Origin of the sequence: Enterococcus hulanensis (assembly GCF_005405485.1) — a bacterium.
GTDB lineage: Bacteria > Bacillota > Bacilli > Lactobacillales > Enterococcaceae > Enterococcus_A > Enterococcus_A hulanensis.
The window spans coordinates 1-175,474 of the sequence record NZ_BJED01000010.1; the positions used below are offsets into that span (position 1 = coordinate 1).

Below are 175,474 nucleotides of genomic sequence, written 5' to 3' on the forward strand. Positions count from 1 at the left end.
TCGAACACAGAAGTTAAGCTTCTTAGCGCCGATTGTAGTGAGGGGTTGCCCCTTGTGAGATTAGGACGTCGCCACGCAATTGGACTATTCACGATGTGAATAGTCTTTTTTATATTGATTATCTATGAATTCCGGTTCTTAAGTTATCACAATGCTGTAAGGTGTTGATGATAACTTTTTTTATTATCTATTTTAGTGATTTAAAAAATAGTATATTATTTTTAGCTAAAAAGTGTTCATGTTATACTAAAATTACGAAGAATATTGGAGGAATGTGATGGGTAAGCGAGTGTTTAAGGGAGGAATTGATCTTCATCAGGATTCTGCTCTTCATTTGAGAGGTATCAATAATTATAAAAATGTGGAAAGTATTCATCCTAAAAAGGTTTATATTCCAGTTCAGCAGCATATCGGTGAGGTTGCTGAGGTAATCGTGACTGTAGGTGAAGAGGTTTTTTTAGGGCAACCTATTGCAAAAATAGGTGATGGATTGGGAGCGAATGTTCACGCAAGTATTTCTGGAAAGATTATTGCAATAGAGGAAATTGATCAAGGACAAGGTAGGGAAATGACTTGTGTGGTCATTGAAAATGATTTCCGTGAGCAGCCTCGTGAAGTACACCATGAAACGATTGATGAACTGACACCGGAAATAATTGTCGAACGAGTAGAAGCTGCTGGAGTAGTAGGGTTAGGCGGTGCGACATTTCCTAGTCATGTAAAATTAAATCCTAAAGAAAAGATTCATACGTGCATTTTTAATGGTGCAGAATGTGAACCACTATTGATGGCTGATGCAGCATTAATGGTCACTCAAGGTGAAAAGTTATTCAGGGGTTGTGAGTTGGTTCTAAAAGCAGTAGAAGCAAAAGAAGGAATTATTGCCATTGAAGATGATAAACAAGAAGCAATTGATGCCATACGGAATTTATGTCAAGATAGCCTAAATATTTCAGTGATTGAGGTTCCTTCAGTCTATCCTCAGGGAAGTACCGAGATGCTTTTTAAAACAATTACTGGGAAAGAAGCTCCTGCTACAGGATCAACAAGAGATTTGGGTTATTTGATTATTAATGTAGCGACGACAGTGGCAGTTTTTGAAGCAATTGATCCAGGAATTCCTTTGAGTCATCGAATCTGTTCAGTTGTTGGAGATGTTAAAACGCAAAAGAATGTTTATTTTCCGATTGGAACTTCTATTGAGGATATGATTGATTTTTGTAATGGTTTTGATGGAAAACCATCGAAAATTATTACAGGTGGTTTTATGATGGGAAAAACTGTGGATACTATGGCAGCCTCTTTGACGAAATCTGCAAATGGTCTAATCGTCATTAACGAGACACATGACCAGGATAGTACACCTAGTGCATGTATTATGTGTGCACGCTGTGTAGAAGTTTGTCCGATTGGCCTTTTGCCTCATCAACTTGAGAAAAATTATTTGAAGGAAAATTGGAAACGACTAGAAAAACTATATGTGGATAGTTGTATTAATTGTGGCTGCTGTACGTATATTTGTCCTGCTCGGCGTCATTTAGCTGAACATATCGTTGCTGGACAGCAAATGATTAAAGAGAGGCAGGGGTAGTGTTATGGTTGAAAAACGTTCTTTTGAGACAGTCCGAAGCGAAGATTATCCCATGATGGAAGCTTCACCTCATTTGTTGTTCCCTGAAAAAACGGATCGAATTATGCAATTGGTATTATTGGCATTGTTACCCAGTGTGTTAGTCTCGATTATTTTCTTTGGTATTCGTTCGCTGCTACTATATATTATCGCAGTAGGCACCTGTTTATTTTGTGAATTTCTATGGTTTAAGCTTCGTAAAAATACGATTCCTAAAGATTTTTCGGCAGCTGTGACGGGAGTTTTATTAGCGATGAGCTTGCCGGCAAGCGTCCCTTTGTGGTATCCCGCTTTAGGGGGAGCAATCGGAATTATTGTAGCAAAGGAATTGTTTGGTGGAATTGGTCGGAATTTGTTGAATCCAGCTTTAACAGGTCGAGCTGTTTTAAGGTTGATTTTTGTCAAAGAAATGTCGGCCAATGTACAACCGCATCCTTTCTTTTCAACTAACGGATTAGATGTCGTGTCTTCAGCGACCCCTTTAACGAAAGTAGAGGCAGGGGAATCACTAAACTCAAGTCAAATAGTAGATAGTTTGACTGGCATGATCGCTGGAAAAAATGGTGAAACAATGGCTATACTTTTATTTTTAGGTGGTTTGTTTTTACTATATAAAAAGGTAATTACATGGCACATTCCATTTTGTATGCTCGGAACAATTGCTGTAATAGCTTTATTATTAGGAAAAGGTGATCCTACGATTGTTTTTGCTCATGTTTTTGGCGGAGCTACGATGTTAGGCGCATTTTTTATGGCAACCGATTATAGCACATCGCCTACAACACCAAGAGGTGAAATTATTTATGGGATTTGCTGCGGATTATTATTAATGGCTTGGCGGGAATTTAGCTCGATGCCTGAGGGGATGACGTTCATTTTGTTAATTATGAACTGTTTCGTTCCGCTGATAGATCATCTTATTATACCAAGAGTCTATGGAGTAGAAAACTAGCAATTATTTTCTGTAAAAAGTGGACGTCCTTTCATACTAGTGATAAAGTGGTAAAGATATTGGTAGTTACCAGTTTATTTAATAGAATTTTTTTGAAAATCAAGTAACGGAAGATTTTCAATTTTTATGATAGAGAGGATTGTTTTATTTGCTTTACGTAGCTAGACACGGAGAGACCGAGTGGAATAGGAAAGGAATTATTTCGGGGAGAAGCGACATTGCTTTGTCGCAGGTGGGATATGAGCAGGCAGCTATTTTATCAGAGGAAGCAGCTAAGCTTGAATCACCCATAACCGGAATCATTCACTCGCCGTTGGTAAGGGCAAGAGAAACGGCAAGAATTGTAGCTGAAAATAATGATTTGCCAATGAGCATGGATCCCCGTTTGATTGAATTAGATTATGGTGATTACGATGGAACAAGCGATGAACAAGAAGGATATTTGAAAATTCGGACTCAATTTGCAGTACGTTATCCGAATGGTGAATCGTTGATGGATGTTTATGCTCGAATAGTACCGTTGTTGGAAGAGTTGGAGCAAGATGAAGATCAGACCTATCTATTAGTTTGTCATAATTCAGTGATACGTGCGATCAAAAATTATTTTGAGCCGTTGGAAAATAAAAAGGTCTTTGACTATCGAACACCAAATGCAAAATTGATTGCATTTGAATGGAAAAAAGCAGTTTCGAATATCAAGAGTGCTTAAAAATATCGACTCCCAGAAGTTAGATTTTTGGTCTAACTTTCGGGGGTCGATAGACTTTGTCCGGTTTTTTATATTGTTGCATGCATCGCATGAATTGTTTGAATCGTGCGTTGCCATTTTTCTTGTTCCACATCTGAAAGACTGAGAGGAAATTGTTCAGTGATACCTTGTTGTGAAACCTTCGCAGGAGAGCCCACGTAGCAGCTTTCAGAGAGGTGATAATGACTAACAGGCACTACGAGATGATTATTATTTAAAATAGCTTCAGCGATGCGTGCGGCTTGAATTGCGATACCATAAGAAGTATAACCTTTGCCTCTGAATGTGACCCAGCCGCCATCACGAGCAGCTTCATCTAAAGCGGTAAGCTGTTCTTTAGTCAAAGTATCAGTGATTGGGACACCACCGATTCGAACACTGGACCATGCCACAAATTGGCTTTCACCATGTTCACCGATTACATATCCATCAATAGCTGAAGGGTGGACATTTAGACTGCGACTAACAGCATGTTTCATTCGACCGGTATCTAATGAGGTTCCAGTTCCAAAGACACGTTCACGCGGAAAACCTGTAAGTTCCTGCAGATATTGAGTAATTACATCACAAGGATTAGTAATATTCAATATAATCCCCTTAAATCCAGATTCCGTGATTTTTGGAGCCCATTCTTCAACAATCGTTTTAGTTAAGTTCAATTCTGCAAAACGATCAGGGTTTCCTTCAAAAATTGAAATATCACCTGCAGCAAAAATAATTACATCAGTATCTTTCAACTCTGTCAAATTAGGTTCGATCAAACGAACTTGATGAGTTTGTTCCATTTGGCCGTCCATCAGATCATTCAGTTCTGCTCTAAGTATATTTTCCTTTGAGTCAAAGAGTACTAACTCATCAACTATATTTTTTGAAATCAAAGTGTAAGCTGTCGTGCTTCCAACATGGCCCACACCAATAATTGCGATTTTTCTCAATTACAACACGCCTCTCATAAAATTTCTTATTTTTAAAAGAATGCCCCTAACATGAGAAAAAGTCAATAGATTAATTAGTAAATGATTAATTTGATGCTTTATCTTTCAAAATTTGATAAACACATTGGCAATCAGCCGAAGTTCCTCTCAGTTCATAATCGGCTAAGAAAGGAACACCAAATGCTTCACTATATTGCTTTGCTGTTAAGCAATATTGGTAGTTGAAGTTTTTGTTCCCGCTGCCGACAACGCCCAAACACTTCTTGTAATTATCTTCATATTCCAGATACTCACGCATAGCCTCCGTTAAAATTTCGGTATCACCATTATCTACACCGTTGCCGCCCTCCAAATAGGTAGGGACAAAGGTGAAGAAGGGAGCAGATTCTATATCAAAAGGACTGTTTTCAGAAATTTCTTTAGCTGTAATCAAAGGATTTGTCGAATCCAGTTCATGTTGTTCTTCAGCATGAATCTCGAGACGTTTAACAAATGCTTTTGTATTTCCTGAGATTGATATATATAAAATATTCATGACTTTTTTCCTCCTAGAACAATAATAGTAGTTCGATCTATCTCGAAAATTATAACACGAAAAAGGATTGACGAACGAATGTAAACGGTTGCGAAAAATCGTAAAATGTGGTATAAATGTAGGTGTAAGGGGTAGGTCCCTAGTGTTGTTAAATCGTACAACGGAAGTGAGCGGAAGCAGTGTTCATTTCAAAGTGAATGCCGAAAAGGCAGAAAGGAAGTAGGGATTTGAAGTCTCCTTACCAAGTTATTCTAATCTAGCGGGGAAGAGAAATGTAGACAGTAGAACCATTTCTCCACTTAATGGTGAGGCTTAAACGGAATTCAAGCACAAAAGACGTTTAAGACCTAGAAAAGGGTGTAAATATTCCAGAAATCTGGAATGAAGAAAAAACACTTAGCCATTAGACCTGCTAGATTATTTTTTTTGCCTAAAAAAGCCAGCTGATCAGCTGGCTTTTTCGACGTCTATTTGTTGTAATAGCGGATATCTCCACTAATTTTATTGATTGCATAATTAGTTGGATCTGAGAAAGTATGGGTTTCCCCATCAGTTGGCATTTTTTTGTTGAACATTTCTTCGTATTCTTCAATCGACAATTGTTGTCGCCCAGCAAGCAATGCTTGATTTCCTTCAATAGTTAAATACTTTTTGTAATCGTCCATCAAGGTCATAGAGAAAAATTCGCTGACTGCACCAGAACCGTAACTGAACAAACCGATACGATCTCCGGCAGCTAAATCCCCGTTATCTAATAATGACATCAATCCAAGATATAAAGAGCCAGTATATAGATTACCAACTTGTCGACTATAAACAACAGCTTCATCATAGCGGGCTTCCAGTCGTTGCTGCTCAGCTTCTGTCATTTCTGGGAAGATTGCTCGTAACGCTTTGCGTCCCATTTTCGTATAAGGCAGATGGAAAGTCAAGGCAGCGTAGTCAGTGCTGTCAGTTTGATTGACCTTCTTATTTTGTTCCCAGATACGGGTGAAAGAGTCAATATAGACTTGATTTGACATATGGCCATCTACCAATGGATAGTCATGTCCCGCTGGGCGCCAGAAATCATAAACGTCTTCTGAATAAAAGACGCTGTCGTTATTAAAGGATAGTAGGTGAGGGTTGCTAGTTATTAATATAGCAACAGCACCACAACCTTGCGTTGGTTCACCGCCAGTGCTTAATCCATATTTTGCGATGTCAGCTGTGATAACTAAAACCTTACGATCTGGGTGTAATGTAACGTAGTCATTGGCTTGTTGCAAAGCGGCAGTACCGCCATAGCAAGCATGTTTTATTTCAAATGAACGAGCAAAGGGTTGAATATCTAATAGTCCATGAATAATTACCGACGCAGATTTTGAAAAGTCGGTACTAGATTCTGTTCCGACGATTACCATGTCAATGTCCTTTTTGTCTTCATCTGTAAGAATTTTTGCAGCAGCACTTGCTCCTAAAGTAACGATGTCTTGTGTCTCAGGAATAATTGCCATCTGATCTTGCCCAAGACCAATGTGAAATTTGTTGGGGTCAGTCTCACGTGCATGTGCCAAGTCCGTCATATCAAGATAATAATTTGGTACGTGGAAACTGATTTTGTCAATCCCTATATTCATATTGCTCCTCCTATTTCTTATTGATGAAATCTTTTCACAAAAAATGATTCCACCACGTATATCTTTCTACTGTATTACTAAAGTAATAAGCAGAGCAGACATCCTTTTCTTCCAAAGGTAAATATATCATAGAAAGGTCATAATTAGTTAAGTTTGAATCTTAAGAAATTATAAAACTATCTGTGCTATACTTACGTCTGATTTTTAATGAAAATATTGGAGGTGCACCCTTGGAAGAAATAGTTATTTTAAGCGCTGTACGAACACCAATTGGCAGATATAAAGGCAAATTAGCAACCGTTTCAGCCGTCGAGCTCGGTGCAATCGCTATCAAAGAAGCGATCAAACGTGCAGAGCTTGCGCCAGATCAAGTGGAACAGGTATTTATGGGGAATGTATTGCAGGCAGGAAATGGTCAGAATGTGGCACGTCAATCAGCAGTAAAAGCAGGCGTATCCTATGAGGTACCAGCCACAACCATTAATGAGGTTTGCGGGTCAGGAATGAAGTCGATTATTTTCGCGATGCAGCAAATATTACTAGGTGAAGCCCATGTAGTTGTTGCCGGGGGGACAGAAAATATGTCTCAAGCACCAAAAGTGACCAGCTTTGATTATGCAGCGCAAGAATGGCAAGAACCAAAATCAAGCATGATTTATGACGGTTTGACTGATGCTTTCAGCGGCAAGCATATGGGATTGACGGCAGAAAAGGTAGCTGAGGAATATCATGTTACTCGTGAAATGCAGGATCAATACGCATATGAGTCACAAATGAAGGCAGCAAAAGCCAGTAAAGATGGAAAGTTTGAATCAGAGATTGTTCCTATCCCTCTATCGGATGGCAGCACTTTAAGAGAAGATGAAGGGATTCGTTTTGATTCAACATTAGAAAAAATTAGCTCATTGAAACCTGCGTTCAAAGAAGGTGGTGTTGTCACTGCGGCTAATGCTTCAACCTTGAATGATGGTGCGTCCGCAGTTGTCTTAGCGTCAAAATCCTATGCGATTGAAAATGGCTTGGCGTACTTAGCTGTTATTAATGGTTATAGTGAAGTAGGGATTGACCCAAGTATTATGGGGATGGCTCCTGTTTCAGCTATTAATAAATTATTAAATAAAGTGAATCGAACAATTGATGAGATCGATACATTCCAAATCAACGAAGCATTTGCTGCAGCTTCTGTTGCTGTTCAAAAAGAATTGAAACTGCCGGATGAAAAAATCAATACTTACGGCGGCGCAATTGCTTTAGGCCACCCTATCGGAGCTAGTGGAACACGTATTGTAGCAACGCTGATTTCGGAATTAATTCAAGAAGACAAGCAACGTGGCGTAGCAAGTCTTTGTATCGGTGGCGGGCTGGGACTAGCCTTGATGATTACGAAAGCGGAGGATCAAGAGACCGCAAAAAAAAAGTTCTATCAAATGACCCAAGCTGAACGCTTAGCTGAGTTGGTCAAAGAAAAAAAGTTGTCAGCTAAAGAAGCCGCGCAATTGCAAGCGGAAACTGTGCTGCCAGAAAAAATTTCGAATAACCTGATTGAAAATCAAATCAGTGAAGGTTCAATTCCTCTGGGGGTGGCACAAAATTTTGTTATCAACGGAGAAAAGAAAATTATTCCAATGGTAACAGAGGAACCTTCTGTAATTGCAGCTGCTAGTAATGCAGGTAAAATTATCGCAAAATCTGGCGGTATTCATACGCGTGTGATCAATCAAAATATGCTGGGTCAAATTGTTTTGCGAAATGTCACAGACTTTACCGCAATAAAAAAAGTTATTGCTGAAAATGAACAAGAACTTTTTGCCGTAGCTGAAAAGAGCTACCCGTCGATCTATCAACGTGGTGGCGGACTTAGGTCAATTGACATACGTATTTTTGAAGAGGGCTTTCTTTCATTAGATTTAGAGGTTGATACTAAAGATGCAATGGGGGCCAATATTCTAAACACGATGCTGGAAGCTATGGCCCAGGAAGTACGGCAACTGATTCCTGATGCAGATATTTTGTTTAGTATTTTGAGCAATTACGCGACGCAGTCCTTGATCGAAGCAAGTTGCGAAATTTCTTTAGAGCAACTTGCTCCGGAGCTCGTTGAAAAAATCATTTCGGCCAGCGACTATAGTAAAATTGATCCTTATCGTGCAGCTACCCATAATAAAGGAATCATGAATGGTATTGATGCTGTTGTTTTAGCGACGGGGAATGATACGCGTGCAGTAGAGGCGGCTTGCCACGCTTATGCTGCTCGAAATGGACGCTATGAAGGTTTGACGGACTGGTACATTAAAAATGATAAGCTCGTTGGAAAACTAGTTCTACCAATGAAGGTCGGCATTGTGGGCGGTGCGACAAAGGTCTTGCCTAAAGCACAATTGAGCTTAAAACTATTAGAAGTTTCATCTGCTGCCGAGTTAGGTGAAGTTATTGTGGCCGTTGGGTTGGCCCAAAATCTCGCTGCAATACGCGCTTTGGTGACGGACGGTATCCAAAAAGGTCACATGGCGATGCAAAGCCGTTCATTAGCAATCACTGCTGGAGCGACAACCAAAGAGGTACCGCTGGTTTCCAGACAATTAAGAAAAGCTGAACGAATGAATTTGGCAACAGCAGAAGAAATTATTAAAAATCTTCGTCTGGGCTAGTAAACTAATTGTCATTTTAAAAAAAGTAGAGTCATAAAACGACTCTGCTTTTTTCTTCGAAATTTTAAAGAAACTACTGTTATTATATTTTTTTATTTGGTAGTTTTTCGAACTGTTTTCAGAATTTAATAATTAAATTTCTAAATCTTTTTTTGACCTTGAAACCTTTTTATACCAAAGGTTTTCAAGGTTTTTCTATTTTGATAATTGAAAAAGAGAAACGAAATTTTCAAAAAAATGTTTGACAGGTGATTCATAACTTGTTATATTGTGTTCGAAAATAAAATATGATTTGTTAGGTGAGGCTCCTATACAAACATAGGCTACTGCCCAAAAATGTCGAGAGACGCCAATGGGTAGAACAGGAACTGTCGAATACAAGGCTTTTCTTAAGGTAGCTAAGATGTTTGTCTTTACGTTGTATAGTGCCAAAACTCAACGATTAGATCGACTATACGACTTTGTCTATTTGGGATGAATTGATTGGTAAGGCTTTTCGCTGAGTTTTTGAGCGAAAAGTCTTTTTTTGCGTAACGGTCATTGCTATTTTCAAGATAGAAAAGGGAGGGATTTACCATGGTAAAACAGTGTTCACATTAACTAAGTGGAATAGCTCATTGTATTGTGAGGCATTAACATTAAGAAACAAGGTATTAAAGGCAAGTTCTGGAAAACGATTTTTATTGAAAGCGCCAAAAGATGAGAGAAATGATCTTCACTTGATTATTAAGCAGGAAGATCACGTAGTAGGAACTTTATTGCTTCATCCGATTTCAGAAAAATGTGTACAAATCAAGCAGGTTGCAGTGGATTCTCGTTATCAAGGAGCAGGATTAGGTAAAAATTTACTCATTTATGCGGAACAGGTCGCAAGAAGATTTGGTTTTTGCTTTGTATTTCTTACAGGGAGAAAACAGGCCTGGGGATTTTATGAAAAGCTAGGATACCAAACTATATCGAATGATTATCAGGAAGGTCAATTAATCATGCGAATCTACAAAAAAGACCTTCAGTCGCCACTGGAACAGGTGGAAAAAAGGGAGATGAAAACAAATGGATGACAGTAGTTCAATAATTACGGGTTTGTGGCAGAAAAAAGTGAATAAAAAGACGCTATTGTCTATTTGTTTTTAACCCCCGCTTTTCTCCATAAGCCCGTCTGTAGGAGGGACAACCATGAATACGCTAAAAGATATTATCTTATACCTGTTTATTGGAATAGGGTTATGGCATATTTTTTTCGGGGAAAAGGAGAAGAACATGAAACAACAAAAATTAACGACGACAAAAACGAATTATAGTTTATTTGCCAAAAAGACAACAAGGAGCATCTTTGAAACATTCAGAACATCGAGTCTTGGATTGTCGAGTGAGCAAGTTGAAGAAGCAAAAGAAAAGTTCGGAGAGAACAAAATTCCGTATAAGAAATCTACACCATTTTTTATCGAGGTTTTAAAAGCATTTATCACACCGTTTACTTTGGTGTTAATTGGTTTGGGAGTGATTTCTCTCATCACAGAAGGGATCATGCCTGAACCAGGTGAAAAAGATTTCTTCGGCAGCGGGATTATTTTAGTCATGGTATTAGTCAGCGGCACAATGACCTTGGTACAATCTGTACGTTCAAACAAGGCTGCTGAAAAGTTGAAATCACTTGTAAAAGTTACCGCAACAGTTCGCAGAGACAATCAGTATAAGGAAATTCCTATGGAAGAAATTGTCTGCGGAGATTTAGTTAAACTTTCCGCGGGAGATATGATTCCAGCAGATATCCGCTTGATTTCTGCAAAGGATTTATTTATTTCACAATCGGCACTGACCGGTGAGAGCTATCCTGTTGAGAAATGTGCTGACAAAATGAATTGGCAAAAAGAATCTGAGACCAGCTATGATAATTTAGTATTTATGGGAAGCAATGTAATCAGCGGAAGCGCTGAAGGAATAGTCATTGCCACAGGAGCGAAAACGCTATTCGGCGATGTTGCTAAATCCTTATCTGCTACACCGATTCAAACCAGCTTTGAGCTGGGAATTCGCAAGACGTCCTTTTTGTTTATTAAGTTTATGGCATTGATGGCTCCGACAGTAATTGTGATTAATGGATTTACTAAAGGAGATTGGATGGAAGCTTTCTTATTTGGTTTATCCGTTGCTGTGGGGCTGACGCCAGAAATGCTGCCGATGATCGTTACGACAAATTTAGTTAAAGGCGCTACAGGGATGGCAAAGAATGGTACGATCATCAAAAATCTAAATGCTATCCAAAATTTTGGTGCGATAGATGTTTTATGCACGGATAAAACCGGAACGCTGACGCAAGATAAAATCATTCTTGAATATCATCTGGATTGTGATGGTGAAGAAGATAATCGTGTCTTGAGACATGCGTATCTCAATAGCTATTATCAAACGGGGCTGAAAAATCTGATTGACGTAGCAATTATCGAATCAACTAATCAAGAATTAGATACAAATAAGATTCGCTACAAAAAAGTTGATGAGATTCCGTTTGACTTTCAGCGTCGCAGAATGAGTGTGGTCGTAGAAGATCAATATGGCAAAACACAAATGATTACAAAGGGCGCAATCGAAGAGATGTTGGAAATTTCTTCCTTTGTTGATTTTAAAGGGCAGGTCACTAAACTAACTGATGAAGTAAAAAAACAGGTTTTGAGAAAAGTTCATGAGTTGAATGAGGATGGGTTACGAGTGATTGGTGTTGCTCAAAAGACAAATCCAAGTGTGGTCGGTGAATTTTCAACTGCGGATGAGGCAGAAATGGTCTTGATTGGTTACTTGGCATTTTTAGATCCGCCAAAAGAAACGACCAAACAGGCATTGCAAGCATTAAAGGATAACGGCGTGGGAGTAAAAGTTTTAACTGGCGATAATGCACTAGTGACAAAATCTGTCTGTAAGCAAGTTGGACTAGGGGCAGAAACGATCATCCACGGAGAAGGCTTAGTCCATTTAAGAGATGAAGAATTAGCAGAAATTGCAGAAAGTTATAATGTATTTGTAAAATTGAACCCGCAACAGAAGCAAAAAATCACCAGTTTACTTAGAGAAAACGGACATACAGTTGGTTTTCTGGGTGACGGGATCAATGATGCGCCAGCAATGAAAGCGGCAGATGTTGGGATATCTGTTGATACGGCTGTTGACATTGCTAAAGAATCTGCTGATGTGATTTTATTGGAGAAAGATTTGATGATTCTCGAACAGGGAATTCTTTCAGGCAGAGAAACCTTCGGGAACATTATGAAATATATCAAAGCAACTGCAAGTTCAAATTTCGGAAATATGTTTTCAGTCTTGATTGCAAGTTCGTTCTTACCATTTTTACCAATGCTGCCATTGCAAATTTTATTTTTGAATCTGATTTACGATATTTCTTGTATTTCAATTCCATGGGATCGAATGGATAAGGAATATTTGGAGAAGCCCAAAAAATGGACAGCATCTAGTATTGGGAAATTTATGATTTGGCTGGGACCAACGAGTTCGGTCTTTGATATCACGACCTACTTATTGATGTACTTTGTCATTTGTCCAACAGTGCTTGGAGGAGATTTCCATTCTTTATCTCCCGAGCAGCAAGCAGCCTTTATCGCGATTTTCCATGCAGGCTGGTTTGTTGAATCGCTTTGGTCACAAACACTGGTCTTGCATGCGTTGCGCACACCTCAGATTCCATTTATCCAAAGTAGAGGCTCCTTCATCATGACAGTGATCACTACTATGGGGATTATTACTGGGACTCTTTTACCATTTACGAATTTTGGTAAAAATTTAGGCTTGGGAATTCTTCCTAATCAATATTGGTTATGGCTAGTTATTACGATTTTTGCATACCTGATTTTGGTTACATTGGTGAAAAAAGTTTATATTCAACGTTATCAAGAATTGCTCTAAGAGAAAATCAAACGCCCCTGATTTATTAGGGGCGTTTGATCTTATTTTTTAATGTCGTTCCGCAAATAGACCATATCTATTAATTGAACACCTTGATCAATAATTGGTTCGCGGTAATTATCGGTGAAAAAGTTTTTTACGCGATGGGATTCGCGAAATCCGCAATTTTTATAGAAATTCAATATGCTAGGAACGTCACCGGTGCCGACATACATTGTTTGATAACGACCTAAAAATTCATCGAATAGAAATTGGATCATCGCTTTGCCATAACCTTTTCCTTGTTCACTTGGCATAGTGGCAATATTTTTCAGTTCACATTCTGTGTCATTTAGTTCTGTTACCACGGCTTCGCATTTTAGATCATCGTCGTATAATACAAACATTCGGCCATCCTCCAGATAACGATCGATCATGTGTTCTTCCTCATCGGCTAAACTAAGCAAGTCTAAAAATTCTTTCTTATTTGAACGTATTTCTTTAATTCTCATGTAAGCTGTCCTCATTTTCTTTCATTTTTAAATGCAATATCGGAAATGCATTTCCTTGTTCATCTAACTCAGAGCGGCTAGTAACCTGAAATCCCATGTGTTGGTAAAAACCCAATGCTTTTTCATTTTGTTCATTCACGTCTACATACTTAATCTTCAGTGTATCAATGGCGTATTGAAGGAGCTTTTTACCAATCCCTTGGTTTAAAGCATTCGCATCAATAAAAAGCATCTCAATTTTTTCACCTTCGATACCAATGAAACCTAAAAGTTTTTGATCATAATAACCGTAAAGCTGCTCGATCATTAATAACCCATTTTTTACCGCTGGTTTTAATGCGTTAATGTCATTTATCGTCAAAAAATGGTGAGTGGCTTTTACGGAGGATTCCCAAATTGCCATCATTGCTTCAATTTCAGTATTATCTTTTTGATCTACTCGTCTAATTTTCAATATTAATTTTTCCTCCAAATTTCCTCTAAAGAAATGTTTTTAACCGCAACAAATAAAGAGCCAAAAATTCTGCTCTTAAAAATAAGACGATGAAACAAATCTTTATCGTCGCTTCAAACAATGTTTCATCTACAGTAGTTTTCTTGTTTGAAGTTTAGCAATCGTGCGTATATTGAAGACAAAATTCCACATTGATAACAATCCTTTTATTAGTTTAGTTAATTTTAACAAGAGGTATATTGAAAAGCAATTTGCTACTGAAGAGTTCGCAGGACAAAAAAGACAAAAACAATCAAAGTGAAAGTCTTTGTCTTTTTCTATTATTTCAAACTAAAATCTAGGTATACGGGATTATGGTCGGAATATTTAAATTGCATATCTTTTACGTGCACATCTTTTACGTTGATATTATCTGACACAAGAAACCCGTCGATCAATGTCGTATAAGTTTGTCCCTTTTTGTAGGGTTCATTTAGTGCGCGAGCCGATGGGATTTTCTCTTCTGCTAGGTTACCCGTCGGTAAATGGAAGCCTGCTGGCAGCTGTTCCTTAGGAAAAGGATGGGTCCAGGTTTCACGTTTTTTACTTGTGTCAAAGACTTCAGGACTATTTCCTAAGACATCATGATTGTAGTCTCCAGCAACCATTACATAGTTGCCTTTTTTATATTCGCTTTCCATTACAGCAAAAATCTTTTTTAACTGAGCGGCTTGGACCGAGCGATCTTTAGTAAAAGCCGATAAATGTGTATTGATAGCGATTAGTTCATGATCTCCTTTAACTGGAATTCGACTGACCGTAAAGGCGCGATCCAAATCAAAAAATTTATTGAAGTTTGTTTCAATTGGTAAAGAATAGCGCTTGCTGTTAGTTATTTCTGCTTGACTTAAGGTCACAAGACCGGATTTTGCTTGACCGATCGGATCAGTAAAAGGATAGAAGAGGTAAGAGGAATCATAGTTTTGACCGTAAAGACTATTGTAGGCCGGTAAATGTTCCTTCAGCCAAGCTACTTCATCTACATGTTGTGAGCGATCACCGTCTTGATCAACCTCCTGATAAAAAGCTAAAGTTGGATCAAGTTCTGTGGTAGTCTTGACGATTCCTTGCATATTTTCTCTGACTGTCTTTTTGTCATAGGCACGAGAGTACTTTCCACCATCCATAAAAAAGCTGTAACTTGGCGGGTAAGCACCATAACCCACATTGTGGCTCATTGCACGGTAGGTCTTATTTGTTTCAAGAGTTTGAGTATGTTGATTGTCAGGCTCCAATGTCAGATTGTCTGGCAGACGATCGTAGCTGGCGAATAAATAAATCAAGTAGCCGCCTAAGATAACCACGATTGCGATAATAATCCCTAACAAAATTTTTAGTATCTTTTTCACTGATAATCCTCCTAATGGTAATGAAACTACTTTTACTTAAATATGCATTTTTTCGATCAATCTTACTAGTTCAAGTACAACACTAGTAAAAGACATTTCAAAAGTATCATAGCAGATTTTTGGCCGTTGACAAAGTATCCTCACTTTCCGAAAAATTCTGAACATGTTACACTGAATGAGTAGTTTTAAACGTTATTAAAAGAGAGGTTTTAAAATGATTCGATTTGCAAAAAAAGAAGATGGAGCTGCCGTAGCAAAGCTTATACTGGTTATTTTAAAGGATATGGAGCTGGATTTTTTAGAGGAGTTCGGTGAGGAGAAGGCATTGGAAGCAATCGCAGCCTGCTTTGAAGATCCAACGTATCGCTTTGGTTATGCTCGTGGTCTTGTTGAAGAAATTGATGGAGAGATCGCAGGAGCTGTTTTTGGTTATCCAGCTGATAAAGAAGCGATTATTGATCTGCCGCTGCAAAAATATTTGCAGGATCAAGGTATCGCAGAGGATATTCAAATGTTTATTGATCCCGAGGCTTTTCCGAATGAATGGTACTTAGATTCGATAGCAGTAGACGAAAGATTCCGTGGACAAGGAATTGGTTCAAAGTTACTGACAGCGGTTGACCGCTTAGCGACTCATGAAGGAGAAAAAGTCATTGGGTTGAATGTGGATAAAGCAAATCCTAACGCAAAACGTTTATACTTGCGAGATGGCTTTAAGGATGTTGGTGAGATGGTTATCAGCGGGCACCTGTATGATCATATGCAACGAAGTGTTAAAGGTTTTGACAGAAGCTGATATTAAATATGAACATCATTAGTTGACCTTATATTAAAAAATTAGGGTGTTGTTTATTCTAAATTTTGAATCGAGCAGCAAAAAGAGCTATGACAAAAAAATGTCATAGCTCTTAGTTTTGGGAAAAAGTTACTTCAAAGGCTGTTTCAGACTCTTTGTGTTTACTGCGATTGTAGAGCCAATAATCCATGATTGCTGCTACGCAAATACAGACAGGAGCATCTGCTGGATCGGTGACATCTAAAACATAGTAGTCGCCGGTCAGCAAAGTGGCTTTATCCATCCTCATAATTGATTGATTGAAGTGATTGATTTTGTATTTATGATTATAAATATCTCCATAGACTGCCCAATGGAGTTGTTGAATGTAATAAAAATCTCCCGGCCAATGAAAAATTTTGTGAAGCACGCCAACTTTTGTGTGGTCACAGTAAATCTCAAACTTGCGACCGAAGATGACGCTGGCCTGTTTAATATATGCAACGATTTGACCGTCCATGGCATATAGGGATAGTACATTTCCTTTACGCCCCCAATGACCAACCATTAAATACAAAGGGACGCCTTTACTGTCTTTGACGATCGTTCGTGTTGTGGAGCTTAATTGTTTTTCTTGAATAAAAAATTCGGTCATGTTGATTCACACCTTCTAATTTTTATTATTCAGAAAGGATTCGATCGATTGCCGTTGCTACTCCGTTTTCTTCATTTGTATCTGTTACATGTTTAGCGATTTTTTTAATAGCAGGTGCTGCATTGCCCATGGCAAAACTTGTTCCTGCATAAGTCAACATGCTGACATCGTTAAAATTATCGCCAAGCGCCATGACTTGATCAGCAGTAAAACCGCGCTCTTCAGCAAATTGTTTTAAAGCGATCCCTTTTTGCGCGTTGACGTGATTGATTTCAATGTTGGTCAGCTCCGAAGCGGCAACAGCTAAGTCGCCCATCTTCTCTAGTTTGCCAGTTACTTCTTGCAACTGTTCTGGCCCATTTTTATCAAAGGCAATTATTTTTAATACGTCTTCATCTTTATCGATTAATATCTGACGCATATCTTTGACAAAAGTAATGGGAGTAAGTGATAAATGTCGAGAAGAAGCGGCAATCGCCATCTTCTTAGAAATTCCGGGCATTTTCCCTAAAATATGTTCAGAGAAAAACTCGATTCGCATCGGCTGATTTGAAGAGTACACATGATCAGCTGTAAAAATTTCATAGTAAAGTCCAGCTTCTTCAAGAGTATCCATAACTTCAAAAGTTTTTTCTTTACCAATTGGAATGGTAAAAATGGTTTCTCGCTTGGCGTTCACCACATGAGCGCCGTTTAATAAAATCATCGGTACGTGAATGTTCGCTTCATCTAAAGAGATTTTAGCGTGACTCATTCCGCGTCCAGTAGCGGTAATAAATTCAATTCCTTGTGCTTGAGCTTTCTGAATGGCTTCGATATTTGCTGTCGGGACTTGCATTTCATCGTTTAACAGTGTACCGTCCATATCAGAGGCAATGAGTTTTATCAAAATTATTCACCTAGCTTTCCTATCATACAACGATAGTGTACCATAATCCCAAAGAGGATAACCACGTCGAGTTTATTCTTTAAAAAGAATTATTTGAGCAGTTAAGAAGACGGTGAAGTTATTTTACTGCTTTTTCCATTTTAAATTATTATTGAATCAGGAGTGAATGCAAGTGAAAGAAATCATCCATAATGATTGGCAAAATGTTTTAGCGGATCAATTTCAGGCACCATACTATTTGAAATTGCGAGAATTTTTGAAACAAGAATACAGTACACAAAGAATTCATCCAGATATGTATCATATTTTTGAAGCATTGGAATTAACGCCTTATGACAAAGTAAAAGTCGTGATCTTAGGTCAAGATCCGTATCACGGTGTGGACCAAGCACATGGACTTTCTTTTTCTGTGCAGCCAGGTGTGAAAATACCGCCTTCATTACGTAATATTTATCAGGAAATGCAAAGTGACTTAGGGATTCCGCCGGTTCAGCATGGAAATCTTGTGAGCTGGGCAAAACAAGGTGTCCTATTACTCAACACGGTATTGACAGTTCGAGAAGGTCAGGCATACTCACATCGTGGTCAAGGATGGGAGCAATTAACGGATGCGATTATTGAACGTTTGAATGAACGGGAAAAACCAATCGTCTTTATTTTGTGGGGAAAACCTGCGCAAGAAAAAATTAAGATGATCGATACCAATAAACATGCGATTATAAAATCGGTTCATCCGTCACCGTTATCAGCTCACCGAGGTTTTATGGGTTCAAAACCATTCTCGAAAACGAATCAACTATTGACGGAATGGGGCGAATCGCCGATTGATTGGCAATTACCTGAAACAGTGTAGTATGACAACGGTTTCTGTTGCAGGAACAGTTTGTGAAAATGTTCTTAACTCACATTTGCTAGATTTTAATTAGTAGTACAGATGTTTTATTCTGTCCTTTTCTTTTCATGTGAAGTATTGTATGATAAATGAGAAATAAATATCTGGAGGGTTTTATAGTGGATCTATTTGATAGTTTGAAATTTAAGATTATTCGTCGCAACATCCAAGTTGCATTTCCTGAAGCAACTGACGCACGTATTTTAGGTGCTGCCTCTCGTCTGAAAGCAGAAGAATTGATTGAACCAATTTTGATTGGTAATTTAGCTGAAATCGAAAAAGCTGCGAGCGCTCGTGGAATCGCTTTAAGCAACTTCACGATCATCGATCCTGATCATTTTGATCGTTGGGATGAAATGGTAGAAGCTTTTGTTGATCGTCGTAAAGGAAAAGTCAGCAAAGAAGATGCTGAAAAAATTCTTAAAGATGAAAATTACTTTGGCACAATGTTAACTTATATGGGTATCACAGATGGCATGGTTTCTGGAGCGATCCATTCAACTGGTGACACTGTACGCCCAGCGTTGCAAATCATCAAAACAAAACCTGGCGTTAGCCGAACAAGTGGAGCTTTCTTGATGGTTCGCGGACGCGACCAAGAAAAATATCTATTCTCAGATTGCGCCATCAATGTAAATCCTAATGCACAAGAATTAGCTGAAATTGCTGTGGAATCAGCAAAAACGGCTGAACTATTTGATATCGAACCAAAAGTTGCGATGATGAGCTTCTCAACAAAGGGTTCTGCTAAGGCGCCAGAAGTTGAGAAGGTCGCTGAAGCAACTAAGATTGCTCAAGAGTTAGCACCAGACTTCTTGATTGATGGTGAATTACAATTTGATGCAGCTTATATCCCAGGTGTTGCACAATTAAAAGCACCAGATTCAAAAGTAGCCGGACAAGCAACGGTCTTTGTTTTCCCTGAATTACAATCAGGTAATATCGGCTATAAGATTGCTCAACGCTTCGGCGGATTTGAAGCAATCGGACCAATCCTGCAAGGCTTGAACAAACCAATCTCTGACCTTTCACGAGGTTCCAATGAAGAAGATGTTTACAAGCTTTCAATTATTACAGCAGCACAATCGTTGATGAATTAATCTAAGATTCATAAAAATAATAAAGCAAGAATTCGTAAATTACGCGAATTCTTGCTTTTTTTATTTGATTGGAATCGATCAAGTGGGAAATTTCCCAACTTTTGACACCTAGTTACAAGGCTGGAACCTTGTTCCCTAAGTTGTCCCATATTATTGTAAACGGTTTATTCGGACTGTATAGTTTGATTTGTAAACAGGAAGAAGAACTTATTGGAAGGAGATGTTTTTTTGTCATGATGGAGAAGATTCAACGCTTTGGAGGGGCAATGTTTACCCCGGTGCTATTATTTTCTTTTTCAGGAATAATGGTCGCGCTGTGTATCATTTTCAAAAATCCAATGCTGGTCGGAAGTATCGCGAACGATGGAACGACTTGGTATGCAATTTGGAGTATCGTTGAGAATGGTGCTTGGACTGTGTTTAATCAGATGGAGCTATTGTTCGTTATCGGACTATCCATTGGATTAGCTAAAAAAGCAAATGCCCGAGCTGCGATGGAGGCATTTGTTGTCTATACTACCTGTAATTATTTTATTTCATCTATGTTGGAATATTTCGGTAATTTCTTTGGCGTGAATTTTGCGGCTGAGCCGGGAGGAGAAAGTGGACTGAAATTGATTGGAGGAATCAAGACATTAGATACGGGGATTATTGGAGCAATTTTTATATCTGCTATTGTCGTTTTCCTGCATAACCGCTATTTTGAAAAAAAACTACCGGATTTCTTAGGCATTTTTCAAGGCTCATCCTTTGTAGTTATCTTAGGATTCTTTACCATGCTGCCCATCGCATTTCTGATTTGCTTGATCTGGCCGAAAGTACAACAAGGGATCGGATCATTGCAAGGCTTCTTAGCAAGTGCAGGCATTTTTGGAGTATGGCTCTATACTTTTCTAGAACGAATCCTGATACCTACAGGATTGCATCATTTTATTTATACACCATTTGTTTATGGACCTGCGGTTGTGGAAGAAGGTATCACCAAATATTGGATGGGGCATTTACAAGAGTTCGCCCAAACAACGACATCATTGAAACAATTGTTCCCAGAAGGCGGCTTCGCTTTGCATGGTAATTCGAAAATATTTGCTTCTCCGGGAATTGCTGCAGCTTTTTACTTTACTGCAAAACCAGAAAACAAAAAGAAAGTATTGGCTATCTTGATTCCGGCGACTTTAACAGCAGTCTTAGCAGGAATCACAGAACCACTAGAATTCACCTTTTTATTCGTATCCCCACCATTATTTGCTGTCCATGCCTTTTTAGCGGCATCAATGGCAGCGACGATGTACGGATTTGGCGTTGTCGGCGATATGGGTGGCGGCTTCATCGATCTATTAGCAAAAGTTTGGATACCATTATTCCAGAATCATAAAGGAATGATCTTTACCCAGCTTGCTATTGGATTGGCATTTATCGCGATTTATTTCTTAGTCTTCCGATTTTTGATCCTGAAGTTTAATCTAGCGACACCAGGACGGGAAGAAAATGCTCAAGACATCAAGCTTTACTCGAAAAAAGATTACAAGGAAAAACAAGGCGGCAACGCACCTGTACTTGAAGGTGCGAATCAATATACTGAACAAGCAGCGGTTTATTTGGATGGTTTTGGCGGGGCAGAAAATATTGCGAAGGTCAATAACTGTGCGACTCGTTTACGGATCACTGTCAAGGATGAAAATCTTGTACAAGCAGATGATGTTTTTCGATCAGGAGGAGCTCATGGCGTCGTGCGTAACGGCAATGCTTTTCAAGTAATTGTTGGTTTAGATGTGCCGCAGGTCAGAGAGCAGTTTGAAACACTCATGGATATAGAAAATTAATAAAGGAGCGGATAAAGAATGAAGAAATTTTCAATTGTAATTGCAGGCGGAGGAAGTACATTTACACCGGGGATCGTATTGATGCTATTAGACAACTTGGATAAGTTTCCTATTAGACAAATCAAATTCTATGATAACTTGGAAGAACGTCAAAATCATGTGGCGAGTGCCTGTGAAATTTTGTTGAAGGAACGAGCACCAGAAATCAAATTTGTTGCTACAACTGACCCAGAAACTGCGTTTACCGATGTTGATTTTGTGATGGCACATATTCGGGTGGGATTGTACGCTATGCGGGAAAAAGACGAGAAGATTCCGTTGAAATATGGCGTGGTCGGTCAAGAAACCTGCGGACCTGGCGGAATCGCCTATGGGATGCGTTCAATTGGCGGTGTGTTGGAGCTTATTGATTACATGGAGAAATATTCGCCAGATGCTTGGATGCTAAACTATTCGAATCCGGCGGCAATCGTAGCTGAAGCAACAAGAAAATTACGACCAGAATCAAAAATCATCAATATTTGTGATATGCCCGTGGGAATCGAAGAACGGATGGCCCATTCGATTGGATTAAGTTCGCGAAAAGATATGGTAGTTCGCTATTATGGCTTAAATCATTTTGGTTGGTGGACAGATATTCGCGACAAAGAAGGCAATGACTTAATGCCGCAAATCAAAGCTCATGTCAAAGCTCATGGCTACTCATTACCAGAAGAAATTGAAGAATCTCAACATACAGATGCGAGCTGGATGCATACCTTTGCTAAAGCAAAAGAAGTGTACGCGTTAGATCCAGATACGCTGCCAAATACTTATTTGAAATATTATTTCTATCCGCAAGATGAAGTCGCTCATGCTAACCCAGAATTTACTAGAGCAAACGAAGTAATGGCTGGACGGGAACAACACGTCTTCGGTGAATGTGATCGGATCGCAGAAGCTGGAACGGCTGAAGGCACATCGTTAGAAGTCGACGAACACGCCAGCTATATTGTCGATCTTGCACGGGCAATCGCGTACAATACTCATGAAAGAATGCTCTTGATTGTTCCTAATGAAGGAGCGATCGTTAACTTTGATGAAACGGCGATGGTAGAAGTGCCATGCGTCGTGGGAAGCAACGGACCAGAACCATTAACACAAGGAAAAATCCCGCGCTTCCAAAAAGGTTTGATGGAGCAGCAAGTTGCGGTTGAAAAACTAGTGGTCGAAGCATGGGAAGAAAAATCATATCAAAAATTATATCAAGCTTTATCACTTTCAAGAATCGTGCCCAATGCTCGGGTTGCCAAAGAATTGTTGGATGATTTAATTGAGGCAAACAAAGAATTTTGGCCAGAATTAAGTTAAATGTTATGAAAAAAACAACTTTTTCTCCTCCTTCACGTATAATAGTGTAGGAGGAGGGAATTTATGACATTAGAACAATTGATTCACCAACATTTAGAAGAGTTGAGTGACTTAGATAAGGATATTTTACAGTTTATTCTTGCCAATCCAGATAAGGTTCAGTCTTCAGGAATCATGGAGCTGGCAGAAATGGTGCATGCTTCTAAATCATCGGTACTGCGAACCACCAAGAAGCTAGGTTTTTCCGGTTATTCAGAGCTGAAGTATTTTTTACGACACTCAGAGGCGAATAATCAAAAAGATACTAGTGAAAAAGATATTTTTGAAAAGCAGTTCGATGATATCAAAAAGACACTAGAATATATGCAATCGATCAATCTCGAACCAATCAATGAGATGATTGACCAAAGTCAAACCGTCTACTGCTATGCGACAGGTTTTTCGCAAAAAAAAGCAATCGATGAATTCTATAAAATGATGCTAAACATGGATAAACGTGTATTGGTTTCACCAAATAAAACAGAACTGGATATGGTGATGCCGATGATTACTAAAAATGATTGTGTAATCGTTGTTTCTTTAAGTGGAGAGACCGATGATATCAAAGAAAATTTGACATCTTTTGAGGTTCGAAAAATTCCTTTACTTGCAGTAACAGCAGTTGGAGATAATTATTTTGCACGGCACAGTACGTATCATCTAAATTATTATTGTGATTTTTTCGTCGTGGGAAGAAGAAAGCAGCAGACGCAATCCTTAATTGGATTAGACTGTTTAATGGATTACTTAATTCGGTCGTATGGCATCTACACATTAAATAAAGGTGACAATCTAAATCAGTAAAATACTTTTTAAAGACAAAGAAGGAGCGAAAGAAATGATAGCGCTTAAATCGATAAAAATTAAAAGAAATATGTTGCTTGGTTATTGGATTATTGTTCCAGTGCTCTTTTACTTCTATTTATTCTTAGTAAGTTTCAACCAGCAAGCAACTATTCAACAACTGATCATTCAGATTCCGGGGCTGACATTGGCATTGCTGCTTTCTTTTCTTACGCTTTTTCAGGCTGCTTGTCTTTACTTCATCTCTTCCCGAACTACAATTTTGGAGAAAAAATTTTTAACATTTAGTTTGTTCCAGCAAATTTTGACGGGAAATATCATTGGTGCAGCTTTGTGCTATTTTATTAATAAATGGTTGTTTGCCGATAAAACACAGATTTCCCATAATACTAAATTTGTGTTTTATTGTGCAACTGGTTTTATTGGTTTGATCAGTATTGTTATTTTGCTGATTGCTATCAAAATGAAGGGAGTATAAGAATGATTTCTTTTTTTAAAAAGAAGGAACCAGCGTTGGTTAGTCCTGTTGAAGGACAGTTGATTCCATTGTCTGAAGTTTCTGATCCAGTATTCTCAGAAGGGATGATGGGACCTGGATTTGCCGTGGAACCGATGGCCGATGAACTTTATTCACCAGTTACAGGTATCATCACGAGCATTTTCCCTACTAAACACGCTATTTGTATCAAAAGGGCCGATGGTAAAGAAGTGTTGATCCATATCGGTATCGACACGGTGGAATTAAAGGGTGAAGGATTTGAGATTTTTGTTAATGAAGCTGACAAGGTGACGCCAAAGACAAAACTAGCGATTGTTGATCGGGCGTTTTTGAAATTGCAAGGAAAAGAAAGTACAATCATGGTTCTGTTTCCTGGAGATACAAGTAGCTATGATATTCAGCCCAAATCAGTTGTAGCTGGCGATGAGGTTTTATAAATAATTTTGAAATGTTCTTGAGTAGAAAAGCAGAGGGTCTGACAGATCGATTGTCAGATCTTTTTTTGTTTTTACGATAGGAAAAAGTTTGATCTATAAGATTTAGGTACTTTGTTTTCTTTTTGTTGATAAAAAGTTTGAACGAAGGCTTTGAGCATCTTTTCCTTTTCTCTCTATGTTTAAATCGTTATACTAAGTTGGTATAGAAAAGAGGGGAAATAGCGTGATAACGTTAGTAGATACAGCAGCGACAGAAAAGCTAGGAAAAATGATTGGCGCAGCAGCGACACCCAGTGATAATTTGGTGTTGACTGGCGACCTTGGAGCGGGGAAAACGACGTTAACCAAAGGAATCGCTCTCGGTTTAGGGATTGATCAGATGATCAAAAGTCCGACATATACAATTATTCGTGAATATCAGCAGGGCAGCTTGCCGCTTTATCATATGGATGTTTATCGTATCGAGTCTGGTGCGGATGATTTAGGTTTGGATGATTATTTTGAAGGGGATGGTCTTTCAGTAATCGAATGGGGAAAACAGTTAGGAGAATACATGCCGGAGGATTATTTAGAATTGATTTTATCTAAAGATGATCAGAATGAAAATTTGCGTCGAGTGAGTTTGAACGCAAATGGAAAACAGGCAGAGGATTTCAAAGCTAGAATTTTGGAAGCGTGGTCTGCCAATGAGTGAAGTTGAGGTTACCTTACGAGAAGCAGTTCCCGATGACGCTGAAAACTTATTACAGGTCAGTCGAAAAATCGCCGAAGAAACAGATTTTTTGATTATGGATGAAGCAGGACTAGGACTGAACGAAGAGCTATTAAGTCTGCAACTTGCGGATCTATATGAGAGTGAGAATAATCTTTTATTGTTAGCACTTGCGGATGAAAAAATTGTCGGTATGGCCTCAGTTAAATCGGCACCAGAATTTACTGTATCGCATATTGGTGAGGTTGGCATCAGTGTGTTAAAAGATTTCTGGGGAATCGGATTAGGAACGGCTTTATTGGATGAAGTGATTTATTGGAGCGAGAACGCGTCACCGCTGCGGCGCTTAGAATTAACTGTTCAAAAAAGAAACGAGCGGGCGATCCATTTGTATCAAAAGTTTGATTTTGTCACCGAAGCAACAATGAAACGGGGAGCACGCGATGCTCAAGGTGAGTTCTTGGAGGTCTTATTAATGAGCAAATTAATTAATTAAAAAAGCGAAGCAGAGCGCTTCGCTTACATTGGTAATACTAATTTTTTTAGCGGATCGACACCAAAATGATCCTCTTGATAGAGTAAAATTTTGGCGCAGGCTCGGCTATCTTCTAAGGCATCATGGTGATGTTCAAGTGGAAGCTCCAGTTCCTCACAAACCGTATTTAGTCGATGGTTCGGCATTTCTGGAAACAGCCGTCGACTCGTTCGAACGGTACAAAGTGAAAGATACGATGGCTGCTCTATCTGGTAATAATCGAGACAGCCAGCTAGAACTTTTGTATCAAAGCCGGCATTGTGAGCGACAATCAAACGGTTGTTTTGATAATAATGCTGAATTTCTTGCCAAACCTCAGGAAATTTTGGCGCATCTTCAACATCTTCAGGATGTATTCCATGGATCTGGATATTTTTCCAGAAAAATTCGGTTTCTGGTTTGATCAACGAATAATATTCACCGACAATTTGGCTGTTTTTTACCATTACGAGTGCCAGCGAACAAGCGCTATGAGCTTGGTAGTTGGCAGTTTCAAAGTCCATTGCGATAAAATTCAACAGGTTCACCTCTTCGCCATTGTTTTAACATATTTTTTTCAGCGGCGAAAGTCTTGCAGGAAAAGCTTCAAACTTTTTAAAGATTGATATCTAATTCTACTGGGCAATGATCGCTGCCGATAATTTCGGTATGAATTTTAGCATCTTGTAATTTTTCTTTTAGGTCATCAGAAACGACGAAGTAATCAATCCGCCATCCAGCATTATTTTTGCGAGCGTTGAAGCGATAGCTCCACCAAGAATAGATGCCTTCTTGATTTGGATAAAAATGGCGGAAAGTATCAATATAGCCACTTTCTAATAAGATACTAAATTTTTCTCGTTCTTGCGGAGTAAAACCGGCATTTTTTTGATTTGTTTTCCAATTTTTTAAATCGATGTTTTCATGCGCAACATTTAGATCGCCGCAGAAAATGACCGGTTTCTTTTCTTTTAATCCGTTTAGATAGTTCAAGAAGGCTTCTTCCCAAGTCATGCGATAGTCTAAACGTTTCAACTCATTTTGCGAATTGGGTGTATAGCAGGTAATTACGTAATATTCAGGATATTCCAACGTAATGACACGGCCTTCTTGGTCATGTTCATCTATGCCAAGACCATAAGCCACGTTTATTGGTTCGTGTTTGGTGAAGATAGCAGTACCAGAATATCCTTTTTTCTCTGCATAGTTCCAATATTCATAATAGCCCGGCAAGTCCATTTCAATCTGTCCGGCTTGTAACTTGGTTTCTTGCAAGCAGAAAAAATCAGCATCTAATTCGTTAAAAACATCCATAAAATTCTTTTTCATCACAGCACGCAGCCCGTTGACGTTCCAAGAAATTAATTTCACAGTTCATTCCTCCATCTATTCAATGATGAGTTAATTGTAACGAAAAAAAGAAAGAAAGCAAAGCTGCAGGTTGCCAGTTCTGCTGAACTTGTCTCGCAAGGGTATGTGCAGTAAATAAATCTATTAATATAAAAAGGAGTCTTACTTATGAAAATCGGAGTTATCGGTATCGGCGGAATCGCACAAAAAGCCTATTTGCCAACGTATGCGAAAATGCGTAAAGAAGCGACATTTATTTTTGCGACTCGCACGGAAGAGGTACGTCAAAAAATTGCGGAAGCGTACAATTTTGAAAACACTGTTGCAACAATCGATGAGTTATTAGCGGAAAAAATCGATGCATGCTTTATCCATGTGGCAACGAAGGTTCATTTTGAAATTGCTAAGAAATGTTTAGAAGCAGGGGTTGCCGTTTTTATCGATAAGCCTGTTAGCGAGAAATTACAGGAAGTGCAAGAGCTGCAGAAATTGGCGAAGGATAAAGAGCTTCTGTTCATGGTAGGATTTAATCGCCGATTTGCACCGATGGTCGAACAATTAAAACAGCTTCCGGAAAAGCATATTATTCATTTAGAAAAAAATGAACCGAATCATGCGATGAACACACAGTATGGTATCTACGATTTGTTTATCCATTTGGTGGATACGGCGGTTTATTTATTGGACGATGAGGTCATGAGTGTTCATTCCAAAATTCGTGAAGAGGCTGGACAGATGACCTATGCGCAAATGCAGCTTTCAACTGCGACAGCGGAATGTATCTTGTCGATGGACCTGATGAGCGGTGGAAAAATGGAACGTTATCAAGTCAGCTCATCTAAACAAACGATGATTTTAGATCAATTAACGGAACTAAAAATCAAGCGCGGCCAGACTGAAGAGAGTCAACGATTTGGCGATTGGACAACTACTTTGGAAAAACGCGGATTTGAACAATTGGTGATCCATTTTATTGCAGCATTAAAGGGCGAAGAGGTTGATTTGCGTCAAAAAAATATTTTATTAAGTCATGAGCTGTGCGAGCAAATGCTGCGTCAGCACGTCCGCCATCAGCTATAGGGGGTGGCAAGTTTTTTTGTCGCGTGCTAAAATAGCAAGGATGTTTGAAAAATTTACCCGTTGTGAACGAGAAAGGCTTATCAAAGTGAAAACAATAGACTTAACGAATGCATTACCTAATTTGAAAATCCTTTTGGATGAACCTTTAATGAATTATACTTTTACAAAAACCGGCGGACCTGTAGACGCTCTAGCATTTCCGAAAGATAACGAAGAAGTGAAGGCTTTGGTCGATTATTGTCGAGCGAACGATATTCCATGGATCGTTTTAGGAAACGCCAGCAATCTGATTGTCAAAGATGGCGGAATCCGTGGTGTCGTGATCATGCTGACCGATATGACTACGATTCGTGTGGAAGAAACTACGATTACTGCTCAAGCTGGAGCAAAATTGATCGACACGACATACGTGGCTTTGGACCATTCTTTGACCGGTTTTGAATTTGCTTGCGGCATTCCCGGAAGTATCGGCGGAGCGGTTTTCATGAATGCAGGGGCTTATGACGGACAATTGGAAGATGTCTTTGAATCCGTGGACGTGTTACTAGCTGACGGAACATTTGAAACTTGGCACAAAGAGCAAATGCATTTTTCTTATCGCCATTCAGCAATTCAAGATCAACCGGCGATCGTACTAAGCGCCAACTTCAAGCTGACACATGGTGATCATGATCAAATTGAAAAACGCATGACCGAATTAACGGAATTGCGTGAATTGAAACAGCCGCTGGAATATCCTTCTTGTGGAAGTGTTTTTAAACGTCCAGTTGGACATTTTACTGGAAAATTAATCCAAGATGCAGGACTGCAAGGCTTGATTTGGGGCGGAGCTCAAATCTCTGAAAAACATGCAGGCTTCATCGTGAACATCAACAACGCGACAGCGACGGATTATATCGAATTGATCGCTCATATCCAAAAGACGATTAAAGAAAAATTCGATGTGACCTTGGAAACGGAAGTCCGTATCCTTGGTGAAGAACCTAAACAATAAGAAAATGCTAGCTAGAAATCATTTTTGACTTCTAGCTAGCATTTTTCTATTTTTTCATTAATCGTAATAAAACGGCGGATACACCCATTGTTGCTATACCGGCCACGATTGCTTCGACTAAACCACTCCCGAAAATTATGCCTAAGATGACGCCGTAAACGGCATCCGCAGTGACTTGTAAAACATTCGCATAGCTGTCTTTAAAGAAGAAAAAGATCAGGTTCATCACTAAAATAGTGTTCGTCAATGAACCAGCTACACCGGCAATGAACAGGCTAACAGGTCGTACTTTTTCTTTCATCAAGCGGTGAAGTCCTTTATAAACGAAGTAAGGGACAACACCAATTAAAATACGAGGAATAATTGCTACGATGACAGCTCGCCAGTCACCCTGATTCGTCAATGGATTGGCGATAAAAGGTGAAAAGACAAAGGACATCGGCGTGATAATAACCGTTGCTCTGGCTAGACTGATGACGCCAAAGACTGCGCCTAGTCCGGCACCGATACGAGGCCCTAATACGATCGATGCAATAATGACTGGGATATGCATCGTTGTCGCATTAATTGGACCAATTGGGATAAAGCCAAGGGGAGTGACCGCTAGGATAATCATGATTGCTAAAAACATCGCGGTCAAAGTAAAGCTTCTTACATTTTTCTCTTTCATTAGTTACTCCTTCAGTGTCGAATTTACAATATGAACGATTTCAGAAATATCTGCTAAAGCCCCGCGCCCATAATCGCCGCAAGCCAACAAAGCCTCTCTTGGCTCAATTTCTTGATAGCCGACTTCTTTGAGAGTCGCTAAATTTCGTTGAACGATTGGATTTTGATACATATAAGTATTCATTGCTGGTGCGATAATTTTTGGTGTATCAGGCAGCAACGCTAGAGCTACCGTTGACAATAGATCGTCTGCGATGCCATTAGCTAATTTTCCGATGATATTTGCAGATGCAGGAGCAACTAAAAATAGATCCGCTGCTTTTGCTAGTGCAATATGATTGATCAAGGCCGCATCGGGTTCTTCCATTACATCAAGATGAACAAGGCGATGCGACAATGATTGGATCGTTAAGGGTGTAATAAATTCCGTGCTGCTTTTGGTCATTACGACATCCAAGTTATAGCCGAGTTTAGTTAATTGATTGGTAATGTCGGCTGCTTTATAGGCAGAGATACTTCCGCTGACACCTAATAAAATGTTTTTCATTTTACTTCCTCCAGTTTCATGACTTCTTCTTTAATCAGTTCAGCGATTTCCGTTTTTGTGTGTGCTTCTTTGATTTTGTGCTGTTTATTGATGAGGTAGCCATGATGCTTCTCATCACGAATCTCAGCTAAATCATTGGCTAAGATAAAATCAGCATGATTCTTTTCGAGACTCGCTTTGGCAACATTGAGTAATTCGATCATCGGTACGTCAACCAATAGTTTAAACCCAACTAAGATCGTTTTGGGTTGCAAATTTTTGATCAAAGAAATAATTTTTGGATTTTTCTTTAGGACAACTACTAAATGATCGGTATCAGAAGAGATCTTTTTTTCTGTCCGTTCATTGGCAATATCAACTAAAGCTTTCGGCAAATCCGCAGGTTCTTTGGCAATCGCTGATTCTAAATCTTCAAGAGTAACTGAGCTTTCAGGGGTAAAATCACTGACAGCCATGCTGTGAATTACCGCATCATAAGTATTAGCGGTCATTAAATCTTTTAAGGTTCTTTCTAAATCAGCCGTTGAATCAATCAAATGAAAGTGAATCATTTTTCCTTCTGGTTTGACAGCGTTACGGGTGGTGATCAGGTCGATCACTACATCTTCTTTGGCAAAGCTTTCTGCGATCGCCTTGCCTAGTTTTCCGCTGGAATGATTGGTAATCGCGCGCACATCATCGATTTTCTCTGAGGTACCGCCTGAAGTAATTAGGATTCTCACTAATTTTTTCCTCCTAAAGCAACAATCGTACGTCCTACATGCTTTCCTGCTAGCAGAGCATCTGCTGTTTCTTGTACTTGCTCTAATTCAATTTGCTGAACTTTGAAGTTGGCTGGCAGAGACCATTCATTTGCCATTTTATTCCAAAGCTTTTGTCGTTGTTCCATCGATGCTTCAACCGAGTCGATGCCTAATAAGTTAACACCACGTAAAATAAAAGGCAAGACCGTTGTATTCAACTTGATTCCGCCGGCATTTCCGCAAAGGGCCAAGCTGCCGCCGTAGTTAACAAAAGGAAGGACTTGAGCAAGCGTATCACCGCCAACAGTATCGACTACATAATCAAAGAGCTGTTTATTTAATGGACGATTCTTTTCAGGAAACAATTCAGCAGGTGAGAGAACAGAAGTCGCGCCTAATTCTTTCAAATAATCGCTTTGATCACTCTTGCGACTTAAAGCGACGATCTCTTTGCAGCCGATTTGTTTGAGAAAGTGCAGAGCAAAACCGCCGACACCGCCAGTTGCACCCGTAACAAGAACTCGACTGTCTTTGTTAAGTCCATGATTTTCCAAAGCATCTACAGATAAAGCGGCTGTAAAGCCGGCAGTTCCGAAAGTCATTGCTTGTTTTGGTGACAAATTTTCTGGGAGTTTAACGACCCAAGAAGCAGGGACTACTTCTAAATCACTTAAACCGCCATCTTGTTTGACGCCTAATCCGTAACCAGTCACTAAGACTTGATCATCCTCATCATAACGCGCATCTTTCGTATCGATGATTCTTCCTGCCAAGTCGATTCCAGGTGTCATTGGATAATCACGTAATACGCCCGTGTTGGCTTTAGTTGCCAAGGCATCCTTATAATTGATTCCGGAATAGCTCACTTCAATCAATACTTCATTTTCTTCAATTTCTGGTTTAGAAAAAGCCTCAATCTCTGTGTGAAGGTTTTCATCATTCATTACACGTAAACGGCGATACTCAGTCATGTTTCATCCTCCTGATTCTCTTTTAATGGTTTGTTTTTGATTGGGACAAATCCCATTTGTATAAAAAGTTTTATAGCCTTCTTAAATAGAGTAACCTGCGAGACGTTGGACTCGTAAAATCGGTTACTACTATCTTAGCGAAAATGAAGGAAAAAGCAAATTTCTTTTCTCTTTTATTTCCATAAAACTCTCCTAAGAAAATGGTTTTAAATGCTTGATTTTTAGTAGAAAGTTCGTATACTTGAATAGTGCTATTAAACAATAAGTTTACTATTAGCAAACATTGTGAAAAAGATCAAAGGACTGCGGCTTAGTCCTATTTTCTGAAGAAAATGATTACGAATAGGGAGTGAGACTATGGATATTGGTGAGAAGCTGCGCAACTTACGAATTCAAAAAAATTTAACACAAGAGGAGCTAGGGGAACGAACCGATTTATCCAAGGGATACATCTCTCAATTAGAGCGTGATCTGAGTTCTCCTTCTATGGAGACTTTTTTTGATATTTTAGAAGTTTTAGGTGTTACACCGGCTGAATTTTTTAAGCAAAAGACGAATGACCAAAAAATTGTTTATAAAGAAGAAGACACAACTTTTTACAGCGATGAAGAACACGGCTACCAGATTAAATGGCTGATTCCCGAATCGAACGAAAAGGAAATGGAGCCGATTTTATTGACGCTGGATAGAAAAGGCCAGTATAAGCAGTTTACTCCTTCGTTATCGGAGACGTTCATTTATGTATTAGAGGGCAAGGTAGCTTTGCAGTTCGGTGAAACATTATATGAAGCGGAAAAAGGTGAAAGTATTTATTACGAAGCCAGTAAACCGCATCGGTTACAAAATCAGGCGTCAGGAATCAGTAAAGTTTTGATCGTCGCCACAGAATCTTACTTATAGAAGGACGTGAAGTCATGCCAAACACAATTATCTCTTTTAAAGATGTAATCAAACGATACGACGATGATGATCCCGTATTGAAAAAAATAAATTTTGATATCGAAGAAGGGCGCTTTTATACATTATTAGGGCCTTCCGGCTGTGGGAAAACCACGATCCTAAGAATTATTGCCGGTTTTACAGATGTGAGCGAAGGGGATATTTTTTTTGAAGGAAAACGAATGAACGATATTCCCGCTAATAAACGTCAAGTCAATACAGTATTCCAAGATTATGCGCTGTTTCCTCATATGAATGTTTTTGAAAATGTTGCTTTTGGGTTGAAAATCAAAAAGCTGTCAAAAAAGGAAATTGAAAAGAAAGTCCTAGAAGCTTTGAAGCTGGTTCAACTGCCCGGCTATGAGAATCGTGAAATTACCGAAATGTCTGGTGGACAGCGTCAACGGGTAGCAATTGCGCGAGCCATCGTGAATGAACCGAAAATTCTACTATTAGATGAACCATTATCTGCATTGGACCTAAAATTACGGACAGATATGCAATATGAACTACGTGCCTTGCAAAAACGTTTGGGCATTACCTTTATCTTCGTGACTCATGACCAAGAAGAAGCGCTGGCTATGAGTGATGAGATTTTTGTTATGAACAAGGGGAAGATCGTTCAAAGCGGAACGCCTGTCGATATCTATGATGAACCGATCAATCATTTTGTTGCGGACTTTGTTGGTGAGAGCAATATTGTTGCCGGTGAAATGGTAGAAGATAATTTAGTTAAATTTGTCGGCAAAACATTCGAGTGCGTTGACGGTGGGATGCGTCCAAACGAACCCGTTGAAGTTGTTTTGCGGCCGGAGGATTTGACCTTAACGACACCTGAGAATGGAAAATTAGTGGTGACTGTCGATACGCAATTGTTCCGCGGGGTTCACTATGAGATGAACTGTATTGATGCGGACGGCAATGAATGGATGGTCCATTCGACGAGAAAGGCCAAAAAAGGCAGCAAGGTTGGCCTGCATTTTGAGCCGGAAGATATCCATGTGATGCGTTTTAATGAAAGTGAAGAAGATTTCGAAGCGCGCTTAGACAGCTACGAAGATTAGGGAGGGAAGTAGACAATGAAAAATATGCGTCGTTTTTATTCGATCCCTTATTTCTTTTGGCTGCTATTTTTTGTAATTGCACCAGTAATGTTGATCGTGTACCAGTCGTTTTTTGACATGCACGGGAATTTTACGTTAATGAATTACCATACTTATTTGACATCAAAAACGTATTTGATGATGACGGTCAATTCCGTGTTGTTTGCTTTTTTGATTACGTTGATGACACTGTTGATCAGCTATCCGACAGCGTACTTTTTATCGAAATTAAAGCATCGTCAATTGCTGCTGTTACTCGTTGTTTTGCCAACTTGGATCAATCTATTATTGAAGGCTTACGCGTTTATCGGAATCTTTAGCGCCAATGGTTCGGTCAATGATTTTTTAAGTTTTATTGGAATTGGGCAAAAGCAGCTGTTGTTCACGGATTTTAGTTTTATGTTTGTGGCGGCTTATATCGAGCTGCCGTTTATGATCATGCCGATTTTTAACGCCTTGGAGGAAATCAATCCTTCTTTGATCAGTGCGAGTCGCGATCTGGGGGCGAATAATTTTGATACTTTCCGTCGCGTGATTTTTCCGCTTTCATTGAATGGGGTCAAAAGTGGTGTGCAGGCAGTCTTCATTCCATCACTATCTCTATTCATGTTGACGCGTTTGATCGGCGGGAATCGAGTGATTACTCTAGGAACAGCGATCGAAGAGCATTTCTTAGTCACTCAAAATTGGGGCATGGGTTCTACGATCGGCGTGATTTTGATCGTTGCGATGTTTATCGTAATGATGCTGACTGGTGAAAAACGTAAAGGAGGTCGGGTGAAATGAGAAGAAGGAAATTTTCTTGGTCAACACTCTATTTGATTTTTGTGTTTGTTTTGTTATACATCCCGATTTTTTATTTGATTTTTTACTCCTTTAATCAAGGCGGGAATATGAGTTCTTTCACCGGCTTTACTTGGGAGCATTATCAAAGTCTGTTCTCAGATCGGCGTTTGATCAGTATTGTAGTGCAGACCTTTGTATTAGCTTTTTTGTCAGCACTGCTGGCGACAGTGATTGGAACTTTTGGCGCGATGGGGATCTATTATACGCGAAAACGTAATTCGCGAAATGTTCTGTTGGGTCTAAACAATATTTTGATGGTATCTCCGGATGTTATTATTGGTGCCAGCTTTTTGATCCTATTTACGATGCTTGGCGGTGTTTTGAAAAATTTCCAGCTGGGCTTTGTTAGTGTCCTTCTTTCGCATATCGCCTTTAGTATCCCAATTGTGGTATTAATGGTGCTGCCAAAATTGAAGGAAATGAATGATTCCATGATTGATGCGGCTCGTGATTTGGGTGCCAATAATTTTCAAGTTTTGTCGAATATCATATTGCCGTTTTTAACACCAGGAATTATTGCAGGATATTTTATGGCCTTTACTTATTCGCTGGATGACTTTGCGGTAACATTTTTTGTGACAGGGAATGGCTTCACGACTCTTTCTGTGGAGATATATTCGCGAGCACGACAAGGAATTAGTTTAGAGATCAATGCGCTATCCACACTTGTCTTTATTTTCTCACTACTATTAGTTGTTGGTTATTACTTTATCAGCCGCGACACGTCGAAAAAGGCTCGGAAACGTAAACGTGAGTTTGAGGAGGTGGCAGTACTCAAATGAGAAAATTACAATCACTCTTTATCGGTGTTGTTGCCATTATTCTCCTGCTGAGCTTTATGGTCGTTCGTTTGAACCATTCGTCTAATGCCAGCTCCAAAGTGTTGAATATTTACAATTGGGGGGACTATATTGACCCTGAACTGCTCAAACAATTTGAAAAGGAATATGGCTACAAGGTTAATTACGAAACCTTTGATTCCAACGAAGCGATGGAAGCGAAGATCAAACAAGGCGGAACGGCGTATGATATCGCTATTCCTAGTGAGTACATGATTCAGAAAATGAAGAAAGAGAAGTTGCTGCTTCCTCTGGACCATTCAAAGATTCAAGGTTTAGAAAATATCGATTCTCGTTTTTTAGATTTGGATTTTGATCGTGATAACAACTATTCGATTCCGTATTTTTGGGGAACGTTAGGGATTGTTTACAACGATAAGTTCGTCGCTGGTGATAAAATAAAACATTGGGACGATCTATGGCGGCCGGAATTAAAGAATAATATCATGCTGATTGATGGTGCTAGGGAGGTTATGGGACTTTCCTTAACAACTTTAGGCTATTCGATCAATAGCAAAGATATGACACAATTGAATCAAGCCATCAAGAAATTAAGCAGTCTGACTCCAAATGTTAAAGCGATCGTTGCCGATGAGATCAAAATGTATATGGCTAACGAAGAAAGTGCGGTGGCGGTAACATTTTCTGGCGAGGCCGCGGATATGATGTCGGAGAACGAGCATCTGCATTACGTGATTCCGCCAGAAGGTTCGAATCTGTGGTTTGATAATATCGTGATTCCTAAGACGTCTAAAAATCAAGCAGGAGCTTATGATTTCATCAACTTTATGTTGAAACCAGAAAATGCCAAACAAAATGCAGAATACATCGGTTACTCTACTCCAAACAAAAAGGCGTTGGCGATGCTGCCAAAAAGTATTTCTGGCGACAAGCAGTTTTATCCTGATGATGAAACGATCAGCCATTTGGAAGTGTATAAAGATCTAGGTCCGAAGTATTTGGGGATTTATAATGATCTGTATTTAGAATTTAAGATGTATCGGAAATAGGTTAAAAATATAGATAGACACTACTTATGAATGTGTTCAATCACCAATAGTATTATAGAGTGATTCAATCATGAAACACTGGTCAAATTTCCAAGTCGATTGTTCAAAGGAATGTTGACTAAGGAGAAAAAACAAATTTTTAAGGCAACGTTGTGAGAAGATCGTTTCTTGCAATGTTGCTTTTTTTTGCTGTTAAATAAAAATAATATGAATAAAGAATGGTAAAATTTTCATTTTTTGGTAAAATAGCCCAAACGTTTCAGGAATGGAGGGACGCATTTGAATATTCAAGATATGTTGAAGCTGCCTTCGATGAAGGGGGCTGAAATAATTGCGGGCAAGGAGCAAAGACATCGTTTAGTGACGACGATCTCTGTTTTAGAGGTCTCGGAACCAGAGCTATACAGCCAGATGCCGCTTAAAGGGGAGTATTCTGGTAATGAGTTGGTGCTAACGTCCTTTGCTCAAATTGCAATGGATGTGGAGAAGCAGCTGGAAATTATCGCTATTCTTCATCAGCATAGTCAGTTGGGGATCGTTCTTTATTATGTGGGCCTGATCATTCCTCAAATCTCAGAAAAAGTCATTGCTAAAATGAATGAGCTGGGAATGGTTTTGATTTTGATGCCGATGAACCGGATGGACTTAAGATATAGTGAAGTAATATCTGAGGTGTTGTCTTACATCAATGAAGAAGAAGAGGAGCTGGATCAGCAAAAAGCTATTTTGCTGGAAACAATTCGTCAGTTACCCGCGCCGCATCAAATCGAAACGGGTTTGAGTATTTTATCAGATAAATTGAAATGCAGTCTATTCATCATGAGTGATGAGAATGAGGTTTTATTATCAAAAGCTTGGCCCAGAAGTTTAGATTCGGCTTTACGTCAGGCTATTGCCCGCAGAGAAATAAACATTGCGAAAAAGAATGACCCTGTTGAGTTAAATCAAGTCATTCATTTTCAAACGGCTCTTTCTTTGGAACTGCCTACATTGAGTCATTCATATTTTTTGACTTTATTTAGAAAAAAACCATTGACCGAAAATCAGCTTGCTGGAATCCAAACAATTGTTGAAAAAACTATCAAGTATTTTGGTGAAGAACAATTATTGAATACAGGGCAGCAGTTCTTCGCTGCCTGTCAAACGGGAGACTTTTATACTGCTGCAATGTTAGCTCAAAAAGCTGGAATTGATGTGGAGGAGCCGCTGATATTGTATTGCTTACAAAGAAAAAAAGAGACGGCTGATATGTTTTCCTACCAAAAGCTAATCAGTTATAAAGAAAGAAATCGGGAATGGATCGTGGGAAATAAGAAAGCAAAAAGTGTTCATCCTGTTTTCTCATTAGATGATCCGGCAGCCGATCTTCTTTTTATCAGCAAAGAACTCTCGGGAGTGACAAGAATTGCTCAACAAATGAAGTTAATAGAAGACCATATTCAAGAAGCAAAGCAGGTTTTTCCTAAGAAAAATTGCTTTTACGCGGAAGATTTATATTTGTTGGAGGATGTGACGCGAGAGACGGATTCAATTTCTTTGGAGCGTTATCTTGATAATGAGTTGCTCGAAACTTTAGCGGTGTATTTTCTAGATTGCAACGAGAGTATAAAAGATACTTCTGATTTACTTTTTTTGCATAATAATACGATTAAGTATCGATTGAAGCGTGCTCAGGAACGGTTGGAGTTATCTTTTTCGCAGACTGCTTCTCGCTATATACTGATAAAAAATTTGATTTATTACCGAAAATATAGAGATAAACATTAATATCAAGCCCGCTTTGTCATTTTGGACAAAGGGGCTTCTTATATTTTGTCTTAATAACATAGTCATAAATTTCTCACTTCGCTATAATGATAAAATATTTATTTGTCAGAATATTCAGAAATGAGGGGGATAAATGGAAGAAGTAGTGGAAACAAATTCGGGAAATTACGAAAGAGAACGGGTGCCAGAGAAAGACCGGAAACGCTGGTTATCTATCAGCATGGTTTGGATCGCTATCGGGATCGATCTATCTGGTATGTTCATGGGTGTTGCTTTGGCTCAGGGAATGGCCTTTTGGTCAGCAATTTTAGCAGTAATGATTGGTTCAGTTGTTTTAGGTGTCTTAGCGATCGGGACAGCTTATATTGGCGCAAAGGCGGGATTGTCTACGGGAATGATCTCACGAGTTGCTTTTGGTAAAAATGGCGCTTCGTTGATGGGAGCGATCATGGGGATTTCGTCGCTTGGCTGGTTTGGCGTGCAGATTGGTTTCTTTGCTGAAAATATAGGCGCTGCGATCCGTCAATTGACGGGAACGAATATGCCATCATGGTTACTATCATTGATTGGCGGGAGTCTCATGATGTTATCTGCTTTTTGGGGCTATCAAGCAATCGAAAAGCTGTGCACTTATTCAGTTCCTTTATTGGCAGCGTTAATCATTATTGCGACCATCATGTCACTGAACAACAATGGGTCATCAGGTTTGACTAGTCCACCGCAAGGAGCGCCGATTTCATTTGGTTTGGCAGTTTCATTAGTCATTGGTGTCTATATGGTCGGAGTTGTTATGGCGCCTGATGTGGCAAGGTGGGCGCAAAGTCCTAAACAGGCGATGATCGCGGGCTTTGTCGGGTTTACGATCGGCAATAGCTTTATGATCATTATTTCATTGATTTTAGTTAAAGTGATGGATACGGCAGATCTTACCGCAGTATTTTTCGCTTTGGGGTTGGGGATTCCTTCCATTTTGGTTCTGACCTTGGCTCAGTGGACAACGAATACGAATAATCTCTATTCCGCATCTTTAGACTTTTCAATTGTTTTTAAAAGAGCCAATCCTAAAGTCATTACAGTCATTTGCGGAACGTTAGGTATTTTGATGGCGATGTTTGGAATCTATGGTATGTTTGAGAACTTTTTATCCATTATCACTGTACTGGTTTCACCGATTGCAGGGATATATATGATCGATTATTTCTTTTATAGAGAAAAGTACGATTTTTCATATGAAGAAAAATTAAAGAATTATTACCCAACCTCGCTTTTTTCATGGCTGGTGGGAAGTACGATAGCGTTTATGACTAGTCAGCCGCCTGCTGGCTTTGGTTTATTCACACTAACGAATGTTTCAGCATTGGATGGTATCTTAGCAGCGGGAATCTGCTATTTCATTATTACGAAATTAACTAAAGGACGGGAATAATTCATGAAGTGGATTACTGCAGAAGATTTAGAAAATATTGCGATTGGCGCGACATTGTTAGGAACCGGAGGCGGAGGTGATCCCTTTGTCGGTAAACTGATGGCGTTGCAAGCAATCCAGAAATATGGACCAGTCAAAGTTTTAACGGTAGATGAGCTAGATGATAAGGCATTAGTGATGCCCGTAGGATCTATCGGTGCGCCTTCTGTTTCTAATGAAAAAATCGCCTCCGAAGAAGAGGTTTATGCTCCGGCAGAAGTTCTGAAGGATTTTTTCCCTGAACGGACACAGGCGATCATGCCAATTGAAATTGGCGGAGGCAATTCATTATTACCGATTGCTTGTGCAGCTAAAATGGGGCTGCCGATCGTTGATGCTGACGCAATGGGCCGTGCATTTCCCGAGTCGCAAATGGTTACTTTCTTCTTGAAAGGTTATCAACCTGAGATCGTTGCGATGGCAGATAGTCAAGGCAATCGAATTGTCTATTATCCGAAAGATGGAGAGTGGTCTGAAAAGATCGCCCGCGCGATTACCGACGTTATGGGCGGAAATGCCAACATGGTCGACAATGTTTTTTCCGGAAAAATCGTTAAAGAATGCGGAATTCGCGGAACATTGAGCTTGGCGAAAGAAATCGGAGAAGAGCTGACAATATTAAATGATTCTGTGCCGCCAGTCCAAAGATTACTTGACCGTTTAAATGGTTTTTCACTTTTTGAAGGAAAGATCAGTCACATTGAGCAAAATGTTGAAGGTGGTTTTACTCGAGGACGAGCAGCGTTTACAGGGATTAATCGCAATAAAGGAGAAGAACTAGAGATTCTTTTCCAAAATGAATTATTACTGGCTAAAAAGGATGGTGCTGTCCTTGCATCTACGCCGGATTTGATCTGTGCGCTGGATTATGAAACCGGACGTCCAATTACAACAGAGACGTTGCGATATGGAGCGCGAATTCATGTGATTGCTCTACCTTGTGATCAAAAATGGCGGACAAAAAAAGGTCTGGAAGTTGCCGGTCCAAAATATTTTGGCTATGAAGTGGACTACCAACCAGTGGAGGAATTGATGGGAGAAAAAGTGCATGTATAGACTAGGGATTGATGTCGGTGGAACAAATACCGACTGTGCGATTTTAGATGAAGACTTGAGATGTATAGGCAAAGTCAAAAGTCCTACGATGGACGATGTCAGTGAAGGCATTGATCTCGCGATACAAAAAGTTTTAAAAGAAACCATGATTCCGACAGAAAAAATCCGTGTTGTGATGTTGGGAACGACTCATTGTACTAATGCAATCGTTCAACGAAAAGAGCTGAGCAGGATCGGGATTATTCGCCTAGCGAAGCCGGCTACGACGGCGGTGGCTCCGATGGTTGGATGGCCAGAGGATCTCGCAAGTAAAATGATGGCACAATCGGCTATCGTTTCTGGCGGTTATGAATATAACGGAAATACAATCGCTGAGATTGATGAAGAAGAAATTCGAGCAGTTTGCCAGAAAATGAAAGGGAAGGTCGAGGCGGTTGCGGTTGTAGGAGTTTTCTCTCCAGTAAATAGTGAGCAAGAGCAGCAGGTAGCAGCGATTGTTGAAGAAGAGCTTCAGGTTCCCGTTACATTATCTAGTGAGATCGGTTCAGTCGGCTTACTGGAAAGAGAGAATGCCAGTGTCTTGAACGCAGCTCTTACACAAACGATCATTCAGATGATCCAAGGTTTGAAACAGGCATTAAGCAATAACCATGTGGCCGCGGATGTGTTTATTTGTCAAAATGATGGAACTTTGATGGATTTAGAAAAAGCACTGAACTATCCTGTGCTGACAATTGGCTGCGGACCAACTAACTCGATTCGCGGGGCCGCACATTTAAGTCAGCTAGAGGATGCTTTAGTGGTTGATGTTGGCGGTACAACTACTGATATTGGAGTTCTAAAGAAGGGATTTCCACGTGAATCTTCCTTAGCAACGCTCATTGGCGGTATTCGAACGAATTTCCGGATGCCGGATGTCCTCTCGATTGGATTAGGCGGAGGTACGATCATTCATTTAGAAGATGAACTTAGGGTTGGTCCGGATAGTTTAGGCTATCGAATTTTACAGGAGAGTCTATCTTTTGGAGGTACCACCTTGTGTGCGACGGATATTGCGATCGCTAATCAAACAAACCATCCGGTTGATGGTGCTGTTTCTCAAAAAATGGAGACTTCATTAATTAATGGTGCTAAGAACAAAATCAGAGAATTGATTGAGGATGCGATCGACCAGATGAAAACAGATAGTCAAGAAATCCCAGTCATTTTGGTCGGGGGAGGAAGTATCATCCTGCCAAAAGAAATGAATGGTGTCTCTAAAGTGATCATTCCAGATAATTATGATGCTGCTAACGCGATCGGAGCAGCATTAGGAGAGGTTTCTGGTGAAGTGAATTCGGTGTATTCATTAGAGAAACAAACGCAAGAGGAGGCAGTGGCTGAAGCGGTAGAGCATGCTGAACAAGAAGCACTTAAAGCAGGAGCTTCCAAAGAATCGCTCAAAACAATTTTTGTAGAGGTCATTCCTTTGGCCTATCTACCAAAGCAGGCTGTCAATATCAAAGTCAAAGTTGCTGGTAAATTAGATTTTGTTATGATTTAGGAAAATTTCATAGTAAGAGAAATTAAGAGTTTAGAAGATGATTGAATGAAATCGATCTTCTAAGCTTTTTTGTGTTGAGAACGCTCTTGTCAGAATATCGAGTAAGAGAAATCGTTCATTTATTGACCAACAAAACAATATAGTAAATGAAAGGTTTTCTATTGAAAGTAAACTTAGGGATCAAACTAACGATATAATCAAACTCAAGATTGGTTTTATCATTTAGTTAACTTGCAACAATACAGAAGCGCTTCTCTGCAACAAGTTCAACGATTGTTGTAGCGACTTGTTGCAACGAAATGTAATATCCAATTTTTAAGCCCACATCTATAATAAGGTCATGATCATGATAACGCTATCAAAGATTAAGGCCTTGATTCCAGATAGTAAGGAAGTGTTTATCATTATGCTTACAAAGAGACAAAAAGAATTGTTAGAGTTGTTGATGCAGCAAAGTGACTTTCAGACAGCGGAGTATTTCGCGGGTCAACTGGGTGTCTCTAAGAGAACAATCCATAACGAGTTAGGGAGTATTGACGAATATCTTCAAAGTTCAGGAGAGTATCTTGAAAAGAAACGCGGAGTTGGTATCGGGTTAAAACGATTCAAAGAAGTTGAAGTGATCAAAGAGAAAAATGAAGGAAGCGACATTTACGATACGTTTAATCGTCGGATCGAAATTTTGAAAATCCTGCTTTTTAAGGAAAAAGTGGTTAGCTTTAACTATTTATCAGATATCTTCATGGTGAGTAAAACTTCTATTATCAAGGATTTTGAGTTCATCATGAAAATTTTGAATGTTGGCTCAGACATCAAATTGTGCAGCGATGTTCATGGAACTTCGCTAATAGGAACGGAAGAAGATGTTCAAAAAGCGATGCTTCAATTTAACCGCTATTTGCTGAGTAATTCTGAAGTTTATTTAGACGAAGATATTGCTGAAAAAATCAAATTATTAAATACCTATTATGGGGAGAGCTTAATTAGTGTTTGCTCAAATATTTTATATACCTATATTCGGGAAAATGTAAATGCCATTTCTGACTATTATGTTCAGAATATCTTAAGTATTTTTATTATCCTAGTTCACCGAATTGCTCAGAGGTATCACATTGAAGAACTAAAGCCGGCAGATTCCACTGAAGCGATGATTTTCTTTGAGGAAAGTGCTGTTCGAATGTTGCATAAAGCAGCTCTGCGCTTAGAGCTGTCCTATACGAATGAGGATGTCCACTATTTGTCCTTGCAATTGATCTCAAATCGCTTCGAAGCTTTACCAGATGACGAAATCGATGAAGTAATTGTTGAACGTTTGCTTTCTAGAGTGTCGGCCGCGTTGAATATTAATTTTGCCAGTGATCAGAAGCTGGAAGAACAGTTGAAAAATCATATTCCGCCAATGATCTATCGTTTGAAATCAAACAACAAAACGGAAAATCCTTTTACTTCTCAGATCAAAAACGAGTTTTCATTGACCTTCAATGTTATTTGGGTCGTGCTCAGTGAGTACGAGGAAGAGTTAGGTATCAGTTTTAATGAAGACGAGATAGCCTTTTTGACCATGTACTTTCAGGCAGCAATCGAACGGGCACGGATGAATCGTAAAATTTTGATTGTTTGTCAAATGGGGATAGCGACCTCAGAATTATTGATCAACCGGATAAAAAGTATTTTACCGTCTTTGGATACGTTTGAAGTTGCTTCGGTAGCAGAGTTAGAGCAAATCGTTTTTGATGAATATGACTTGATTATCTCTACAACAAAAATAGAGATACCTAAAAAAGAAGTCATTCAGGTATCACCATTTTTAACCAAAGAGGATATTGAGCGAGTCAAAACGTCGAACTTTTTGCCGAGTATAGATGGTAAAATCATCGACTTAGTTCGAGCACATCATTTAATAAGATTTGTCGATAAAGAGTTCATTTTTGTAAACACTGATTTTTCTTCTAAGGAAGAATTGATCGAACAGATTGGGACTGCTTTAGCGGAAAAGAATTTTGTAAACCTCCAATTTATTCTAACGGTTCAAGAACGAGAAGCGTTAGGGGGAACAGACCTGCCTTCTGGAACAGCAGTCCCGCATGGAAACTCAACCTCGGTCAATAAAACCATCATCGTAGTGGTCAAGAACAAAAAGAAATTTAAATGGAACAAATACTATGTCGATCTTGTTTTTTTGATTTGTATCGCGAAGCAGGATACTTTTCAAACGAGAAATATTTTGTCTGATATCTATAACATTATCGATAATAGCGAACAACTGAAACAATTACGTAAAGCTGCCTCAAATGAAGAGGTGCTCAGAAAACTTGGGAGTGATTAGTGTGGAGAAAGTGCAGGAAAATGGCAGAAGTGTGATTACAAATGATTTGATTTTTTTGGATAGTGATCTGGATAATCAAGACGAAGTTGTGGAGCATATCGTAGAAGTCGCCGAATTTATTGGCTATGTCGATGATTCAGAAACATTGTATCAAGCAGTCAAGAAACGTGAGCAAGAAGTTTCTACAGCGATTGGCTATGATATTGCAATTCCGCATGGGAAAAATGAAACCGTTTTGCATCCGTTTATTGCTTTTGTCAGAACAAACAAAGCATTTCAATGGGCGACAACGAATGAAGAGAAGGTTCGGCTGATCTTCTTGATCGGTGTTCCAAAAAATAGTGAGGAAACAATGCATCTTAAATTCATCTCACAATTAAGTAAAAAATTATTAGACGAAGCATTCAGAGAAAAATTATTAAACGAAACAGATAAAAATAAAATATACGAACAATTAAGTTCGATTGAAATTTAGGAGGATTTAAAGATGAAAGTAGTAGCAGTGACTGCGTGTCCAACAGGAATCGCGCATACCTATATGGCACAAGAGGCTATCGAAAAAGAATGTAAGAAACGCGGCTATGAAGTTCAAGTCGAGACACAAGGCAGTATGGGAATTGAAAATGAATTGGAACAAGAAGATATCGATCAGGCCGATGTATTAATTTTAGCAGTAGCAATCGATGTGGAAAATGGCGAACGTTTCGAAGAAAAAATCGATTTGGGTAAATCTTTGTCGGTTGATCCGGGAGACATCATCAAGTATCCAGCAAAATATATTGATGAAGCAGAGAAATTATAAAGGGAGATTATAAAAATGAAAAAACAGAACAAGTTCTTTAAAGACTTGCAGAAAGCCTTCAATACAGGTGTATCTTTCATGTTGCCGTCAGTGGTTGTTGGGGGGATTTTCTTAGCTGTGGCTCTAGCAACTGGGAAAGCCACAGATGCCGGAATGGAGATCACTAGTCCGTTTATGCAAAATCTAAATGATTTGGGTGCGGCAGGTTTTGCGATGATGATTCCATTGTTATCAGGTTACATCGCTAACTCGTTAGCTGGAAAACCTGGTTTAGTTCCAGGTATGATCCTAGGTTTTGTTGCCAATAATCCCATTGGTGAAGGGCAAATAAAGACAGGATTCCTTGGAGCAATGATCATGGGTGTGGCAGCAGGATACTTTGTTCGTTGGTGTAAAACGTGGAAGGTGCCGTCTACTATTCGAACGATTATGCCGATATTGATTGTTCCAGTTGTGACCACTTTTGTACTGGGTATGTTCTATATTTATATCATTGCCGTACCAATTGGTGCAGGGATGGACTGGCTTGTTAAGGTTCTTGGTCAAATGCAAGGCGGCAGCGCACTTATTTTAGGGTTGATCTTGGGTGCGATGACTGCGATCGATATGGGTGGTCCAATCAATAAAACAGCGACAGCTTTTACTTTGGCATTGATGGCAGAAGGTGTTTATGGCCCGAATGGAGCGCATCGAATTGCTTGTGCGATTCCGCCTTTAGCGATGGCTATTTCAACTTTTATCGATCGGAAAAAATATACTCCAGAGGATAAAGACCTAGGTATCTCAGCCTTCTTTATGTCGCTGATTGGTATTACAGAAGGTGCGATTCCGTTTGCGGCGAAAGATATCAAACGTGTTTTACCAGCAATCATCATCGGTAGTGCTGTAGGCGGTGCAATGGGTATGGCGACAGGTGTAGAAGCGTTGGTGCCTCATGGAGGATTTATCATCTTACCGGTTGTTAATGGCAAATTGTGGTACGCTCTTTCAATCATTGTTGGCGCAGTTATTTCAGCAGTTATTTTGCATTTCACTAAGCCAAGTTTAGTTGATGAAACAACGAAAGAAAAGAAGAAAGAAACCAATGAACAGATCGAAGTAGCAAAATAAACTTCAAATATTTGTGACGACAAAGGAAAGTGCAATAAGCCATTTTCCTTTGTCGTTTTTGTGTATAAATAACAGCTGTCAATATTCCGAATCTTTTATTTTGCAACATGTCTCGATTGTTTTTGCAACAAGTAAGTAGATTAATGCATTGACTTGTTGCAGATAAATGTAATATTCATACTCAATTACCCGTCATATACTTTAGATGTGGTAGAAACAAAGGATTACATTTAATTACACGAAATGGAGATGTCAATAAGATGGAAAAATTACCTATTAAGACAGTCGTGGAGAGTTTGTTGACTCTGCAAGCAACAGGCGAAAGTGCAACATTATTGGGAATCGGACCAATGTCGAAAAATTGTGTTCAAGCAACACTTGAATTGTCAAAAGATGATGATTATCCTGTGATGTTTATTGCCAGCCGTAATCAAGTGGATGCCGATGAACTTGGCGGCGGCTATGTAAATGGCTGGAATCAATTCACTTTTGCTGAAGCAGTGGAAGAAGTGGCCAATGAAATCGGTTATGACAATTTATATTACCTATGTCGAGATCACGGAGGTCCATGGCAGCGTGATAAAGAGCGAAATGATCATTTACCGACGGAAAAGGCGATGGACTTAGGGAAGAAATCTTATGTCGCGGATATTGAAGCGGGCTTTGATTTATTAATGATTGATCCTACAAAAGATCCCTTTGAAGTTGGGAAAGTTATTCCTTTAGATACCGTATTAGAACGAACAGTTGATCTAATTGAATTCTGTGAACAAGAACGGAAAGCCCGTAATTTACCAGAAATTGGTTATGAAGTAGGAACAGAAGAAACCAACGGCGGATTAACATCTACAGAAACCTATGAAACATTCATTTTACGGTTGAAGGATGAACTAGAGAAACGCGGACTGCCAATGCCTACCTTTATCGTAGGTCAAACAGGAACTTTAACACGGAAAACAGAACAAATCGGCACCTTCAATTTCAAAAATTCTTATGATTTGGCTCAAATGGCAAAAGAATATGGGGTTGGCTTAAAGGAACACAATGGCGATTATCTAGACGATGTAACTTTATTGGAGCATATTCCATCACAAATTACTGCGACCAATGTTGCACCTCAGTATGGTACAGAAGAAACACGGGCCTATTTAAATCTAGCGGCGGTAGAAGAAAAATTAATGGAGTATGGGTTAGTAAAAGATGTATCAAATACTCGTGGTGTCTTGCTGGAACATGCAATCAAGAGTGAACGTTGGAGAAAATGGATGGTAGGGGAACAAAAAATTCTGACAGTTGAAGAGATCCTGACACAAAATGATGCAGGATTACAGGCCGAAATTTTAGATATCGCGGGTCACTATACCTTTAACGATGATGAAGTAAAAGCTGAAATTGAAAAGCTGTATGCGAATTTAAAAGCACATAACATTGACGGTCAAAGATATGTGGTAGACCATATCAAACGTCCAATCCGTGATTATGCTGAATGCTACAACTTGAGCGGTGTTACGACGCGTATTAAAGATATGAATAAAGTAAAAGCATAGAGATAACGACGAGACTTTCACGATTAGATAGTGAAAGTCTCGTTTCTTTTTAAGAAAGAGGAATTGAGGAGAGAGCTATCATTCTAGATGACATTTGGTTCGATCAGTTAATTGATACTCGTCGCTGCGTCTTTTAAATTCGCGAAAATGCATCGTTAGATAACTGATTTCATCATTTGATAAATCAAAGTCGAAGTTTTCAGTGATAAAAACACGTATTTGATTGGCGGCGTAAAAGTCCTTTGAATAGTTTTTCATTACATAGAAATAAAGATCGTTGTTAGATTCTACTGAATCATGCTTTTCTTTTAAGATACGCAAGGCTAAAAACTTAATGTGGCGCATCAATCTTGGTGTTCCAGAAAGTAAAAGAGTACGTGGCAGATTTACATAAAAGGCTATTTGTGTAATTAAGTAATGAATCAATTGAAGATATCTTTCCTGTTCATGATCATTAATATTGAGTTGATAGTTTGCCGCAATAACAGATTCTGCTAACACTAGATAATCAGACTTTCTCAAGGACTGCTGCAAATGTTCTTCGATATACTGAATTGCTTCTTTAGCAAAGTCGATCTCTGACTTAAACAGATATTCCATGATTTCAATCGAAGAAATGGAGTAGGCAGTGGTCATAGGAATCATTTCAGCGGCATTAAATAGAAAATAAGACAAGTTATTGTTTAGGTAGAAATTATCTGTGATCATGTATTTTTCTTTCGCTAATTTTACCAGGAATAGGACAAGTTGGCGTTCTGCTGACGTCGATCGTTGCGCTGATAGTTGTGAATTGTTCATAATAAAAGACCTCCTTATAAAATTTTCTTACAGATTGCTTTAGGTCGCTAAGTTATTTGCTATAACCATATGTTAAACTGTCTAGTAATTAGACAGTCAAGAAAAGAAACTAAAATGAGGAGGAATCATTTTTGGATACAACCAACTACTTATCAATCAGCGAATTCGCCAAGTTATCAGGGATCAAAAGGAAAACTTTAATCTACTATGATCAGATTGGTCTTTTAAAACCAGAGTATACTGGTGAAAATGGGTATCGCTATTATGATTATCCACAACTTTACAGAGTCAACATGATTAACCTATTCAGAGAAATTAAAATGCCTTTAGCAGAGATCAAGGAACATTTACAAAACAGTACCCCAGAACAAGCGGCCTTTTTGCTTAAACGTCAAAGAGAGGTGATTCGTCAGAAACAAGAATACTATGAGGAAATGGCTGGAATGGTCGATCGTCAGTTAGCTTCATTAGAGGAATACGCTAAGGCAGATCGTTTGGAATTTTCTATCGTATCTTTTGATAGAGTGCCGCTATTTTTTAGTTCGACAGTTTATCAAGGCTCCAACTTTAGAGCATCGATTTCTTTAAGTCAAATGTATCATGAGAGTTTTGACGCAGGGTATCGCTTTATTTATCCAGCAGGAATCGTGTTCAAAAATGAGTATAATTTCTCAAATATGGACTTTTTTGAAAATCCCAAAATGCAGTATTACGTAAAAGTACCAGAAGCTGTTGAGGCGCGACCGGCTGGGGAGTACTTAATCTGCTATTTTTTTGGACCGATCGACCAGTCTGACATTTTTCCTCAAATGTTGGACTACTTAAAGAAAAAGCAGTTGCGAGTCAAGGGAGATATTTATATTGATGTTATTCTCAATGGTTTGGCAGCACAGAAATTTGATGACTTTCTATTGAAACTAGTTGTTCAAGTCATACCAATTTGATAAATAGTGTAAAAAAATAGTTGTTAAAAAGATTGTATGAGTGATATGCATTGTTTTTATTTCTTATTCGAAATAGAGATTTTATTGTTTTTTTAATCCTATAAAAATCTGTTTATTTGAATATTATTTGAAGGTTTCTTTATTTCGCTTTTATTTATAAGAGTTCCGTTTTTTAAAAGGTTATCTACACCCAAAACGTTAATTTTTCCGAAAACTTTAGAACGAGCTTTTGCTTTCTTTTTCGTATATTTTATAAAAGAGAAAAGAAATTGGATTCATGATTGGAAAAGGAGCGAATAAGCATGGAAATCAAACAACTGACCAGACGACAACTTTTTACGATGAAGAACAGAAAGAACCTTGAGACGAAAGTACGCAAGTTTTGGGAAGCAACCAAAAATGCGGATCTAGTAGTGGAATATATCGTAGCGATTATTGTAAGGAATGCACTAGTGGCAAGCGATTTTTCGCTGCCGTGTCAAGATGTTGTGCGAGACCTGCTTTTTCAAGCCGAACCAAGCGAGACACTAAGAAAATTCAGTCCATTTTTCAAGGACTATTTGGATGAGAGCGAATGGATCAGCGTCATCAAGCGGTTGTTCAAAAATGAAAATGCGTATTATAAAGCGACTAAAAAGATGCGAATACACGAAGGTAATCTAAAAAATCGAGGCAGTGCTGCGCTTGCTGATAACTATGATAGCTACACGCTGGTTTCTATTTTTGAAGATACCAATGGGAAAAAACATACTTGGAAATTAAGAGATGCCGACCCCAGCAATACCCTTGAAGAAACCAAACGAATCCTCAACATTTTAACGACCTTGACGATTTTTGAAAAGGGCGACGTGCGCCAATTTGCCAAATTTTTGGATTGTGAGTTTAAAGGAACCACGACGCTTTATAGTACGAAACAACCGAAAGAGCAGCTGGAGTCTGTCCAAAATTCGATGGCAGAACCATCAAAAATGAAGGCGGATACAAGTGTTGAGCGTGTTTTAATAGATGGTTTTGACCTCTCTGCGTTGACTAAGGGGGAGCTTATCATGTTGCTTAAAGGGATTTTTGAGGAAGCTGAGGCAGTCATGTTGGAGGAAACTTCTGAGGAGCCAGAAGAAAACTTTGAAAAATTGCCGGCAGATCTGGCGGTAGGCAATAAGACGAATATAGAATCAAGGATTGTTCCAGAGGAAAAAGGAAATCAGCAACAAAAACCGCAATCGACGTTAACAAAACCGAAAAACGATCTGATCCCATCTTTGGCAGCAGGGGCTATTCTTGAAGAAGGCACAGAAAAGCCGCCAAAAGTTGACAAACCTGTTAAACAAAATAGTAAAAAGCTTTCCAAAAAAGACCGGAAACTTTTGGAAAAATTTAATCAAGGGAAAAAGAAACATCGAAAATAAAGATTAAATTCTTTGTAAAGCAAGGTTTTATTTGTCATGGATTCAGAACTTGCAAAGAATGCCTCTTATTAGAATAATGATGTAGTTTAGTTATTGAGTTATAAATCCAATTAGTTAAATAGGAAAACCTTAGAAGCACTTCTGCGGAATTTCGCAGTTTTTTCTAAGGTTTTTTGTGCTGAAATGATTTATATAATAGTGTGTTTAAAAGAATTGAGCTATAAACCGCTGGAGTATTTTGAGATAATCAAGTAGTTAACAATTATAGTCATGGTCAGCAGTTAAGAGAGGTGAGCTTAAACATGTACAACGAAAATTGCAGGATATATCCTGCAATTTTTCTGTCACTACAAATCATTGAAAGAATCTTTTCGCTCAATAATAAGATCATTTGCTTCAAAAACTCCAATTAATAGAGAACAGACTCTTTTTTTCAATTAGCTTTCAACATTACTTTAAAAAAATTGCATGATTCATCTTGCAGAATGTTCGGCACCAAGAGCACTTTTTTCATTATATGATTCAGATAGCAAGAGAGAAAGAAGGGCACAACATGCAATTAGTAAATGGTTATAAGTTGATGGACTATGCAAAAGAAAAGGGATTTGTCTTACCAGCATTCAACACAACTAATTACGAATTAACAGCCGGTATCATTCGAGGCTATCAGGAAAAAGGAATGGGCGGGTATATTGCAATCTCGTCGAGCAACTTGAAACTTTCTAGTCCGAAGATCATTGCGGACATGGTTAAGTCAGCGATGAAAACAGCCTCTGTTCCAGTTGCGCTACATTTGGATCATGGGAAAAGCTTTGAGGATGTGAAGGCTTGTATCGAAGCCGGGTTTACTTCGATAATGGTGGATGCTTCTCATTTACCTTTTGAAGAGAATATTGAAGAGGTTAGACGAACGGTTGAGTATTGCCACTTTTATGGCATCCCAGTTGAAGCTGAGCTTGGAGCAATCGGCGGCAAAGAAGACGACCATATATCTGAAGAAGATGCCAAAACGAATCCGGCAGATGTAAAAGAGTTTGTTGAAAGAACTAATTGCGATTTATTGGCAGTTTCGATCGGAAATGTTCATGGAATGGATTTGACACCGAAACTGGATTTTCCATTATTGGAAGAGATCGCGGCTATTTCCTCAGTTCCGTTAGTGCTGCACGGCGGATCAGGAATTCCCTTCGATCAAGTTAGAAGAGCGAAACAAGAGAATCTGATTAAAGTAAATTACGGCTCAGATCTTCGTCAAGCATTTATTCGCACGTTCGGCCAAGCCTATGAAAGCAATCATAATGAATTTGATATTATGTCGCTTTCAAAGTCGGCGATTGAAAATGTTGAAGAGCGAGTAAAGGCAATCATCACAGAAGTAAATGAAAAATAATTTTTAAAACAAGGAGGGGGATATCGTGCTAAATAAAAGGCAAAAAGAAATGATTCAAGAATTTGAACGACACAGTCCCTCTTTTTTAACTGCTGACCATTTTGTTGACAAGTTTCATGTAAGTATGCGGACGATTCAATCGGATATCAAAAAAGTCCGCGAGTATTTGGCGGCTGCCGGCTATGCTGAATTGATCTCAGTTGCTTCTAAAGGCAGCCAGCTGATCATAAAAGATTACTCTGGCTTTCAAGCTAACAACCATCAAAAGGCAGTCATTAGCGAACCCAATCAATCGGACAGAGTAAGAAAATTATGTGTCCTGCTATTAAATCAAAAGCGGCCGATTAATCGGCAAAAATTGCTTGATCAACTGTTTATCGCGTCATCGACACTTAATACGGATTTAAAAGCGGCGGATAATTTGCTTAACAATTACCGTTTGAGCGTTGAGCGGAAAAGAAATTCCGGTATTTTTATCCGAGGGAATGAATATGATAAGCGGAAGTGTTTATTGAAGCTGGGGCATTTAGATATCCATCAGGAACAAAGCAATATGGGAACCGAAGAAATGTTTCGGCAAGATATTGAAATGGTCTTAGTTAATATTCTATTGAAGCATCATTTTCATATTTCAGAAACACTTTTTCAAAATCTGATCGTTCATATTGAAATGGCGGTTAAACGAATGAACAGCGGTTTTTATATCGGCTCTGAAGAATTTGAAGGAATTGGAGACTTTGATTCGGAGATGGAAGTATCGGCTGAGATATTTCACCGTCTGGCTGAACGATCTTACTTTAAGGTCTCGCAGGAAGAGATTATCAATCTGGCGATTTATATCAAAGGGAAAAGCGACTATGAGAAGGACGATTATATCTCAGAAGAGGTTAATACCTTCATTCTTCATGCCTTGAAGGAAATCAACGAGAAGTTCGATATTGATTTTCGTCAGGAGATCGATCTAAGAATCTCGTTAGCGCTACATTTAATGCCATTGCTGACTAGGATCGAATACAACATTCAAAACGAGAATCAATTATTGGATCAAATTAAGCAGTCATTTCCTTTAGGTTTTGATATTGCAGCCTATATGTGCCTGCTGCTACAAAACTCGATCGGAAAGAAAATCGAAGAAGGAGAGATCGCCTACTTGGCTATCTACTTTAACCAATACTTAGCCAAGTACAATGATATTTCCGGCAAGAAACGAATTCTGATCATTACTAGTCTGAAACGCAGTGAAAGTATTCTGCTTAGGCAGCGATTCGCTACCTGGTTTTCGAATGAAATCACGATTCTGACTTTAGTTAATACACATGAAGTTGTTTCAGTCGATATTGAAGATTACGATGTCATTTTTACAACAGAGCAGACAGAGATTACTGACCAAATGGGTGCTATCTTAATCAGTTTCTTCCCGAGTGAACAGGAATATTCCAAAATAAAGCTTGCTATTGATGGATTCAACGATAAGTTTGAGATCGTCAATTTGTTTGATGAAGACCTATTTCATTTTGGACATTTCACGAAAAAGCAGGAAGTATTGGATAAAATTTGTTCGATTTCAGTCTCAAAGGTTGGCGATAAAGTATTTCAATTACGAGAGGCTGTTGAATTAAGAGAAGAATTGGGCAGCAGCTATTTTGGAAACAAGATTGCTTTGCCTCATCCAATCAACCCAATTCTCGCTGAAACTTTTGTTTCGGTCATTTTATTGAAAAATGAACTTGATTGGGATTCAGATGGGAACAGAGTCCGATTGGTCATGCTGGTAGCAATTGAAAAGAACAATGCAAAGGTGTTTCAGTTGTGGAATTATTTAGCCAAAATTATTCAGGAAAAAGGCTTTGTTGAACGAGTCATTAAAGATCCGACATTTGATAATTTTAAGGATAATCTTTCCCAACTGTTAGACGAATATATTTAGACCATAGTGAAAATAGGAGGATTGAAGATGAAGTATATTTTTGTATCTCATGGTGATCTTGCAAAAAGTATTTTAGGGAGTGCACAGATGATCGTTGGAGAACAAACGAATGTTAAAGCGTTTGGATTGTATCCAAATGATGATATAGGAAGTTTGAAGGATCAAGTCAAAGCAGCTATCGAAGAATTTGGCGGTGGGAATGACATCATTTGTTTTACCGATTTATTTAGCGGCAGTCCGTTCAATGCAGTGGTTGCACTGATGGGAGATTACCCGATCCGGCATATTACCGGCATGAACCTGCCGATGGTATTAGAGGCCTTCATGTCTCGCATGAACGAAGACAATTCAGCTGAAACGATTTGTGAAAAATTACTGGATGAGGCTCCTACCACTGTAATCGATGTAAATCATTATTTGGCTATAAATTTGGAAGACTAAAAACACATATTAAAGGAGAGAGAAGCATGAAAAATATCGTATTTGCCAGAGTGGATGATCGCTTAATTCATGGGGAGGTAGTGACAGCTTGGACGCCGACCTACAGTATTAATCATATCGTTATCATTGACGATATCGTAGCCAGCGATCCGTTTCAAAAGAGAATATTGAAAGCGTTAGCACCGACGAAAGTCAGAGTAGATGCTTTTACGACAGAAGAAGGCATTGCCGAATTGAAGAAGCCATATAACGAAAAGGAACGGATCTTGTTGTTAACGAAAACACCAATTACGTATGCCAAGCTTGTTGAAGGTGGGATCGAATTACCGCAAGTCAATCTAGGCGGAATGGGTATCCGCGATGAGCGCGAACCTTTTATTAAGAATGTTGCTTGTGATAAAGCAGAGGTAGAGGCGATTCGTCAAATGGTGGATAAAGGTGTGCATGTGTTCTACCAGCTAGTACCGGAACAACGTTTGATTGAAATTACTAATTTATTATAAAAAAAGGAGGAATAATGTATGTCGATTTTTCAAGCATTTCTATGTGGGGTTGTATATTTTCTAGCGATAGGAAATCTGCCCTTCGTCGGGTTGTGGTCGTTGCAGCGGCCGTTGGTGTGCGGACTTATTACAGGAATTATTTTAGGTGATCCAGTGACAGGCGCAATGACTGGTGCTTCAATCAACTTGGTTTATTTAGGCTTTATCTCTGCCGGCGGCTCAATGCCTGCTGACATGGCGCTAGCGGGGATTTTAGGAACAGCGTTTGCCATCACTGGCGGACTAGATGCTAAAACTGCTTTATCCGTCGCTGTACCGATCGGATTATTAGGAACAATCGTATGGTATGGTCGAATGACTTTTGGTTCAGTTTTTGTTCACGTAGCAGATAACTATATTGAAAAGGGCGAGTATCATAAAATCTGGCGAGCCAATGTTCTCTTTCCGCAGCTCATGACGGCACTGATCACGATTATTCCCTGCGGATTAGCTGCTTACTTCGGTGCAAGTTATATTTCGGGATTTATTGAGGCATTAAGCGGAACTGCATTGACGATCTTCACGGTTATTGGCGGAATGATGCCGGCTTTAGGGGTAGCGATTACGCTGCAATATATTTTTAAAGGCGAAGCCCGTGTCTTCTTATTCTTAGGTTTCATTCTAGCAACGTATTCTGGCTTGGACCTATTGCCTTTAGGTGTGATTGCTGGATTGACGGCTTTGATCTATGTACAAGCGACAGGCAACAAATCTGATTCAGAGGAGGATGAAATCTATGAGTAAAGAGGCAGAAGGAAGTTTGATTCGTAAAAAAGATCTATTCCGTTCTTGGCTGATCTGGGAAAATCTACCGCAAACCTGCTACAACTATGAGCGAATGATGGGACAAGCGGTTGCGCATGTGTTTGTTCCAATCTCAAAACGACTATACAATGATGATCCGGAAAAGAAAAAGGAAATGATGAAACGCGAGATAGAGTTCTTTAACGTTCACATTGAGTTCGGGTCATGTATCATCGGCATGATCATCGCACTGGAAGAACAAAAGGCTAAAGGTGTGGCGATCCCGAGTGAATTTATCACAAGTTTGAAAACATCCTTGATGGGGCCTTTATCAGGGATCGGGGACACGATTTTCCAAGGTGTATTGATTCCGATTCTGTTAGCGATCTGTATTGATTTAACATTAAAAGGTACGATCTGGGGTTCAATTATTTATGCTGTTGCTATTATCGCGATTGCTTGGGGAATGAGTTATGCCAACTTTATGTTTGGGTATCGAGCCGGGGCGGATGCTGTCATGGACTTTCTGGAAAAAGGGATACTAAATAAAGTTTTACGCGGCGCTGAAATCATGGGTTGTATGGTAATGGGCGGCTTGATCTCTAGTTACGTAAAAATGCATGTAGCGTTAAAAATCGTCAGCTCCACTACGACTTTTAAGGTTCAAGAACAATTCTTAGATGCAGTGATGCCAAATATCTTGCCGTTTGCTTTTACGATGTTGATTTATTTGCTAATGAAACGCGGCTGGTCTTCATTGAAGATCATTGGCTTGATCGTAGTTGTCGGGATCGTTACAGGATTCTTTGGAATTTTAGGTTAGGGGCGGAAAAATGAAAGCAATTGTTGAAACTGGTGTTAAGCAGCTGGAAATCCAAGAACTGCCAATGCCTGAGATTAAAGCAGACGAAGTATTGATGAAGGTCCGAGCGAACGGTCTTTGTACCAACGATTTACGGGATTATTTAGGGGATATGAAATACACCTACCCGAGAATCGGCGGTCATGAATTCAGCGGCGAAGTGGTGGAAATCGGCAGTGATGTGAATCCTGAGCATTTTGACGTCGGCGATCATGTAGTGAAATATATTATTCCTGCCTGCGGAGAGTGTCATTATTGTAAAACTGGTCGGGAGAATCTTTGTACTGAAGTGGCGAGTTCGACGACTTTTCAAAATCCTGACGGTATTTCCGGCTTTCTAGGAATGTCACAATACATTGCAGTTAAAAGCCGCGATCTTTACAAATATCCCAAAGATGTACCATTTACCCATAGTGCCTTTACGGAACCTCTGGCTTGTGTGGTAAATAGTGTTGAACGAGCGCAGCTGATGTTTGGACAAGATGTGGTGATTATCGGCGGTGGTGTAATGGGATTATTTCATGTGATTTTGGCAAAGCTATCCGGTATTCGCGTAATTGTCAGCGAACCGAACGCCGAACGCCGAAAACTCGCAGAAGAATTAGGAGCGGATGTGACCTTTGATCCGACAAAAGTCGATGCAGTCTCCTTCGTCAAGGAGCAAACAGCAGGGCGCGGGGCGGAAGTCGTCTTCAATACCACAGCACTTCCGCAAATTGCCAAACAGGCGATGGACTTCACTGCGACAGGCGGTCAGACATTTATGTTTAGCTCGCTGCATCCAAACGATCCTGTACCGACCGATATGGGCGTAGTGCATTCCTATGAAAAACTAATTACGGGAACAGTCAGTCCCAAAATTCCAACCTTTTATCGTTCAGTACAATTGATCGGCAAGGGCATTGTGGATGTGACGCCGTTATTAGCGAAAACCTTTGATTATAGCGAGGCAGTGGAAGCATTTGAATATGCGCTGCGGCCGGATACCTTGAAAACCATCATTACCTTTGATTAGTAGAAAGTAGGAAGAAAAATGAGTGCATCTGTGTATGTAGGGCTTGATATCGGGACTACATCGATCAAGGTGGCTGCTGTCACGAAACAATTAAAAACAGTTTTTGAGAGGCAGTATGCATATGACTACCTGACTCCGCAAAAAGGCTGGACAGAGATTGAACCGGATACGTGGGTCGAAATCGCAGTAAATTGCTTGAGAGAATTGTTCCAAAAACTTCCTGCTGAAACGGTCAAGGGAATTGGAATCACTGGACAGATGCACACGACCGTGTTTGTTAACAAACACGGTTTTTCTGTCCGACCAGCCATTCTGTGGAATGATAATCGAACGAAAGAAAGCATTTCAGAGATTAAGCAAGTCCTCGAAAGTAATGACCGATCGGCTCATATAAGTAGAATCGTTTCAACTGGCAGCCCTTTAGCCAATTTATTGTGGGTAAGAGAAAATGAACCGCAGCTTTTTGAACAGATTGATAAGGTTCTGATTGCTAAGGATTATGTGAAATGGAAATTGACGGGAATCTATGCAACGGATTATTGTGATGCCTCAACGTCTTCTTTATTTGATTTACATACGGATCATTGGTCCAAAGAGGTTCAAGAGCTGTTTGGACTAGACAGTAAACTGTTCCCAGAGATTCGACCTGCTTCGGCAATTGTCGGCAAATTGACAGAAGAACTCTGTAAGGAGCTGAAGCTTGAAAAAGCTATTCCAGTCGTATCAGGAACAGGCGATAATGTAGCATCTGCTCTGGTGTCCGGCAGCTTTGAAACGATGCAGCCGCTGATTTCACTTGGAACCTCTGGGGTTGTGGTGATTCCTAATGGTCAGCATCAATTAAAAGCGCGAGGCAAGAATGTTATAGCAAGAATTACTGAAAAGGATAATTCGATCATCACACAAGGAACTGTTCAAGCCGGTGCTAAAATCAACAGCTGGTGGCTGGAAAGAATTCTGCAGACTGATAAATACAGTGAAGAGCAGGAAAAGATTCCAAAAGAACTGCTTGGTGAGAACGAGGTTTTCTTTTTTCCTCACATGAATGGCGAAAAAACATTATTCGCTGAACCTGATTTAAAAGGTGCTTTTATTGGTTTAGGACTGGAAACGGGAAGAATAGAAATGTATTTGGCTGTTTTAGAAGGATTGGCTTTCGGTATTCGTCAACTGTTTGAGGCCATGAAAAATGAAAAGCCGCCTGAATATTTCACGATCGTTGGCGGCGGAGCAAAAAGCAAATTATGGATCAAAATATTCGTCAATATTTTAGGGTATCCCATCAAACGTGTGCTGACTTCCCAAGAAGCGGTTCACGGGGCTGCGATCTTAGCAATTATGGGTGTTGAGAAAAACTTCATTTTTCCAAAGAATGGCGCTCAACTGATTCAACCTGATCCAGTACTTGTTGAGAAATACAATCAGCGCTATAAAAAATATTTAAAACTGACTCAGCTTTTATTAAGTTTCGGAGGTGACGAGAAATGAAAGAGTGTTTGATTTGCAGTACATCATTAAAACTAATCAAATTCAAATGTGCGGATGGACATGTGTGTAAAAAATGTTATGAGAGGGTCAGCATCAATTTCACTCAAACGATCAAAACAAAGACCAAAGAAGAACTTATGGCGATTCTTGAATCCTCGCAAGAAGTGTCAGTTGACTCATCTTTTGAGCTTTCTAGAAAAATAAATCAATTGATTTTCTTTGACGATAAGAATCAACAGATTTGTCTGCCGAATCATAGAAAGTACACGAAAGAGAATTTGAAGCCGGAAATTTATCCATTTGCGGCGATCTCGAATTGTCAGGTGGTGGAAGAACAAATCGAAAGGCTCGTTAAGAAAAAGAAACAGCAGTTAGGCTGCATCAAAGTAGTTTTGACTTTTGAAAATGATACGCGGGAGATTTGGTTGATTCCCAACTTTATCAATCGAGACAGCATGGCGTATAAAACGATGCGTTCATTAGCAGCTAATATTGTAACCGAAGTCAAACAATCAAAGGAGCTTGCTGTATGTTAGCTAGTTTAAAAGAGGTTTTAGTAAAAGCCAGAGAAAAAAATCAGGCAGTCGCGGCCTTCAACGTACCGAATTTAGAAATGGTCCGAGCCGCGATCCAAGCCGCTGAAGAGATGAATATGCCGGTGATTTTGCAGCATGCAGAAGGTCATGGTTCCTTGATCACATTAGAAGAGATCGGACCAATCATGATTCAATACGCTGAACGCAGCACTGTCCCAGTAGTAGTTCATTTGGATCATGGAAAAAGCTTCGAGGTGATTATGCAGGCGATGAAGCTAGGTTTTACATCGGTTATGATTGACGCCTCTGATTTGCCTTTTGATGAAAATGTGGCACGAACACAAGAAGTGGTAAAGGCGGCTCATAGTTTAGGTGTTAGTGTGGAAGCGGAATTGGGTCATGTTTTTACGTCATCTTTGGGCGGCGGCGAAGGACGTGCACCAGATGACGACCAAATTGGCGATACCGATATCTATACAGATCCAAAGCAAGCTAAAGAATTTGTTGATGCTACAAATGTTGATTGCTTAGCAGTAGCCTTTGGAACAGTTCACGGTATCTACTTGAAAGAGCCGAGATTAGATTTGCAGCGCGTGAAGAAAATCTATGAGGAAGTCAAAATTCCTTTAGTGATGCACGGCGGTTCGGGAGTCCATGCTGAAGATTATCAAGCAGCAATCAAAAATGGCATCACCAAAATTAATTACTATACTTATGCGAATCAAGCAGGAGCCGCTGCACTGAGAAAATACTTGAATGAAGAAACGCAGGACTATTTCTTAGAAGATTGCATTGCGGTAACGACAGAAGCGCTGAAAGAAGATTATGTACGAGCAATAGAAATTTTTAGTGGACAATAGTATAAATAGTTTAGAGGGGTGTGTAGTCATTGAAAAAGATTACGCACTCTTTTTTGTAATATATGATTTTAAGCAACAAATTGATTCAAAAGAATTTTTCTCGCTATGTTGGATTTTATTCATTATAATAAGTGAATCATGAGTTTTTGGTAATAAAACCATTAATGGACGAAGGAGCGATCAAATGAAAATTGAACCGTTTAAAGTAGAATTATGGATGAATGAGCATGAGGACAAGGCGATTTATAATACGGGTGAAACATGTGTTGACTCAATTAGTATGGATGAGCTGTTTGAGATTGCTGGACTGGATAAGACTGAAACGTTAAACGAATTAGCACAGAAGCGTCTGACTTACGGACATATTTTTGGCAATCCGCGCTTCAAAAAAGGGATCGCTTCTCTCTATCAAACGATCCAGAAAGAGGATATCACAACGACGCATGGTGCGATTGGTGCAAATCATTTAGTGCTTTACTCACTGATTGAACCTGAGGATGAAGTAGTCGCTGTGTTGCCAACTTACCAGCAACTCTACTCGATTCCAGCATCTTTTCAGGCAACAGTTAAACAGCATGTATTGACTCCAGAGAATAATTTTCTGCCGGACTTAGAAGAGGTTCGAAAGCTGATCACTGAAAAGACCAAACTGATTATTATCAACAATCCCAACAATCCATCCGGCTCATTAATGGATCGAGAAATGTTGGAAGAAATGATTGCGATCGCAAAAGAAGCAGACGCATATATCCTATCCGATGAAACGTATCGTGGACTTACTCAAGCAGAGGTGGAAAGTCCATCGATTGCTGATCTTTACGATAAAGGGATCAGCGTCAGCAGTATGTCCAAGGTCTGGTCGCTGGCTGGTCTGCGTTTAGGCTGGATCGCAACGAAAAACAAGGCAGCGTTAGAGCAGTGTCTGCTTCATCGCGATCACAATACCATTAGCTGCGGCATGATCGATGAGGAATTAGCGGCGATCGCCTTAGAAAATAAAGATAAAATCTTGGCAAGAAATCAGCAAATCATTCGGAAAAATTTGAGTATTTTAGATGAATGGGTCGCTCAGGAACCGCATATCTCTTATGTAAAACCGCAAGCGGGAACCGTAACACTGCTTTATTATGATTTCGATCGTTCAAGCAGAGAGCTGTGTCTGGATTTGATCAATAACCACGGCTTGCTGTTTACTCCTGGAGATTGCTTTGAGTTCGAATCTTGTATCCGTATTGGTTATGGCTGCAGTACGGAAGAATTGATCGCTGGCTTGAAGAAGTTTTCTGAATACCTAGCAACCATTTAAATCGCGAAACGTAACGAATCTCAACTAGATCGTTGCGTTTTTTTGAGTGAAAATATCTTGCTGGTTTAACCAATGCTTCCATTATCATTTTTTATTAATGTGCTAACGAACAATAATCTAAAAGCGAGGATAGAGTAGCTATCTTCGCTTTTTCCCATCTCTAGGAAAAAAGTAAGTTTGTGAGTGACACATTGAATTTCCTATAATGAGCATGTAAATAAATGAAAGTGGTGAAGAAAATGAAAAATATCTTGTTAATTTGTGGTTCAGGCGCTTCAAGCGGATTTATGGCGGCGGCGATCCGAAAAGCAGCGAAAAAAAGAAAGGTTGAGGTGACGGTCAAAGCAGCGAGTGAATCGCAGCTGGATGATCGTATTAATGAAATCGATTACTTGTTGATTGGCCCGCACTTATCCTACATGTTGAATGATCTGCAAGAACAAACAAAGGACAAAAATGTTAAAGCCGCAGTTATTCCGCAAGCAGTTTATGGAACGCTGAATGGCGACAAGGCATTGGACTTAATTTTAAAGATGGAGGATTAGTTGATGGATAAAATTATGAATTTCATGACGAATTCTTTTGCACCAAAAGTAAATAAAGTAGTTAAGAATCCTTGGATATCTGCGATTCAAGATTCGATCATGGTAGCTTTACCGCTGGTTTTCGTCGGTTCGTTAGTAACGGTTGTTTCGTTATTGAAAAATATCTTTAGCGGCATGCCTGATTTTTCAATGATTAGTAATTTTTCATTTGGGATGTATGCGCTAGTGGTCGCCTTTTTGATTCCTTATTATTTAATGGAGAAAAAAGGCTATGGTGGTCAGAAATTGATTTCGGGCGCGGCTTCCTTGGTATTATTTATGATGCTTTTGTTTCCAACGATGACAGCAGATGGTGAAGCGATATTTATTCTTTCTCGCTTTGGTGCTACCGGGATGTTTCTATCGATGATTACTGGTCTATTTGTTGGTTTCGTGATGAATTTTGCAGTGAAATATTCATTCTTTGATGAAGATACACCTATTCCAGATTTTGTTGTTGGTTGGTTTAACAGCTTATTGCCGATCACTTTTGTCTTGCTTGTGGGCTGGTTGATCACCTTCCAGTTTAAAATTGATTTCTTTGATGTTGTTTTACTAGTTTTCAGTCCGTTAGCAAGTATTGTTCAATCCTATCCAGGTTTTGTGCTGTCTGTCTTTATTCCGGTGTTTTTGTATACTTTCGGAATTTCTGGATGGGTAATGATGCCCGTTGTTTATCCAGTTTATATGTCAGGCTTAGCAGCCAATGCTGAAGCGGTTGCTAACGGTGGACAAGCGTTAAATATTGCGACACAGGAAACGTGTTATGCTTTTTCTTCAATGGGTGGGATCGGAACAACGCTAGCTTTGTCCGTGATGATGCTGCTGTTGAGTAAATCAGCACAATTAAAGGCGATCGGAAAAGCCGTGATCATTCCTTCTATCTTTAATATAAATGAACCGCTGGTGTTTGGCGCACCAATCGCCTTTAATCCATATCTGATGGTGCCAATGTGGATCAATAGTATTATCGTTCCAACGATTGCTTATGTCACGATGTCGTTAGGATTGGTCAATGTTCCATCCAGCACATTTCTATTATGGTATATGCCTTATCCTTTCACATCTTATTTGGCGACACAGGATTGGCGAGCAATTATCGTTTGTGCGTTGATTTTCGTGATCACTTGGCTGGTATTTTTACCATTCTTTAAAGCATACGATAATTCATTAGTAAAACAAGAAGCTCAAGATGCATTAGAAGAAGCTCAAGCGGAAGCCGTTCATTAAAAGTTTATAGAACAAGTAGTGGGAGGTCACTTTATGGAAGAGACAAAATATTTAGAGGAAAATGATCAATTAAACCAACTATCCATGAACATTTTAGTTCATGCTGGCAATGCGAGAGATCATTTGGTCCATTCGTTGGAAAGTTTAGAGGAAATGGATTTTGAAAAAGCAAAAGAGGAAGTCAAAGCAGCTCGAAAAGAAGTCGTGGTTGCTCACGGATTGCAAACAGATACGCTGCAATTAGAGGCTTCGGGCGAACAGATTCGTTATTCAACATTATTTTGCCATGCGCAGGATACGCTGATGACCGCTCAAAGCGAGATTCTAATTGGTGAGCATTTGGTTCGCTTGTTTGAAAAGTTTAGTAAAAAATAGCTGTTTGATCGACAGACTGAATTAGGAGGAATTTCATTGAAAAATTATCAAATGCCTAAGGACTTTTTATGGGGAGGAGCGATTGCGGCTAACCAAGCCGAAGGAGCTTATAAAGTTGCTGGAAAAGGGATCAGCTTGGCTGACTTGCACAAATATTATCCAGACAAAAGCAACGCTGAAATTGCGGAAGAGCAGCATAAAGGGATGTCCGTTGCAGATGTAAAAGCCAATATGGCTGATACCACTAGTTATTATCCCAAACGTCATGGAATTGACTTTTATCATACGTATGAGTCAGACCTGGAGTTACTCAGCGAAATGGGATTTAAGACTTTTCGGACATCGATTGATTGGACACGTATTTTTCCGACTGGTGATGAAGAGGAGCCGAATGAAGAGGGTTTGGCATACTATGATCGTTTGATCGACAAAATCATCGAATTAGGGATGGAGCCGATTATTACCATCTTGCATTATGAAACACCGGTTGAGATTACGCTGAAGTATGGCGGCTGGAACAATCGTAAAGTAATCGATTTATTTGTAAAATACGGAAAAGTTGTTTTAGAACGCTACCAAGCCAAAGTGAAGTATTGGATCGTAATCAATCAAGTCAATTTGATTCAATTTGAGCCTTTCAATTCAACAGCAATTCCATATGATACTGTTGATAATTATGAAGAAGCAAGTTTTCAGGCGGTTCATCATCAATTTGTGGCTAGTGCTAAATTAGCTGGTTATGCCAAAACGATCAATCCTGATATGCTGATCGGTACGATGATGGCTGATTGTACGGCGTACCCATATTCTTGTGATCCAGATGATGTGAATTTGGCTTTGCGCCGCAACAGAATGCAATATTTCTATACAGATGTTCAATTTCAAGGAGAGTATCCGCAATATGCGCTGAATTATTTTGCGGAAAATGACATTCATTTAGAAGTTACAGAAGAAGATAAACAATTATTGAAGGATCACACAATGGATTACCTAGCGCTTTCTTACTACTATTCACAGATGGTTGATGCGTCAAAAAATACAATGAGTCCTTCATCCGTTACGCCGAACCCTAACTTGAAGGCCAATCCTTGGGGCTGGGCTGTTGATCCACAAGGGTTATACAACTCATTATCACAATACTGGGATCGCTATCACAAGTCGATTATTATCGCTGAAAATGGTTTTGGCATGTATGACAAATTAGAAGATGGAAAAGTTCATGATGATTATCGCATTTCCTATCTTTCCGAGCACATCGCGCAAATGAAGCGAGCGATGTATGATGGAGCATATGTCATTGCTTATTGTGCCTGGGGACCAATTGATATTATCAGCTGTTCTTCAGCGCAAATGGAAAAACGCTACGGCTTCATCTATGTTGACCTAGACAATGAGGGAAAAGGATCTGGTCAACGAATCAAAAAAGACAGTTTTGAGTGGTATAAACAGGTGATTGCCTCAAACGGTGAAACTTTATAATCAATTGAAAAGTTGGTCTTTGTGATCAACTTTTCTTTGAATGGAGGTGCGAAGATGCTGACTAAAAAAGAAAAAGAGCTGATTGACTATTTAAGCAAGAAGAAACGCTGGGTGACCTCGGATGAGCTGGCAGAATTTAGTAAGTGCGCGACTCGTACGATTCGCAATCGCGTAGCTAAGATCAATCAAAATCAACCAGAACTCATTTCAACCAGCCATTTGGGCTATCAACTGAATGCAGAAGTAAAATTGCCTGTAGGTGGAACGGAAGATCGGAAATCTCGAATTTTTTTAGAGCTTTTGAAGCATTCCTCTGAAGGTGTGGATTTTTACGAGTTGGCAGAAAAACTTTTTATTTCCGAATCCACCTTGAAAAACGATATTCAACAATTAAAAAAAGAGATCACAAATGAAGCGATTCAAATCATTTTTGAACAAGAATACATTAAGTTAACCGGTCCAGAGCGGGCCAAGCGCCGCTATCTCATTTCACTTTTATACAATGAGAGTGATCTGCAGGAAAAATTAAAAGCTAGTATTCAGCAAATGATCGGCTACATTTCGTTGGAGAAGCTGCAGCAGACGATCCAGGATGTTTTATCTGATCGTAATATCCAGATCAATCAATACTCATTAAATAATATGGTCTTGCACTTTGCCATTAGTATCGAGCGTATTCGACAAGGTCATAGCTTAAAAAAGAGCCTTAATAGAGATTCTGCACAAAGGAATGCAGAGTTCTTGATTGCTGAAGAAATCAGTAATAAATTAGCTCAGCAATATGACATTCATTTTTCTCATGCAGAGTTGGAGCAATTGTCCTTATTATTTATCGGCATGCAAAATGAATCCTTAATGAACGAAAATAGTCAGCAGCTTTCTAATTTTGTTAATCAGAAAATCATCACCGCCCTGCAGGATGTTTTAACAGAAGTGGAGCAGACATACTTAGTCGAATTGCACGATGAAGAATTTTTCAATAAGCTGGCGATTCATTTACAAAGCTTGTATTATCGCTCCCATTACGAAACCTTTACACGCAACAGCAGCTTACTGGATCTGAAAACAGCCTATCCATTAACCTATGATTTAGCAGTGTATATCTCTTCGTTGATTCAAGACCGTTTAGACATTTGGTTCAATGATGACGAGATTTCCTTCATTGCTTTACATATTGGTTCTTTTCTTGAAACACAAAAACACTTTCGCAATCAAGTCACAATCCAACTGATTGTGAACGGCTACCATGATATCGCAGAAAATTTGAGCAAGCAGATCGAAGAACGTTTCGGGGAAACTATCAATCTCTTAGTTGCGGAAAAATGGAAAGCAGCCAATAGCAATTACGATCTATTGTTGACGACAGATCGTGAGACGGCTTCTGAATATGCTGGTTCAGTCTTTATCCATCCATTTTTAACCAACAAGGATGTCAAAAAAATCGAAAAACGAATCAATTCTTTAAAATCACAGCGGGAAAAACGCCGCATGTATCAAGCCATTGAAAAATTTATTTTGCCGGAGCTGTACTTTAATCAGATTGATCCTGCTGGCTTGGAACCTTTTGAAATCCGTAAACAAATCAATCAACGGATGATTGAGGAAGATTTTGTAGATGATCAGTTTTTCGAAAGAGTAGAAAAACGTGAGCGGATGTCTCCAACAAGTTTTCCATCTGGAATTGCTGTTCCTCACTCGGTTGAATTAGAGGCGCAAAGAAGCGGTGTTGCCATCATGACCTTACAAGAACCGCTGGTTTGGGCAGATCATACGATCAAACTAATTGCTTACATTGCGATCAATAAAAATGAAGCTAATGAATTCAATGATTTTTTTGAAACCTTCATCGAGATTGTTTCTGAACCGATCAATACAAAACAACTAAGTATGAGTGAAGATTATGACGAGTTTATTTTACGACTCAAGTCTATGGTAGAAGCCGATGAGTAAAAATTTTTTAATTCGTATAATCCCAGTGTTTCTCGGTACGATCCTGATGGGAATCGGAATCGAGATAATCGTGGTCGCTGATCAGGGCTTTGACTCAGTTAGTACATTGATTCTAGGTTTAATGAATCATTCAACGATTCCGTTTGGCCGTTGGAGCCAATTAATCAGTATAGTATTTTTACTGGTTACCTTTTTTTATAAGCGCAGCATGTTGGGAGCAGGCAGTATCATCAATACTTTATTAGTTGGTGAGACGATTAATCGAATTGCTCCAACTATCCAATCAATTGACGTGCTCCAGAATAATATCTTTGCTTCCTTATTGGGCTTTTTTATCATGGCGTTGGGAACCGCTCTTTATTTATCTGGAGAATTAGGTTCAGGACCTTTGGAAGGAATGATGTTTTGTATCTGCGACCTTTTGCACATCACTTTACAAAAAGGTCGGGTTTTATTGGATTTTATTATTGTTATCAGCGGTGTTTTACTTGGAGGTTCATTTGGTTTAGGTACAGCCTTTGCGATTTTCCTATTAGGGCCGATGATTCAAGCGGATATTTTGATTTTGGAAAATATTAAATTAAAATCTTTCTGGTCTCGCCAAAAGAAGAAACGATTAACAGAATGATACGATAGATGTAGAGAATGTACTCAAAGTACATTCTTTTTTACTGCCAAAAACAGAAATTGTTTTGACGAATAGAAAAAAAGCGAGTAAACTGAAATTGAACGAACCGTTCAATTAATGGCTGAGGTGATATTTTTGAAGAATCGTTTAGATTTAATTTATGAAGCAGCGAGTCGATTGTTTATCAATAAAGGCTTTGCACGAACGCAAGTACGCGATATTGCCAGAGAAATCGGGCTATCTACCGGGATGATCTATCAGTATTTTAGCGGGAAAAAGGACATTCTCAGCTTTATTTTGAAGGAAGCGGTCAATCCAGGATTTTTTGATCATGAAAGGCAATTCCCAGTTACTTCAGGTACCTCTGGTGTTTTTGATCATTTAGAAGAGGAGATCAAGGCGACTTTTGAGAAAAATCAGCAAGATTTTGATGCTCATCTGAAGGATCAGGCGGCGGATTATTCCTTGGAAGAGATGTTATCTGATGCTTTTGACGTGATCGCAAATTATGCAGTCTGCTGTTTGATCATCGAGCACAATGAGGCAGATCTCCCGGAGCTCGCTCATTATTATCGTGATTATCGCAAACGTTTTTTTGCTCAAGTTCAGCAATACGTTGATCTGTATATTGAAAAAAATGAATTTCGTAAAGTGGAAAACACTTTTTATACGACCAGGGCAATAGTAGAAAGCCTAGCCTGGTGGGGAATGCACGTTAGATACGACGCGTTTGAAACGGAAACAGACATCTCACCAGAAAAAGCAAAAGAAGTTTGTTTAGATTTATTACTGCATGCTTATCAAGCCTAACAGAGCACAGCTCTGTTTTTCTTAAAAGAGAAAATTGAATGAACGGTTCAATTAACAAGGAGGAAATAAAGATGAAAGTTCGCAAACAGCTGTTTTATTGTTTATTAGGGGGGATTTCAATAATCGTTGGCTTGACTGCCTGCGGCTCTGATGAGGAAATGAAGCTCGTTAATACGGAGTCAATTTCGATTGATTCAGTTGCTAATATTTCACTAGATTATGATGCAGATGATCTGCTGATTCAAAATTCTAAGAGCAAAAAGATTGTTCTGAAGGAATATATGAGCAGAGATAAACGCAAGTATTACTCACAGATATCCCAAAACAATCATGGAGTAGGAATCAAAGAAGGAAAAAGACCGATCGGATCGAGTTTTAAAAGTAAGATGGTTTTGTCTGTGCCAAAGGATTATTCAGGCGAGTTAGAAATTCATTCTACCAGCGGAAAAGTTGAAACGACTCTTTTAAATAAAGCTTTGGCTGCTGTCGCATTAGATACCACGAGTGGCAAGATTTCTAGCAATGACTTAGCAGCAAATACGATCAAACTGACTTCGACGAGCGGAGTGATTTCCAGCAGTACTTTAATTGCCAAAAATAAAATTAAAATCAAAAGCACCAGTGGACCAATCAACGTACAAGATGTTGATGCAAAAGAAATGAAGCTGCAGACAACGAGTGCGGATACCAAATTAAAGAAAATAAAGGGGCAAGTAGACTATGAAACAAAAAGTGGAGAGTTAACACTTTCTGATTTCTCCGGCAACGGTGAGTTCACAGCTAGCGGTGAAGGAAGTATGACACTAAAAATCAAGAAGTTAACCGACGATTTATCAGCATTCTCAAAAAACGGAACGGTCACACTAAACTTGCCGGATTCTAAAAAAGCTCAATTAAGTTTAAAAACCAAGGAAGGAAAAATAAAAAATCAAAGGGATGATTTAACAGAAGGAACTAAAAGCTCCGTACCCCGAATTAATGTAGAAACCAGAAACGGTAATATCAATGTGAATTAGTTTTTATAGGAGGGATGAGGCATGAAAGAAACGAGGAGATTCTATTGTAGTGCTGAGAGCATAACCAGTGGTTTATTGCATTTGTGGGGCACGTTATTGTCGATCGGCGGGACAGTTCTATTGATTTTGTTATCTGTTAGAAAAGGGGCAGCACCGATTCAATTAGTTTCCTTTTGTATTTATGGCGCCAGTTTGATTTTACTTTTTTCAGCGTCGACTATTTTTCATATTTTTTATATTTCACCAAAAGTCCATCGAATCCTGAGGAAGATCGATCATTCAATGGTCTTTTGTCTGATCGCAGGAAGCTATACGCCGATTTGCCTGCTTTGTTTGGATGGCTTAATTGGCTGGATCAGCTTGATTCTGATCTGGTCACTAGCCTTAGTCGGAATCATCGGAAAAATATTCTGGTTTAAAGACTCAAAAGGATTCAGCGCCATTATTTATGTGATCATGGGGTGGGGGATCGTATTTTTGATCAAGCCGCTAGCTCAAAATCTGCCCTTTGCAGCAATTGTTTGGTTGTTTATAGGCGGTGTTCTCTACACGGTAGGGGCCGTCGTTTACGCTGCTAAGAAATGTCAATTTCACTTTCCGGCTTTTGGGAATCATGAATTGTTTCACCTCTTTGTTTTGGCCGGTGCCGCTTGTCATTACTATATGATTTTCCAATATGTTTTGTAAGTTGTTAAAGAAAACTAATTTATCGATTTTGGAACTAAGGGCTATTCGCCCTTGGTTCTTTTTTCTTACGATTGCTAAGAAAAAAGGGGCTGTTTAAGTCAATGAAGAAAGGCAGAAAAGAGTAGACTAAGCTTATAGAAGCGGTTATGACTCAAATTAAACAAAAAACTGACTCATTTAAGCAACAAGTCAGAAGTGAATATTACATATTTAAAATCAATCAGTTTTACTTTCTTTTAGACCTTGAATAACTTCTCTTACTTTTGAAATGGTGTCTTGTGCGTTCTCCCGATTATGGAACATTAGAATCACATAAAGCGAATCGATGATACTCAATTGAGCGATTCGTGATGCTAAAGCTTCCGAACGAAATTCTATTTCTTCAGAAATAGAAATGAAGACCACATCCCCTAATTTAGCTAGAGGAGAGTTGATTTGGCTGGTCATTACGATTACCTTTGCCCCATTTTTTTTCGCGGCTTCGGCGATATGAATGGTTTCTTTTGATTTTCCCGAATGGGAGATGAACATCGCACAATCTTCCTCAGTAAGTAAAGAAGCCTCCATCAATTGAAGGTGATAATCTGTACTGTGTCCGACCGGGATAGGTGAACGCAGAAACTTATGGTAAGCATCAGTTGCTACGATCTCAGATCCGCCGACACCAAAAAAATAGAGTCGTCGAGAGTCAGAGATCATCTTCACTGCTTTTTTCAAATCTGCTTCCTTTAATAGTTTTTTTGTATCGGTCAAAGTGGATACATTCGAATCGAAAACTTTTTGCGCCATCACTAATTCAGAATCATCTTTTTGCACATTTTCATGGATAGTGATAGCAGTCAGGTCATTCTCTTGTTTCAATAAGGCCATTTTAAAATCTTTGAAGCCATTAAAGCCTAAAGTTTTAGTGAATTGAAAAAAAGTCGAGTCAGCAATACCTAATTCAGCAGAAAGATCACTGATAGAGCTGTGACTAACCTTACTGGGATTTTCTAGTATATAATCAGCAATCGCTTGTTCTTTGGGGCTGAAGTCTTTATACATCGACTTAATTTGCAAGTGAATTGGGCTAGACATCTGCATCCCTCCTTCTTTTAGTGGTTGTTATTCTTAAGATACTAGTAAACGAAAAAAAAATCAACAAAAATATTTTTTATTTTTATTGTTTACAAAAAAATATTTTTTTGTATAATAAGAGTATAAGTTTGAATGCGTTATCAGAAATCGGTTTCTATGAAATTGGTCAAAATGGATGACGGGTGATTAAAGCAAAAGAAGGAGGCGGATCAGATCGGAGAGTAGCAGATTAAGTTGTAATAGAAGTGAATTTGTCAGTCATGAAGGATCAAACAAGACTAAAAGGAGCTTTAGTGATGGGAACATACAAAATTGCGATAGTAAACTCAAGTAGTTTCGGCAAAATTTTTCACGATCAATTGGAACGACTTGAAAAAATCGGTGAGGTTCGTTCATTTACAGTCGATGGAGAGATCGGCGGACGTGAGTTAGCAGAATTGTTAACAGGCTACAATATCATTATTGCAAGTGTCACACCATTTTTTACGAAGGAATTTTTTGAGCATAAGGATGAACTTATTTTAATTACCAGACACGGTATTGGGTATAACAATATTGATATTGAAGCGGCTCGTGAGCACGATACAATCGTTTCGATCATTCCAGCTTTAGTGGAACGAGATGCGGTTGCCGAAAATAATATCACGAATCTGTTGGCACTTTTAAGAAAAACCGTCGAAGCAGATTTAAGCGTAAAAAATGATAGTTGGGAGGATCGGGCCAATTTTGTCGGTCGAACTCTATTCAATAAAACCGTCGGCGTAATCGGCGTTGGAAATACCGGCAGCTGTGTTGTAGAAACATTACGAAACGGATTTCGCTGCAATGTTTTAGCCTATGATCCTTATAAATCTGCGTTGCATGTGGAAAGCTACGGAGCTAAAAAAGTTGATTTACCGCAATTATTGAAAGAAGCAGACATTATCTGTCTTTGTGCCAGTTTAAATGAAGAAAACTATCACATGATCTCTACGGAAAAAATAGCTCAGATGAAGGATAATGTTTATCTTTCCAACAGTGCTCGTGGGGCGCTACTTGATGAAGAAGCCATTGTCAGCGCTTTAAAATCTGGCAAAATTGCCGGATTGGCGACGGACGTTTTAGAAGAAGAGCCGGGACGAAAAGACCATCCTTATCTAGCTTTCAGCAATGTCGTAATGACACCTCACACTTCGGCTTACACGATGGAATGTTTACAGGAAATGGGTGCAAAATGTCTGCGGGATGTTGAAGATGTGGTAGCTGGAAAAATTCCTGAGCGCTCCGTTCAAGCTGAAAGCAAATTAGTAAGTTAGGAAGGAGAGCAAAGATGTTAACCGATTTGAAGGTTAAAGTTGGCCCCCAGTTTTATCGATACCATATTGGTGCGATTGATTTTGTACCAGATATATTGAAAGAATTTTCGGCGAAAAATGTGCTGATTGTTCATGGTCAGATTTCATTTGAAAAGGCCAAACCTTTTCTTACCTTTTTAAATCAAGCAGATTATAACTTTCATTTTCTACAATACACTGGCGAGTGCAGCTATTATGGTGCCGAGCGAATCGCTAAAGTGGTAAATGACAATCAGATTGATTTTATTATTGGAATTGGCGGTGGAAAACTGGCAGACCTAGTCGGCTATGCTGCTCATACGTTGAATGTGAATTTCGGAGTGATTCCGACACTGGCTAGCAATTGCGCACCTTGGACTCCGCTTTCGGTAATGTACAAGGAAAGTGGTGAATCTGAAGGAAAGAGCGAACATTTCTTACGACAAGCAGCCTTCTTCATTACTGATCCCGAACTCGTGGTTGATGCACCTGTAAACTATTTTGTCGCTGGTCTAGCGGATACGATCGCCAAATGGTATGAGTCGGATGCTATTTTACAGCAGGAACATTTGATAAATGAACCGTTCTTACAGTTAGCAGGCTACACTTCCGAACTTTGCAAAGATGCGATTTTGAACAATTCAGCCAAAGCAATCCAAGATATGCAGGCAGGCAACGCAACGGAAGAATTTATTCATTTATCTGAAATTGTCTTTGCGGTTGCCGGCTTGGTCGGCGGATTAGGTGACAAATACGCGAGAAACGCGATTGCTCATGCGATGCATGATGGGATGAGCAAATATATTCCAAAGAGTCATGATTTCCTGCATGGAGAAAAGGTTGCTTATGGGATTTTCTATCAATTGGCTGTTGAAAAGAAATGGGATCAAATCGATGCGCTATTGCCATTTTATCAAGAGTTGAATTTGCCAATGTCGCTAAAACAGATGAAGCTTTTCCCAGCAGATGAAACAGTCATCGATCAAATCGTGACATTTGTCGATTCAAAGGAAAAAGTTCATCTGCTGCCGATTCCAATTACAGTCGATTTATTGAAGGAGTCAATCTTTGAGTTAGAAAAGTATATTAATCAAGAGTAAAAGTCAGTTCCAGTATTTTGCAGAAACAAAAGTAAGATACTTTAGTGAAGTGGCACATGCGATGAGAAATAAAATTATTTTTGTTTATAAAACATCAATACGAAATAGGAGGAAATTATGGATACTTTAAGTGTAATGCAGAGCCTGCTGATTGCTTTATGGGTCGCTGCGGTAATGTCGAGATGGCTAGGAGGAGGGGCAACCCTGACCTTGCGTTTTTCCCCGCTTATGACTGGTTTAGTTGTAGGGATTATTATGGGAGATGTTGCTCAGGCAATGATCGTTACTGCCGCTTTGCAAATGATCTATATGGGGGTTTTCTCACCAGGCGGATCAATGCCGGCGGAACCGTCAATTGCGGCAGCGATTGCTGTTCCAGTAGCGTTGTTAGGAAACTTGAAACCAGAAGCGGCGATTGCAGTTGCCGTGCCAGTTGGACTTTTAGGCAGCTATTTGTATCAATTCCGTTTCTTCATTAATACATTCCTAGGAAAGTATACGGACAAGGCTGTTGAGGATTTGAATGCCAAAGCAATGAAACGTTCAATTATTTTATATCCAACGATCGCTTCCTTTGTTCTATTTGTACCACTAGTATTTATTGCCCTTTACTTAGGTGCACCAATTATTGCAGATGTCATTAATGCGTTAGAAGGAACGGTCGTCATTCATATTCTTGAAGTAGTCGGTGGCGGTTTAGCTGCTATCGGTATCGCAACAACGGTATATGTAATTGGCCGGAAAGATTATATGGTCTTTTTCTTCCTTGCTTATTTCATGAGTGTAGTATTGAAATCCCTTGAAATTACCATGGTAACTTATGCGATTTTTGGAATCTTAATCGCGTTGATCTTTGTTCAATCGCAAAAAGGCAAAGGTGGAACTCCAGCAGCCGAGTCGGCAGGAACGAGCTCCAGTGCCTCCTTTGATGATGACGATGATTATGATGACGGATTTTAAAGGACTAAATTAGGAGGAAAAAACAATGACTGAAGTATCAAATAATCAAGCAGCGGCTAATAAAAGTTTAGCGCCTGAAGAAATTACCAGTAAAGATGTTACGAAAGCCTATCTCAGATGGCATTTTGCAAATGAGATTCCTCATTCATTTGAACGTTACTTGGCACCATCCTTGCTTTATGCCATGATGCCGATTTTGAAAAAATTATACAAGGACGATGACTCCTTGAGAGCTGCTTATAAACGCCAGCTACTATTTTTCAATACCCAGTTGAGCTGGGGCGGCGGTGTTATCACTGGTTTGATGTCATCTATGGAGCAGCAGCGGGCACAAGAAGAGTATGAGAACAAAGAAATCTTGATGCAAGATGACTTAATGTACAATACGAAAGCTGGTTTGATGGGAGCCTTAGCCGGAATTGGGGATGCGATCGACTCAGGGACTGTTCAATACATTTTCATTGCAATCGCTGTTCCTTGGGCGCAACAAGGTAGTGCACTGGGTGCGTTGTTCCCATTTGTTTTCTTCGCTATCTATCAAGCAGCACTAGGTGTTTTCTTTGCTAGACAATCATTTACGATGGGACGAAATGCCACTGGTTTGATGCAAAGTACGGGAGTTCAAACGGCAATCGAAGCTCTTTCCGTATTAGGTTTGTTCATGATGGGAATTTTGGCAGGGAATTACGTAAAAGTCGAATCGACACTGAAGTTTGCGATCTCGGGACGGAAGTTCGTTATTCAAGAAATTCTCGACCAGATCGTACCAGGAATTTTACCGTTGGCAGTCGTAATGGGTGTGTATTGGTTCTACACGAAAAAAGGCTTAAAAGTAACCCAAGCACTACTCTGGCTGACCTTGATTTTAATCGTTTTAGCTGGAATCGGAATCTTATAATTGGAAAAGGATGTGTATTAAATGGGCGTAATTAATTTAGCTCGAGTGGATGAACGTTTGATCCACGGACAAGTAATGATGACTTTATCACAAAAAAGCGGTGTGAACTCAATTTTCGTAGTGGACGAAGTAGTAGCCAAAGATAAATTTATGCGTGATTTGTATAAGAATGCCGGTAGTCGAACGGGTCAGAAAACAATCGTGATCACTCCGGAAAAAGCCAAATTTTACTGGGATGAATTCAACTTTAAAGAATATAACTGCATTTTGATCACAAAAACAGTCAGTGTTATTTACGATTTGGTAAAACATGGTGTACCAATGAAGGAATTAAATATCGGCGGAATCGCCCAAAAAGATCCAGACAAAGATTTACTAGTGACGAAATCTGTTTATTTGAATAAAGACGATGCGGAAAAATTAAAGGATATGAATGAAAATTATGGCGTCGAAGATATTTATTTCCAAGCAACACCATCGGCACCAAAATCTAGTTTAAAAGATGTATTAAAACAATTCGGTCTGTAAGAGTTACTAACTGAAAGAACAGGAGAGAGTATAGATGGAGCAAACAGAGGGATTCAAAGATTGGTTATTCCGTTACCAATATGTTTACCGGCTACGTCGGACAGAAAAAAGCAAAAAAAGATTCCTCGCTGCGCTGGTAACAGATATTGCTAAAATGCGAGAAGATGTGCGGGTCATTGAATACAACCAGCAAAAGAAATACGCTGCTCGAAATGTCTATGTTGGTAATATCAAACAAGCGGATCGCGTGATTTGCACCTTCTATGATACTCCTCCTGAGAGTTTCGGTTCTTATCAGCTGTTTGATCGTAAGGATCAAGCCAAAAAGACGACCAGATTCATTTTGGCGAGTACGATAGTTGCGATTCTTTTGGGGATAATTGGTACGTTGATTTATATGCGCCTTTCCCCTAACTCGTTCCAATTGAACTCCATTGGTACATTAGGGATCGTGGCGATTTATGCAGCCTATTTTGCCTTGCTTGGTAAAGTCACCAAAGGGCTGTCCAATCGAAAAACGCTGGTTCGCAATACGTCATCGATATTGGCGATGCTGAAAATGATCGCGGAAAACAAGCAAAAAAATATCGCCTATGCTTTTTTAGATGAGGGCAGCTATGGCAATAAAGGCTTGGACGAACTGCAAGATCAAGTCAAGAATCACTGCAAAATCTATTATTTGGACAGTGTTGGCGCCTCAGCACCGCTGCATCTAATTGGTGAATCGCCAAACAGCAGTAAAATCAAAAGCAACGTGGATTATCAAGCGGCTGATCAAAAGGTAAGTTACCTTTTTAGCGCAAGAAAAGATCAAGAGCATGTAGGTTTTTATTTAAATCCAGCTGATTTAAAAGAAAAACAGCTGAACATGGAAAATATTGCCACTGTGACAAGCTTGTTTCAGTGAGAGAAATGGAGGGGCATATGTTAGGAATCGTAATCGCTACACACGGAAAATTAAGTGATGGTCTAAAAGATGCCGCCGAAGTTATCGTCGGCGTAACAAATAATATCGCAACAGTCAATTTAAATTCCGGAGATGATGTCCAAGAACTAGGTAAAAAAATTGAAGCAGCTGTCAAAGAGGTTGATCAGAAAGCTGGCGTGATTATTTTAACGGATTTAGTAAGTGCGAGTCCGTACAATCAATCACTATTGATCACAAATGGTTTAGATCCAGAGCTTCAAGCAAACGTATATGTGATCGGCGGAGTAAACTTGCCGATGCTGCTAGAAACAATCAATCATCAAATTTTGAGTACACCAGTTGAACAGGCCGCACCAGCAATAATGGCCCAGGGTGCCGATAGTTTAGATATTTGGCATGCTTCAGCAATTGAAGAAGATGACGATGAAGACGACTTTTAAATAGTTAGGAGACTAAATTAATGAAATGGGGCTTTAGATGGTATGGAGAGAAAGGCGACTCCATTCCTTTAAATCATGTGAGACAGATCCCAGGAATCAACGGCGTAGTCGGTACTTTGTTGAACAAAATGCCAGGCGATGTTTGGGAAGTTTCTGAGATCCACGAACTCAAAGAGTCAATCGAAAAGGAAAAATTGGAATTACTAGGCATTGAAAGTGTTGCGATTCATGATGCGATCAAAGCCGGTACTTCTGAGCGGGATCATTACATCGATAACTATATTCAAACGATCAGAAATCTATCTGCGTGTGGTGTTAATTTAATTTGTTACAGCTTCAAACCGATTTTCGGCTGGGCGAAAACGACCCTTAATTATGAAAATGAAGATGGTAGTTTTGCACTGTTGTACGATCAAGCCGTAGTAGACAATATGGAACCCGGCGACATGTATAAATTAATCAGCAGCCAGTCGAAAGGATTCCAACTATCTGGCTGGGAAGAAGAACGCTTGAACAAATTCAATTCATTAGTTGAAATGTACGATGGCGTAACAGAAGACGACTTGTTTGATAATCTGCAGTACTTCCTTGAAAAAATCATTCCAGTTTGTGAAGAAACGGATGTTAAAATGGGGATTCATCCGGATGATCCGCCTTGGGAAATTTTTGGCTTCCCACGAATCACGAAGAACTTGTCAGATTTGCAGCGAATCATCAATATGGTTGATTCTCCATACAATGGCGTTACGTTATGTACCGGAGCATTAGGCGCGGATCCAGATAATGACATGGTAGAGATCGTTCATGCGATTGGTGATCGCATCAACTTTGTTCACTTCCGCAATGTGGAATTCTTAGACTATCGCAAGTTTAAAGAAACTGCTCATTTGTCTACGGAAGGTTCATTAGATATGTACGCAATCATGGAAGCTTTAGTAGAGGTTGGCTTCGATGGAGTGATTCGTCCAGATCATGGCCGGACGCTTTGGGGTGAAGTCGCAAGACCAGGTTACGGTTTATACGATCGAGCGATGGGAATTACCTATATGCAAGGACTGCATGAAGCCATTACTAAAAGCAAAAACTAAAAGATTGCGTAGAAGGTGAGTGAAAAGATGCCAGTAAATATGAAGCATAAAGTCTATGAACAGTTAACGCAAACAAAATTATTGCCACTATACACGGCAACGGATTTAAGCTATTTGACGAAAGTTGAAGAGATTTTGTTGGAGAACAAGGTGCCGATGATCGAAGTAACATTTCGCAGTGAATTGGCTGCAGAAGCGATCAAGCAATTATCAGTATCCGGTAAATTGATGGTGGGAGCTGGGACTGTCCGAACATTAGCAGAAGCAAAAATTGCTATTGAAAATGGTGCGCAATTTGTTGTTTCGCCAGCAGTTGTTCCTGATGTAATCGAGTATTGCTTAGAACAAGATGTTCCAGTTTTTCCTGGAACTGCGACACCAAGAGATATTCAACTAGCAGCAGATTACGGAATCAACGTCGTGAAATTTTTCCCGGCCGATATTTATGGAGGATTAAAAGCAATCAATGCATTGAGCGGTCCTTTTTATGACATAAAATTTTTACCAACTGGCGGGATCAATGAGGATAACTTTGTCGAGTATCTAGAGAATCCTCATGTATTAGGTGTCGGCGGTTCCTTTATTCTCTCTGAAAAAATAATCAAAGAGGACAATGGAGTGAAGATGAACCAGATTCTCAAGTCATTGGTTGAACAAATTCAATAATTGTAACTTAAAATAAGAAGCATTCATGCTGAGTTCTTTAACACAGGAACAAGGTATGAATGTTTTTTGCTTAATTATAATAAGAACGGCTCTTCATAATAACGCCATATTTTTTTCTAACTTTCCTTCAAAAAGCTCATACCTTTTTCAAATATTTGGCGTAAGATGAACTTAACCCTAAAAATAATTCTTTTTCCCCTGTGAAAGCAGGAACCCCCAAAGAAAGAAGGATGACACAAGTGTGTCATCCTTCTTTCTTTGGCTTAACTGTAGACCCACGCATTAGCAAGCTGAGGCATGAGCTGGTCGAGAGAGTATCTTTGCATGTAATGCTCTTTATCCGAATTATCATTCGGGTCATAGACGATCAGTTGATCGCTTTGCAGATCTTTTTTGATAACCATGATATGTCCAACATCCGTGAACTCACCAGGATTAACAGAAATGACGATTGGTTGATTTTGATTTAGGTGTTGTTGGATTTGGGCTTGGTCCTTCCCTAGGTCTTGCATAGTCAAGCCATAATTTTGTGCAAAAGCCGGAAAAATTGACCACGCAGTTCCTTGCCCAGATTCATAATAGCAATCGCCGCTCCATTCCAGAATTTCTGTTGGATAAACCGTGCGTTTTTCCTGATAAGAAAGGATCATCGCTAAAGAGGTAATAGCACAGCCGTTGGTAGCCAGATCATTTTGATTAGACCCACTCCCATAAGCCTTATTAGCCCATCTCGGGTCTGTTTGTAATGCTAATGAGAAGTCTTGTCCATGCTCTTGCAAATATTGATTGGCACTGGCAGAGAAATCCTGCTGACTGCTGACTTTATTATTAAAGTGAAAGAATCGAGTAGAGAGGATACCTAGACTGGCGATCACTAAAAAACTTCCGAGTAAAATTGGAAAAGGTCGAATTCTTCGCCTCATAAAAAGCACCTCCACCCTTATATTAAAACGAAAAAAGGGGGAGGTGTCATCGGTCAAAAGTTGTAAATTATTCGAATTCTTCTAGTTCAAGACTGAGCTCTTCCCAACTGGAAAGCTGTTCCTCTTGTTCTGCTTTTTTTGCTTCTAATTCATTAGTCAATTCCAATAATTGAACATGATCATTCAGAATATCCGGCTGACTCATTTGTGCTTCCAGTTCGTCGATTTTTTCATCTAAAGCAGAAAGCGTTTCTTCGATTGCTTCGATCTTTCGACGCAAACTGCGGATCAATTTTTGCTGCTCCTTGTCTTGATAAAATTTCTTTTTAGGAGCCTCAACAGGAACATCTTCTTTTGCCTGCAATTCGGCAATTTCTTCTTCTTCCTTTTTCTTTTCTAAATAATAGTCGTAATCTCCAAGATATAATTTGCTGCCTTCAGGAGATAATTCGATCACTTTGTTGGCGATCCGATTAATGAAGTAGCGGTCATGGGAGACAAACAGCAGTGTTCCTTGATAATCGATCAAGGCATTTTCTAAAACTTCCTTATTATCGATATCCAAGTGGTTCGTTGGTTCATCCAGAATCAAGAAATTTTCTTTATTCATAGAAAGCTTTGCTAAAGCAACACGAGCTTTTTCACCGCCGCTTAATAAAGGAATCGTCTTTTCTACATCTTCACCGCTAAACAGAAAACCGCCTAAAACATTACGGATATCTTTTTCTGGTGTGGTAGGGTGCTCGTCCCAAAGTTCAGCCAAAATCGTTTTATTCCCGTGCAAATCTGCTTGACCTTGATCATAGTAGCCGACAGTAACATTGGTTCCAAAATGGGGATTTCCCTTAATAAAAGGAAGCTGACCAATTAACGACTTCAATAAAGTAGATTTCCCGATTCCATTTGGACCAACAAGGGCGATCGCATCTTCACGGCGAATATCTAAATCAATCGGTTCAGATAATGTTTCTTCATAACCAATCGCAGCTTCTTCAACTTGCAAAACAACGTTGCCAGAAACTTTATCAATATCAAACATGAATTTTGCTGATTTTTCTTTGCCGTCTGGTCGATCTAGCCGGTCCATCTTTTCTAATGTTTTGCGTCGACTTTGCGCTCGTTTGGTTGTTGACGCTCGAACTAAATTACGAGCGACAAAATCCTCCAATTTGTCGATTTCGACTTGCTGCTTCTCATAAGCTTTCCAATCACTAGCAAGCTGTGCGGCCTTCAAATCTAAATAACGAGAGTAATTCCCAGTGTAGTGACGAATCTTGTGACGAGAAATTTCATAGATTTCATTGACGACACGATCCAAAAAGTAGCGGTCATGAGAAACAATCAACAACGCGCCTGGGTATCCTTGTAAGTAATCTTCCAGCCATGCCAATGTCTCAATATCTAAATGGTTGGTTGGTTCATCAAGAATCAAAATATCTGGTCGCACTAGCAGCATCCGTGCCAAGGCCAAGCGTGTTTTCTGTCCGCCTGACAATGTGCTGATTTCCTTATCATAAAAACTTTCATCGAATTTAAAACCGTGCAACACACTGCGGATCTCATTTTCGTAGCCATAGCCGTTTTGATCATTGAAATCATGCTGCAGCTGATCGTATTCCTTCAATAAAGAAGCGTAGCGGCTATCACTTTCAAGTGTTTCACCGAGTGCAACTTCGACTTCTCGCATCCGGCTTTCCATTTGACGGACTTTATCAAAGGCCTTTAGCATTTCATTCCAAATAGTTTCATTTGAATCCAAACCTGTATCTTGCGCTAAATAACCTAAGCTTGCTTGTTTATTTTTGATCACTTGCCCAACATCGGGTGCTTCGATGTTGGCGATAATTTTTAGTAGTGTCGATTTGCCCGCACCATTTCTTCCGACTAAACCGATTCTTGCTTTACTGGCAACTTCAAGATGAATATTTTCAAATAAAGTATCAGCACCGAAGTAACGGGCAATTTGATTTGCTTGTAGTAAAATCATTGGATATATCTTCCTTAAATTTATTTTTCCGAATGGATTCAGTCTACCATATTTTTAAAGAGCTTGCGATTGGAAGCGGTCATTTCAAGAAATCGTGATTTTTTCACAAAATTTCGAGCAAGTGCGTTGCATTTTCAGTCAGATTCTTGCTATTATAGTGCAGTAGTCAACATTTACGAATTTTTTTGATAAAGGAGAGTTATTGTGAAAGAACATTCAATTCCAAAAGCGACTGTTAAACGATTGCCGTTATACTATCGGTATTTGCGTATTTTAAATAATGCTGGAAAAACCAAAGTATCATCTACAGAATTAAGTGAGGCGATCCAAGTTGATAGTGCAACGATTCGCCGCGACTTTTCTTACTTTGGAGAATTAGGAAAACGTGGATATGGATACGACGTTGAAGATTTGATGCATTTCTTCGGAAAAATCCTAAATGACGATCAATTGACTAATGTTGCTTTAGTCGGTGTCGGTAACCTAGGTAGCGCCTTGTTGAAATTCAAGTTTCATCAAAGCAACAGTATTCGTGTAAGCTGTGCCTTTGATGTCAAAGAAGATATTGTGGGCCGCATCGTTGATGGTATTCCAGTATATCCATTAGACAATATGGTAGAACAAATCAAGTTGCAGCAGATCGAAATCGCGATCTTGACCCTACCAGCTCAACAAGCCCAACAAGTTGTTGATCAATTAGCCGATGCAGGAATCAAAGGTATCCTAAACTTTACTGCGGCTCGTTTAACTGCGCCTGAAGATGTTATTATCCAAAGCGTTGATTTAACTAACGAATTGCAAACATTGATTTACTTCTTGCATCACAATACAGATAACAAATAAAAGACTGAGCACACGCTCAGTCTTTTTATCTGAATAAATTTTGATAATCTGTCGCCTCTGAATCTTTAGGAAGTTGTTGTAAAAGATTTTCCAACGATCTAAAGTCGATAAAACGAGCTTGACGCGCAATTTCTTTTCCATTGTGATAGACCAAAACCGCAGGAACCGTTAGAACTTCAAAAGTTCCAGCTAACTCTGGTTCTTGAACAATGTCCAAGTGATGAAAGGGAATATCGTAATCCTTAGCAAGTTTTCTTGCCTTCGGTTCATCAACATGACAAATGCTGCACGATTCAGAAGAGATAAAGACCACGTTATTCGTTTTATTAGTAATAGACTCTTGAACAGTCGTTAAGTTTTTCATAGTAGTCTTCCTTTCTAAAACAATACTTACTATCTGTAAGATAATCAGATTTGGTCAAATTGTCAATTTTGTTGTTCGAGATTAATAGTTGTTTGATTTAATAAAAAGCGTTATACTCTCTAATGTACTGCGGGTGTAGTTTAGTGGTAAAACAGAAGCTTCCCAAGCTTCCGTCGCGAGTTCGATTCTCGTCACCCGCTTCATATAGACATGGCAGCTTAATTTCTGATAAGTTGCCGTGTTTTTTGGTATTAAGTACTTTTCTTTCATTGTCCTCTTGCTATTCAAATAGTGATTGATGTATGCTAAAGGTGATGTGAGGGGAAACTCTCACTTAGGGTAATATATCCTGACTAAACCAACGTTTGTGGCTGAGCGTTGGTTTTTTTCTGTTTTCTTGTAAGCGGATTATGCAAAAAAGAATATTTTAAATTAAAGCCAATTTGTCAGAGCTGCTTACTTTAATGAAGGAATTTATTTACACTAAAAATCGCAATATACTCTTTGGAATTTACTAGAGTTCCCTCCTGTCTAGGAATATACTATGAGCTAATCATTGAAGGAGGGGTGGAAAATGATTTTTGAAAGATTCTATCGCTGGGTAATACGGATTAGTTTTGCATTTACTGTAGTGCTTTACGGATTAGGAATTTTTTTCTATTCTCGCCTGCCTGCTGAAATTCCGATCCAATTTGGGGTTGATGGAGGAGTGAATAATTGGGGCAGTAAATTAACTGTTTTTCTTTTTCCAACAATTTTATTGCTGGTCACATTGATTAGCAGAAGCAAGTACGTTGATGTGAAATATCCGGGTGTGGGTGGAGAGAATCGATTACACAAGATTATTTTGTGCGGCTGTCAATTTTTAATCTGCGGTGTAGGAGCGTATCTCTTTTTTCTGTATTCACAGATGCTGGAATAGAAAATCTCATATGGGATTAAGTAGCGATTCCAAGAAGGTTTAAGACTAACAGCAAAAGTGCCGGCAGCATCGAGTTCATTGTATTAAACATCCAGTGAACTATAATGGATCCCCAAATATTTTTTGACAGTAAGTAGATTAATCCCAAATAAACACCTAGAACCATGTAAGGGATCATAGCATATACATTGCCGTTAAAAGTGGTCCAATGTATTAATCCAAATAGGATACCTTGGATGAACAGCATGATTACACGCAAAAATTTACTAGAAAATTTTCCTAATAGTAAATAGCGAAAAGTCAATTCTTCTGTAAAAGGAGCAATAAAAGGGATAACTGCAGCTAACACTGTCCAACTTGGATTAAGCGTTTGCGGAGAAGGATTTGCGGAAGCACGAAGCTGAAGAAGTTCACTAGGAATCATTTCACGCGTAACCCGCAACAGTAAAAAAGCTCCGGCAGTTAAAAAAATACTCATTAACAATCTAAGAAAAAGCTTCGATCGATAAAGACGCCATTGCTCTCTTAGAAAATCGTGAAACAAATAAATCGTAGCCATAAATCCAGTTAGAAAAAGCAGGGTTGATGCAAGCAGAGCAGTTTCGGGGCTTTTACCTAAATGAAGGAGTGGGAAAAGGCAGTTACTAATTAATAATTCTAATGGAATGATAAAAAGCCCCCACCAGTGTTTTTTATTTGAAGCCATCTTTAACCCTCCATTCTTTTTTTATTTTAAAAAAATGGATGAAATGTGTAAAGCAATATGAAATAAGAATAATTTTGTTTGTGATTGTTTTGGTATACTAGTTAAAAGGGAGGGAGAGTGTATTGGATTATCAAATGCAGAAAACGATGGGGAAATGTTTTCGCAGTAAAGGGTCAAGTATTACTGGAATCATTCGAATCTTGGGTAGTTGGTATGATTATAAAGTAGTCAATGGAACGCCCGAGCCAGAAGATATGCTGGAGGTCATCGACTTTACTAGTCGAGAGTTGTTAGTCGTCATTAATAATAATTTAAAAGAAAGTGATGTGAACTACATTGTTAATATTTAATATCATTCTATTTGTTATTGCGATTGTTGTAATTCTATTTATCCTCAGCCAATTGGTTGTAATTGTGCAGCAAGGGGAAGTCAAGGTTGTTGAAAGTTTTGGTAAATACGTTAAAACGATAGATCCAGGCTTACATTTCCTGATTCCGATTTTATATGTGGTACGTCGTCGAGTTTCTTTAAAACAAACACCGATCCAAATTGAACCTCAAAGCGTAATTACTCGAGACAATGTAATCGTTGAAATCGATGAAGCCATCAAGTATCACGTGACAGATGCTAGAGCTTTTGTGTATGATAATGAAGATTCTGTCACGTCAATGATCCAAGACTGTCAATCCAACTTGCGAGGCATCATCGGTAAGATGGAATTGAACGAGGTGCTGAACGGTACTGAAGAAATTAACGTAAATCTTTATGAGAGTGTGAAAGACATTACGGCCGGCTACGGTCTGTCTATCGACCGGATTAACATTGGGGAAATTTCGGTTTCTAATGAAATCGTCAACTCTATGAATAAATTGATCACCGCCAGCCGAGATAAAGAATCTTTGATCACGATTTCTGAAGGGAAAAAACAATCAGTGATTTTGGAATCTGAGGCAAAATCTTCTGAAATGCAGATTGATGCGGAAGCACGAGCACGACAAACAAAGATTGACGCCGATGCACGGGCTGAACGTACTAGAATCGATGCTGCGGCAGAGGCAGATCGGATTGCGAAAATCACTGAAGCCGAAACGGCTCGTATCAAGGAAATCAATAAAGCCATCGCAGAAAGTAATCTAACCGATGAAATGATCGCGTATCTAGGTATTGAAGCCTTTAAACATGTGGTCGAAAACAACGGTAATACTGTGATTATGCCAAGTAATTTGACAGAACTCGGCAACGTTCCGGCAATTAAAGAAATTTGGCAGCAAACAAAATAAACGGATCAGCGTGATGGGAAAAAGAACTTAGGAGTTGAATCACCATCGCAGAAAAAAAACAGGCCCCAAAAATTATTTCAGCAATCGTCATAGTATTGGCTGGAATATATGGTATTTATTCGCAAGTAATACCGGATAATGAGCCAAACAACGCTACAAAAGAAGTTAATATACAACAAATTTCAGAAGTTCCAGACTATGATGGCAAGCATCAAACAATCCAGTTGAATCAGAATCAGCCTAATTTTTCTACAGGTGATCTTTCATTAGATAATGGAACATGGACGCGGTTTTCCGACTTGGACAAGTTAAATCGTGTTGGCACCGCGAATGCAATGTTAGGAAAAGATTTGATGCCGCATCAGGAGCGGGAACGTTTATATGTAAAACCAACAGGCTGGCATCAAAAATTTTATAATGATGAACCGCTGTATAATCGAGCTCATTTGATCGCTTATCAATTCTCCGGTGAAAACAATAATTTAAAGAATTTAATGACAGGTACTGCTTCAATGAATGATCCGGGAATGAATGACCATGAGATTGAAATCGGAAATTATATCCGAAAAGCGAATCACCACGTGCGTTATCGCGTAACTCCTTATTTCAAAGGAGATGAATTAGTAGCTCGCGGGGTGCAAATGGAAGCACAAAGTATTGAAGACGACCAAATTTCTTTTAATCTTTTTGTATACAATGTCCAAGAGGGTATTAAGATTGATTATCAGAACGGTTATTCACAAAAAGAATAGCAAAGAAGTCATCCAAATTTTTATTGGATGGCTTTTTTGTAAAAAAGAGCACTGTTGAACAAGCGCATTGTCTAGCAATCACGTATTATAAGATATATCAATTAATAAAGGAAAGCTGGTGTAACGATGCAATGGAGCGAATTATTTCAAGCTGAGAAGGAACCGACAGAAAAACAAATCACGGAGTTCATTGCGAATCCTTTGTGGCACGAACTCTCAGATCATTTACAATCAACTTATAAGATAAAGCCTAAATGTGTTTATAGCGGATGTTCTATGGGAGACGGCTATTGGAAGGGCTGGAACATAAAATTCAAAAAAAGTGGAAAAGCGCTATGTACGATTTATCCGAAAGAAGGATACTTTGTTGCAATGGTCTCTTTTAATGCAAAGGAAATGGACGACGCAGACGCATTAATCCAGCTGTGCGATGAATATACTAAGAACCAATATCACCAGGCAAAATCGAGTAAACTTGGAAAATCAATTTCTTTTGAAGTAACCAACGAGAAAATTTTACATGATGTCAAAGAACTCGCTGCTCTCAGAGCACATTCCATCAAAAAGAATACGACACAAACCGCCTAAGAAATTTTAGGCGTTTTTTTGTAGTTGCTAATTAGTCTTCAATCCCCGAAAATGAAGGAAAGGTAATAACTCCTATCTCTAAAAGGATTCAAAAAATATAAGTAGAATGATTTAAGGAGAGTGAAAATGGAAGAATATTTAAGAGAACGTTACGCAGCTGCGGCAGCAAGTTTAAGTAAGAAATTAGTACGGAGAAATTTTCAACCGATTATTTGTCAGAATTTAGAGGAAGCTAAGGAAAAAGCCTTAGAAAAAATTGATCAAAATCAGTCTGTTGGTTTCGGCGGCTCGATTACTATAGAGCAATCTGGGATTATCGAAGAATTGTATCAACGCGGTCAAAAAATAATCGATCGAGAAAAAACGAATTCACCAGAAGAGCGGCATCAAGTCATGAAACAAGCCTTAACAGCTGACTGCTTCTTGACGAGCATTAACGGCATCACCGAAGATGGGGTATTAGTCAATATAGATAGCGTAGGAAACCGTGTAGCAGCGTTAACGTATGGACCTGATAAAGTATTTGCTTTTGTCAGTATGAGAAAAGTTTATGGAGATTTAAATACAACAGTGGAGATGGTACGAAGAAATACAGCACCATTAAATACACATCGTCTAGGTCTTGGAAAGACACCATGCATCAAGAAAGGAACTTGTGGAGACTGCTTACAGGCGGAATGTATCTGCAATACGATTGCAATCACAAGACGCTCAATGGCAAAAGACCGCATTGTGATTTTTTTGATTATTGAAGAAGTTGGCTTGTGAGAGTTCAGTGAACAGATAATAAAAAAAACCGAGGAATTCCTCGGTTTTTTTATAGCTTAGCTTAATGAGCTGCTGTTTTCCATTACTTCATCAATCAAGCCGTAAGCTTTTGCTTCTTCGGCAGTCATGAAGTTGTCGCGATCGGTATCACGTTCGATTATTTCGATTGGTTGCCCAGTACGCTCAGACAAGATGTTGTTTAAACGTTCGCGAGTTTTTAAGATATGACGCGCAGCAATTTCGATTTCAGTAGCTTGACCTTGTGCACCGCCAAGGGGTTGGTGAATCATAATCTCAGCATTTGGTAATGCAAATCGTTTGCCTTTAGCACCGGCTGTTAATAGGAAACTACCCATTGAAGCGGCCATACCAAGTACGATAGTTTGCACATCAGCTTTAACAAAGTTCATTGTATCAAAAATTGCTAAGCCGGCAGAAACGCTACCGCCTGGTGAGTTAATGTAAAGGTAAATATCTTTTTCAGAATCTTGGGCATCCAAGAAAAGTAATTGGGCGATGATGGTGTTTGCCATATCGTCGTTTACTTGGCCGCTCAACATAATGATGCGGTCTTTTAATAAACGAGAATAAATGTCGTAAGCACGTTCGCCACGAGATGATTGTTCAATGACTGTAGGAACTAAATTCATAGTGAATCCTCCTTAAAATATTGTTCGTAAATCATTTTAGCACAAACAGGGTTAGATTGCTAAAACTTAAAGAAAGTATACAACGTTGGTCAGTTTTGGTCAAATATAAGGCTTCGTTTTTTTAAACGGGTCAAACTATCCTAGAAACATGAAAATATGGTACTATTAATAACGATGATAACAAGATGTCAGATTGCCACATTTTATATTACTTCAGTGGGATGACGAGCGTGTTGAGAATCAATTTTTTTGTGTAGGAAACAATTCCATAAGTATAAAAATAGGAGGGAAAAACGTGGAAATCGCATTTATTGGACTAATCGGCGTATTGATTGGAGCAGGATTAACAGGTCTTGCAGTTTATTTTGTTTTTAAGTATATCGACTTGCGCCATCAACGTGAAAGAGAATTGGAGCATCAAGTTAAAGAAATTGAAACAATTAATCTCTTAAACAAAAAAATTAATGAGATTTTATCCAAACGAAATGTTCTAATGCAGGATTATGTGACATTTAATTCGTTTGATGACTGTTACATTACGATCGACGATTTTATTTATTTGAATTCCTTTGCGGCTCAAAATAATTTTTATTTGCCAAATTATTTGATTGAAGAATTCTTTAAAAACATTTCCCATCGTAAAGTTATTTTATCTCCCGAAGAAACAGTTAAGATCGGTGGATATACTTACAAGGGCGGACGGATTGTTATGGAGACTTTTTCTGAGCAGCTCTTAGAAATCTTGGACGAGAAAAGGCAGCAACTATCTCGTTCGACAAAGCAGCCTTTACACTATTTCAATGTACAGTAACAGTTTAGAAGAAATTTTGAAAAGCTTTTTAACTAATAAATTTATGTGATTATAAACGAGGTGGTATTAGATGACAGTTATTATTGCTCATCGCGGGAGTGCTGGGACTCATCCAGAAAATACATTGCCTGCCTTCATGGAGGCGGTACGGACAGGTGCAGATGGAATCGAGCTGGATGTCCACCTGACAGCTGATCAGCAGTTAGTTGTCATCCATGATGAGAGCGTTGATCGTACAACAGACGGCAAAGGTTTAATTCGAGAATTAACATTGGAAGAAATAAAAGAGCTAGATGCTGGCAGTTGGTTTGACGAGAAATATCAAGCAACCAAAATATCGACATTGCAAGAAGTTTTAAATTTATTGCTGCAGATGCGTTTCCGCGGCTTTTTATGTATTGAGATCAAAACCAATAAATTTCATTATCCCGGAATTGAGGAAAAAATCTCAGAAGTTATGACGAGTAAGGAATGGCCTTTCACATATTGGTATACAAGTTTCAATATTGATTCTTTGAGAATCATGCATGAATATGAACCAGACAGACAGTATGATTTAATCCAGAAAAACGATTTGGAAAAATATAAGGCTGTTTTAGATATTGATTTTATTGAAGGACTGCACCCGAGTTTTGATTGGGTAAAACAAAATCCTGAAATCGTTAAGAGTTTTAAAAAGTCAATTCGACCATGGACACCCAATCTTTATGAAACTATGATGACTTGCTATGAAAATAATTTGGCTGGTATAATTACCGATTTTCCGGAAAAAGCGATACGCACGAGAAGCAGGTTCAAGCAATGAAGGTAATTGCAATCGTGGGACCGACTGCTGTTGGCAAGACCAGTTTGAGTATTGACTTGGCAAAAAAATTCAATGGAGAGATCATCAGCGGTGATTCCATGCAAGTGTATCGCGGGTTGGATATTGGAACTGCCAAAGTCACGACGGAAGAGATGGCTGGAATTGTGCATCATTTGATCGATGTGCGGAATATTGATGAAAGTTATTCTGCTGCTGATTTTCAAAAAGCAGCTAGACAGGCGATTCAGGAGATCAGCAGTCGTGGCAAGCTGCCGATTATTGTCGGTGGTACAGGTTTGTACATCCAATCTTTATTATGGGATTATAAGCTAGGCAGTGAAGGTGATCCCGAGGATGACTCATTACGAAGGAAATATGAAGCTTTCGCTGAAACCAATGGCAATCAAGCTTTGTGGGAAAAACTACAGGCAGTTGATCCATTGGCCGCAGAGAAAATCCATTATAGTAATCGAAAAAAAATGATTCGAGCGTTAGAAGTTTTTGAATTGACCGGTCATTCAATCCTTGAACCCAAGGAACAGCCTAGAGAACTCTACGATAGTTTTTTGATCGGCTTAAATACGGATCGTGCTGTTTTATATCAACGAATCAATCAGCGTGTTGATCTAATGGTTGAACAAGGGCTTTTAACTGAAGCAGAGAAACTTGCGGAAACGCCTGAGGTTCAGGCAGCCCAAGGAATCGGCTATAAAGAGTTGTTTCCTTATTTTTCTGGCAATTCCTCTTTGGAAGCAGCGCTTGAAGAAGTCAAATTGCATTCACGGCGTTATGCGAAGCGTCAATTGACTTGGTTTCGCAATCGAATGTCCGTTCATTGGTATGATCTAGTTCAACACCCTAGTACAATTAATGAGATTGAAGAAACTATCGAAAAGTGGCTAGCAGATGTGAAACCAACGCTTCAAACAGATGAAGAAGAGGCAAGCAAATAGGGACTGTTGTGTTATAACTATTAAATCAATAAAGATTCATTATGAATAAAAGACTATATTAATAAAAATTAGGAGGAAACGGATTGTCAGAAAGAGTCATTTTAGTCGGCGTCGAGACAGACGAGAGTAAATATAATTATTTAGAATCGATGCATGAGTTGGCGGGACTGACCAAGACGGCTCATGGCGAGATTGTTTTTTCATTAACACAAAAGCGTCCTAAAGTTGATCGTCAAACGATCATCGGTAAAGGGAAAATAGAGGAACTTAGACAGCTTGTTGATGCACATGAAGCCGATCTTGTTATCTTCAATCATGCATTGTCACCGAGACAAAGCCAGACGGTCGAAACACAGGTGGGGGTTCCGGTGATTGACCGAATTCAATTAATTTTAGATATCTTCGCTCAACGTGCTCGTTCAAAAGAAGGAAAACTGCAAGTTGAACTTGCGCAATTAGATTATTTGTTGCCTCGTTTAGTAGGGCAAGGACAGAGCTTGTCGCGTCTTGGTGGAGGAATTGGAACTCGCGGACCTGGGGAAACAAAGCTTGAAACAGATCGCCGTCACATTCGCCGCCGCATCTCTGCCATCAAAAAGGAACTAAAAGAAGTGGAAGCCCATCGTGAGCGGAGTCGTCAAAAACGTCAACAATCAAGTATTTTCCAGATGGGGCTGATTGGCTACACAAATGCAGGTAAATCAACAATTCTGAATCTATTAACGAATGCTGATACGTTTTCTGAGGATCAATTGTTTGCCACCTTAGACCCTTTGACGAAACGTTGGCATTTGCCGCAAGGTATGGAAACGACAATAACGGATACGGTTGGATTTATCCAAGATTTACCGACGCAATTAGTTGATGCATTTCAATCCACCTTGGAAGAAAGCAAAGGGATGGATCTGTTGCTGCATATCGTAGATGCTAGTGCCGAAGATCGCCAGCAACAGGAAAAGACTGTTATCGATTTATTGAAAGAGCTTGAGATGGACGATATTCCAATGCTTACAATCTATAATAAGGCAGATCGGATTGATGAATTTTCTTTCACACCAACACTGTTCCCAAGTGTTTTGATTTCTGCGAAAACAACTAAGGGCAAAGAATTACTGGCTGATGCCATCAAGCAAGAAATCATGAATTTACTGGAACCTTATTTATTGACCCTAAATTCAGATGAAGGGCAAGCATTAAGCGAGATGAAACGCGAGACACTTGTCTTAAGCGAGACTTTTGATGAAGAAAAGGAACAGTATATCGTGCGAGGGTTTGCCAAGAAAAAATCTCTTTGGATTAGGAGAATGGAAGATGAATTGGACGACTGAGCTAGCACCAGAGCTGGTTGGGAAAATTGATAAAGTTGATCAAAAAATTGCTGAACGGCTGCAAGAAATTCGAGAAATTGCTTTATCGAATCAAGCAAAAGTATTAGCGGCTTTTCGCGAGAACCATGTTTCGGAAAGCCATTTTTTGCCGTCTACAGGTTATGGTAATGACGATCAAGGAAGAGATGTTTTAGAAGCTGTATACGCGCAAACTTTCGGTGCGGAAGCCGCCTTAGTTCGCCCGCAAATCGTTTCAGGAACGCACGCGATCGCTACATCTTTATTTGGGGTATTGCGACCGGGGGACGAATTGCTTTATATCACAGGTACGCCGTATGATACTTTACTAGAAGTGATTGGCGTACAAGGTAATGGAATTGGTTCCTTCAAAGAGTATAATATTGGCTATGACGAAGTAGGACTTTTAGAAGATGGAAACGTTGACTTCGATAGAGTTAAAGAAAAGATCAATGCTAAAACCAAGGTAGTTGCCATTCAACGCTCAAGGGGCTATGCTTCCAGACCATCGTTTACGATCGAAAAAATCAAAGAGATGTGCGATTTTGTAAAAACTATTGCACCAAATATGGTGATTTTTGTCGATAATTGCTATGGGGAATTTGCAGAGCTGTTGGAGCCGACACAGGTTGGTGCTGATTTGATGGCTGGTTCATTGATCAAGAATCCGGGTGGCGGTATCGCGAAAACGGGGGGTTACATTGTTGGAAGAAAAGAACTGATCGAACGATGTGCTTATCGATTAACTACACCTGGAGTCGGTGCGGAAGGCGGGGCTATGTTGGGCAGCGTTTTTGATATGCTGCAGGGTTTTTTCTTAGCTCCTCATGTAGTGAGTCAGGCGATTCAGGGTGCAATTTTTTCTGCAGCGTTATTGGCAGAATACAATTTAGAATCTACACCGAAGTGGAATCAGCCGCGAACTGATTTGATTCAGCTAATTGATTTTCGCGATCGAGAGAAAATGATCCAGTTTTGTCAGGCAATCCAAAAATATTCACCGATTGATGCTTATGTTGCGCCAATTCCCTCGTATATGGCTGGTTATGAGGATGATATTATTATGGCTGCAGGAACCTTTGTACAAGGAGCAAGCATCGAGTTGAGTGCTGATGGACCGCTGAGAGAACCATACTCATTGTATCTTCAAGGTGGTTTGACCTTTGAGCATGTCAAAGTTGCAGTGACTAATGCTGTGAATGAAGTGTACTATCAATAAAAACAATAAAAAATTCGAGGTCTAAACGGCTTCGAATTTTTTTACGCTTTTTTAATCTCTATTTCATCCTCATGGAGGAGTAAATCGTGATCATGACTTAAACGTACCAGATAGGTATGGTTCTCCTCGTTATGCTTTATAATGACGCCAACTAAACCTGCCATTGGATGCTTATTTTTTATCTGAACGAATTCACCAAGTTCAATTTTAGACAATTTTACACCTTCTTATACTTTTCCCACAGTATAACAAATTTTTTTAAAACATAAAACGTTGTTATAGCACGGTTTTTTCAGAAAAAACGAACATTCATAAAATCTATGTAAGGAAATCTGACATTAACTCTTGACGAGTGGTCTATGGGGTGGTATCCTTTTTCCAACATCAAAAAAACAAGGAGGAGATGTTATGCGGGAAAAAGAATTGCGTCGTTCGCTTGCTGTTTTTCCAATTGGTACAGTTATGAAGTTGACAGATTTGACTGCACGACAAATTCGGTACTATGAGGAACAAGAATTGATCCATCCAGAACGAAGTGAAGGTAACCGTAGGATGTACTCTCTAAATGACATTGATGTGCTGCTAGAAATCAAAGATTATCTATCTGATGGACTGAATATGGCAGGAATCAAACGTGTCTATCAAATGCGTCAAGAAGAAGTCAAAGCTGCCAAAGAGAAGCCGCCTTTGACTGACAAGGATGTGCGTCGGATTTTCTATGATGAGATGTTAACGCAAGGTGGTTTCCAACAACAAAATCCATATCAATCGCAAGGCCCTAAGCTGTAGTGGTTGTGGAATATAAAAAAATGAAGTGCGAGGAAGGGATTAGATATTATGCCGAAAAGAGATCTAAGTAAAGAGGATATTAAACGAATTGTCGAAGAAGAGAACGTCCGCTTTTTACGTCTGATGTTTACAGACATTATGGGAACAATCAAAAATGTTGAAGTACCAGTTAGCCAAATGGCAAAAGTCTTAGACAATAAAATGATGTTCGACGGTTCATCTATTGAAGGATTTGTCCGGATCGAAGAAAGTGATATGTACCTGTATCCAGATTTGACAACTTGGATGATTTTTCCATGGGAAAGTGATCATGGCAAAGTTGGGCGTTTGATCTGTGATATTTATGGACCAGATGGCACACCATTCGCAGGAGATCCTCGCGGGAATTTGAAGCGCGTGTTAAAGGGAATGGATGAATTTGGTTTCACATCATTCAACTTAGGACCTGAACCGGAATTTTTCCTATTCAAAATGGATGAAAATGGCGATCCAACATTGGACTTGAATGACAAAGGCGGATACTTTGATTTCGCTCCAACCGATTTAGGCGAAAATTGTCGTCGTGATATCGTATTGGAACTTGAAAGCTTAGGCTTTGAAGTAGAAGCTTCACACCATGAGGTTGCTCCAGGTCAACATGAAATCGACTTTAAATATGCAGACGCGATCGAAGCCTGCGATAATATCCAAACCTTCAAACTGGTTGTTAAAACAATTGCTCGCAAACATGGTCTTCACGCAACATTTATGCCAAAACCGTTATACGGCATCAACGGTTCTGGTATGCACTGCAACATGTCTTTATTTAATGACGAAGGCAATGTCTTCTACGATGAAGATGGTCCGATGAAATTAAGTAAGACTGCTTATCAATTTTTAGCAGGTCTTTTAAAACACGCGCGTGCATACACGGCAGTATGTAACCCGATTGTTAACTCTTATAAACGTCTAGTTCCCGGTTTTGAAGCTCCAGTTTATGTAGCATGGAGCGGACGCAACCGTTCACCATTGATTCGTATCCCAGAATCTCGTGGTTTGTCTACGCGTCTGGAATTACGTTCAGTCGATCCAGCGGCTAACCCATATTTGACGATGGCTGTTTTATTAGAAGCTGGTTTAGATGGAATTCGTAACGAATTGACACCGCCAGCAGCGGTTGATCGCAATATCTACGTGATGACTGAAGAAGAACGTAAAGAAGCAGAAATCTATGACTTGCCATCTACGATTCATAATGCAATCAAAGCATTGCGTGAAGATCAAACCATGGTGGATGCACTAGGCAACCATATTTATACGAACTTCAATGAAGCAAAACGTATGGAATGGGCAGCGTTCCGTCAAACAGTATCAGAGTGGGAACGCGATCAATACTTAGAACTTTACTAAACCTAACTCGCAAAACTCTTGAGGATTTCCTCAAGAGTTTTTTTGAGCATAAAGCCTAGCGTTTTTACTTCAGTAAACTAACTACTAAAAAATTGAAACTAATAGAATCTCTCCAAGTGTTGATTGACTCTGTCTAAGTTGATTAAAGAAAGAGAAATTCGGGTCCCAATATAGAAGCGGCAATTTTTAGCAAAACTTTTTTTGCTATAATAGATTCAACAATTTGTGAGGTGAGAGGGATGGAAGATAGGTATCAAACATTTGCGTATGACTATGATGAGTTCGGCAGTATTGAAGACTATTTGGGTGCTGAAAAATTATTTTTCCAACAGTTGTTTTCAGAGCAAGGTGCTAAGACCGTGTTGGACTGTGCTTGTGGAACAGGGCAGCATCTTTATATGTTTTCAGAAATGAATTTAGAGGTGGTAGGTTCGGATTATTCGAAGGCGATGCTGGAAGTGGCAGAGAAGAACTTGACCGAAAGAGGGATAACAGTACCGTTGCATCAATGTGATTTTAGGTATTTAGAAGAAGTACACAAAGAAAAATTTGATGCGATCGCCTGTTTAACAACCGCTTTGCCTCATTTGCATAACGAACAGGACTTAGTTACGGCGCTTAAGTCAATGAAAGCTAGACTCAATAGTGAAGGTATTCTTGTTCTCACGCAAGGAACGACTCATCATAATTTGGCGCTGCCAGCGATTGAGGTAGTAGTAAATCGCTTGGATTTTTCACGGGTATTTGTCAAGGAGCGAGATGAGGAGTTTCAAACGATCCACGTTTTAGATATGTATCATTCGACTGAACGAATGGAAAATAATCAGTATGATATCGTTTATAAAATCATTTTGGACGAGGACTATCGACGGCTATTAACGGAAGCCGGGTTTAAAAATATTGAGATTTATGGAGATTACGACAAAAATGCTTATGATAAAGAAAGCAAGCGACTAATCATTGTTGCTCAATAAAAGCAGGTTAATTCGTTTTCTTTAATTTTTGTACAAATCACAGATCACATCTAGAATAGAGGGATGAAAATGATAGTGAAGGGAAATTGCATTGACTTGAGGCCAGCAACTTTGGCAGATCGTCAGAGAGTCTATGATTGGTGTTTTCAATCAGAAACGACCAAATCTCATAGCGGCCCACCGGATTATCCTGAAATAGCTATTGCAACCTATCAGGAGTTTTGTGATGATTATTATGAAGAATATTATTTTACAGGAGCTTATCCAGAAAAAGGACGAGGCTTCCTGATTATGAACAACCAAAAAGCAGTTGGTTTTATCAGTTATTCAACCTATCATCTGAAACCTTCCTCAGCTGAATTGGATATTTGGATGAAGGACGAAACTAATTGTGGAAAGGGCTTTGGTAATGACGCGCTTTGTACCTTGAGTGATTATTTGCAGGAAGAGTTAAAAATCAATCTTTTATTGATAGCTCCAGCCAATAAAAATATACGAGCAATCAAATCTTACGAAAAAGCTGGCTTCCAAAGAACAGACAAAGCGATGAAAACTTTTTTGACAGAAGCATATCAATTACAATATGGCTGCGGAGATTATGGGGTAGATGGAACGGCGATATTGGTGAAACATTTAGATAACTAGAAAAAGACATCAGTTTTGATGTCTTTTTAGCTGTGTTTAGTTCAAAATCGCTAGACCAAATGAAAGATATGTGGCATAAATAATCCAAATTAAATAGGGAATAAAGCAAATTGCTGCTCCGATGGAAATACCGCGAAACTCACGAATACTAAAAATAATAGTAATTAATAGGAACAAACTAATAAACGAAGCAATCCAAAAATGCGAACCACCAAAGAAAATAATGCTCCAAATGAAGTTTAGAACCAGTTGGATTCCGAAAAAAATGTAAGAACGAGTTTTATTCTTCGCTGTTTTGCTATCGATTACTAAAAATAATGCTAATCCGATCAAAGCATAAAGGATGATCCAGATAGTTCCTACGATGTTGCCTGGAGGAGCCAGAAATGGTTTGTTTAGCTGAGCATAAACCGCTGGAATATTGCCAGCAAAAAAGCCAGATATCGACCCAATTAATTCTACACCGATAATACAGGCAAGCAGCTTTAAAAATTTATTTAACAAGATAGAGCCTCCTTTGTTTTTTATAGTGGGCTAGATTACACTTTATAACGCCATCTACTCATTCAGTATAACGAGCATTATCCATAAAATAAAAAAAGATGCTTACAAAAAAAGCCATATGTAAGCGGAAATCATGTTATAATAATTTGGAAGATTTTCTAAAGCCAAGAGATTGGCAACTTGCAAAATTTGTAAGTTTTGTCTTCTTTTAGTAGAATATAATTGTTGATAATTCCAAGGAGAGGTGTGAGAAAATGGGATACACAGATGAAACAGTCCGTTTTGATTTTGATGATAATCGTAAGAAAGAAGTCAGCGAGACATTAACGATCGTTTACAATGCTTTAGCCGAAAAAGGCTATAATCCGATCAACCAAATCGTCGGCTATTTATTATCAGGAGATCCTGCGTATATTCCTCGTTATCAAGATGCACGAAACTTGATTCGTCGTCACGAACGCGATGAAGTTATGGAAGTTTTGGTAAAATACTATCTGAAAGATCATGGTATTGATATTCGATGAGAATAATGGGACTAGATGTCGGCTCTAAAACTGTCGGGATCGCGGTAAGTGATCCATTTGGTTGGACGGCTCAAGGAGTCGAGATCATCCGAATCGACGAAGAAAAAGGGAAGTTCGGTTTTGAACGTTTAGGTGAGCTTGCCAAAGAATACCACGTCACCAAGTTTGTTGTTGGACTTCCTAAAAATATGAATAATTCGATCGGTCCACGGGCAGAAGCTTCGATGGCCTATGCCGAAAAAATCAAAGAGCTCTTTGATTTACCGGTCGATTTTCAAGATGAGCGACTAACTACAGTGCAAGCTGAACGAATGTTGGTCGAACAGGCGGACGTTTCGCGTTCGAAAAGAAAAAAAGTTATCGATAAACTTGCGGCGGTTATGATTTTGCAGAATTATCTCGATCGTACCGGCAACAAAATTTAGAAAAGAGGAATAAGAATGGCACACGAACACACACATGATCACGAGCAGGATCATGACCACGAACATGAAGTGATCACTCTAGTAGACGATGAAGGAAATGAAACGCTATACGAGATTCTTTTGACTATCGATGGTCAAGAAGAATTCAATCGTAATTACGTGTTGCTTTACCCAGCAGGCGCACCTGAAGATGAGGATGTTGAATTGCAAGCTTACGCATACGTTGAAAACGAAGACGGCAGCGAAGGTGAATTACAACAAATCGAAACAGATGCTGAATGGGACATGATCGAAGAGGTCTTTAATACTTTCATGACCGAAGAAGAATAGCAAAAAGCAAGAGGAGTCCTATATTCTAGGACTCCTTTTTTTTATAAGTAATTCATTGTTCTGATACTAAAGAAGTAAAAGCGGTCAATAAAAATAAGTATTTTTATATCAATCAATTAAAAATCCGACTCAAACAAATCATTTGTCACCTGCTAAAAGTAAGCGTAACATAAATTGTGTAAACGTTATCACTTTGAAGGTAGGGATTCAGATGGAAATGATTTATCAAGCGAGCACAGCAGAAGGTGCAATTGATTTTATTAATATGTACGATTTAGAAGAAGCAGCAAAGGAAGTTATACCGCAAGGCGGTTACGGCTACATCAGCAGCGGTGCTGGAGATATTTTTACGTATCAGGAAAATGAAAGGGCTTTTAACCATAAATTGATTATTCCTCACGTATTGCGAGATGTTGAGCTGCCAGTTACAAAGACAGATTTTGAGGGAGAAGAATTGACTGCTCCTATCATTATGGCCCCAGTTGCTGCTCACGGCTTAGCAAATGTTGCGGCAGAACGAGCTTCGGCAAAAGGCGTTGCACGTTTTGGTACAATTTATACGGCTAGTTCGTATGCCTCATGTACATTAGAGGAGATTCGCGAGGCAGGCGGAGCAGAGGCACCTCAATGGTTTCAGTTTTATATGAGTAAAGATGATGGAATCAATCGCGATATTTTGGCTATGGCAAAACGCAATGGTGCTAAAGCAATCGTATTGACCGCTGATGCGACAGTGGGCGGCAATCGAGAAACCGATCGAAGAAATGGTTTTACTTTTCCTTTAGCGATGCCGATCGTTCAGGCATATCAATCAGGTATTGGTCAAACCATGGATGCCGTCTATGGTTCATCAAAGCAAAAACTCAGTTCAAAAGATGTGGAATTTATTGCGAGTTATTCTGATTTACCAGTCTATGTAAAAGGTGTCCAATCAGAAGAAGATGTTGAACGATCACTTGGTTCAGGTGCTTCAGGTATTTGGGTCTCTAATCATGGGGGACGTCAATTAGACGGTGGGCCAGCTGCTTTCGATTCTTTGCAATATGTAGCTGAGGCCGTTGCAGGAAGAGCACCGATTGTTTTTGATAGTGGTGTTCGTCGTGGACAGCACATTTTCAAGGCACTGGCTTCTGGTGCGGATTTGGTCGCAATCGGCCGCCCCGCTATTTATGGTTTGGCTCTGGGAGGTTCAACAGGCGTTCAACAAGTCTTTGATTTCTTTAAAAATGAATTAGAGATGGTGATGCAGTTAGCTGGAACACAAACAGTCAATGATATTAAAAAGATTGCGTTAAGAGAAAACAGGTACTTATAGAGGTTGAATTCTTACTTGGTGGAGATTCAATAGTACTTTGTTTTAAGTCTCGAATAATCGCGATAGATAATTTGTAAAAGCAGGAAAGGGTGCTGGCTGAGCGGGCATTCTTTCCTGTTTTTATTTTTATTAGAAAATGCTCTAGGCGACTAAACAGGAAGTGTGAATTCTTCGATTAAAATAGTGGTTGTTATTAAATAATTGTGTTACTACACCAGCTATTCAAATTAAAACTGTATTATTAGCTGTTTTTCATAAGCAAGTTTCTATAGGTTTGTGTTTTTTATATGCTATAAATAAATCATCATTTAGAATTTACTAAAATCAAAAGGGAGATGATATTGTTGAAAAAATGGTTGGTAGGGTTAAGCTTGGTTATAGCAGGGGTGGTTCTGACTGCATGCGGCAGCGGACAATCTAGTGAAGATGATAGTTGGAAGAAAGTCGAGGAAAAGAAAGAACTAGTAGTAGCAACTTCAGGAACACTTTTTCCTTCTTCTTATTACAATGATGAAAATAAACTGATTGGTTATGATGTGGATGTCGCAAAAGCTGTAGCCAAAAAATTAGATCTAAAAATAAAGTTCAAAGAGTACAATGTTGATGGTCAAGTAACCGCTGTCAAGCGCGGCGAAGCAGATTTTGCGGCAAATGATTTTGGTTTATCAGGAGAACGGGCAAAGAAATTTTCGTTGTCTTCACCAATCAAGTATTCCTTTGATAGTATGATTGTAAGAAAAAGCGATGACTCTGGTATTCATTCTTTAAAAGATCTAAAAGATAAAAAGGCAGCCGGTGAACCGAATACCAGCTATATGAAGATCGCTGAAAAATATGGGGCAAAAGCAGTGACATACGACAATGCTACAAATGATCAATATTTGACTGATGTAGCAAACGGTCGGACAGACGTAATTTTAAATGACTATTATTTACAAAAAATGTCGGTTGCGGCTTTACCAGATATTCCTGTCAAAATTTTAGAGGATGTTTATTTCAATGCGAATTCAACCGGTTTTCTGTTCGATAAAGAAAATCAAACCTTAAAAACTAAAATAGATAACGCCTTGGCCGACCTAAAAAAGGATGGGACGCTAAAGAAAATCGCTGAACAATATTTTGGTACAGATGTTTCCGTGAAACCAAAACAAGAAGTGAGCGAAAAGGTTTCGGCAGATTAATGTATATTCCAACAATCGACCTATCTTTAATGGTGAAGTCAATTCCATTTCTTTTGAGCGGATTAGGCTATACATTAGGGATTAGTCTCACAGCCTTTCTATTTGGCAATTTGATGGGTATCTTAATGACCGTTCTTGGATTTTTCTCGTGGAGGCCAATAAGACTTTTTGTTAAGTTCTATTTATCTTTTTTACGAGGAACACCAGCACTAGTTTTATTGTTTTTACTATATTTCGGTTTGCCCTACCAATTGAATGCAGTGGTGGCAGCGGTCATTTGTTTCAGCTTGACCAGCAGTGCATTTATTGGCGAAATATACCGCGGGTCAATCGCAGGGGTTAATGCGGGACAATGGGATGCCGCGTATGCGTTGGGGAATCGTTTCTTTCCAACAATGTGGTACATTATTCTGCCACAGGCGGCACGAATCTCGATCCCAGCATTGAGCAATGTAGCGATGGACCTTGTCAAAGGAACATCGTTGGCGGCAATGATCACGGTCCCGGATATTTTCCAAAAAGCTAAAATCATTGGCGGCCGAACTTTTGATTATCTTTCCATGTACATTTTAGTTGCATTGATTTATTGGCTGCTTTGTATCGGGATCGGACACATTCAGTCTCGTTTGGAAAGATTTTTCCAAAAAAAATATGTATAAAAAAGAGAAGAACCCACACAAAATTGTGGGTTCTTCTCTTTTTTAGGCTTTCAACGCATCTAAGACCATTTGCGCGACAGCATCATAGGCATACTTCTGTTGATCGTACAGACCTTCCTTAATATTCAGTGCATGACGATGTAAAACATTAAAGACGGTAGCCATATGCAAGTTTACGGGTAATTTTTTTAAATAGCCGACGCTGATTGCTTCGTTTAGCAGATTAATTACAATCGTATTGTTTTCATAGAGACTGTCTTCAGAGATGTTCAACATTTTAATTTGTTCAATCAAAGTCAGGCCATCGGGATGCTGGATAGCATAATCAAACACGGAACGAATATAGTTCTCGATCCTTATTTTGACTGGTATATTTGAATCGTTCAATGTTTCCAAGCGACCCATTGCTTTTATCTGTTCAAGCTCACGATTGTAGGCACTTAAGAGCAAGTCATTCTTATTTTTAAAGTACAGATAGACATTAGACTGTGCAATTCCTACGATTTTGGCTACTTTTACAGTAGACACGGCCGCGGCGCCTTCATGCAAAATAATTTGAACAGTAGCATCTAAAATTTTTGTGATTTTTGTATTATCCTTCTTCTTCATAGTCTTAGTATAAAACTAATTTTTTAGTTTATCAAGATTGACAAAGATAGAGCTATCTTTTATAATTTCCTTTAAAGATAGTTCTATCTTTTAAAAACGAAAGAAGGTTTCTTATTATGAAAATCGCAATGTTAGGTTCCCTAGGAAATGTAAATAGCTTGATGATTCCCAAATTGATTGAGGAAGGTCATGATGTCACAGTTATTACCTCTAATACAGAACGTGTCCCTCAAATAAAAGAGTTAGGTGCAACGGCTGAAGTTGGTACGATGGCTGATCCAGATTTTTTGACAAAAGTATTTACTGATAAAGATGTCGTTTATTTAATGATTTCTGGAACTGGTGCCGGACTCGACTTAAATCTGGAAATGAAGAAGCAAGGAGAGATTTTTAGAGAGGCAATCACGAATGCAGGTGTGCATAAAGTTGTTCAATTAAGCAGTGTTGGAGCAGAGGCAGGTCCAGAAGCAGGCTCATTACACGCTTATCAATATCTTGAAACAGAGCTTAAAAAAATGACTGATGTCGATATTGCATTTGTCCGTCCAGTTGGTTTTTACAATAATTTATACAGTAATCTAGCTACTATTAAAAACGAACATGCCATTTACTCAAATATTCCAGAAGATACTGTACAAAAATATGTTGCTCCCAGCGATATTGCCAATGTCGCTTTACCTCTAATCGAAGAAGTACCAAAAGGAGTAACCGTTCACTATGCGGTCAGTGATACATTTTCAATGAAAGATTTTATTGGCAAACTTACTGAAGCGGCGGATATGCCAGACCTGCATTTTGTGGAGATCACTGATGAACAAATGAAACAAGGAATGATAGCTAATCAAGTTCCTGAAACCATTATCGATGCATTCTTAAAAACAAATCAATACCAAAAGAGTGCTAAAAATATTTACGCTGCCCTTAACGAAAGTAATACGACAGTCGGGACAGTCAAACTTGCTGATTTTGTTAAGCAATACACTCAGGCAATCATCAATACTCAAGACAGTCATCGCTCATCAACGATCGTCGATTAAAAACTAAAGAAGTAAGCAACTAAGCAAAGTCAAACGACTTTGCTTTTTTTCTGATCCATCATTGATAATTAAAGTGATAAACAGGATAATAAAAATCATAATGACAAAAGACGAGGATAAGAAAATGAAAAAGAAAATTATTTTGATTGAGGACGACGAAAACCTGCGCAGAGGAATTTCGTTTTATTTGGAGCAAGAGGACTACGAGGTTTTTGTAAATGGCAGGGTCAAAGGGGCTCTTAGCTTGATTCAAGAGACATCTCCAGATTTGATTATTTTAGATGTAACACTTCCTGATGGAAATGGCTTTGAGTTGTGCCAAGAAATAAGACAAGTTTCGACTGTACCGCTTTTTTTCCTGACAGCGCACGACTTAGAGTCGGATATTTTAACTGGATTGTCAATAGGCGGAGATGATTATTTAACTAAGCCATTCTCTTTAGCAATTTTGAAGGCAAAAGTAGCGTTACTCTTTAAAAAGCAAGAGGATCGGACCAAAAAAATCGTATTGCAGCCTTTTGTTTTAAATTTGGACAGCCATCGCTTATTCAAAAATGATGTGGAAATCCCCTTGAGTACGACAGAGTTTCGTTTGATCAATTACTTGATGAAAAATGCAGGCATTGTATTAGAAAAAGAATTATTGCTTGAAGCATTGTGGGACGATCAAGGAAAATTTGTTGATGAAAATGTCCTGTCGGTAAATATTCGCAGGATTCGGCTGAAAATCGAGGCAGATCCTAAAAATCCACAGTACATTGAGACCATCCGAGGGATTGGATATCTTTGGAAAAGAGGTGAGTGATTTTTGTTAATATACAGCTTAACAGTTCTATTTTTCACAGGGGTTGTCTTACTCTTTTTCTTTCAGACTAGAAAACAACATGAAGCAGAATTATCAACTATTGAAGAAGTTTTAGACTCAGTGACCAAAGGGGATTTCCCTGAAGGCGTCTCTTCTTACCAAGAAGGCCAAAAGAGTAAATTGATTTTTAAGGTATTGAGAATTGCGGAAACAAACCAACTATATCAAGAAGCGGCTGCTCGTGAAAAGAGTCGTGTTCAAGAATTGATGGTCGACGCTGCTCATCAGATGCGAACACCGATTACCAGCATGGTGATGTTTACTGAATTGATGCAAAATGAACATCTTTCTAAAAGCGAGTTGCAGGAATTTTTGACTCGCTTAACTTTTGATTCTCAACGATTAAGTTGGCTCGTAGAAGAATTTTTGTATATGTCGAAATTTGAAACCGAGTCGATGAAATTAACTACAGTGGTTCAACCGATTCGCACGACTATTGAGCAAGCTATTCTCAAAAGTGATGAAAAAATGAATACACGAAATCGTTTCGAGGTGAAGGGTGTAGACTCTGAGTTAGCTCATGATATCAGATGGACAAGTGAAGCAATTGGGAATGTCTTAGAAAATGCACTGAAATATGCATATGAAGATTCAAAAATCGAAATCATTGTTGACCGATTGATTTCATATACGAGAATTACAATCAAAAATCATGGAAAAACGATTCCAAGAGAAGAATTGCCAAATATTTTTTCTAAGTATTATCGCGGTTCGGAATATCGGAATACCATTGAAGGTTTTGGTATCGGACTTTATTTGACGAGATTGATCTGTGAAGCGCAAGGCGGGTATGTGCTGGCAGAATCACGAGCGGAGGAAACTACTATCTGTCTATTCTTACAGAACTGACAGAATTATTGTGTTTGACTGACATTTTCCTGTAAGTCTCTCCTGCTATATTGTAAATATAACGAAGGAGGTTGTTGGTATGAAAATAGTAAAAACGAATCATCTAACAAAAACTTATGGTGAAGGAGAAAATCAAGTTCATGCGGTAGATGAGGTCAATTTAACAATCGAGGATAAAGAATTTGTAACGATTGTTGGGACTTCCGGTTCAGGAAAGAGTACATTGTTGAACCTGTTAGGCGGTTTGGATCGACCAACTTCAGGCACAATCGAAGTTTCTGGAAAACAGCTCGAAAATCTAACTGAAGAAGAATTGACGATTTTCAGACGTAGAAATGTTGGATTTGTTTTCCAACAATACAATTTAGTTCCGATTTTGAGTGTTTATGAGAACATCGTTTTACCTATTCAGTTAGATGGAAATGTGGTAGACGAAACATTCGTCGAGGAAGTAATAAATACTTTAGGGTTAAAAGGAAGAGAAAACAGATTGCCCTCCATGTTATCGGGAGGTCAACAGCAACGAGTAGCGATTGCACGGGCGCTAGCAGCAAAACCAGCTATTATTTTAGCCGACGAGCCTACGGGAAACTTAGACAGTAAAAGCAGTCAGGATGTTCTAGGACTGTTAAAACAATCAGCAAAAAAATTCAATCAGACAGTCATAATGATTACTCATAATGATCAAATCGCTCAACTTGCTGATCGGGTCATTCGAATTGAAGATGGAAAACTTTACGATGTGCGAGTTACTGGCGGTGATTGGTCATGAGAGAACAACGAAAAGCAATTCGTAATTTATGGATGAACAGTTTTAAAAACAATCGCAGACGAAACATTTTTGTTGTAATAGCACTTGCCTTAACAACTTTATTGATTTCTTCAGTTATTGGACTAGGTATGAGTTTTATCGAAGCGAACAACAAGCAGACAATTCAAAGAGTTGGGACAATTGCGGATGCGAATTTAAACGATTTAACAAATAAACAAGTCAACATTTTAAAAAAAGACTCTTCGATTGAAGTCGTCGGTGAACAACAAACAATTGGTGCAGTAGATAGTCAACGGTTAAAAAATAAAAAAGTTCAAATGGCTTTACATTGGTATAGCAAGGATGAATGGACAGGGTTAAGAAAAGAAGCAATCAATGACTTTACTGGGAAGTTTCCAGTAAAAGAAAATGAACTGATGGCTCCAATCGCAGCTCTAAAAGAACTAGGAATCTCACAACCTAAGGTAGGTCAGAAAATTTTATTGCCTTGTTTCATCGATGGAAAAAGCTATCAAAAGGAATTTGTTTTATCAGGCTATTATAAAGAATTCGTGATTGCTCGAGTAGTAGACTTCAGCTATGTATTGGTTTCGGATCAATTTGCTAAAGAATACAGCAGTCTTGAGAATAATAAAATATATTCGATCAAGTACAAAGACAATAAAAATCTTTCGCAAAAAAATAAAACATTAGCGAAAAAATTAAAACTGACTGAAACGCAGGAGATCAAACCAACGCTAAGAGAAAGTTCAGAAAGTCCGATGTCAACAATTATTGGAGTTGGATTGTTTTTGGCAATCATACTAATTTCAGGTGGATTGCTGATTTACAATGTTCTTTATATTTCGATCGCTAATGATATTCGTTTTTATGGATTATTAAAAGCACTTGGAACAACCAAAAGACAATTGAAGAAAATTATTTTTAATCAATCATTACTATTATCAGCTATTGGAATTCCTTTAGGACTGGTCGTTGGTTTCAGCATTTCTCAAGTTTTTATTCCATTTGTTATGAAAGCGACTAATTTTTCAGAAGCAGTGGTAGTCTCAACAAAGCCATTGATTTACGTAGGTGCTTGTTTGTTTTCTCTGCTGGTGATGCTGCTAAGTTCCATTAAGCCTGCAAATTATGCAGCGAAGGTTTCGCCGGTTTTAGCTATCAATTTCACTGAATCAAAAGTGAAAAAGCACAATGTCCGCTCGCGCAATGGGGGGAAATTATATTTGATGGCTTGGCGAAATATTTTTCGAGATAAAAAACGCGCTCTGATCGTAATTGTTTCTATGACTCTCGGAATTACTTCCTTTGTTGCAGTAAATTCGATCGTTAAAAGTATGGATTTTGAAAAATTCGTATTAAGTGAAATGGATTATGATATCATGATCAGTCCCAGCTATTCCAGTTCGGATGATACGCTTTCTGCTACTAAAAGATTAGAAAAGCAGCAAGTTAGTCAACAATTAAATCAACTAGCGGCAAATGATGCTATCTCCGATACACGTATTTATTATTCAGAACCAATTCAAGTAGCCTATGACAAACAGAAATTTTCCGATTATATCCGTTCTTATAATCAATATTTTAAATATGGTAAGATTGATCAGAAGAAGATCCAACCGGACGATTTTAGAGGAGAAGTCATCAGTATTGATTCTACGGAATTAGAAAAATTATTAACAGCAGATAAAAAGAATTCATTTGACAAAAAAGCTTTTGAAGCAGGAGAGACCGCCTATATTCAGTCCGATCATCCAGAGGACTTCAGGGATATGTCAGCTATACAGTTTTCAACTAGTGATAAACAGGCACATCAAGTAGAAATCGACGGCTTTATTCCTAACAACTATTTGGAGGTTCAAACGGGTGGTGCACCGCCAATATTCATTTCAAAGAATTATTTAGATGAAATTGCACCTAATGCCGGTATTTGGAATGCCTACTTCAATCTTGAAAAGGATAAAGCTGAAACCGTTTCAGCTCAGTTTCAAAGTTTCATCGACGAACAGTCGGTTTATAAAATCGTAACAAAAACTGAAATGAAGAATCGGGCTATTAATGAAATCAGCACAATGAGAATGATGGGTAATACCCTAGCTTTAATTCTTGCTTTGATTGGATTGCTAAACTTTGTCAATATCATTACTACTAGTATTCTTGCGAGAAAAAAAGAATTGGCTACATTAGAGAGTATTGGCATGACAAGAAAACAGACGAATACTGTATTGATGATCGAAGGTGGGTATTACGCCTTGATTGTTATAGGATTAGTGCTGACTTTTGGATTAGGTGTTACGTACGTACTATTTTCTATCGTTCAAAAATCAGCAACTTACGCAAGCTTTAGTTTGCCGATGATGGAAATCGGGATATCCTTACTCTTAATGGTTGGGATCTGTTTACTTACACCGTATCTGGTGATGAAGTCTTCAGGGAAAGATGCTTTGGCGGAACGAATCAAGGGCTAGATAAGATTAAAAAAAGGCAATCTTTATCTTAATTAAATTCATTTTCCTTGATTTCCCAATAATTTTCGGTAAAATATAAAATTAACTCAAAAGAGTTGATAAACTGAAAATAAAACAGATTGGATGTGTGAGCTATGGGACATTTACCTCCTTCAAAATTTGCGTTGAACGATAGTGTACAATTCAGAGTCGCAGACAGCATTTTAACTGGTGTTATTGAGCTTACAGATTTTGCCCATTCTTCTAACAAAGCGTATCATTCGTACAGTATTTTTGTTGAAGAACGTGATTGTTCTTATACCCATGTCCCAGAGCAAGATGTTTTGAAAAAATTTTAATATAGAAATAAGGAAAAGTCTGATGAGCAAGTTTTTAGTGCCTGTTCATCGGGCTTTTTAAATTATTAAAATACACTGTCTACTGACTTGCTAGTATTATAAGAAATAATCTGTGATAATAAATAAAAAAGTGTAAGAGGGGTTGGCTATGAAAGACGGACTATACTGGGCAGAAAAATTACATAATAAAGAGATAAGTTTTCGAGAATTATTGGAATCATTTGAAGAAAAAGCGCGCAAGCAAAATCCCATGCTGAATGCTTTTGTTACAATGATGGATCACGAAGCTGTTGAAGAGTATCAGAAGCAAGAAAATATACAGGATCGTCCTTTTGCAGGATTACCAGTTCCGCTAAAAATGTTAGGACAAGAAAAAAAGGGCTGGTTAAGTACTTCCGGATCTAAATTACTAGTCGAGCATCGTGCAAACCGCAATAGTAATTTTACCAATCAAATGATAACGGCTGGATTGATCCCTTTCGGACAGACCAACACCCCAGAATTTGGCTTTAAAAATATTACGGATGCACAAATTTATGGACCGGCAAAAAATCCATGGAATTTAGATTACTATTCAGGTGGATCGAGCGGAGGTGCAGCTAGTGCAGTGGCATCCGGAATTGTACCAATTGCTGGGGCAAGTGATGGAGGCGGTTCGATTCGAATACCAGCGTCATTCTGCGGATTGATCGGGCTGAAACCGACTCGCGGCGCAATGCCAGTAGGACCAAGCGGGTGGCGTGGCTGGCAAGGGGCCGCGATTGATTTCGCGTTAACTGTCTCAATGCGCGACACTGAAAAGCTATTTTATAGTATGCGAAGTATCAACAGCGCAGCACCTTATCAGGCACCTGCAAAAGAATGGCAGCATACGCAAGCTTCTCAACAGAAGAAATTGAAAATAGCTGTAGTTATTGATTCACCGGTCGATTCAAAAGTTTCTCCTGATGCGGCTGGCGCTGTAGAAAAAGCACATGATTTTTTACTAAAGCAAGGCCATGAAGTAGAAGTAATTACCTATCCACTTGATGGGAGAGAACTGATACGCAGCTATTATTTGATGAACGGTGCTGAAACAGCTGCGATGTTTGCCGGTATTGAGCAAGGAATTCGACGCCCTGTTGAAAAAAATGATATGGAATTAATGTCATGGGGCATCTATCAATATGGTAAAAAGATTCCAGCTAGTCAATATGTAAATACATTGAACCAGTGGGATTATGCTGCGTATAAGATGGAAGAATTATTCACAGAATATGATCTGCTTTTGTCACCAACAGCCGCAATGACAGCACCAAAATTAAGTGATGATTTATTAAGTGATGAAATTCGTGATGCACTAGAAGCTTCATCCAACCTATCGGAGATTGAATTACAGCATTTGATCGAGCGGATGTTTGAACGGAGTCTACAAATTACGCCATATACTCAATTAGCTAATTTAACTGGTCAGCCGGCTATTAGTCTGCCAACGTATGTGACACAAAAAGGCCTGCCTTTAGGAATTCAATTCATGGCAGCACGAGGGCGGGAAGATCTATTACTGCAAATTGGAAAATTATTTGAAACAGAATATGGATTTGAATTACCTGAATATTATCGATAACAGTAAATTAGAACTAATTCATTGGACTCTCAAAATTGACTATCTATTTTGAGGGTTCTTTTGTTACACTTAAATAAGAAATTGAAAACGTTTCATTGGGAGGCTAAGACGAAAATGATTTTATTGAAGGCGCACAAAGTAATAACAGGTGATGGAAAAACAATCATTGAAGATGGCGGTGTTGTTTTTGCTAAGGATATGATTTTAGCTGTTGGAAAGGAAGAGGATTTATCTGAGGAGTTTCCACAGGCAGAAATACGCGATTATGGTAATGGAACGATTTTACCCGGGTTAATGGATGCCCATATTCATCTTGGCTATTATTGGACACAGCCAGATTTGCATCGATTTAATGATTACATGATTGCTTATTATGCACAAAAGCAAGCGGAAACGTGTCTAGCAAAAGGTGTGACAACGATCCGTGATTGTTGTGGGCCGCAGTTTTTATTAGAAACTCTTCGTTTAGCGGCTGAAAAAGGATTTGTTAAGGCGCCTCGTATTCTGCATACAGATCGTGGGATTTGTATAACTGGCGGTCATGGGCATGAAGATGGCATCGAAGAAGTTGATGGGGTAGAAAATATTCGCCATACGATTCGTCGTCAGAAAAAAGATGGTGCCGATTGGATTAAGCTGCTTACCACTAATCGTGATGACATCTGTGAATTCACACAAGAAGAACTGGATGCAGGTGTGGCGGAAGCTCATCGACTTGGATTAAAATGTGTCGTCCATTCGGGGACTCAACCAGGGATTCAGATGTGTATTGATGCTGGATTTGATACGATCGAACACGGAAATTTTTTAACAGTTGAGCAGGCAAAACAGATGGTAAAAAATCAGCAATCATGGACACCAACAATGTTTGCGTATCATTTCTTAGCAGAATACAATCAAAAAGTCCAAGAAGTGGGAATTGACCACTCAAATCAATCTACAGAGACCTACTCACATTACTTGGATTTCTTTGAAAGTTCTGTTCAAGCATACTCAGAGAATTTTAAAGCAATTTACGATGAAGGTGTAACAATCTTAGCAGGAACAGATATGGTAATGCTTGAAGCACCTAGTGTACCGATCGTAGAAGAATTAGAGCTGATGGTCCGCTACGGCTTGACGCCGGTCGAGGCAATTCAAACTGCGACGCAAAATCCTGCGAAAATCTTTGATTTATCAGAAGTTACTGGTGAGTTGGAGAATGGTTTGCAAGCGGATATTTTGGTGGTTGAAGGAGATGTGACGACCGATATCGAAGCATTAAGAAATGTCCGCCAAGTGTATTTGGCTGGAATAGAGGTTTAAAAAATACCCCTCAAAATGAGTGGTCATTTTGAGGGGGGGAACATACTAAACAAGTTTTTGTGCTTTTTCAGTGTTTGCAAAATGCAACTTGACATATTTATTTAACAGCTCCATTCCGCCTTGTCGCAACAATTTTGCTGCTAATTCATCAGAAGGTTTGCCGGCACCCGATGGTACTTTCGTTCCCAACTCAAGAGAAGCTTTATCTAGCTCTTCAAGGAAGCTTGCTCGACTGATGATTGAAGCTGCCGCGACAGAAAGATGATACTGTTCTCCTTTGGTGACAAAATAGATTTTTTGTTCGACGTGTTGATTTTCTTGTTTAACATATTTCATGTAATTTGCTTCAGAAGTGAATTGATCGATCAAAATTGCGTCAGGTTTGGTTGGTGCAATCTGTTCGAGCAATATGCGAATTGCTTGGTTGTGAAGTGCGACCTTCATTCGTACAGCATTGTATTTTGGCTGGATTTCATTGTATTTTTCTGGATTGACAACTAGTAGTTTGAAGGGAATCAGTTCTTTGATTTCTCTCGCCATTTTCCGGATTTGCTCATCTGTCAGCATTTTTGAATCTTTGACTCCCAGCTGCTTTAGAGGTTCAAGATGTTTTTTATCAGCATAAGCTGCACAAACACACAGCGGACCAAAATAACTGCCGTTCCCAACCTCATCACTGCCTAAAACGGAAAGTGCGGCAAAATTTTTAGGCAAGCTGCTGCTTTTCTTGGCAGCAGAAGCTTCTGTTTTTCCCCAACGTGCAGCTTCTTGTTCGGCGTTGTTTCCTTGAAACAATACTTTGCCTGACGTATAAGCGGTGATACTCGTGCCGTTTTTCTTGGCAGAGAATTCACTGTAAGGAACTTTTTTGTTTAACAGATAGTCAGTGTAGTGTGATTTTAGTTTTTGGATTTCAGTTTTTGATAGTTTTAAAACAGCAGAACTCATAATTTTTTCTCTTTTCTTTAAGTTAATTTGCTTTTAATCGATGAAAGTTGTACATATGAAAGGTTTTAGCATATAATAAATTAGTATTTTTGATACTGGGTTATTAAAAAATTGTATTAGAAAGGTTGATCGATATGGCGCAAAATCGCTATAAGGCAATCGTTGCCGGTCAGACTTATACTATCATTGGTCAAGAATCGAAGCAACATATGGATATGGTTACAGCTTTGGTCAATGAACAGTTAAATGAGATAATGTCGTTATCACCTGAGATCACACAAGAAAAAGCTGCGATGCTGTTGGCGATCAATGCGGTCTCAGATCAATTGAAAAAACAAGAAGCGTTAATGAAGCTGGAAAAGCAGCAATACACGCTGGATGGGCAGGCAGCCCATAATTTGGAATTAGAGAATCGAATCAAAAAAATCGAAGCAATTGAAGCCGAAGCCAAAGAAATCATGCGGAGAAACGGAAAAGAAAATGTCCCGATCCGAAATCACGTAGAAGCGCAGCAAATCGTTAACGAAAACCGGAAACGTGAGATTCAAAAAAGAGCGGCAAATAAATAAGTGAGGGATACTATGTTAACATTAGTAATTTTATTTGCATTACTGCTATCTTTTTATGTTGGCTATCGACGAGGTGCAGCTTACCAGATAGTATTTTCAATCGGATACCTACTGTCGTTTATCGCTGCCCAAATGTTTTATCAACAATTAGGTTCCCATTTAGACTTATTCGTACCATATCCATCTGTTACTAGCGAATCAAAAATGGTCTATTACTCTGTAGAACAAGCTTTCAATTTAGATAAGGCTTTTTATGCGGGCGTGGCGTTTGTGATGATTTTAATTGTTGGCTGGCTAGCAACACATTTAATCGCGATCTTTTTCAAAGACCTGTTGTTTAAAGTGATTATTCCTCAGTATGATGGGATCGTTGCTGGAGTTTTGCAACTGTTTGTGTGTTACGTATTTATTTTTTTGATGTTGAAGCTTGTCAGTTTCGTACCGATGGCATTGATTCAAAATCAATTAGAAGGCAGCTGGTATGCTCGATTTATGATTGAGCACTCACTGTTTTTAAGTTCACAGTTTGACAACTTATGGGTGACAAAAATTATTGGATAAAGAAAAGACCGGGACGCTGTTTGACAGGTTTCGGTTTATTTATGTATAGAAGGTGAAAAAATGAATGAACGCATTCTAAAAACATTAGAATTTGAACAAGTAAAAAAAATGATTCAACAATATTTAACAACCGAACAAGGTGAAGAGGAAATTCGTCAATTGGCACCTTCGAGTGATGCGGAAACGGTTCAAGCCTGGCTGGATGAAACGGAAGACGGGATGAAGGTTCAACGTTTACGTGGTGGACTGCCTATTCCTAAACTAAATAATATTAAGCCGCACATGAAACGAATTGAAATTGGTGCAAATCTCAATGGAGTGGAACTAGCAGAAGTTTCTCGGGTTTTGTCAACGACCAGCGAGCTGGTTCGTTTTATTGATGATTTAAAGGATAGTGAATTAGAATTTTTACGGATCTATTTTTGGGAAGAACAATTAACGACGTTACCAGAATTAAGTGGAAAATTACGGCGTTCTGTAGAAGAGGATGGACGAATTCGTGATGAAGCATCCACTGAATTGCGTACGATTCGTAGTCAGATTCGCCGCAGTGAGCAAACTATTCGAGAACAGCTGGACGGGTTGATTCGTGGAAAAAACGCAAAATATTTAAGCGACAGCTTGATTACCATGCGAAATGATCGATATGTGATTCCTGTGAAGCAAGAATATCGTGGTGTTTTTGGCGGTGTTGTCCATGATCAAAGTGCTTCTGGACAAACCTTGTTTATGGAGCCGAAACAGATTGTAGAGTTAAACAACCGCTTACGTCAGCAGCAAATTGCTGAGCGAACAGAAATAGAGCGTATACTAGCTGAATTATCGGCTGAATTAGTAGCTCCGCGAAAAGATATTTTACACAATGCTTACGTGTTAGGTCGTTTTGATCTGATGAATGCAAAGGCCAGATTTGCAAAGGCATTGAAAGCAGTTGTACCTGTGATTAATCAGGAGAATCACGTATTCTTCAAACAAGCTCGTCATCCACTCCTTGATCAGGAAAAGGCTGTCGCGAATGATATTATGATCGGTCAAGATTTCCAAGCTGTTGTTATCACTGGTCCGAACACTGGCGGGAAAACTATCTCTCTAAAAACACTGGGCCTTTTACAATTAATGGGGCAAGCTGGGCTGCCGTTATCTGTTGGTGAAGAGAGTGAGATGGGGATTTTTACAGAAATATTCGCTGATATTGGCGATGAACAATCTATCGAACAAAGTTTATCGACATTTTCTTCTCACATGACCAATATTGTTTCAATACTAGATAAAATTGATGAACATAGTCTAGTGCTATTCGATGAATTGGGTGCAGGAACCGACCCGCAGGAAGGTGCGGCGCTAGCAATTGCGATTTTGGATGCAGTTGGAGCTCAATCATCTTACGTCATGGCGACAACTCACTATCCGGAATTGAAAATATACGGTTACAATCGTTCTAACACGATTAATGCAAGTATGGAGTTTGATGTCGATACCTTAAGTCCGACCTATCGCTTATTGATCGGGGTTCCAGGGCGAAGCAATGCTTTTGAAATTTCTCGTCGCTTAGGCCTCGATTCGATGGTGATCGAAAATGCGAAACAAATCATTGATGAAGAAAGTCAAGATTTGAATGAGATGATCTCTGATTTAGAAAATCAACGCAAAGCCACGGAAACTGAATATTTGGAGATTCGTCACTATGTAGACGAATCTGAAAAATTATATCGTGATTTGAAAAATGCTTATTCTTATTTCTTTGATGAGCGGGAAAAAGAGATGGATAAAGCTCGTAAAGAAGCCAATAAGATTGTTAATGAAGCGGAAGAGAATGCTGAAAAAATTATTAAAGATATCCGCCAAATGCAATTAGATGGTCAAGGTAATATAAAAGAGCATCAATTGATTGATGCAAAAACGCAATTAGCTGATTTAAAGCAAGATGAACATCTGAAAAAAAATAAAATTTTGCAAAAAGCTAAGGCTAAAAAGCAGTTCAAGCCAAATGATGAAGTTATTGTGGAAACGTATGGACAACGCGGTACTTTAATTCAAAAGGTCGCAGATAACGAGTGGCAGGTACAATTAGGAATTTTGAAGATGACTGTATCTGAGGATGACATGACTTTGACTACACCTGTTGAAGAGCCGAAGCAACGAGTAATAACAGGCGTTCAACGAGGAGCGAGTGCTCGTGTGAAACCTGAATTGGACTTACGAGGTAAACGTTACGAGGAAGCACTTGCGGAAGTGGATCAATATATTGATGCGGCACTTTTGGCAAACTTTGCTCAAGTGCGTATCATTCACGGAAAAGGAACAGGGGCTTTACGAAAAGGTATTACTGACTATCTGAAAAATAATCGCAATGTTCAAAGCTTCGAATTTGCTCCAGCAAATCAAGGGGGCAGTGGAGCCACTGTAGTAACTTTTAAATAGTTTACAAGTGTAAGCAGAAGAGTAGCGAAGAAAATAGGACCGTGCTATACTACTTTTAGTAAGAAAAAAGGATACTGATTTTAAGTATCCGATTTATATAGGAGGAATTCAAATGGCACAAGTAGTTACTGATAAAACTTTTAACGAAGAAACAGATAACGGTCTTGTTTTGATTGACTTTTGGGCAACATGGTGTGGTCCTTGTCGCATGCAGGCACCGATCTTGGAACAATTATCTGAGGAATATGATGAAGACGAATTTAGAGTTGTAAAAATGGATGTGGATGAAAATCCAGAAACTCCAGCATCATTTGGAATCATGAGCATTCCGACACTTGTCTTGAAAAAAGATGGACAAGTTGTTGATAAAGTTATCGGTGTTCATACTAAGGATCAATTAAAAGAGCTTATCCAAGCTCACATGTAAGATATTGAGCTGGACCTTGAGTCCAGCTTTTTTAAATAAAGCAAATCTGCTTCTAAAGGTACATAGTTCGAAACAGTAAAAACTATTTAATAGATAGTTTTTCAGTAGATTTGCAGATAAAATCATTATTAGGAGATAGCTGTGAAGGGAAGCAACTTATGAACGAACGAATTAAGAATAAATTAGCGCTTTTACCAGATCAACCAGGTTGCTATCTGATGAAAGATAAGAACGGCACGATTATTTATGTGGGGAAGGCTAAAATTTTAAAGAATCGTGTCCGCTCATATTTCACGGGTAGTCATAACACCAAGACTGAGCGATTAGTCAGTGAGATTGTGGACTTTGAGTATATCGTGACAGAGTCCAATATCGAGGCGTTGTTGCTTGAGATTAATTTAATCAAGAAAAATGATCCAAAATACAACATCATGTTAAAGGACGATAAGACATATCCGTTTTTAAAAATTACGAATGAAAAATATCCTCGATTGATGATTACTCGTAAGGTTTTGAAGGATAAAGCTCATTACTTTGGTCCTTATCCTGATGTGAATGCTGCTAATGAAACAAAAAAATTATTGGATCGACTGTTCCCGTTAAGAAAATGTAAACCATCGCAAAAAACACCCTGTCTTTATTATCACTTAGGCCAGTGTTTGTGTCCCTATGCTTTTCATGTGGACCCACAGGTTTATAAGGATATGGTGGAGGAAATAAAAAACTTTTTGAATGGTGGTCACACAGAGATTCAAGATCAATTAAAAGAAAAAATGAATCAAGCAGCTGCGGATATGGAATTTGAAAAAGCCGCAGAGTATCGTGATCAAATCAAAGCGATCGAAACAGTGATGACGAAACAAAAAATGACTAATACTGATTTAGTCGATCGTGATATTTTCGGATACGCAACAGATAAAGGTTGGATGTGTGTTCAAGTCTTTTTTGTGCGTCAAGGAAAGCTAATTGAGCGAGATGTTTCAATGTTTCCATTTTATAATGATGCGGAAGAAGATTTTCTTACCTATATCGGACAATTTTATCAAGAGAATGAACACTTCATTCCCAAAGAGGTGCTGATTCCTGATAATATCGATAAACCAAGTGTAGAAGCGATGTTAGAGACCCGAGTTCTACAACCGCAACGCGGCGAAAAGAAGAAACTTGTAAGGTTGGCAGGGAAAAATGCGCAGGTCGCTCTAAATGAGAAATTCGACTTGATTGGACGCAGTGAAGCTCGGACCATTGGCGCTGTCGAAAAATTGGGAGATGCTATGAATATTCCCGCACCGATCCGAATCGAAGCATTCGATAACTCTAATATTATGGGGACTGATCCAGTTTCGGCAATGGTAGTTTTCATCGATGGTAAACCAGCTAAAAAAGAATATCGTAAATATAAGATCAAAACGGTTAAGGGACCCGATGACTACGCTTCGATGCGAGAAGTTATTTATCGCCGCTATTCCCGTGTTTTAAAGGAAGGCTTACCATTTCCAGATTTGATCGTGATTGATGGAGGAAAAGGACAGGTAGATGTCGCGAAGGATGTCTTGGCCAACCAATTAGGTATCGACATTCCGATTGCTGGTCTGGCAAAAGATGATAAGCATAAAACCAGCGAGTTGCTTTTTGGTCCAGAGCTGAGTGTTGTACCTTTAGAGCGCAATTCACAAGAATTCTTCTTGCTCCAGCGAATTCAAGATGAAGTTCACCGTTTTGCAATTACATTCCATCGTCAATTACGCAGTAAAAATAGTTTTGCTTCAAAATTGGATAATATCGATGGCTTGGGGCCAAAACGAAAAAAAATGCTGTTGAAGGAATTTAAGTCATTAAAAAATATCCAAGCAGCCTCGATTGAAGAATTACAAAAAGTTGGCTTGCCAAAAGCAGTAGCTGAAAACACGCATAATCAACTTCAGAAAAAATAATGTATAGCACCCTTTACATAAAATGTAAAGGGTGCTATACTTTTTTGTAGATGTAAAGCGCACTGTACATTAAGGGGTGATCACGTGCAGAATCGAATTCAAATGCTTCGCAAAGAACGCAAGATGACCCAAAGTGATCTTGCATTAGAATTGGAGGTCACACGACAAACAATTATTTCACTAGAAAATGGACGTTACAATGCTTCTTTAATTTTAGCTCATAAAATAGCACGCTATTTTGATCGGGCTATCGAAGATGTGTTCATTTTTGATGAGGAGGATGAGGAATGAAGAAGAATTTATCCAAAGCGGATCGTGAGTATCGCCGAAAATTAAAAAGAATGAACATATTCTATGTAGTTGCAATTATTTTTATGTTGGCATGCTCAGGTATACTTCTTATTGGAATAAATAGATATGTTCTGAAAATCAATGATCATGCACTTAGTTTTTTACTAGGATTATTTATTTCGTTAACCACTATTTTTGTGATTAACATCTTCAGAAATCGGCGGACGATGAATGATCCGGAGAAATTGAAGCTACACAGGATCACTCATACGGATGAACGGAATATTGAGATTGGTTCGCGAGCAATGTACTTTACTACTTATGTAATGATTTTTGTATTAGTTATTTTAGCTATGATCGGCAGTTTTGTATCGCAGCAGTTAATGTATACAGCAAGCGGCTTAATGAATGTGTTTCTAATCAGCTATCTGATTTTTTATTTTTATTTTAAAAAGAAACTATAAGGAGTGGGGAAATGTTACAAGTAAAAAATTTAAGTAAAAGTTTTGGATCGTACAAAGCACTGGATGATATGAATTTTACGATCGAAGATGGGAAAATTTTAGGGTTGATTGGCCAAAATGGTGCAGGAAAAACAACGACGTTTCGATTGATTTTAGATTTTCTATCAAAAGATTCGGGAACTGTTTTATGGAATGGTCACTCCTTGTCTGGCAAGGATTACAATACGATCGGTTATTTGCCAGAGGAACGGGGACTGTATCCAAAGGTAACAATTGAAAATCAATTATTATTCTTTGCTTCACTACGAGGCAAGAGCAAACAGGAGATCACACCGAAAATTGACGAATGGATGGAAAAATTCCAAGTCAAAGGTAAGAAAACAGACAAAGTAAAATCTCTTTCAAAAGGGAATCAACAGAAAGTTCAGTTGATCTCCACCTTGATCCATGAACCTAAGCTGGTTATTTTAGACGAACCTTTCAGCGGATTGGATCCGGTTAACGCTGAATTGCTGAAAAATGGCATTATTGAATTGAAGGAAAAGGGATCATGCGTCATATTCTCTAGTCATAATATGGACAACGTTGAAAAAATATGTGATCACTTGATAATGTTAAGAAATGGCGAAACGGTCTTGAATGGTAAAGTTCATGAGATTCGCGAATCTTTTGGCCGAAGCAAGCTGTATCTAGAATCAAAATTAACAAAAGAAGAAATAGAGGCTTTTGCTGGTGTGCATACGGTGATTCAAAAGGAAGATGGCAGTTTTGATATTACCTTAGAAAATCCAGATGCTGGACAAGCTATTTTCGCTGAAGCAACGAAAGATGGCTACATTCCAATGTTTAATCAACAACCACCAACACTAGAAGAGATCTTCAAATGGAAAGCAGGTGCTGTAAATGAGTAAAATGGGGATTATTATTAAGGACGTATACAAAAAGAACGTAAAATCAACGGCCTTTCTGATTATGATTTTGGCACCATTTTTACTCATGGGAATTTTCTATTTGTCACAGCATTTCTTTGGCGATGCAAACGATATTAATAAAATTGGCATCGTGAGTGACCAGCCGGCAGTAGCTGAACAATTGGCTAAAACAGAAAGTAAGGACTATAGCTTCAAGGTAGTTGCAAGTGATAAAAAGGCTCAAAAGCAGATGGAAGATAAGAAAATCGATGCTTATCTTGATCTGAAGATGAGCGAGGATCAAGTTTCAGGCAAGCTTTATAGTAAAGCGTCTCTAGGAACATCGACTGAAACTCAATTGCAGCAAATTTTAAGTTCAATGCAGGCGAGTATTCGTGCCAGTCAGTTGAATTTAACAACAGCACAGGTTCAAAAAGTTATGGAGCCGGCAAAATTTGAATCAACAAAAGTGACATTTGAAAATGGAAAAATGCAAAGCGATGGCGGAGACTCTGGTACTCAGTTCGTCTTAAGTTTCTTAACAACAATTCTGATGTTTGTATTTATCCTCAGTTATTCATCGATCATTGCTCAAGAGATCGCTTCCGAAAAAGGAACACGAATTATGGAAGTACTGCTTTCTAGTATGAAAGCTAAGACTCATTATTATGGGAAATTATTGGGTGTCTTATTAGTAGCATTGACACAATTATTGATTTATGGTGTAGCTTTGGTTGTCAGCTATCATCAATTTAAAGATATAGATGTGGTGAAAGACTTAATCAATAACGTATCGATCAAATCTATATTAGGCACTGGTGCAATTACGATTGTTGCCTTTATGCTAGTCGGACTCTTTTTATATGCGGTACTTTCAGCATTATGCGGATCTTTAGTAAGCAAGCCGGAGGACACGGCAAAAGCCATTCAGCCGGTAACTTATCTGTCGATGATCGGATATATGTTGGGATTGATCTTAGGAACCTCCGATCCGACTAATGTAATTATTAAGGTCACTTCCTATATTCCATTTCTGTCTTCTTACAGCATGCCATTGCGGTTAGCTTCTGGTACAGCAGCGATATCTAGTGCATTGCTATCGTTGGGAATATTAGTTTTATTTACGATTTTGCTAACCGTTTTTTCAGCTCAATTATATAAGTCGAATGTTTTGGTCTATAGTGAAGGTGGAACTTTGAGTGCTTTGAAACAATCAATCTCTATCATGCAAAATGATCGAAAAAAGAAATAGATAAATTAGTTGACCATTGATCCAAAGTCTCTCACAATAGAGTTGCAACACGAACTTCAAGGAGGAGATTTGATGGACAAAAGTAAAAAGCTAGCAAATGGTATCGAAATGCCTCGGTTAGGTTTAGGTGTTTGGCGAGTGGAAGAAAGCGACGCGACAGATTCTGTTAAATGGGCGATCGAAAATGGCTATCGTTTGATTGATACTGCTGCAGTATACAAAAATGAAAAATGTGTCGGTGAAGGAATTCGCCAATCTGGAATAAAACGTGAAGATTTATTCGTTACAACAAAACTTTGGAACGCTGATCAAGGTTATGATTCTGCTCATCAAGCTTTCAATGAGAGCCTAGAACGTTTGGGCTTAGATTATGTAGATTTATATTTAATTCATTGGCCAGTCGAAGGAAAGTTCAACGATTCTTGGCGAGCAATGGAAGAAATTTACGAGAGTGGTCGAGCGAAAGCCATCGGTGTATCAAATTTTCATCAGCATCATATTGAAGAATTAATGAAAACGGCAAAAATTAAGCCTATGGTTGATCAAATTGAATTGCATCCTACTTTGACGCAAGTTGAGTTGCGTGATTACTTGGCTGGAGAAGGTATTGCCGTTGAAGCTTGGTCGCCACTTGGACAAGGAAAGATATTGCAAAATCCAACACTTGTTGAGATTGGGAAAAAACACAACAAGACAGCAGCACAGGTAATTATTCGTTGGCATTTGCAAAGCGATATCATCGTGATTCCAAAATCAGTTCATGAAGAGCGGATAAAAGAAAACTACGACGTGTTTGATTTTGAATTAACTGATGAGGAGATAGGTCAAATCAATGCATTAAATATTGATGAACGTCTCGGGGCCGATCCAGATAATTTTGATTTTTAGCTAATGATATATTCAAATAGAACACATGGAGCAGATACTAATCGTGTCTGATTCATGTGTTTTTTGTTTTTTTACAAGCAGTCGAACAATATTTTTTTCGTTTGACAAATCAATAAAGCAATTTTTTTTAATCGAAAAAGAGTTTGTGAATTATTTTTATGATAAAATGACAAGAAAAAGGGAGGGATTTGATGGGTGATATTTTATCAAAAATTAATTCGCTAATTTGGGGTGCCCCAATGATCGTCTTAATTTTAGGAATTGGTATTATTTTAACTGTTGGTTGTCGCATGATTCAGATTCGCCGGTTACCGTTAGCACTGAAATATATGGTGAAAAACGAGGAAGGCGGACAAGGAGATGTCACGAGTTTTCAAGCGTTGTGTACAGCTTTATCAGCTACGATTGGTACAGGTAATATTGTTGGTGTCGCTACAGCCATTGTTGCAGGAGGGCCTGGGGCTTTATTTTGGTTAGAACTAGCTGGATTATTGGGAATGGCAACAAAGTACGCGGAAGGTTTATTAGCTGTAAAATATCGTACTTTTGATGATCATGGCAAGGCATTAGGCGGACCGTTTTATTATATTGAAAATGGACTTGGTCAAAAATGGAAATGGTTAGCAAAGATGTTCGCTTTTTTTGGAGCAATTGCAGGTGTGATTGGGATCGGTACGATTGCACAAATCAATGGGATCACCTCTGCAGCAGAAACATTTTTTGATCCTGAGAAAATGAACACGGTTACTCTTTTTGGTAACGAGTATTCGTGGGCAGTGATAATTACTGGGATCGTCGTAACGATTCTGGTGGCTATCGTGTTAATCGGTGGTGTACAAAGAATTGCCCGAGTGTCCGAGATTATTGTTCCGTTGATGATTGTTATTTATGTAGGGTTATGTTTATTCATGATTGCAATGAATATTTCCAAATTGCCAAGTGTTATTGTAGAAATTGTTCAAAGTGCTTTTGGGTTACGGGCTGTTTCCGGCGGTGCTATGGGAGCCATGATGATTGCGATGCAAAAGGGGATCGCTCGTGGTATATTCTCCAATGAATCTGGGTTGGGAAGTGCACCGATTGCTGCAGCAGCTGCGCAATCAAAGGAACCTGTACGTCAAGGACTGGTTTCGATGACTGGAACATTTATTGATACTTTGGTTGTTTGTAATATGACGGGAATGGCAATTATCTTAACTGGAGCGTGGAAAACAGGGTTAGAAGGGTCAGCAGTAACAATTTACGCATTTTCTGAGGCACTGCCTATTTCTCAAACAATTGCTTCTTTACTATTAATGATCTGTTTGGCATTCTTTGCCTTTACAACTATTTTAGGTTGGAATTATTATTCAGAGCGTTGCTTAAGCTATTTAACAGGAGGAAATACTAAATTTTCCGCAGTATTTCGATGGGTTTACATTTTTGCAGTATTTATTGGTCCTTATTTAACCGTATCAGCTGTTTGGACGATTGCCGATATTTTCAACGGATTGATGGCATTTCCAAATATTGTTGCATTGATTCTATTGAGTCCAGTTGTATTTAAGGAAACAAAATCTTATTTCGCTCGTTTGTCAGCAGGTGAATTAGAGGAGTTGCCATCTGTTTCTTTGACAGATACATCCCTTGATGATGATTAAGAAATAAAAAACGAGAGCCGTAGCAAATTAATGTTTTGCTACGGCTCTTTTCTATTCGTATCGTAAAGCGTTGACTGGCCACAGATACTTCAGCTAAAAATGGTGCTAAAGTAGTATTCTTATGATTTTGACGAGATGTATTGAAATTGAATGACAATTTATTCGCTTTGATAACTAAAATTTGAGGGATTTGTTATTTCATCCGAAAGAGTAAACCACTGATTTACTCAAAATTTTGAACAAAATAATCAAATAAACTTTGTTCCTTAGAATCATTTTTATGCGTTAATTCAGGATGCCATTGTACACCGAGAATTTTCGTATTTTTTTCGCGGCTTTCAACGGCTTCGATGATACCGTCATGTGCCCATGCAATCGGTACAAGACTTTCAGCTAAATCTTTGATGGCCTGATGATGATATGAGTTGACTTGTGCTCGTTCACCAAAAAGTGGAGCTAAAGTTGACTCAGACTTAACAGTGATAGAATGCAGACCAAAGTCAGGAACAGTAGGAAACATATCATGTTTTACTTCCCAATCAGGATATTGGGCTAAATCTTGATACAAAGTCCCTCCTAAAGTGACATTCAACAATTGCGTTCCTCGACAAACCGTAAAAATCGGTTTATTTTGTTTGATTGCTTCCTTAATTAAAGCCATTTCGAAAGTATCCCGATCAATGCTGGTTTGGCCTAATTTGGGATGAGGCTCCTCATTATAAAGAAAGGGTGTTACATCTTGACCTCCAGCTAATAATAATTTATCGATCGATGTGATATAATCACTGGCTAATTCCGGATCGCTGATAGGTAGTAAGATGGGCAGACCTCCAGCTTGGTGTACCCCATCGATAAAGCCTTGCGGACTATAGGTAAACTGTTGATCAAAAAAATCTTGGTTGTTTTGATAGTGTTGATTTGCTGCTATTCCGATAATATTTTTTTTCATGACCGACCACTCCTTCTATTATTTGATACCATAGTCAAAACTTAAAAAGCAAGTAATTCACTTATTAATTTTTTCTCATTCTTTCTCTGTAAAAAACTACTATAAAATAAACGTGAGTTGCAGAACCAACATATTAAAATTTTAACCATTTTACCGAAAAACAGTTACGAACATCGCTTTTTTTGATATACTATGTTCATTGAATAAATACAAAATGGTTGGGCGTAAGCTTCAAGGATCGTGTTCTTCAAGGGGTGAGAAGAGCAACCTTGAGAGTTTTGCGCTCTTTTTTTGTATCTTAAAGGAGGGTTTGTGTGTTAGAAGCTTTAGAAAAAATAAAATCTGCTGAAGAGCAAAATGAAAGAGAAAAAGAAAAGTTAATAGCGGAATTAGCGGTTTATGAAGCAAATAAAAAACGATTATTGCAAGAAAAACGTGAAGAGCTAAAAATAAACTTTTCTACTGTCTTATCAGAAAGAGAACAAGAATTAGCTGCAGGATTGGAGGCTGAGGAAAAGGAACTGACTAGTAATGCAGAAGAAGCGATTAGGATGATGGAAGAAAAATATATGATAAAAAAAGAACAAACGATTCAAAAAATTATTGAAAGGGTGATCTCAGAATATGGCAGTCAGTAAAATGAGTAAGCTGACCTTGATTGCCCAGCAAGGGTATAGTGAACAGATTCTATCTGCGGTTCAGGGATTCCAAGGGGTGGAGATTCGAAATCTTTTTGAACAATCAGTTACAAATGATTGGGTAGAAAAATATTTCAATGAAGTTGATCCTCTGCCTAGTCAAGATGCATTAGCACGAGTCGATCATCAGTTAGAACAAATAACACATGCCATACAATTCGTGGAACACCATGGTAGCAGTCGTGAAAAAGGAAATCATCTTAAACGTCAGCGAGCGACTTTACGAGAATTGGAAGAAACATTCAATGAAGAAGCAATGCTATCAGAATTGGAGAGTATCCAAGAATTAGAACAGTTTTTTTCAGAGGCCAACTCGAAACAATTGAGTCTGCAGGAACAAGAGAATCTTTTGCAAAAGTGGCAGTCATTAGATTTTTTACCAAAGGATTATTCACTACATTCAACAAAATGCTTTTTGGGAACTGCGGATGCGAGTATTTGGGAATTATTTGAACAGGAATTAAAGGATACACAGATTCATCGTGAAATCATTTATAGTGACGATCATATTGTTAATTTTGTTCTATTGTACTTGCGTGCCGAACAAGGAGAAGTTCAAGAACTAACGCGTCAATTTAGTGTAACTGCGTTTACTTACAATCGTCCATATTTACCCAAGGCTGAACTGACAGCTATTCAGCGAGAATTGCTTGAGTTAGTCGAAGAGCAAAAACGACTGGCTCAATTGATCGGACAGAAAAAAAGCGTGATTGAAAACTTGGAAACTGCAGAAGAGGTTCTATTAGCACGTAAAAATCGTTGGCTGATCCACGACCGTTTTATCAAGGATGATAAATTATTCTTGCTGCAAGGATGGATCGAAACAGAAACCTTCAAGGCATTTGAAAATTTTGTTAGTAATGCAATAGGCAGTGAAAATCTTTACCTTGAGATTGAAGAGCCTACAAACATTGAGATCAATGAAGAAATACCAACAAAATTAAAAAACAATGCAGTGGTGAAACCATTTGAGATGCTGACAGAGATGTACAGTTTGCCAAAATACCATGAAGTCGATCCGACACCATGGTTTATGCCTTTTTACTTTGTATTCTTTGGAATGATGGTGGCTGACGCAGGCTACGGGGCATTAATGTTAGTAGCGACAACGATTGGATTAAGAACGATATTGCCACGTGGAATGGAGCGTTTCATGCGTTTTTTCCAAATCTTGGCTGTACCTACCATCATTTGGGGGTTAATTTATAATTCATTCTTTGGATTTTCGCTTGGTTACACACCGATTCTTTCAACGAGTGATGATGTTATCAGTATTTTAATTCTATCGATCATCTTTGGTGTGATACAAATTTTTATTGGACTAGGCTTAGCTGCAAAAGAAAACATCAAGGCCAAGAATTATTTAGGCGCTGTGTCAGATGGTTTTGCGTGGCAAGGAATAATGGTTGGAGCGATTGTTGGTGGTTTAGGAAAAATGTTGATGAACAGTCAGCCGCTATTTTTAATCGGCGTTGGTTTAGCAGTATTGAGTGCTTTATTGATTGTCATTACACCGATGTTCCAATCGAAATCTAAGATCAAAGGGTTAGCAAAAGGCGCCTACAATTTGTATGGAATTACCAGTTATATTGGTGATTTAGTAAGTTACACACGTTTGATGGCATTAGGAATTTCTGGGGGCAGTATTGCAGCAGCATTTAATATGCTGGTTGGTTATATGCCGCCGATTGCACGATTTAGTGTTGGGATTTTGTTAATGTTAGCTCTGCATGGCTTAAATATCTTTTTATCTTTACTATCGGCCTATGTTCATGGAGCTCGGCTACAATATGTAGAATTTTTCGGAAAGTTCTACGAAGGCGGAGGACGTGCCTTTCGTCCATTAAAGTCGGAAGAAAAATATGTAAATATTGAACAAGAAAAATAATTGGAGGAATTTTAGACAATGATGGAGTATTTGATTAACAACAGTGGCGGTATTATTTTCGCAATTTTAGGAATGGCAACAGCAACAATTTTTTCTGGTATTGGATCATCTAAAGGTGTCGGTATGACTGGTGAAGCGGCTGCCGCTTTGACTACTAGTCAACCAGAAAAATTTGGTCAGGCCTTGATCTTGCAGTTATTACCAGGAACGCAAGGATTATACGGTTTCGTTATTGCTTTCTTAATTTTTACAAATTTATCAAGTGATTTGACAGTGGTTCAAGGTTTAGGCTATCTGGGGGCATCATTACCGATTGCGTTTACTGGTCTATTTTCTGGGATTGCCCAAGGTAAGGTAGCCGCCGCTGGTATTCAAATTCTAGCGAAAAAACCAGAGCATTCAACAAAGGGAATCATTTATGCTGCCATGGTTGAAACATATGCGATCTTAGGATTCGTTATCTCATTCTTGTTAGTTGGACAAGTGTAAGGAGTATTTCTGATGGAAGCAATCGAAAAAATAGTCGAACAATTGAATCAGCAAGCAGATCTGGAACAGCGTCAGCTGAAAGAAAAAGAAACAGCACGGATTGATCAAGAATTTCAAGCGGAGTTGACAGAAATAGAAGCTGAACACCAAAAACGCTTGGAGAAAAATTTAAAAAACTTAGAAAACAATTACAAGCAGGCTACGAATCGGCAACAGGTTGCTCAAAAACAGATGATTCTAAATCAAAAACAAGCTATTTTAGAGAGTGTTTTTGCTGAGGCTGTGACTCAAATGGAGAACTGGACATTAAATGAGCAGCAAAAATTTGCTCATAATGCTTTGGAAAAGATGCAATTGCAAGGCGAGTTAGTTTTTATCCCTGGTGAAAAGTCGCAAGCAGTTTTTAGTGAAGAATGGTTGAACGAGCAAAACCGCAAGCTTGCTTATCAATTAGTAATGGGTAACGAACCAATTACTGGTCAGGCTGGATTCGTTTTAGATAAAGAAGGTGTGCAGTATAACTTTCTATATCAGAGTTTAGTTAGAGAAATTCAACAGCGAGAAAGTTATCAAACGGCTCAGACGCTTTTTGAATAAACACTGCTTTAAAAGACTACGAATTAGGAGGCATTGAATGAAACAATCTACGTATCATGAATTGAATCCGCTGGTTCGTTTGAAAGAATTGGATTTGCTGGCTCCTGAGCTTATGGCGAGAATGATAAAAGCTGAAGATTTGACAGAGGTTGAAGCTCTTTTTAGAGGAACGATTTATGGTGAATTTTTGTCAGATGATTTCTATGAAAGCTTTGAAGAAGCTCTGGGAACCGCGCAAGATAATCTGTTGGCAGAATTGGTAAAGATTATTCCTGATCCGAATGTTATTTGGATCTACACAATGCGTTTTACCTTTCATAACCTTAAAGCATTAATCAAAGCTGATTTGTTAGATAAAAATTTTGATGAGCTTTATATTTACGATGGTTTTTATTCTTTAGAACAGATCAAAACGGCCATTCGGACTGGTCAAGCAAGCGGATTACCTGATATTTTGCTTGATAGTATCCGAGAGGTCAGGGAGCATTTCGAAGAATCCAACAGTTTACAAGGAATCGATATTATTTTAGATCGGAAATTTTTATATTGTCAGCGGAAAATAGCTGACACGATAAATGAACCAGAGCTGACACAAGAAGTTATCAGCTTTATCGATTTCACCAATATTTTGATGACGGCGCGTGGGATTAAACAGAAAAGAAGTCGAAACTTTATGTCGACTGCGCTGTCTAGCCAAGGAAGTATTCCAAAAGAAGAATTACTAGATTGTGTTGAAGTTGGTCTCGAAAAGCTAATTAGCTATTTGAGAACCACTACTTATAATGAAATAATCGAACCTATTATTGAGGATAATACAATTGACTTGAGTCAATTGGAAAGACTTTGTGATGATTATTTAACAAGCTTTTATGAAACTGCACAAACACAAGCATTTGGACCGCTACCAGTTTTAGCGTTATTAAATGCGAAGGCGATTGAAACAAAAAATCTTCGCTTAATCATCACAGGTAAACGAGTTGGCTTAACGGATGATCAAATTAGAGAGAGGATGCGTGAGACATATGGCACATAAAATCGCTGCAATCGGTGATAAGGATTCTGTCTTGCCTTTCAGACTCTTCGATTTTGATACTAGAACAACAAAAGATAAGCAAATTATTCGTCAACAAATTGATGAAATGGCTAAAAATGACTATGGAATTATTTACATTACCGAGGAATTTGCTCAGCTTGTTCCTGATACAATCAAACGTTATGAAGAAATGATGATCCCGGCGATTGTATTGATTCCTAATCACGAGGGAACTTTAGGAATTGGTAAGTCTTTGATTCAAGGACAAGTTGAACGAGCGGTCGGACAGAATATTTTATAAAGGAGCTAATGACTTGCAAGAAGGTAGAATAACAAAAGTTTCTGGTCCACTAGTGTTGGCAGAAAAAATGGAGCAAGCAGCTATTCAAGATATTTGTTACGTAGGTGACCTTGGGGTTATCGGCGAAATCATTGAGATGCGTGGCGATGTTGCTTCCATTCAAGTATATGAAGAGACTGCGGGTATTGGACCAGGCGAACCAGTTAGGACAACGGGGGAAGCACTTTCGGTTGAACTAGGACCGGGCATTGTTTCCCAAATGTTTGACGGAACTCAACGTCCGTTAGATACATTTAAAGAACAAACTAATAGTAATTTTCTTAGCCGTGGTGTTCAGATTCCAGCACTAGATCATACGAAAAAATGGTGGTTTGAGGCTACTGTTGAAGAAGGAGCAGTGTTATCTGCTGGTGATATAGTTGGAACGGTTAAAGAAACTAAAATTATTACGCATAAAATTATGGTACCGAATGGGATCAAGGGAACTTTGAAGAAAATCTCATCTGGAGAATTCACGATCGATGATACTGTATATGTGATCGAGACACAAAACGGTCTGCAAGAATTTTCTATGTTACAGAAATGGCCCGTGCGTCGTGGACGTCCTGTGTCAGAAAAGCTAAATCCAGAGGCACCAATGATTACTGGACAACGAGTAATTGATACCTTTTTCCCAGTGGTAAAAGGCGGCGCAGCAGCAGTCCCTGGACCATTTGGGGCGGGAAAAACAGTCGTTCAGCATCAAATTGCAAAATGGGCGGATGTGGATCTTGTTGTCTATGTTGGTTGTGGTGAACGAGGGAATGAAATGACTGATGTATTGAACGAGTTCCCAGAGTTAATCGATCCTACAACAGGCGAATCTATAATGGAGCGGACCATTTTGATTGCTAATACATCAAACATGCCCGTTGCTGCACGTGAAGCATCTATTTATACTGGAATCACTATTGCTGAGTATTTTCGTGACATGGGATACAATATTGCGATTATGGCTGATTCTACTTCACGTTGGGCGGAGGCTTTACGTGAAATGAGTGGACGTTTAGAAGAGATGCCTGGTGATGAAGGTTATCCAGCTTATTTGGGTAGTCGTTTGGCGGAATACTACGAACGATCTGGACGAGTTATTGCATTAGGAAGCGATGGACGTGAAGGTTCAATTACGGCTATCAGTGCGGTATCACCTTCAGGAGGGGATACTTCTGAGCCAGTAACACAAAATACATTACGTGTTGTAAAAGTTTTCTGGGGATTAAGTGCTACATTAGCTCAACAACGTCATTTCCCTTCAATTGATTGGTTGCAAAGTTATTCATTGTACTCTTCTGAAGTTGGAAGGTATTTAGATAATGAATTACAAACAAACTGGTCACAAATGGTAGCAGAAGGTATGCGGATGCTGCAAAAAGAATCTGAACTAAATGAAATCGTTCGTTTAGTCGGAATTGACTCACTATCAGAGAGAGATCGCTTGACGCTAGAGGTTGCGAAGTCTTTACGTGAAGACTATTTGCAGCAAAATGCTTTTGATGAGGTAGACACTTTCACATCGAGAGAAAAACAGTTCAAAATGCTCCAAAATATTTTGACCTTCAACAAGGAAGGGCAACGTGCTTTAGAGTTAGGAACCTATTTGAAGGAAATTATCGATGGAACAGTCATTTTACGAGATCGAATTGCACGGAGCAAATACATTCCTGAAAGTGAATTAGAAAAGTTAGATCAAATTAATTTGGATATCACAACAGAGATTCAAGCGATTGTTGCTGAAGGAGGAATGACCAATGATTAAGGAATATCGTACCATCAATGAAGTGGTCGGACCTTTGATGGCAATTGATAAAGTCGAAGGTATCAAATATGAGGAACTGCTTGAGATTCGATTGAATAATGGTGAGCTGCGTCGTGGGCAAGTATTGGAAATCCATGAAGATAAAGCTCTTGTTCAAATTTTTGAAGGAACCAGCGGCATCAATTTAAAGGATTCGACAGCGCGCTTTTTAGGCCATCCTTTAGAGTTGGGCGTGTCAGAAGATATGGTTGGGCGTGTTTTTGATGGACTGGGTCGACCTAAAGATGGCGGACCAGAAATCTTACCTGAAAAAAATGTCGATATCAACGGGGAAGTAATCAATCCTGTTTCTCGGGATTACCCCGATGAATTTATTCAAACGGGTATTTCGGCAATCGATCATTTGAATACACTAGTTCGAGGACAAAAGCTTCCTGTATTCTCAGGATTTGGTTTGCCCCATAAAGAATTGGCAGCACAAATTGCGCGTCAAGCGACCGTGCTGAATAAGGATGATGATTTTGCTGTAGTATTTGCGGGTATAGGTATTACCTTTGAAGAAGCAGAATTTTTCATGGAAGACTTTCGTCAGACAGGCGCGATTGATCGTTCAGTCGTCTTCATGAATTTGGCAAACGATCCAGCAATCGAACGGATTGCGACACCACGAATGGCGTTGACTGCGGCTGAATATTTAGCTTATGAAAAAGGGATGCACGTATTAGTCATCATGACAGACATGACCAATTACTGTGAAGCTTTACGTGAAATTTCAGCAGCTCGTCGGGAAGTACCAGGACGTCGTGGCTACCCAGGGTATCTTTATACTAACTTAGCTACATTATATGAACGTGCTGGCCGGATTCGCGGTCTGAAAGGTTCAGTGACTCAAATTCCAATTCTTACGATGCCGGAAGATGATAAAACCCATCCGATTCCCGATTTGACTGGTTATATTACAGAAGGACAGATCATTTTATCTCGTGAATTGGACAAAAATGGTATTCAACCGCCAATCGATGTTTTGCCTTCGCTTTCTCGTTTGAAGGATAAAGGAACAGGTGAAGGAAAGACACGAAAAGATCATGCACCAACAATGAATCAGTTGTTTGCGGCATATGCCCAAGGTAAACAAGCGAAAGAATTAGCAGTGGTACTTGGTGACTCTGCGTTATCAGATGTTGATAAAATCTATGCGAAGTTTGCGGAACGATTTGAAGAAGAATATGTTAATCAAGGTTTTTACGAAAATCGTTCGATCGACGAAACGTTGGATCTTGGTTGGGAGCTTTTAGCGATGTTGCCGCGAACTGAGTTGAAACGGATCAAGGACGACATGTTGGACGAATATTTAACAGAAGGAGTTTGATCCTATGGTGAAATTAAATGTCAATCCAACACGAATGGAACTCACACGACTGAAAAAGCAGCTGACCACTGCTAGTCGTGGTCATAAACTGTTAAAGGACAAGCAAGATGAGCTGATGAGACGATTCATTTTATTAGTCAAGAAGAATAACGTAATGCGTGCCGAAGTTGAAGAAGAACTGCAGCAAGCAATGAAGAATTTTTCGGTAGCAGATGCGTTGTTGAATGATAAATATATTGAAGAGTTGTTGGCTGTTCCTAAAGAGCGTGTGTCTCTTGATGTGATCGAAAAAGATGTCATGAGTGTCAAAGTACCGATAATGAATTTTCAACACGAGTCGGAATTGTCAGATGGTCCACTAGAATATGGTTTTTTAAACTCTAATGATGATTTGGATCAAAGTATTCAAAAATTCACTGAAGTTTTACCAAAGCTATTGGAACTGACTGAAATCGAAAAGACTTGCCAGCTCATGGCAAAAGAAATTGAAAAGACACGACGTCGGGTCAATGCGTTAGAATATATGACGATCCCTCAATTGGAAGAAACAATTTACTTTATCAAAATGAAGTTAGAAGAAAATGAACGTGCGGGTGTTACCCGCATGATCAAAGTTAAAAATATGGGTACTACTTGAGAAAGTAGTACCTTTTTTTGAAGGTAGGAATTTATGAATAAAGAAAAACGCTGGCCGTTTAAAATCTATCCGATTCAATTTATTGCTTTAGGTTTTGGTGGAGTAATTTTGCTAGGAAGTTTGTTATTGACTTTGCCGGTGTTTACAAGATCTGGTGAAGAAACACCTTTTATTGATGCTTTGTTCACCGCAACATCGGCGACCTGCGTAACTGGCTTAACGACGCTAACTACTAGCGAACACTGGAATATGGGCGGGCAACTGATCATTTTGGTTCTGATTGAAGTTGGTGGTTTAGGCTTCATGATGATGCCGTTTATTTTTTTTGCAGTTATGAAGAAAAAAGTTGGCTTGGTGACACGGATCATTTTAAGCGAGTCCTTAAATTTGGATGATCTATCCGGTGTAATCAAACTGATGTACTATATTTTACGCTTTGCGATCGGTTTTCAACTGGTAGGCGCCATTTTATTAGCAGTTGATTTTATTCCATCTTATGGACTAGCAAAAGGAGTCTGGTATTCCATTTTTCATTCTATTTCGGCATTTTGTAATGCAGGATTTGATTTATTTGGAGATAGTTTAGTTGGATTCCAAGACAATGCGTATGTATTACTCGTGATTTCAGGGTTGATTGTTGCTGGCGGATTAGGATTTATTGTTTGGCAGGATCTGATGGCCTTTCGTAAAACTAGGAGATTAAGCCTTCATAGTAAGCTGGCTTTGACTGTTTCGATTGGTCTGCTGATTTTCGGAACAGTAGTCTTTTATATTTCAGAATCTGGTGGGCGTTTTATCGTCAGCGATACATCTCCAATCAATCGTTTTGCGAATATGCTTTTCATGTCTGTGACACCTCGAACCGCGGGTTACTTTTCAGTTGATTATGGAAATGTCAGCCAGGCGGGCATACTCTTTACGATTGTCCTCATGTTCATTGGAGGAACATCGGGATCAACAGCCGGGGGACTCAAAACAACAACGTTTGGGGTTTTATTGATTCAAACGATCTCTATGTTGAAAGGAAGAGTTCATGCAGAAGCCTTTCGACGGACCATTCGCCCATCTGTAGTTTCGCGAGCACTTACACTTTTCTTTATTACGTTGACTTTATGTATTGCGGTGACTATGGTGATGTCAGTGACAGAAGTATTGCCGCGTTTTCGGGGAATCGAGTACCTTCTATTTGAAACTTTTTCTGCCTTTGGTACAGTCGGACTTACGATGGGTTTGACTCCGAGTTTGAGTCTAATGGGAAAACTCTTGATTATTGCTTTGATGTATATTGGAAGAGTTGGAATTCTGACAGTCGGTTTCTCATTGACTATGCGTTTGATGAAAGCAAAAGGCGGGCATTATAAGCTTCCAGAAGAAAGTGTTATCATTGGATAAAAAAAGTCGTTCACTGGAATTTTCCAATGAACGACTTTTTTATGCTCTAGCGAATAACTTCGATTTTATAACCATCTGGATCAGTAATAAAGTAATAAGAAGGATCTGTTCCTGGTAAGCCTTTCATATCAGTAACGTTGAACCCTTTATTTTTTTGTTCACCGTGAAGTTTTTCAATGTCTTCTGAACGAATCGCGATATGGCCGTAGCCATCTCCTAAATCATAAGCCGCATGATCATAATTGTAAGTTAATTCCAATTCATACTCATCACCTGGTAAAGTTAAATAAACCAAAGTGAATTGTGCATCTGGAAAATCGCGGCGGCGGGATTCTTCAAAACCGAAAGCCTCTTGATAAAATTTTACTGATGCTTCTAAATCTTTTACCCGTACACAAGTGTGTGCCATTTTCATAATTAGGTATCCTCCTAGTAAGTAATAATTTCATGATAACATAAAAAATCAAATTGCCAGCAATTATGCTCAGCGGTTGTTTATGAGTTTTTTTTAATGTAAACTAACTAGTAAATACATTTTGCAGGAGGACACCAATGATCCCAGTATTTGGCGTAAAAGAAGCCGAAAAAAAATATCAAGCCCGTTATGCAGCTTACGCAATTTTAATGGATGATGAAGAAAAAATTGCACTTGTACAAGCTCCTAATGGCGCATACTTTTTACCTGGAGGAGAAATTGAGGGGAACGAGACGAAAGAAGAGGCTATCGAGCGAGAGATGCTTGAAGAGCTAGGCGTTGAAGTCATTTTATCCGACTATTTAGGACAGGCGGATGAATACTTCTATTCACGTCATCGAGGGACCTTTTTTTATAATCCGGGCTATTTTTATACTACGAAAAGCTGGGAAAAAGTCTCTGAACCGCTGGAAGAAGGAAACAACAGCAGTTGGGAGTTGCCGCAAAAGGCGATCGAACTATTGAAACGCGGCAGTCATAAATGGGCCGTAGAAGAATGGTTAAGGAAAAAAAGTCTTTGAGGCATCGCATTTATTGACCTAAACATATAGAAAAAAGAAGTAGAACAGGAGATGAGCATAAATCCTGTTCTACTTCTTTTTAATAAACATCAAAGGGGATAACTTAGCTTTTTTCTTCTACTAATGCGCCATTTCGAATATGCTTGGCAAATGCTTGATAATAGTCATCAAACAAATCGGAATTCCTACTGTCCTGTTGTGTCATTTCTTTTGGATAATAGAAACGAATATCACCTTGACCTTGGCCAGTCAGTGCTGAAACTAGTTGACTGGCTTTTGATAGTTCGATCAATGTCCCATCCTTTTGCATCAATTCAATTTGAGTTCGATGACTGCCTTTTTCAGGATGATAAAGGTCGTAAGGCAAATCATAGCTTGAGTTGATTGCTGTATAATAGTGGGGATTGAACCCAGCTTTTTCAACTAATGCTTTCAATTCGATCAGCAACGGATTTTCACTTGAATCGACTGTAATTGATTTCAAAGGTTTGCGATTTAAGAAGCGATAAGCTAAATCACTTAAAATCAAATCTTGTTCTTCGATCCATTGGGCAAAGTAGGTATTTAGCACACCGTCATCGAGCTTTAGATAATCCTCTAATGAAAAATCCTGTCTCAAAAAGGGAATTAAAAATTGGGAATGGAATGTGAAAATCTCTGCATCTTCTTGATATAGTTCATGGGCACGATCTAATAAGTGCTCTAACAATACTTCCATTGCTCGAGAAACCGGATGGAAATAAACTTGGACATACATTTGATAACGACTGACGATATAGTCTTCTACCGCATGCATTCCATTCATGGAAAAAGCGATCCCACCCTCATACGGACGAATTACACGCAAAATTCTTGTTAAATCAAAGGTGCCGTATTCCGTTCCAGTATAGTAGGCATCTCTTAATAAATAGTCCATTCGATCTGCGTCGATTTGACTGGAGATCATTTGAACAACTTGCGGATTCGCGTAGGTTTTCGTGATTACGCTGGCAACCTTTTCTGGAAAGCCTTCCTCAACGTTATTCAATATTTGAAAGACTTCTGTTTCTGGCGAAGTGATAATTGCTACAGTCAACGCCTCATGATCAGTGTGGAAAATATGTTCAAATGTATGAGAATACGGACCATGACCAACATCATGGAGTAATGCAGCACACAACGCGACTAAGCGATGAGAATCATCCCAACCATCTTTTCCATATTTTTCTTGCGAGTAGTTTCGTTGAAAAATATCACAGATCCGGCGAGTAATATCATAAACACCTAGAGAATGAGAAAAACGGCTATGCTCAGCGCCGTGAAAAGTATAAGAAGTTGTACCTAATTGTTTGATTCGCCGCAATCGTTGAACTTCCTTTGAATTGATCAAATCTAAAATCACCTGATGCTGGACATGGATATAGTTGTGGACGGGATCGCGAAAAACTTTTTCCAGTGGGAGCATTTGATATTTATATGTCATTGAGTACCTCCTGAATAATCAAGTTGCGTTGCTGCATATTTTCAATGCGTCGTTGATATTCTTCTAATTGATAAAAAGTTGATAGAAAATCTGTCTGGTCATTATGAGGTATCGCATGTAGCAGTTCCTTTTTCACAGAATCAATGGATACATCAAATGAGGTTACATCATTTAAGGTTGTCATACTAGCCGGATTGACTGGTGGATAATTGATACCAAATTGTTCCTTTAGCCCATTTTGATAGTAAGCTCGCACGAGTTCACCTCGGAAATTCTGATCACCATTGACACTGAGATACATCATGATTGCTACACCATCTTTAACACGTCGCTGGGCGATACCGGCGATTTTCTTTCCATTAATCGAAACGTCATACTTGCCTGGGCAATAAGAATCAGCAACCTCGCCAACGTTTAAACCAAAGTTTCCAAAGCTTGTTTTCCTCAGCCAATCTACCATTGCTTCATACCCGTCATCAATCGATAAGGTAGAAATCGTGTCTTTTGGAAGAATCAAAGAAACATTTAGAACCCCAGAATCACTGATTACGCCTAATCCGCCAGCATTGCGTAAAAGAAGGTGATAGTTCTCTTTTTGAACAGTTTTTAATGCATCGGCAAAATAAGTGACGCGACTATCCTTCATTCCTAAAATCAATGTCTTAGGCAGCTGCCAGAAATGAATAACTGGCTGGTTCTGCTCTCCGCTGAATTCCGTCAACACATCCGTTAACGCGAAGGGGTTGAATAAATCACTTTCTGGGAGCATACCTTGATCGAAAAGCAACGCTTCTTTCATCTAATCTTCCTCTCGTTCCTCATGCTTTCTTCCTATTATAAACAAAAAAGGGGAAAGCAAGTAATTAAGGCGCTCAAAAAAGCAGAAGTAGTTGACAAAAAAGGCAAAACCGACAAAAATAAATAATGGAAGGAGTGGAAGCTCTGTGAATATAAAAGAAGGCATTCCCGCAAAAATAAACGTTCAAACGAAGGTCACTCAAAATAATGAGACTGAAGACTTCGTATTCGATCTCCCAGGACAAGTCGTCAAGATGGGGGACACCCTGTACATTCGTTACAAAGAGATTCAACCTGATGGTCAAGAAGTTCCAGTTACAGTGAAGGTGACACCGGACTCGCAAGTACAATTGATTCGTTCCGGCGAAGCGCGGATGCGCATGCGTTTTGCGTATCGTGAAAAAATGGAAACCAGTTATAAGACCCCATTTGGAATTTTTATGATTTCGACTTATGCAAAAAATTTGCATGTGAGTCTAAAAGATCGTCCGTTTTCTGGTAACATTACGATCGACTACGAGCTTTATATGAAAGAAGAAAAAGTCGGCGACTATCATTTAGTACTAGAATTTACTACTTAAACATAAGAAAGGTTTGCTTTTTATCCTTTGATTTTGTATGATAAGGAGTAGACTTTGAAAGGACGTGTCATACTTGGAACTTAGTGTTTTTGATGGTTTGAACAAAGATGAATTATCAATGATTGAAGTGGCACACGCAATTCTGGAAGAACGCGCAGATGTAATGGATTTTTCTGATCTAGTCAATCAAATCCAAAACTATCTTGGCAAATCAGACAGTGAGATTCGTGATGCATTAGCACAATTTTATACCGATTTGAATATTGATGGAAGTTTTATTTCTCTAGGCGATAATCGCTGGGGATTACGTTCATGGTACGCGATCGATTCAATCGATGAAGAAGTAAACCATGGCTTAGAAGATGATGAAGAAGACAAACCACGTCGTAAAAAACGTAAAAAGGTCAATGCTTTCATTAATGATGATGAAGACGCAATTGACTATAATGATGACGATCCCGAAGATGCGGATCTGTTAGTTGACGATGATGAAGATGAAATCGACGACGACGATGATGATGACGATGACGAAATCGCAGCATACAATTCTGATTTGCAAGAAATCGGAGCAGATGCTAGTGAGGACGATGAAGAAGTTGTCCCAGGCGGAATCGAAGATGACCTAAGTGTGATCGATGATGACGACGAAGAGTTTGACGATGATGACGAAGAGGAAGAATAGATCAATGTGATCTATTCTTTTCTTTTTGTCCTTTTTCTGTTTATATTTCACAAGCGCTTCCTTTGATTCTTTTCTAAGAAACACGATAGTATGAATTTAGAAAGAAAAACAGGAAGGTGAACAGGATGGAAAAAGTACCAGAAATCAAAATCAAATTAACCGATGTAACAGAACGCTTAGACGAAGGCTATCTGCTGCTGTCGGAATTACGTAAAGAAGCTGACGCGCCAGTTGTTAAAGCACGCTTATTAAACAAGGAAGTAATTGCTGTTTACGGTAAAGAGGCAGCAAAAAAATTCTATGATCCCCGAAACTTTAAACGTGAAGGTGCAATGCCAAAGGTTGTCTTAAAGACCTTGTTTGGAGAAGAGGGTGTTCAAACTCTGGATGGCAAGGCGCATGAGCACAGAAAAACTACTTTTATGAATTTAATGACACCAAAACGAATGGATGAATACCATCGGATATTGGATAAAAATTTAGCACAAAAACTAGATCAGCAACACGGCGAGTTTGAATTGTTTGATCTTTCCAAGGACGTATTGTTCCGTTCAATTTGTGATTGGGCCGGTATTGATTTGTCCGAAATGGGCAAGGAAGAAATCGATCAGCTGGCTGAATATCAAATTTCGATGATTAGTTCAGCTGTAACTAATCCAGCGACTCATATTAAAGGAATTGAAAATCGCAAAAAATCAGAAAATTGGGCACAATCATTGATTGAACATGCGCGAACAAATCCAGTCGCTGGAAAAGAGGACATCGCGCTCTACGCTTTTGCCAACGCAACTGATGATAATGGTGAGCTATTGCCGATTGACGTGGCCGCTGTTGAACTATTGAATGTGATTCGACCAACTGTTGCTTTGACTGTCTGGATCGCTCTAATGGGCCATGCGCTGTTCAGCAGACCAGATATCTATCAACGGCTTCATGCGGAGTTTGATAAATTGCAGGATTCATTTATTCAAGAAATGCGCCGCTATTACCCATTTTTCCCGATGCTTCCAGCTTTTGCGAAGCAGGATGTGGAAATTGACGGCTATTTGATACCTAAAGATAGCTGGGTAGTACTAGATCTTTACGGAACAAATCATGATAAGCGGACGATAGAAACACCAGAAGTATTCCGAATTTCACGTTACCATGGCAAGGAAAAACATATTTCTTATGATGAGGAATATGAAATGATCGCACAAGGCGGCGGAAAATTTGAAGCGATGCATCGCTGTGCGGGAGAGTGGATCACCTTACACACCTTGCGAGTATTTTCTGATCAACTGGTCAATAAGTATCAATTTTCAGTACCGAAGCAAGACTGGGAGATTCCGATGAATCAATTCCCAACATATCCAAAAAGCAAAGCACTATTGATCAAGGAATAATTAAAGAACCTCTCTAAGTAGGAGAATACCTATTTAGAGAGGTTCTTCATTTTAGTCTTCGAAGAGTAGGGCTGAAACAAAATTGATAAGTACCAGCTAAAAAAGTATAATAGCTTTTATGGAGATATTCTAATTGAATCGAAAAAAAGACACTCCTCAATAAAGAGAAGCGTCGAAAGTATGCGCCCTGAGGGAATCGAACCCGTTTCAACAATCGGAAAAATAACAGAAATTTTCAATAATTTTCAAAACGCTTTAACAGCAGTACATCCGCTACTATTCCAATTCAACTAATTCAACTTGAATTGAATAGGTTTGAAACGAATGGTGGGGATTGAATAAAAAAATATGCGAGTCAAAGTTGATTGATGTAAAAGTAGTCTGGCTATTATAATACCTTTTTATGTTTGATAAATAATGATGTAGGATATCCAAAAGCAAGCTGATTTACCTTCTAAGGGACTTTAGAACCAATCATAAACAAGAAGTTCTAAGTAGGTATATTATGTGCTTAAATTAACAAACAGAGCTGTTTAAATACAAATATGAGTTCCATAGATAAAAGACGTTCTTATAGAATGTCTTTTTTTTGATTTCAAAGTATAAACACAAATTTTGATTGAAAAGAGGAGTAAATTTGAAATTAACGAAAATCAAAGTAAGAAATGAATGGGTCGGTAAAGTATTTATTCTAGGAACACAGTTCAAAGAAGCACCAAAAGAAGTGAATGGTGTTCTTGGAAGCTATGTAAAATTTTACGGTGATTCCGAAAAACATGGCGCATTACCGATCGTAGTTAACAAAAGTGCTGCAACGTTACCAGAAGGTGAGGTTGAAGTTGAGTTCGAGGAAGCTTATTTGGTTCCTGATAAAGTTCAAATTACAAGTCGAGAAACGAATGATGATGGTCGAATGACTAATTCAGTGAATGGTTATTTAGATTTCTCGCTTTATTTATCTGGTATGACAGTGAAGGAGGGAGTGTAGATAGGGTTTCAAAATTCAAGGACAATAACAACATTACAGAAGTTTTAGACATTGAAAGCTTAGGAGCGATTCGCTTTAGTTCACTGGAAGACAAAGTGTTAGGCTTTGACGAAGAGACACGGCAAAGTACAGGCGAGATCACGAAAAAAAGAGCAGAGCTGGTTTTTGGAGACAAAAGGAAGATTTCAAGTCGAGTAACATTTCCACCAACAGCTGAGATTGAATGATTCAAATGGCATGATGCAGTCGAGTTAGTAAATCCAGAATTTCATCTAACTTACATCGCAGCTCAGGATGGGAACCGAGAGTATTATGAGTTGGATACCTATGCTGAGGGTTTGAAGAAAGTAGCTGGTCAAAAAGAAACGGTCCATTCAACTCACTCTCTTGAAGGTGAGAAGAACAAAAAACAGTAACGAACATCTAAGTATGACAAAAACTAGCCGCTGCTGATAATAAAAGGGAGAGTGAAGACTTGAGAGGATTATTTTCATATAAAGGAAAGAAAATCCGAATGTACTATCAGTATTTGAATGCTTGGTACACATTTTTCTTTTCGATCCCTGATAATTTGAAAAAAGGAATATTCACTGTTTATGGTTGCTCTGTTTTAGATGCTAAACAATAAGGGCGTACTAATTCAAAATAGTACTTAGGTCAAGGGCAACTTGTTTAGCTGCTTGATTTAATCCAACTTCTCTATTAAGAACCTTTTCTACAACGATTACTCGTTCTTCAGCACTGATCTTTCTTCATCTTTTTCCCATAATAGATACCCCTAACTAAGACTTAATAATTTCTTTGTCCTAGTTAGGGGGAGCGTATCAATAGGTGCAACCCTATTAGAGAGTTTTTTCCTTTGAGATTTTCAACTAACAGTTGAGAAGTTGGACTTGTTTGCTTATTTGAATAGAAGCTGTTTAGTTTAATTATCTATCAGGTTCTCATACAATTAACTAGCTTTTTTTCCATCAATTAAATTATTAAATGCTGCAGTTAGTTCTTTTAAATCATTATTGGTTAAATTAGGACTGATATAAATAATTGGAATGCCGCGGTCAGTCTGATTTTTAGTTTTTGTTGAGGTTATGATTAAATCTGGAATAATGGTTTTATCGCTACCTAAAGTACTAAAAATGGATAGGCGATAGAAAGGACCGAAGAGAGATAGTAAATATGATTTCAATAATTTTTCTATTGTAATAGGAAGATCCGTTTCTAACTGTAAAATAATTTTTGGATTAAAGTCTACGGGATCTCCTAAAAGAGTGTACATCTCAACCATTCGTAATAAAAGATAATCATGGGAAGAGGTGAAAAAGTCATCTTTTTTCTGTAACCCTTTTAATCGTTTTTCCATCTCTTTTTTTAGAAAAGGGAAATTGTCATCCAAATATTCCTGATAATCATATCCAGAGATTGGTACAGTATAGTTTGGAAATAGGATACTCTTTAGTAATGAACTCATAAGCAAACTAATCGCTAATTCTTGGTTTTCTGTTGTGGTCTGATTGAATTCTGGAAAACTCGAAATAATTAATTTCAACTTCTCATTTATTTGAGAATTAGTATTTTGATGAAAATAAAGCATTCGTGAATATACATCTTTTACTGTATAGAACCGTACGCTTGTGAGTAATAAAAGGAGAAAATAAATAAACTCATCTCTTGAAAAATTGTGAATTTTATTGAGCTTTTGCATAAATTTGTCCCCATCAAATGGAGAAGAAGAACCGAACAAAAAGCGAACTAATTCTTCAGAAAAATCAGGAAGCATTTTCATTGAAATCCTACAGCCGATAGAATCTCGTATTACATTGATTGCCAAAATGTAACTCCACTGGTGAGTAATAATATCATTGATGTTTCCATATCTTGAAAATGTTTGGTTAATAAATGTGGAAATTTGTTCTTCCGATAAATCATTGAACGGCCATACGGTCCCCCTATAGATATACCAAAAAAAAATATATGTAAAAAAACGAATGGCAGGTTCTGATCCAGTTATGTGAATGATCCCTTTATTAATATGAAAAGATAAATCGATATGTTTTGTATGTTTATTAAATTTCTTAAGCATTCTCCGAATGGTCATAGGGTCAGCATAATGTTCATTGGCGAATTCATTTAATGAAATTTTGTTTTTTAATAGTAGTTGTTGTAATAAGTCAAATGAAAGAGATTTATGAACAATCGAAATGAGCATGGCTTGATAATCCTCTTTATCGCCATTAAAAAAATAACCTCTACCATTTTCGTGTTGAATCAAATCATGAGCAGTTATATTTTTAGCATTTTCTTTTAAAAGATCGCAGTACTTGATAATGGTATTTCTACTTTTTCTACAGCATTGCTGCAGTTCCACAGTAGTCAACCAAGATCTATTCATAAATAATGTTCGTAGAAGAGAAAGTTCTAATTGGGTCTCTGAACTAAGTAATTGATTAATAAACAAAAAAAAACACCTTCCTTTTTTAAATAAAAGGATAAGGTATTTCTAAATTTAATTCAATTAGCTCTACACAAAATGTGGTAGTTTTTTGCCCAAAACATGTTATATAAATAACGGAAAAAAATGATAAAGTTAAGTAACGAAAAATAAATTGATGAATCTATTTTTCTTTTTTTTAGTACAAACAAGAAATATTTGGAAAACGATCAAAAAAAACGAAGGCTATTTAAGAATAACTCTGAAATTTCTAATTACATTGTAATCAATGTAATTCATATAGTCAATATTTTTTTGGGGGAGCTCAAAAAATATTATTATGCGATATCAAATGGTTTTTTACGTTTATTAATTCAGGAAATAAGTTAATAAAATGTTTATTACGAAAACCGTCTAAATAGCCGTCAAGAAACAGGAGGAAAAACGTTGGTTCGCCGTGGAGAAAATATTTATAAAAGAAAAGATGGACGTTGGGAAGGCCGTTATAAAAAAGGACGAAGGGAAGATGGGAAAATTGTCTATGGATACATATATGGGAAAAATTATCAGAGTGTAAAGGACTCGCTCCCTCTCTATAAATCCAAGTATAACAACACTAAAGAAGTAAAAGGCGAATTATCTATTAATTTGGAAGAATGGTTGTATCATTGGCTATCACAAAATAAAAATATGATAAAAGAGTCTACCTATTCAGGATATAAATATAAAATCGACAAATATATATTACCAGTGATTGGTCATATTGAAATAAATAAACTAACTATTGAAGATCTAGAAAATATGATAATGACGTGGCAAGATTCGGGTTTGTCTTCGAGTTCTATACGTGTGGTATTTACAATTTTGCGTAGTAGCTTTTTGTTTGCTGTTAAAAAGAAATACTTAAACGAAAATATTTGTGATCATATAGACCTACCTTCGGAAAAAAGAAATAAGATTCGCTCATTAACGTTGGTCGAACAAAAAATGTTAGAAAATGAAGCAAGAAAAAGTATGGATGGTTTGGGGTTTGCAGTAATTCTTTCTCTTCGTACAGGGTTGCGAATAGGAGAATTAGCTGCTTTAAAATGGGAGGATATAGACATGGAGGGAAACTATATCTATGTGTCTCATACAGTTCAAAGGATCCCAAAGCACAATGGAAAATCAAAAACAAAAATTATTTACTCAACGACTAAAACACAAACATCAATAAGAAAGATCCCAATGAGCGATGATGTAAAAAATTGGTTATTAAAGAGAAGTAACACAAGCACACCTTACATTTTTTCTAACAATGATACACCTTGCGAGCCGAGATTGATTACATATCATTTTCATAAAATTAGAGAAAGAGCCGGCTTGAACAATGTCCATTTCCATCAGTTGAGACATACTTTTGCGACAAGATGTTTAGAATCTAGAGCAGATATTGCTTCAGTAAGCTCTCTTCTGGGTCATTCATCAATAAAAATGACCCTTGACATTTACGCGGATACTATGATGGAAAATCGAGTTAAAGCTATTAAAAACATGGAAATGATGATTAAAACATCACTGTAATGAATAGTTCAGGGGTACAGCTATTTTTCTTTGTTTTAAAACCATTCAATCCCTAACTGTTAAATATTGAAAGTTCAAAAAAAGAGCTCATGAAAAAATGAAGCCAAAAGTGTAACTCCACTTTTGGCTTCATTTTTTTATGAGTTTTTTTCTAATAGCCAAACTCAAATATGTCTATTAGCCGTCATAAACCGTCATTAGATTGAGAATAAGTTGAATTATCAGTGCTATTGAAACATTTCTTGTTTGTACTAAAAACAAGAAATATTTGAGAATATATCCACTTTGGTAAAGATATATTCATCGTTAATCAATCTCATTTTACCACTAAAACGATAGGATTTAAACTTATTCAAATAATTCGATTTAGGCTAGTTGAGGAACAAGAAAATTTTCTAAATGTACTTTGTGGGAGGAGTGAAAACTATATTTAAGGCTGTTAAGGAAAAACGTAATCTAATTTTAGATTACATTTATAAAATTGATTTTGGGCTTATTTACTAATTAAGAGGAGACGGGGGAAATATATAAATGAAAATGAAAAAGGTATTAATTACTAAGATCGCATTAACAACAACACTATTTACAAGCCTTTCTGTTATGACTCCAGTAGGGAACATTCTAGTTGCACATGCTGAGGGACAAAATATTAGTTCAAATGCTGTATCTGATAATACATCAGATCGCTCAATTACTATATGGAAATATGAAATCAATAATACATCTGAGCTTGGTGATAGAGGAGATGGCATTAATCCTGATCCAAGCAAAGCTCCTGATTTAAATGGTAAGAAATTGATGGAGGGTGTTCATTTTGAGTTAATCAAGGTGAAGCCCTTAAATACAACAGCTTTAAAAGATCCTTTGAAACAAAAAGAAGGAACTGATTGGGAGGAAGATACTAGCTTTACTAAGATGACTGGTAAAACTGATGCCAATGGCAAGTTAACGTTTGATGTGGGAACTGGAAAAGCAGCAGATGGTATTTATTTGATTCGTGAAGTTGTGAATCCTGACACAGGAAAATACGATTACATGGATAAAGAGACCGGGGCATTGAAAGAAATTAGTTCTCCTATGGCGCCATTCTTTGCTCACTTACCACAAACTCAACGAGATGATACTGGTAAATTAATTTATGATGTTCATGTCTATCCCAAGAATATTGTAACGGATACAGAATTAGATAAAACTGTTGAAGGCGGTAAGGGGTACTCAATTCAAGCAGGTAATTCTTTCCAATGGGAAGCAACAACGAAGTTACCAAGTGGTTTATATAGCAAGGTTACACAGGATATGACAATCATCAATAGGTTTGACAGAGATGGAAATGCATTGCCAGATTTAGATGTAGCTGCTGGGACAGAAATTTATGCGGATTATTTTGAAGTGGTCGATGAGATTGATCAGAGATTGGCTCTAGAAGATATTGAAGTAAGAGTTTTAGGGGAAGACGGTGTTACCTGGACAACTTTAACAAATGGCGAGGAATATGAAGTGTCACTAAATGGAACCCCAATAACTTCTCCCAATAAAGTTTCTGCTGATGCTAATTCAGTTAAAAAAGTGCTTGTGAGTTTAACAAATACTGGGATGAAAAAAGTGGAGGAAGACAAGGATCAAAAGATCCAAGTTATTTATAAAGTGAAGGCTCTAAAAGATTTCAATGGAACAATTTCAAATAAATATGATGTAAATTACTTGATTCCAGGACAAAAGCCTTTTACAGGTACGAGTGATGAACCTGAATATTTCGATGGTGGCTTTAAAATCAGTAAATCTTCGGAGGATAAAACGAATAAATTAGCAGGGGCTGAATTCTATATTTCTGAATCCGAAGCTGATGCTAAGGTCAAAAAATTTCTTGCTTCAGATGGTAAATCCTATACTTTAAATGACGATGGCACAGCAACCCCAGCATTACCGACGGGCGTGACATTCTTGACAACTACATCTGATAAAGATGGTGTAGCCAAGTTTGATGGGTTAAAACTTGATTGGTTTACAGATAGTAATGGGGATGGCAAACAGGATCCTGCAATTCCATCAGAAGCAACTTGGGAAAAGGATAAAATCAAGAAATCTTACTGGATTGTCGAAACAAAATCTCCAACAGGATATGAATTATTGAAGAATCCAGTTGAAGTTGTTGTAACACTAGATTCACATACGAATGTGGTTGTTGATGTAGAAAATAAAGAAAAAACAGATCTTCCATTTACTGGTGGAGATGGCATGACTCTTATGATTGTTATTGCTTTGGGAGCAATTGCAGTTGGTACCACAGCAGTTGTGATTGATAAAAAAAGACGTGCAGTATAGAAGCTAAGAAAGGATGGGAACAATGAAGAAAGTAAATAAGTCGCAAAAAATGCTTATAATTCTTCCCATCATTATCCTTTTAGGAGTGCTCATTTTTGTGGTCACTCCTAAAGGTCCAATATTAAAAGCATTAAGCGATCACGAGTTAGTTGAAGTTTCGAACATGGATGACGACAAGACAGAAAAAGACCAAATAATAGAGACAGAGAAAGAGATTGTTAAGATTCAAATCGTAGCAAAAGAAACGGGCCTTTATAAAATCAAAAAAAAGCCTGGTTTTTCGGTCACTTTAATAGATGAAAAGAATGAGCAACTAACAGTTCCTATATTAGAGGAGAAGAACTATACGAATTTTTATGAAATTTATAGTAACCCTGAAGCAATTCAAAAAGATTCTAGTGGGATGGAATTGGAAAGTTCAAAAATAACTGAGAAAGCACCTGAATTTGCCCAAATCACTTCTTCAGGTAAGTTGACCTCGTATTATTTAAATTTAAACAAAGGGGTTAGCAAATGCTTACGTATTGAACGAAATAATTCTGAATCCATAAAAGTAGAACTGCAGAGTACTGAAGATGAAAAGAAAAGTCAGGTACTTGTGGACTTTAAAGACAATAAAGAGACAAATGATCTATATCAAAGTGAAGAAATCACTACTGAGATAGTTTCAGAAGAAAATAGAAATTCAACAAAAGAAGAAAAAAATAATTCAGCAGCAGAATCCGACGACGGGAATTCAACATCAAAAAAAAGTGAGCCAAAGCAATCAGTCAATAATACTGTTACAACAGAAACAAAGGATGAGGAAGAAAAGGTAAATCAGAAAGATACGGAAGAAAAGAGTGAGTCCCTCAATCAAAATAAAAAGCAAGAAGAAACAAAAGCTACAGGAAAAGATGTAATAGAATCACCTAACGACTACGAAAGAATATTATTTGTCGAAACAAAAGAAACCGAAAAAAATGATAAAGAACTTGAAAGGAGAAATTATACAGAGAAAGATTCCCTTAAAAAGCCAGTTTTTATAAAAGAAACTGCAACTCAAACAAAAAGCAAAATTAAATCCGAAGAAGATCCCGCAATCATTGTTCGAGATGCGAAATTATCTGTTAAAACGGGAACATCAGAATTTGACAATGATAATAATCCTGGAAATGATGCTAGTGAGGAAAATGATATTGTTAGGACTTTTGATCAAATCAGTTATTTGACTTCATTTTCGATTCAGAATACAAAAAAGAACATAGAATATACTGATATTCGATATCGAGTAATTGCTGAGATGCCAAATGCAGTTGAAGTAACAGATACGATACCAAGAAATAATGGTGAAATTGCAAACGGTATGTATATAGATAACTCTGAAGGAGATGGCTCGCAAGTTTCTGAAGGTGTTATGGAATCTGTTATATCAGACACAGGACAAGTTTTTGTACCGATAATCTTAAATGTATACGGATCTAGCCAAGGGAAGAAAATTCAGCCAACAATTAAGTTAGAGATAGTGAATGCCAAGAATGTAGAGACAGGCGAAATAGAGAGTTTCAATAAAGTTTATGATATTAATACTCTCTTAGAGAAAGATAAACAAGTACCAATAACGATAGTTTCAGCAAAACCATCTATTGGTGTTCAATTAGTGAGGGGGCAAACCCAAGATAGCTCTGTTTTTGGAGTAACAAATTCTAATATCAATGCTTATGATGTAGGTATTGTTACAGTTTTACAAGAATTGGTTGGCAGAGAAAAAGGAGATTATAAAGGATCAACTTTTCCAAATGGAAAGATCACTTATCAAATAAAACAAAAGGCAACCTATAGAGTAGGAGCTGGTACTGACCAAGTTATGCCACAAACTTATTATGATCCCTTGACCGTCAGAGCTGTTTCTACAGCAGTGAACAATAGAAATGAAGCGGAATGGAGCAAAAATGGTACGGTTGATTTGACTAAGTTCAATGAAGCTCTCGACTCGCCGAACGGGGAAACTAAAAAAATATATACATCTGAACCAACAGAAAAATTTTCTGAAATTGGTGTTTATGATTCTGGAAAATTCACAACTACTGATGGAAATTACCTTTCAAATGTTTCAAATGAGAATTATGCAGGGACTTTAAATCCTTATACTTACACTATGAGAGGGAATAGAACTCAAGCTGCAACTGATAAAGCTTTTTCAAGTGGAGAGTTAATTTATTATTGGGATAGAACCAAATCTGAAAATCTTGCAAAAGGAAACAACTGGTCAAGATATGACATGACACTCTATATAGATTCAGTTACCTATGACGGTATCAGTACTTCAAATGACTCTAGTCTGATATACCCCAACATAGTTACTAATGGGACCGTTTATAAAGCATCTCCAGCTTTTGCAGTAGCTAATTCAGGAACTCATTATGATGCAGTTAATGAAAATTACTTTGGTTCATTAGCACCTGGCGCGTTGAATTTGGCTAATAACTATGGGACAAATCAAGTTGAAACGGGACAAGATATATTGTTTATGAATTATCTTAGAACGACAAATCAGTCTGTAAAATCTGCAAATATGATATTTATGTGGGATCCTCTGGACTTTAAATTTGATTCATCGAGAAAAATTGGATACGCCGGAAATGCCAAAGGACCAGGTTGGGGTTGGACACCAGAATTACAAACAATGACAGTTAAGTATGGAGTAGCAAAAGCAGCTAATGATACACCTGCAAAAGCACGAAAAGTAGGAGACATTTCATATAACAAAGCTTTCTATAATTGGTTTGATAAATATGAAGATGCAATTAAAACTGGTGATATTAGTGCAGTAACTGCGGGTTTTACTTATGAAGGGTTTCCAAAGTCAGGGACGATAGAGCTTTCTCCGACTATCCCGGTAACTGTTGAAGCAGCTGGGGGAACAGGAAAGTCATTAGTTTTATTGAGTGCACAAGAGTGGCTAGGCGACAAAGGTAATGTTATTTATCAGGCCCCTGATAGAACGGTTACTGATGCTACTACCAAACAGAGGATGGGTGTGCCTGATTCAAAAGGGGTCGGAACATATTACGAAAGTAGCTTTTATAATACGGGAGAAGCCAAAAGTGTCCCTAATATTTACTTTAATTTTATAGGTGACTCAGCCGTAGCTATGCCTTTTGGTATTACCACTAAAACCAATGTTAAAAAAAATATGTATCAGTCTAATGAAGATATAGACATTAAAGTTACAGGAGTGATGTCGGGCAGTGACACTGTTACTTATGATGGATCGTTAACAACAACTCTACCAAAAGGAATTTCATATAAGTCGAGTTCTTCATATGATGCCAACGGAGAGCTATTAAAAGAACCAGATATTTCTGAAAATGATGATGGAACAATATGTCTTCGATGGACATTTAACGATTTAGATACAGAGCAAAGAAAAAAAGGAATTGAAGTGAATTTTAAAGCTCAATCAGATTTTTCTAGACTTTCATTTAAAGAAAATGGCTACACAGATAGTCTTGTAGTTAAAACAATAGGTGAAATGTGGGTAAGTGGAAATCCTTCCTTAAATGATAAGAGAGATGAAAGTATTCGTTCTTCTCAAGATGAGTTCATCGTTTTACTTATACAGCAAATCATCTTAAGTAAAAAGGGAAACAAACCCGCTATTGAACTTGGTGAAACTGATCCTTTAGGTGTTGATAACACAATCACTTATAAAGTTAAGATGATCAATAATAGCGCTGCATCAATCCCAGAAGCCAGAGTATTGGATGTCTTACCGTATGACGGAGATTCTCGTGGAACGAAGTATTCTGGTAACTATACAATTGAAGAATTAACAGTTAATGATACCTCCGCAACTATTAGCTATACGAATTCATCTACTAGTGAAAGCGCTGATCCTAACCAAATTACAGGTTGGTCAAATTATGTCTCGGGAACAACTCCAGTATCTTCGATAAAGAATGCTAAAGCAGTTTTAGTATCTGTTCCTTCTTTAGAAGTAAACAAGGAAATAGAGCTAACAATCAAAATTAAGCCCACAAATCAGAAAGCAGGAGACGTACTTGTAAATGACGCAAGTATGAACTCCAAACTAAATCTGCCAGTTGAATCGCAAGCGGTCTGGACACGAGTTTATGGTCGTGAATTAACTGGTGTCGTTTGGTATGACGATAATTTAGATGGGTTAATCGGGAATAAAGCAGCAGGTGGGCTAGAAGAATTTGCTAAGGATATTCCAGTAAAACTCTACCGAACGAGCTTGGCTGACGAAAATTACAAAGATAAATTGATTGAAGCTAGCTTAACAGGAGAGAAGTTTGTTGATTCATCTGGAAACTCGTTGATTAAAACTGATAAAGATGGAAAATATACCTTTGCTGCGATACCAGAAGGAACCTATGTTGCGGAGTTTGTTATCGGCGACCGGGTAGAGAAGAAAGAATTTCATGTCACAAAACAGCAGGTTGGAGATGATCCAACGAAGAACTCGAAAGCGGACCCTAATACCTATAAAACACCAGGATACAAAGCACCATTGTTAGAAGATTTGAATGGTATTGATAATGTCAATACGCCTACGTACAAAATTGAAAATGTGAATCTCGGATTAATCCGTCCAGCCACTATCCGTCTCTTTAAATTCGAGACAGGCAGCGCAGTCGATGCGAATGGGGATGGTAAGTTAAGTGACGAAGAAAAAGCAACCGGGAAACCATTAAAGGGTGCGACATTTGAAATCTATAAAAAAGGGGAAACGACACCAATTGCGACTGCTGATACAGATACAAACGGCTATTTGATGTTTGAATATTTGTATAAAGGAAGCTATCAACTTAAGGAAACGAAGGCTCCAGAAGGATATGAACTAATTAAGGAACCAATTGATGTAGAGGTTGTAGAAGGGAATCAGAATGTTGCTTTATTTGCCTCAGATGATAAGTCAACAGAATTACCTTTCACTGGTGCAAATAAATGGGTGTTTGGACTTCTAATCGGTGCAACAATAACGATGGTCGCTGGATTTGGTGGTATTACTTATTACTATCGTCAACCAAAAAAGAAAGGAGAGTAACCCATGAAACAGAAATTGTATAAAGGGCTCTCCCTACTTTTTCTTCTTGTAATCAGCTTTTCATTGCCCCTTCAGGTATTTGCTGAAGACCAAGGCTATAGCGTAACAATTGTAAAGTACAAGTTGACCGATGCTGATTTGGCAGGAAATCCATTACCCGTGGATGGAACAAAAGCTGAAAAAGCAGTGAACAAAGAGGGAAAATCACTCGAACTGCTTCCAGGAATCAGCTATGAGATTACCCGGGTGTCCCCTGTCAATGGGACAGCTCAGTTTGAGCCTATACAAGGAGCAGACGCCTTCACCAAGACGATTACAACAGATAGTAATGGTCAGGCCAAACTCTCTGGAATGGTTCAAGGAACATACCGTGTGATAGAAAAAGCAAATAATCAAATCAAAGAACCAATGGACTCAGTTATCTTGGAGCTTCCTCTGCCCCAGCGTAATGGTCAGGCGTTAAATGATGTTTATCTTTATCCGAAATCGAGTGTAGCTGGAGCAACTGTAATTGACCCTAAGGAAATAACGACGGAAAAAGGCACCAGTCCGGAACGTATTCCACAAACGAGTGGAACGATCGGCTCCTACTACTCATTTTATGTGATCATTCTTTTTTTAGCCTTAATGGGAGTCATAGGTATTCGAATGCTGCGATCCAAGAAACATTATTACTAAATGTATCTAGAGGAAGCGTTGGAAATCCACGCTTCTTCTTTTAAAAAGAAGGGGAGAGTTTTGTTGAAAAATAGAAAAAAAAAATCCCATTCTTTATTAATGAAATTTGCGATACTTATGATTTTTTCTGGAATAGCTATTCTTTTGTATCCAATCGTTGGTAATTATTTAGCGAATCGTGAACGAAGCCAAGCATCTACTGCTTATGACAATGCACTCGAGAAAATGAGCAAAAAAGAGCGGGAAGAACAGTATAAGTTAGCGAAAGAATACAACAAGTATATTTTCGGAGAGCAACAAGGAAAAGAAGTTGAGCCAATTCTTTATGAATCAGTATTAAAAAACAAATCAAAAGTAATGGGAACCATTGATATTCCGGCAATTGATATTGAAAAAATGCCTTTCTTTCACGGAACCTCTTTTAAAACATTGGATAAAGGCTTGGGGCACTTAAAAGAGTCATCGGTACCGATAGGCGGTAAAGATTCTAGAGCTGTTATAACTGGGCACAGTGGAGTTAAGAACCAAGTTCTCTTTACTGATATCCGAAATCTTACTGAAGGAGATCTCTTTTTCATCAACATTCTGGGAAAGCGATTAGCATATCAAATTGACTCTTTTGAGGAAATTTTACCGAGTGAAGCCGAAAAAGTAAAAATTGTTCCTGAGAAAGACCAAGTGACATTGCTAACGTGTACACCACCTGGAATTAATACATATCGATTACTAGTTACAGGTCATAGAATTCCTTATAAAGACGCTATGAAAAAGAAAATCAAAAAGCGTAACTTATGGAGTTATCAAACGATTGTATTAGGAACAATAGGAATCAATTTGTTGCTATTTTTAATTTTAGTCGCGATCTATCGTCATCAAGTGAAACGATTTAGATCAGATAATCCTAAAGTAGTCGAAAAAGCCAGGAAGCGGTTGAGATTACTTTTCAGAGTAACAAAGGGGTACTTTGTTTTATTATTTGTCATTATGTCAGCGGTTCTTTCAGTCGCAATCTATGGATATGCTCATATGCAGCAGGAGACCACGGTCTCATCCGTGGATATAGGTAGAGACGAATCATTGAGTGACTACAATTTAAACAAAATAAGCAAGGCCAATTATGAAGAAAAACAAATTGCTAGCGTTAGTGTAGCAGATTATGCGCACGCAAAGGCTGTAACAAAAGATACAATCAATAATTGGGGAATTGGAAAATTAGTAATTCCAGAGGCACAAATTAATCTTCCCATTCTAGCCGGACTTGCAAATGAGAACCTCTTAACAGGAGTAGCAACATACAAATTGGACCAACAGTTAGGTAAAAACAACTATGTTTTGCTAGCTCATAATATTTATGATCAAGACTTACTTTTGCACAGAATAGAAAAACTGAAAAATGGAGATAAGATTTATGCAACAGATTACAGAGATATATACATCTATGAAGTAAATCTTAACAAAGTTGTTAGAGACATCGAAGTGTCTTATATAGAGAAATCAAACGAGCAAGAAGCAAAAATAACCTTGGTTCGTTGTGAAGGAAACATAGGAACTATCTACCGTCGGGTAGTTCAAGGAAAGTTAACGGGTGTTCAACCATTGGATGATTCATCAGAAAACCAAATGAAACAGATGGATCTAAAAAAGAGCGAAAAAAAATCAAATGGTGTAGTAGTAAAAAAGGAACCTGTAACAGAATTTGACAGTTTCTCGATGGCTGTTGCTGCAAGGTTCGTAGCAGATCCATTGCAAACAATTATTCCAATGTTCCTATTTTTCTTATTACCTATTTTATTTTTCAGTCTAATGCGTTAAGGAGAACAATGATGAAAAAGAAATTGTTGAGTATATGCGTTCTTGGTATTAGTGCATATACCATCCATAATCTATTTGGAGAAAATTTAAAAGCAGACGAACTTTCAATAGTTGAAGAAACCAGTAATGTGATCGAACATAGTGCTACTGTTGAAGCTTCAAGTAAGAGTATTCAAAGTGTCAATGGACAAGAATCCTCTGAAAAAGTGGCTATTGAAGAAGCGGTAATTTCTGCAGACCAAAAGGAAGAAGTCCTTCAATCGACAGCCCCATCATCAAAAAAGAATGAAACTTCAGATATCCTGAAAACATCTAGCAATGAAATCAATTCTAGTAGTGAGCTTTCTTCGACGTCAATGACTAGTACTTTCACGTCAGAGACTACAAGCACTTCATCTACTGAAAGTGGTTTAAGTGAGACGACATCAAGCAGCACAATAATGACAAGTGAAACGAGTTCTTCACAAAGTAGTAGACCTGAAGAGTCATCAACATCAACTTCTAATTCAATACAGGATTCAAAAGGTTCTTCGGAAATAGTGGAAGGTACTACAACCTCGGTAAAAAAAGAGCAGAAATCCGAATTAACAGTTGTTAGTTCTAGTCAAGCAGTCGTTCGATCTCCAGAACCAAGCCCCTTTTCTGTGAATATACAATCGATGTTACCTACTTATAGTCACCCTAGTGAATCATCAGTACTTTCTTCTAAAGGAGCTAAAGTCGAGCTGGATGAAGCACTTCAAGTCAGCAAAGTGGCGGAGTCAGATTTGAAAGGATTCGAATTACCGCTTTTGAGGACATTTGAAAACAAAAATAAAGCGATCCTCATTTTTGAGGGAATTAAATTAGTTGGAAAAGAGAAAGAGGCCGATTCACAGGTTGATTCTGTAGAAAGGCTGTTAAATGAACTTACTTCAAAATTATTCGGACAGGATTTTGAACATGTGAAAAAAACAAACAGTAAATCAAGAGAACCCGGTGACTTGCTATACAAGGAGAATGCTCTTGTCGGCATGTACTTAGGTGATGATTACTACTTAAGTTATCAGCAGAAAGAACAGGATGAGGATGACGGAGAGGTAGTTATTGAAAAATTCACTTCGGAGGAGCCAGAAACGTTATTTCAATATAGCGAAATGATAAATCTGACAGCAACTGATTATGGAAAGGAAGTAGAAAAAAATTATCCGGCTTCTATGGATTTTCAACCAAATGATCAAACGACTGCGTTTATTGAGAAAATTTCTGATAACGCACAAGATTTAGGGTTGAAATATGACGTATTTGCATCAGTTATGATCGCTCAAGCCATAGTAGAAAGCGGATCGGGAACAAGCCAGCTATCTATTGCTCCTTACCACAATCTTTTTGGTATAAAAGGAACGTTTAAAGGCTCTTTTGTAAACTTTTCGACGCAGGAAGATGATGGTAGTGGCGAAATGCATTCTATTAATGCGGCATTTAGAAGTTATCCCAGTTATGGAGAATCATTAGGGGATTACGTTACATTGATCCGTTCAGGAATACAAGGAAATGAGAATTACTACTCAACTGCATGGCGATCAAATGCGAGAAACTATTTAAGAGCAGCTGACGCACTAACAGGAAAATATGCGACAGATACTTCATATAATAGAAAAATCAGTTCATTAATTGCTGCATATCATTTAACACAATATGATGTTCCTAAAAGTGTGGAGGGGACTCAAACTGGCGCTGTATTACAAGGAAAAGAGAATATACCAGAAGAGTATCGTTCAGCAATGAAATTCCCAGATTATGATGGAAAAAACTATAATTCTTCCGGTTCTTATCCTGTGGGGCAATGTACTTGGTATGCCTATAATCGTGTTGCCCAATTAGGAAAAAAAGTAGATGACTTTATGGGCAATGGCGGTGAATGGGGGAGTAAAGGTCGGGCTTTAGGATATAAAGTTACACAAACACCAACTGCGGGATATTTGATTTCCTTCTCTCCAGGAACAGCCGGTTCTGATCCACGTTATGGGCATGTTGCTTTCGTTGAAGCCGTCACTGCAAACGGCATCTTAATATCTGAAGGTAATGTGGTTGGCGGAATGATTATTTCTTATCGAGTGATAGATAATGAGCTAGCTAAATCAACGCTTGTTTCTTATATTGAACCAAAGTGATGTGGAAAGGAACTCTTAGGAATTGAAGAATAAGACTATAAATATCGGATTTGTAACATGTCTAATTCTTATGAGTCTTATTATCGTGTTTATCCGCACGACTTTTATTGTACATCCAATCTCTGGAAAATCGATGGAAGATACATTGAATAGTGGAGATTGGGTACTGATAAATAAAAGAAAGGAATTAAGTAGATATGGGATTGTTGCTTTTTCGGATCATCTAAATAAGGACCTATTAGTCAAACGAATAATTGGTCAACCAGGTGATTCCTATATCATTCAAAATAATGTAATGATTCTTGATTTAGGAAATAGCAATAGTTTTCAAACGACCATACAGATTGAATTGGAGAAGGACGTCGCAAATGAATTAAGAAATAGAACAACGATTCCTGAGAATGCCTATTTTGTTATGGGGGATAATGTTGATATTTCTAATGATAGCCGGTCCTTTGGTTTTGTATCTAATAAACAGATCGAAGGTAGAATGGGAAAAGTCCTATGGTCTAAAAAATAGACAGATTACTTAGAGAGGTGGAAATTGGTTGTTTGTTCTTATTGGAATATGCCTTGTACTTTTAGTCATAATGTTTGTTTTCATTTTCAATCAAATGGTGAAGCAACAGAAGTTAAATCAAATTAAAAATGATAAGAATTCTCCATCAGATTTACTTGAAAAACTAAGCTTCTTTGAAAAAATCGAAGATCAAAAGCAAAGGAAATACAATCAGTATAATTTTCTAACCATGATAATCAGTTTATTCATAGTTTTGTCGATCATAATACTCCTTTCAAGTAAAATCGCATACACAAAAAATCAGGTTCAACAATTACAGGAAGAGATTCACACATTAAAAGTAGAGCAAAAGCAACTTATTTCAAAAATGCCGGTTAAGCAGTATCCGGAAGAAGGCCTTGAATTAAACAAATTGGAATGGAAAAAAATTTTCGACCATGAGGGATCAAGTAAAACACAAATGAAACTTGAGACAGAAGTAGCTGCTAAGATGGGTCCATATTTTGGTATTTCAAGAGTATTGACTAGTGTAGAAAAGTCACCTAAATCATTGTCAATCTCTTTGATAGGAAATACTCAAGAGGAAGAAAACAAGAAATTGATTGTAAGAAATATTGAGTCCTTTGTGCAAGAAGTAGAAACGATTCCTCAATTAATGAAAATTCATATAAAAGTGATGAATACAGAAGGCAAGAAAAATAAAACTCTAATTAATAAAACATACTCACGGCAAAAGTCAGACGATGCTTTTACTATTCAAAAGAAGTAGAAATAGTAGAAGCAAAATATTGGAAAGGAATATCGTAATTTATGCCAAATGTCCGCTCACGTCAAGCAAAAAAAGCAGAGAATCCTTATAAACGTTCAGTAACTAAGAGTCTTGTTCTAACTATATTGACCCTTTTCTTGTTAGTTGTCATGTTTATCTCGGGACAGTTTGTGAGAAAAACATACAGTCTTCATCCTATCTCTGGAACTTCGATGGCGCCAGCACTGACAGAAAAAAACGTGGTACTAGTAAAGAAGAAAGCTACAATCATGCGTTATGATGTGATCGCCTTTTCGGTTGATGGCGAAAAAGAAAAATTTGTTAAGCGAGTGATTGGAATTCCAGGAGATAAACTCTTCATTCGAAATGATCGAATTATTTTGAGTATTGATGACTTTGAGACAACTTATACTTTTCAATTGTCACCTTCAATTTCAGAAGAATTTAAGGACTTAACAACTGTTCCTAATGATATGTACTTTACTATTGGTGATCATGTCGATGTTTCTAAGGATAGCCGAGCATTTGGTTTTGTTTCTAAGAAATCAATTGAAGGGACAGTCCAGTTTGACTTTCAATCATTAAAATAAAAGACGCTAGAAATAAAGTGAAAAGAGGAGAAAAGTGGTGATTGTAAATTGGATCAGCATAGGAGTGCTTATTGCAGTATTCATAATAACTTGTCGACGGATAGCTATCAAATGGCAACTAGAAAGACTGAGACTACCTCGAAATTTACCGTTATCTTTTCAAAGAAAGCTTGATTATGTGAAACAAATTGAACAAAACAAACACGTATCAGCGCTATTATTTTTGACTCTATTTTTAGGAGTAGGATTATCTCTTAGCACGTTTAGTTTATTTCAATTGAACAAGCAATTGTATGCCTTGGAAGAAAAGAACAATGCACTTGGAGATAGACTATACAAAGTAGAGAAAGAACAAAAACAGATGAACACTAAGTTACCTATTAAGGCATATCCGCAAAAGGGAATTGGGTTAAAAGACTATTCTTGGGAACAAATATTTGCTGATGAAAATCGAGAGAAACAATATGAAATTGAGAATGACATTTCAGAAAAAGTTGCTCCTTACTTTGGCCTGTCAACGACTCTGATTGTTTTAGATATTCCAACTCAAACACTTAATATTGCTTTGGCTGGGAACTCTGGAAGTGAGGAAAATAAAAAACAAATAAAAGATAATATTAAAACCTTTGCTAAAGAAGCAAAAGATATTGAGAAGTTAACTCAGATTACTTTTCAAATGAATTTGTTGAACGATAATAAAAAAAATATGTATAGTTGTACATTCTCACGTGAAAATGCGAATGAGGATTTTGTGTTGATTCAAGAGGATGACTGATGAAAGAGGGAGAACAATGACCGCACAACAAAAGAAAAATGGCTGGTTTTTTAATAAGAACATTATTGATGAAATTAATTCTGTCCCAGAGAATGTAATGGTGAACACACCTGTGGCGCCAACTGTTGATACAAACAATGATGAGGTTGCAGAATTGAAGCGACAATTATTAGGAAAAGAAGAAGCTTTTGAACAGTATAAGAATGACGTAAAAGAAGAGAAACGACGTCTCATTAGAGAAAATGAAAATTATAAACAGACGATTCTAAAAAATGGAGAAGAAAAAACGCAAAATCGGCACCAAATTCAAAATTTAGAGGCTGAAATCCGTCAAAATCGTAAAGAAATTCAAAGTTTACAGGAAAATCAAAAGTCCGGTGATTTGAAAGAAAAATTGGATAAAGCTGAAAATAAGATTATGGAACTAAATGCATCATTGGAGCATTATCAAACTGTCGAAAATGAATTGAGTAGGTATAAGGAAAAGTATCATGAAATTGAAATACAACAGAAGTTTGTAGACTCACAGTATCAAAATGCCGTTCAGCAAGTAGAGAAACAACTTCTAGAAGCCCAACAAACAATTCAGGAAAAGGAAGAAAAGATTCATCAAATTGAGAGAGGGATCAATGAAAGAGAACAATCTATTCAAGAAAAAGAAGCGTTGATTCAACGATTACTTGAGGAACAGCGAGATTCTTCTATTGAGGGTGAAGTAGTATCTGACCTTCAGCGTCAAATTATGGTTATCCAAAAAGAAAACGACAAACTAAAGCAGGAAGCACAATATTCTCAACATGAGATTGGAGAAGTCTTGGTAGCCGCACGCAAGCAAGCGAATCGAATGGTAGAGAAAGCTAAATTGGATGCTCAACGAATTATTCAGCATTCTGAACAAGAAATTCAAACGATTCAGGAACGAGCTAAGGAAATTTCATTTGAAGTTGACGAATCTCGACAGGCAATAATGGTCATTTATGACGAGCTAAAAACGCGTGTTGATCAGTTAGCTAAGAATGAAGTTGTCTTAGCAGAAGAAGTATCCAAATTTGATTATTCTAACGTGCCTGCTTCCTCTAAATAACCATCTTAATGAGAAAAACGAGAACAAAGAATTTCAGAATAAAAGATTCTTTGTTCTCTAGAGCTGTACATAACATATAAGTTTTCTCATTAGAGTAAATATAGTAAATCATGTAGGAGGGGGCAATGAGGGTGATTACATTAGGGTGTTTGTTTATCATGGGAATCATTTCTCTTTTCTTAATGTATCGTATGCTGGTTCATTATCGATTGAATAGGGTCTCAGTCAATCAGAGTTCGCGTTTGTTTAAATTAAAACTGGCGCAATTCAAACAGAAGGAGTTACGAAAGAGTCTTATTTATTTATTAGTTGGGTTGTCAGCATCAATTATAGTATCCATTATTACAATTTACCGCCTAGAGATAACTATGAAAGATATCACAACTAATAATCGTATGCTTCAATCTGAAGTCCGTTCGATGAAACAGAAGGAGTCTACAAGCGTGCTACTTGAAGAGTATCCCTCCTCAGGCATAGGGTTAAAAAAAAATTTAGTCAGTGACAATCAAACGATTGATCATAAAGAAAAAGTAGAACATTCTATATCCAACCAACTTCACCCATATATTGGTAAAGCTAATTTTGTTTTTTCATCAAGTAGCGAGTCCGATACTTTTTCTATTCTATTAACAGGATCTGTAGAATCTAGAAATGCTAATCTAGTCATTCTTGGTCAAAATATTTCTGCATTTATAAGGGAAATCTCAGAGATCAAAAATATTTCAGAAATACAGATTAATATTAATGATCAAAATGGAAATGATTTATATAAAGGAAGCTATATAAGAGATGATGAAGGACAGTTTAGATTTCAATCGAAATTGAGGAAAGGAAAAGGTTGATGGCTAAAAATAATTGGTTTTTCAATAAAAATTTGATTGATGAAATAAAAGAGTTTACTAATGATGAGATAGAGCAAGAACAGTTGGAGCTTGAGGATCAGGTAAAGGAAAATGAACATTTAAAAGAACAACTCAACTTAACAATACAGCGACAAGAAGATTATTTATCTGATAATCGTCGTTTATCTAAGGAACTGGAGGAGCTGAAAGAAGCTCATAAGAAAATACTTCAATCAAAAAAAATCCAAGAAACGACTTATAAAGAAAGGATCGAACAGCAGGAACAAAGAAATATTCAATTAACAGAGGTAATTACAAGCTATGAGGAAAAACAAAAAGACTTTGGACAATTCAAGGATAGCTGCGAAAAAAACAAAGTAGAACTTCTTAAAGCAAACGAAATAATAGAAAAACAAGAAAAAGAAATTTCAACCCTCAACGAACGATTTGAACAATTAAATCTAGAAAGAACAGAACCCCAAAAAGCGTATGAGCAATTAAATGAGTATTGTGAGAAGCAAAAAGCAACGCTTTTGGATTATGAAACTCAACTAAAGAAGGCGAAAAAACAACACTTTGAGAGTGTTCAAAGATATACGAGCATTATTCAGCAGGTCAATCGATTAGAAGAAGAACGTGGAGAATTGAGAGGTCAATTGAAGCAACACGTCATCAAAAATAAGCAATTGGAGGAGCGACTAGTCAATATGGAGGGAAATATAAAGGAACATAATAAGGATAAGCAACAATTAGAAGAACAACTTAGCGAAGAAAAAGAAGAGTTGACTGAAGCTTTACATCAAGCTCAAGAGAGAATCACTTTGATGGAAGCAGAGCTTGCTGACAGGAAAGAGTATGCCGATTTAGACGAAAAAAATAAAGAGTTGAGTATAGATTTAACAAAAAAAGAAAATGAAATCCTTCAATTAAAAGAACAAATAGACGTAATGCTAGAAGGACAGACGATTACTGATAACGTCAATCTTGTAAATGAATTGAACGAAAAAGTGGAAGAGTTAGAAAATAATTGTGAGGCGATACAATTTGAGAAAGCGGAATTATTTAGACGTTTAAAGACTACAGAAGAAGTCATCCAACAGAAAAATCAACAATTAAAACAGTTTGAAGAGTTACTCGTCAAACAATCAGAAGAAGTATCTTTTTCTCCAGATGAATTAGCACAAGCAAAGAAGCAAATCGAGGAATTGACAAAAGAAAATGACCAATTAAAAGTTGAATCTACAAAAATTCAATTAGAGATTGGCGAAGTATTGTTTTCTGCAAAAAAACAGGCAAATCGTACGATTGAAGAAGCACAATCTGAGGCAAAACATCTAATTGATGAAGCTGAGTTAGAAGTGGAAACAATCGGCAATCGTGCAAGAAAAATTTTGTTAGAAGTTTCCGAGTCGAAAGATACGGTAATAGATATATATACGGACTTGGAACAAAAAGTTGAACAGCTTGCTAAAGGAGCGCTATTAAATAATAAACAAAATTAACTACTTTTTATGAGAAAAGATTGGATGGGTTTATATATGGATAGGGTTTTGATTTTAACAAAAAATATTTTAATCGAACAAGAGCTTCAGAATAAATTACAATCGTTAAATTATGAAGTGTATTGTTCAGTAAGACTTTTTGATGAATTGATGCATCAAGAAAACACTTCAATTTTTTTCAATATTTTCCAATATGTAATCATAAGTGAAAGTATTTGTGAATCAGAAGTTGTCAGATTATCGTCAACACTGAGTGATTCATCTTTCAAGATTATTAGAAAAGTTGAAAAAAAAGTCACAGAAGTTGATCAGAATTTTTTTGAAACAGGTTTCTTGAATGCCATTATTTCAACTAAGGACTCTCTTGATGAATTGAGAGAATGTTTATCAGTATTGAATTCTCTAACTGAGAAAAGCGTTGAGCGTCTAAATGAAAGAAAACTCTCTCAATTTTCTAGAAGTGCATCATTACTGCAAGATCCTTCATTACAAATATCAAAAAACAGCTTTGATGATACGTCAGCTTATCGCGAAGTTTTGTTGCATTTATCTCATACAGAATCTAGACTCGTGTCGATTCTAGTAAAAGCTGGAAACCAAATAATATCCAGAGAAGCAATCTGCCAAGAGCTGTGGAGAGAAGGACCCACCAAGTCCCATTTAGCTTCTCTTTCAAGCACGATTACACGTGTAAAAGTAAAATTCAAAAAAGCACCGTTAAAGGGGTCTGCAATCCATACCATTTGGGGTAAAGGGTATCGTATTGATCAGGAATTGCTAAGAATAGTTGAATCAGATGATACCTTAACCTTAATCAATTGAAAATTTTGGATGCTAAAGCATTCGTCATAATAAATTCTATAAACAAAGGAGAATTAACCAATAAGAATAGAGTTTGTGGTGTATCAAAGCAGGGTAAAGCCAGTTGAGTTATTACTTTTAGTTCTTTTTATTCTTTATGATGATCTTGTCATTGGATATGTCATATGAACGAAATAGATACCTCTTATCAAAATTGCTTTTATTAGATATTGTTTTTTTTACTTTCCAAAGTATCGATTGTTGAACTTAAAAAACGAACTCAATTCTTCTTAATGATCAAGGATTTTATTATTACTTTTCTCAGTTTGATACTTCCCCATTTTAATCCCATGAAATGAAGTAAAAAAATGAGAGGTAATTAGTTGTCTCAGTCTATTTTGTTAATAAAAAATTCTTATAGCAAGATCTTTTAATTATCAACAAGAGGTAATTCAAATGAATAGAGTAATGGGATTAGGAGAAATAAATATTAGTCTTCAATCATCTAAGAATTGTACAAGTAAAGAATTAATAGTAAAAATGAATGAATTTAGAGTGAACAGACATGCAAACCAAACAATTAATTAAAAGGATTATGAGAGTGAATAGCTTGTTTGTTTTTTTACTAACAACGAAGTAACAGTTAAAGCAAGGATAAAAAGAGACATACAAGTGCATAAGATAATAAAAATTAGGGGAAGTAGTTAGAAGTGATAATTTTCATTAATAGGAGGGAAGTTCACCATATTCTTTAGACAGCACTCGTCACTTCTATACTTTTTAAATATATATAAATAAGGGGATACTTATGAAAAATAGATTAAGGGTTTTAGGAATTACATTATTATGCGGACCATTTCTTCTGTCAGCTCCATTGTCATTTGCAAATGCGGAGTCAGTAGAAACAAAATCAAGCACATCAGTAGCAATACTAGCTGCTGAAACCGAATCAAGCACGTCGATAGCAGCACCAGTACCATCAACTGAATCAAGTACAACACCATCATTAGCAGTAAATGAAAACAATACATCTACATCAGTGCAAGTGGATGAAACAAAACCAAGTGTAACGAATGATGATGCAACTTTACGAGCAGAATTACAAAATTTAGTTAATCAGGGAAATAATGCTATTGCGAATTCGCACCTATACACCGAAGATTCAATTGCTAAACTACAAACTGCGGTGTCTAATGCTCAAGCATGTCTAGATTATAATTTGGATTACTCAGTTTATATTAGTTCAATGAACTATGCGCTTAATTCGTTAGTATTAATAACAACAGAACCAAGTACAACGGAACCAAGTACAACGGAACCAAGTACAACGGAACCAAGTACAACGGAACCAAGTACAACGGAACCAAGTACAACAGAACCGAGTACGACAGAACCGAGTACGACAGAACCAAGTACAACAGAACCAAGTGTAACCAAAAAACCGTCTATTCAAGTATCCGATAAAACAATGTATGTGGGAGATAAATTGACGGAAAATGATATTCTATCATGGGCAAAATTTGAGAATACAGAAGGATTGGATTTTGGTTACGAAATTATTGGAAATCCTATCAAAGTGACAGTTCTAGGTAATACCTTAGTAGGAGTTGGCACTCATAAAATTAGATTCTATATTGAAGGTACTGATTTAAATGGAGAAGAAATCAATGTAGAAAAGATTATTACTCTGACAATTTTGGAGACAAAACAAAATATCGACAATAATGAAAGTAAAGAAAACCCTCTGGACTTAGAAGATTCGAAAACGGAAACAACAGATCCTGTGGAAACAGTGGTAGGGAAACCAAAAGCTATTTCCACCGCTACTAGATATGTAGAATCAGTGAGTTCAGAAAAAAGTAAACTTCCTGAAACTGGAGAAAGTAGTTCAAATTCTTTGGTAGCGCTAGGAATTGCTTTACTAGGAATCTGTTTATACGTAGGAACAAAAAGCAAGAAAAAAATAATTTAGCATTATCTATAATAGAGAATAATTAACTGAAAACTGTGAGTAATTCATGAAAGAAATAGAATTACTCATGGTTTTCTTATTCTAAAGTAGTCAATAGTTTAACTTTCAACAATATAAAAAAATATTTCATTAATCTATATTAGGGGCCAAAGATAAGAACTGAAGCGACCTTATTATTATATAGCAAGCAAAAATCTTATAGATTTATCTCTCAAGAAGAGCCAACGGACAAATATAGTGTTGATTTTGATCAGGAATTATTGCCATCATAACTTAAGAAGTTAAAGTTTTAGATTTTCTTAGAAATCTTATACAATCAGAATCCGCGGTGAAAAAGGGTGGTTAGGACCTGCAGCAATTTAGTTCACGGGATATGGTACACTTTTCTTGACTATCAGTTGTATTACCAGGATGAATGAACTCTATTGAGATAAATATATGACCGTGAATCTAAACTTTAGATTTCTACGGATAACCTTGAGAAGAAAGCAACTACTAAGGGAATCTCTGAATAATACAATACTTCTCGTCCAACAATCTCTCGGTGAGCCTCAGAATACCGCCGATACGGAAACAAGGCTTTTTCCTTGTCCGGAAAAAGCCTTGTTTCTTTTCGTCCTTGATATGTATAGAAGCACTCGTGTTAATATGGATTTTTTCCTGATAACGAAGGGGGAGATACCAATCATAAAGCTTTTTCATTATTTGTCCATTTTGGATGAATGGATAGTTAATATTAACTGTGTAAGTAACCGCTAATCCTAGGTAGGTGGTTGCTTCACAGTTTTTATTTTTCTAAAATGAAGCTAAGAGGTGATTTTATTATGGCTAGAAAGAAAAGAATTTCTGAGATAAATGCGATTGATACAATGTTGAAACTATCTCTAATATAAACCTGTCCACTAAAATGACCACCTACTCCTTCTATTAATATCTATAGCTTTTACAAAACAACAGAACCGGGTCATGAATGAAACGAGATCTAATTAAAGTTACTTCAATCTGTAATCCCTTAATTGTCGATTTGACTTTTTTCTTGTTCCTAACCTACCCTTTTCAATATCTCAACTTGGGAAATCGGCGCAAAGCGTTAACGTCTACGCCAACATTAATGACATTAGGACCAAGAATAGATTTAAACCTCTTTTTGATTGAGAGATGAAAACACCTCTTATTAAATTCAGTTGCCGAACTTAATAAGAGGTGTTCTATAATATGATTTATGGTACCCGTTATTTGCTTAACTAATTTGGTATGATCGAACTTAGAAAAGCTCAAATTTTCTTTCTTAATTGCAGGCTATCTATTCCTTTTATTGATCCAATCAGTTGAAAGATCCATTGCAGCTCGAGCAGCATGAGTTTGGTCCAATGAATTTACCATGACAAAATCATGAATCATTCCTTGGAAACGAACTTGTGTCACGCCGACACCTGCATTGCGCAACTTACGTGCGTAAGCTTCACCTTCGTCTCGTAATACATCCGCTTCGCCATTCAAAATCATTGCATCTGGCAACCCCTTCAATTCCTCTATGGTAGAACGCAATGGTGAAGCAGTAATTTCATTACGTTCGGATTCATCAGTTGTATATTGATTCCAGAACCATTGCATGCCAGCTTTCGTTAGAAAATATCCTTCTGCAAATTGATTATATGATTCCGTATCAAAATTGGCATCCGTTACTGGATAATATAAAACTTGTTGTTTGATTGGAATGCCTCCACGCTGTTTAGTCATGATCGTCATTACCGTGGCCATGTTTCCTCCAACAGAATCCCCAGATACAGTTAAATGATCGATATCGAGTTTTTCATCTTTAGAAATGGTCTTCAATTTTTGCAAGATCGAATAGTTTTGTTCAATAGCTGTAGGGTATTTTGCTTCTGGAGAACGATCGTATTCAGGAAACACTACTACTGAATTGGTTCTAACTGCCAGTTCTCGCACCAATTTATCATGGGTATTTTTACTACCAAATACCCATCCCGCTCCATGAATATAGTAAATTACAGGAAGTTCGCTTGTATTCCCTTTAGGTCGTATGAAACGGACATTAATTTCGCCCCATTTCCCTGTATCCATAATTTTATCTTCAATGTCAACATCTAATTTAATCACAGGAGATTCTTGTACTTGTTCCAGTAAGGCACGACCTTCTTCTGGTGGTAATTCATAGATACGTGGGTGTGGCGCATTTGCTTCGCTAAATTCAACCGCTTCTTTTTCTAGTGAAATTCTTTTTACCATAATAACGTCCTCCTAGCTAATTTTTGTTACAAGACAACATTACCATTTTCAAAAAAATGAGAAAAACATGCTGCTTGTGACTAAAGTAGTAATCGAATCAGACTTATTCATTAACTATAGGAATGATTATTTAAATGACTAGTTTTCGATAAAAAAATGGAACATCCGATTTTAGTCGTTCGAAAATCTAGTTTCCTTATCGCTGCTCGGACCTCACACTCGTTCATTTATAAAATCCAAATAACCGAGTGTTTCTCTATAGGTATGTGTTTTAACACATTCTAGGATATTTTAATTCATTGTGGCGCTTTCTCGATAATTCGGGATATGTTATAGCTGTCATTCACTATCATTGGATTTATAACTTGTAAGAAGTTCAGAATCAAAAGACTCAGTAAAGTGGACACTAGGATTGTTAGCATAAAAATGATTATTGGAAAATAAAATAGAGATTTCATCACATGTGTTAAAGTCAGGGTGCTAAAAACCTTAAAAAATCAACAGGGAGGAATCTCTTATGAAAATTGTCTAACAAGCTGTGGAGAAAATCAGTCAAGAAATGATGACTCAATTTGTTGGATTCCAAAATCACACTGTAAATAAAAATAGTATTCAATTTTAAACCAACAATTTCTTGCGGCTCAAGATGGAAGTACTCTGTCCTTTGATCCATTTTCCATTAAACGGGGAAATAAAATTAAAATTATTTAAAGAACAGAAAATAAGTGGAGGGATTATCTTCTATAAGAGAGAAAGAGGCGGTTATTTATAATTAATAAAACCTATTCTGAAAAAGAGACGTTTTGATCACGTGCTATTTCTCCTCTAGTGCGTCAAAATATTATACTCCTGCTATATTTCTTTGATAGTAAAATTCAAATAGACACTGTAAATTACTAACTTTCCTTTGATGACTCTTGGAAAAAGGACTTCTTTTTGAGGTCCTTTTTTTGTATTCAACAGATTTCTTAAAAATGTACTTTTAAAGTACATTTTTAGGAAATCACTTAAAGCATACGCATGCTAAACTCCATTCTCTGAGAACTCTTGTATGGGAAGAGAGGGATTCTTGGAGGCTCAGCTAGACATAGGAGAAATGATTGGATGAATAAAAAAAAGCATCTCCTCGAAGTGAGGGGATGCTTTTCATAACTTATAAATTCAAATAATTATTAATTGTAACCTGTAAATCTCTTGGTTTAGCTAAAACCAAGATGATGAATCATTATCGAATCCTATAAATAACAATTATAGGAAACATGTTAATTATATTGTAATCTAACGAACTGGAAAAATCAACTTAATTTTAATAATAACTGTTGCATTTATCATGAATTTCACTGGTTACATGAAATTAAGAAAAAGTCGAAAGGTCGAAATCAAAATATTCGGTGAAATGACTGTTTACTTAGTACGTCATTTTCGCCGTCAAAATAAAAGGAGAAAGCTATGCGTAGAGGAGAAAATATTTATCAAAGAAAAGACGGACGTTGGGAAGGACGCTATCGTAAAGGACGAAAAGCTGATGGACAGGTGAAATACGGCTATGTCTATGGAAAATCCTTACGAGAAGTACGAATGAAACTGTATCCGTTAAAAGTGCGTTATCAAACCATTCAGTCGATGCAAGGAAGTTCATGCATCCCTTTAGAGGAATGGGGCTGCCAATGGTTACGGGCGATTAAAAAAGACGTGAAATTGTCCACCTATGCAAATTACCAATACAAGTTGACCAAATATGTCTTTCCATTTATTGGCGATCGCTCGCTAAATGAGCTGACTCACGAAACTGGGAACCACTTGGTTCAACAGTGGAGTCTGTATGGGTTAAAAAGCTCGACCATGAAGGTGGTTATGCAGATCTTAGGCCAGTGTTTAAACAAGGCGAAGAAATGTGATCATATAAAGGAGAACCCTTTTTCTTCTATTAAATTACCGAAAGAACGGAAACAAAAAATTCGTTCACTGACCGAAAAAGAACAAGAAAAGCTAGAAACAGCGGCGATAAACGTAGGCGGCGTCCGCGGATTACCCACGTACTTAGCCTTGAATACCGGCTTACGCATTGGAGAAATTGCTGCTTTGCGTTGGACAGATATTGATTTTGAGCGAAATCTAATCCAAGTTTCTCATACCTATCAACGACTGGCATTAGTAGATGGGCTACGGAAAACCCAACTCGTGTATGACACCGTGAAAACGGAAGCGTCGGCACGTCTCGTTCCTTTCGGAACGATATTGAAGAAAAAACTGCTTCGATTAAAGAGACAATCCACGAGTCAGTATGTCTTTTCAACCAATGATCGCCCAATGGAACCACGTTTGTTAACGTACTACTTCCATCAATTACGTGAAGCTACAGGAATTCAAGATATCCATTTTCACCAACTACGTCATACGTTCGCGACTCGTTGCTTGGAGGTACAAGGAGATATTCTGTCTGTCAGTGCGATCCTTGGGCATACATCTACACAACTGACCTTAGATACCTATGCGGATTCACTGATTGAGCAGCGGATGCAGGTGATTGTTCAATTGGAGAAAAGGCATCAGAGAGTAAATGAATAGCTAAAAGCAAAAATTAAAAAATTTTTGAAAGAAGAATTTTCGGTTATTCTTTTTTTATTTTTTAAGAAAGCGCTTACTCCGAGAGTGAATAATTTCACTCGATAAAATGCTACTTGTTATTAAAAAAAATCGGTTTTCAATTAGTCTTTTTTGTTATTAGCCGTCAACTTTCGTCAAGCCCCCTTCCAAAACAGCTTTGTATCAATAGTTCTAGCACCCAACTTGGTTTTAGCTAAACCAAGAGAAAAAAGGGGCATTCTTCAAAAAAGGAAAAGTGTCTCCTAAGTTCATTGTACGACTTGTTTCTTTTAATATCAATTGTGCGTTTTCGCACATTTAGATATACTAAACTATTTTATTACAAGGAGAGAAAAGAGATGAAGAAAAAATTATTGGCAGGTTTAGTAACAAGTGCAACTTTGGTCGGTATTTGTGTGGCAGGAGGTCTGAATGTATCGGCTACAGAAGTAGACAACGCGGATACTGAAATAGGGATCGGCTTTACTGGACATGGACCTGGGACAATCCCTGGACCATTAGAAATTCAATGGGCCCCATTGAAACTCGATTTCCACAATGCAAATACGGTGAATACGGTTGTTAAAGATTTCCCAGAGATCACAGGGAATAAAAAATATGCCGTAATCAGTGATACACGTGCAGGCGCCACCGATGAATGGAAATTAACGGCACAATTAACAGAATTAAAAAATGCAGCTGCGACTGAAACCCTAACGGGTGCCATTTTGAAATTTGATTCTGCTCTTCAAGGGTACCAAGGCATGAACGCGCCAGAAGCACCAGGTTCAATTATTGCAGCTGGGGCACGTACAGCAACGATCTCATCGTCCAGCCAAACAGTCAATGCTGGCGGAACAGCAGTGACAGTGATGCAAGACGGCACAGGTACAGGGACATTCCAAGGACAATCGGCTATGGAAATGGACAACATTGAATTAGAAGTACCTGCAAATGCCGCACAAGTGGGCGAACAATACCAAGGGACATTGACTTGGTCATTGGATGACACGCTCTAATTAAGAAAGTAACCATTTGGGGGAGGAGTGAAACTCCTCTCCCTTTTCATCTTTGGATGAATAGTTAGGAGGCCACCTGTGAGACAAAAAGTCATGTATTCAACACTTGTCTGTTCCTTTCTTCTGTGTCTGCTTTTATTTCCAACACGCAGTTTCGCGGACGAAACCGGGACGGAAGAAAAGATGGGGTTTTCAGTGGAAAGTATCATTCCAGAGAATCAAGTGGATCGGACAAAGACCTATTTTTATTTATCGGTCATGCCCGAACAAACACAGACCATTCAAGTCAAGCTCAAGAGTTTACAAGAAGCCCCTGTGACTGTTCAAATCAACATTCATGACGCGGTAAGCAGTTCGATCGGCGCCATTGATTACGCCCA

At 38.2% G+C, this 175,474-nt stretch carries 169 protein-coding genes, 1 tRNA gene, 1 rRNA gene, 1 riboswitch and 1 other annotated feature; of the genes, 140 read left to right on the forward strand and 31 right to left on the reverse strand.

Translation table 11 applies throughout. The annotated features are described in order from the left end of the window. From rrf to FFR60_RS12030, 4 genes are all read left to right on the forward strand, one after another. Positions 1-77: ribosomal RNA gene (gene rrf, locus FFR60_RS23240) — 5S ribosomal RNA — on the forward strand; the annotation flags it as partial. 200 nt (positions 78-277) lie between these two features. After that, on the forward strand, positions 278-1,591 hold the full coding sequence (gene rsxC / locus FFR60_RS12020) for an electron transport complex subunit RsxC (protein WP_137664330.1): 1,314 nt from the start codon (positions 278-280) through the stop codon (positions 1,589-1,591). Between the two features lie 4 nt (positions 1,592-1,595). Then, positions 1,596-2,582: an RnfABCDGE type electron transport complex subunit D gene (locus FFR60_RS12025; protein WP_137664331.1), complete on the forward strand. Its 987-nt coding sequence runs from the start codon at positions 1,596-1,598 to the stop codon at positions 2,580-2,582. A 148-nt stretch (positions 2,583-2,730) separates the two neighbouring features. Next, the gene (locus tag FFR60_RS12030) at positions 2,731-3,291 is read left to right on the forward strand and encodes a histidine phosphatase family protein (RefSeq protein ID WP_137664332.1); all 561 of its coding nucleotides are present in this window, start codon (positions 2,731-2,733) and stop codon (positions 3,289-3,291) included. 68 nt (positions 3,292-3,359) lie between these two features. Here FFR60_RS12030 and FFR60_RS12035 read toward each other — a convergent pair whose 3' ends face one another. From FFR60_RS12035 to FFR60_RS12045, 3 genes are all read right to left on the reverse strand, one after another. Continuing rightward, positions 3,360-4,265, reverse strand: coding sequence for a lactate/malate family dehydrogenase (locus FFR60_RS12035; protein WP_137664333.1), 906 nt, complete (start codon positions 4,263-4,265; stop codon positions 3,360-3,362). An 85-nt stretch (positions 4,266-4,350) separates the two neighbouring features. Next, positions 4,351-4,800, reverse strand: coding sequence for a class Ib ribonucleoside-diphosphate reductase assembly flavoprotein NrdI (nrdI, locus tag FFR60_RS12040; protein WP_137664334.1), 450 nt, complete (start codon positions 4,798-4,800; stop codon positions 4,351-4,353). 467 nt (positions 4,801-5,267) lie between these two features. After that, a complete protein-coding gene (locus tag FFR60_RS12045; RefSeq protein WP_137664335.1) occupies positions 5,268-6,419 on the reverse strand; it encodes a hydroxymethylglutaryl-CoA synthase in 1,152 nt (383 codons plus the stop codon). Between the two features lie 230 nt (positions 6,420-6,649). On the opposite strand from FFR60_RS12045, the gene FFR60_RS12050 reads away from it, so the two are divergent. The 3 genes from FFR60_RS12050 (at position 6,650) to mgtA (ending at position 12,982) form a co-directional block, all read left to right on the forward strand. Then, positions 6,650-9,067 carry a hydroxymethylglutaryl-CoA reductase, degradative gene (locus tag FFR60_RS12050; protein ID WP_137664336.1) on the forward strand — a complete coding sequence of 806 codons (2,418 nt, stop codon included), beginning with the start codon at positions 6,650-6,652 and terminating at the stop codon, positions 9,065-9,067. A 284-nt stretch (positions 9,068-9,351) separates the two neighbouring features. Continuing rightward, a riboswitch (M-box (ykoK) riboswitch) is annotated at positions 9,352-9,521 on the forward strand. 163 nt (positions 9,522-9,684) lie between these two features. Continuing rightward, entirely contained in the window at positions 9,685-10,128 is a 444-nt protein-coding gene (locus FFR60_RS12055) for a GNAT family N-acetyltransferase (RefSeq protein ID WP_137664337.1), read from the forward strand. 199 nt (positions 10,129-10,327) lie between these two features. Beyond that, complete coding sequence (mgtA, locus tag FFR60_RS12060) at positions 10,328-12,982, forward strand: magnesium-translocating P-type ATPase (RefSeq protein WP_137664453.1); 2,655 nt, start codon at positions 10,328-10,330, stop codon at positions 12,980-12,982. A 41-nt stretch (positions 12,983-13,023) separates the two neighbouring features. Here the strand turns inward: mgtA and FFR60_RS12065 are convergent, their stop codons facing one another. From FFR60_RS12065 to FFR60_RS12075, 3 genes are all read right to left on the reverse strand, one after another. Continuing rightward, positions 13,024-13,473 (reverse strand): GNAT family N-acetyltransferase, encoded by a 450-nt coding sequence (locus FFR60_RS12065; RefSeq protein ID WP_088932102.1) that lies wholly within the window; start codon positions 13,471-13,473, stop codon positions 13,024-13,026. Then, positions 13,463-13,945: a GNAT family N-acetyltransferase gene (locus FFR60_RS12070; RefSeq protein WP_249354995.1), complete on the reverse strand. Its 483-nt coding sequence runs from the start codon at positions 13,943-13,945 to the stop codon at positions 13,463-13,465. Before FFR60_RS12070 ends, FFR60_RS12065 begins: the two co-directional genes overlap by 11 nt. Positions 13,946-14,247: 302 nt before the next feature. Beyond that, positions 14,248-15,315, reverse strand: a complete 1,068-nt coding sequence (locus tag FFR60_RS12075; RefSeq protein WP_137664338.1) for an endonuclease/exonuclease/phosphatase family protein — start codon at positions 15,313-15,315, stop codon at positions 14,248-14,250. 214 nt (positions 15,316-15,529) lie between these two features. On the opposite strand from FFR60_RS12075, the gene FFR60_RS12080 reads away from it, so the two are divergent. After that, positions 15,530-16,111, forward strand: a complete 582-nt coding sequence (locus FFR60_RS12080; RefSeq protein WP_088932104.1) for a GNAT family N-acetyltransferase — start codon at positions 15,530-15,532, stop codon at positions 16,109-16,111. Between the two features lie 112 nt (positions 16,112-16,223). On the opposite strand, the gene FFR60_RS12085 is transcribed toward FFR60_RS12080, so the two are convergent. Both FFR60_RS12085 and FFR60_RS12090 read right to left on the reverse strand, forming a co-directional pair. Continuing rightward, on the reverse strand, positions 16,224-16,745 hold the full coding sequence (locus FFR60_RS12085; RefSeq protein ID WP_137664339.1) for an LURP-one-related/scramblase family protein: 522 nt from the start codon (positions 16,743-16,745) through the stop codon (positions 16,224-16,226). A gap of 25 nt (positions 16,746-16,770) precedes the next feature. Beyond that, positions 16,771-17,634, reverse strand: coding sequence for a Cof-type HAD-IIB family hydrolase (locus tag FFR60_RS12090; protein ID WP_137664340.1), 864 nt, complete (start codon positions 17,632-17,634; stop codon positions 16,771-16,773). 172 nt (positions 17,635-17,806) lie between these two features. Here FFR60_RS12090 and FFR60_RS12095 point away from each other — a divergent pair, with 172 nt between their 5' ends. The 9 genes from FFR60_RS12095 (at position 17,807) to FFR60_RS12135 (ending at position 25,786) form a co-directional block, all read left to right on the forward strand. Then, complete coding sequence (locus tag FFR60_RS12095; protein WP_088934605.1) at positions 17,807-18,487, forward strand: uracil-DNA glycosylase; 681 nt, start codon at positions 17,807-17,809, stop codon at positions 18,485-18,487. Between the two features lie 158 nt (positions 18,488-18,645). Further along, positions 18,646-19,626: a phosphate acetyltransferase gene (pta, locus tag FFR60_RS12100; protein ID WP_088932107.1), complete on the forward strand. Its 981-nt coding sequence runs from the start codon at positions 18,646-18,648 to the stop codon at positions 19,624-19,626. A gap of 233 nt (positions 19,627-19,859) precedes the next feature. Then, positions 19,860-21,449, forward strand: coding sequence for an alpha-glucoside-specific PTS transporter subunit IIBC (locus FFR60_RS12105; protein WP_137664341.1), 1,590 nt, complete (start codon positions 19,860-19,862; stop codon positions 21,447-21,449). An 18-nt stretch (positions 21,450-21,467) separates the two neighbouring features. After that, entirely contained in the window at positions 21,468-22,799 is a 1,332-nt protein-coding gene (locus FFR60_RS12110) for a 6-phospho-alpha-glucosidase (RefSeq protein ID WP_137664342.1), read from the forward strand. A gap of 63 nt (positions 22,800-22,862) precedes the next feature. After that, positions 22,863-23,642: a MurR/RpiR family transcriptional regulator gene (locus FFR60_RS12115; protein WP_088932110.1), complete on the forward strand. Its 780-nt coding sequence runs from the start codon at positions 22,863-22,865 to the stop codon at positions 23,640-23,642. A gap of 34 nt (positions 23,643-23,676) precedes the next feature. Then, positions 23,677-24,120 (forward strand): hypothetical protein, encoded by a 444-nt coding sequence (locus FFR60_RS12120; protein ID WP_137664343.1) that lies wholly within the window; start codon positions 23,677-23,679, stop codon positions 24,118-24,120. Between the two features lie 2 nt (positions 24,121-24,122). Beyond that, on the forward strand, positions 24,123-24,578 hold the full coding sequence (locus FFR60_RS12125) for a PTS sugar transporter subunit IIA (RefSeq protein WP_137664344.1): 456 nt from the start codon (positions 24,123-24,125) through the stop codon (positions 24,576-24,578). Between the two features lie 223 nt (positions 24,579-24,801). After that, complete coding sequence (gene tsaE / locus FFR60_RS12130; protein WP_137664345.1) at positions 24,802-25,272, forward strand: tRNA (adenosine(37)-N6)-threonylcarbamoyltransferase complex ATPase subunit type 1 TsaE; 471 nt, start codon at positions 24,802-24,804, stop codon at positions 25,270-25,272. After that, positions 25,265-25,786: a GNAT family N-acetyltransferase gene (locus FFR60_RS12135; protein ID WP_137664346.1), complete on the forward strand. Its 522-nt coding sequence runs from the start codon at positions 25,265-25,267 to the stop codon at positions 25,784-25,786. Before tsaE ends, FFR60_RS12135 begins: the two co-directional genes overlap by 8 nt. A 23-nt stretch (positions 25,787-25,809) precedes the next feature. Here FFR60_RS12135 and FFR60_RS12140 read toward each other — a convergent pair whose 3' ends face one another. Further along, positions 25,810-26,343 (reverse strand): 3'-5' exonuclease, encoded by a 534-nt coding sequence (locus tag FFR60_RS12140; RefSeq protein ID WP_137664347.1) that lies wholly within the window; start codon positions 26,341-26,343, stop codon positions 25,810-25,812. Positions 26,344-26,419: 76 nt separating this feature from the next. Beyond that, a complete protein-coding gene (locus tag FFR60_RS12145) occupies positions 26,420-27,175 on the reverse strand; it encodes an exodeoxyribonuclease III (protein WP_137664348.1) in 756 nt (251 codons plus the stop codon). Positions 27,176-27,322: 147 nt separating this feature from the next. Between FFR60_RS12145 and FFR60_RS12150 the strand changes: the two genes are divergently transcribed. Together FFR60_RS12150 and murB are read left to right on the forward strand one after the other, a co-directional pair. After that, on the forward strand, positions 27,323-28,234 hold the full coding sequence (locus tag FFR60_RS12150; RefSeq protein WP_137664349.1) for a Gfo/Idh/MocA family protein: 912 nt from the start codon (positions 27,323-27,325) through the stop codon (positions 28,232-28,234). A 40-nt stretch (positions 28,235-28,274) separates the two neighbouring features. Further along, the gene (gene murB, locus FFR60_RS12155; RefSeq protein WP_371853374.1) at positions 28,275-29,228 is read left to right on the forward strand and encodes a UDP-N-acetylmuramate dehydrogenase; all 954 of its coding nucleotides are present in this window, start codon (positions 28,275-28,277) and stop codon (positions 29,226-29,228) included. 46 nt (positions 29,229-29,274) lie between these two features. Here the strand turns inward: murB and FFR60_RS12160 are convergent, their stop codons facing one another. Genes FFR60_RS12160 through FFR60_RS12175 form a run of 4 tightly spaced genes read right to left on the reverse strand, consistent with a single transcriptional unit; the run spans position 29,275 to position 32,158 of the window. Then, entirely contained in the window at positions 29,275-29,898 is a 624-nt protein-coding gene (locus tag FFR60_RS12160) for an ECF transporter S component (protein WP_137664351.1), read from the reverse strand. Between the two features lie 3 nt (positions 29,899-29,901). Beyond that, positions 29,902-30,444: a phosphopantothenoylcysteine decarboxylase gene (coaC, locus tag FFR60_RS12165; protein WP_088932118.1), complete on the reverse strand. Its 543-nt coding sequence runs from the start codon at positions 30,442-30,444 to the stop codon at positions 29,902-29,904. Next, positions 30,441-31,166 (reverse strand): phosphopantothenate--cysteine ligase, encoded by a 726-nt coding sequence (locus FFR60_RS12170; RefSeq protein ID WP_137664352.1) that lies wholly within the window; start codon positions 31,164-31,166, stop codon positions 30,441-30,443. Before FFR60_RS12170 ends, coaC begins: the two co-directional genes overlap by 4 nt. Continuing rightward, entirely contained in the window at positions 31,166-32,158 is a 993-nt protein-coding gene (locus FFR60_RS12175) for a YhdH/YhfP family quinone oxidoreductase (RefSeq protein ID WP_137664353.1), read from the reverse strand. Before FFR60_RS12175 ends, FFR60_RS12170 begins: the two co-directional genes overlap by 1 nt. A 357-nt stretch (positions 32,159-32,515) precedes the next feature. Between FFR60_RS12175 and FFR60_RS12180 the strand changes: the two genes are divergently transcribed. The 14 genes from FFR60_RS12180 (at position 32,516) to FFR60_RS12245 (ending at position 48,511) form a co-directional block, all read left to right on the forward strand. Then, complete coding sequence (locus FFR60_RS12180; protein WP_088932121.1) at positions 32,516-33,058, forward strand: helix-turn-helix domain-containing protein; 543 nt, start codon at positions 32,516-32,518, stop codon at positions 33,056-33,058. 14 nt (positions 33,059-33,072) lie between these two features. Further along, complete coding sequence (locus FFR60_RS12185) at positions 33,073-34,161, forward strand: ABC transporter ATP-binding protein (protein ID WP_137664354.1); 1,089 nt, start codon at positions 33,073-33,075, stop codon at positions 34,159-34,161. A 15-nt stretch (positions 34,162-34,176) separates the two neighbouring features. Further along, positions 34,177-34,986 (forward strand): ABC transporter permease, encoded by an 810-nt coding sequence (locus tag FFR60_RS12190; protein ID WP_137664355.1) that lies wholly within the window; start codon positions 34,177-34,179, stop codon positions 34,984-34,986. Next, positions 34,983-35,828 carry an ABC transporter permease gene (locus FFR60_RS12195; RefSeq protein WP_088932124.1) on the forward strand — a complete coding sequence of 282 codons (846 nt, stop codon included), beginning with the start codon at positions 34,983-34,985 and terminating at the stop codon, positions 35,826-35,828. The genes FFR60_RS12190 and FFR60_RS12195 overlap by 4 nt, the downstream gene beginning before the upstream one ends. Next, positions 35,825-36,895, forward strand: coding sequence for an ABC transporter substrate-binding protein (locus FFR60_RS12200; protein WP_137664356.1), 1,071 nt, complete (start codon positions 35,825-35,827; stop codon positions 36,893-36,895). The genes FFR60_RS12195 and FFR60_RS12200 overlap by 4 nt, the downstream gene beginning before the upstream one ends. A gap of 279 nt (positions 36,896-37,174) precedes the next feature. Continuing rightward, a complete protein-coding gene (locus FFR60_RS12205; protein ID WP_171004925.1) occupies positions 37,175-38,662 on the forward strand; it encodes a PucR family transcriptional regulator in 1,488 nt (495 codons plus the stop codon). 133 nt (positions 38,663-38,795) lie between these two features. Further along, complete coding sequence (locus tag FFR60_RS12210) at positions 38,796-40,088, forward strand: cytosine permease (protein ID WP_088932137.1); 1,293 nt, start codon at positions 38,796-38,798, stop codon at positions 40,086-40,088. A 3-nt stretch (positions 40,089-40,091) separates the two neighbouring features. Then, the gene (locus FFR60_RS12215) at positions 40,092-41,183 is read left to right on the forward strand and encodes an S-methyl thiohydantoin desulfurase family protein (protein ID WP_137664357.1); all 1,092 of its coding nucleotides are present in this window, start codon (positions 40,092-40,094) and stop codon (positions 41,181-41,183) included. Continuing rightward, positions 41,176-42,726, forward strand: a complete 1,551-nt coding sequence (locus tag FFR60_RS12220; RefSeq protein WP_137664358.1) for a hydantoinase/oxoprolinase family protein — start codon at positions 41,176-41,178, stop codon at positions 42,724-42,726. The genes FFR60_RS12215 and FFR60_RS12220 overlap by 8 nt, the downstream gene beginning before the upstream one ends. A 346-nt stretch (positions 42,727-43,072) precedes the next feature. Next, complete coding sequence (locus tag FFR60_RS12225; RefSeq protein ID WP_249354996.1) at positions 43,073-45,052, forward strand: BglG family transcription antiterminator; 1,980 nt, start codon at positions 43,073-43,075, stop codon at positions 45,050-45,052. Further along, positions 45,018-45,527, forward strand: a complete 510-nt coding sequence (locus tag FFR60_RS12230) for a PTS sugar transporter subunit IIA (RefSeq protein ID WP_137664360.1) — start codon at positions 45,018-45,020, stop codon at positions 45,525-45,527. The genes FFR60_RS12225 and FFR60_RS12230 overlap by 35 nt, the downstream gene beginning before the upstream one ends. Positions 45,528-45,539: 12 nt before the next feature. Beyond that, entirely contained in the window at positions 45,540-45,854 is a 315-nt protein-coding gene (locus FFR60_RS12235; RefSeq protein WP_137664361.1) for a PTS fructose transporter subunit IIB, read from the forward strand. Positions 45,855-45,869: 15 nt separating this feature from the next. Continuing rightward, a complete protein-coding gene (locus tag FFR60_RS12240) occupies positions 45,870-46,964 on the forward strand; it encodes a PTS fructose transporter subunit IIC (protein WP_088932141.1) in 1,095 nt (364 codons plus the stop codon). Between the two features lie 260 nt (positions 46,965-47,224). Then, complete coding sequence (locus tag FFR60_RS12245) at positions 47,225-48,511, forward strand: class II D-tagatose-bisphosphate aldolase non-catalytic subunit (protein ID WP_137664362.1); 1,287 nt, start codon at positions 47,225-47,227, stop codon at positions 48,509-48,511. A gap of 78 nt (positions 48,512-48,589) precedes the next feature. Here FFR60_RS12245 and FFR60_RS12250 read toward each other — a convergent pair whose 3' ends face one another. Then, complete coding sequence (locus tag FFR60_RS12250; protein ID WP_137664363.1) at positions 48,590-49,309, reverse strand: PRD domain-containing protein; 720 nt, start codon at positions 49,307-49,309, stop codon at positions 48,590-48,592. 131 nt (positions 49,310-49,440) lie between these two features. On the opposite strand from FFR60_RS12250, the gene FFR60_RS12255 reads away from it, so the two are divergent. From FFR60_RS12255 to trhA, 22 genes are all read left to right on the forward strand, one after another. Beyond that, positions 49,441-50,253 (forward strand): MerR family transcriptional regulator, encoded by an 813-nt coding sequence (locus FFR60_RS12255; RefSeq protein WP_137664364.1) that lies wholly within the window; start codon positions 49,441-49,443, stop codon positions 50,251-50,253. Between the two features lie 302 nt (positions 50,254-50,555). Continuing rightward, positions 50,556-51,659 (forward strand): hypothetical protein, encoded by a 1,104-nt coding sequence (locus FFR60_RS12260; protein WP_137664365.1) that lies wholly within the window; start codon positions 50,556-50,558, stop codon positions 51,657-51,659. A 553-nt stretch (positions 51,660-52,212) separates the two neighbouring features. Then, entirely contained in the window at positions 52,213-53,049 is an 837-nt protein-coding gene (locus FFR60_RS12265) for a class II aldolase (protein WP_088932146.1), read from the forward strand. A 25-nt stretch (positions 53,050-53,074) separates the two neighbouring features. Beyond that, positions 53,075-54,976: a BglG family transcription antiterminator gene (locus FFR60_RS12270; protein WP_137664366.1), complete on the forward strand. Its 1,902-nt coding sequence runs from the start codon at positions 53,075-53,077 to the stop codon at positions 54,974-54,976. Between the two features lie 27 nt (positions 54,977-55,003). Further along, complete coding sequence (locus FFR60_RS12275; RefSeq protein ID WP_137664367.1) at positions 55,004-55,417, forward strand: PTS sugar transporter subunit IIA; 414 nt, start codon at positions 55,004-55,006, stop codon at positions 55,415-55,417. Positions 55,418-55,443: 26 nt separating this feature from the next. Then, positions 55,444-55,920: a PTS sugar transporter subunit IIB gene (locus FFR60_RS12280; RefSeq protein WP_137664368.1), complete on the forward strand. Its 477-nt coding sequence runs from the start codon at positions 55,444-55,446 to the stop codon at positions 55,918-55,920. Between the two features lie 18 nt (positions 55,921-55,938). After that, complete coding sequence (locus FFR60_RS12285; RefSeq protein WP_088932150.1) at positions 55,939-56,703, forward strand: PTS mannose/fructose/sorbose/N-acetylgalactosamine transporter subunit IIC; 765 nt, start codon at positions 55,939-55,941, stop codon at positions 56,701-56,703. Continuing rightward, the gene (locus FFR60_RS12290; protein ID WP_088932151.1) at positions 56,696-57,526 is read left to right on the forward strand and encodes a PTS system mannose/fructose/sorbose family transporter subunit IID; all 831 of its coding nucleotides are present in this window, start codon (positions 56,696-56,698) and stop codon (positions 57,524-57,526) included. Before FFR60_RS12285 ends, FFR60_RS12290 begins: the two co-directional genes overlap by 8 nt. 10 nt (positions 57,527-57,536) lie before the next feature. Next, positions 57,537-58,580 carry a zinc-dependent alcohol dehydrogenase gene (locus tag FFR60_RS12295; protein ID WP_137664369.1) on the forward strand — a complete coding sequence of 348 codons (1,044 nt, stop codon included), beginning with the start codon at positions 57,537-57,539 and terminating at the stop codon, positions 58,578-58,580. Between the two features lie 18 nt (positions 58,581-58,598). Next, positions 58,599-60,068, forward strand: coding sequence for a xylulokinase (locus FFR60_RS12300; RefSeq protein ID WP_137664370.1), 1,470 nt, complete (start codon positions 58,599-58,601; stop codon positions 60,066-60,068). Continuing rightward, positions 60,065-60,604, forward strand: coding sequence for a DUF4428 domain-containing protein (locus tag FFR60_RS12305; protein WP_137664371.1), 540 nt, complete (start codon positions 60,065-60,067; stop codon positions 60,602-60,604). Before FFR60_RS12300 ends, FFR60_RS12305 begins: the two co-directional genes overlap by 4 nt. Beyond that, the gene (locus FFR60_RS12310; protein ID WP_137664372.1) at positions 60,598-61,464 is read left to right on the forward strand and encodes a class II fructose-bisphosphate aldolase; all 867 of its coding nucleotides are present in this window, start codon (positions 60,598-60,600) and stop codon (positions 61,462-61,464) included. The genes FFR60_RS12305 and FFR60_RS12310 overlap by 7 nt, the downstream gene beginning before the upstream one ends. Positions 61,465-61,648: 184 nt before the next feature. Further along, entirely contained in the window at positions 61,649-62,770 is a 1,122-nt protein-coding gene (locus FFR60_RS12315) for an aminotransferase (RefSeq protein WP_137664373.1), read from the forward strand. A 239-nt stretch (positions 62,771-63,009) separates the two neighbouring features. After that, positions 63,010-63,315 (forward strand): PTS sugar transporter subunit IIB, encoded by a 306-nt coding sequence (locus FFR60_RS12320; protein ID WP_088934612.1) that lies wholly within the window; start codon positions 63,010-63,012, stop codon positions 63,313-63,315. Between the two features lie 3 nt (positions 63,316-63,318). Beyond that, positions 63,319-64,584, forward strand: coding sequence for a PTS sugar transporter subunit IIC (locus tag FFR60_RS12325; RefSeq protein ID WP_212741904.1), 1,266 nt, complete (start codon positions 63,319-63,321; stop codon positions 64,582-64,584). 33 nt (positions 64,585-64,617) lie between these two features. Further along, a complete protein-coding gene (locus tag FFR60_RS12330) occupies positions 64,618-64,959 on the forward strand; it encodes a PTS sugar transporter subunit IIA (RefSeq protein WP_137664375.1) in 342 nt (113 codons plus the stop codon). A 36-nt stretch (positions 64,960-64,995) separates the two neighbouring features. Then, a complete protein-coding gene (locus FFR60_RS12335; RefSeq protein WP_283205005.1) occupies positions 64,996-66,438 on the forward strand; it encodes a glycoside hydrolase family 1 protein in 1,443 nt (480 codons plus the stop codon). A gap of 54 nt (positions 66,439-66,492) precedes the next feature. Next, a complete protein-coding gene (locus tag FFR60_RS12340; protein WP_137664376.1) occupies positions 66,493-68,388 on the forward strand; it encodes a BglG family transcription antiterminator in 1,896 nt (631 codons plus the stop codon). Next, positions 68,381-69,016: a YczE/YyaS/YitT family protein gene (locus tag FFR60_RS12345; protein WP_137664377.1), complete on the forward strand. Its 636-nt coding sequence runs from the start codon at positions 68,381-68,383 to the stop codon at positions 69,014-69,016. The genes FFR60_RS12340 and FFR60_RS12345 overlap by 8 nt, the downstream gene beginning before the upstream one ends. Before the next feature lie 135 nt (positions 69,017-69,151). Next, the gene (locus FFR60_RS12350) at positions 69,152-69,826 is read left to right on the forward strand and encodes a TetR/AcrR family transcriptional regulator (RefSeq protein WP_137664378.1); all 675 of its coding nucleotides are present in this window, start codon (positions 69,152-69,154) and stop codon (positions 69,824-69,826) included. A gap of 71 nt (positions 69,827-69,897) precedes the next feature. Beyond that, a complete protein-coding gene (locus FFR60_RS12355) occupies positions 69,898-70,842 on the forward strand; it encodes a DUF4097 family beta strand repeat-containing protein (RefSeq protein ID WP_171004926.1) in 945 nt (314 codons plus the stop codon). A 21-nt stretch (positions 70,843-70,863) separates the two neighbouring features. Beyond that, positions 70,864-71,529 (forward strand): PAQR family membrane homeostasis protein TrhA, encoded by a 666-nt coding sequence (trhA, locus tag FFR60_RS12360; protein ID WP_137664380.1) that lies wholly within the window; start codon positions 70,864-70,866, stop codon positions 71,527-71,529. A gap of 216 nt (positions 71,530-71,745) precedes the next feature. Here trhA and FFR60_RS12365 read toward each other — a convergent pair whose 3' ends face one another. After that, the gene (locus FFR60_RS12365; RefSeq protein WP_137664381.1) at positions 71,746-72,606 is read right to left on the reverse strand and encodes a MurR/RpiR family transcriptional regulator; all 861 of its coding nucleotides are present in this window, start codon (positions 72,604-72,606) and stop codon (positions 71,746-71,748) included. Between the two features lie 296 nt (positions 72,607-72,902). Here FFR60_RS12365 and FFR60_RS12370 point away from each other — a divergent pair, with 296 nt between their 5' ends. From FFR60_RS12370 to FFR60_RS12410, 9 genes are all read left to right on the forward strand, one after another. Next, the gene (locus FFR60_RS12370; RefSeq protein WP_171004927.1) at positions 72,903-73,901 is read left to right on the forward strand and encodes a D-isomer specific 2-hydroxyacid dehydrogenase family protein; all 999 of its coding nucleotides are present in this window, start codon (positions 72,903-72,905) and stop codon (positions 73,899-73,901) included. A gap of 14 nt (positions 73,902-73,915) precedes the next feature. Beyond that, entirely contained in the window at positions 73,916-75,019 is a 1,104-nt protein-coding gene (locus tag FFR60_RS12375) for an iron-containing alcohol dehydrogenase family protein (RefSeq protein WP_137664383.1), read from the forward strand. 117 nt (positions 75,020-75,136) lie between these two features. Beyond that, a complete protein-coding gene (locus FFR60_RS12380; protein ID WP_088932166.1) occupies positions 75,137-75,979 on the forward strand; it encodes a PTS mannose/fructose/sorbose/N-acetylgalactosamine transporter subunit IIC in 843 nt (280 codons plus the stop codon). A 25-nt stretch (positions 75,980-76,004) separates the two neighbouring features. Then, positions 76,005-76,877, forward strand: a complete 873-nt coding sequence (locus FFR60_RS12385) for a PTS system mannose/fructose/sorbose family transporter subunit IID (protein WP_088932167.1) — start codon at positions 76,005-76,007, stop codon at positions 76,875-76,877. A 21-nt stretch (positions 76,878-76,898) separates the two neighbouring features. Beyond that, positions 76,899-77,405: a PTS sugar transporter subunit IIB gene (locus FFR60_RS12390; protein WP_088932168.1), complete on the forward strand. Its 507-nt coding sequence runs from the start codon at positions 76,899-76,901 to the stop codon at positions 77,403-77,405. 34 nt (positions 77,406-77,439) lie between these two features. Next, positions 77,440-78,312 (forward strand): hypothetical protein, encoded by an 873-nt coding sequence (locus FFR60_RS12395; RefSeq protein WP_137664384.1) that lies wholly within the window; start codon positions 77,440-77,442, stop codon positions 78,310-78,312. Positions 78,313-78,329: 17 nt separating this feature from the next. Then, complete coding sequence (locus FFR60_RS12400; protein WP_137664385.1) at positions 78,330-78,773, forward strand: PTS sugar transporter subunit IIA; 444 nt, start codon at positions 78,330-78,332, stop codon at positions 78,771-78,773. Positions 78,774-78,793: 20 nt separating this feature from the next. Continuing rightward, positions 78,794-79,861: a mannonate dehydratase gene (gene uxuA, locus FFR60_RS12405; protein ID WP_137664386.1), complete on the forward strand. Its 1,068-nt coding sequence runs from the start codon at positions 78,794-78,796 to the stop codon at positions 79,859-79,861. 27 nt (positions 79,862-79,888) lie between these two features. Next, positions 79,889-80,527, forward strand: coding sequence for a bifunctional 4-hydroxy-2-oxoglutarate aldolase/2-dehydro-3-deoxy-phosphogluconate aldolase (locus FFR60_RS12410; RefSeq protein WP_137664387.1), 639 nt, complete (start codon positions 79,889-79,891; stop codon positions 80,525-80,527). Positions 80,528-80,790: 263 nt separating this feature from the next. Here FFR60_RS12410 and FFR60_RS12415 read toward each other — a convergent pair whose 3' ends face one another. After that, positions 80,791-81,450, reverse strand: a complete 660-nt coding sequence (locus tag FFR60_RS12415) for a C39 family peptidase (RefSeq protein WP_137664388.1) — start codon at positions 81,448-81,450, stop codon at positions 80,791-80,793. A 67-nt stretch (positions 81,451-81,517) separates the two neighbouring features. Then, positions 81,518-83,437 carry an ABC-F family ATP-binding cassette domain-containing protein gene (locus FFR60_RS12420; protein ID WP_137664389.1) on the reverse strand — a complete coding sequence of 640 codons (1,920 nt, stop codon included), beginning with the start codon at positions 83,435-83,437 and terminating at the stop codon, positions 81,518-81,520. Between the two features lie 204 nt (positions 83,438-83,641). Between FFR60_RS12420 and FFR60_RS12425 the strand changes: the two genes are divergently transcribed. Beyond that, positions 83,642-84,280, forward strand: coding sequence for a redox-sensing transcriptional repressor Rex (locus FFR60_RS12425; RefSeq protein ID WP_010739685.1), 639 nt, complete (start codon positions 83,642-83,644; stop codon positions 84,278-84,280). 25 nt (positions 84,281-84,305) lie between these two features. On the opposite strand, the gene FFR60_RS12430 is transcribed toward FFR60_RS12425, so the two are convergent. Beyond that, complete coding sequence (locus FFR60_RS12430; RefSeq protein WP_137664390.1) at positions 84,306-84,644, reverse strand: thioredoxin family protein; 339 nt, start codon at positions 84,642-84,644, stop codon at positions 84,306-84,308. 129 nt (positions 84,645-84,773) lie between these two features. Between FFR60_RS12430 and FFR60_RS12435 the strand changes: the two genes are divergently transcribed. Beyond that, positions 84,774-84,844 (forward strand) — tRNA-Gly (locus FFR60_RS12435). 374 nt (positions 84,845-85,218) lie between these two features. After that, positions 85,219-85,566, forward strand: a complete 348-nt coding sequence (locus tag FFR60_RS12440; protein ID WP_137664391.1) for a DUF1648 domain-containing protein — start codon at positions 85,219-85,221, stop codon at positions 85,564-85,566. 16 nt (positions 85,567-85,582) lie between these two features. On the opposite strand, the gene FFR60_RS12445 is transcribed toward FFR60_RS12440, so the two are convergent. Then, positions 85,583-86,272: a CPBP family intramembrane glutamic endopeptidase gene (locus FFR60_RS12445; protein WP_137664392.1), complete on the reverse strand. Its 690-nt coding sequence runs from the start codon at positions 86,270-86,272 to the stop codon at positions 85,583-85,585. A 134-nt stretch (positions 86,273-86,406) separates the two neighbouring features. Here FFR60_RS12445 and FFR60_RS12450 point away from each other — a divergent pair, with 134 nt between their 5' ends. The 5 genes from FFR60_RS12450 (at position 86,407) to FFR60_RS12470 (ending at position 89,661) form a co-directional block, all read left to right on the forward strand. Then, a complete protein-coding gene (locus FFR60_RS12450; RefSeq protein WP_137664457.1) occupies positions 86,407-86,622 on the forward strand; it encodes a hypothetical protein in 216 nt (71 codons plus the stop codon). Continuing rightward, on the forward strand, positions 86,609-87,553 hold the full coding sequence (locus FFR60_RS12455; RefSeq protein ID WP_137664393.1) for an SPFH domain-containing protein: 945 nt from the start codon (positions 86,609-86,611) through the stop codon (positions 87,551-87,553). The genes FFR60_RS12450 and FFR60_RS12455 overlap by 14 nt, the downstream gene beginning before the upstream one ends. A 95-nt stretch (positions 87,554-87,648) precedes the next feature. Continuing rightward, on the forward strand, positions 87,649-88,305 hold the full coding sequence (locus tag FFR60_RS12460; RefSeq protein WP_212741905.1) for a DNA/RNA non-specific endonuclease: 657 nt from the start codon (positions 87,649-87,651) through the stop codon (positions 88,303-88,305). A gap of 126 nt (positions 88,306-88,431) precedes the next feature. Beyond that, positions 88,432-88,893, forward strand: coding sequence for a DUF3788 domain-containing protein (locus tag FFR60_RS12465; RefSeq protein ID WP_137664395.1), 462 nt, complete (start codon positions 88,432-88,434; stop codon positions 88,891-88,893). A gap of 126 nt (positions 88,894-89,019) precedes the next feature. Beyond that, positions 89,020-89,661, forward strand: a complete 642-nt coding sequence (locus FFR60_RS12470) for a lactate utilization protein (RefSeq protein ID WP_137664396.1) — start codon at positions 89,020-89,022, stop codon at positions 89,659-89,661. A gap of 56 nt (positions 89,662-89,717) precedes the next feature. On the opposite strand, the gene clpP is transcribed toward FFR60_RS12470, so the two are convergent. Next, entirely contained in the window at positions 89,718-90,311 is a 594-nt protein-coding gene (gene clpP / locus FFR60_RS12475) for an ATP-dependent Clp endopeptidase proteolytic subunit ClpP (RefSeq protein ID WP_137664397.1), read from the reverse strand. Between the two features lie 295 nt (positions 90,312-90,606). On the opposite strand from clpP, the gene FFR60_RS12480 reads away from it, so the two are divergent. The 5 genes from FFR60_RS12480 (at position 90,607) to FFR60_RS12500 (ending at position 95,445) form a co-directional block, all read left to right on the forward strand. After that, on the forward strand, positions 90,607-91,122 hold the full coding sequence (locus FFR60_RS12480) for a hypothetical protein (RefSeq protein WP_137664398.1): 516 nt from the start codon (positions 90,607-90,609) through the stop codon (positions 91,120-91,122). 70 nt (positions 91,123-91,192) lie between these two features. Then, positions 91,193-91,927 carry a glycerophosphodiester phosphodiesterase gene (locus tag FFR60_RS12485; protein WP_088932183.1) on the forward strand — a complete coding sequence of 245 codons (735 nt, stop codon included), beginning with the start codon at positions 91,193-91,195 and terminating at the stop codon, positions 91,925-91,927. Beyond that, on the forward strand, positions 91,924-92,880 hold the full coding sequence (miaA, locus tag FFR60_RS12490; protein WP_137664399.1) for a tRNA (adenosine(37)-N6)-dimethylallyltransferase MiaA: 957 nt from the start codon (positions 91,924-91,926) through the stop codon (positions 92,878-92,880). Before FFR60_RS12485 ends, miaA begins: the two co-directional genes overlap by 4 nt. 83 nt (positions 92,881-92,963) lie before the next feature. Continuing rightward, positions 92,964-94,208 (forward strand): GTPase HflX, encoded by a 1,245-nt coding sequence (gene hflX, locus FFR60_RS12495; protein WP_137664400.1) that lies wholly within the window; start codon positions 92,964-92,966, stop codon positions 94,206-94,208. Next, the gene (locus FFR60_RS12500; RefSeq protein WP_137664401.1) at positions 94,192-95,445 is read left to right on the forward strand and encodes a methionine gamma-lyase family protein; all 1,254 of its coding nucleotides are present in this window, start codon (positions 94,192-94,194) and stop codon (positions 95,443-95,445) included. Before hflX ends, FFR60_RS12500 begins: the two co-directional genes overlap by 17 nt. 41 nt (positions 95,446-95,486) lie before the next feature. Here FFR60_RS12500 and FFR60_RS12505 read toward each other — a convergent pair whose 3' ends face one another. After that, a complete protein-coding gene (locus FFR60_RS12505; protein WP_171004928.1) occupies positions 95,487-95,660 on the reverse strand; it encodes a hypothetical protein in 174 nt (57 codons plus the stop codon). A 193-nt stretch (positions 95,661-95,853) separates the two neighbouring features. Here FFR60_RS12505 and FFR60_RS12510 point away from each other — a divergent pair, with 193 nt between their 5' ends. From FFR60_RS12510 to FFR60_RS12525, 4 genes are all read left to right on the forward strand, one after another. Further along, positions 95,854-96,234 (forward strand): MerR family transcriptional regulator, encoded by a 381-nt coding sequence (locus tag FFR60_RS12510; RefSeq protein WP_010744471.1) that lies wholly within the window; start codon positions 95,854-95,856, stop codon positions 96,232-96,234. 48 nt (positions 96,235-96,282) lie between these two features. Further along, a complete protein-coding gene (glnA, locus tag FFR60_RS12515) occupies positions 96,283-97,623 on the forward strand; it encodes a type I glutamate--ammonia ligase (protein WP_088932187.1) in 1,341 nt (446 codons plus the stop codon). 239 nt (positions 97,624-97,862) lie between these two features. Further along, entirely contained in the window at positions 97,863-98,597 is a 735-nt protein-coding gene (locus tag FFR60_RS12520; protein WP_137664402.1) for a class I SAM-dependent methyltransferase, read from the forward strand. Positions 98,598-98,666: 69 nt separating this feature from the next. Further along, positions 98,667-99,242 (forward strand): GNAT family N-acetyltransferase, encoded by a 576-nt coding sequence (locus tag FFR60_RS12525; protein WP_249354997.1) that lies wholly within the window; start codon positions 98,667-98,669, stop codon positions 99,240-99,242. Between the two features lie 36 nt (positions 99,243-99,278). Here FFR60_RS12525 and FFR60_RS12530 read toward each other — a convergent pair whose 3' ends face one another. Beyond that, complete coding sequence (locus tag FFR60_RS12530; RefSeq protein ID WP_137664403.1) at positions 99,279-99,746, reverse strand: TspO/MBR family protein; 468 nt, start codon at positions 99,744-99,746, stop codon at positions 99,279-99,281. 254 nt (positions 99,747-100,000) lie between these two features. Between FFR60_RS12530 and FFR60_RS12535 the strand changes: the two genes are divergently transcribed. The 6 genes from FFR60_RS12535 to FFR60_RS12560 all read left to right on the forward strand — a co-directional run bounded on the left by FFR60_RS12535 (position 100,001) and on the right by FFR60_RS12560 (position 104,180). After that, complete coding sequence (locus tag FFR60_RS12535) at positions 100,001-100,270, forward strand: IreB family regulatory phosphoprotein (RefSeq protein WP_088932190.1); 270 nt, start codon at positions 100,001-100,003, stop codon at positions 100,268-100,270. Continuing rightward, positions 100,267-100,695: a Holliday junction resolvase RuvX gene (gene ruvX, locus FFR60_RS12540; RefSeq protein ID WP_137664404.1), complete on the forward strand. Its 429-nt coding sequence runs from the start codon at positions 100,267-100,269 to the stop codon at positions 100,693-100,695. Before FFR60_RS12535 ends, ruvX begins: the two co-directional genes overlap by 4 nt. A gap of 15 nt (positions 100,696-100,710) precedes the next feature. Then, complete coding sequence (locus tag FFR60_RS12545; protein ID WP_137664405.1) at positions 100,711-101,025, forward strand: DUF1292 domain-containing protein; 315 nt, start codon at positions 100,711-100,713, stop codon at positions 101,023-101,025. Positions 101,026-101,236: 211 nt separating this feature from the next. Beyond that, on the forward strand, positions 101,237-102,340 hold the full coding sequence (locus FFR60_RS12550) for an alpha-hydroxy-acid oxidizing protein (RefSeq protein WP_137664406.1): 1,104 nt from the start codon (positions 101,237-101,239) through the stop codon (positions 102,338-102,340). Positions 102,341-102,684: 344 nt separating this feature from the next. Next, positions 102,685-103,521, forward strand: coding sequence for a transporter substrate-binding domain-containing protein (locus tag FFR60_RS12555; protein ID WP_137664407.1), 837 nt, complete (start codon positions 102,685-102,687; stop codon positions 103,519-103,521). Beyond that, positions 103,521-104,180 (forward strand): amino acid ABC transporter permease, encoded by a 660-nt coding sequence (locus FFR60_RS12560; protein ID WP_137664408.1) that lies wholly within the window; start codon positions 103,521-103,523, stop codon positions 104,178-104,180. The genes FFR60_RS12555 and FFR60_RS12560 overlap by 1 nt, the downstream gene beginning before the upstream one ends. Before the next feature lie 42 nt (positions 104,181-104,222). Here the strand turns inward: FFR60_RS12560 and FFR60_RS12565 are convergent, their stop codons facing one another. Further along, positions 104,223-104,789, reverse strand: a complete 567-nt coding sequence (locus tag FFR60_RS12565) for a TetR/AcrR family transcriptional regulator (protein WP_137664409.1) — start codon at positions 104,787-104,789, stop codon at positions 104,223-104,225. Between the two features lie 116 nt (positions 104,790-104,905). Here FFR60_RS12565 and FFR60_RS12570 point away from each other — a divergent pair, with 116 nt between their 5' ends. The 8 genes from FFR60_RS12570 (at position 104,906) to FFR60_RS12605 (ending at position 114,029) form a co-directional block, all read left to right on the forward strand. Next, positions 104,906-105,826 (forward strand): SDR family oxidoreductase, encoded by a 921-nt coding sequence (locus FFR60_RS12570; protein WP_137664410.1) that lies wholly within the window; start codon positions 104,906-104,908, stop codon positions 105,824-105,826. 124 nt (positions 105,827-105,950) lie between these two features. Continuing rightward, positions 105,951-106,631: a response regulator transcription factor gene (locus FFR60_RS12575; protein WP_137664411.1), complete on the forward strand. Its 681-nt coding sequence runs from the start codon at positions 105,951-105,953 to the stop codon at positions 106,629-106,631. 3 nt (positions 106,632-106,634) lie between these two features. Further along, positions 106,635-107,540, forward strand: a complete 906-nt coding sequence (locus FFR60_RS12580; RefSeq protein WP_137664412.1) for a sensor histidine kinase — start codon at positions 106,635-106,637, stop codon at positions 107,538-107,540. 79 nt (positions 107,541-107,619) lie between these two features. Next, complete coding sequence (locus FFR60_RS12585) at positions 107,620-108,312, forward strand: ABC transporter ATP-binding protein (protein WP_137664413.1); 693 nt, start codon at positions 107,620-107,622, stop codon at positions 108,310-108,312. Next, on the forward strand, positions 108,309-110,780 hold the full coding sequence (locus tag FFR60_RS12590) for an ABC transporter permease (protein ID WP_137664414.1): 2,472 nt from the start codon (positions 108,309-108,311) through the stop codon (positions 110,778-110,780). The genes FFR60_RS12585 and FFR60_RS12590 overlap by 4 nt, the downstream gene beginning before the upstream one ends. Positions 110,781-110,914: 134 nt before the next feature. Further along, positions 110,915-111,118, forward strand: a complete 204-nt coding sequence (locus tag FFR60_RS12595) for a hypothetical protein (RefSeq protein WP_088932202.1) — start codon at positions 110,915-110,917, stop codon at positions 111,116-111,118. A gap of 148 nt (positions 111,119-111,266) precedes the next feature. After that, positions 111,267-112,724, forward strand: coding sequence for an amidase (locus FFR60_RS12600; protein ID WP_137664415.1), 1,458 nt, complete (start codon positions 111,267-111,269; stop codon positions 112,722-112,724). A 114-nt stretch (positions 112,725-112,838) separates the two neighbouring features. Further along, positions 112,839-114,029: an amidohydrolase family protein gene (locus tag FFR60_RS12605; protein WP_137664416.1), complete on the forward strand. Its 1,191-nt coding sequence runs from the start codon at positions 112,839-112,841 to the stop codon at positions 114,027-114,029. A gap of 45 nt (positions 114,030-114,074) precedes the next feature. Here FFR60_RS12605 and rnhC read toward each other — a convergent pair whose 3' ends face one another. After that, on the reverse strand, positions 114,075-114,977 hold the full coding sequence (gene rnhC, locus FFR60_RS12610; RefSeq protein WP_137664417.1) for a ribonuclease HIII: 903 nt from the start codon (positions 114,975-114,977) through the stop codon (positions 114,075-114,077). A gap of 134 nt (positions 114,978-115,111) precedes the next feature. Here rnhC and zapA point away from each other — a divergent pair, with 134 nt between their 5' ends. The 11 genes from zapA to FFR60_RS12665 all read left to right on the forward strand — a co-directional run bounded on the left by zapA (position 115,112) and on the right by FFR60_RS12665 (position 126,335). Continuing rightward, entirely contained in the window at positions 115,112-115,546 is a 435-nt protein-coding gene (gene zapA, locus FFR60_RS12615) for a cell division protein ZapA (protein ID WP_088932206.1), read from the forward strand. A gap of 12 nt (positions 115,547-115,558) precedes the next feature. After that, positions 115,559-116,107 (forward strand): CvpA family protein, encoded by a 549-nt coding sequence (locus tag FFR60_RS12620; protein ID WP_088932207.1) that lies wholly within the window; start codon positions 115,559-115,561, stop codon positions 116,105-116,107. A gap of 60 nt (positions 116,108-116,167) precedes the next feature. After that, the gene (locus FFR60_RS12625; RefSeq protein WP_137664418.1) at positions 116,168-118,528 is read left to right on the forward strand and encodes an endonuclease MutS2; all 2,361 of its coding nucleotides are present in this window, start codon (positions 116,168-116,170) and stop codon (positions 118,526-118,528) included. Positions 118,529-118,640: 112 nt separating this feature from the next. Continuing rightward, entirely contained in the window at positions 118,641-118,955 is a 315-nt protein-coding gene (gene trxA, locus FFR60_RS12630; protein WP_088932209.1) for a thioredoxin, read from the forward strand. A gap of 158 nt (positions 118,956-119,113) precedes the next feature. Then, complete coding sequence (gene uvrC, locus FFR60_RS12635) at positions 119,114-120,889, forward strand: excinuclease ABC subunit UvrC (RefSeq protein ID WP_088932210.1); 1,776 nt, start codon at positions 119,114-119,116, stop codon at positions 120,887-120,889. Between the two features lie 84 nt (positions 120,890-120,973). Beyond that, the gene (locus FFR60_RS12640; protein WP_088932211.1) at positions 120,974-121,180 is read left to right on the forward strand and encodes a helix-turn-helix transcriptional regulator; all 207 of its coding nucleotides are present in this window, start codon (positions 120,974-120,976) and stop codon (positions 121,178-121,180) included. Next, positions 121,177-121,644 (forward strand): DUF2178 domain-containing protein, encoded by a 468-nt coding sequence (locus FFR60_RS12645; protein ID WP_137664419.1) that lies wholly within the window; start codon positions 121,177-121,179, stop codon positions 121,642-121,644. The genes FFR60_RS12640 and FFR60_RS12645 overlap by 4 nt, the downstream gene beginning before the upstream one ends. 11 nt (positions 121,645-121,655) lie before the next feature. Further along, a complete protein-coding gene (locus tag FFR60_RS12650) occupies positions 121,656-122,555 on the forward strand; it encodes an ABC transporter ATP-binding protein (RefSeq protein ID WP_088932213.1) in 900 nt (299 codons plus the stop codon). Then, positions 122,548-123,807 carry an ABC transporter permease gene (locus FFR60_RS12655; protein ID WP_137664420.1) on the forward strand — a complete coding sequence of 420 codons (1,260 nt, stop codon included), beginning with the start codon at positions 122,548-122,550 and terminating at the stop codon, positions 123,805-123,807. The genes FFR60_RS12650 and FFR60_RS12655 overlap by 8 nt, the downstream gene beginning before the upstream one ends. Positions 123,808-123,879: 72 nt before the next feature. Continuing rightward, on the forward strand, positions 123,880-124,695 hold the full coding sequence (locus FFR60_RS12660; protein WP_137664421.1) for an aldo/keto reductase: 816 nt from the start codon (positions 123,880-123,882) through the stop codon (positions 124,693-124,695). A 191-nt stretch (positions 124,696-124,886) separates the two neighbouring features. Beyond that, the gene (locus FFR60_RS12665; RefSeq protein WP_088932216.1) at positions 124,887-126,335 is read left to right on the forward strand and encodes an alanine/glycine:cation symporter family protein; all 1,449 of its coding nucleotides are present in this window, start codon (positions 124,887-124,889) and stop codon (positions 126,333-126,335) included. 223 nt (positions 126,336-126,558) lie between these two features. Here FFR60_RS12665 and FFR60_RS12670 read toward each other — a convergent pair whose 3' ends face one another. After that, positions 126,559-127,284: a gamma-glutamyl-gamma-aminobutyrate hydrolase family protein gene (locus tag FFR60_RS12670; protein WP_137664422.1), complete on the reverse strand. Its 726-nt coding sequence runs from the start codon at positions 127,282-127,284 to the stop codon at positions 126,559-126,561. A gap of 216 nt (positions 127,285-127,500) precedes the next feature. Next, positions 127,501-127,548, forward strand: a sequence feature (sodium ion sensor (DUF1646 type); this cis-regulatory element may regulate processes involved in with the transportation of sodium ions). Positions 127,549-127,598: 50 nt separating this feature from the next. Between FFR60_RS12670 and FFR60_RS12675 the strand changes: the two genes are divergently transcribed. The 10 genes from FFR60_RS12675 to FFR60_RS12720 are packed head-to-tail and all read left to right on the forward strand — an operon-like array spanning position 127,599 to position 137,483. Beyond that, the gene (locus FFR60_RS12675) at positions 127,599-127,922 is read left to right on the forward strand and encodes a hypothetical protein (RefSeq protein ID WP_137664423.1); all 324 of its coding nucleotides are present in this window, start codon (positions 127,599-127,601) and stop codon (positions 127,920-127,922) included. After that, positions 127,909-129,870, forward strand: coding sequence for a V-type ATP synthase subunit I (locus FFR60_RS12680; RefSeq protein WP_137664424.1), 1,962 nt, complete (start codon positions 127,909-127,911; stop codon positions 129,868-129,870). The genes FFR60_RS12675 and FFR60_RS12680 overlap by 14 nt, the downstream gene beginning before the upstream one ends. Positions 129,871-129,888: 18 nt before the next feature. Beyond that, positions 129,889-130,359, forward strand: coding sequence for a V-type ATP synthase subunit K (locus FFR60_RS12685; RefSeq protein ID WP_088932221.1), 471 nt, complete (start codon positions 129,889-129,891; stop codon positions 130,357-130,359). 12 nt (positions 130,360-130,371) lie between these two features. Then, entirely contained in the window at positions 130,372-130,956 is a 585-nt protein-coding gene (locus FFR60_RS12690; RefSeq protein ID WP_137664425.1) for a hypothetical protein, read from the forward strand. Between the two features lie 37 nt (positions 130,957-130,993). Beyond that, complete coding sequence (locus tag FFR60_RS12695; protein ID WP_137664426.1) at positions 130,994-131,989, forward strand: V-type ATPase subunit; 996 nt, start codon at positions 130,994-130,996, stop codon at positions 131,987-131,989. Further along, entirely contained in the window at positions 131,979-132,290 is a 312-nt protein-coding gene (locus FFR60_RS12700; RefSeq protein WP_137664427.1) for a V-type ATP synthase subunit F, read from the forward strand. Before FFR60_RS12695 ends, FFR60_RS12700 begins: the two co-directional genes overlap by 11 nt. Positions 132,291-132,303: 13 nt before the next feature. Next, entirely contained in the window at positions 132,304-134,085 is a 1,782-nt protein-coding gene (locus tag FFR60_RS12705) for a V-type ATP synthase subunit A (RefSeq protein ID WP_137664428.1), read from the forward strand. Then, the gene (locus FFR60_RS12710; RefSeq protein WP_137664429.1) at positions 134,078-135,454 is read left to right on the forward strand and encodes a V-type ATP synthase subunit B; all 1,377 of its coding nucleotides are present in this window, start codon (positions 134,078-134,080) and stop codon (positions 135,452-135,454) included. The genes FFR60_RS12705 and FFR60_RS12710 overlap by 8 nt, the downstream gene beginning before the upstream one ends. A 4-nt stretch (positions 135,455-135,458) precedes the next feature. Next, positions 135,459-136,091, forward strand: coding sequence for a V-type ATP synthase subunit D (locus FFR60_RS12715; protein WP_088932227.1), 633 nt, complete (start codon positions 135,459-135,461; stop codon positions 136,089-136,091). 33 nt (positions 136,092-136,124) lie between these two features. After that, positions 136,125-137,483: a TrkH family potassium uptake protein gene (locus FFR60_RS12720; RefSeq protein ID WP_137664430.1), complete on the forward strand. Its 1,359-nt coding sequence runs from the start codon at positions 136,125-136,127 to the stop codon at positions 137,481-137,483. A 46-nt stretch (positions 137,484-137,529) separates the two neighbouring features. On the opposite strand, the gene gloA is transcribed toward FFR60_RS12720, so the two are convergent. After that, positions 137,530-137,898: a lactoylglutathione lyase gene (gene gloA / locus FFR60_RS12725; protein ID WP_137664431.1), complete on the reverse strand. Its 369-nt coding sequence runs from the start codon at positions 137,896-137,898 to the stop codon at positions 137,530-137,532. A 137-nt stretch (positions 137,899-138,035) separates the two neighbouring features. Here gloA and FFR60_RS12730 point away from each other — a divergent pair, with 137 nt between their 5' ends. Continuing rightward, entirely contained in the window at positions 138,036-138,479 is a 444-nt protein-coding gene (locus FFR60_RS12730) for an NUDIX hydrolase (RefSeq protein ID WP_137664432.1), read from the forward strand. 103 nt (positions 138,480-138,582) lie between these two features. Here the strand turns inward: FFR60_RS12730 and FFR60_RS12735 are convergent, their stop codons facing one another. Beyond that, the gene (locus FFR60_RS12735; protein WP_137664433.1) at positions 138,583-139,941 is read right to left on the reverse strand and encodes an HD domain-containing protein; all 1,359 of its coding nucleotides are present in this window, start codon (positions 139,939-139,941) and stop codon (positions 138,583-138,585) included. Next, entirely contained in the window at positions 139,931-140,740 is an 810-nt protein-coding gene (locus FFR60_RS12740) for a lipoate--protein ligase family protein (protein WP_137664434.1), read from the reverse strand. The genes FFR60_RS12735 and FFR60_RS12740 overlap by 11 nt, the downstream gene beginning before the upstream one ends. A gap of 145 nt (positions 140,741-140,885) precedes the next feature. On the opposite strand from FFR60_RS12740, the gene FFR60_RS12745 reads away from it, so the two are divergent. The 4 genes from FFR60_RS12745 (at position 140,886) to FFR60_RS12760 (ending at position 144,375) form a co-directional block, all read left to right on the forward strand. Continuing rightward, positions 140,886-141,320 carry a YwiB family protein gene (locus tag FFR60_RS12745; protein WP_088932251.1) on the forward strand — a complete coding sequence of 145 codons (435 nt, stop codon included), beginning with the start codon at positions 140,886-140,888 and terminating at the stop codon, positions 141,318-141,320. 73 nt (positions 141,321-141,393) lie between these two features. Further along, positions 141,394-142,002, forward strand: a complete 609-nt coding sequence (rpoE, locus tag FFR60_RS12750) for a DNA-directed RNA polymerase subunit delta (RefSeq protein ID WP_088932252.1) — start codon at positions 141,394-141,396, stop codon at positions 142,000-142,002. A gap of 125 nt (positions 142,003-142,127) precedes the next feature. Next, positions 142,128-143,387, forward strand: a complete 1,260-nt coding sequence (locus FFR60_RS12755; protein WP_137664435.1) for a cytochrome P450 — start codon at positions 142,128-142,130, stop codon at positions 143,385-143,387. Positions 143,388-144,024: 637 nt separating this feature from the next. Continuing rightward, positions 144,025-144,375, forward strand: coding sequence for a hypothetical protein (locus tag FFR60_RS12760; RefSeq protein ID WP_137664436.1), 351 nt, complete (start codon positions 144,025-144,027; stop codon positions 144,373-144,375). A 952-nt stretch (positions 144,376-145,327) separates the two neighbouring features. Here the strand turns inward: FFR60_RS12760 and FFR60_RS12765 are convergent. Continuing rightward, positions 145,328-146,764, reverse strand: a complete 1,437-nt coding sequence (locus FFR60_RS12765; protein WP_137664437.1) for a helix-turn-helix domain-containing protein — start codon at positions 146,762-146,764, stop codon at positions 145,328-145,330. Positions 146,765-147,250: 486 nt separating this feature from the next. Here FFR60_RS12765 and FFR60_RS12770 point away from each other — a divergent pair, with 486 nt between their 5' ends. The 16 genes from FFR60_RS12770 to FFR60_RS12840 all read left to right on the forward strand — a co-directional run bounded on the left by FFR60_RS12770 (position 147,251) and on the right by FFR60_RS12840 (position 169,239). Further along, positions 147,251-148,366, forward strand: coding sequence for a tyrosine-type recombinase/integrase (locus FFR60_RS12770; protein WP_137664438.1), 1,116 nt, complete (start codon positions 147,251-147,253; stop codon positions 148,364-148,366). A gap of 531 nt (positions 148,367-148,897) precedes the next feature. Continuing rightward, positions 148,898-150,688, forward strand: a complete 1,791-nt coding sequence (locus FFR60_RS12775; protein WP_137664439.1) for a SpaH/EbpB family LPXTG-anchored major pilin — start codon at positions 148,898-148,900, stop codon at positions 150,686-150,688. 22 nt (positions 150,689-150,710) lie between these two features. Beyond that, positions 150,711-155,741 carry a SpaA isopeptide-forming pilin-related protein gene (locus FFR60_RS12780; RefSeq protein ID WP_137664440.1) on the forward strand — a complete coding sequence of 1,677 codons (5,031 nt, stop codon included), beginning with the start codon at positions 150,711-150,713 and terminating at the stop codon, positions 155,739-155,741. Positions 155,742-155,744: 3 nt separating this feature from the next. Next, on the forward strand, positions 155,745-156,419 hold the full coding sequence (locus FFR60_RS12785) for a pilin N-terminal domain-containing protein (RefSeq protein ID WP_137664441.1): 675 nt from the start codon (positions 155,745-155,747) through the stop codon (positions 156,417-156,419). A gap of 60 nt (positions 156,420-156,479) precedes the next feature. Further along, complete coding sequence (locus tag FFR60_RS12790) at positions 156,480-158,231, forward strand: sortase family protein (RefSeq protein WP_137664459.1); 1,752 nt, start codon at positions 156,480-156,482, stop codon at positions 158,229-158,231. 11 nt (positions 158,232-158,242) lie between these two features. Continuing rightward, positions 158,243-160,384: a glucosaminidase domain-containing protein gene (locus tag FFR60_RS12795; protein ID WP_137664442.1), complete on the forward strand. Its 2,142-nt coding sequence runs from the start codon at positions 158,243-158,245 to the stop codon at positions 160,382-160,384. Positions 160,385-160,406: 22 nt separating this feature from the next. Beyond that, the gene (lepB, locus tag FFR60_RS12800; RefSeq protein ID WP_283205006.1) at positions 160,407-160,904 is read left to right on the forward strand and encodes a signal peptidase I; all 498 of its coding nucleotides are present in this window, start codon (positions 160,407-160,409) and stop codon (positions 160,902-160,904) included. A 28-nt stretch (positions 160,905-160,932) separates the two neighbouring features. Continuing rightward, positions 160,933-161,673, forward strand: coding sequence for a hypothetical protein (locus tag FFR60_RS12805; protein ID WP_137664444.1), 741 nt, complete (start codon positions 160,933-160,935; stop codon positions 161,671-161,673). Between the two features lie 41 nt (positions 161,674-161,714). After that, positions 161,715-162,263: a signal peptidase I gene (lepB, locus tag FFR60_RS12810; RefSeq protein ID WP_137664445.1), complete on the forward strand. Its 549-nt coding sequence runs from the start codon at positions 161,715-161,717 to the stop codon at positions 162,261-162,263. Between the two features lie 37 nt (positions 162,264-162,300). After that, positions 162,301-163,038: a hypothetical protein gene (locus tag FFR60_RS12815; RefSeq protein WP_249354998.1), complete on the forward strand. Its 738-nt coding sequence runs from the start codon at positions 162,301-162,303 to the stop codon at positions 163,036-163,038. Continuing rightward, the gene (locus FFR60_RS12820) at positions 163,031-164,122 is read left to right on the forward strand and encodes a coiled-coil domain-containing protein (protein ID WP_249354999.1); all 1,092 of its coding nucleotides are present in this window, start codon (positions 163,031-163,033) and stop codon (positions 164,120-164,122) included. The genes FFR60_RS12815 and FFR60_RS12820 overlap by 8 nt, the downstream gene beginning before the upstream one ends. Positions 164,123-164,247: 125 nt before the next feature. Next, positions 164,248-164,964, forward strand: a complete 717-nt coding sequence (locus FFR60_RS12825; protein ID WP_137664447.1) for a hypothetical protein — start codon at positions 164,248-164,250, stop codon at positions 164,962-164,964. Beyond that, positions 164,964-166,466, forward strand: coding sequence for a coiled-coil domain-containing protein (locus FFR60_RS12830; RefSeq protein ID WP_137664448.1), 1,503 nt, complete (start codon positions 164,964-164,966; stop codon positions 166,464-166,466). Before FFR60_RS12825 ends, FFR60_RS12830 begins: the two co-directional genes overlap by 1 nt. A gap of 24 nt (positions 166,467-166,490) precedes the next feature. Beyond that, positions 166,491-167,288, forward strand: coding sequence for a winged helix-turn-helix domain-containing protein (locus FFR60_RS12835; RefSeq protein ID WP_249355000.1), 798 nt, complete (start codon positions 166,491-166,493; stop codon positions 167,286-167,288). A gap of 435 nt (positions 167,289-167,723) precedes the next feature. Next, entirely contained in the window at positions 167,724-167,855 is a 132-nt protein-coding gene (locus FFR60_RS23095) for a hypothetical protein (RefSeq protein WP_283205007.1), read from the forward strand. A gap of 286 nt (positions 167,856-168,141) precedes the next feature. Further along, a complete protein-coding gene (locus tag FFR60_RS12840; protein WP_137664449.1) occupies positions 168,142-169,239 on the forward strand; it encodes an LPXTG cell wall anchor domain-containing protein in 1,098 nt (365 codons plus the stop codon). A gap of 1,299 nt (positions 169,240-170,538) precedes the next feature. Here the strand turns inward: FFR60_RS12840 and FFR60_RS12845 are convergent. Beyond that, positions 170,539-171,489, reverse strand: a complete 951-nt coding sequence (locus FFR60_RS12845; RefSeq protein ID WP_137664450.1) for an alpha/beta hydrolase — start codon at positions 171,487-171,489, stop codon at positions 170,539-170,541. Between the two features lie 1,449 nt (positions 171,490-172,938). Here FFR60_RS12845 and FFR60_RS12850 point away from each other — a divergent pair. The 3 genes from FFR60_RS12850 to FFR60_RS12860 form a co-directional block, all read left to right on the forward strand. After that, positions 172,939-174,057, forward strand: a complete 1,119-nt coding sequence (locus FFR60_RS12850; protein ID WP_137664451.1) for a tyrosine-type recombinase/integrase — start codon at positions 172,939-172,941, stop codon at positions 174,055-174,057. Between the two features lie 377 nt (positions 174,058-174,434). Next, positions 174,435-175,094 (forward strand): WxL domain-containing protein, encoded by a 660-nt coding sequence (locus tag FFR60_RS12855; RefSeq protein ID WP_137664452.1) that lies wholly within the window; start codon positions 174,435-174,437, stop codon positions 175,092-175,094. A gap of 78 nt (positions 175,095-175,172) precedes the next feature. Beyond that, a partial coding sequence (locus FFR60_RS12860) for a WxL protein peptidoglycan domain-containing protein (RefSeq protein WP_371853371.1) occupies positions 175,173-175,474 on the forward strand: 302 nt, incomplete at its 3' end.

Excerpts from the sequence above, each read along its gene's own strand:
- FFR60_RS12195 (WP_088932124.1), top strand. The coding sequence starts at position 34,983 with ATGAGAAGAAGGAAATTTTCTTGGTCAACACTCTATTTGATTTTTGTG.
- uvrC (WP_088932210.1), top strand. The coding sequence starts at position 119,114 with ATGAACGAACGAATTAAGAATAAATTAGCGCTTTTACCAGATCAACCA.
- FFR60_RS12510 (WP_010744471.1), top strand. The coding sequence starts at position 95,854 with ATGCGGGAAAAAGAATTGCGTCGTTCGCTTGCTGTTTTTCCAATTGGT.
- FFR60_RS12105 (WP_137664341.1), top strand. The coding sequence starts at position 19,860 with ATGATGGAGAAGATTCAACGCTTTGGAGGGGCAATGTTTACCCCGGTG.
- FFR60_RS12755 (WP_137664435.1), top strand. The coding sequence starts at position 142,128 with ATGGAAAAAGTACCAGAAATCAAAATCAAATTAACCGATGTAACAGAA.
- FFR60_RS12185 (WP_137664354.1), top strand. The coding sequence starts at position 33,073 with ATGCCAAACACAATTATCTCTTTTAAAGATGTAATCAAACGATACGAC.
- FFR60_RS12690 (WP_137664425.1), top strand. The coding sequence starts at position 130,372 with ATGGAAGCAATCGAAAAAATAGTCGAACAATTGAATCAGCAAGCAGAT.
- trxA (WP_088932209.1), top strand. The coding sequence starts at position 118,641 with ATGGCACAAGTAGTTACTGATAAAACTTTTAACGAAGAAACAGATAAC.
- FFR60_RS12645 (WP_137664419.1), top strand. The coding sequence starts at position 121,177 with ATGAAGAAGAATTTATCCAAAGCGGATCGTGAGTATCGCCGAAAATTA.
- FFR60_RS12500 (WP_137664401.1), top strand. The coding sequence starts at position 94,192 with ATGAATTGGACGACTGAGCTAGCACCAGAGCTGGTTGGGAAAATTGAT.
- FFR60_RS12535 (WP_088932190.1), top strand. The coding sequence starts at position 100,001 with ATGGGATACACAGATGAAACAGTCCGTTTTGATTTTGATGATAATCGT.
- FFR60_RS12085 (WP_137664339.1), bottom strand. The coding sequence starts at position 16,745 with ATGACCGAATTTTTTATTCAAGAAAAACAATTAAGCTCCACAACACGA.
- FFR60_RS12765 (WP_137664437.1), bottom strand. The coding sequence starts at position 146,764 with ATGAATAGATCTTGGTTGACTACTGTGGAACTGCAGCAATGCTGTAGA.
- FFR60_RS12390 (WP_088932168.1), top strand. The coding sequence starts at position 76,899 with ATGGGCGTAATTAATTTAGCTCGAGTGGATGAACGTTTGATCCACGGA.
- lepB (WP_137664445.1), top strand. The coding sequence starts at position 161,715 with ATGCCAAATGTCCGCTCACGTCAAGCAAAAAAAGCAGAGAATCCTTAT.
- FFR60_RS12780 (WP_137664440.1), top strand. The coding sequence starts at position 150,711 with ATGAAGAAAGTAAATAAGTCGCAAAAAATGCTTATAATTCTTCCCATC.
- FFR60_RS12280 (WP_137664368.1), top strand. The coding sequence starts at position 55,444 with ATGAAAAATATCGTATTTGCCAGAGTGGATGATCGCTTAATTCATGGG.
- FFR60_RS12115 (WP_088932110.1), top strand. The coding sequence starts at position 22,863 with ATGACATTAGAACAATTGATTCACCAACATTTAGAAGAGTTGAGTGAC.
- FFR60_RS12740 (WP_137664434.1), bottom strand. The coding sequence starts at position 140,740 with ATGAAAGAAGCGTTGCTTTTCGATCAAGGTATGCTCCCAGAAAGTGAT.
- FFR60_RS12230 (WP_137664360.1), top strand. The coding sequence starts at position 45,018 with ATGAAGAGGTGCTCAGAAAACTTGGGAGTGATTAGTGTGGAGAAAGTG.
- FFR60_RS12110 (WP_137664342.1), top strand. The coding sequence starts at position 21,468 with ATGAAGAAATTTTCAATTGTAATTGCAGGCGGAGGAAGTACATTTACA.
- FFR60_RS12250 (WP_137664363.1), bottom strand. The coding sequence starts at position 49,309 with ATGAACAATTCACAACTATCAGCGCAACGATCGACGTCAGCAGAACGC.
- FFR60_RS12665 (WP_088932216.1), top strand. The coding sequence starts at position 124,887 with ATGGGTGATATTTTATCAAAAATTAATTCGCTAATTTGGGGTGCCCCA.
- FFR60_RS12520 (WP_137664402.1), top strand. The coding sequence starts at position 97,863 with ATGGAAGATAGGTATCAAACATTTGCGTATGACTATGATGAGTTCGGC.
- FFR60_RS12215 (WP_137664357.1), top strand. The coding sequence starts at position 40,092 with ATGAAGTGGATTACTGCAGAAGATTTAGAAAATATTGCGATTGGCGCG.
- miaA (WP_137664399.1), top strand. The coding sequence starts at position 91,924 with ATGAAGGTAATTGCAATCGTGGGACCGACTGCTGTTGGCAAGACCAGT.
- FFR60_RS12420 (WP_137664389.1), bottom strand. The coding sequence starts at position 83,437 with ATGATTTTACTACAAGCAAATCAAATTGCCCGTTACTTCGGTGCTGAT.
- FFR60_RS12045 (WP_137664335.1), bottom strand. The coding sequence starts at position 6,419 with ATGAATATAGGGATTGACAAAATCAGTTTCCACGTACCAAATTATTAT.
- FFR60_RS12370 (WP_171004927.1), top strand. The coding sequence starts at position 72,903 with ATGGGAACATACAAAATTGCGATAGTAAACTCAAGTAGTTTCGGCAAA.
- FFR60_RS12590 (WP_137664414.1), top strand. The coding sequence starts at position 108,309 with ATGAGAGAACAACGAAAAGCAATTCGTAATTTATGGATGAACAGTTTT.
- FFR60_RS12395 (WP_137664384.1), top strand. The coding sequence starts at position 77,440 with ATGGAGCAAACAGAGGGATTCAAAGATTGGTTATTCCGTTACCAATAT.
- FFR60_RS12380 (WP_088932166.1), top strand. The coding sequence starts at position 75,137 with ATGGATACTTTAAGTGTAATGCAGAGCCTGCTGATTGCTTTATGGGTC.
- FFR60_RS12260 (WP_137664365.1), top strand. The coding sequence starts at position 50,556 with ATGGAAATCAAACAACTGACCAGACGACAACTTTTTACGATGAAGAAC.
- FFR60_RS12135 (WP_137664346.1), top strand. The coding sequence starts at position 25,265 with ATGAGTGAAGTTGAGGTTACCTTACGAGAAGCAGTTCCCGATGACGCT.
- FFR60_RS12785 (WP_137664441.1), top strand. The coding sequence starts at position 155,745 with ATGAAACAGAAATTGTATAAAGGGCTCTCCCTACTTTTTCTTCTTGTA.
- FFR60_RS12225 (WP_249354996.1), top strand. The coding sequence starts at position 43,073 with ATGATAACGCTATCAAAGATTAAGGCCTTGATTCCAGATAGTAAGGAA.
- clpP (WP_137664397.1), bottom strand. The coding sequence starts at position 90,311 with ATGAATTTAGTTCCTACAGTCATTGAACAATCATCTCGTGGCGAACGT.
- FFR60_RS12365 (WP_137664381.1), bottom strand. The coding sequence starts at position 72,606 with ATGTCTAGCCCAATTCACTTGCAAATTAAGTCGATGTATAAAGACTTC.
- FFR60_RS12685 (WP_088932221.1), top strand. The coding sequence starts at position 129,889 with ATGATGGAGTATTTGATTAACAACAGTGGCGGTATTATTTTCGCAATT.
- FFR60_RS12575 (WP_137664411.1), top strand. The coding sequence starts at position 105,951 with ATGAAAAAGAAAATTATTTTGATTGAGGACGACGAAAACCTGCGCAGA.
- FFR60_RS12310 (WP_137664372.1), top strand. The coding sequence starts at position 60,598 with ATGTTAGCTAGTTTAAAAGAGGTTTTAGTAAAAGCCAGAGAAAAAAAT.
- FFR60_RS12470 (WP_137664396.1), top strand. The coding sequence starts at position 89,020 with ATGGAAGAATATTTAAGAGAACGTTACGCAGCTGCGGCAGCAAGTTTA.
- FFR60_RS12570 (WP_137664410.1), top strand. The coding sequence starts at position 104,906 with ATGAAAATCGCAATGTTAGGTTCCCTAGGAAATGTAAATAGCTTGATG.
- FFR60_RS12180 (WP_088932121.1), top strand. The coding sequence starts at position 32,516 with ATGGATATTGGTGAGAAGCTGCGCAACTTACGAATTCAAAAAAATTTA.
- FFR60_RS12285 (WP_088932150.1), top strand. The coding sequence starts at position 55,939 with ATGTCGATTTTTCAAGCATTTCTATGTGGGGTTGTATATTTTCTAGCG.
- FFR60_RS12625 (WP_137664418.1), top strand. The coding sequence starts at position 116,168 with ATGAATGAACGCATTCTAAAAACATTAGAATTTGAACAAGTAAAAAAA.
- FFR60_RS12715 (WP_088932227.1), top strand. The coding sequence starts at position 135,459 with ATGGTGAAATTAAATGTCAATCCAACACGAATGGAACTCACACGACTG.
- FFR60_RS12730 (WP_137664432.1), top strand. The coding sequence starts at position 138,036 with ATGATCCCAGTATTTGGCGTAAAAGAAGCCGAAAAAAAATATCAAGCC.
- FFR60_RS12160 (WP_137664351.1), bottom strand. The coding sequence starts at position 29,898 with ATGAAAGAGAAAAATGTAAGAAGCTTTACTTTGACCGCGATGTTTTTA.
- FFR60_RS12125 (WP_137664344.1), top strand. The coding sequence starts at position 24,123 with ATGATTTCTTTTTTTAAAAAGAAGGAACCAGCGTTGGTTAGTCCTGTT.
- FFR60_RS12315 (WP_137664373.1), top strand. The coding sequence starts at position 61,649 with ATGAAAATTGAACCGTTTAAAGTAGAATTATGGATGAATGAGCATGAG.
- FFR60_RS12400 (WP_137664385.1), top strand. The coding sequence starts at position 78,330 with ATGTTAGGAATCGTAATCGCTACACACGGAAAATTAAGTGATGGTCTA.
- FFR60_RS12065 (WP_088932102.1), bottom strand. The coding sequence starts at position 13,473 with ATGAGAATTAAAGAAATACGTTCAAATAAGAAAGAATTTTTAGACTTG.
- FFR60_RS12150 (WP_137664349.1), top strand. The coding sequence starts at position 27,323 with ATGAAAATCGGAGTTATCGGTATCGGCGGAATCGCACAAAAAGCCTAT.
- FFR60_RS12850 (WP_137664451.1), top strand. The coding sequence starts at position 172,939 with ATGCGTAGAGGAGAAAATATTTATCAAAGAAAAGACGGACGTTGGGAA.
- FFR60_RS12240 (WP_088932141.1), top strand. The coding sequence starts at position 45,870 with ATGAAAAAACAGAACAAGTTCTTTAAAGACTTGCAGAAAGCCTTCAAT.
- FFR60_RS12695 (WP_137664426.1), top strand. The coding sequence starts at position 130,994 with ATGAAACAATCTACGTATCATGAATTGAATCCGCTGGTTCGTTTGAAA.
- FFR60_RS12825 (WP_137664447.1), top strand. The coding sequence starts at position 164,248 with ATGAGGGTGATTACATTAGGGTGTTTGTTTATCATGGGAATCATTTCT.
- FFR60_RS12595 (WP_088932202.1), top strand. The coding sequence starts at position 110,915 with ATGGGACATTTACCTCCTTCAAAATTTGCGTTGAACGATAGTGTACAA.
- trhA (WP_137664380.1), top strand. The coding sequence starts at position 70,864 with ATGAAAGAAACGAGGAGATTCTATTGTAGTGCTGAGAGCATAACCAGT.
- FFR60_RS12620 (WP_088932207.1), top strand. The coding sequence starts at position 115,559 with ATGTTAACATTAGTAATTTTATTTGCATTACTGCTATCTTTTTATGTT.
- FFR60_RS12375 (WP_137664383.1), top strand. The coding sequence starts at position 73,916 with ATGTTAACCGATTTGAAGGTTAAAGTTGGCCCCCAGTTTTATCGATAC.
- FFR60_RS12465 (WP_137664395.1), top strand. The coding sequence starts at position 88,432 with ATGCAATGGAGCGAATTATTTCAAGCTGAGAAGGAACCGACAGAAAAA.
- FFR60_RS12190 (WP_137664355.1), top strand. The coding sequence starts at position 34,177 with ATGAAAAATATGCGTCGTTTTTATTCGATCCCTTATTTCTTTTGGCTG.
- FFR60_RS12235 (WP_137664361.1), top strand. The coding sequence starts at position 45,540 with ATGAAAGTAGTAGCAGTGACTGCGTGTCCAACAGGAATCGCGCATACC.
- FFR60_RS12775 (WP_137664439.1), top strand. The coding sequence starts at position 148,898 with ATGAAAATGAAAAAGGTATTAATTACTAAGATCGCATTAACAACAACA.
- FFR60_RS12345 (WP_137664377.1), top strand. The coding sequence starts at position 68,381 with ATGAGTAAAAATTTTTTAATTCGTATAATCCCAGTGTTTCTCGGTACG.
- FFR60_RS12340 (WP_137664376.1), top strand. The coding sequence starts at position 66,493 with ATGCTGACTAAAAAAGAAAAAGAGCTGATTGACTATTTAAGCAAGAAG.
- FFR60_RS12300 (WP_137664370.1), top strand. The coding sequence starts at position 58,599 with ATGAGTGCATCTGTGTATGTAGGGCTTGATATCGGGACTACATCGATC.
- FFR60_RS12835 (WP_249355000.1), top strand. The coding sequence starts at position 166,491 with ATGGGTTTATATATGGATAGGGTTTTGATTTTAACAAAAAATATTTTA.
- FFR60_RS12385 (WP_088932167.1), top strand. The coding sequence starts at position 76,005 with ATGACTGAAGTATCAAATAATCAAGCAGCGGCTAATAAAAGTTTAGCG.
- FFR60_RS12355 (WP_171004926.1), top strand. The coding sequence starts at position 69,898 with ATGAAAGTTCGCAAACAGCTGTTTTATTGTTTATTAGGGGGGATTTCA.
- FFR60_RS12200 (WP_137664356.1), top strand. The coding sequence starts at position 35,825 with ATGAGAAAATTACAATCACTCTTTATCGGTGTTGTTGCCATTATTCTC.
- rsxC (WP_137664330.1), top strand. The coding sequence starts at position 278 with ATGGGTAAGCGAGTGTTTAAGGGAGGAATTGATCTTCATCAGGATTCT.
- murB (WP_371853374.1), top strand. The coding sequence starts at position 28,275 with ATGTTTGAAAAATTTACCCGTTGTGAACGAGAAAGGCTTATCAAAGTG.
- FFR60_RS12430 (WP_137664390.1), bottom strand. The coding sequence starts at position 84,644 with ATGAAAAACTTAACGACTGTTCAAGAGTCTATTACTAATAAAACGAAT.
- rnhC (WP_137664417.1), bottom strand. The coding sequence starts at position 114,977 with ATGAGTTCTGCTGTTTTAAAACTATCAAAAACTGAAATCCAAAAACTA.
- FFR60_RS12720 (WP_137664430.1), top strand. The coding sequence starts at position 136,125 with ATGAATAAAGAAAAACGCTGGCCGTTTAAAATCTATCCGATTCAATTT.
- FFR60_RS12670 (WP_137664422.1), bottom strand. The coding sequence starts at position 127,284 with ATGAAAAAAAATATTATCGGAATAGCAGCAAATCAACACTATCAAAAC.
- FFR60_RS12265 (WP_088932146.1), top strand. The coding sequence starts at position 52,213 with ATGCAATTAGTAAATGGTTATAAGTTGATGGACTATGCAAAAGAAAAG.
- mgtA (WP_137664453.1), top strand. The coding sequence starts at position 10,328 with ATGAAACAACAAAAATTAACGACGACAAAAACGAATTATAGTTTATTT.
- zapA (WP_088932206.1), top strand. The coding sequence starts at position 115,112 with ATGGCGCAAAATCGCTATAAGGCAATCGTTGCCGGTCAGACTTATACT.
- FFR60_RS12710 (WP_137664429.1), top strand. The coding sequence starts at position 134,078 with ATGATTAAGGAATATCGTACCATCAATGAAGTGGTCGGACCTTTGATG.
- FFR60_RS12290 (WP_088932151.1), top strand. The coding sequence starts at position 56,696 with ATGAGTAAAGAGGCAGAAGGAAGTTTGATTCGTAAAAAAGATCTATTC.
- FFR60_RS12120 (WP_137664343.1), top strand. The coding sequence starts at position 23,677 with ATGATAGCGCTTAAATCGATAAAAATTAAAAGAAATATGTTGCTTGGT.
- FFR60_RS12855 (WP_137664452.1), top strand. The coding sequence starts at position 174,435 with ATGAAGAAAAAATTATTGGCAGGTTTAGTAACAAGTGCAACTTTGGTC.
- FFR60_RS12210 (WP_088932137.1), top strand. The coding sequence starts at position 38,796 with ATGGAAGAAGTAGTGGAAACAAATTCGGGAAATTACGAAAGAGAACGG.
- FFR60_RS12845 (WP_137664450.1), bottom strand. The coding sequence starts at position 171,489 with ATGGTAAAAAGAATTTCACTAGAAAAAGAAGCGGTTGAATTTAGCGAA.
- FFR60_RS12175 (WP_137664353.1), bottom strand. The coding sequence starts at position 32,158 with ATGACTGAGTATCGCCGTTTACGTGTAATGAATGATGAAAACCTTCAC.
- FFR60_RS12415 (WP_137664388.1), bottom strand. The coding sequence starts at position 81,450 with ATGAGGCGAAGAATTCGACCTTTTCCAATTTTACTCGGAAGTTTTTTA.
- FFR60_RS12545 (WP_137664405.1), top strand. The coding sequence starts at position 100,711 with ATGGCACACGAACACACACATGATCACGAGCAGGATCATGACCACGAA.
- gloA (WP_137664431.1), bottom strand. The coding sequence starts at position 137,898 with ATGAAAATGGCACACACTTGTGTACGGGTAAAAGATTTAGAAGCATCA.
- coaC (WP_088932118.1), bottom strand. The coding sequence starts at position 30,444 with ATGAAAAACATTTTATTAGGTGTCAGCGGAAGTATCTCTGCCTATAAA.
- FFR60_RS12220 (WP_137664358.1), top strand. The coding sequence starts at position 41,176 with ATGTATAGACTAGGGATTGATGTCGGTGGAACAAATACCGACTGTGCG.
- FFR60_RS12295 (WP_137664369.1), top strand. The coding sequence starts at position 57,537 with ATGAAAGCAATTGTTGAAACTGGTGTTAAGCAGCTGGAAATCCAAGAA.
- FFR60_RS12680 (WP_137664424.1), top strand. The coding sequence starts at position 127,909 with ATGGCAGTCAGTAAAATGAGTAAGCTGACCTTGATTGCCCAGCAAGGG.
- FFR60_RS12560 (WP_137664408.1), top strand. The coding sequence starts at position 103,521 with ATGTATATTCCAACAATCGACCTATCTTTAATGGTGAAGTCAATTCCA.
- FFR60_RS12445 (WP_137664392.1), bottom strand. The coding sequence starts at position 86,272 with ATGGCTTCAAATAAAAAACACTGGTGGGGGCTTTTTATCATTCCATTA.
- FFR60_RS12565 (WP_137664409.1), bottom strand. The coding sequence starts at position 104,789 with ATGAAGAAGAAGGATAATACAAAAATCACAAAAATTTTAGATGCTACT.
- FFR60_RS12275 (WP_137664367.1), top strand. The coding sequence starts at position 55,004 with ATGAAGTATATTTTTGTATCTCATGGTGATCTTGCAAAAAGTATTTTA.
- FFR60_RS12245 (WP_137664362.1), top strand. The coding sequence starts at position 47,225 with ATGGAAAAATTACCTATTAAGACAGTCGTGGAGAGTTTGTTGACTCTG.
- FFR60_RS12410 (WP_137664387.1), top strand. The coding sequence starts at position 79,889 with ATGCCAGTAAATATGAAGCATAAAGTCTATGAACAGTTAACGCAAACA.
- ruvX (WP_137664404.1), top strand. The coding sequence starts at position 100,267 with ATGAGAATAATGGGACTAGATGTCGGCTCTAAAACTGTCGGGATCGCG.
- FFR60_RS12655 (WP_137664420.1), top strand. The coding sequence starts at position 122,548 with ATGAGTAAAATGGGGATTATTATTAAGGACGTATACAAAAAGAACGTA.
- FFR60_RS12830 (WP_137664448.1), top strand. The coding sequence starts at position 164,964 with ATGGCTAAAAATAATTGGTTTTTCAATAAAAATTTGATTGATGAAATA.
- FFR60_RS12025 (WP_137664331.1), top strand. The coding sequence starts at position 1,596 with ATGGTTGAAAAACGTTCTTTTGAGACAGTCCGAAGCGAAGATTATCCC.
- FFR60_RS12585 (WP_137664413.1), top strand. The coding sequence starts at position 107,620 with ATGAAAATAGTAAAAACGAATCATCTAACAAAAACTTATGGTGAAGGA.
- FFR60_RS12600 (WP_137664415.1), top strand. The coding sequence starts at position 111,267 with ATGAAAGACGGACTATACTGGGCAGAAAAATTACATAATAAAGAGATA.
- FFR60_RS12605 (WP_137664416.1), top strand. The coding sequence starts at position 112,839 with ATGATTTTATTGAAGGCGCACAAAGTAATAACAGGTGATGGAAAAACA.
- FFR60_RS12325 (WP_212741904.1), top strand. The coding sequence starts at position 63,319 with ATGGATAAAATTATGAATTTCATGACGAATTCTTTTGCACCAAAAGTA.
- FFR60_RS12735 (WP_137664433.1), bottom strand. The coding sequence starts at position 139,941 with ATGACATATAAATATCAAATGCTCCCACTGGAAAAAGTTTTTCGCGAT.
- FFR60_RS12330 (WP_137664375.1), top strand. The coding sequence starts at position 64,618 with ATGGAAGAGACAAAATATTTAGAGGAAAATGATCAATTAAACCAACTA.
- FFR60_RS12525 (WP_249354997.1), top strand. The coding sequence starts at position 98,667 with ATGATAGTGAAGGGAAATTGCATTGACTTGAGGCCAGCAACTTTGGCA.
- FFR60_RS12820 (WP_249354999.1), top strand. The coding sequence starts at position 163,031 with ATGACTGATGAAAGAGGGAGAACAATGACCGCACAACAAAAGAAAAAT.
- uxuA (WP_137664386.1), top strand. The coding sequence starts at position 78,794 with ATGAAATGGGGCTTTAGATGGTATGGAGAGAAAGGCGACTCCATTCCT.
- FFR60_RS12550 (WP_137664406.1), top strand. The coding sequence starts at position 101,237 with ATGGAAATGATTTATCAAGCGAGCACAGCAGAAGGTGCAATTGATTTT.
- FFR60_RS12440 (WP_137664391.1), top strand. The coding sequence starts at position 85,219 with ATGATTTTTGAAAGATTCTATCGCTGGGTAATACGGATTAGTTTTGCA.
- glnA (WP_088932187.1), top strand. The coding sequence starts at position 96,283 with ATGCCGAAAAGAGATCTAAGTAAAGAGGATATTAAACGAATTGTCGAA.
- FFR60_RS12450 (WP_137664457.1), top strand. The coding sequence starts at position 86,407 with ATGCAGAAAACGATGGGGAAATGTTTTCGCAGTAAAGGGTCAAGTATT.
- nrdI (WP_137664334.1), bottom strand. The coding sequence starts at position 4,800 with ATGAATATTTTATATATATCAATCTCAGGAAATACAAAAGCATTTGTT.
- FFR60_RS12650 (WP_088932213.1), top strand. The coding sequence starts at position 121,656 with ATGTTACAAGTAAAAAATTTAAGTAAAAGTTTTGGATCGTACAAAGCA.
- FFR60_RS12700 (WP_137664427.1), top strand. The coding sequence starts at position 131,979 with ATGGCACATAAAATCGCTGCAATCGGTGATAAGGATTCTGTCTTGCCT.
- FFR60_RS12485 (WP_088932183.1), top strand. The coding sequence starts at position 91,193 with ATGACAGTTATTATTGCTCATCGCGGGAGTGCTGGGACTCATCCAGAA.
- FFR60_RS12320 (WP_088934612.1), top strand. The coding sequence starts at position 63,010 with ATGAAAAATATCTTGTTAATTTGTGGTTCAGGCGCTTCAAGCGGATTT.
- FFR60_RS12795 (WP_137664442.1), top strand. The coding sequence starts at position 158,243 with ATGAAAAAGAAATTGTTGAGTATATGCGTTCTTGGTATTAGTGCATAT.
- FFR60_RS12660 (WP_137664421.1), top strand. The coding sequence starts at position 123,880 with ATGGACAAAAGTAAAAAGCTAGCAAATGGTATCGAAATGCCTCGGTTA.
- FFR60_RS12305 (WP_137664371.1), top strand. The coding sequence starts at position 60,065 with ATGAAAGAGTGTTTGATTTGCAGTACATCATTAAAACTAATCAAATTC.
- FFR60_RS12080 (WP_088932104.1), top strand. The coding sequence starts at position 15,530 with ATGATTCGATTTGCAAAAAAAGAAGATGGAGCTGCCGTAGCAAAGCTT.
- FFR60_RS23095 (WP_283205007.1), top strand. The coding sequence starts at position 167,724 with ATGAATAGAGTAATGGGATTAGGAGAAATAAATATTAGTCTTCAATCA.